The sequence below is a fragment of the Amycolatopsis sp. lyj-109 genome, from assembly GCF_046548995.1.
GTDB lineage: Bacteria > Actinomycetota > Actinomycetes > Mycobacteriales > Pseudonocardiaceae > Amycolatopsis.
This window is the reverse complement of the sequence record NZ_JAJPWR010000006.1, coordinates 55,934-285,296: the sequence shown is the minus strand read 5'-3', so window position 1 is coordinate 285,296 and position 229,363 is coordinate 55,934. Positions and strand designations below refer to the sequence as shown.

The window sequence follows — 229,363 nt, the reverse complement described above, 5'->3', positions numbered from 1 at the left end:
GGCGTCGGCGATCGAGCGCGTCCGGCGCGAGGCGTCCGAGGCGATCGCGGCCGGCGCGCGCACGCTGGTGCTGTCCGACCGCGACTCCGACCACCGGATGGCGCCGATCCCGTCGCTGCTGCTGGTGGCCGCGGTGCACCACCACCTGGTGCGCACCAAGGAACGCCTGCGCGTCGCGCTGGTCGTCGAATCCGGTGACGCGCGCGAGGTGCACCACATCGCGCTGCTGCTCGGCTACGGCGCCGCCGCGGTCAACCCGTACCTGGCCTTCGAGACCATCGAAGACATGATCGGGCAGGGCGCGGTCACCGGCATCGAGCGCGCGAAGGCCGTCCGCAACTACGTCTACGCCCTGGTCAAGGGTGTCCTGAAGATCATGTCCAAGATGGGCATCTCCACGGTCGGCGCGTACACCGCCGCCCAGGTCTTCGAATCCCTCGGCCTGAGCCAGGACCTGCTCGACGAGTACTTCACCGGGACGTCGTCGAAGCTCGGCGGCGTCGGCCTCGAGGTGCTCGCCGAAGAGGTCGCGACGCGCCACCGCCGCGCGTACCCGGAGAACCCGACCGACCGCGTCCACCGTGGACTCGACACCGGCGGCGAGTACGCCTACCGCCGCGAGGGCGAGCTGCACCTGTTCACGCCGGAGACGGTGTTCCTGCTGCAGCACGCGTCCAAGACCGGCCGCGAAGAGGTGTACCGCAAGTACACCGACGAGGTGCACCGCCTCTACCGCGAAGGCGGCACGCTGCGCGGGCTGTTCGCGTTCAAGGACGGCGTCCGCGAGCCGGTGCCGCTCGACGAGGTCGAGCCCGCCGAGGCGATCTTCAAGCGCTTCAACACCGGCGCGATGTCGTACGGCTCGATCTCGGCCGAGGCGCACGAAACCCTGGCCATCGCGATGAACCGGATCGGCGGCCGGTCCAACACCGGCGAAGGCGGCGAGGACCCCGAGCGGCTCTACGACCCCGAGCGCCGCAGCGCGATCAAGCAGGTCGCTTCGGGCCGCTTCGGCGTCACCAGCGAATACCTGGTCAACGCCGACGACATCCAGATCAAGATGGCGCAGGGCGCGAAGCCCGGCGAGGGCGGCCAGCTGCCCCCGAACAAGGTGTACCCGTGGATCGCGCGGACCCGGCACTCGACGCCGGGCGTCGGCCTCATTTCGCCGCCGCCGCACCACGACATCTACTCGATCGAGGACCTGGCGCAGCTGATCCACGACCTCAAGAACGCCAACGAGCACGCCCGCATCCACGTGAAGCTGGTGTCCTCGCTCGGCGTCGGCACGGTGGCGGCGGGCGTGTCCAAGGCGCACGCGGACGTCGTGCTCATCTCGGGTCACGACGGCGGCACCGGCGCGTCGCCGATGAACTCGCTCAAGCACGCGGGCACGCCGTGGGAGATCGGCCTCGCCGAGACCCAGCAGACGTTGCTGCTCAACGGGTTGCGCGACCGGATCACCGTGCAGGTGGACGGCGCCATGAAGACCGGGCGCGACGTCGTCATCGCGGCGCTGCTCGGCGCCGAGGAGTACGGCTTCGCGACGGCCCCGCTCGTCGTCGCGGGCTGCATCATGATGCGCGTCTGCCACCTCGACACCTGCCCGGTCGGCGTCGCCACGCAGAGCCCCGAGCTGCGCAAGCGCTACACCGGCCAGGTCGAGCACGTGGTCAACTTCTTCAAGTTCGTCGCCGAAGAAGTCCGGGAAACCCTGGCGGCGCTGGGCTTCCGCACGCTCGACGAGGCCATCGGCCACGCCGAGCTGCTGGACACCGACGAGGCCGTCGACCACTGGAAGGCGTCCGGTTTGGACCTGTCGCCGATCTTCGAGATGCCTTCGGAGACCCCGTACGGTGGCGCCAAGCGGCGCACCCGCGGCCAGGACCACGGCCTCGAGCACGCGCTGGACCGCACGCTCATCCAGCTCGCCGAGGCGGCGCTGGAAGACGCGCACCAGGTGAACATCGAGCTGCCGGTGCGCAACGTCAACCGGACCGTCGGCACGCTGCTCGGCTCGGAGATCACCCGCCGCTTCGGCGGCGACGGCCTGCCCGAGGGCACGATCCACGTCACGCTCACCGGCTCGGCTGGGCAGTCGCTCGGCGCGTTCCTGCCGCGCGGCATCACCCTCGACATGGTCGGCGACGCGAACGACTACGTCGGCAAGGGCCTCTCCGGCGGCCGGATCGTCGTCCGCCCCGACCCGGAGGCGGTCTTCGCGGCCGAGGCGCAGACGATCGCGGGCAACACCATCGCCTACGGCGCCACCGGCGGCGAGATCTTCCTGCGCGGCCAGGTCGGCGAACGCTTCTGCGTCCGCAACTCCGGTGCCACGGTCGTCGCCGAGGGCGTCGGCGACCACGCCTTCGAGTACATGACCGGCGGCCGCGCGGTGGTGCTCGGCCCGACCGGGCGCAACCTGGCGGCCGGCATGTCCGGCGGCATCGCCTTCGTCCTCGACGTCGACGCGAAGAAGGTCAACCAGGACATGGTGGACCTGCTGCGCCCGACCGCCGACGACCTGGCGTGGCTGAAGAAAACCGTGCAGCAGCACTACGATTTCACCCGCTCGGCGGTGGCGGCCTCGCTGCTCGGCGACTGGCCGCGCCGCTCCGTGGCGTTCACCAAGGTGATGCCGCGTGACTACCAGCGGGTCCTGGACGCGGCAAAGGCGGCGCGCGCCGCCGGCCGCGACGTCGACGAGGCGATCATGGAGGCCGCTCGTGGCTGACCCGACCGGTTTCCTGAAGTACGACCGCGAAGAGCCTGCGAAGAAGTCCTATGAGGAACGGCTTTCTTCCTGGGGCGAGGTCTACGCGGACGTCCCCCCGGCCGAGCGCAACGAACAGGTGCGCAAGCAGGCGTCGCGGTGCATGGACTGCGGCATCCCGTTCTGCCACTCCGGCGGTTCCGGCTGCCCGCTGGGCAACCTGATCCCGGAGTGGAACGACCTGGTCCGCCGCGGCGACTGGGCCGCGGCGAGCGACCGGCTGCACGCCACCAACAACTTCCCCGAGTTCACCGGGAAGCTGTGCCCGGCGCCGTGCGAGGCGGGCTGCGTGCTGTCGATCTCGCCGGCCTCGGGCGGACCGGTGTCGATCAAGCGCGTCGAGCAGACGATCGCCGACCAGTCCTGGGAAGCGGGCTACGTCCAGCCGCAGGTGTCCGAAGTGTCCAGTGGCCGCCGGGTGGCGATCGTCGGCTCCGGGCCGGCCGGGCTCGCCGCCGCGCAGCAGCTGACCCGCGCCGGGCACGAGGTCACCGTGTTCGAGCGCGACGACCGGCTCGGCGGCCTGCTGCGCTACGGCATCCCCGAGTTCAAGATGGAGAAGAAGGTCCTCGACCGGCGCCTGGCGCAGCTGCGCAAGGAGGGCACCCGGTTCGTGACGGGCTGCGAGGTCGGCGTCGACCTGTCGGTGGACGACCTGCGTGCGCAGTACGACGCGGTGGTCCTCGCGGTCGGCGCGCTGCGCGGCCGCGACGACACGACGACGCCGGGACGGGACCTCAAGGGCATCCACCTGGCGATGGAGCACCTGGTGCCGGCCAACAAGTTCGTCGAGGGCGACGGCCCGCCGTCGATCGACGCGCGCGGCAAGCACGTGGTGATCATCGGCGGCGGCGACACGGGCGCGGACTCCTACGGCACGGCCACCCGCCAGGGCGCACTGTCGGTGACGCAGCTCGACCAGTACCCGACACCGCCTTCGGTCAGGGACGACGCGCGGTCGCCGTGGCCGACCTGGCCGTACATCCTGCGCACGTACGCGGCGCACGAGGAGGCGGGCGAGCGGAAGTTCGCGGTGGCGGTTCGCCGGTTCGTCGGCAACGACGAGGGCCGCGTGACGGCGATCGAGCTGCAGCAGGTCCGGGTGCAGAAGGACCCGGCGACCGGCCGCCGTGAGGTCATCCCGGTCAACGACGAGGTCGAGACGGTCCCGGCGGACCTGGTCCTGCTGGCGATCGGCTTCGAGGGCGTCGAGGAGATGCCGCTGCTCGGCGGCCTGGGCCTGTCCCTGACCCGACGCGGAACGCTGTCGTGCGGCACGGACTGGCAGACGGAGTCCCCCGGCGTGTTCGTCTGCGGCGACGCGCACCGCGGGGCGTCCCTGGTGGTGTGGGCGATCGCGGAGGGCCGTTCGGTGGCCAACGCGGTCGACACGTACCTGACCGGCGCGTCAGACCTCCCGGCGCCGGTGCACCCCACAGCCCTCCCGCTCGCCGTCGTCTGACCGATCAAGGTTCGTGAAGGCCACCTTGAGGAAGTTAAACTTCCTGAAGGTGGCCTTCACGGCTGTTAGGCCGAACGGCGGCTGTGCGCTCCGTGTCGGGACAACTACTTTCGAGTAGCTGTGTCGCCTTTGCGACGATTCACTTCTGCGGAAGGTGGGGCGTCTTGAAGCACACGAAACTCCGGGCCGCGGTGGTCACCGCCGTCCTTTCGCTCACGTTCGCCCTGGTCGGTACCCCCGCCCAGGCCGCACCGAAACCCTTCTGGACGCCCGATGCCATGCGGGCGGCCGTTCCGATGGACTCGCTCGTCAAAGCCCCCGCCTTCACGCCGAAAGACGTGGCCAAAGGGCAGAGCGCGATCATCCGGAGCATTCCGAACGGCGGTGGGCCCTGGACCGGCGGCGGCAAGGTCACCCAGACCGCCGGGCGGGTGTTCTTCCTGTTCAACGGCCAGAAAGCGTCGTGCTCCGGGGACGCCGTCACCAGCACCAACGGCAGTGTCGTCGTCACCGCCGGGCACTGCGTGAAGTACCAGGGCAGCTGGCACACCCAGTGGGTCTTCGTGCCCGGCTACAACAACGGCAACGTCCCCTACGGCCAGTGGGCGGCGAAGACCACCCTCACCACGCCGCAGTGGGAAGCCAGTGAGGACATCAACTACGACGTCGGCATGGCCGTGGTGAACCCGCTCAACGGCCAGCGGCTCACGGACGTCGTCGGCGCGCAGGGCATCGCCTTCAACCAGCCGAAGAACCAGAGCATGTACACCTTCGGCTACCCGGCCGCGGCGCCCTACGACGGCACGAAGCTGATCTACTGCAGCGGCAGCACCTTCACCGACTTCCTGCTGACCAAGGACCACGGCATGAGCTGCAACATGACCGGTGGCTCCAGCGGCGGGCCGTGGTTCCTCTCGTTCAACGAGGGCACCGGTACCGGCGCGCAGGCCTCGGTGAACAGCTTCGGCTACAACTTCCTGCCCGGCTACATGTTCGGGCCGTACTTCGGCGCCGACGCGCAGAACCTCTACACCCGCGCGCAGGCCGCGTGACCCACGTCAGCCCAGGGGCGGAGCGGGAGTTCCGGTCCCTGGGCTGACGTCTGCGCGCGCCGGGCGAACCAGGCTGGGGGCATGCGGAAAACCCTGATCGCGCTGGCCTCCCTGCCCCTGCTCGCGGCACCCCCGGCGGACGCGGCCCCACGAGTGCAGTGGACGGTCCCCTGCCCGGACTACGGCATGACGCCGTCCCCGACGGCCGGCCTCGAATGCGCCACCCTGCGCGTGCCGCTCGACTACGCGCACCCGGACCGCACCATCGAGCTGACCCTGTCCCGCAGCGCCGGCACCCCCGGCAGACGCCGCGGCGTGCTGCTGATGAACCCCGGCGGGCCGGGTAGTCCCGGACTTGCCATGCCCGCCCAGTTGCGGCAGCGGATGGGTGACTCCGGCCTGCCGGACGCCTACGACGTCATCGGCTTCGATCCCCGCGGCACCGCCTACAGCACGCCGGTGACGTGCGGCATGACGACGGCGGAGGAGCGCGGCGCGGTCCTCGGCCCGTACGCGGCCGGGCCGCGGGACGTCGCCACCACCGCGGCGAAAGCGCGTGCCGTGGCCGGGAAGTGCGGCGGTTCGTCCACAACGGACCTGCTGCCGCACATGACGACCGCGAACACCGCCCGTGACCTCGACCGGATCCGGGAAGCGCTGGGGGAGAAGAAGATCTCCTACTACGGCGTGTCCTACGGCAGCTACCTCGGCGCCGCCTACGCGTCGATGTTCCCCGGCCGCACCGACCGGATCGTGCTCGACAGCGTCCTCGGCCCGCGCGGCCTCGACGTCCGTGCCAACCAGCGCTTCGCCGAAGGGTTCGACGACCGCTTCCCCGACTTCGCCGCCTGGGCGGCCCAGCGTGACGACGGCTACCACCTGGGGCGGACCCCGGCGGCGGTGACGGCGAAGTTCTTCGAGCTCGCCGCCGTCCGCGGGCCCGAATTCCGGTCGAACACGTGGAACGGGCTCTATGACGACGCGCGCTTCCCCGCGGTCGCCGCGGAGTGGGCAGGCACCGCGCGCGCCGCGGCCGGGCCGCTCGACGGCGACAACCACGCCGCACTCCAGCTCCAGGTGATCTGCAACGACGCCGACTGGCCCGAGCAGGTCGGCTACTACCAGCGCGCGGTCGAACGCGAACGGGCGCGGCACCCGATGTTCGGCCCGGCCGCGGCGAACGTGAACCCGTGCGCGTTCTGGCCGGCCGAACGCGCCGAGCCGCCGGTGCGCGTCGGCGGTCCCGGCCCGGCGAACGTCCTGCTGGTGCAGAACCTGCGCGACCCGGCGACCCCGCTGTCGGGCGCGCGCGAGACGCGGGCGGCGTTCGGAACCCGTGCGCGGATGGTGACCGTCGACGCCGGCGGGCACGGTGTCTTCACGCGGGAAAACGCTTGCGGAAACGAAGCAGTGCTGGGCTATCTGCGTGACGGGGTCTTCCCCGCGGCGGACGGTTCCTGTCAGTCTGGACGGTGAGGGGGACATTTCCCCCTCGGGGGAAACAAGGGGAAACAATCATGAAAAGAATGATGTTCTTCGTCGTGTCCGTGCTGGCCGCGGTCCTGGTGGCCGCCCCCGCGGCGTCGGCCCGGACCACGTTCTGCATTCCGGAAAGCCTCCGGCTGCTCGGCACGGACGGCAATGACATCTGCCTTGGGGTGTCGACACCGTCGATCACGCCGCCGTTCACCGCGTTCGCCGAACAAAACGGCAGTCAGAACAACTGGTGCCTGTTCACCGGCCCGAAATACAGTGGATTGATGCTGCGGATCCCGGCGTTCTCGAGCGCCAACGTGTTCGCGACGTTCGCCTCGGGACGGCCCTGCTGATCCCGGGGGTCAGGTCACGGCGGTGAGCAGCGCCCAGTAGCCGCCACCGCCGACGACGACCCCCATCAGCAGGCCGGCCAGCACCTCCGGCGTGGTGTGGTCGCGCAGCGCGACGCGCGACCACGCCACCCAGGCTGCCGGCAGCGCGAGCAGCAGCGCCCACGGGCCGTACGTCAGGGCCAGCACCACGACGGCGGCCGAGGCGACCGCGGCGTGCAGGGAGATCTTGAACTTCGCACCGAATGTGATCGCCACGGCGACCAGCAGGCTCGCCAGCATCGACGCCGCCAGGGCGATCAGCTGCGCGGGCGCGCCCCCGGCGAGCAGCACGGCGAACCCGAGGCCGAGCGACACCCCGGCGGCCAGCAGCGGGATCCGGCGACCCGCCCGGTTCGTCACGTGGTGGCCGTCCCACTTGCCGCGTTTCGCCCCGCGGACGATCACCGCCATGGGGATCAGCGAGCCGGTGACGGAGATCAGCAGACCCCAGCCCAGCGCCGGGAGCGGCCGGTGCCCGGTGGCGGCCCAGGCGACGGCGAGGGGCAGCGTGAGGACCCATACCCAGGGGGCCAGGACTTCAGTCGCAAACCTGGCGAAGCGGAGCACGACGCGAACCCTATATTGGTGTGTGTGAACTGGACTGTGGACGTCCCCGTCGACACACTGCCCGAGCTGCCGCCGCTGCCGCCCGAACTGCGTCAGCAGCTCGACAAGGCGCTGGCCCGCCCGGCCGCGCAGCAGCCGGAGTGGCCCGACCCCGAGGCGACCCGGCGGGTCCGCGCCGTGCTGGAGAGCGTGCCGCCGATCACCGTCCCGGCCGAGATCGACCGGCTGAAGGGCCGGCTGGCGATGGTCGCCCGCGGCGAGGCGTTCCTCCTGCAGGGTGGTGACTGCGCGGAGACGTTCGAGTCCAACACCGAGCCGCACATCCGGGCCAACCTGCGCACGCTGCTGCAGATGGCGGTCGTGCTCACCTACGGCGCCAGCCTGCCGGTGGTCAAGGTCGGCCGGATCGCCGGTCAGTACGCGAAGCCCCGCTCGGCCGCGACGGACGCGCTGGGCCTGCCGGTGTACCGCGGCGACATCATCAACTCCCTGGTCGCCAAGCCCGAGCTGCGCGTGCCGGACCCCGGCCGGATGATCCGCGCCTACGCGAACGCGGGCGCGGCGATGAACCTGGTCCGCGCCCTCACGGCGGCGGGCATGGCCGACCTGCACCAGGTGCACGACTGGAACAAGGACTTCGTGTCGGCGTCGCCGGCGGCACAGCGCTTCGAATCACTGGCCAACGAGATCGACCGCGGCCTGCGGTTCATGTCGGCGTGCGGCGTCACCGACACGTCCCTGCAGTCGACCGAGATCTTCGCCAGCCACGAGGCCCTGCTGCTCGACTACGAGCGTTCGATGCTGCGTCTCGACAACGCCGACGCCGCCAACCCGAAGCTCTACAACCTCTCGTCGCACTTCCTCTGGATCGGCGAGCGGACCCGCCAGCTGGACGGCGCGCACATCGCGTTCGCCGAGCTGCTGGCCAACCCGATCGGGTTGAAGATCGGCCCGACGACCACGCCGGAGCAGGCGCTGGAGTACGTCGAGCGGCTCGACCCGCGTTTCGAGCCGGGTCGGCTGACGCTCATCTCGCGGATGGGCAACGGCAACGTCCGCGAGGTGCTCCCGGCGATCGTCGAGAAGGTCGAGGCGTCCGGGCACAAGGTCATCTGGCAGTGCGACCCGATGCACGGCAACACCCACGAGGCGTCGACCGGGTACAAGACCCGGCACTTCGACCGGATCGTCGACGAGGTCCAGGGCTTCTTCGAGGTGCACAACCAGCTGGGCACCTACCCCGGCGGCATCCACGTGGAGCTGACGGGCGAGGACGTCACGGAGTGCCTGGGTGGCGCCCAGGAGATCTCGGACGTCGACCTGTCGGGCCGCTACGAGACGGCCTGCGACCCGCGGCTGAACACGCAGCAGTCGCTGGAGCTGGCGTTCCTGGTCGCGGAGATGCTGCGCGGCTGAGGCCTACACCGGCGCCAGGCCGGCGGTGCGGGCCAGGGTGAGCGCTTCCGCGCGCCCCCTGGCCCCCAGTTTCACGCTGATCACGGAGACGCGATTGCGCACCGTCTTGGGCGCGATCCCGAGGCGGCGCGCGATCACCGCGTCGGCGACGCCGCCCGCGGCCAGCGCCAGGATCTCGCGGTCCCGCGGGCTGAGGTCCGGCAGCGGTGCGGGGGACAGCAGCAGCCGGGGAATCCGGTCCGCGAGGCCGTCGCCGAACACGATCGCGCCGGCCGCGACGTTGCGGATCGCGTGCGCGACATCGGCCGGTCCGGTGTGTGCGGGCAGGTAGCCGCGCACCCCGGCACGCAGGGCGCCGGTGATCGCGACGTCGTCGTCCGGCGCGGTGAAGACCAGGACCGGCACTCCGGCGCGGGCCGCCACGTCCGCGCCCAGGGCGAGGTCCAGCACCAGGACGTCCGGACGGTGGCGGCGCACGGCCTCGATCGCTTCGGGGCCGGTGCGCGCCTCGGCCACCACCGTGATTCCGGTGGTGGCCGCGCGCACGGCCGGCGGATGGGCGCCGGCCAGGACCACGGTGGTGGTCACCCGCTGACCGGGACGGGCGGGCCCTGCCAGACGTTCTCACGGCTGATCCGGCCGTCGCGGAACTCGCAGACGTGCAGCAGCCGGAAGGTCACCCGCTGCCCGGCCGGCGCGCCCGGGAACCCTTCGCCGGTCAGGCAGGTGACCTGGCATTCGTCGACGAGGAAGTCGTCGCCGTACAGCCGCGAGACGGGCTCGATCTTCTCGTCGAGCATCGCGGTGAACAGGAACTTGTAGCGGTCGCGGATCGCTTCGGGGTCCCGCAGCTTCTCCACGGGGAACCCGACCGCGTCGTGCACGACGTCGTCGCTGAGCGTCGCGAGGATCGCGTCGAGGTCGTGCGCCGCTTCGGCCGCGAAGTGCGCGCCGAGGATTTTGTCCATTTCTTCCGGTGTCATCAGTCTCCCCCTCCTAGGATGATGCTATCGTCATGAGAAAGCTCTCTCATGTCAAGGAGATTTTCCCACGATGAGCCGCGACAACCAGAAACAGCGCACCCGCACCGCGCTGCTCGAAGCCGCGGCCGGCATGGTCAAGGACGGGCGTCCGCTGACGGTGGCGGAGGTGGCCGAGGCCGCGATGGTGTCCACCGCGACGGCCTACCGGTACTTCCCGAGCCCCCAGTCGCTCTGGGCCGGGCTGGCCGAGCGGTCGGGGCAGCACATCCACGTCGGCGAGCTGCTGGCGGAGACCGGGGACGACCCGGTGGCGCGGATGGACGCGGTGATCCGCTACATCGCCGAACTGCAGTTCGGCGACGAGCCGTCCTGGCGCGGCCTGGTCCGCGCCAACCTCGACCGCTGGTTCTCCCAGGGTGGCGGCTCGGCGGAGTCACCGGTGCGCGGGGAGACGCGCATCCGCATGACGCGGCAGGTCCTCGAGCCGCTCGAAGGCGTGCTGCCGCCCGAGGTGCACCGCCGGCTGACGATGGCCCTGATGCTCGTCTACGGCGTCGAGTCGCTGATCGTCACCCGGGACGCGTGTCACCTGGACCCGGACGAGGCCACGGAGGTGATGCGCTGGGCCGCCCAGGCGCTGATCCGGGCGGCCGAGAGGGAGCGCGGGTAGCGCTAGGAGGCGTCGAGCAGCCGGGCCGTCGACTTCAGCACCGCGTCCCGCAGCGAGCCCACGTCCGGCACCGCCGCGCCGTTGGCCTGCAGTCCGATGTGGACCGAATCCCGGTACGTCGCGACCGCGATGCCCACCGCGTGGCGCGGGGCCAGCGGCACGAACGGGTAGACCTCCGCCAGCCGGGCGCCGTCGAGCGAGAGGCGGGCCGGGGGCACCGGGACCGTCGTGATCACCAGGTCGAACAGCATCGGCGCGGCGCGGCCCGCCGTGCGCGTGCCCAGGCGGTGCAGCAACGGCGGGACGCGGTCGGCGAGCAGCGGCAGCGCGCCGGCGCCGCGGCTCGGGCCCGCCGCCTTGTTGCGGGTCATCGACCGGCGGACCACCCGCAGCCGCTCGACCGGGTCGTCCTCGCCGACCGGCAGGTCGCACAGGTACCCCGAAAGCTTGTTGCCGCCCAGCTGCGCGCCGGCCCGGCCGCGCACACTCACCGGGATCAGCGCGCGCAGCGTGCGGCCGTCGGCCCGCTGCCCGCGGTTCACCAGCCACTCGCGCAGCGCCCCCGACAGCACCGCCAGGACGACGTCGTTGGTCGTCCCGCCGTGCGCGCGGCGTACCCGGCGCAGCTCGGCCAGCGGCAGTCGGACGAACCCGAGGCGCCGCTCGGCCGACGGCGGTGCCGACACCGGCGAGAGGGGCGGGCGCGCGGCCCGCACGAGCGACGACGCGATCCCGGCGGTCTCGTTCGCCTGGCCCCACACCGTGCCCAGCGCGTCCTTGACCGTGTCCAAAGTGGAGCGCGGGGCGGGGATGCGGGGGGTCGGCGCGGAGCTGGGTTCCGGCAGCTTGACGCCGTCGAGCAGCCCGGCCGCGACCGCGTACGCGCCGGCACCGTCGGTCAGCGCGTGGTGCAGTTTCAGCAGCAGCGCGAACTTCCCGTCCGGCAGGCCGGTGACCAGGGTGAGGTCCCACAGCGGCCGGCTCGTGTCGAGCGGCTCGGCGATCCAGCGCGACGCATATGCGGCGAGGGGGTCCGGCTCGTACAGGGAACTCAACACCACGTGGTGAATGTGGTCGGCCGCAACAAATTCCGGGTCGTCGCTCCAGCTGGCCGAGCCCGGCGGGAACAGTTCCGTGCGTGCCCGCTGGCGCAGCTTCGGCAGCCGGGCGGCCCGCTGCGCGAGCAACGCCGTCAACGCGGCCGGTTCGACCGGGCCGCGGGCGGTGAAGGTGACCACCGCTCCCATGTGCATCGGACTGGTTTCGCTTTCCAGGCAAAGAAAAGCGACGTCGAGTGCGCTGAGCGGCGAGCCTGTCATGGGCGACCTTTCCGGGTTCGCGGGGGGCGCACGGCCACGTGCGTCGGAAGGGAAGGAACCCACTGCACCAGCCCGACATGACGGCCGGGTGGTCGAAGTGTTTCCACGACGCTAACTACCCACCCCGTTCATCCATTCGAGATACCCCGGGCCGCGGTGCCCGGGCTCACAGATCAAGAACGGGATTCTTCTCCTGGCGCAGGCCGGGGTTCTTCCGCCCGGTCGACCGGCGTCCCCCAATCGGGGGTGAACGCGACCTGCTTGCCGACGCGGCGCACCGGCAGGCCGTTCACCTGCCGCCGGCCGAGTCCCGGCCAGATTTCCGCGGCGTCCTTCGCCGCGGAGCGGATCGCGCCGCCGTCGAGCGTCGTGCGGGTCTCCGGGATCTCCCGGTCCGTCCACTGCACGACCAGCTTCAGCGGGCCGGCCGAGGGGAGCGGCCAGAGGAACACGTCGTGCTCGACGGCGAACCGCGTGCCGCCGACCGGCTGGGCCCGCAGCACCGGGGCCTCCGGTTCGGACGCGGACGGCACCGAGATCGTCTCGGAGCTCGCCCGGCTGCCGTCGGCGTAGAGCACGCCGATCAGCAGCCCGTTGTAGTCGGGCTTGCGCCGGTGGTCGATCAGCCCCTCGGCGGGGTCGTCGACCAGGCTGTCGCGCGAGAACACCGTGATGCGCAGGGTCAGCGCCTCCGGCCACACCTCGATGGCCCGCAGGGCGACCACCGTGCGTTCGGAGCGGCCCAGCGGCTGCGCCCACGGCAGCACGGCCGGGACGATGTGCTCGCGCGGAGGGTCGGTCCAGTGCCGTCCGTTGAACGCGTAGAGCTCCTGTTCCGGGACGGGGAACAGGGGACGCTCGCGCGGACCGCCGGTGAAGAAGCTGCTCATCGGGCGGCCCGCGACACGCTGTCCGGCACCATGCGCCCACGGTAGGACAACCGCCCGGGAATTTCCGCCCCCGATCGGGCGTACGGCCCTTGCTTCCCGTGATCCGGGACACAAAGGCCGTACGCTCAGAGTGACGGTTCAGTCGCTCAGCTTCAGCTCGCCGTTCTTCCGCGCGGCTTCGTCGAGCTCCTTCTCGGCCGGCTTGCCCATGGCGTCCATGAGCTGCCGGGCCAGGCCGAGGCCGGTCCCGCCGAGCGAGAGGGCCTTGGCGAACATGTCGGACATGCCGTCGGCGCCGTTGAGCACGACCATGTGGTCGATGTTGCCGAACGCGCTCGCGCCGGCTTCGACGATCTCCGGCCAGCGCTCGGCCAGCTGCTGCGCGACGACGGCTTCCTGGTTCTCCGCCAGCGCCGCGGCGCGCGCCTTGATCGCGTCCGCCTCGGCGAGCCCCTTCGCCCGGGCCGACTCGGCTTCGGCGAGGCCACGCGCCTTCGCGGCTTCCGCCTCCGCCAGGCCGCGGGCCTTGGCCGCGGCGGCCTCGGCCTCACCGGTCGCCCGGGTCGCGCCCGCCATCGCCTCGGCGCGGGCCTTCGTGGCCTGGGCCTCGGCCTCGGCGGCCGTCTTCACCCGGGTCGCGTCCGCCGCGGCCCGCAGCTCGGTCTCCCGCGCTTCGGCCTGGGCCTTGGCGATGGAAGCGTCACGGGCGGCGTCGGCCGTCGTACGCGTGTCGTAGGCCTTCGCGTCGGCCGGCTTGCGGACCTGCGACTGCAGCCGCTGTTCGGCCAGCGCGGCCTCCAGCTCGGCGGCGCGCGTCTCCTGGACGACGACCTCCTGGCGCGCGGTCGCCTCGGCCAGCGGACCGGATTGGGACGCCTTCGCCCGCGCCTGGTCCACCTCGGCCTGGTAGCCGGCCTGCTGGATCTGGCTTTCGCGGACGGCGGCGGCCTTCTTCGCGGCGGAGACCTGCTCGACCTCGGCGGCCTCCTGGTCGCGCTGGGCCTCGGCGATCCGGGCCGACGCGGCGATCGCGGCGGCGTGCGGCTTGCCGAGGTTGTTGATGTAGCCGGACTCGTCGTCGATCTCCTGGATCTGCAGCGAGTCGACGATCAGCCCCAGCTTGATCATCTCGGTGGCCGAGGACTGGCGCACCTCGCCGGTGAGCGCGTCCCGGTTGTGGATCATCTCCTCGATGGTCAGCCCGCCCACGATCGAGCGCAGGTGCCCGCTGAAGAGCTCGTGGATCGTGTCGTTCATGCCCTTCTGCTGGTCGAGGAACCGGCGGGCGGCGTTGGCGATCGAAGCGAAGTCGTCCCCGACCTTGTAGATGACGACGGCCCGCACGGTGACCGGCAGCCCCTGCTTGGTCACGCAGGAGACCTGCAGGTTGACGCCGCGGGTGTCGAGCGACAGCCGCCGGGCGGTCTGGAACCCGGGGATGACGTTCACCCCGCGGCCGGTGATGATCTTGAAGCCCAGGCTGTCCGCGGTGTCCGCGCGGTCGACGCGGACCCCCAGCCCGGAGATGATCAGCGCTTCGTTCGGCTCGGCGACCTTGTACAGCAGCCGCAGGACCCCGAAGACCACGATCAGCACGACGATGAGCCCGCCCGCCGCGGACAGCAGGATTTCCACGAGACTCATGGCACCGACCCCCTCGCTTTTCTGTTGTAGGTGCGTTGGTGCCTCTACGACGCCGTCAGCGGGTCAGCGGTTGCCACCGCTCGACATAAACCGTCCGAGGGGGTTCGAAGTCGACCACGAGCACCTGGGTGCCGGAGGTGAAGCTCTCGTCCGGGTCGGCCGGGTAGGCGTAGAACGCCTCCGTGCCGCCCCGGACGTTCAGGAGCACCTCGCCGATGAGGCCGGGGCCGATCGTGCCCGTCACCCGGCCCCGGCTGCCGATCATCCCCCGAAGCCCTTCAGCTTGACCTTGGAGTTCTTCGCCACGAACGTGCCCGGCGCCGGGTCCTGCTGGAAGACGAAGTCGAACCCGCCGCCGTTGCCGCGTCCCCGGCCGCCGTCGCGGTCGGCCTTCAGGCCCGCCTGCTCCAGGATCTTCTGGGCGTCGTCGAACGAGCGGAACCGGACGTCCGGCACCTGCACGGCGTTGTTGACGAACACGCCGATCCGCTTGGCCTTGGCCGGCGAGTTCGCCGGCGGGTCGGTCCGGGTGACCGCGCCGGCCGGGACGTCCTGCTTGAACTCCTCGCCCGCCTGGAACGGCTCGAACCCGGCCTGCTGCAGCAGCTTGAACGCGTCGTCCTTGGACTGGCCGGTCACGTCCGGGACCGGCGGCAACGGGATCGGGCCCTTCGACACGATGATCGTGACCTGGCCGCCGATGGTCAGCTGGCTGCCTGCCGACGGCGTCGTGCGGATGACCGCACCCTGCGGGACGTCGGCGTCGAAGTCGTCGCTGCCGCGGACCGGGGTCAGCTGCGCCGCCTTGATCGCCTGCTCGGCGTCCGGGAGCGCGGTGCCCGGCCGGATGTCCGGCACCTGCGGGCGGCCCTTGGACAGCACCACCGAGACCGTCGCGTTGGGCGACAGCGTCGTGCCTTCGGCCGGGTCGGCGCGCAGCACGGTGTTCGACGGCGCCGTGTTGTCGAACTCCTGGCTGAACTGCGGGTTCAGCTTCACCGCCCGCAGCGCGTCACCGGCCGCGGCCTGGTTCAGCCCGACCAGCTTCGGCACCCGCGAGGTCTTGTCGCCGCCGGTGTCGGTGAGGATGAACGCGAACGCCCCGATCAGCCCGCCGAGCAGCAGCACCGCGGCCGCGATCACCAGGATCCGCTTGCGGTTGTCCCGCGGCGGCTTCTCCGGCTCGGGCCGGCTCCGCCGCCGCGGCGGCGCCGGGGCCACGGGCGGCACCTGCGCGGTCATCGGGGGAGCGCCGTGGCTCAGCGCGCGCGTCGCGTTCGGGCGGTGCACCGGCATCGTCTTCTCGGTGTCCGGCACCAGCGGGATCCGCGGCAGCGTGCGCTCGGTGTCGGCGAGGTCGCCCTGGCCGTGGGACACCGGGATCGGCACGGTCACCGGCAGCAGCCCCAGCTGGGCGCGCACCGCGGTCAGCTCGGTGAGGAACTCCCCGGCGTCGGCCGGCCGCAGCCGCGGGTCCCGCCGCGTCGCCCGGACGACCAGGTCGTCGAGCGCCGGCGGCAGGTCCGGGCGCAGCTCGCTCGGCCGCGGCACGTCGTCGTTCACGTGCCGGTAGGCCACCGAAATGGCCGTGTCCCCGATGTAGGGGACCCGGCCGGTCAGCATTTCGTAGAGCAGGATCCCGGCCGAGTAGACGTCGCCGCGCGAAGACGCCGCGCCGGTCTCGACCTGCTCGGGGGCGAGGTAGGCGACCGTGCCGAGGATGACGCTCGAACTGGTCGTGCCCGCGCTCGCCACGGCCCGCACCAGGCCGAAGTCGGCGACCTTCACCGCCCCGCCGGTGTGCTGCCCGACCCGGCCGATCAGCACGTTCTCCGGTTTCACGTCCCGGTGCACCAGCCCGGCCAGGTGCGCGGCGGCCAGCGCCGACAGCACGGGCTCGGCGACGCTCAGCGCCACCGCGACGTCCAGCGGGCCCTCGTCGTCCAGCAGGTCGCGCAGCGTCCCGCCGTCGACCAGCTCCATCACCAGGAACGCCAGCCCCGACTCCGCGCCGGTCGGCAGGTCGAAGCCCTGGTCGTGCACCGCCACGACGTGCGGGTGGTGCAGCTGCGCCGCGGACTGCGCCTCGCGGACGAACCGGTCCACGAACGACCGATCGTCGGCGAAGCGCGGATCCATGATCTTGATCGCGACCGGACGGTCCAGCCGGGTGTCCGTCCCCCGATAGACGGAAGACATTCCGCCGTGGGCGAGCAGCCGGTCCACCCGGTAGCGCCGCTCCAGGAGCGTGCCGACCAGGCTGGGTTGGGTGCGTGTCACGAGTATGGATCGTACGGAACCGTGCACGCCTCGTGGAGGAGACCTCGCGGGTCACCCGTGCGCACTAGCGGGTGCGGGGACGGAATGTGGCACAGTGTCACCTGTGAGTGGGATTCCTGTCGCCGAAGACATCCTCGACACCGCCATCGCGGTCCTCCCGTTGCAGGAGGTGGCGGACGTCCTCGGGACGTCGAGCAACAAGGTCCGGCAGATGCTGCGCGACGGGCAGCTGATCGCGGTGCGGCGCCGCGGCGAACTGTGCGTGCCCAGCGACTTCTTCGTCAAGGACGGCGTCGTCAAGGGTTTGACGGGCACGATCACCGTGCTCGCCGACTCCGGGTTCAGCCGGACCGAGATGCTGCGGTGGCTGTTCACCACGGACGACACGCTGCCCGGGAACACGCCGATCAACGCCCTGCGGACCAGCCACGGCACCGAGGTCAAGCGGCGTGCGCAGGCCATGGCGTTCTGACCTGCAGCTCTTTCGGGGGTCCGGGTGGCGGAGCCCCGGCCCGGGGCGAAGTCCCGGATGCCACTGCGCAGATACCTGACTGAGGCGGCGACCTGGACACCCGCCGCGGTGAGCAGGCACGCCGGGAGCGACCACGCCGCCATCGGGCCGGCCAGCGCTGCCCCCGCGGCCAGCCCGGTGATCTTCACGCTCGCCGCCGTGGTGAACACCTGCGCCCGCACGTGCTCCGGCGCCTCGCGGTGGCGGATCGCGAACACCGCCGTGAGCTGCGGACCTTCGGCGAATCCGGCCAGCACGGCCGCGACGACGAGCGGCGTGACGTCGTGCGCCGCGGCGGCGAGGACGCCGCTCGCCGCGAGGAGCAGCGTGCTCAGCCACACCGTCCGGTCCGGGGCCCACGGCAGCGGCTTCTTCGCGAAGACGGCGTTGGCCAGCAGTGACGCCACCGCCAGGACGGTCAGCAGCAGCGCGCCGTCCGCCGGGCCGCGCAGGTGCGCCGCACCCAGCAGCGGGTAACACACGGTGACCATCCCGATCCCCATGCAGGAGATGGTCGAGGCGACGGTCGCCCGCCGCAGCGGCGCGTTGCGGACCAGGACCCGGAAGCCGAGACGTCCCGGGCGGGCTGTGCGCGGCACCGACGTGCGGGAAGCCGTTCGCGCACACCGGCGGCGGCAGTCCTCGCCGCTACTGCTCGCCCCGGTGCGCGACGCGCGAACGCGTCGCTGCCCACCGCGCCCAAAAGCCGTGAAGGCCACCTTCAGAAACTTGTAGTTCCTCAAGGTGGCCTTCACGAACAACGAGCTCAGCCCTGGGTCTTGTCGCGCCAGGCGATCCAGGACTTCAGCGCGTCGAGGTCGTAGTCCGGGCCGCCCACGCCGACGGTGAACGTCGTGACGCCCAGCTCCAGGAGCTTCGGGCCCAGCTCGTCCGGCTCGCCCTGGACGCCGCACGAACGCTCGATCTCGGCCGGGTCGCGGCCGACGTCCGCGCAGTGCTGGTCGAGGATCTTGACCTTGCGGGCGACGACCTCCGGGTCGCCGAAGCCGTGCCAGATGTCGCCGTGCTTGGCGACCAGCTTCAGTGTCTTTTTTTCCCCACCGCCGCCGATCAGCACCGGGATCTTGCGGGTCGGCGCCGGGTTCAGCTTGCCCAGGCGCGACTCGATGCGGGGGAGCGACTCCGCGAGGTCGTCGAGCCGGCCGCCGGCGGTGCCGAACTCGTAGCCGTACTCGTCGTAGTCCTTCTCGAACCAGCCGGAGCCGATGCCGAGGATCAGCCGGCCGCCGGAGATGTGGTCCACCGTGCGGGCCATGTCGGCGAGCAGTTCGGGGTTGCGGTAGCTGTTGCAGGTGACGAGCGCGCCGATCTCCACCCGGGACGTCGACTCCGCCCACGCGCCGAGCATCGTCCAGCACTCGAAGTGCATGCCATCGGGCTCGCCGTACAGCGGGTAGAAGTGGTCCCAGTTGAAGACGATGTCGGCGCCGAGGTCTTCGGCGGCCGACGCGGTGCGCCGGATGGTGTCGTAGTCGGCGTGCTGCGGCTGGAGCTGCAGGCCGATCCGGATGCGTCGTTCGGTCATGAACGCAGCCTACGACCGCCGCGGAGCGTCTCGCGCGCCCAGACCGCGGCCAAGGGTGGTAGCGCGACTACCAGCCTCCGCGACTTCGGCACGACCGCCCGCCGCGTCAGGATGTCGTAGTCCAGGGCGACGATCTCGTCCAGAATGCCCTCGTACAGCGTCAATGCCGTCCGCACGCACGACCGCGATTCGGGACGCAGCAACGCCACCCCCGCCGCGGCCCGCCGGTACACCGCCCGCGTCCGCGCGACGAAGTACGCCAGTGCCGCCCGGATCCGCGGGTCGGGCCGCCTCGCCTCGAGCAACGCGCGCGAGACGCCGAAGGCCGCCAGCTCGTCGAGCGGCAGGTAGAGCCGTCCGCGGTCGAGGTCCTCGCCGACGTCACGCAGGAAGTTCGTCAGCTGGAACGCCTCGCCCAGCGCGATCGCGCCCGGCTCGGCGTCGGCGAGCGGCCCGACCGTGCCGAACACCGGCAGCATCTGCAGCCCGATCACCGCGGCCGAGCCCCCCGGCGGCCAACTCACCAACCGGAACGACCAATTCACCCGCGGGAACGGCCAACTCACCCACACCGCCGGCGAGTTGGCCGTTCCGGTGCGTGAATTGGCCGTTCCGGGCGGCGAGTTGGCCCTACTGACAACGTAGGTCGGCAATGACCGTTCGCCAGAACCCTAAGTACCACTCACGAGAGCCGCGGCAGACACGAAATCGGCCATCCGCGCGAATCCGTGCAGCGTGTGCCCGGGCCCGGGCCGGCAGCCGCGTCGAGTTCGTTCACCGGCCGGTGACCCTTTCCGCCGCCAGTCGTCCGGAGATGAGCACCGGCGGGATGCCGACGCCCGGGGTGGTGCCGCAGCCGGCCAGCACGACGTTGCCCGCCGCGCGGACCAGGTTCGCCGGCCGGAACGGGCCCGTCTGGGTGAACGTGTGCGCCAGGGAGAACGGCGTCCCGGCGGTGAGCCCGCGCGCCGCCCAGTCCGCCGGGGTGATCGTCTCGTCGACGGTGAACCCGCCGCCGAAGCCGGTCAGCCCGCGCGTCTCCAGCGTGCGAAGCAGCTCTTCGCGGTACGGCCCGCGGACGCGGTCCCAGTCGATCGGGCCGCGGCGCAGGTTCGGGGCGGGCGCGAGCACCGAGACGATCTCGCCGCCGCGCCCGGCCAGCCCCGGGTCGGTCGCCGTCGGCCTCGTGACCAGCAGCGACGGGTCGCTCATGAGCTTGCCCTCGCGGATGATCTCGGCGAACGTCCGCTCCCAGGCACCGCCGAAGAAGATCGTGTGGTGGCCGAGGTCCCACTTTTCGGTGGTCCGCCCGTGCAGGACCACGGCGGACGGCGAGTAGCGCAGCGGCACGGGTCGTTTCGGCCGTGCCCCGAGGAGCCGGTAGGCCGTGCCCAGCTCGGTGGCCAGCACGACGGCGTCGCAGGCGATCCGCTCGCCTGAGCGCGTCCGGACCGCGCGCACCCGCGAATGCACCCGCTCGAGCCACGCGGCTTCGGTGCCGAACCGCACGTCGGCGCCCGCTCGCGCGGCGGCCCCGGTCATCGCCCGGCCGATTTCGCCCATCCCGCCTTCGGGGTAGAAGACGCCGCCGACGGTGTCCATGTAGGCGATAACGCCGTACGCGCCGATCGCGCGAGCCGGGTCGAGACCGGCGTACAGCGCCTGGAAGGTGAAGAGCCGCCGGACGCGCTCGTCGAGCAGGTAACGGCCGACGCGCGGGCCGAGCCGCCCGAAGCCGCCCAGCGCGGCGAGCTTCGCCAGCTCGGGGCGGGCCAGGTCGAGCGGCGAATCGAAGTTCGCCGCCAGGAAGCGGTCCTTCTGCGCGGCGTACAGCTCGGTCAGCCAGCGCCGCAGCGCCCGGTAGCCCGCCGCCTCGCGGGCGCCGGCGAAGGCGCGGATTTCGGCCTCCATCGCGTCGCCGTCGGTGTGCAGGGAGAGGGAGCTGCCGTCGGCGAACCGCGCCCGGTACGCCGGGTCGAGCCGGGTCAGGCGCAGGTTCTTGGCCAGGGGCTCGCCGACCGCGGCGAACGCGTCTTCGAGCAGCTCCGGCATGGTGAGCACGCTCGCGCCGGTGTCCACGGCGTTGCCGTCGAAGTGCCGCTGCCCGGCCCGGCCGCCCGGGACGTCCGCCTGTTCCAGCAGCGTGACCTGCCGTCCCGCGCCGAGCAGGTGCAGGGTCGCCGAAAGCCCGGCCAGTCCCGCGCCGATGACGACGACGTGGTCGGCCGGCCGGTCGATCGTCCGCACGTCAGTACGTCCGCTGGGTGGCCTTGACGACCAGGCCGGTCAGCGCGGCGGGCGCCGGCTCGGCCAGGTGGGCGCGCTCCAGCGCGGCCATCGCCGCCGTCGTCAGCTCGTCGATCCGGCGCTCGACCGCGTCGACCGCGCCGACCTGCTGCAACGCCATCCGGACGGTCTCGACGCCCTCGTCGGACAGGTCCGCGTCGCCGATCGCGTCGGCGATCACCGTGGCCGCGGCCTGCTCACCCTTCTCCGCGGCGAGCTGCAGGCCGAGCGCGACGAGCAGCGTGCGCTTGCCCTCGCGCAGGTCGTCGCCGGCGGGCTTGCCGGTGACCGACGGGTCGCCGAAGACGCCGAGCAGGTCGTCGCGCAGCTGGAACGCCACGCCGACCTCGCCGCCGAACTCCAGCAGCGTGCCGATCAGTTCCGGGGAGGCGCCGCCGAGCGCGGCGCCCAGGTGCAGCGGCCGCTGCACGGTGTAGGCGGCGGTCTTGAGCCGGTCGATCTTGAGCGCGGCCTCGACGGAGGCGTCCCCGGTGGCCTGCGTGCGGACGTCGAGGTACTGCCCGGCGAGCACTTCGGTGCGCATCGCGCGCCAGGCCGGGCGGGCCGCGGCGAGCGTTTCGGCGGGCAGGGCTGCGTCGGCGAACATGTCGTCGGCCCAGGCCAGTGCCAGGTCGCCGACCAGGACCGCGGTGGCCAGGCCGAACGTCGTCGGGGAGCCGAGCCAGCCGCGGTCGGCGTGCAGCTTCGCGCCGGCGATGTGCACGGTCGGGTTGCCGCGGCGGGAGTCGGAGGAGTCGATGAGGTCGTCGTGGATCAGCGCGCACGCCTGGATCAGCTCCAGGCTGGACACCGCCTGCAGCACGCCCTCGGCGTCCGGGCCGGCCGGGTCGCCGCCCGCACCGCGCCAGCCCCACCAGGCGAAGGTCGGGCGCAAGCGTTTGCCGCCGCCCAGCACGAACCCGCGCAGCGCGTCGATCCCGGCGGCCACGGTGGGCTCGGTTTCGAGGATCGCGGTGCCCGCCCGCTCGAGGAATCCGGCCAGCGCGCGCTCGACGTGGGCGGGCAGGTCACGGTCGGCGGCGGGCGCGTTCATGCCCGTAATACTCGCCGAACGCACGGGGGTGGGGGCCGCCGGGGCACCCGGATGTGGTGAATCAGACTCCCGCGGTGGCGGTCCAGAACGGCCCGGTGAGGCCCGCTTCGGCGAAGTAGGCGACGGCGTCGTGCGGTTCGCGCCGCCGGTAGCCGCGCTCCAGTCGGCCCGCGTACCAGCCGCGCGCGAGCCGCCAGAGGGTGACCAGGTCGAGCACGGAACCCTTGGCCTGCCCGGTTTCCGTCAGCCAGGCGTCCACACAGGACTCGCAACAGAAGAGACGCTGGTTTCCGCACGTGTGCAGCACGTCGTCCCACATCCGCGCGGCGGGCACCAGGAAGTGCGCCACCTGGCTGCCTTCGGGCGGCACGTGCCGGTTCACGACCAGCGCGTGCGGCTGCCCGCACCCGGGGCAGCGGGTCGCCACGAGCACCTCCGGCTCGGTGTCGACCAGGTGCGGGATGGCGAAGGAGTCCCACGCGCAGCCGCCCCACCACAGCGTGTGCGCGCCCATCACGGAGAAGCCGAGCGACTTCGCGGCGAAGGGGTGGGCCAGGACGACGTGCTCCCACTCGTCGAGCACCAGGTGGTGAGCGCCGGCGAGCCGGTGCAGGGCCTGCTTGGCGACGGCCAGCGAGCCACCCGCGGCGTCGGCCAGCTCGGGCGCGCTCGGGGCGCGGCCGTGGCGGGCGAAGGCGCGGTACACCGCGAGGCGCACGTCCTCGTCCCAGCTGGCGTCGTCGGCCCTCATCGCTCACTCCTGTATCGAGTCTAGAGCCGGGACCCCTAACATTCGAGGTATGACGTCGGTGATCGAGCGGTTGCGCGGAGACGGGCCGAAGTTCTCCATCGAGTTCTTCCCACCCCGGGACACGGCGGACGAGGCCGTCCTCTGGAAGGCGATCCGGGAGCTCGAGCCGTTCGACCCGGCCTACATGTCGATCACCTACGGCGCCGGCGGCTCCAGCCGCGACGGCACGATCCGCAGCATCGCCCGCGTGGCGACCGAGACGACGCTGGTGCCGATGGCGCACCTGACCGCGGTCAACCACTCCGTCGCCGAGCTGCGCAACGTGATCGGCTGGTACGCCTCGGTCGGCGTCCGCAACATCCTCGCGCTGCGCGGCGACCCGCCGGGCGACGTCTACGGCGACTGGATCCCGCACCCGGAGGGCCTCCAGTACGCCGAAGAGCTGGTCCAGCTGGTGCGCGAGCTGGGCGATTTCTGCATCGGCGTGTCGGCGTACACCTACGGCCACCCGCGCTCGGCCGACCTGGAGTCGGACACGAAGTACCTGGTCCGCAAGCTGCGGGCGGGTGCGGACTTCGCGATCGCGCAGCTGTTCCACGACGCCGAGGACTTCCTGCGCCTGCGCGACCGGGTCGCCGCGACCGGCTGCGACGTGCCGGTGCTGCCCGGCGTGATGCCGCTGACGACCTGGCGGACGCTGCAGACGACGATCAAGCTGTCCGGCGCGCCGGCCCCCCGCAAGCTCCTGGACCGGCTCGAACCGCTGGCCGAGGACCCCAAGGCGTTCCGCGCGGCGGGCATCGACGTCACCACCGAGCTGTGCGAGAAACTGATCGCCGAGGGCGTGCCGAACCTGCACTTCTACACGTTCAACCGCTCGAAGGCGACGCGCGAGGTGATCGCCCGGCTCGGGCTCGTCCCGGCCCGTGCTTAAGTACGTACCGCCCGGTACGGCACGCCCGGTAGCGTGCGACGCATGGCTTCTACTGCTTCCGAAGGCGTGCACGAAATCTGTGACCGCTACGTCGACGACTACGCGGCCGCCGACCCGGTCGCGGCGACCGCACACGGCATCGCCGGGCACGACGACCGGCTGACCGACTACTCGGCGGACGGGTACGCCGAGCGCGCCGGGCTCGCCGCGCGGGCGCACGCCGCCGTCACCGCCGCCGAGCCGCGCGACGCCGCCGAGCGCGCCGCCAAGGCCGTGTTCTGCGAGCGCGTCGGCCTGGAGCTGGAGATCCACGAGGCCGGGCTGGACGTGGCGAGCCTGAACGTCATCTCCAGCCCGGTGCAGGAACTGCGGATGGCGTTCGACCTGATGCCGGTGGAGACCGAGCAGGACTGGGCGGTCGTCTCGGCCCGGATCGCCGAGGTCCCGCAGGCGCTGGCGAACATCCGCAGCGGCCTGCTCTCGGCGGCGGACGCCGGGCACGTGGCGGCGCTGCGGCAGGTTGCGAAGGTGGCGGAGCAGTGCGAGACGTGGGCGGGCCTGAAGGAGGAGACGGGTTTCTTCACCGAACTCGCCGGCGGCGCGTCTTCGCAGGCTTCGGCGGTGCAGGCCGACCTCGGGCACCGCGTGCGGGCCGCGGAGGAGGCGTTCGCGGAGTTCGCCGGCTTCCTGCGGGCCGAGCTGGCGCCGAAGGCCCCGGTCAAGGACGCCGTCGGCGAGGACGTCTACCGCCTGTGGTCCCGTTACTTCGTCGGCGCGGCGCTGGACCTGCGCGAGGCGTACGAGTGGGGCTGGGCGGAGTTCGCCCGCATCGAGGCCGAGATGCGCGCGGTGGCGAACCGCATCAAGCCGGGCGCTTCGCCTGCCGAGGCGGCGGCCGTGTTGGACGCGGACCCGCGCTACCGCGTCCAGGGGCGTGCGGAGTTCGAGGCGTGGATGCAGCGCCTGTCCGACGACGCTCTGGAGTCGCTGCGCGGCAAGCACTTCGAGATTTCCGACCGGGTGATGGCCCTGGAGTGCAAGATCGCCCCACCGGGCGGCGGAGTGGGCGCGTACTACACGGGCCCGAGCGAGGACTTCGCCCGACCGGGCCGCATGTGGTGGTCCCTGCCCGCCGGCCGCGACGAGTTCGTCACCTGGCGCGAGACGAGCACGGTCTACCACGAGGGAGCGCCGGGCCACCACCTCCAGATCGCGACGGCGGTGGACCAGTCGGACGGGCTGAACAAGTACCAGCGGCTGCTGGCGTTCACGTCGGGCCACGCGGAGGGCTGGGCCCTGTACGCGGAGCGCCTGATGGAGGACCTGGGCTACCTGTCGGACGACGGCGACCTGCTGGGGATGCTGTCGGAGCAGCTGTTCCGCGCGGCCCGCGTGGTGGTGGACCTGGGCATGCACCTGGAGCTGGCGATCCCGGCCGGAACGGGCTTTCACGAGGGCTCGCGGTGGACGCCGGAGCTGGGCCTGGAGTTCATGCTCACCCGCACGATCACGGACCAGGCCCACATCCGCGACGAGGTCGATCGCTACCTGGGCTGGCCGGGCCAGGCGCCGGCGTACAAGATCGGCGAGCGCCTGTGGCTGGCGGCCCGGTCGGAAGCCCGGACCCGCGCCGGGGCGTCGTGGGACATCAAGCGGTTCCACGTCGAGGCGCTGAAGATGGGCGGGATGGGGCTGGACACGCTGCGGGAGCAGCTGTCCCACCTGGACTGAGGGTTCGGGGGGTGGGGCCACCGGAAAACCGGTGGCCCCGCTTCGCGCGTTCCGGTTAGGTTCCGTTCGTGCGCCGGATTCTCTTCGTCACCCCACCGCCTCGCGGCTGAGCGGGGTGGTCCCTCGCCGCGTGGCCGTCCCGGCCCGCGGCTGACTTGTGGTGCGCACCGCCCCGCGTTCGTCGAACTCCCTTTTCTTTCGACGCAGACGCAGGAGCGTTCATGTCCCTCGCCCTACCCACGCGCGCCCGCTCGTCGGCCGCGCTCGTTCTCGCCGGTGTCCTCTGGGGCACCGGCGGCCTCGCCGGCTCGCTGCTCGCCCGGCGAACCGGCCTCCACCCGCTCGCCGTCGCCGACTACCGGCTGCTCGTCGGCGGTGGGGTCGCCACCTTCTTCGTCCTCCTGACCGGCGGCACCCTTCCGCGCACCGCGGACGCCGCCCGGCGCATCCTCGCCGTCGGCGGTCTCTTCGCGCTCTTCCAGGCGAGCTACTTCGCCGCCGTCGCGCTCAGCTCGGTCAGCGTCGCCACCATGACCACGATCGGCGCCGCGCCCGTCATCGTCACCCTCGCGTCGGTGCGGAAACTCCGTCGCTGGACGCTGGTCTCCGTGGCGGGCACCCTCGCCGGCCTGGTGCTGCTCCAGTGGTCACCGAGCGAAGCGTTCTCGTTCGGCGGCCTCGGCTTCGCGCTGCTCGCGGCGGCCGGCTTCGCGACCCTCACCCTGGTCACGGCGAAGCCGGTCGAAGGACTGGACCCGCTGTCGACGACGGCGTTCGGCTGCCTCACCGGCGGCCTGCTGCTCCTCCCGGTCGCGAGCTGGTCCGGCATGGCGATCCCGCTGCATGCGGATGTGCTCGCGATCGTCTGCTACCTCGGCGCGGTTCCGACAGCGCTTGCGTACGCCGCGTACCTGCGTGGCCTGGCCGACGCGCACCCCGTGCTCGGCTCGCTGTCGGCGGTCCTGGAGCCGCTGACGGCCGCGGTGCTGTCCGCCGCCCTGCTCGGTGAACGGCTGGGCCTCACGGCCTGGTGCGGCGCCGCCGTGCTGGTCGCGGCGCTGGCCGTCGGCTACTGGCGACCCGAGCCGCGCTGAGGACCGCTGCCCCTCGGCTCAGCGCGGGTCGAGGGGCAGCGCCCGCCCCAGGATCGCGAACGGCCGCGGGTCGCCGGCGAAGTGGTAGTCGCGCAGGACGTCGACGAAACCGGTGCGGCGGTAGAGCTTCCACGCCCGGCTCGTGCCCTCGGGTGTGGACAGCAGCACGTTCGCGCTCGGGACGCCTTCGAGGAGGCTGCGCAGCAGGTCCTCGCCGATCTGGTGGCCCTGGTTCTCCGGCCGGACGTGGATCTCGGTCAGCTCGAAGTAGTCCGACAGCCAGCGGTCGGCCTCGGCGGCGCCGGCCCGGCGGCTCAGGCCGTGGCGCACCTGCTCGTGCCACCACTGCCCGGCCCGGCCGCGGTAGCCGTAGGCCACGCCGAGCAGGACGTCGTCGGCGTCGAGCGCGGCCATGCAGCGCCAGCCCTCGCGCAGCGCGTGGGTGAGCCACATCGGCGCCCGCTGCTCCGCGGTGCCCGCCGGGTACCGCATCGCCCGGACGTAGATGTCGAGCGCTTCGGGCAGGCGGGCGCGGAACTCGTCCGACGAGAGCTGGACGTACCGGGAGCAGCCGGCGGGCATCGCGGTCACGGCTGTCCATCTTCCTCCGCGCCGGAGAGCGCGCCCGGGGTGCCCCCGGTCAACGCCACCAGCCCGGCGAAGGTCGTCGGGAACACGGCCTTCGGGTGCCCGGCGGCGGCCCACACGACGTCGTGGTCCCGCAGCGCGGTGTCGACCAGGGTGGGCAGCGGCTCGGGGTGCCCGACGGGGGCGACGCCGCCGATCGGCTGCCCGGTGTGCGCCCGCACGAAGCCAGCATCGGCCTTGCCGATTTCGCCGCCGGTTTCGCCGCCGGCCAGCCGGGCGAGCGTGCCCGGATCGGCGCGGTGAGCGCCCGAGGTCAGCGCGAGGAGCGCTTTTTTGTCGGACCCCAGGCGGAAGATGAGGCTGTTGGCGATGGCCCCGACGGGCACGCCGAGTGCCTCGGCCGCCTGAGCGGCGGTCCGGACCTCGGCGGGCAGGACACGGATGCCCTCGGCGGCGGCGTGCTGCCCGGCTTCGGCCAGCGCGGCCGCCACCTTGGCGACGGCGGGGTGCTCCAGCGAACTCATGAACCTATGAGATCACGCCACCGACCTGGTGTCCCGCACCACGTCCGGGGATCGGTCCCCGGGGTTGAGCGCACACCCGGTCGGGGGTTACCCTGGAAATTGTTCGAACAGGCGTTCGACATTCGGTGAGTGTGCACCGCTCAGGTGCCGGCTCACCCGCGCAGGAGGAGGGTCGCCATGTCCGTCAAGGTCGTGTCCCCCACGGATCCCGGGCAGCCGGAGCTGCCCATGTCGCTGCGCCCGCAGCCGGCCCCGGCCCCGGCCGCCCCCCAGCGCGGGCGGTCCCGCCAGTGCTTGACGCCCGGAGCGGACCCCCGGCAGCGCCCCTCGGCCGCGGCGGTGGACTCCCGGCAGCCGCAGCTGCCGATCTCCCTGTGCCCTTCGGCTTCGGCTTCGGCGGAATCCGGGTCGGCCGAGTTGCTGCCGTCGTCGTCGGTTGCTGCGGAGGCGGGGCAGTCCGAGCTGCCGCTTTCCGTCCCGGCGATCCCGGAGCAGGCCCGGCCGGTGAGTGCCGGGCGCCCCGAGCTGCCCACGGGTGCGGGTTCCGAGCAGCTCGAGCTACCGGCTGCGCAGTCTCACCAGCCGACAGCACCGTCTCCCACCACCCGACCGGCGGCTGCGGGCTCGGGTCGGTCTGGGGCGGGCGTTGCTGTGGGGTCGCGGGAGGGTCAGTCCGCGGGTGCCGACCTTGGCAGGCCTGAGCCGGCCACTCCGGCGGACTCGGCGCACGCCCGGCCGCTGGCTGCGGGCTCGGGTCGGTCTGGGGCGGCTGTTGCTGTGGGGGCGAGGGAGGCTCAGTCCGCGGGTGCCGGCTCCGGTCGGCTTGAGCCGGCCACTCCGGCGGACTCGGCGCAGACCCGGCCGATGGCTGCCCGGCCGTCAGTCGGTGCCGGCTCCCGGCCGTCCGGCCCGCCGCTGCCCGAGGTCTCGGCGAGCACCGACGCGCCGCCCGGGCTGCCCGCATCGCTCCGCCCGCCCGGCGCCGACTCCGACCAGTCGCAGCTCCCCATGTCCCTGCGTCCTCCCGCTTCGCCGGCCGCCGCCGGGTTGCTGGCCCAGGCCCGGCGCGGGCTCGCCGAGGCCGCGCAGGAGACCCGGCCCGCCGAACGCTTCATCGGCGCCTACCTCGCCGCCCTGCGGGGCGCCGCCGCCGTGCTCGCCGCCCGGGGACGGCCGCACCGGGGGCGGGCTCGGCCCGCCAGCACCTGGGTGCTGCTCGACTCCGTCGCTCCTGAGCTGCAGGAGTGGTCCGCCTTCTTCGCCAGCAACTCGGCCACCCGCGCCGCCGCGCAGGCCGGGATCACCGGGAAGGTCACCGCCGAGTCCGCCGCCGGGCTGGTGGGGGCCGCCACGCCGTTCCTCGAGCTCGTCCGCCGTCTTGTGCACGGCCTGCCGATCACCGGGGAAGCCCATGTCGCGTGAGCACGGCCCGGTCGACCAGGGGCGGTTGCTCACGGCGTTGGGAATCGAAGGCAGGCTGCTGGCCGAAGCGGTGCACGCGGCGCCGACCGAAGCGCCGGTGCCCGCCTGCCCCGGCTGGTCGCTCGGCGAGGTCGCCCGGCACGTCGGGAGCCTCTACCGGATGATCCGGCGCCGGCTGACCGACGGCCGGAGCCCCGACGACTGGCCGCGCGATCCCGAGCCGGGCCAGAGCCTGCAGGAGTTCCTGGAGGCAGGCCTCACCGAACTGCTCGACGAGCTCGCCGCGCACGACCCGGAGGACCGCGCCGACACCTGGTGGCCGGCGGACCGGACCTACGGGTTCTGGCGCCGCCGGATGCTGCACGAGACGGTCGTCCACCGGGTGGACGTCGAGCAGGCGGCGGGCGCCGAGCCGCGCGGCGTGCCCGAAGACGTCGCGATCGACGGCATCGATGAGGTGCTCACCCTGTGGTTCGGGCAGAAGCTCCCGATGCTCGGCCTGACCGGCACGAAGGCGGGCTCGGTCGGCGTCCGCGCCGGCGCGCACAGCTGGATCGCCCGGGCCGGACCCGCCACCACGGAGGCCTGGCGCTGCTCGGCCGAAGAGGCCGAGGCCGCGGACGACGTCGTCACGGCCAAGCCCGCGCAGATCTACCTGTGGCTCTGGGGCCGCGCGTCCCTGACCTCGGTGACCGTGCGCGGCGTGCACGACCAGGCGGCCCAGCTCTGGGCCCTGCTGCGGCTCGCGACCCGATGACCCGGCCGGTGGGGAAGCCGAACCGGAATTGTCGGAGGTGGCGGTTAGCCTGCGGCGCATGACCACGCGCCTGGTGAACCTGGTGATCGACGCGGCGCGGCCGGAAGCTCTGGCGGGCTTCTGGGCCGCGCTGCTCGGCTGGCACGTCGCCGTCGAGGAGTCCGGCGAGATCGACGTCCGCGCTCCGGAAAGCGACGGCTGGGACCTGGACCTCGTCTTCGTGCCGGTCCCCGAACCCAAGGAGGTCAAGAACCGCATCCACCTGGATCTGGCGAGCACGACACCGGCCCACCAGGCCGAGCTGGTGGCGCGCGCCCTGGAGCTGGGCGGCCGCCGAGTCGACCTCGGGCAGGGCGACGTGCCCTGGGTGGTGCTCGCGGATCCGGAAGGCAACGAGTTCTGCGTCCTCGAACCCCGCGAGCGGTACGCGGACACCGGCGCGGTGGCGTCGATCCTCGTGGATGCGCACGACCCGGAGCACTTGGCAGGCTTCTGGGCGCGGATCACCGGCCGGCCGATCCAGGCCCGCGAAGGCGACGCCTTGGTGGGGCTGCGCGCGCCGTCCGGCCGGGGGCCGTGGCTCGAGTTCCTGCGCAACGACGACGTCAAGCGGGTCAAGAACCGCGTGCACCTGGACGTCGCGCCCCCGGCGGAGGCCGATCACGCCGCGGCGGTGACGGAGGTCGTCGCGGCCGGTGCGGCGCCGGCGGACCTGGGCGGTCCGGCGCTGCCGTGGCGGGTGCTGACCGATCCGGAGGGCAACGAGTTCTGCGTGCTCACCCCGCGCTGACCTGCCTGCGCGTCGATTTCCCCGGGTGCCTCCGGGGCACGCGCGTTCCGGTCGCGCCGGTGGCCGAGCCGGGGTCCTGGCCGAGTGTTTCGGCGGCGTTGCCAAGGCGCGTCGAACGCTGACCTGCGCGAAACACCGGCGTCCTGGGGAGGCAACAACCCCGGGGGACCGTGGGGGCATGGAGACCTCCAGAGCGTTGCCCCAGCCGGGCCGGACGGCCGCCGTCGAGGAGCCGGCGGCGCCGTCGGCGTGGCGGGTGCGGATCCGGATGCACGACCACCCGGGCACCCTCGCCCGCATCGCCATCCGGCTCGCCGACCTCGAGTGCAACATCCTCGGCCTGTCCGTGCTGCCGGTGCCCGGCGGAGTGCTCGACGAGATCGTGCTGCGCCCGGCGACCGGCCTGCCCCGGCGGCACCTGGTCGACGCCATCCGCGCCGAGGGCTGCGAGTGCACGGCGATCATCGACGCGGACGTCCACGAGCTCGTCGACCCGTCGGCGTCGACGCTGCTCGCGGCCCGCCGCGCGATCGACGACCCGGCCCGCCTTGCCGAAGTGCTGAAGGACGTGCTGGCCGCGGACGTCGTCACGCTCGTCCCCGCCGCCGAGGCGAACCCGGCGCGCACGGAGAGCGGGCACCGGGCGGTCTTCGCGCTGGCCGACGGCGGCACGCTGGTGGCGCGCCGCCAGTGGGCGCCGTTCGTGCAACTGGAGTTGACGCGCGCCGAGGCCCTGGTGACGCTGCTCGCGGCGGCCGCCCGGAACGCGGCGGGCCCGGTGGTCCTCGACCGCCCGGACGGCGCGGCGATCGTCCTGCGCAAGGGTGTCCCCGGCGACGCCGACGCGGTGGCCGAACTGCACCGCCGCTGCTCGATGGCGACGCTGTTCCGCCGCTACCACACGGGCGTGCGGACGGTCCCGCGCCGCCGCCTCCACCGGCTGCTGGTGCCTCCGCGCGGCACGAGCGTGCTCGCCGTCTTCGGCCGCGAGGTGATCGGCCTGGCCCAGCTCATCCCGATGCTCACGGGCGGCGCCGAGATCTCCCTCCTGGTGGAGGACGATTGGCAGCGGCAGGGAATCGGCACGGCCCTCCTGGCGCGGCTCGCGGTACTGGCGGAGGCCCAGGGCATCACGGAGCTGTCCGCGGACTGCCTGGCCGGCGACGACATCCTGCCCCGAACGGCGGCCCGAGCCGGCCTGCGCACGGAACGGTGCATCGAGGACGGCGCCCGGTTGAGGCTGTTCCTGCCGGCGTGAGCTTCAGCGCTTCCAGAACCAGTCTTTGTCGCGCGCTTCACGCAGGGCGGACTTCTTGCGCTCGGCGGTGAGCCGGTCGAGGTAGAGAATGCCGTCGAGGTGGTCGGTCTCGTGCTGCAGGCATTGAGCCAGCACCTCTTCGCCTTCGACCTCGATCGGCTCGTTGTGGACGTCGACACCGCGAACCTTGGCGTGCTTGGCGCGCCGGGTGGGGAACCACAGTTCCGGCACCGACAGGCAGCCCTCGTGGATCTCGTGCGTCTCTTCGGACAGTTCGACGATCTCGGGATTGACGACATACCCGGTCAGCCCGGCGACGTCATAGCTGAAAACGCGAAGCCCCACCCCGATCTGCGGCGCGGCCAGCCCGGCCCGCCCGGCGGGTTTGACGGAGTCGACCAGGTCCCGCACGAGCGCCTCGAGCTTCTCGTCGAACACGGTGACCGGATCGCAGACGGACTTGAGGATCGGGTCCCCGAAATAGCGCAGTTCGCGCATCGCCATGAGCAGAACATCCTTCGTGCGTGTCGGACTGGCAGCTTAGGCCAGCCGGAAAAGCGGCCGCGCGGGAATCGCCCACCCGCCCTGCCCGGGGACGGCCCGGCTCGGCCCGGCTCGGCCCGGCTCGGCCCGGCCTGGCTCGGCCCGGTTCGGCCCGGCCTGGCTCGGCCCGGTTCGGCCCGGCCTGGCTCGGCCCGGTTCGGCCCGGCCCGGTTCGGCCTGGCCCGGTTCGGCCTAGCCTGGCTCGGTTCGGCCCGGCTTGGTTTGGCCGGCCTGGACTCAGGCTCGCAGCCGCAGGCCGGAGGGGGTGGCTCGGAAGCCTGCCTCCTGCAGCACCTCCGCCAGTTCCGAGGTCAGTGCTTGCTCGCCGTCCGCGCGTTGGACCGACAACTGGCCCAGCCAGCCCTCGCGGACCGCTGCCGACAGGGCGTGCGCCGCCTCCGACAACGGCCGGCGCTCCTCGGTGAAACTCAGCAGGGATCGGCCTCCTCGTTCCACGTACAGGGCCGGGACCCCGTCGACCAGGACTGCCAGCGCGCCCGCCTTGCGGGCGGGGCGATGCTTCGTATCGCCCGTTGCCGCCGGCCACGGCAGGGCCGCGCCGTACGGCTGGGCCGGGTCCGCCGCGGCCAGGACCACCGGGCGGCCCGGTGCCGGGCGGCCCGGGCCCGACAGGGCGCGCAGGCGGTCGACCGCGCCCTTGGCCGCGAACTGGGCCGCGCCGAGGCCCTCCACCACGTAACCGCGGATCACCTGGCCCGTGTCCTCCATGCCGCGGAGCACCTTGTAGATCCCGGAAAACCCGCCCGTGACGCGTTCGGTGTCCAGCGCGCCGCGGGTCAGGACGCCGTGGCGTTCCAGGAACGCCTCCGTCCGCGCGTGGGCGCGGCGGGTCGCGTCGGTTTCCCGTGGCGGGGTCAGGGCCCAGCGGCCCGCGACCGTCGGCGGCCCGGACCGCGATGGCATCTGTGGCCGCCCCGCCCGCAGCCGCGCGTACCGGCCGCGGGGTGCCTGGCGGCGGGGCTTGTGTGCGCCGTGCCCGGCGACCTGCGCCCGCAGCGGGCCCAGCGTGTCGCCGGTGACCAGCCCCGCCCAGACCAGGTCCCACAGTGCCGCCACCACTTCGGCGTCGTTCGGGGCCTTGTCCAGCAGCACTGTCGCGCGGTCCACCAGCTGGCGGAAGAACAGCGCGCCACCCTCCAAAGTGGACACGATCGCGTCGTGCAGCGGGCCGGTGGGGATGTCCTCGACGACTTCGGGCAACAGGAGGTCGGCGACGTCGGTCGGGGCGAGGGCGATCCAGCCGTCGCCGCCGGAGAGTGCGCCGCAGCCCGCCCAGGTGACTTCGCCCGCCGTTGTCAGCTCGTCCAGCAGGGCGGGGGAGTAGCCCGGCAGCCGTCCGGGCAGGATCAGCGACTCCACCGCGCTCGCCGGCAACGGCGCCCCGGCGAGCTGCTCGACCACCGACAGCACGTCGTCCGCCGTCGGGGCCGCCCGGACGCGGCCGCCGAACCCGTGCCACGCGGGCAGGAACCGGCCCAGCGCCGCCGGTTCGACCGGTTCGACTTCGGCGCGCAGCTTCGCCAGCGACGCCCGCCGCAGCCGCCGCAGCACGGCTGAATCGCAGTACTCGACCCCGACGCCGTGGGTTTCCGGATGACCGACCGGGCTCAGTTCGCCGCGCACCAGGCGGCCTTCCCCGGTCATCCGGTCCAGCACCCCGGTGACGACCGCCGTGCCGAGCCCGAACCGCGCGGCCGCGTCCGCCGCCGCGAACGGGCCCCGGCCTCGGGCGTAGCGCGACAGCAGGTCCCCGAGCGGGTCCGCCACCGGTTCGGTGAACGCCTCGGGCACGCCCACCGGCAGCGCGGTGCCCAGCGCGTCACGCACCCGGCCGGCGTCCTCGATCGCCAGGAACCGTTCCTCGCCGCCGATCCGCACCCGGATCGCCCGCCGCGCCGCCTCCAGCTCGGTGAGCCACTCCGCCTGGATCCCGCGCTCCGCGGCCTCCTCGACGGTCAGGTCGCCGAGGAACCGCAGCAGGTCGGCGGCGTCCTCGGCCGAGCGCGCGTGCCTGTCCGGGTCGAGCCGTTGCAGCGACCGCTCGACTTCGACGACGGCTTCGGGATCCAGCAGCTCCCGGATCGCCTCGGTGCCCAGGAGCTCGGCCAGCAGCGCCGAATCCAGCGACAGTGCCGCCGCCCGCCGCTCGGCCAGCGGCGCGTCCGTCTCGTACAGGAACATCCCGACGTAGCCGAAGAGCAGGCTGCGCGCGAACGGCGACGCGGCCGGTGTTTCGACCTCGACCAGCCGGACCTTGCGGGCCCGGACGTCGGCCATCAGCTCGCGCAGGCCGCTGACGTCGTAGACGTCCTGCAGGACCTCTCGCATCGCCTCGAGCACGACCGGGAACCGCTCGTACTTCGCCGCGACCGACAGCAGCTGCGAGGCGCGTTGCCGTTGCTGCCAGAGCGGAGTGCGGCGCCGCGGGTCACGCCGGGGGAGCAGCAACGACCGGGCCGCGCACTCCCGGAACCGTGCCGCGAACACGGCCGAGCCGCCGACTTCGGCGACGATCAGCTGCTCGACTTCCTCGGGGTCGAGCAGCACGTCGTCCGCGCCGATGGTGACCTCGCCGCCGTCGGCGTCCAGCGCGTCCGGCAGCCGCAGGACGATGCCGTCGTCGGAATGCGCCACCTGCGCGTCCACCCCGCGGTTTTCCCGCAGCCGCGCGGCGATCGCGAGGGCCCACGGCGCGTTCACCTGCGCGCCGAACGGCGAGTGCACGACGATCCGCCAGTCGCCGAGCTCGTCGCGATAGCGCTCCAGCAGGATCGTCCGGTCGTTCGGGACGTGCCGGGTGGCGGCCTTCTGCTCGGCGAGGTAGGCGAGCAGGTTGTCGCACGCGCGCTCGTCCAGCCCCGCCGCCTCGGCCCGCGCACGCGCCTTTTCGTCGTCCGAAGTGGACAGTTCGCGGACGAACTTCCCCAGCGCCCGGCCGAGTTCGAGTGGACGGCCCGGCGCGTCCCCCTTCCAGAAGGGCATCCGCGCCGGTTCGCCCGGCGCCGGCACCACGATGACGCGGTCGTGGGTGATGTCGGTGATCCGCCACGACGACGTGCCCAGCAGGATGGTGTCGCCGACGCGCGACTCGTACACCATTTCCTCGTCGAACTCGCCGACGCGCGAGCCGGGCTTGCCGTCCGCGCCCGGCGTCATGACGGTGAACAGGCCGCGGTCCGGGATGGTGCCGCCCGAGGTGACGGCCAGCCGCTGCGCGCCCGGCCGCCCGCGCAGCTCGCCGCTGATGCGGTCCCAGGTGATCCGGGCCCGCAGCTCGCCGAACTCCTCGCTGGGGTAGCGGCCGGCGAGCATGTCGAGCACCGCGTGCAGGGCGTCGTCCGGCAGCGCGGCGAACGGGGCCGCCCGCCGGACCAGCGACGCCAGGTCCGGCACCGTCCACGGCTCCAACGCCACCATGGCGACGATGTGCTGCGCCAGGACGTCCAGGGGGTTGCGCGGGTAGTGGACCGCCTCGATCGCGCCGGTGGCCATCCGCTCCGCGACGACCGCGCAGGAGACGAGGTCACCGCGGAACTTCGGGAACATCACGCCGGAGGACACCGCGCCGACCTGGTGCCCCGCCCGGCCGACGCGCTGCAGCCCGGACGCCACCGTCGGCGGCGCCTCGATCTGTACCACCAGGTCGACCGCGCCCATGTCGATGCCCAGTTCCAGCGACGACGTCGCCACCACGCACGGCAGCTGCCCGGACTTCAGCGACTCTTCGACGTGCGTGCGCTGCTCCCGCGACATCGACCCGTGGTGGGCCCGGGCGATCACCGGTGGCGCGCCGGTGCTCACGCCGGACTGCCCGACGGCCTCCGCGGGGAACGCGTCGGCCGGGGTGAGCTCGGTCTGCTCGGCAGCCAGTTCGTTGAGCCGGGCGGTCATCCGCTCGGTGAGCCGCCGGGAGTTGGCGAACACGATGGTCGACCGGTGGGCCTGGATCAGGCTCAGCACCCGCTCCTCGACCGCGGGCCAGATCGACGGCCGCTGCACGGGGTTGCCGGCCATCTCTTCAAGGGTGCCCAGGCCGCCCGGCGCGATGTCCCCGGGCGGGAACGCCTCGGTCAGTGACTCCAGTGACTCCAGTGACGCCAATGACTCGAGCGCGTCGAGCGGACTCGGCGCCGGGCCGCTGCGGGGAGCGTCGAGGTTGCTCATGTCCTCGACCGGGACCTCGACGCGGACCTCGATGGTCTTCGCCAGCTTCGGCTGGACCACGCGCACCGGACGGCCGCCGGCGAGGAACGCGCTCACCTCGTCGACCGGGCGGACCGTCGCCGACAGGCCGATCCGCTGCGCCGGCTTCGGCAGCAGGGCGTCCAGCCGCTCCAGCGAGAGCGCGAGGTGCGCGCCGCGCTTGCCACCGGCGACCGCGTGCACCTCGTCGACGATCACTGTCTCCACACCGCGCAGCGATTCCCGCGCCGACGAGGTGAGGATGAGGAACAGCGACTCCGGCGTGGTCACCAGCACGTCCGGCGGGGTCTTGCCGAACGTGCGGCGCTCGGCCGCGGTGGTGTCGCCGGTGCGCATGCCCACTTCGATTCCGGGCACCGGCAGCCCGAGCCGGCGGCTGGCCTGCGAGATGCCGGCGAGCGGGGCCCGCAGGTTCCGTTGGACGTCGACCGCCAGGGCCTTCAGCGGCGAGACGTAGAGGACCCGGCAGCGTTTGGTCGCTTCCGCCGGCGGCGGCTCCACCGAGAGCCGGTCGAGCGCCCAGAGGAACGCGGACAGCGTCTTGCCGGACCCGGTCGGCGCGACGACGAGGGCGTGCTCACCCGCGTGCGCGGCCCGCCAGGCCCCTTCCTGCGCCGCGGTGGGCGCGGCGAAGGCCCCCGCGAACCAGTCCCGGGTCGCGGGGGAGAAAAGGTCGAGCACGTCAGTTGCCACGTTGTCCATGATGCGCGGCACCACCGACAATTTCGGATGGGTTCGCCAGGATCACGCTCTCGGCGAACTGCGGGAACACGACGTCGACCCGGGGTTCGTCGGTGATCAGCCGGTAGTCGCGGTCGAGCGGCGTCCAGTAGGAAAAAGGGGCCTGGTCCAGCTTGGAGTGGTCGGCCAGCACGTACGCTTCGCCGCCCGCGTGGAGCATCGCGTGCTTGACCACCGACTGCTCCAGTGACGGACAGCACAGCCCGCGTCCGGCCACTATGCCGTCCGCCCCCAGGAACACCCGGTCGGGTGAAATGTGCCGCAGTTGTGCCAGCACGCTCTCGCCGAGGATCGCTTCGGTGGGGTGCCGCAGCCGGCCGCCGAGGACGATGAGGTCGATCCCGGAGAAGCCCGCGAGCTCGCGGATCGCGGTGACGCCGTTGGTCACCACGGTCAGCCCCTCGCGGTGGGCGAGGTGGCGGGCGAGCCTGCCGGTGGTCGTGCCCGCGTCGAGCAGCACCACCTCGCCGTCCTGGACGAGCGCGGCGGCCTCCCGGGCGATGGCGTCCTTGGCCGCCGCGTGCTCCCGGTCCTTCTCGCGGGGGCTGCGTTCGGTGTCGAGCGCGCCGCCGTAGGTGCGGACGACGTGCCCGGCACCGGCGAGCGAGGCGAGGTCGCGGCGGATCGTCGATTCGGAGACGCCGAACTCTTCGGCCAGCTCCGCGATGCCGCCGGAGCCGTCACGGACGGCCTCCAGCAGCATCGCGCGCCGGTCACGGGTGCCTGGTCGCGGCTGGGACATGCGCCGACTCTTCCACAACCGCGGGTTTCAGCCCGAAGAACGCCAGGCCGGCGGCCACGGCGAGGAACGCGGCCAGCGCGACGAACCCGGTGGTCGCGGTGCCGGTGACGTCGGTGAGCCAGCCGACCAGGTAGGGGCCGGCGAACCCGCCGAGGTTGCCCAGCGAGTTGATCAGGCCCATCGCCACGGCGACCACCTCGATGCCCAGTACCCGGCTGGGAATGGCCCAGAACGGCCCGTACGGCATGTGGACGCCGGTCGCCACGACGCAGAGCAGTACCAGCTGCACGGCCGCCGGCCAGTGCACGAGGTTGCCCAGCAGCAGCCCGCCGATCGCGACGAGCAGTGGCACCGTGACCGCGAGCCGCCGGTTGCCGGTGCGGTCGGACCAGTGCGCGCACGCGACCATCCCGGCCAGCGCCAGCACGTACGGCACGGCCGACAGGAAGCCGACGGCGGTGGCCGAGCCGCCGGTCATCGTCTTCACCACCGACGGCAGCCACAGGGAGAAGCCGTAGAAACCGGTGATCCAGAAGAAGTAGACGCCGACCAGCAGCAGCACCTGGCGGTGCGCCAGGGCCTGCCGGGAGCCCGCTTTTCGGGGGTCCGGGTGGCGAGGCCCCCGGCCCGAGGCGAAGCCTCGGTTGTCACAGCCCTGTTTGGCGAACGCCGGCTTCGCGTCTTCTTCGGCCTGCAAGGTGGTTTCGAGGTACTCGCGTTCTGCCGCGGAGATCCACCGGGCCCGCGCCGGCCGGTCGGCCACCGCGAACCACCAGACGACCGCCCAGACCAGCGGCGGCAGCCCCTGCAGGACGAACACCCAGCGCCAGGACATGTGGTCGAGCATGAACCCGGACAGCGGCGACATGAGGATCGCCGAGATCGGCAGGCACGTCATCCACAGCGCGTTCGCCCGCGCCCGTTCCGCCTGCGGGAACCAGGACGCCAGCAGGATCAGCACCGCGGGCCACACCCCGCCCTCGAACAGCCCGAGCAGCAACCGGGCCAGGTACAGCTGGGTTTCGTTCCGGACGAGCCCGCACAGCACCGCCGCGACCGACCACGCGATCATCAGCAGCAGCACGGTCTTGCGGGCGCTCCACTTCGCCGCCAGCACCGCCGCGGGGATCTGCAGCACGAGGTAGCCGATGAAGAAGATGCCGCTCGCCAGCCCCTTCGCGCCGGCGGACAACGGGAAGTCGTCGCCGATGTAGGGCAGGATCACCGCGACGTTCGTGCGGTCGAGGTAGGCCAGCAGGTACATGACCACCGCGACCGGGATGACGTACGTCCAGCGCCGGCGGGGGATCACCGGAGGTTCGGTGGGTAGATGGCGGGCAGCCTCCGCGCGTACGGCGCCAGGGTGGCCGCGGCCTTGAACGCCGCCCGCATGGTGCCGTGCGACGCCCGGCCGGTGCCGGCGATGTCGAACGCCGTGCCGTGGTCGACCGACGTGCGCAGGATCGGCAGGCCGACCGTCACCGACACCGTGCCGTCGAAGTCGTAGGTCTTCGACGCGATGTGCCCCTGGTCGTGGTAGAGCGAGAGCACCCCGTCGAACCGGCCCTGGATCCCTTGGTGGAACACGGAATCCGCGGGGATCGGGCCGACCACGTCGAGCCCGGCCACCCGCGCGGCGGCGACCGCCGGGGCGATCGCGACGATCTCCTCGTTGCCGAACTTGCCGTTCTCCCCGCCGTGCGGGTTGAGCGCCGCCACCGCCAGTCTCGGTTTCTCCGTGCCGAACACCTCCAGTGCGGTGTACGCCTCCCGGATCGCGTGCTCGATGTTCTCCCGGGTGATCCGATCGATCGCTTCGCGCAGGGAAAGGTGCCGCGTGGCGAAGAAGATCTTCAGCCCGGAGACCCAGAACATCGTGTTGAAGCGGGTCGACCCGGTCAGCTCGCCGAGCATCTCGGTGTGCCCGAGGTGCTGCGAACCGGCCGCCCAGATGGCCTCCTTGTTGATCGGCGCGGTCACCACCGCGTCGACCTCGCCCGCCAGCGCGAGCCGGGTGGCGACCTCGATCGCCCCCACCGCCGCGGCGCCCGCTGTCGCGTTCACCTCGCCCCACGGCAGGTCTTCGGTGACCACGCCGAGGTTCAGCACGTCGATCACGCCGGGGGTGAAGCGCGCGTCGGCGACCGTGGCGATCGGGTTGATCTCCAGGTGGAGACCCAGGTGCCGGACCAGGCGTTCCAGCACGATCGCGTCGCCCACCGCCACTCCGTGCGCCAGCTGGAGGGCTTCGGGCTCGGCGAGGGTCTTCAGGGTGATCTCCGGGCCGATGCCCACGGGGTCGCCGAGGGTGACGGCGAGGACGGGGAGGTCGCTCACGGGTTCTTCCTTCCGGTGGCCGGGACGTGGTTCAGGTGTTCCAGGCGGGCGACGGTGGCCTCGACCGGTCCGGCGAGCGCGATACCTGCGCGGCGTGTGGGGGCGAGGTGCGCCGGGTACCCGGATTTACTTCCGGCGCGTCGAGGCCGGTCAGGTCCTTCCTGAGGACGCGTAGTTCCGGCACCGGGCCCCTCCTATTGCTCATTCCAGTCAATCGAGTTGATCGAACTGTGCAACTATCGTGCACCTTGATCACCGTCCGCGTCAAGGAGCAGTGACTTTCCCGGGTCCGCACGCACGGTGACCACGCGCATGGCAGCATCACCGCGAGCGCCGTCGGGGCGTGTTTCGCGCGAAAGGCGGAGTGCTGTGCGGATCCTGTCGGTGGACCTCGGGACGTCCAACACCGTCGCCGTGCTGTCGGCGCACGGTATGCCGCCCCGGGTCGTCGAGGTGGACGGCTCGGCCAACATGCCGTCGGCGGTGTTCGCCACCGAAGAGGGCACGATCATGGTCGGCCGTGACGCCGAGCGGCGCGCCCGGCTCGACCCGACGCGCTTCGAGCCGAACCCCAAGCGCCGCATCGACGAGCAGACCCTGCTGCTCGGCACCGACGTCGTCCCGGTGACCGACGCGCTGGCCGCCATCCTGCGCCGCGTGCTCGAAGAGACCTCCCGCCAGCTCGGCGGCGACCAGCCCGACGAGGTCCGGCTGACCCACCCCGCGCAGTGGGGGCAGACGCGCCGGAACGTGCTGATGTCCGCTGCCCGGCTCGCCGGGATGGGCCCGAACATCCTGCTGGTGCCCGAGCCGGTCGCCGCCGCGGCGCACTTCGCGTCGTTCCCCGGCAAGTCGCTCGCGCCGGGGCAGGCGCTCGCCGTCTACGACCTCGGCGCGGGCACCTTCGACGTCGCGGTGGTCGGCGCCACGCAGACCGGGTTCACCGTGCTCGCCGAGGACGGCCTGCCCGACCTCGGCGGCCTGGACGTCGACCAGGCGTTGATGGTGCACGTCGGGCGCGAAGTTTCGCACTCCGATCCGCAGCGCTGGCAGCGGCTGCTGCGGCCGGAGTCCACCGGGGACCGGCGCACCCGGCGCGCGCTGCAGGAGGACGTCAAGGCGGCCAAGGAGGCGCTGTCGCGGCACCCACAGACCGAGGTGCCGATGCCCGAGCCGTTCAAGGACGTCCTCGTCACGCGCGGCGAGCTGGAAGGCCTGGTCCGGCCGGCGATGCTGCGCAGCGTCGAACTGCTGTCGCGGACGCTGCGGTCGTCGGGGCTGACCCCGGACCGGCTGGCCGGCATCTACCTCGTCGGCGGATCGAGCCGGCTGCCGCTGGTCGGCGCCATGATCGCGGAGAAGCTCGGTGTCGTGCCGGGCAGCCTCGACCAGCCGGAAACCGCCGTCGCGCTCGGCGCGCAGCACGTGGCCCGCGACGGGCTGTCCGTGCGCACCCAGAACGTCGAAGGGGCGGTGGCCGCGGGTGCGCCGCCGCACCGTCCGCAGTACGCGCCGCCGGCTCCGCCGCCGCAGTACCCGGGTTACGCGCCGTCGAACTTCCCGCCGAGCGGCCCGCAGCCGGTGCCGTCGAACTTCCCGGCGTACTCGCCGGCGCCGGAGAAGGCCGAGCCGAAGTCCGGGGGGAAGAAGAAGCTGCTGATCGGGATCGCGGCCGCGGTCGTCGTGGCGCTCGCGGTGGGCCTGACGGTGTTCCTGACGTCGTCGTCCTCGGCGACGACCTACACCGCGGACCAGTGCAGGACGCCGGGACAGACGGACGACAAGGGCCTCACGGGGTGCCTGCGCCAGCTCGCCGGGAAGATCGCCGACACCGGCGACTGCAAGCCGGGCATGGGCAACGGCCCGGCGGCACCGGCGCAGCGCCTGGGGGCCGCCTCGACCTGCTCCGCGCCGGGCCGGGCGGGCACGCAGGTGACCTACGTCCACGGCGACAGCGCCGACGCGCTCAAGCAGTACACCGACGGCCTGCTCACGTCGGCGGGCGGCGACCGCACCGAGGCCGACTGGGGCGGCAACGGGCTCAAGGGGCACTACTCGTCGGCCGCGGGGAAGACGTCGGCGGTGCTCGTGTTCACGGTGTCGGACCGGCCGCTGGCCGGGTTCATCTACCAGCTGAACACGAGTGACCAGGCGGCGGCGACCACGCCCGGCACGCTGGCCGACTACTTCGAGGCGAGCGTCCAGCCGGGCCGGTAGCCGGCGGCTCCGGCGAAGTCGCGCCGGTCACGGCGGCAGCGTGGACGGCGCGAACGGGCCGTTCGCGCCCGACGGTTAGAGTGGGCTCGATGCGGATCACGGTTTTCCGGCGGCTGATGGCCGAGGAGTTCGGCCCCGGGCGGGCGCAAGTGCTGGCCAGGGACCACGTCCTGAGTGGGCTGGGTGGGCGCACCGTCGACCAGGCACTGACCGCCGGAATCCCGGCCAAGGAGGTCTGGCGCGAGCTCTGCGACGCCTTCGACGTGCCGGCCGAACGGCGCTGACCTGGGGCTGTGCGGACCGGCACCGACCCGAGCGGGCGAATACCCTAGCGCAAGGGTGTGTCGCTGCCGACCTCGAACAGGTGTTCGTCTAAGGTGTTGTCCACATCGGGTCCAGCGATCCACAGATTGGGCGCCGCGCCTGGAATTGTCGGTCCCCGCCGCTAGCGTCGGACCGGACAGCTGAAGAACCGACACAGAGAGCCCTCGACGGGGCTCCGACCAGCGAGGTGGACTTTCCATGCCTGCAGCACCCGACAAGGACAAGGCGCTCGAGCTCGCGCTCGCGCAGATCGACAAGCAGTACGGCAAGGGCTCGGTCATGCGCCTCGGCGAAGAGGGCCGCGCGCCCATCGCCGTGATCCCCACCGGCGCGATCGCCCTCGACGTCGCGCTCGGGATCGGCGGCCTGCCCCGGGGCCGGGTCGTCGAGGTCTACGGCCCGGAGTCCTCCGGTAAGACCACGGTCGCCCTGCACGCGGTGGCGAACGCGCAGCGCAACGGCGGCATCGCGGCGTTCATCGACGCGGAGCACGCGCTCGACCCCGACTACGCCAAGAAGCTCGGCGTGGACACCGACGCGCTGCTCGTCTCCCAGCCGGACACCGGTGAGCAGGCCCTGGAGATCGCGGACATGCTGGTCCGCTCCGGCGCGCTCGACATCCTGGTCATCGACTCCGTGGCCGCGCTCGTGCCCCGCGCCGAGATCGAAGGCGAGATGGGTGACTCGCACGTCGGCCTCCAGGCCCGGCTGATGAGCCAGGCGCTGCGCAAGATGACCGGTGCGATGAACAACTCCGGCACCACCGCGATCTTCATCAACCAGCTGCGCGAGAAGATCGGCGTCATGTTCGGCTCCCCGGAGACCACCACCGGTGGCAAGGCGCTGAAGTTCTACGCGTCGGTCCGGCTCGACGTCCGCCGCATCGAGACGCTCAAGGACGGCGGCGAGGCGGTCGGCAACCGGACCCGCGTCAAGGTCGTGAAGAACAAGATGGCCCCGCCCTTCAAGCAGGCCGAGTTCGACATCCTGTACGGCCACGGCATCTCCCGCGAGGGTTCGCTCATCGACATGGGTGTCGACCAGGCCATCCTGCGCAAGTCCGGTGCCTGGTACACCTACGAGGGCGACCAGCTCGGCCAGGGCAAGGAGAACGCGCGGAAGTTCCTGCGCGACAACCCGGACATCGCCAACGAGATCGAGAAGCGGATCAAGGAGAAGCTCGGCATCGGCGCGCAGCTCGACGCGGATGCCGGCGAAGCCGTTCCGGCGCCGGTCGACTTCTGATCGTCCGGACAGGGTGAGCCCATCGCGGTCCGCGGTGGGCGTGAAGACGAGGAGAGACCCAGGTGGCCAGGGCGCCGAAGGTGCCGCCGGCCGAGCTGCCTCCCGAGGAGCGGTACAAGAAGGCCAAGGAGATCTGCTTCGATCTCCTGGCCGTGCGTGCGCGCACCCAAGAGGAGCTCCGGCAGGCTCTGCACCGCAAAGGGTTCGACGAGGAGACCAGCGAGACCCTGCTCGGCAAGCTCGACCGGGCAGGGCTGGTGAACGACGCGGAGTTCGCCGAGCTGTGGGTGAAGTCCCGCCACACGACTCAGGGCCTGTCCCGCACCGCGCTGATGGCCGAGTTGCGGCGCAAGGGCGTCGACGACGAGATCGCCGCACAAGCGGCGGGCGAGGTCGACCGCGAGTCCGAGGAGCAGATGGCCAGGGAACTGGTCCGCAAGCGCCTCGGCTCGCTCGGCAACGTCGACGAGCAGACGGCCCTGCGGCGGCTGCTCGGCTTCCTGGCACGCAAGGGCTACCCGCAAGGGCTGGCGTACACGGTGATCAAGGAGGAACTCCGCGAGTACGGCGCGGAGTCCACCCTGCTCGACGACGCCGTCATCGACTGACGGCGGTGCCGCGGCCCGTCCGTGCGTTACGGGGAGGTGGCGGACACCGCCTCACGGCGGACCGGTCGGCGCCGGTCCGAGCGGTACTTGCGGACGGCCAGCAGCAGGATCGCGAGCAGTCCCATCGCGATGCACGTCACCACGGCCGTCAGCACCAGGAACTCGTTCAGCTGCCCGGCCGCCAGGTACGCGCCCAGCGCCACCGCGACCAGCGCGCACACCGCCCTGTCCACAATGGACTCCATGGACAGGAGGGTGGCGCGGTAGCGGGAGTCCGGGATGGAGTCGTTCAGCAGCTGCTTCTGGACCGGGAACGCGATGCCCGTCGCCACCGCGAAGACGCACAACAACACCACCGCCGGGAAGGAGCCCACGAACACGATCACCCCGAGGCACAGCGCCATCACGATCGTCAGCGTGAACACCGCACCGACCGGGCCGATCGCCCGGCGGAGCCGGTGCGGGCGGGCCGCGCCCAGGGCCTCGAAGACCGTCATCGCGGCCAGGACCGCGCCGTACCAGTTCACCGACAGCGCCTTCGACTCCAGGATCGGCTGGAACAGGTTCACCTGGCAGATCCGCACCAGCGTGAACATCGCGACGCCCTGCACCATCAACAGCACCAGCCACCGGGACGAACGCAGCGCCGACAGTGCGCCGCCGACGCCCGCGAGCAGCGATGCCGTCTTGCCGGTCACGCGGCGGCCGCCGGGGATCGGCGGGAGCTTGCACGCGAAGACGAGCGCGATGCCCGCGTTGATCGCCGTCAGCCAGTACGGGGAGGGGAGGCTCCAGGACATCAGCAGGCCGATCACCGGCCAGAACACGATCTTGCCGACCAGGCTGTACGCGCGGCCGACACCCTCCACCCGGAGGTAGTGTTCCCCCGCGCCGGACGCGTGCAGGTACTCGTACAGGTACGCGCTCTGCGCGCCGGACACCAGTGAGCGAGCCAGCGCGATCAGGACGAAATGCACCAGGAACCCGGTGTACGAGCCCAGGAACACCGGCACCAGGTTCGCGGCCACCAGCACGCCGGCGCCCGCCGTCAGCGAGGTGCGGTAGTCGAAGCGGTCGGCGATCATCCCGGTCGGGATCTCGAGCAGGCAGAACACGATGTAGTAGATGCTCTGGATGCCGAAGATCTCGCCGTCGGACAGCCCGATGAGCTTCTGGTACGAGTAGAAGATCGGCACCCACAGCAGCAGGCCGAAGAAGAACTGGAACCCGTAGGTCAGCCGGACGGCGCGCTGAACGGCGGGTTTCGCGGGCAGGCGAAGGCCCAGCATGATCGTGTCTCCAGGGAAGGTCAGGCCGAATAGGGGCGCAGCTGCACGAGGTGGAGGTGGTCGCCGTCGGCGAGCCACTCGACGTCCACCGGTGAGTCGAAGGTGTAGTCGGGCGAGAAGTGGCCCTGCAGCAGACGGCCGGCGATGGCGAGCCGCTGCAGCTGGGTGTGCGCCGCTTCGTCGAGATCCGCGGGCGCGTCGCCCAGGGACAGCGTGCGGCCGCCGCCCTCGACCGTCGAATACAGGTACTGCATCGGCAGGGCCGAACCGTCGACGACGTCCGTCACGCGCGGCGACACGTTGACGTAGACCGTGCGGAAGTCCGCGCGGTTCATCGGGTTCGTCGTCACCAGCACACCGCCGAAGTCCGCCGCGACCTGTTCCTGGATCACGACGCCCATGTAGCACTCGTCGAGGGAGATGCCGGCCTGCTGCCGCAGCCGGACGCTGCGCACGGACACCAGCGACGCCCAGACTTCCTTGACACTGGCGAAGATCCGCTCGGCCGTGGTGACGTGGTTGTGCGACTCGTAGATCCCGGCGGCCGAGAACCCGGCGAGGTCTTCGGCGTTCGACGAACTGCGCACGACGAACGCCCGCACACCGGCCAGCTGCGAAACCAGCGCCGAGTCGATCTCGCCGGCGAGCGCCCCCGGCAGGCGCGCCGACCGGATCAGGCCCTGCAGCTCGACGCACAGCGGCTCGATCTCGCGCGCGTCCAGCTCCAGGGCCATCTTCAGCTTCCCGATGGCCTGCTGGATCCGCGGCGACGACTCCAGGAACCGCCGTTGCAGCGAGAACGGCAGCGCGATGCCGCGCGGGACGCGGACGTGCTCGTCGAGCAGCCGGCGGGCCGCGGCCGAAAGGTCGGCGTCGCGAGGGACGTCGAGCAGCCGGGCCAGGTAGGGGAGCAGGTTGTCCCGCGGCGGCCGCGGCACCTGGTAGAAGCCGAGCAGCCGCTGCGACCCGTGTGCCAGCACGTGGTGCAATTCGCCGAGATTGGCCGCCTTGGTGCCGTAGCGGTGGCGGTCGGATGCGCGCAGCCGGGCGAGGTTCACGATCGTGCTGTGCTCGGCTTCCGGCTGCTCCAGGGTGACGCGCTGGGCGTACCAGGACGGCGGTGCCGCGTCGGCCGGCTCGTCGACCTCCCGCAGCGTCAGCGCTTGGGCGTCCACTGTGTACTCGACCCACTTGCCGTCGAGCCCGCGGCGCTCGATCTCGGCCAGGGCGCCGAGCTGGACGGCGTTCGGGATCTGCCAGCCGGTGGCGAGGACGTTCGTGTGCGACAACGGCGTCGTGTGCCGGGCGTTGACGATCCCCGCGAGTCGCGGGATGTCGTCGGGCACGCGGTCCATCACGATGATGTCGGTCCAGTCCAGCGTGGCGGCCCGGTACTCGGCCTCGGTGCGGAACGCGCGCAGCCGCCCGGTGGCCGTGCCCGGGTTCAGCGCCACGAACGGGGCCGTGGAGAACAGCTCGTGCGCGAAGACGCGCGGCAGCTCGGCCGCCGGGATCTCCCGGACGATCCGCTCCTGCAGCTGGTTGGCCGGCTTGAACAGCAGCGGCAGCGCCGGGTCCGTGTACTGGGCGACGAAGGCGTGGAACTCCCGGATCAGCGCGGCCGGCATCGTGTCGACCTCGACCGTCTCCAGCGAAAGCATCTGCGGGTGCAGCGCGAGAATGCCGAGCAGGAACCGGCGGTCCGGCGCGTGGTAGAAGGCCTCGTTGTACGAGTCGATCTCGGCGCGCACGCGTTCTTCGCCGACGCCGAGGATTTCTTCGCCAATATAGATCGCGTGAAAGGAATGCCGCGCGTTGTTCAGAAAGTGGATCTTCGCCTGCTCGCGGTCGACCACGACCTTGACGAAGGAATAGCCGCCGAGAGTGCCGCCGAGCTGGTGAAGTGCGGACGACGAAAGGCGTTCGCCGACGAGAGCGGCGACGGTCTCGGGGGCAGGACTGGGTGCGACCACGCTGGTCAGGGACACGGATTCTCCTCGCTGGAATAGCGATGAGAAACGATAACAGGCAGGTAAATAACTCACCAGGGCCGTGGATGGACCATTCAGTGGGACCAGCCCGTTTTCATGACCGGCGCCACACCCGCTCGGAGCACCGTTCCAGCGCACTGGAACGGTGCTCCCGGAATGCGGACGCGCATTCCGCCGTTCGGGTGCGGCGATGACGCGGAGTGATTTCCGCTACAGCGCGGCGGCCTCCGCGGCCAGCTTCTCGATCGTCGCGACGTCGAGCGAGGCCGTCAGCCACGAGCCGCCGATGCAGCCGACGTTCGGCAGCGCGAGGTAGGACGGCGCCGAGGCCACCGTGATCCCGCCGGTCGGGCAGAACTTGAGCGACGGCAACGGACCCGCGATCGACTTCAGGTACGCGACGCCGCCGGACGCCTCCGCCGGGAAGAACTTCAACGCCGTGAGCCCGCGCTCGGCCAGCCGCATCGCCTCGGACACCGTGCTCGCGCCGGGCAGGAACGGCAGCCCGGACTCGAAGCACGCGTCGACGACGGCGTCCGTGCAGCCCGGCGTCACGAGGAACTTCGCGCCCGCGTCGGCGGCCTGCTTCGCCTGGTCCGGCGAGACGACGGTGCCGGCGCCGATGACGATGTCCGGCACCTCCGCGGCGACGCGCTCGATCGCCGACAATGCCGCCGGGGTGCGCAGGGTCAGCTCGATGACCCCGATCCCGCCGGCGAGCAGGGCCCGGGCCGTGGGTACCGCGTCGTCGGCGTCGTCGATCACCACGACGGGCATCACGGGGGACAGCTCGAGCAGGTCCTGACCGGTGGTCACTGACCGACCTCCTGGGTTGTGAAAGCGGGCGTTCCGTGTTTCCTGGGGCCAAGCCCCAGACCCCGGCCGGGGGGCAAGCCCCCCTGGACCCCCGAAAGGACGCCAAGGTGCTCCGGAGTCAAACCGCCGAACACCGAAGCGCCCTGGTCAGCGGGGCCGACCGCCCGGCGCAACGCGGCGAACAGCTCTCGGCCGGTGCCGGTCCAGGATGCTTCGGACGGCGGCGAGTCCACAAGTTCACGGCGGGCGAGTTCTTCGTCACCGACGAGCACGTCGAGGGAGCCCGAAGCCGCGTCGAGCCGGATGACGTCGCCGTCGGCGATGCGCGCGATGACCCCGCCCGCCGCAGCTTCCGGCGTCACCTGGATCGCGGCCGGGATCTTGCCCGACGCGCCCGACATCCGGCCGTCGGTGAGCAACGCCACGGCGTGCCCGCGGTCCATCAGCACGCCCAGCGCGGGTGTCAGGCCGTGCAGCTCCGGCATGCCGTTGGCCTGCGGGCCCTGCTGCCGGATCACGACGACGACGTCCCGGTCCAGCTCGCCGGCCTCGAACGCGGCCGTGAAGTCCTCCTGCGTGGTGAACACCCGCGCCGGCGCCTGGACGACGCGGTGCTCGGGCGCCACCGCGGACACCTTGACCACCGCGCGGCCGAGGTTGCCCTCGACCATCCGCAGCCCGCCGTCCGCGGCGAACGGCCGCCACGCCGGGCGCAGGACGTCCTCGTCGAGGCTGCGGGTGGGCACGTCCCGCCAGACCAGCTCGCCGTCGGACAGGATCGGCTCGGCGCGGTAGCGGTGCAGCCCGAACCCGGCCACCGTGTGGACGTCTTCGTGCAGGAATCCGGCGTCGAGCAGCGTGCCGACGAGGAACTGGATGCCACCGGCGGCGTGGAAGTGGTTGATGTCGGCGCTGCCGTTCGGGTAGACCCTCGCCAGCAGCGGCACGACGGCCGAGAGGTCGGAGAAGTCGTCCCAGGTCAGCTGGATGCCCGCGGCCGCGGCGATCGCGACCAGGTGCATCGTGTGGTTGGTCGACCCGCCCGTGGCGAGCAGCGCGATGACGCCGTTGACGAACGCCTTCTCGTCGAGGATCCGCGAGACCGGCGTGTACTCCTCGCCACGCGAAATCGCCACGGCCCGCCGCCCGGCCTCTTCGGTCAACGCGCGGCGCAACGAAGAACCCGGCTGGACGAAGCTGGCGCCGGGCAGGTGCAGGCCCATCACCTCGACGACCATCTGGTTGGAGTTGGCCGTGCCGTAGAAGGTGCAGGTGCCGGCCGAGTGGTACGACGCCGCTTCCGCGTCGAGGAGGTCTTCGCGGGTCGCGAGGCCCTCGGCGTACAGCTGCCGGACGCGCGCCTTCTCCTTGTTCGGCAGCCCGGAGTTCATCGGGCCGGCCGGCACCAGCAGCGCCGGCAGGTGGCCGAAGGACAGGGCGCCGATCAGCAGGCCGGGCACGATCTTGTCGCACACCCCGAGCAGCAGCGCGGCGTCGAACATGTCGTGGGACAGCGCGATCGCCGTCGACATCGCGATGACCTCGCGGCTGAACAGCGACAGCTCCATGCCCGCGCGGCCCTGCGTGATCCCGTCGCACATCGCGGGCACCCCGCCGGCGAACTGGGCGACACCGCCGGCCGAGCGCACGGACTTCTTCAGCCACGCCGGGTACTCCTGCATCGGCTGGTGCGCCGAGAGCATGTCGTTGTAGGACGACACGATCGCGACGCCGGGGGCGCGCGCGGCCCGCAGCGCTTCCTTGTCGACGCCGTCCATCGCGGCGAAACCGTGGGCGAGGTTGCTGCACGCGAGGCCGCGGCGGACCGGGCCGTCGGCGTACGCGGCGGCCATGCGGTCGAGGTAGGCGGTGCGCGCGGCGGCACTGCGCGCGGCGATGCGGGCGGTGACTTCGGCGATAACGGGGTGCAACGATGGGGTCGGGCTCATGTCCGGCTCCGGATCACTGGGGTGTGGTGGTCCGCGGGACGGCAGCGCTGACGCCTCTGGGTCGTGACTCTGGCCACAGTACCTCGGGAAAACGCCGAATCAAAATCGATTCAGAAGATCGACCCGCGTGACCCCGATCACCCCCGGAACCGTTAGTGTGCTAGTTGTCACACTGCACGACGCGTGGCAAAACCTTCGCCGGTTCCCTGCCAGCCCCACCACACGGGAGGCATGATGTCCACCTCCGAGATCGCCGAGCTGCGGCGAACCATCGGCCAGCTCCGGCAGTGCGTCGGCGCACTGCGCTCTCGCTACGGCGACGCGTCGGCGGTGCGCCGGCTCGCCAACGACGTCGAGCGCCTCGACATCGACACCGCGGACCTCGACGGCGTGCCCCTCGCGGTGCCCGCCCAGGCGAAGGCCGCGGAGCGCGTCCCCGTCCCCGACACCCCCTACGACCCGGCGCTCTGGCACGGCGCCGATGACGAAGGCGTCGGCGGCTACAAGCGCGACCAGCGGTGAGCGCACCCGCTGACAACGGCGTCGGCACCGGCGTCCAGGCCCCGAAACGGGCCCGGATCGCCGAGCGCACCCTCCGCACGGACCGGTGGTGGCTCCAGCCGCTGCTGACCGTGCTCGGACTGTCGGCGTTCATCATCTACGCGACGGTCCGGTCGTTCGTGCGCACCGCCTACTGGGTGCCCGACTACCACTACCTGACGCCGTTCTACTCGCCGTGCCTGTCCACTTCCTGCGTCGAGGGCTCGAGCCACTTCGGCCACTGGTTCGGCGACCTGCCCGGGTTCATCCCGCTCGGCTTCGTGGTGCTGCCGTTCCTGCTCGGGTTCCGCCTGACCTGCTACTACTACCGCAAGGCGTACTACCGGTCGGTGTGGTTCTCCCCGCCCGCCTGCGCCGTCGCGGAACCGCACGCCAAGTACACCGGCGAGACGCGGCTGCCGCTGATCATCCAGAACGTCCACCGCTACTTCTTCTACGTTGCGCTGGTCGTCTCGCTGGTCAACACCTACGACGCGATCACGGCGTTCCACGGGAAGACCGGCGGCTTCGGGTTCGGGCTGGGCAACATCGTCCTGCTCGCCAACGTGATCCTGCTCTGGGCCTACACGCTTTCCTGCCACTCGTGCCGGCACGTGACCGGCGGCAGGCTGAAGCACTTCTCCAAGCATCCGGTGCGCTACTGGATCTGGACCAAGGTCTCGAAGCTCAACACCCGCCACATGACGCTGGCCTGGACGACGCTCGGCACGCTGGTGCTGACCGACTTCTACGTCATGCTCGTGGCCAGTGGTGCGATTTCGGACCTGAGGTTCGTGAACTAGCAGTGCTCCCAACAGTGCTTTCAAAAAACACAGATGTCCCCATTTTCCGAGGTGGAATTCTTTTATGACCGAGGTCGAACGGCACAGCTACGACGTGGTGGTGATCGGTGCCGGTGGCGCCGGTCTGCGCGCCGTGATCGAAGCCCGCGAACGCGGCTTCCGCGTCGCCGTCGTGTGCAAGTCCCTGTTCGGCAAGGCGCACACGGTGATGGCCGAGGGCGGGTGCGCCGCCTCGATGGGCAACGCGAACTCGAACGACAACTGGCAGGTCCACTTCCGCGACACCATGCGCGGCGGGAAGTTCCTCAACAACTGGCGGATGGCCGAGCTGCACGCCAGGGAGGCACCGGACCGCGTCTGGGAGCTCGAGTCCTACGGCGCGCTGTTCGACCGCACCGCCGACGGCCGGATCAGCCAGCGCAACTTCGGCGGGCACACCTACCCGCGGCTGGCGCACGTCGGTGACCGCACCGGCCTCGAGCTGATCCGCACGATGCAGCAGAAGATCGTCTCGCTGCAGCAGGAGGACTTCGCCGAGACCGGGGACTACGAAGCGAAGATCAAGGTCTTCGCCGAGTGCACGGTCACCGAGCTGCTCACCACCGAGGGCCGGATCTCCGGTGCGTTCGGGTACTGGCGGGAGAGCGGCCGGTTCGTCCTGTTCGAGGCACCCGCGGTCGTGCTCGCCACCGGCGGCATCGGCAAGTCGTTCAAGGTGACGTCGAACTCGTGGGAGTACACCGGCGACGGCCACGCGCTCGCGCTGCGGGCGGGCGCGAAGCTGATCAACATGGAGTTCGTCCAGTTCCACCCGACCGGGATGGTCTGGCCGCCGAGCGTCAAGGGCATCCTCGTCACCGAGGGCGTGCGCGGTGACGGCGGCGTGCTGAAGAACTCCGACGGCAAGCGGTTCATGTTCGAGTACGTGCCGGACGTCTTCAAGGGCCAGTACGCCGAAAGCGAAGAAGAAGCCGACCGCTGGTACTCCGATCAGGAGAACAACCGGCGCACGCCGGACCTGCTGCCCCGCGACGAGGTGGCCCGCGCGATCAACTCCGAGGTCAAGGAAGGCCGCGGTTCCCCGCACGGTGGCGTCTTCCTCGACATCGCCAGCCGGCTGCCGGCCGAGGAGATCCGCAAGCGGCTGCCGTCGATGTACCACCAGTTCAAGGAACTGGCGGACGTCGACATCACCGCGGAGCCGATGGAGGTCGGCCCGACCTGCCACTACGTCATGGGCGGCATCGAGGTCGACCCGGACACGGCCGCGGCGAGCGTGCCCGGCCTGTTCGCGGCCGGCGAGTGCTCGGGCGGCATGCACGGGTCCAACCGGCTCGGCGGCAACTCGCTGTCCGACCTGCTGGTGTTCGGCCGGCGCGCCGGCCTCGGCGCCGCCGAGTACGTGCAGGGGCTCGAGGGCAGGCCCGCGGTCAAGGAGTCCGATGTGGACGCCGCGGCGAAGATGGCGCTGGCGCCGTTCGACCCGCCCGAGGGTGCCTCGGGCGAGAATCCGTACACCCTGCACACCGAGCTGCAGCAGTCGATGAACGACCTGGTCGGCATCATCCGCAAGGCGGAGGAGATGGCGCAGGCGCTGGCGAAGCTCGACGAGCTGCGGGAGCGGATCCTGCGCGTCACCGTCGAAGGGCACCGGCAGTTCAACCCCGGCTGGCACCTCGCGATCGATCTGCGCAACATGCTGATGGTCAGCGAGTGCGTCGCCAAGGCGGCGCTGACGCGGACCGAAAGCCGCGGCGGCCACACGCGCGACGACTACCCGGGCATGGAAGCGGACTGGCGCCACAAGCTCCTCGTGTGCTCGGCTTCCCCGGGTGACAACCCCGTGGTGCCGGACGTGGACGTCGAGGTGAAGGAGCAGGTGCCGCTGCGGCAGGACCTGCTGGAACTGTTCGAGTTCGGTGAACTCGGGAAGTACTACACCGACGCGGAGCTCGAGACGCACCCCGGGAGCAAGGCATGAGCTACAAGGCGAGTTTCCGCGTGTGGCGCGGCGACGACACGGGCGGCGGGCTGCAGGACTTCACGGTGGAGGTGAACGAGGGCGAGGTCGTCCTCGACATCATCCACCGGCTGCAAGCCACCCAGGCGTCGGACCTCGCCGTGCGGTGGAACTGCAAGGCGGGCAAGTGCGGCTCGTGCTCGGCGGAGATCAACGGCAAGCCGCGCCTGCTGTGCATGACGCGGATGTCGACGTTCACCGAGGACGAGGTGATCACGGTGACGCCGATGCGGACGTTCCCGGTGATCCGTGACCTCGTCACCGACGTGTCGTTCAACTACACGAAGGCGCGCGAGATCCCGTCGTTCACCCCGCCGGCGGACCTGAAACCGGGCGAGTACCGGATGCAGCAGGTGGACGTCGAGCGGTCGCAGGAGTTCCGCAAGTGCATCGAGTGCTTCCTGTGCCAGAACACCTGCCACGTGGTGCGTGACCACGAGGAGAACAAGGAAGCCTTCGCCGGGCCGCGGTACCTGATGCGCATCGCCGAGCTGGAAATGCACCCGCTCGACGTCGCGGACCGCCGTGACGCGGCGCAGGACGAGCACGGCCTCGGGTACTGCAACATCACGAAGTGCTGTTCCGAGGTGTGCCCCGAGGGGATCCACATCACCGACAACGCGCTGATCCCGATGAAGGAGCGTGTCGCGGACCGCAAGTACGACCCGATCGTGTGGCTGGGCAACAAGCTCTTCCGCCGGGACAAGTAGGGCTTTCTCCTCGACGCTCGCGAACCGCGCCTCGGGCCGGTTCGCGAGCGTCTTTTTCGGCGTGACAAGGTGGCAGCATGGAGACCGCGCTGCTGCCGACGGTGCTCGCCGGGGCGCACGTGTTCGATCCCGAAACCGGGGAGAGCACCCGCGCGGACGTGCGGCTGGACGGCTCGCGCATCGCCGAGGTGGGCCTGGGCCTGGACGGCTCGCGCATCGACTGTTCCGGCGGTTTGCTGATTCCCGGGCTCATCGACTGTCACGTGCACGTGGCCTTTCCGCGGCCCGAGCCGTTGCCGCGCAGTGCCCGGATTCTCGAAGCCGTGCCGGTGCTGCGGGGACTGCTGGCGCGCGGGATCACCACCGTCCGGGACGCCTGGGGCGCCGACGCCGGGGTCAAGCACGCCCTGCGTGAGGGGTGGATCACCGGACCGGACCTGCTGGTCAGCCTGCGTCAGCTGGGCCCCACCGGCGGGCTCGGTGACGGCTGGGAGGCGCCCGCGGGCGTCGTCGACCACTTCGGCGACCCGTCGCTGCCCGACCCGCTGTTCGACGGGCCGGACGCGGCGCGCGCGGCGGTGCGCCGGATGGTGCGGGCGGGCGCCGACTGGATCAAGGTCGGCGCGAGCGGAGCGATGCAGGCGGTGCGCTCGGGTGCCGACGTCCGGCCGACCGACGACGAACTAGCCGCGCTGGTCGACGAAGCCCGGCGCTGCGGCCGGGACGTCCTGGCCCACGCGCACACGTCCGCCGCCGTCGTCTCGGCCGCCCGCGCCGGGGCGCGCAGCATCGAACACGGCACCTTCCTCGACGACTCCGCTGTCGCGGCGCTGGCCGGCGCTTGGTACGTGCCGACGCTCTCGCCGATCAGCGACAGCGAGTTCGCCGAGACGCATCGCCGCTCGCTTCGGCTCGCGGTGGACGCGGGTGTCCGCATCGCCGCCGGTTCGGACCTCGCCCCGCGTCCCCATGTCGACTTGACGACCGAGCTGCGGCTGCTGGCGGCGGTGCTCGGCGAGGCGGCCGCCCTGAAAGCGGCCACCTCCGAAGCCGCGCGGCTGCTCCGCCTCGACGACGACCGCGGCCGCATCGAACCGGGCTTGCGTGCCGACCTGGTGCTGCTGGACGGCACGGACCTCGACGTGACCGACCTGCCCGGGCGGACCCGGGCGGTCTGGCACGACGGGAGGCGCGTTACCGATCCGGCCGAAAGGTAGCCCGCCTCCGGCGCGGCACGTCACCGTTGCTCCGAAGCCATTCGGCCGTGGCTGTGGCCGGATCGGTACCGGATCGGCTCAGTGGCGCAGCGAGCTGAGCAGGGCGCTCCACGCGGTGCTCGGGACGGTCAGGTGCCCGGCGGCGGGCGCCTTCGAGTCCCGGACCGCGGTCACCTCCGGCGTGAGGGCCACCTCCACGCAGGTCTGGTGCTCCTGGCCTTCGCTGTGGCTGCTCTTGATCCAAGTCCGCGCACGGGCCACCCTCGATCACTCCCTCAGCCGTTCGTACTCGTCCGCGAACCGGACGAGCCACTCCCGGGATTGTCCCTCGGAGAGGGACGTTTGTTCCAGACGCGTGACGAGAACGTAGAAAGCCTCCACGGCGATCCGGTCGTCCACGAACAGTCCGGCGGTGTAGGTCTCTTCGTAGACCACCGGTGGGTGCTCGGGAAACTCCATGACGGTGAAGGTCGTGCTCAGCACGCGGAACGTGGGGTCCGACTCCGGCACCACCCGGATGACGCAGTGCGGCAGGTTCGTGGTCAGCACGAGGTTCTGCAGCTGCTCCTGCATGAGCGCCGGGCTGCCCACGACCGAACGCAGCGCGCGTTCGTGCACGAAGAAGGTGCAGCTCGGCGGGTCGTGGCGTTGCAGCACCTGCTGCCGGTCCACGCGGGCCCGCGTCAGCATGCCGAGCCTGTCGGCGGTGTAGCGCCCGGTGAGTTCGAAACAGGTGTGGACGTAGTCTTCCGTCTGCAGCATCCCGGGGATGGCGGCCGGGCTGTAGTACACCATCGAGCGCGCGAGGTTTTCCTGGATGATGAGCGACTTCATCGGATCGACGAGCTCGTCGAAGTAGGGCCGCACCCAGTAGAGGTCGCCGGCCGGCTTGGCCAGCTCGAGGAGCCGCGCGCGTTCGGCGGCCCCGGTCCCGCAGTGGGCGAGGTAGATCGCGGCGTCGACCGGCGCGATGCGGCGGCCGTTCTCCCAGGCCGACACCTTCGACGCCGACCAGTCCGCGCGGCGGGCCATCTCGCGCAGGGTCATCCGGACCAGCTCGCGCTGGCTCTTGAGTTCGTAGGCCATTTCCCGCGTGCGCACCGTGCTCTTTTCGGTCATGGCACGGACGGTAGAGGGGACCTCCGACAAAACGACGCACGCCGCGCGCGGATTCACCGCAAGGAGGTCGCTGTTCCGCCTGTGTGACAACGAAATCCGGCTCGCGAAGCGCTGCGAAGCTGCTTCGCGCGGCGAAGGCGCTTCGCGCTATCTTAAGCGATATATGACACCGGAAACAATGCCGCGTCCGGTCGCGGGAAAAGGGCCGGGCGGCGGAATTGTTCCACGGAATTGCCGCGCGAACCGGGCGGGGCGCGGCCGTTCGGGGAACGCGCGTCCGGGCGCGGGGTGGTTGACTGCCCGCATGGCCGAACCGAAACCGCGGGACCTGGCCGCCCTGTTGCTGACGCTGACCGTCGTCACCGGGGTGGTCGACGCCGTCAGCTTCCTCGGGCTGGGGCGGGTTTTCGTCGCCAACATGACCGGGAACGTCGTGTTCTTCGGGTTCGCGGCGGCGGGGGAGGCGACGCTGTCGGTGCTCGCCTCGGCGACCGCCGTTCTCGCCTTCCTGGCCGGCGCGCTCGCCGGCGGCCGCCTCGCCCGGCGCGAGGACGACCGCGACGCCCTGCGGCAGGCGACCGCCGTGCAGGCGGCGCTGATCGCGGTGGCCGTCGTGTCGGCGGCCACCCTCGGCAGCGGCACCCGGCTGGGCAGCGAACTGCTGATCGTCGTCCTCGGCCTGGCGATGGGCCTGCAGAACGCCGCCGTCCGCCGCATCGGTGCGCCCGACCTCACCACGACCGTGCTGACGATGACGCTGACCGGCTTCGCGGCGGACTCGAAGGCGGCCGGTGGAACGGGTTCGCACCCGCTGCGGAAGGTCGCCGCCGTGGGGGCGATGCTCGCCGGGGCCTTCGTGGGCGGGCTGCTGCAGCTGCACGTCGCGATGTGGGCCGCGCTCGCGGTGGCACTCGTGCTGGTCCTGGGTGTGCCGGCCGTGCTGTACCGGACGCCGCGGATCGCGAACAGGTCCACCGGGGAATCGGCTGGACGGTGACCGGCCGGGAACGGGAAGATCGCCCGCGACAAGCTCGGCGACGGCAACGTCCTCATGGTCCCGGAGGAGGCAGGAATGACAGACGGATTCGTGCGGCTGTACCGGCGGGACTGGACACCGGAACAGGTGCGCCGTCGGGTCGGCCGGCTGGCGGCGACCGGGATGGTGCCGGGGCATCCCCGCACCGGCCGGATCACCGCGATCAGCGGCGAGTGGGAGACCATGGGCGAGCAGGTCGAGATGGATCGCGAGGGCCTGCTCGCCGCCATGGCCGGTCTCGGCGAAAAGGGGTTCACCTTCCAGTACTGGATGACCGACGACGAGGATGCCGACGTCGTCTGCACGCTGAGACAGGCCGGTGACGGCGTGGTCGTCGAGGACTACGGGCTCGACGGCTTCGGCGGTCCGGTCCACCGGAAGGGACAGGACACGGTGATCCGCCGGCTGCTGGCCGAGTTCCGGGCGACCGGGCCGGCCGCGGTCGGGCTGGTCGTCGACCGCTGGGGGCCGTCGCAGGAAACCGACCTCGACGACATCGTGACCGGTGGCCCGACTCCGGTGACGATCACACCGGAACTGATGGTGCTGCGACCCGAGATCGCGCGCCGGCACTTCGAGCCCGGAGAACTGGTCCCGTTCGGCGACTTCCTCGCCCGCGACGCGGACGGGATCCTCGCGCTGGTACCCGGCTAACCGAGCGAGCGGCCGCCGTCGACCAGCAGGCGCTGGCCGGTGATGAAGCCCGACTCCTCCGACGCGAAGAAGCTCACCGCCGCGGCCACGTCCTCCGGGGTGCCCAGCCGGCCCACCGGGACCGAAGCCCGGTACTCCTCCCGCTCGGCCTCCGGGACCTCCGCGTGCCGTTCCACCGGGATGAACCCGGGCGCCACCGTGTTGACCGTGATGCCGTCCGGGGCCAGTTCGCGCGCCCAGGCCTTGACCAGGCCGATCTGGGCGCTCTTCGCCGTCACGTACGCCGAGCGGCCGGGTGGCGGGCGGTCCGTCACCTCCGAGTCGATGTGCACGATGCGGCCGTGGTGACGGGCGCGCATCCCCGGCAGCACCGCGTGGCCCAGCAGCACCGGCGACCGCACGAAGAAGTCCAGCTGGGCCAGGTGAGCCGGCCAGTCCACGCTCGCCAGTGGTGCTTCCGGCTGCGGGCCGGTCGCGTTGAGCACCAGGACCCCGATCGGGCCCAGCAACGCCGTGACGGCGTCGACCAGGTCGCCGGCCTGGCGCCGGTCGGTGACGTCCGCGGCGAACGCCGCCGCCCGGCCGCCTTCGGCGAGGATGCCCTCGGCGGCGGTTTTGAGGTCGGCGTCGTCGTGCCGGCCGTTGACCGCGACGGCGAACCCGTCGCGGGCGAGCCTTCTGGCGATCACCCGGCCCAGGCCGCGGGAACTGCCGGTCACCAATGCGACACCCATGCCGCCGACGCTAGGGGACGCCCGGGGACACGACAAGGCCCCCGGGACGTGTCCCGGGGGCCTCGAACGGGTGACTCAGGCCGAAGCGGCCGCGAGGTTCTCCGTCACCGGGGGCGGGGCGCCCACGGCCTTCTTGCTGCGGCGGTTGCGCCGCTCCAGGTACGTCGCCAGCGCCGTCAGCAGCAGGCACATCACGACGTAGATGGCGGTCGCCACGATCGTCGACGGCACGATCGGCCGGCCGAACGTGCCCTGCGAACCGATGTAGCGGGCGTAGTACAGCAGCTCCTGGTAGGTGATGATGAAGCCGAGCGCGGTGTCCTTCAGCAGGACGACAAGCTGGCTGATGATCGTCGGCAGCATCGCCCGGACCGCCTGCGGCAGCAGGACCAGGAACATCACCTGGGTCTTGCGCATGCCCAGCGCGTACGCGGCTTCGCTCTGCCCCTTCGGCAGCGACTGGATGCCCGCGCGGAAGATCTCGGCGAGCACCGAGCCGTTGTACAGCGTCAGGCCGAGGACCACGCCGAGGAACGGTGACGTCGGCACGCCGATGGTCGGCAGGCCGAAGTAGAACAGGAACATCAGGATCAGCGCGGGGATGGCGCGGAAGAACTCGACGACGAACCCGGCGATCCGGCGGATCCAGGCGTGGTCCGACAGCCGGCCGGCCGCGAAGATCGCGCCGAAGATCAGCGCGAGCACGGCCGCGGCGGCGAACGCCTGGAGCGTCGAAAGCACCGCGTTGCCGAGGTCGCGCTGCACCTGCGCGTACTGCAGCCACTCCCACTTGCGGGCGGTGAACTGGCCGCTGTCGTAGAAGCGCCACCCGATGTAGCCGAGGAACGCGAGCACCACGAGCGTGCCGACCACCGCGTAGGTGGTGTAGCGCAGCCGGGCCTTGGGGCCCGGGACGTCGAACAGGACGTTGGTCATCGGGCCACGCTCCAGCGCTTCTCCAGGCTGCGTTGGACGAACGACAGCACGGCGACCAGGATGATGAAGCCGAGCGCGACCCACAGCAGGCCGACCAGCTGGTTCTCGCCGCGTTCGGACAGGTACGAGCGGATCGCGCCGGCCTCCGCGACCGAGAAACCGGCAGCGATGGTGGTGTTCTTCAGCAGCGCGATCAGCGTGCTGATCAGCGGCGGGACGACCGACCGCAGCGCCTGCGGCAGCACGACCTGGCCGAGGATCTGGCCGAAGGTCAGCCCCAGCGCGCGGCCCGCCTCGGCCTGGCCGACCGGCACCGTGTTGATGCCCGAGCGCACGACCTCGCAGATGAACGCCGAGGTGTACACGGTCAGGGCGGTCACGGCGGCCGGGAAGTAGTCGAGCTTGACGATGTCGAGCAGCGGGTACGCGAACACGAAGAACGCGAACACCAGGGTGAGCGGCGTGTTCCGGGCGATCGTCACGTACGCCGTGCCGACGGCGCGGAAGACGGGGACCGGGCTCACCCGCAGCATGGCCAGGATCGTGCCCCAGACGAGGCTGCCCACGGCCGCGAGCAGGAACAGTTCGATCGTGGTGAGGAAGAACGGACCGAACAGGTCCAGGTTGTTGAGCAGGACGTCCATGGAGCCTTCCCCGCGTCCGTTTGCCAGAGGTGGTCAGGTGGTGGATGTGACGGGGCCGGTGAACCGGGAAACCCGATTCACCGGCCCTGGTGTCACGTCAGTACTTCTCGAGGGTCGGGAGCTTGGCTTCCGAACCCGACTTGCCGAGGGTGGCGTCGTAGATCTTCTTCCAGGTGCCGTCGTCCAGCGCCTTCTGCAGGATCTCGTTGACCTTGTCGCGCAGGACCTTGTCGTCCTTGTTCAGGCCGATGCCGTACTTCTCCGTGGAGAACGTCTTGCCGACGACCTTCAGGTTGTCCGGGTCCTGGGCCGCGTAGCCCTTGAGGATCGCGTCGTCGGTGGTGACCGCGTCGACGTCCTTCGACAGCAGCTTCTCGACGCACTGCGAGTACTTCTGGAACTCGACGATGTTGCCCGGCTCGGTCAGGTTCTCCGAGCGGACCTTCTGGATCGGGGTCGAGCCGGTGACCGAGCAGACCTTCTTGCCCTTGAGGGTCTCCTTGCCGGTGATCGAGCTGTCGTCCTTGCGCACCAGCAGGTCCTGGCCGGCGACGAAGTACGGGCCGGCGAAGGAGACGAGCGCCTTGCGCTTGTCGGTGATCGAGTACGTGCCGACGTAGTAGTTCACGTCGCCGTTCGCGATCGTCTGCTCACGGGCACCCGAGTCGACCGTGCGGAAGGTGATCTTCTCCGGGTCGAAGCCGAGGCCGGCCGAGACGAGCTTCGCGATCTCGATGTCGAAGCCGCCGAACTTGCCGGTCGTCGGGTCCTTCAGGCCGAGGTTCGGCTGGTCGTCCTTGGCACCGACGGTCAGCGCGCCCGCCGACTTCATCTTCGCGAACACCGGGGAACCGGCCAGGTCGACGCCCTGCGCGACCGGGTAGGTCAGCGCCGCGGGGGCGTTCGTGCCGCTCTGGTCGCCCGAACCCGGCGACGTCGGCGTGCCTTCCTTGCCGCAGGCGGTCAGCGTGGTCAGCGCCAGGCCGCCGGCGAGCAGTCCCACCGCGAGGGTGCGGATCCTCATGTGAATCTCTCCTGTGTGTCGTCACCCGGGCGCCGACGGCGCCGCGGACCGTGCTCGGTGGTTGATCTCAGTGGGTCAGGATCTTGCCGAGGAAGTCCTTCGCGCGCTCGCTCTTCGGCGCGGTGAAGAACGCTTCCGGCGTCGTGTCTTCGACGATCTCGCCGTCGGCCATGAAGATCACCCGATCGGCTGCCCGCCGGGCGAAGCCCATCTCGTGGGTGACGACGAGCATCGTCATGCCGTCCTTGGCCAGACCCGTCATCACGTCGAGGACCTCCTGGACCATTTCCGGGTCCAGCGCCGAGGTCGGCTCGTCGAACAACATGACCTTGGGCCGCATCGCCAGCGCCCGCGCGATGGCGACGCGCTGCTGCTGGCCACCCGAAAGCTGCGCCGGGTACTTGTCGGCCTGGTTGGCGATGCCGACGCGCTCCAGCAGTTCCATCGCCGTCTTGCGCGCTTCGGCCTGCGAGGTCTTGCGGACCTTCACCGGCGCGAGCATGACGTTCTCGACGATGGTCTTGTGCGCGAACAGGTTGAACGACTGGAACACCATGCCGACGTCGGCCCGCAGCGACGCCAGGGCCTTGCCCTCGGCGGGCAGCGGGACGCCGTCGACGGCGATCTCGCCCGAGTTGATCGGCTCCAGCCGGTTGATCGCCCGGCACAGGGTCGACTTGCCCGAGCCCGACGGGCCGAGCACCACGACGACCTGGCCGCGAGGCACCTCGAGCGTGATCTCCCTGAGCACGTGCAGGTCGCCGAAGTACTTGTTCACGGCGGACGCCTTGATCATCGGCGCCGCCACCTCCGCGGTCATCTGGCCTCCCGGGTCGTTCGTGCAAATCGGGCATGGGTCACCACGCGATGGCGAGAACCTACCGTTGTCGTACCGGCTGGCAAGGCCGCTTGAGCAATACTTAGGGTTTCAACTGAGTATCGATGTCCTTTTTGGGGGGTGTCCACCCGAAGTCACGGGGAGTGACCGTCCGGGTGGCCGGTGCGGGGCCCGCCCGGACGTCCTAGAGTTCGCCCCACCGGCCGGTGGAGCAGGTCACCATGGGAGGCGGACGGGTGCGGGTGCTGCTGGTGGAGGACGACGACCGGGTCGCGGGCGCGCTCATCCCGGCGCTGATCCGGCGCGGCCTGGCGATCGCCCGGCTCGCCACCGGCGCCGGCGTGCTCGACCGGGTGCACGAGGTCGACGTCGTCCTGCTCGACCTCGGCCTGCCCGACATCGACGGCGTGACGCTGTGCCGCCAGATCCGCGCGGTCAGCGACGTCGCGATCATCGTCGTCTCGGCGCGCGCCGAGGTCGACGACCGGATCCAGGGCCTGCGCGCGGGCGCCGACGACTACCTGGTCAAGCCCTACGACGTCGAGGAGCTGCTCGCCCGGGTCGAGGCCGTGCGCCGCCGCCGCGGGGAGCACCCCGCCGCCGAGCCGGTGGTCATCCGGGTCGGGGACGTCACCGTCGACGTCTCGCGGCACGAGGTGCTGGTCGGCGGCAAGGCGGTGGCGCTGTCCCGCAAGGAGTTCCAGGTGCTGGCGCTGGTGGCGGGCGCGCGCGGCGCGGTCTGCTCGCGCGAGCACGTGCTCACCGAGGTGTGGGGTCACCGCGGGGCGGCGGAGAGCCGTTCGCTGGACGTCCACGTCGCGACGCTGCGGACGAAGCTGGGCCGCCCGGCGCTCATCGAGACGGTCCGCGGGGTCGGGTACCGGCTCGGCGGCCAGGTCGCCCGGAGCTGAGGCGTGCGCGTCCGGCTGCAGGGCATCGTGCTGACGCTGGTGGCGTTGCTGGTGTTCGGCCTGGGCATCCCGCTGGCGAGGAGCATCGCCGCCGGCGCGCAGCAGGACCTGTTCCTCGACCGGCTGACCGACACGGCCCGGTTCGCGTCGCTGGCCCAGCGCCCGCTGCTGGACAACAAGCCGTCGCTGATCAACCCCGATCTGGTCCGCTACAACGAGGTGTACGGCGTCCAGGTCGCGGTCGTCGACCAGGACGGCAAGCTGTTCGCGTCGTCGCTCGGGCCGGGCGCCGCGCGGATCGACCTGCGGGCCGAGCGCCTGAGCGGGCCGATCCACGAGGCGCTCGCCGGCCGCCGGTCGCAGCCGGCCGGCGTGCTGATGCCGTGGGATTCGACGCCGCTGGTGCTCGCCGAGCCGGTGCTCGCCGACGGCGAGGTGCACGGCGCGGTGCTCACCGTGTCCGAGACCGGCGCCGAGCGCGCCGACGTCCTGTGGTGGTGGCTGCTGCTCGCCGCGGGCGGGATCCTCGCCTTCACGCTGGCGCTGGCCGTGGCGGTGCCGGTGGTCCGCTGGATCCTGCGGCCGGTGCACCGGCTCGACGACGCGACGGGCGCACTGGTGGCGTCGGTGGTCAGCGGCCGGGAGGCCGAGCCGGTGGGGGAGAGCGGCGGGCCACCGGAGCTGCGGCAGCTCGGCCGGTCGTTCGACCGGATGGCCGAAAGCGTGTCGGGTGCGCTGGCGGCACAACGCGCGTTCGTCGCCGACGCGTCCCACCAGCTGCGCAACCCGCTGACGGCGTTGAAGATCCGCCTGGGCAACCTGGAAGGCCACGTCGACGACGAGCCGGCGGCCGCCGACCTGGAGGCCGCGCGCGTCGACGCGGGGCGGCTGCACCAGATCCTCGACGGGCTGCTGTCGATGGCTCGCGCCGAGGCCTCCGGCGGCGAGCTGGACCCGGTGGCGCTGGACGAGGCCGTCGCCGAGCGGGTCGCCGACTGGTCGGTGGTCGGCGAGGCCCGGGACGTGCGGCTGGTCGTCGACACGTCCGGCGACGGCGCGCGGGTGCGCATGCCGCCGCGCGGCGCCGAAACGATCCTGGACGCGCTGCTGGACAACGCGCTGAAGTTCACCGCGTCGGGGACGGAGATCCTGATCTCGGTGGCGAAGGAGGACGACCGGGTGCGGTTGTCGGTTCGTGACCACGGGCCGGGACTGCGGCCCGACGAGCTCGACCGCGCGCGCGACCGGTTCTGGCGCAGCCCCGCCCACCAGAACGTGCCCGGCTCGGGACTGGGCCTGGCGATCGTCACCGAGATCGTCGCGCACTCCGACGGGGAACTGGAGCTGGACCTGCCCGAGGGTGGCGGCCTGCGGATCGCGATGGAGTTCCCGGTCGCCTAGCGCCGCGTGCCGGACCCAAGGTCTTGAATGACTCATTCAGGTCTTCGGAGGTCTTGAATGAGTCATTCAAGACCTTTGCCCTAGGTCTTCTGCGCCCGGTAGTAGCGCAGCGCACCCGGGTGGAGCGGGACCGGCTGGGTCTCGATGCCCGGGTGGACGTCGATCGACAGGGCCGCCAGGTTGGCGTCGGCCAGCGCGCGGCGGGCGCCGAACAGGTCGCGGACCAGGGCTTCCGCCACGTCGTCGGGCATGGATTTCGGGACCACCAGGAAGTTCGGCACCACCAGCGTCGTCACCGGCAGGAGCTGGTTGTACGTGCTCGCCGGGATGGTCGCGGTGCTGTAGACCTGGCTCAGCGCCTGCATCTTCGGCATCAGGTCGGCGATGTCGAGCAGCCGCAGCCGGCCTCGGTTCTCGGGTTCCGCCAGTTTCGGCGTCGGCAGCCCGCCGGACCAGAAGAACGCGTCGACGTCGTGGTTCAGCAGCGCGGCGACGGAATCGTCGAGGCCGCGGGTGATCGTGCTGACCGAGTTCTGCAGCCCGGCCGCGATGAGCAGGGACTTGGCGATGAACTCGACGCCGGACTGCGGTGAGCCGATCGCGATCCGGTGGCCGCTCAGCTGGGACACCGACCGGATGTCGGAGTCGGCCCGGACGACGATGTGCAGGTAGTCGTCGTGGATCCGGGCGAGCGCGGCGAAATCCGGGTGGGCCTGGTAGCGGTCGGCGGCGACGTCGGCGGCGACGAAGGCGACGTCGGCCTGCCGGGCGAGCACCTTGGCGACGTTGTCGGGCGAGCCCTGGGTCTGCAGCACCTCCGGCCGGTCGATGTCCAGGCCGGTCTGCCAGGCGGTGGCGAGGGTCTGGGCGAGCTTGTAGTAGACGCCGCCGGAGTTGCCCGCGGCGATCCGCAGCTTGAGCCCGCCGAAGCCGGCGGTGCAGGCGCTGAGCACCAGCAGGAGGGCGGCCGCGATCGCGAGCCCGCGCGTCCGCCTGCTGGTGGTCACGGCTTGATCGTGCCAGACTCCGGGGCCGGCGGGCAGCCTCACCGGCCCCGGCGTCCGATTCGGACGGACGGCGGGACCTCGCACGTTACTGCTTCGAACGGTAACGAGGTAGTCTTCACGGCGTGGGAGACAAGCAGGGGTTCCGCTTCCACGGCGGACGGCCTTCGGTGAACTTCACGGCCACCGTCGGCGAGCGCTGGCGCAACGGCGGCTTCGAACGCGTCCCCGATCCCGAGGCGCTGGGCCGCTGGTTCACCGAAGCGGGCCTGGCCCCGGCCGCACCGGCCGGCACGGCGGCCGACCTGACGGCGGCACGCGAGCTGCGGGAAGCCGTCTACCGCTTGATGCTGGGCCGGCTGTCCGGGGCCGCGGCAGCCGACGAGGACCTGGCCACGGTGAACCGGTGGGCGGCGCAACCCCCGCCGGTGACCGCTCTGCACGTCACCCCGGAGGGGCTGCGGGCCCAGCCGGCGTCGGTGACGGTGCCGTCCCTGCTGGGGCTGATCGCCGCGGACGCGGTCGCGGTCCTCGGCGGCGACGATGCGGCCCGCTTGCGCGAGTGCGCGAATCCCGAGTGCTCGCTGCTGTTCCTCGACACCTCACGCGCGGGCGCCCGCCGCTGGTGCTCGATGAGCGCGTGCGGCAGCCGCGAGAAGATGCAGCGCTACCGCTCCGCCGACCGTTAGTGGCTGGCTGGTCGTGAGTGGTAATTAGGGTTAGAACCCTAATTACCACTCACGACCAGCCGTGGCGGACAGGCGGACCGGCGGACAGGATTGCTCTGGCCGGCCATCAGGCCGCCCGGGTCAACCGGAGGACCGGGTCCCCGCCCGCGTCACCCGCGGGATCGCCGACGACGACGGAGAATCCCGGCGCCTCGATCACCACACCGTCCGCCGATGCCCGCACCCCGACCGTGAACGGGACGTCGTCGTGCGGCCCGTACCGCACCGCGAAGACCGCCGAGCCCGGCGGGGAGTCCGGCAGCGGGCCCGCCAGGACGTGGTTCGTGTCCGTCACCCGGTGCCAGCCCGCGTCCGGGTTTCCGTAGCCACGAGGATCGTCGGCCAGGGAGAACGCCAGTTGCTCCTGTGTCAGCCCGATCGTCTCCGGACTGCTGAAGTTCGTCCGGCCCGCCGGGGGATTGACCACCCGGAGCGACGCCCCCGAGCTGATGGCCAGGCTGCCCGCGTGGAGGGTGCCGTTCGTGGGCAGCACCGCGCCGGGGGTGCTCAGGTCGAACGGTGTTCCGCCCGGCTCGGCCACCGTGACGATCTTGCGCTGGCCCGCCGCCGTTTCCTCGACGTAGGGCAGCCCGGCGAGGAAGTCGCACCCGGTCGCCGGGACCACCGCGAACAGCGTCAGCCGCTGCTCCTCGGCCACCCACAGCTGCTGGACGCTCAGCAGCACCTGCTCCCGGGTGACCACCGCCTTGGTCACCAGCCGGGCGGCGAGGTCGCCGTCCCGGGCGTCGCGGACGCGCACCGGGCCGAGCGCGCGGGTGAGCAGCGTCCGGGGGCCGTTGTCGTAGCCGAGGACCGGGCCGATGCCGTGCTGGCCCGCCACGACGGACTCGATCACCGCGGCCCGGCCGGCGTCGATCAGGTACGGCGTGTGGCTGCCCGTCAGTGACACCGACGCGGCGCGGTGGCGCAGCGAATACGGCGTCGTGACCGGGACGGACGGTGTCCGGTGCCAGGTGCGGTCGTCCTGGTACAGCCAGACCGTCGTGAACGCGAAGTGCCCGCTTGGTGCGCCGGTCCGGGCCAGCGGGTAGTAGGCGACGCGGCGGTCGGCCAGGTAGCGGCCGAGGTCGGTGGCCAGGTGCGCGCTGAAGTAGCGCAGGCCGAGCAGGCCTTCGGCGCCGCAGTGCTGCTCGCTGTAGCGGGGGCCGCCGTAGTCGAAGCCGCGCGCCGACAGGCGGCAGTCGAGGTGGCGGGCGATCTCCGCGCCGTCGTCGAGGAACAGCCGGTCGGCCGTGACCCGATGGGCCTGGGCCAGGAAGGACAGGGAGATCGGCAGGTAGTTCTGGTCGTGGCCGGCGCCGTGCTCCGCCGGCAGCGCGAAGCCGCGGTCGGTCACCCGCGACGGGCGGATCACGTCCGTGTACAGGCGCATCGCCGCCGTCGTGACGCGGTTGCCTTCGCGGTCCCGGGAAACCTCGTCGAGGTGGCGGCCGAGCATCAGGCCCGCCGCGACCGCGCCGAGGGCCTGGTTCCCCGTCTGCTGGGGGTTGACCATGCTCGCTTCGGTCAGCCACCGCCAGTACCCGAGCGCCAGCTCCGTCACCTCGGCGTACTGGCCGCCGGTGAGCAGGCCGTCGCCGAGTTCCAGGATATTGACCGCGTGCAGCATCGCCCACACCGTGCTCGGCCAGTCGCCGAAGGGGTGCTCGCCCTCTCCGGGCATGTACCGCGCGTACGGCAGGCCGCTGTGGCGGATGCGCAGGAACGGCTCGCCGGGGTTGTCGCGCCGGAACACCCGGTGCGTCAGGAAGAAGTCCAAGCCCCGGCGCACTGCCTCGGTGAGCGCCGGATCGCCGGAGACCCCGCGCTGCCATGCCAGGCACAGCAAGGAAATCACGCCGAGGCCGAGGTCGCCGACGTCGTCGTCGGCCGCAGGGTCCTCGAAGTTGCCGTCCGGCTGCTGCGCGGCGAGCGCGTCGGCGGCCGCGGCGGCCAGGACGGTGTCGAGGCAGCCGGGATCGTCGGGCAGGTCGTGCGAGCTCGCGTGCTGGCTCGGCAGCAGGATCGGGTCCATCCGCTTCGCAGCCTCCCTGCCGTCCTGGGCACCGGACCGGTCGACGTGGTCGGGAAAGCGCTTTCCCGACCTTGCCCGCAGTGGCCGGAAAATCGATGATGCGGCTGGGACCCGCACTTGGTTAAGTAGTAAACAAACGAACCCGCACGTTGTCAACGGCACGGATCGCGGCCGGCTCGGCAGGGTCGTGCATTCGACAGTTTCACTTCGGCGAAAGCAGGTGCAGATGGCGAAATCGGGCATCGGTGACCGGGCCGGCGAGGTCTTCGCCGCGCTGGCGGCCGCCGGCCAGGCCACCCGGCCGCAGCTCGCGGTGGCCTGCGGGTTGTCGAAGCCGACGGTCTCCCTGGTGATGGCCGAGCTGGAGACCGCCGGGCTCGCCGAGCGCAGCGGCAGCTCGTCGGGGGCCACCGGGCGGACCGCGGCGGTCTACCGGCTGGGCCCCCGGGCCGGGTACGTGCTGGCGGTGGACCGCGGCTCGACGCAGGTGGCGCTGCGGGCGACCACGCTCGGCGGGGAACTGCTCGACGAAGACCAGACCGCGCGGCCCGCGTCCGCGGACGCCATGGTGAAAGCCGTGCTGCGCCGCGGGAGCACGCGTGGTCCGCTTCGTGCGGTGGTGGTCGCAGTGTCCGATGTGGTCTCCCCGCCCGGCCGTGGCGAGCCGGCGACCATGGCGCGGATCTCCGGCGCCGTGGCCGCGCTCGGCCTGCCCGGCGGCGCGCCCGTGCACACGGAGAACAACGTCAACTGCGCGGCCATCGCCGAACTCGCCGAAGGGGCGGGCCGCGACCACGACAGCTTCGTGTTCCTGCAGGTCGGCGTGGCCATCGGCGCGGGCGTGGTGCTCGGGCGCCGGCTCGTGCGCGGAGCGAGCGGCGCGGCGGGGGAGGTCGCCCGCCTGGCGTACCCGTGGGCCGACGACCGGCCGCCGGTCCGCGACGCACTGGAAGCCCGGCTCGGTTCGCGGGCGCTGCTGCAGCGCGCCCGCGGTCGCTGGGCGGGACGTCCGGACCCGGCGCCGCGGACGGCCGCCGCGCTGTTCGCGCTGGCCGAGAAGGGGGACGCCGTCGCGCTCGAGATCGTCGCCGGGCACGCCGAAGCCGTCGGGAACCTGGCCGCGTCGATCTGCGCGGTCGTCGACCCCGGCCTGGTCGTGCTGGGCGGCGGGGTGGGGCGGAACAAGCTGCTCCGGCCGGGGGTCGTCGCCGCACTCGACCGGCTGAGCTGGCCGGCCGACGTCGTGGTCAGCGAGCTGGGCGCCCGCGCGACCGTGCTCGGCGCCGCGCACCTGGCCAGGGAGAGGGGCATCCGCGCGGTGCTGGACGAGGGGTGAACGGGGGCGTTGACAGCGGCGGACGGCGCTGCCTAGAGTGCCCCGAGAAAGCGCTTCCAGCTCCCTGGGACGGAACCACTGGAACCGCGTGCGTCGGAAGAAGTGCCACGGCAGCCGCCCCCTTTTCGCGGGGGCTGCCGGTCCACGCTGGAGTCCCGGGAGCAGACGATGTCAGCCGAAGCCGCAACGCACCCTGTCGAAGCCGGGATCCGGCCGGCGGTGAAGACCGCGCCCGCCCGGCGTCGCCGGAAACGCCATAAGGACAACCGGGCGGCGTACCTCTTCCTGACGCCGTGGTTCCTCGGCATCTTCGGGTTCGTCCTGCTGCCGATGGCCTACTCGCTGTATCTCTCGCTGACGAAGTTCGACCTGCTGAGCTCGCCGCAGTGGGTGGGCTTCGACAACTACCTGTCGATGTGGCAGGACGAGAAGTTCCTCCAGTCGGTCAAGGTCACGCTCACCTACGTCGTCGCTTCGGTCCCGCTCAAGCTCGCGGCCGCGCTCCTCGTCGCCGCGGCGCTGAACCGGGGCCTGCGCGCGCTCGGGTTCTACCGCTCGGTCTTCTACCTGCCGTCGCTGCTCGGCGCGAGCGTCGCGGTTTCGGTGATGTGGCGCCAGATCTTTTCGCAGCAGGGCCTGCTGAACCAGGTGCTCGGCATCGTCGGCATCCGCGGTGCGGACTGGATCGGGGACCCGCGGTTCGCGCTCTGGACCCTCGTCCTGCTGTCGGGCTGGCAGTTCGGCACCCCGATGCTGATCTTCCTCGCCGGGCTCAAGCAGATCCCCAAAGAACTCTACGAGGCCGCGGAGCTCGACGGCGCCGGCCGGATCCGGATGTTCTTCCGGATCACCGTGCCGATGCTGTCCCCGGTGATCTTCTTCAACCTGGTCCTGGAGACGATCAACGCGTTCCAGACCTTCACCCCGGCCTACGTCGTCAGCGGCGGGCTGGGCGGGCCGATCGACTCGACCATGCTGTACACGCTTTACCTCTACCGCAAAGGCTTCTCGAGCCTGCAGATGGGCTACGCGTCGGCGATGGCGTGGGTCCTGTTCGTGGTGATCGGCTTGTTCACCGCGCTCTACTTCGCGTCGTCACGGCGCTGGGTCACCTACGCGGACTGAAGCTTGCTCACCATGGCCGAAAGGACCGAAATGGTCGCCACTGTCAAGGCACCGGCGAAGACCCACTGGCGTGCGCACGTGGTGTTGCTCGCCGGGGTCGTCGTGATGATCTACCCGCTGGTGTGGCTGGTCGGAGCATCGTTCAAGCCGGAGAACCAGATCTTCAGCACGCTCGACCCCATCCCGTGGCACTTCACCTTCGACAACTACCTCGGCGGCTGGACGGCGACGGGGACGTCGTTCACCGTCTACCTCGCGAACTCCGCGACCATCGCGCTCTGCGTGGTGATCGGCAACATCGCGTCCTGTTCGCTGGCCGCCTACGCGTTCGCCCGGCTCGATTTCGCGTTCCGCAAGATCTGGTTCGGCCTGATGCTCGGGACGCTGATGCTGCCGTTCCAGGCCACGATGATCCCGCAGTACACGATCTTCTACAAACTGAACTGGATCAACACGTTCCTGCCGCTGGTGGTCCCGCAGCTGCTCGCGTGCGACGCGTTCTTCATCTTCCTCATGGTCCAGTTCATCCGGGGCATTCCCCGCGAACTGGACGAAGCGGCGGCCATCGACGGCGCCGGGCACGGCCGCGTCTTCTTCTCGGTGATCCTCCCGCTCCTGCGCCCGGCCCTGCTGACCACCGGCGTCCTGACCTTCATCTGGACCTTCAACGACTTCCTCCGCCAGCTGGTCTACCTGTCCGACAAATCCCGCTACACCGTCCCGCTGGGCCTCAACTCCTTCATCGACCGGGCGAGCGGGTCCAGCTACGGCGGCATGCTCGCGATGTCGGTGGTCACCCTCGTACCGACCGTCGCGGTGTTCCTCATCTGCCAGAAGCGCCTGGTGGACGGCGTGGCCAACTCCGGGATCAAAGGCTGAACCCCCAACCGAAACAGCAGAAAGTGAGACCGTCATGGCACAGCACCTGTCCAGGAGGGGGTTCCTCGGGGTCGCCGGGGCGGGGGTGGCTTCGGCCGCGCTCGCCGGCTGCGGTTTCGCCCCGCCCAGCAGCAGCAGCGGCTCCGGCGGCGGGAACAACGCCCTGACCTTCCGCTGGTGGGGCGGCAACGCCCGCAACGACGCCTACCAGAAAGCGGTGAAGATCTTCACCGACAAGACCGGGATCGCCGTCACCACCCAGTACTCCGGCTACGACGGGTACTTCGACAAGCTGAACACCGAGTTCGCCGGCGGCAACCCGCCCGACATCTTCCAGATGGACACCGCGCTCGTCAGCACCTACGCCGGCCGGAACGTGCTCACCGACCTGGGCACCTACGTCCCCGGCACGATCGGGCTGGACACCCTGTACGCGCCGGTGCGCGGGGCGGGCGCGGTCAAGGGCAAGACCTACGGCGTCCCGTCCGGCTCCGGCAACGCCCCGGTGCTCTACGACAAGTCGGTCTTCGACCAGCTCAAGATCACCCCACCGACCAGCGACTGGACGTGGCAGGACTTCGGCACCATCGCCGGCGAGGTCTCCAAGGCGTGGGGCCCGAACAAGTACGGCGCGCTCGATGCCTCGAAGGACGACTCGGGCGCGCTGCAGCCGTGGCTGCGCCAGCGCGGCAAGGACCTCTACACCCCCGACCAGACCCTCGGCTTCGGTCCCGAGGACCTGACCGAGTGGTTCACCTTCTGGGACGGCCTGCGCAAGTCCGGCGCGATCTGCCCGCCGACCATGCTGAGCAACACCGACGCGGCGACCGGCAACCACCCGCTGATCACCGGCCAGATCGCGATGACCACCGGCTGGGGCCTGGCCCAGATGCAGCCGCTGACCCAGCACGAGCTGAAGCTCGTCGTCGTACCGCGGGCCAACGGCAAGACGGGCCAGGCGCCGTCCGGCGGCGTGCTGCTGTGCATCCCGGTGAAGAGCAAGAACGCCGACGGCGCGGCGAAGCTGATCAACTTCTTCCTCAACGACGACGACGCGATCAAGACGATGAAGCTGCAGCGCGGGCTGCCGCCGTCGGACAAGGCGAAGAACCTCCTCGTGCCGACCGCCACCGGCCCCGAGAAGGCGGACATGGACTTCGGCGAGTACGTGGCCGCCGAGGTCGCCAAGGACGGCCTGCCCACCGCGCCGACCGCGCCGCCGGGCTACGGCGACGTCAAGACCGCGCTCGACTCGGCCGCCAAGCAAATCGCCTTCGGCAAGATGTCGATCGCGGCCGGCGTGACCCAGTTCTTCAGCGACGCCAAGGCGGCGCTCGCCAACGCGAAGTAGGGGAAACGTGCGCATCACGGCCGTGCGGGGCACCGATCTGTTCGTCGGCTCGGCCGCCGCGGCCCGCCAGGTGGTCAGAGTGACGCTGAGCGGGCCGCGGGCTCCGGTGCGCGTCCGGGTCGAGGGCAAGCGGGTGTCCACACCGGAACCCGCCACCGCCGATCTCCACACAGACGGCGTCACGGTGGAAGTCGGTGTCGTCTTCCAGGCGCCCGAGGGCTCCTCGCACCGGGTCACCGTGGTCGCGGAGTCGGCCGGGGAGCGCGTCACGGCGGACGCGGACCTCGTCGTCGCGGAAACCGGCTGGACGATGTGGATGGTGTCGCACTTCCACTACGACCCGGTGTGGTGGAACACCCAGGCGGGTTTCACCGACACCTGGCTCGATCTGCCGCTGGCGCAGGAAAAGCGGATGAAGTTCCAGCGCTCGGCGTTCGACCTCGTCCGCGCGCACCTCGAAGCCGCCCGCGACGACGAGGACTACCGGTTCGTCCTGGCCGAGGTCGACTACCTCAAACCGCACTGGGACGCCTTCCCCGGCGACCGCCACGACCTGCGGCGATTCCTCAGCGACGGCCGGATCGAGCTGGTCGGCGGCAACTACAACGAGGCCAACACCAACCTGACCCACCCGGAGTCGACGATCCGCAACGCCGTCTACGGCGTCGGCTACCAGCGGGACGTCCTCGGCGGCGACCCGCGTTCGGCGTGGATGCTCGACGTGTTCGGCCACGACCCGGCCTACCCCGGGCTGATGGCCGACGCCGGCCTGGAGTCGAGTGCCTGGGCGCGCGGGCCATGGCACCACGTCGGGGCGAAGCGGCACACCGGCGACATCGGCCGGATGCAGTTCCCGTCGGAGTTCGAATGGATCTCGCCGAGCGGGCGGGGGCTGCTGACCGCCTACATGGCCGACCACTACGTCGCCGGGTGGGGCATCGAGCGCCAGGACACCCTCGAAGAGGCGATGGCGGAGGCCTACCGGCAGTTCAGCACGCTGCGGCAGGTGGCCGCCACCCGCAACGTGCTGCTGCCGGTCGGGCACGACCACAACATCCCCTCGCGGTTCTGCACCGAAATCCACCGCACCTGGAACGCCCGGTACGTCTGGCCGCGATTCGTCGTCGGCCTGCCCCGGGACTTCTTCGCCGCGGTCCGCGCGGACGCGAAGGCGCGCGGCACGGCGATCAGCGTGCAGACCCGGGACATGAACCCGGTCTACACCGGCAAGGACGTCTCCTACATCGACACCAAGCAGGCCCAGCGCGCGGCCGAAGTCGCGGTGCTCGACGGCGAACGGGCGGCCACCCTCGCCGCCCTGCTCGGGGCGCGGTATCCCCACGAGGCCCTCGACAAGGCCTGGCGGCAACTGGTCTACGGCGCCCACCACGACGCCATCACCGGCACCGAATCCGACCAGGTCTACCTCGACCTGCTCACCGGCTGGCGCGAAGCGGCCGAGCGCGGCGGCGAGGTGCTGGACGGCGCCATCGCCGAGCTGGCCCACCACGCCGACACGACCGGCGACGGCGTGCCCGTCTTCGTGCTCAACACGCTGTCCTGGACCCGGGATGCGATCACCTCGGTGACCGTGACCCCGGGGGCAGCGGGGATCTCGGGCGCGCGGGTGGTCGACCCGGACGGCCGTCCGGTCCCCGCTGTCACCGACGCGGTCGTGCGCCACCCCGACGGCTCGCTCCGCGAAATCACGCTGACCTTCCTCGCGACGGCGGTGCCCGCGCTCGGCTACCGGGTCTACCGCGTCCTCGACTCGGCGGACGTCCCACCCGGGTGGACCGTGAAGCCGGGGCCGCCGTCGATCGAGAACGACGTCTTCGCCGTCGAAGCCGACCCGGCGCGCGGGGGTGCGCTCAAGCGCGTCCACGACCGGCGAAGTGGCCGGGAACTGCTGCGGGACGGCGGGCTCGCCGCCGGGCTGGTGGTCCAGGACGAGCACGCCGAACACCCGGTGTGGGGCGAGGGCCCGTGGCACCTGCTGCCGAAGGGGCCCGGTCACGGCCCCGGCGCGGCGGACGTGGTCGTCGAGACCAGCCCGCTGGGGGAGCGGCTCGTCGCGACCACGGCACTGGACGACCTGCGGATCACCCAGCGCACGACGGTGTGGCGCGGGGTGTCCCGAGTGGACGTCCGCACCGACGTCGACGGGTCTCTGGGGCAGGACCGGCTCCTGCGGGCCCGGTTCGACTTCGACGTCCCCGGCGCTCTCCCCGTCGCCGAAGTCGGGTTCGGCGCGATCGGCCGGTCGTTCGGCTTCCCCGACGCCGACGCGGCCGAGCACCTGTGGACCCTCGACACGCCGGCCCACACCTGGGCCGGGCTGTCGGCGACCGCCCGCGTCACGCTCACCCGCGACGACGGCACCCGGACCGCCCACGCCATCGGCGTCGCCGAAGTCGTCGAGCCCCTCGCGCCCGGCATCGAGGTCCGGGCGCTGGTGGCCGCGCTGGCCGCGAAGGGCGTCACCGCGACCTGCACCCGCCCCGGCGGCCCGCGCTACGGCGCGCTCGACGTCGACTCGAACCTGCCCGACGTCCGGATCGTCGCCGGCGCGGACAACCCGTACGCCGCCGAGGTCCTCGCCGCCGCCGAGCCGGGGTACCGGGGCGCCCTCGCCCGCCACGGCCGGGTGTTCGTCCCGGCGGACCGGACCCGGCGCGAAGCCTGGGTGCCCGACGCCGACCTCCGGGGACCGCGGGACCTGCCGGTGGTGATCATCGACGACGTCAAGGCCGCCGTCGCCGAACTGCGCGCCGACGCCACGATCGACGTGCGGGTCCCCGACGGGCTGGCCGGGACCGCCGAGCCCGCCGACAGCTACTCCGTCGCGGTCGTCAACCACGGCACGCCCGGGTTCGTCGTCGACCCGGGCGGCACGCTGCACCTGTCGCTGATGCGTTCGTGCAGCGGCTGGCCCAGCGGCGTGTGGATCGACGGCGACCGCCGGACCGCGCCGGATGGCTCGAGTTTCGCCTGGCAGCACTGGACCCACACGTTCGGCTTCGCGATCGTCGCCGGAGACGGGGACTGGCGTGCCGCCGGTTTCCCGCGTGGCGCGCAGGAAGCCGCGCACCCGCTGCGGGCCCGGCCGGTGCCCGCCACCGAAGGCACGCTGCCGTCCACAGTGGGCCTGATCGCGGTCGAACCGGCCGAAGTCGTGCTGACGGCCGCGAAACCCGCGGGCAACCCCCTGGCCTCGGGGTCGGTGATCACCCCCTCGGACGCGATCACGCTGCGGGTGTACGAATCGACCGGGTCCGCGGCCACGGCGTCCATCGCGCTGCACGGCGGGATCCGGTCGGCCTGGCGCACCGACCTCCTCGAGGAGAAGGGCGAGCCGGTCGAAGTCGACGACGGCCGCGCGCGCGTCGAACTGGGCGCCGCGGATGTGGCGACCCTGCGGCTGGAACCGGCCGCCCGCACGGAAACCGGCCGGGAGATCGTCCGGGCCACGGAACCCGTGCAGCCGGTGCACACGCGGTACTGGCTGCACAACGAAGGACCGGCGCCGGTCGGCAACCTGCCGGTGAGCGTCCACGTGACACCGACCCGGCTGAGGCTTGACGACGGGCGAGCCCGCCTGGACGTCACGGTGAGCTGCAGCGGCCGCCCGGCTCGCGGGCGCGTCGATCTGGACCTGCCACCGGGGTGGCAGGCCGAGGACGGTCCGGACTTGGCGTACGACCTGGAACCGGGAGACCACACGAAAACCACGGTCGAGGTCCGGGGCCCGGACACGCCCGGCCGGTACTTGGTCGCCGCCCGGATTTCCGACGGCCAGTTGCTCGAAGACACGGCCGAAATCCTGGTCGGCGCAGCGCCGCCACGCGACGACCTGGTCGACGTCGAACTCGTGCCGGGTCCGATCACCCTCGAACCGGGCGGGCGGGCCGAGTTGCCGGTGTCGTTGACGAACCTGGCCCAGAGCGAAATCCGGGGCGGGATCGCGGCAATCAGCCCCTTCGGCACCTGGGCGGGCGAGCTGACGATCGGCCCGCGGGCCCAGCCGTTCCGGCTCGCCGCCGGGGAGAACACGACGGTGCCGATCACCGTCCGGGCCGGGCACCTGGCCCGGCCGGGCGCGCACTGGTGGATGCTCGTCCGCGTGACCGCCCACGGGCGGCTCGCGTACAGTCCCGCCGTCGAAGTCCGGATCGAGTGAATTCGTCGAATTCGCGGTATTTCTGAAAAAGAACAGGTTACTGACCGGCGAATTACTCCGGACGCTCCTTGACCGGGGGTCCGCCGGGCGCTGATCATTTCCGCATCGATTCCCCGCGCGCTTTTCCGGCCACGCGGGCCTTCTCAGGAGAACCAGTTGAGCCTCGCTCCCTTGGACCGGCGGACCTTCCTGCGCCTGTCCGCGCTCGTCCCCGCCATGCCCGCCGTGCTGGGCGTCCCCGCATGGGCGGAGGAGACGGCGTTCGTCGACAGCTACCGCACCAACATCCCGGCGAACCACACCCCGGAGACCAACGCGGCGGTGCGGATCCTGAGCGGGATGCAGCGGGTCTGGCGCACCGGGTCCACTTGGGACAGTGGCGTCGTGCTAGACGCCGCGGTGCTGCGCGCGAACGTCCGGCACTGCGTCGCCGTCACCCGCGCCCGGACCGACGCCGAGGCCAAGCGCGCCTTCGTCTACGACCGCCAGCACCAGTCCTACGCCGCCATCGGCGGCCTCGGCCCGCTTGCGAACCTCTACCGCGGTGGCGCCAAGGCCGTCACGAGCATCACCTCCGCGCCCGACGGCATTCCGCCGGCGAAGATCGACGACGCCGTCCCGGCGAACGCACCGGCCGGATCGGCGCTCGGTGCGGGCTCGCACGACTCGGAGCTCGGCCTGGTGGCCACCCTGGTCGACACCGTCCGCGGCAACTTCGCCTCGGGCAACCCGAGCAAGGCCGCCTACCAGTACCCGCGGCCGTGGCGGATGACCGCGGACAGCCGAGTCGTCCCCACCGGCGCGACCGACGCGCTCGGCTACCCGGTCTACCAGTCCGACGTCGTCGTCGCGCCGCAGCTGCTGCGGCAGCGCAGCACCACCCCGGCCGAGGACGGCGGCTTCCCCAGTGGCCACACCAACGCGTTCCACCTGGCCTGCCTCGCGCTGGCCTACGCGGTCCCGGAGCGGTTCCAGGAGCTGGTGGCGCGGGCCTACGACCTGGCCGACACCCGGATCGTCGCCGGGATGCACTCGCCGGTGGACGTGATCGGCGGCCGGACCCTGGCCACCGCGCTCACCGCGGCGACGCTCGCCGACCCGGAGAACGCGGCGCTCAAGGCGGCGGCGCGCAAGCAGGCGCTGGACTACTTCACCGCGAAGACCGGCACGACGGCCGACACGCTCTTCGCCCACGCTCACACCGGTGCCGACGAATACGGCGACCGCCGAGCCAACGCCGCGAAGGTCGCCCGCGGGGCGACCTACGGCCTGCCGGACCGGGCCACGCGCGCCGCGATGCGGGTCCCGAAGGGCGCCGAGGTGCTGCTCGAGACGCGCCTGCCGTACCTCGACGCGGCGCAGCGGCGGGAAGTCCTGCGCACGACGGCGTTCCCGGCCGGGAACGCGCTGCTCGACGGCCCGGAGCTGTGGGGGCGGCTGAACCTCTTCGCCGCGGCCGACGGCTACGGCGCGTTCGACGCCGGCGTCCGCGTCACGATGGACGCCACGCGCGGCGGGTTCAGCGCGAACGACAGCTGGCGCAACGACCTCGGCGGCGACGGCGGGCTCGTCAAGGCGGGCACCGGGACGCTGACGCTCGCCGGGGCCAACAGCTACCGCGGTGGCACCCGTGTCGAGGGAGGCACGCTGGTCGCGGCGGCGCCGGGTGCGCTGGGCACCGGCACCGTCGAACTCGCCGGCGGCACCCTGCGCGTGTCCGGTCTCCGGGCCGGCGGCTACCACCAGACCGGCGGCACGCTGTCCGTGACCACCGGACCGGCGCTGGTCGTGCGCGGCGACGCCACCCTGGAGCACGGCAGCGTCCTGGAACTCCGGGTCACCGGCGCCTGCCCGTGGCACGAGGTCGACGTGCTGTGCGCGCGGCGGCTGCGTGGCCGGTTCGCCGCCATCCGAGTCGACCGCCCGGGCTACCGGGTGGTTCCCCGTTACACCCCCACCGGTTTGTCCGTCCGAATCCTTCGGGAGTACTAGTGAGAAAACGCATCGCCGCGTTGGCACTCGCCGTCACTGTGTCCACAGTGGTCAGTCCGGCGGCGGCGCACGCCGCCGACGGCAGCGGCAGCTTCTCGGTCCTGGCCTACAACGTCGCCGGCCTGCCCGAGTCGATCTCCAGCGCGCCGACCCCGCGTGACCCCGCGACGACCGCGATCGGGCAGCGGATCGCTCCCTACGACATCGTGCACGTCGAGGAGGACTTCAACTACCACGCCAAGCTCTACGCGGCCGACAACCACCCGTACCGCACGCCGACCAGCGGCGGTGCGGGCATCGGCAGCGGGCTGAACACGCTGTCCTCGCTGCCCTACGACGCCGACGACTTCGAGCGCGTCCGCTGGACGTCGTGCCAGCTCGACTCGGGCGACTGCCTGACCCCCAAGGGCTTCACCTTCATGCGGGTCCGGCTGGCCGAAGGCGTGTACGTCGACTTCTACAACGCGCACACCAACGCGGGCACCAACGACGGCGACGAGGCTTCGCGTGCGTCGAACCTGGCGCAGCTGACCGCGTTCATCCGGTCGCACTCGGCGGGCAACGCGGTGGTCGTCATGGGCGACACCAACACGCGCTACACCCGCGCGGCCGACACGATCGCCCAGTTCGGCTCGGACAACGGCCTCACCGACGCGTGGGTCAAGCTCGTGCGCGGTGGCGTCGCGCCGGCCCCGGGCAGCCCCGACCTCGTGTGCGACAAGCAGGCGCCCACCAACGACTGCGAGATCGTCGACAAGGTGCTCTACCGCAGCAGCAAGCTCGTGAACCTCGACGCGACCTTCTACAACAACGAGCACTCGAAGTTCCTCTACACCGACGGCAACATGCTGTCCGACCACGACCCGATCACCGTGCGGTTCAACTGGACCCGCAACGCCGCGCTGCAGCTGTCGGAGCAGTACGGCGGCCCGCACGGCGACTACTTCACCGACGTCCCCGCCGTGCCCGCGGGCGCCCGGGTGCGGACGCTCTCGCTGCGCAGCGGCAACCGCGTCGACCAGGTCGGGGTGACCCTGGAGAACGGCACCACGCTGACCCACGGCGGCACGGGCGGGACGGCGGCGTCGCTCACCCTCGGCACCGGCGAGTACGTCACGACGGCGACCCTGTGCCAGGGCAAGTACAGCAACACGACCCGGATCTTCTCGGCCCGGTTCACCACCAACCTCGGCCGCGTCCTGGCCGGCGGCTCGACGACCGGCGACTGCGTCACCCGCACTGCCCCGGACGGCTGGCAGATCGCCGGCTTCCACGGGCGCACCGGTGCCGAGGTCGACAAGGTGGGCTTCGTCTACACGCAGCGATAGTCGCCGGCGATTCCCCTTGGCGCCCCGCGGTCCGGAGCTGGTTCCGGACGGCGGGGCGTCACGCTGTTCAGCAGCTCTTCGGCGACGGCCATGGTGGGCCGGGCGGCAGGGTCGGGGTGGAGCAGCGGCAGCACGGCCTCGGTGAGCGGATGGCGCTGCCGGCCGTCGACCGCGGCGTAGAGGGTCGCGCCCAGGGAGTACACCTCCGCCGGGAAGTCGGGGAAGCCGCCGTCGAGCACCTCGGGGGCGAGGAAGGCGCGGATGGCGCTCCCGCTGCCCATGATCCCGGCGTGGCCCGCCGCCGAGATGACGACGTGGTCCGGATCGACGGCGGCGTGCAGGACGCCCTCGTCGTGCGCGGCCGCGAGCGCCGCGGCCAGCTGGGCGCCGAACCGGGCGACGAGCCCGGGGGCGAGCGTGCCGTGCTCGTCGAGCAGCTCGGTCAGCGTCCGCGCGCCCGGGTACTCGAGCACGAGATAAGTGGTGCTGTCCTCGTCGACGACGTCGCAGATGGCCGCCCGCGGCGCGGGGATGGCGGGCGCCGCGAGCGGCTCGTCGAACAACGGCTTGACGGCGACGATCCGGTCGAGCCGTTCGTCCTGGGCGTGCCAGACCACCGTGCCCTGCCCGGCCGGGCCGAGCAGGCGGTACCGGTCACCGATCAGTGTCCCTTCGCGAGCCACGTCGCTGTCCCTCCGTCGTCCACCGTCCTGCTTGGAGATACGGCCGGAAAGCGCATCCGGTTCGCTTGATCGAATTAATTTCCCCCACCCGGGTGGGCCGGCCCCAAGCGCCCCAATGTGGCCTTCGGTGCGTCTGACGCACCCAAGGCGGCCTTCGGTGCGTCAGACGCACCGAAGGCCGCCTTGGGGCGCTTGCCGGGACCTACTTGAGCGGCTGCACGCTCCCCAGCGTCGGTACCACCTTGGCGATCGTGCCGTCCGCGGCGAACCGCAGCCGGTCGATGGTCACCTCCCGATGGGTTCCGTCGCCGCCGGGAATCGCGAACCGGTGGTAGGCGATGTACCACTCGTCCTTGCCCGGCACCTGCACGATGCTGTGGTGCCCCGGGCCCAGGATGCCGAGCGACGGGTCCTTCTCCAGGATCACGCCCCGGTTCACCAGCCCGGCGCCCAGCGGACTCGTCGCCGTCGCGTAGCCGACTCGGTAGTTCTCACTGCCCGTGTCGTCGATCGACCACGTCAGGTGGTACGTGCCGGCCCGCTTGGTCATGAACAGGCCCTCGCGGAACCCGTCCAGCCCGGTCAGCTGCTTGATCTTCGCCGGGTCGTAGGACACCAGGTCGGCGTTCAGCGGCACGACGTAGGCGTTGCCGTTGCCCCAGTACAGGTACGTCTGCCCGTCGTCGTCGGTGAACACCGCCGGGTCGATCGCCTGGCCGCCGTTCGGGTTCGCCGCGATCAGCGGCTTGCCCAGCGCGTCGGTGAACGGACCGGTCGGGGACGAAGACACCGCGACGCCGATCTTGGCGTCCGCGCAGAAGTAGAAGTAGTACTTCCCGTTCTTCTGCGTGATCGTCGGCGCCCACGCCCGGCTGTCCGCCCAGGAGACGTCCGGGCCGAGGTCGAGGATCTTCGGGTGCCGCGTCCAGGTGACGAGGTCCTTGCTCGACCACGCGTCGAACGTCGTGCCCGACCAGCCGGGGAAGCCGTCGGTCGTGGCGTAGATGTAGTAGGTGTCGCCGAAGCGGACGATGTTCGGATCCGCGTTGAAGCCGGGCAGGACGGGGCTGTTCATCACCACCGCGCTGACCGTCCACGTTCGCCGCTGCCAGCCGGCGCCGACGACCGAATAGCCCACCGGGCCGGTGAAGTCCTGCCGCGAACCGTTGTGGGGGAACACCTGCGTCCCGTCGGCCACCTGCAGCACCGGTGCCAGCCGTCGCACGTCCGTACCCGGCTTGACGGGCAGGACGATGGTGCCCTTCGCGCTGTCGATGATCGCGGGCACCCTGAGGGAATCGAGGGTGACCGAGCCGACGGCCGTCTCGTTGCCCGGCGTGCCGAGCACCTCCTTGGCCGTCAAGCCGCGGTTCCACACGGTGAACCGCCGCATCTTGCCCTGGAAGTACTTGTCGGCACCGTAAGCCGAGCGCCCGAGGTAGTTCGACGTCGTGATGCCCGCGCCGAGGTCGCCGGGTTTCGTCGTGACACCGTCCACATGCGCCACTTCGACGCCGTTGTCGTAGAGCCGCGCCGTCCCGTTCGCCAGCGTGTACGTCAGCGTGTGCCAGGCGCCGCGGGTCAGCGCCCGCTTGCTGTCGGTGTTCTGCTCGGTCGACCAGTTGCCGGCGGCGATCGCGGTCCGGTAGGTGTCACCGGTCGCGAACAGGTAGCCGTCACCGGCGTTGTCGGTGCTGTTGCCCAGGTTCCACAGGAAGTACGGCGTCTGCTGACCGGGGTCGACCCACACCTGCGCCGAAACCGTGATCCCGTTCAGGCCGCTCATCAGGTTGTTCGGCAGGGCGACGTAGCCGTCCTTGCCCGCGAAGGCGAGCCCGTCCGCCGAGCGCGTGACGCCGCCGTGCATCGTGGCGTTCCGCCCGTTGCCGGAGACGTCGGCGACCGTGTCGCCCGAGCCCGCCGCCGCGAGGTCGTAGTCCGCGACGACGCCCTTCTTGTCGGTGGTCATCGGCGGGGGTCCCTGGCGCAGCTTGGCGAGCTCGGCCTTCGTCACCGGCAGCACCGTGCCGTGACGCGGGCTCTTCGGGAGCTGGTACTCCGCCGGGATCGTCCAGTTCGGCTTGGCCAGCGAGTCCGTGACGAACGGGATGTAACCGCGGCGCGGCGTCTCGTCCATGAAAGCGTAGATCTTGTTGCTGTCGTTGGCCTTGAACACCGTCGGGCCCTCGACCCAGTCGGTGCCGAGCTTGGTGCGGATGCAGTCGGAGACGAGCTCCCAGTTGCGCGGCTTCGTGGTCGGCAGGTCCACCGCACGCAGGTTCTTCGACCGCTCGAGCACGATGTCGCGCTCGCAGGACCCGATCACCTTGCCGTCGGTGGTCAGCCGGTAGTAGTAGTCGCCGTCCTTGATGACGGTGGAGTCGATGACGCCCTCACCGGGGTCGTTCCACACCTGGGGCTTGCTGAACGTCCGGAAGTCGCGGGTGGTCGCGTACATCATCCGCGGGTACGTCGAGCCGGTGTGGTCGACGTCCGAGGGTGCGTAGGGACTGGTGGCCCAGTAGACGACGTACGCACCGATGGTCGGGTCGTAGGTCGCTTCCGGTGCCCACGTCATGCCGGCCGTGTCGTCGGAGACCCGGACGTGGCGCTGGTTCGACCAGGTCACCAGGTCGGTCGACTCCCAGATCTCGAGGTACTGGCTGCCGTGCCGCTGCGCCTGGTCCCAGCCGCGGCCGTCGTTGATCTGCAGGTCGGTGGCGACGATGTAGAACCGGTCGCCCTCCGGGCTGCGGACGATGAACGGATCGCGCACGCCGGTTTCGCCGTAGTTCGAGCGCAGGACGGGCCGGCCGCCGTTGAGCTCGTCCCAGTGCAGGGGGTCGTTCCCCCGGCTGGCCGCGAAGTGGATCTGCTCGGTGTCCTGCGTCGCCTCACCGGTGAAGTAGGCGAACATGTACCCCTCGAGCGCTTCCTTCTTCGGCAGCGGCAGGACGGTCAGGGTGAAGGAACGTTCCGCCGTGGCGTGCCCCTTCGTCGCACGGACCGTCAGACGCGCCTTGGCCGGTCGCGCTCCGGCCGCGGGCCGGGTCACCTCGCCGGTGGCGGTGACGACGCGGGGGTCCTGGCTGCACCAGGTCAGCGTGACGTCGCGGGCGCCCTTGACCGGCAGCGTGATGTTGCCGCGGATCGCGTCCTGATCCGGGAGGACGAGGTCCTTGAGCGCGTTGTCGACCTTCTGCCGGTCGGTGATGTCCTGCAGCACCGTGACGGTGAAGGAGCGGCTCGCGGTCTGGCCGGCGTAGGAGACGGCCGCCGTCAGGATCACCTTCGCGTTGCCGGCGCCGGGCGCGGGCCGCGTCACCACGCCGGTCGCGGACACCACCGCCGGGTTGCTCGACGTCCAGGCGATGGCCGAGCCGCCGGCACCCGTCTTGGGCAGGGTGAGGTTGTCGGTGACGGCCGAGGTGTCGCCCAGGTCGAGGGCGGCCGCGTCACCGGTCGCGCGCCCGGCGGCGGTGCGCTCGCCGAGGGCGCGGGCTTCGTCGGCGGTCACCGCGCGGTTGTAGACGCGGAAGTCGCGGACGCTGCCCTTGAGGGTCTTGTCGCCGTCGTAGACCGACCGGCCCAGGTAGTCGGCGGTGGTGGTGCCGCCGCCGATCGAGCCGGGCGTGATCGTGATGCCGGTCTTGCGGGCGGCTTCGATCCCGTCTTCGTATAGGACCGCGGTCCCGCCGGCGAGGGTGTAGGTGATCGTGCGCCAGCTGCCGCGCGCGAGGTTGCGGCCCGCGCTGGCGGTCTGTTCGGTGGACCAGTTCCCGGAGGCGATCGAAGCGCGGAACTGGTCGCCCGTGGCGAACAGGTAGCCGTTCCCGGCGCCGCCGGTGGTGTTGCCGAGCCCCCACAGGAAGTATGGCGTGCCTTGGTCGGCCGCGACATTCACTTGAACCGAAACCGTGATGTCCGTGAGATCCCGCATGAGGTTGTCGGGCAGGCGGACGTGGCCGTTCGCGCCGCCCAGGCGCAGCCCCTCGTCGCCCTGCCACGTCGTGTCGCCGCTGACGGTGGCGTTCCGGCCGTGCCCCGAAGTGTCGGGCACGGTCGTGCCGGAGCCGCCGGTGAGGTCGTAGCGCACGACCAGGCCTTCGTCCAGCGTCGCCGCGTGGCCGGACGTGGCCCAGACGGTGGTGGAAGCCGCGGCCACGGCGAGGGCGGCGAGGATCGCGGTCAGCGGTCTGGGCCGCCGGGCGAACTTCGGCGACGTCGTCGTCGCCGAGAGTCGAACGGGCATACCGGCTCTCCAAGAGGTGGGCGCCGACGGCGCGGGAAGAGGAACGACGCGTGGCTGTTTCCGAAGCCGCAACCGGCTGCCGAGCGCGAAGTGAGCGCTAACATAGCTGCCGATCCGGGCGCGGTCAATTCCGTGTTTTGCCTGGTGGTGTCCGACCTCCGACGATCGGACCCTTGACACCGTGTGGCGCGGGTCACCTACACTACGACCGCTTGTTAGCGCTAACAATCCGGTTTGTTGCCCGGTACTCGACGACGAGATGGGTGGACGATGATCAGTCGACGCGGACTGATGGCGGGCACGGCGGCCGCCGCGGTCGCCGGCGTGCTCGGCGGCAACGCACTGGCGCGCGCCCAAGCCGCTGGTGCGTACGTCATGGCGTACTTCACCGAATCGCCGTCGATGACCGGCGCCGACTACGGGCTGCACCTGGCGGTCAGCGCCGACGGTCTCGACTGGATGCCGCTCAACCAGAACAACCCGGTGGTGACGCCGACGGCCGGCACCGGCGGGCTGCGCGACCCCTTCGTGCTGCGCAAGCAGGACGGCCGGTTCGTCGTGCTGGCGACCGATCTCAAGGGCACCGACTGGTCGCTGCAGAACCAGTACGTCCACGTCTGGGATTCGGCGGACCTGCGCGGGTTCACCGGCTACCGCCGGATCAAGCTGCACTCGATGGCGACGCACAGCTGGGCGCCGGAGGCGTTCTGGGACCCGTCGCGCAGCCAGTACGCGATCATCTACTCGGCAGCCTACGGCGGCCACGACGTCATCATGGTCAACTACACGACCGACTTCGCGACGGTCAGCGCGCCGCAGGTGTTCTTCGACCCCGGCCACGCGACGATCGACGGGACGATGGCCACCATCGGCGGCATCAACTACCTGTACGTCAAGAACAACACGAACAGCACCCTGGTCGGCCAGCGCTCCGGCGCCCTCGCCCCCGGCGGCTTCACCACCTACAAGACCGGAATTTCACCCGGGCGGGGGGTGGAGGCGCCGCAGATCGTGCCGGCGCCGTCGGGGAACCGCTGGTACCTGTGGGGCGACACGTGGAGCCCCAACGGCCGGTTCTTCTGCTGGGAGACCACCGACGTGGCCGCCGGGAACTGGACGCTGCTGAACGACCGCGCCTACACCCAGCCGCTGAACTCCAAGCACCCCGGCATCACGCCGATCACGGCCGCGGAGCGCTCCGCCCTCGTCGACCGGTGGGGCGCCCCGGCGTGGCGGCGGCTCAAGTCGTACAACTTCCCGGACCGCTACATCCGGCACGCGGACTCCGTGGGACGCATCGACGCCTACCCGTTCGACCCCTACCAGGATCAGCTCTGGAAGCTGGTGGCCGGCCTGGCCGACGCGGCCGGGGTGTCGTTCGAGTCCGTCAACTACCCCGGCCGGTACCTGCGGCACAGCGACTACGCGGTGCGCCTCGCGGCCGACGACGGCTCGGCGACGTTCAAGGCGGACGCCACCTTCCACCAGACGCCGGGTCTCGCCGACGCGAGCTGGTCGTCGTTCCGCTCGCACAACTACCCGGACCGCTACCTCCGGCACTACGCCTACGTGCTGCGGATCGATCTCCTGAGCAGCGCATCCTCCACTGTGGACAAGCAGGACGCGACTTTCCGCGTCGGCTACTGACACGCTCGCGAAGGGACCGTCATGCTACGACGACGTGGCGCGGTTTTGTCCTTGCTCGTGCTGGTTTCCCTGCTGTTCGGCGCGCCCGGTGCGCACGCGGCGCCGGTGACCGTGACCAACGGGAGCCAGTTCACCGATCCGGCCGGCGCCCTGGTGCACGCCCACGGCGGCGGGATGCTCAAGGTGGGGGCGTACTACTACTGGTTCGGCGAGAACCGCAACGCCGACGACACCTTCCGGGCCGTTTCGGCCTACCGCTCGACCGACCTGAAGACGTGGGAATTCCGGGGCGACGTGCTGACGCAGTCGTCGGCGGCCGAGCTGGGCCGGGCGAAGATCGAGCGGCCGAAGGTGCTCTACAACAGCTCGACCGGGCAGTACGTGCTGTGGATGCACAAGGAAAACGGCGACGACTACGCCGAAGCACGCGCGGCCGTCGCCACCTCGTCCACCGTCGACGGCAGCTACACCTACCGCGGTAGCTTCCGTCCGCTCGGTGCCCACATGTCGCGGGACATCACGCTGTTCAAGGACGACGACGGCACCGCGTACATGGCCTCCGCGGCCCGTGAGAACGCCGATCTGAACGTCTACCGGCTCACCGCGGACTACACCGGCGTCGCCGCGCTGGTACAGACCCTGTGGCCCGGCTCGTACCGCGAGGCGCCGGCGATGTTCAAGCGCAACGGCGTCTACTTCCTGCTCACCTCGGGCGCCACGAGCTGGCAGCCGAACCAGCAGAAGTACGCGACAGCGTCCAGTGTCACGGGCACGGGCACGTGGAGCGGGTTGGCGAACGTCGGGGACGCCACCGGCTACGGCAGCCAGACCGCGTACGTGCTGCCCGTGCAGGGTTCGCAGGCGACCTCGTACCTGTACCTGGGCGATCGGTGGGCCGGTGCCTGGCAACGTCCGGTCAACGAGTCGCGGTACGTGTGGCTGCCGCTGAGCTTCCCCGGCGCCACCACGATGTCGATGAGCTGGTCCCCGAAGGTGAGCGTCGACGCGGCGACCGGCGTGGTCGCGGGCGTCGGCACCGGCAGCGCGTACGAGACGATGGTGGCTCGGCACAGCGGGAAGTGCGCGGACATCCCGAGTTCGTCCCGGACCGACGGCGTCGCGCTCACGCAGTACACGTGCAACAACGGCGCGAACCAGCAGTGGAGCGTGCTCGACCTCGGCGACGGCTACGTCAACCTGATCGCGCGGCACAGCGGGCTGTGCCTCGGCATCGCGGGCGGCTCGACGGCGGACGGCGCGGCGGCGGTGCAGGGGACGTGCACTTCGGGTGCGAACCAGCAGTGGCAGGCCCAGTCCGTCGGCGGGTACGTCCGGTGGGTGGCGCGCCACAGCGGGAAGTGCCTCGACGTCGTGTCCGCGTCGACGGCCGACGGCGCGGCGGTCAAGCAGTACCCGTGTACCGGCGTGACGAACCAGCAATGGCAGCGGAAGGCGGCCTGAACGGCTCCTTTCGGCCCTTGACGACGGGGTGACTGCTCGGTAACTTTTTGCGAAACTCCTTCACGTTTGGGGCCGCCGTCATGCGCATGCTCGTGGCTTTGCTCACCGCCGTGGCGATGACCTCCGGGGTCGTCGCCTCCGCCGTTGCCGAAGACGTTCCGCAGCACCGGTTGACCGTGCGCGGTTCGGCTTTCGTCGACGAGTACGGCCGCGAAGTGGTCTTGCGCGGCTTCAACGTCTCGGGCGAGGTGAAGCTGGCAGAAAACGGTTTCCTGCCGTTCGCCAACGCGGCCGATGCGCGCCGCTCGGCCCAGGCGATGCGGGCGCTCACCGGAGCGAACGCCGTGCGGATCCCGATCGCCTGGGCCGGGACGCAGCCGGTGCGCGGGCCGGTGAACACGCAGTACCTGGCGGCGCTGACCGACCAGATGAAGGCGTTCCTGGACGAGGGCTTCACCGTCCTGCCCGACTTCCACCAGGACCTGTTCTCCCGCTACCTGTTCAACCGCGGCAGCTGGTACACCGGCGACGGCGCGCCGAAGTGGGTCGTCGACCTCGGCGGCTATCCCGCGGAGAGCTGCGGCATCTGCGCGCACTGGGGCCAGAACATCACCCAGAACGGCGCGGTCCAGGACGCCACGAAGGACTTCTGGCACAACGCCCGCGGCGTCCAGGACGAGTTCGTCGGCCAGGCCGTCCAGACAATGTCCTACCTGAAGGGGAACCTCAGCGCCGCCCAGTTCGCCGGCATCGCGGGCATGGACCCGTACAACGAGCCCTTCGCCGGGCGGTACGACTCGGGCCAGGACAGCAAGGCGTGGGAGCAGAACGTGTTGTGGCCGTTCTTCAAGCGGTTCCGCGACGCGATGGATTCCGCCGGCTGGCAGGACAAGCCGGCTTTCGTCGAGCCGAACATGTTCTGGAACGCCAACATCTCCTTCCAGCTCCATCCCGGCGGCTTCCAGGACACCGGCGTCATGGGGCCGCGGTACGTGTTCAACACGCACTTCTACGACCAGCTCGCGCAGTCCGGCGTCTTCATGCCGGGCAAGGCGGGCGACGGCCAGTACAGCGGGAGCTTCGGCACGGTCCGGGACCGCGCGACCGCGCTGGGCACGACGGCGATCGTCACCGAGTTCGGCCACCCGATGACCGGCTACACCTCCGACAAGACCCCGACCGTGGACAAGGCGATGTACCAGGCGCTGGACTCCCGGGTTTCGGGCGCGAACTGGTGGCGCCAGCCGGCTCAGTCGGGCCCGGTGCTCTCGGCGACGCAGTGGCAGTGGGACATCTACAGCGGCCGCCACCACGAGCTGATGAACGACAACCCGGACAAGGTCAAGACCGACGGCGACGCCTGGAACGGTGAGGACTTCTCGTCGGCCCGCACGGCGGACGACGGGACGGTCCAGCTCCGCCAGGACGCGCGGTTGCTCGACCGCCTCTACCCGGCCGCGGTCGCGGGGCACACGCTGGCGTTCACCTACGAGGACCGCTCGCGTGACGGCAGCCAGACGCTGACCTGGAACCAGATCCCGTCGACGATGCCGGCGACCGCGGCGCTGACCGGCACGGGCCGGTACGGCGTCCTCGTGTGGCAGGGGACCGACGCGGGCGCACCGACCGAACTGCACGTGCCGGCGGGGATGACCCCGACGGTGGTCACGGATCTGGCCTCGGTCACCCGCGTGGGCGACCGCCTGCGCCTGCCCGCGACGCCGGGCCTGCACTACGCGCTGATCGCGGAACCGGCGGCGGCGCCGACCGCGGCCCAGCTGGCGGCGGTCCGGGCGGAACTCGCGGCCTGGGCACCGACCGCGGTGAAGTAGCCCGCCCGGTTGCCACGGTGGTCGTGAGTGGTAATCAGTGTTCTGACGAACGGTCTTTTGCCGACCCACGTTGTCAGTAGGGCCAACTCACCGCCTGGAACGGCCAATTCACGCACCGGAACGGCCAACTCGCCGGCGGTGTGGGTGAGTTGGCCGTTCCCGCGGGTGAGTTGGCCGTTCCGGTTGGTGAGTTGGCCGCCGGGGGCTGCCTGGGTGCGTTCCCGGCCGGCGCAGACGCCCGCCGCGCCGTAGGTAGTCAAGTGACCGTCGGCTCTAATCCTAATTACCACTCACGACCTGGCGACGCGCGGCCCTAACGCAGGGTCGCGATCCCGGCCAGGAAGATGTCGACGCCCGCGAGGAACTGCTCGCGGTCGTCGTGCTCCCGCAGCTGGGTCGCGGCCTGGTGCACGAACGGGTACTCGTCCGGGTCGAGGGCCGCCCACCGGGCGGCGACGTCGCCCAGGAAGGCCGACCGGTCCCCCTCGCCGGCGGTCAGCAGCCGGGCGTTGGCGGCGTTCTGCCCGGCGACGCCGAGTACGTAGTTGACGAGTGCGCCCGCGGCGTCGAACAACGCTTGCCGGGGCACGCCGAGCGCGACGAGCAGCCCGCCGATGCGCTCGTAGACCTCCAGGAGCGCGGGCCGCCACGGCTCCCGGGACAGCTGGGCACCGACCCAGGGGTGGGCGTCGATCGCGTCGAACAGGCCCAGCGAGACCGTGCGCAGCGCTTCCCGCGGCTCGTCCCCGGCAACGGCGTCGCCCATGACGCGGGCGATGACGGCATCGGTGGCCGCCGCGAGGAGATCGCTCTTGTTCGCGACGTGGTGGTAGATCGCGCCGTAGCCGGTGGACAGGCGGGCGGTGAGCGCGCGGAACGTCAGCGCGGCCTCGCCGCCGTCGTCCAGGATCGCGGCCGCCGCCTGCACGATCACTTCTTTGGACAGCCCGTCCGTGCGCCGCGGGGCTCGGTTCGCCATGGGCAGATCATCGCACGGTTGGAACGTCGATCCAAACTCGTGCTAGCGTGCTGATTGGAACGACAATCCAATCGGAGGAAATCATGACTGTCACGATCATCGGAGCCGGCCTCGGCGGTCTCGTCCTGGCCCGCGTCCTGCACCTGCACGGCATCCCGGTCGAGGTCTACGAGGCCGACGCCTCGGCGGACGCGCGCCGCCAGGGCGGGATGCTCGACATCCACCCCTGGAACGGCCAGCCGGCGCTCGAGGCGGCCGGCCTGACCGAGGGGTTCCGGAAGCTCGTCCTGCCCGGCCGCGAGTCCTCGCGCGTCGTCGACCGCCACGGCACCGTGCTGCTCGATCAGCCCGACGACGGCACCGGCGAACGTCCCGAAGTGCAGCGCGGCGAGCTGCGGCAGCTGCTGCTCGATTCGCTGCCGCCCGGCACCGTCCACTGGGGACACAAGGTCACCGGGGTGCGGGCCCTCGGCGACGGCGGCCACGAGGTGAGCCTGGCCGGCGGCCGCAGCTTCGTGGCAAGACTGCTGGTCGGCGCGGACGGCGCGTGGTCGAAAGTCCGTCCGCTGCTCTCCGCCGCCGTCCCGGAGTACGTCGGCGTGTCGGTCGTCGAGACGTTCCTCTTCGACGGCGACACCCGGCACCCCGCCGCCGCGAAGGTCGTCGGGGCCGGCGCGCTCTATGCGCTGGCGCCGGGCAAGGGGTTCGTCGCGCACCGGGAAGGCGGCGGGACCCTGCACACGTACGCGCAGCTGTTCAAGCCCCAGGACTGGCTCGCCGGGGCCGACGCCGCGACCGTGACGGCGCGGGTCGCCGAGGAGTTCGCCGGCTGGGCCCCCGAGCTGACCGCCCTGGTCACCGAAAGCGACACCCCGCCGGTGCTGCGCCGCCTCTGCACCCTGCCGGCCGGGCACCGCTGGGACCGCGTGCCGGGGGTGACGCTGCTCGGCGACGCGGCGCACCTCATGCCGCCGAACGGCGAAGGCGCCAACCTGGCCATGCAGGACGGCGCCGCGCTCGGCGAGGCTCTCGCCGCCCATCCGGGCGATGGGGAGACCGCGCTCGCCGAGTACGAGGCGGCGATGTTCGCGCGCGCGGCCGCGGAAGCGGAAGACGAGGACGTCTACGCGATCATGTTCGGCGACGACGCCCCGCACGGCATGGTCGCCATGCTGACCGGCGCGGGGGAGTAGCTACTCGGCGCCGATGCCCGCGCCGATGCCGTCGAGCAGGAAGTTCAGGCCGATCCGGAAGGTCTGGTCGGCGTCGTGGTGGGCGGCGTCGCGGACGACCGTCTCCAGCGCGGGGAACCGGCCGGTGGCGAACATCCGCACCAGGTAGGGCCCCAGAGCGGCCTGCCACTGCCGCTGGTCCATCCCGCTGGCGCGTTCGGCCCGCCGCTCGGCGATCTCGCGACGGACCGCGCCGATCACGTAGGCGTCGACGGCGGTGACCATCGGCATGACGACGTCCACGTCGACGCCGTCCAGTGCGGCCAGCACCGCCTCGCCCCTGGCCAGCGCGTTCGGGCCGAGCTGGGGCCGGCCGCCGATCAGGTCGGCGAACCACTCGTGCCGGTGCACGGCCCGGCGGGTGGCTTCGGCCACCGAAGTCAGCACTTCCCGCCAGCCGTCCCCGGCCGGCCGGATCTCGGCGTGGACGGCGTCGACCATCAGGTCGAGCAGCTCGTCCTTGGTGTCGATGTAGCCGTAGAGCCGCATCGGCCCGACGTCCAGCGCGCCGGCGATCTTGCGCAGCGACACGGCTTCCAGGCCGGCTTCATCGGCCAGTTCGACCGCGGTCCGGACGATCAGGTCCCGGCTCAGCGGGGCCGGGGCCGGTCGGTTCGCCGGCTCCGGCCGCTCCCACACCAACATGGGAGTGACAGTACATCGGCTCCTGCGATACAGTGTATTGAGACGTACGGTGTATCAACGAGAGTCTTCACAGGGGGGATTCATGACCATCGCCATCGTGGGAGCCAGCGTGGGCGGCCTGGCGCTCGCCCGGGTCCTGCACGTGCACTGCATCGAGGCCGTCGTGTACGAACGTGACACCGCCCGCGACGCCCGCCGCCAGGGCGGCATGCTCGACATCCATTCCGGGCAGTCGGCGCTGCGCGAAGCCGGCCTGCTCGACAAGTTCTTGGCGATCGCCCGCGGCGAAGGGCAGGACATGCGCCTCCTGGAGCCGGACGGCACCCTGCTGCTGCAGGAGGACACGCCCGACGACGCTCCGATGGCGCGTCCCGAAATCGACCGCACCGACCTGCGCAACCTGTTCCTCGACGCGCTCCCCGAGGGGACGGTCCGCTGGGGTCGCGCGTTCGACCATGCGGAGGGCGGTGTCGTCCACTTCGCCGACGGCACCAGCGCGCGCTACGACCTGCTGGTGGGTGCGGACGGAGCGAACTCCCGGGTCCGGCCCCTGGTCACCGACGCCCGCCCGGCTCACCTCGGCCAGAACGCGGTGGAGCTGGCGATCCCCGACATCGACCGCACTCATCCGGACCTCGCGGTGATGGTCGGCCGCGGCAACTACTGGGTGCTGGGAGACGGCAAGTCCCTGGCGGCCCAGCGCAACGGCGACGGCTGCGTCCGCATCGGCATCAGCTTCTACAACACGGGAGAGGACTGGTTCGCCGGGAGCGGCATCGCCTTCGACGACCCACCGGCGGCCCGGGCCCGCTTGATCGAGCTGCTGGCCGGCTGGGACTCCCGGTTCACGTCCCTGATCGAAGCGTGCGACGACACGGTGATCCCCCGATCGCTGACCACGCTCCCGATCGGCCTGACGTGGCCATCGAACCCGGGTGTGACGCTCGTCGGCGACGCGGCACACTTGATGCCCGCGGTGGGGGAGGGAGCGAACATGGCCCTCCTGGACGGCGCGTCCTTGGGTGCCGCCTTGGCCGCGCACCCGGGAGACTTCGGCGCGGCGGTGGCGGAGTACGAGCAGGAGATGTTCGAGCGCACCGGTGCGGCGGCCCGGATGTCGGCGGACATGCAGGAACTGCTGATGTCCCCGGACGCGAGCCGTCGGATGCTCGAGTTCTTCCAGCCGGGTTGACGGGAACGACACTCCGTGCGCCCGAATGTGACCCGGATCTCGGCCGGAGGAGGTCGACGCGCCGCAGTAAACACCGTTAACTTCCGGCATGAGTCGTGACGGCCGGATGGCCTCGATCCCTCGTGATCCGCGCGCCGACGAGTACCCCATGCCCTCGGTGCCACACGGCTGGTACGCGCTTCTGCGGAGTAGCCAGCTGCCGCACGGCAAGGTCGTGCCGCTGCACTACTTCGGCCGCGCCCTGATCGCTTTCCGCGGGGCGGACGGAAGTCCCGCGGTGCGTGACGCCCACTGCCCGCACTACGGCGCGCACCTGGGTGCCGGCGGGAAGGTGGTGGACGGGGCGGTGGAGTGCCCGTTCCACGGCTGGCGATTCGGTGCGGACGGCCGGTGCACGCACGCGCCGTTCGCCGTGCGGCCGCCGAAGGTGTCCATCGGCGGGTTCCCCGTCCGCGAGCACAGCGGGCTGATCTTCGCCTACGCCGGGCCGGGAGCGCCGGCCTGGGAAGTGCCGGAGATACCGGAACCTGCGTCCCGGCAGTTCGCCCGTCCGATCGACGACGTGAACACCGCGCGGATCCACATCCAGGAAATGCGCGAGAACATCGTGGACGAATCCCACTTCCACTTCATTCACGGGCAGAGCGAGCCACCGGTGCAGAACCTGGTCGCGGACGGGCCGTTCGCCGAGGTGCGCGGCCGCATCCAGCGGCGGATCCTGCGCTGGGACATCGACAACACCTTCGACGTGTTCATGTACGGCCCCGGCGTCATGGTGGTGCGAGTGCACGGCGCCCTGCTTTCGTTGACCGCCGTTGCGCTCACGAACCCGATCGACGACCGCACCAGCGAGCTGAGGATGCTCTACTACCTCCGCAAACCGGCTCGGCTGCCGTTCCTGGTGCCCATCCTCAAGCTGGCCTTCCGGACGCAGGCCTTCGGCGAGGTCCGCGAGGAGATCGGCATCTGGGACCACAAGATCCACCAGGCCCGGCCGGTCCTGCTGCCGCACGAGAAGGGCATCAAGGCGCTGCGCCGCTGGTACGCCCAGTTCTACCGGGAGACGGCCGGCTCGGAACAACTCGCCGGCGAGCCGAGGCGGTCGAAGGAGCCGCAGACCACCTGAACCGGGAGGGACGCCGAGGGCAGGTGGGGGCGGTCTACCCGGGAAGGCGATGACCGAGAACCAGGCACCCGGGGTCAGCTTGTTTAGTTGGTCGCCCAGGCCCGACCGGTCACGGGAAGTCGGTGCCTGGACCTGATCCGCCCTCAGTCGCGCCTTCCGCGTTCATCGTCGAAAACCGGCATGCGCCCCGTACGAGCGGACAACCCGTTGGCGACAAACAACAATTTCTCCGGGCTGGCGACGATACGCAGGCCGGAGATACGGTTTTCGTCGATCTCCGGTGCCACCACGGCCAGCAGCTTTCCTTCGGCTGCGGCAAGTATCGCCGTGGTCGCGTTCACTTCGGCGAACCCGAACCTGACGGGCGCCACGATCTTCCGGAACGCCGCGGCCAGGTAGCGGGCAACATGGTCTCGGCCGACAACGGGATGAGGCGCGATGGCGACACGGCGGACACCATCGGCCCACACCGTGACATCCTGAGCCAAGATCGCCCCGAGACCGATGACGTCTCCTGCCCTGACCGCCACGAGAAACTGCTCGGCGAGACGTACCCGCTCGGCGCGGCCTGGCTGGCAAAGCGGCCTTCGGTTCGCGAAATGCTGCGTGGTGCGGTGGTAGAGCTGGCGGCAGTTGCCCGGGGACAACTCCAGGATCTCGGCGATCGCGCGGTACCGGTACCCGAAAGCGTTGCGTAGCACGAACACCGCCCGCTCGTGCGGCGTCCGGTTTTCCAGCAGGCCCAGCAGCCCGAGAGAAACCGAGTCGCGCTGCTCAGCCGTGGCCAGCGGGCCCAGCGCGGTGGTCAAGACCGGCGCCGGCAGCCACGCGCCGAGGTGGTGCGCGCGGGTCGCGCGCGTAGTCCCCAGCCGATCGAGGCAGCGCTGGGTGACGGCTTTCGTCAGCCAGGCTTCCGGGTGCGCGGTCGACCCGCGGTCTGCTTGTTCCCAGCGCAGGCAGGCATCCTCGACGGCGTCGTTGGCCTCGTCCGCGACTCCCAGCAGCCGGTAGGCCAGTCCGAACAGCTGCTGTCGTCCTGTGTCGAACTCCGTGGCCGAGATCACACGGTGAGTATGCCGCACGATGAACCACGGCGGTCCCGGGAAACGGTGACGGCGGTCAGCCGCAGCGTCCACCAGGCAGTTCGGTGCGCCCGATCGCCGGGTGAACGACACTCCCGAGCGGGCGTGCTGCCGGGTAGCCGATCCCGCATCCGGCGTGGCGTCACTGTCCGGCTGGGGGCCCTCGGAGGCCTGCAAGCACCGGACCTGGGAGGGGACGCCAAGACGCAGGTGGGCGCAGGTCTACCCTGGAAGCCGATGACCGAGAACCAGGCACCCAGGGCGTACCAGATCCGCACCTTCGGCTGCCAGATGAACGTGCACGACTCCGAGCGGCTCGCCGGGCAGCTCGAGGAAGCCGGCTACGTCGCGGCCACCGCTGGGGCGAAGCCGGACCTGATCGTGTTCAACACCTGCGCCGTCCGGGAGAACGCGGACAACAAGCTGTACGGCACCCTCGGGCACCTGCGCCCGGCCAAGGTCGCGAACCCCGACCTGCAGATCGCCGTCGGCGGCTGCCTCGCGCAGAAGGACCGCGGCGAGATCGTCAAGCGCGCGCCGTGGGTCGACGTCGTGTTCGGCACCCACAACATCGGGTCGCTGCCGACGCTCCTCGAGCGCGCCCGGCACAACGCCGCGGCCGAGGTCGAGATCCTCGAATCGCTCGAGACCTTCCCCTCGACGCTGCCCGCGCGCCGCGAATCGTCCTACGCGAGCTGGGTGTCCGTTTCGGTCGGCTGCAACAACACCTGCACCTTCTGCATCGTCCCCGCCTTGCGCGGCAAGGAACGCGACCGGCGGCCCGGCGAAATCCTCGCCGAGGTCGAGGCACTGGTCGCCGAGGGCGTGCTCGAGGTCACCCTGCTCGGCCAGAACGTCAACTCCTACGGCGTCGAATTCGGCGACCGGCTGGCGTTCGGCAAGCTGCTGCGCGCGTGCGGCACCGTCGACGGCCTCGAGCGCGTCCGGTTCACCTCGCCGCACCCGGCGGCGTTCACCTCCGACGTCATCGACGCGATGGCCGCGACCCCGAACGTCTGCCACCAGCTGCACATGCCGCTGCAGTCCGGGTCCGACCGGGTGCTGCGCGAGATGAAGCGGTCCTACCGCTCGGCGCGCTTCCTGAACATCCTCGACGAGGTCCGCGCGGCCATGCCGGACGCGGCGATCACCACCGACATCATCGTCGGCTTCCCCGGTGAGACCGAGGAGGACTTCCAGGCAACGCTGGACGTCGTGGCGCAGGCCCGCTTCTCCAGCGCGTTCACGTTCCAGTACTCGAAGCGCCCCGGCACGCCGGCCGCGACGATGGACGGCCAGCTGCCGAAGGAGGTCGTGCAGGAGCGCTACGACCGCTTGGTCGAGCTGCAGAACGCGATCTCCTGGGACGAGAACAAGAAGATCGTCGGCCGCCGCGTCGAGCTGCTCGTCGCCGCGGGCGAAGGCCGCAAGGACGCCGAGACGCAGCGGATGAGCGGCCGCGCCCGCGACGGCCGCCTGGTCCACTTCACGCCGACCGGCGCCCACGTCGACCGCGCGGTCCGTCCGGGCGACGTCGTCGAGACGACCGTCACCTACGCCGCACCGCACCACCTGGTGGCCGACGGCGACCTGCTGTCCCACCGCCGGACCCGGGCCGGCGACAACGCGGAGGCGGGTCTGCGGCCGAAGACGAGCGGCGTCACGCTGGGCCTGCCGGGCTTCGGTGCCCCGGCGCTCCAGCCCGAACCGGTGAGTGGGTGTGCGCTGTGACGGAGTCCCGTGGCAACGGCGAGCTGGCCGAGCTGGCGGCCGAGATCGACGAAGCGGGCGCGCGTGCCTCCCGCACGGTGGAGCTGGGCCGTCGCGGCTTCACGATCGCGCTGTTCACGTTCGTCCTGCTGATCTGCCAGATCCTCCCGTGGGTCGGCGACCACGCGGGCTGGCAGGTCCTGGCCGGCGAGGGCGGCGGCATCCCTCAGCTGTTCGCGGCGACGTCGACGGCGGTCGGCATCCTGGCCTCGGCACTGGCCCTGGTGACCCGACGCTGGTGGCTGTCCTGGGTCTGCGCGGCGGGCGGCTGGTTCGCCTCGGTGGACGGGCTGCTGGCCATCTGGTCCCAGCAGTCGTCCCACGCCCCGGGCTCCGCGGGCGGCGGCCCGGGTTTCGGCATGGTGATCGCCTGGATAGCGATGATCTGCCTCGCGGTCCAGTGGATGCGAACTGCGTTCTCACGCTCGTGAGAACCGGCGGGGACCAGGGTCAGCCGACGCGCAGGGTAAGGGTGCCGGCCGAGTAGGCGGCGGCGTAGAGCGTGGTCTCGGGGTGGAAGAGCCGCAGCGAGACGGTGGCGCTCAGGCGGAAGCTGAGACTGAGCGAGAACCCGCCATTGGGCCGGCAGGTGGTGTCGGCGATGTTCACCCAAGCCCCGGCCTGCAGCTGCTGCACGACGACGGCCTCGACCGTCGCCTCCGAGCGGGCTGCGTCGAGCACCTGCAGGTTGCCCTTGAGATCGACCTTTTCGTTGACCTTGACGTGGTCCTTGGCCAGCTTCCCATCGACCTTCACCTTCCCCTTGCCGGCTTCCGTGGCGGAGAAGAGAGGGCCGGCCCCGGCAGGGGTGGCAAGAGCGGGAGCAAGCCCGGCGACGGCGACGGTGATCGCCAGAGCGGAGAGGATCCTGCCGGCGCGGTGGGGTGTCCTGGTCATGAGCAGAGTGGAGCACCGGGAGGGGAGCGAAGCACGCGGTAACCCCCGGTCGTGGCGCGGACCGAACCTTTCGGGTGGCCTGCCGATCTACCCCTTGCCGAACGGCTTTCTCCCGCTCCTGCGGCCCCTCCTCACACAGTCAAGGGGCGCGCCAACGGTTTCGCAGCTCTGCCGTCGCAGCCGGAGGCTCTTTCCGCAGCCCACCTACCCGTCCCGGCCTTCACACGGCACCGCCGGCCCGGTCGAGGGTCCGCGGCACCGTTCCACAGCCCCGGGCCACAACGCCGCGCCGCCCACACGACCCGCCCTCCCTGGGGATGCTGTTGGCGAATTCGAGCGGGTGCGCTGAGGCCGCTCCGGTGGCGAGCGGATCGCCCGCAACAGCCAACTCACCGCCCGCAACAGCCAACTCGACACCCGGAGCGGCCAACTCGCCCGGGTTCTCCGGCGTGTTGGCCGTTGCGGCGGGCGAGTTGGCCGCTCCGGTTGGCATGAAACCGAATTCGCCAACAGCATCCAGGGGGCTGCCCCCGCTTCCAGCGTATCGGCGCCGACCGACAGAACGCCGCGCAAACTCGGCCGAGCAGCCGCCTTGTCCACAGCACGACGGAAATGTGCACAAACCCGCAAAAGCCCTCCTCACCAGCAAAGGTCTGGTGAGGAGGGCTTCACGATTAGCAACTCAGCGGCCCGGAGTCGCGCCGGCCTGGGACCGCATCGGTCCTGCAGCTGCAGCGATCTGAATGCCGCACCGGCCCGCGACACCCGGCTCCCAACCTCACCGATCCGCAACCGCCGCTTCCGCGGCCTCCAGCCACTCACGCCACTGAGCCGCCTGCTCATCCGCCTTCTTCGCCCGCCGCTCATCCCCGGCGGCCCGCGCCTTCGCCGCCTGCGACTCGAACTGCGCCACCCGCTCCCGGAACTGCGCCGCCCGGGCCTGAGCCTCCGGGTCCGTCTTCCGCCACCGGCTGTCCTCGGCCGTCTTGACCGCGTCCTGGACCGCCTTCAGCCTTCCGTCCAGCTCGCGGATGCGCTCGCGGGGGACCTTGCCGATCTCGTCCCACTGCTCCTGGATGCGCCGCAGTGCGTTCTTCGCCGCCTCCAGGTTCGCCGCCGCGTCGATCTTCTCGGCCTCGACCAGCAGCTCTTCCTTGCGCGAGGCGTTGGTCGAGAACTCCGCGTCACGCTCGGAGAACACCGACGACCGGCGGGCGAAGAACTTGTCCTGCGCCGCGCGGAAGCGCTGCCACAGCGCCTCGTCGCTGTCCTTCGGGGCGCGGCCGGCCGCCTTCCACTCGGTCATCAGGTCCTTGTAGCGACCCGCCGTCTCGCCCCAGTCCTCGGACTCGCTGATGGCCTCGGCCTCGGCGATGAGCTCTTCCTTGCGCGTCTTGGCCGAGGCGCGCTGCTTGTCGAGCTCGGCGAAGTGCGATCCGCGGCGGCGGTTGAACGCCTCGCGGGCCTTGGAGAACCGCTTCCACAGCTCGTCGTCGGTCTTACGGTCGACGCCCTTGACCGTCTTCCACTCGTCCAGGATCGCGCGCAGCCGGTCGCCCGCCGCCTTCCACTGGGTGGAGTCGGCCGCGATCTTCTCGGCTTCGTCGGCCAGCTCCTGCTTGCGTGCGACCGCCGCGGCGCGGGCCTCCTCGCGCTCCGCCTTCGCGCTGGCCAGTGCCTTCTCGGCGTGCGCGATGACGTACTCCAGCCGCGCGGCGAGCGCGGTCAGGTCGCCGACCACGGCCGCCTCGGGCAGGCCGTCGCGGATCTGGGTGGCGCTCGACAGCGCGTGCTTCGGGTCGCCGGCCCCGGAGATCAACCGGGTCTCCAGCAGCTCGACCTCGGTGCGCACGTCGTCGAAGCGGCGTGCGTAGTGCACCAGCCCCTCCTCGGGGCTGCCTGCCTGCCAGACGCCGACGGCGCGCTCGCCCTCGGTGGTGACGACGTAGACGGTGCCCTCGTCGTCGATCCGGCCCCAGGTCGACGGGGTGGGTTCGGCGGGCGGCACGGGCGGGGCAGCGTGCCCGGCGTGCAGCGCGTGCGGCACCGGGTGCGGGGCCGGGGTACCGGTGGAAGTGTTCTCCTGGGCCATCGCAGGCTCCTTATCGCCTGTACGCCCGCGGGTGCGGGCGCCCCGCCGCGAAGCGGGGCCGGGTAATGCGGTCGTCACGGGCCGTGCTCGGATGCTACGGCCCCACGCGGCATTCAAGCAGCTCAGCGCGCACCGTGGTACTGGATGGGCCACCTGAAGCTCGTGATCCTACTTCCGGTGGACGCTCTCGATCGGCCCGCAGGTATCGTCAGCCGCCGTGAACAGCCCCGTCGTCCCGCTCGCCGTGGTCGGGCCGACGGCCACCGGCAAGACCGCGCTGGCCGTGGACCTGGCCCGCGAACTCGGCGGTGAAGTCGTCAACGCCGACGCGATGCAGCTCTACCGGGGCATGGACATCGGCACCGCCAAGGCCACCGAGGCCGAGCGCCGCGGCGTCCCGCACCACCTGCTCGACGTGCTGGAAGTGACCGAAACGGCGTCCGTCGCGGCCTACCAGCGGCACGCGCGGGCCGAGATCGAGCGGCTGCTGGCCGGCGGCCGGGTCCCGGTGCTGGCCGGCGGGTCCGGCCTCTACGTCCAGGCCGTGCTCGACGACCTGCGCTTCCCCGGCACCGACCCGGCCGTCCGGGCCCGGCTCGACGCGGAAGCCGAGCGGCTCGGCACCCCCGCGTTGTTTACCCGGCTGGGTGAGCGCGATCCGGTGGCCGCCGCCAAGATCCTGCCGACCAACACCCGCCGGATCGTGCGCGCCCTCGAGGTCATCGAGATCACCGGCGAGCCGTTCTCGGCGAACCTGCCCGCACCGGGGCCCGCCCGCTACGGCACGGTCGTCATCGGCGTCGACCGCGCGCCGGAGGAGCTCGACGAGCGCGTGAACGTGCGCGTCGGGCGGATGTTCGAGGCCGGGCTGGTCGACGAAGTCCGCGAACTGGCGAAGCGGGGCCTGCGCGAGGGGAAGACGGCGTCGCGGGCGCTCGGCTACCAGCAGGTGCTCGCCGAGCTGGACGGCGACGGCGACTTCGCCGCGGCCGCCGCGGCAACGGCGCAAGCCACCCGGCGCTTCGTCCGCAAGCAACGCTCCTGGTTCCGGCGCGACCAGCGGATCCACTGGTTCGACGGCGCCGATCCGGGGCTGGCCGCGCGCGTCCTGGATACCCTGGGCCGGTAATCTGGCCCCATGGGCGGAATCGATTTCCTCAAGGGGCACGGCACGCAGAACGACTTCGTGCTGCTCCCCGATCCGGCGGGCCGCCTCGAGCTGACCGAGGCCAGGGTCGCCGCGTTGTGCGACCGCCGGCGCGGCCTCGGGGCCGACGGCGTGCTGCGCGTCGTCCGCGCCGCGGCGATCGGCGAGCCGTCCGCGGGCGAGTGGTTCATGGACTACCGCAACGCCGACGGGTCGATCGCGGAGATGTGCGGCAACGGCGTGCGCGTGTTCGCCCGCTACCTGGTCGACTCGGGCCTGGCCACCGAGGGCGAGTTCGTCGTCGGCACCCGCGCGGGCGATCGCCCGGTCGTGGTGCACCCGGACCGCTCGGTGACCGTTCAGATGGGGCCGGCGACGATCACCGGCACGTCGGTCACGGTGGTGGCGGGCCGCCCGTTCTCCGGCGTGGCGGTCGACGTCGGCAACCCGCACCTGGTCTCGCTGCTCGACGACGACGTGGCCGGGCTCGACCTGCGCGACCAGCCCGACTTCGACCACGACGTGTTCCCGAACGGCGTGAACCTCGAGTTCATCAACTGCCTCGGCGAAGGCGCGCTGCGGATGCGCGTGCACGAACGCGGGGTGGGCGAGACGCGGGCGTGCGGCACCGGCACGGTCGCCGCGGTGGCGGCCGCCTTCCACCTGGCCGGCACCGACACCGGGGCGTCCACAGTGGACCTACCGGGCGGCCGGGTCGAGGTCACCGTGTCCCGCGGCGCGTCGACGCTGTCGGGCCCGGCGGAGATCGTGGCCCGCGGCGAGATCGACGAAGCCTGGTGGGCCGCCGCCGGTTCGTGACGGCTAGCCGGCCAGGATCTCGCCGAGCACGCGACGCCCGTTCGCGGCTTCCTCGCCGGTCCGGGTGCAGGCGACGAGCGTCTTCCACAGCGCCCAGCCGCGGCCGCGCGCCCAGGTCGCGTCGTCGACGGACAGGCGCTCACGGAACACCCGCCTGCCCTCGGCCGTCAGCAGCGTCCAGGCGATCGCCAGGTCGCACGCCGGGTCGCCGACGCCGCAGGTCCCGAAGTCGATGACGGCCGCCAGCTCGCCGCCGCGCAGCAGGAGGTTGCCCGGGGCCAGGTCGCCGTGGAACCAGCGGTCCACCCCGTCCCAGGGCGCGGTCAGCGCGGCTTCCCAGAGGGCCGCGGCGCCGTCGGTGGTGCCGCCCAGCTTCGTGAGCGCGCGCCGGGCCTGCCCGTCGTAGGTGCGCAGGGTGGCACCCCGGAACCAGTTGTGCTTCCCCGGCCGGGGGCCGTCCGTGGCGTCGACGTGCTGGACGGCCGCGACGAACCCGGCCAGGTCCCCGGCGAAGCGGACGGGGTCGGCGACCCCGGCCGCGGTCGCGGGTTCGCCGTCGAGCCACCGGTAGACCGACCAGGGGAACGGGTAGCCCGCCCCGGGCCGGCCCGCCGCCAGCGGCACCGGGATGGGCAGCGGCAGCCGGGGCGCGAGAGCCGGCAGCCACCGCTGCTCCTTTTCGACCGCCAGCGCGTACTCCGCGGCGCTGGGCAGCCGCACCACCATGGCGTCGCCGAGGTGGAACGTGAAGTTGTCCCACCCGCTCTCCCGCACGGGCCGGACCGGGAGCCCGGCCCAGTGCGGGAACTGGTCGCCGACCAGCCGCCGCACCTGGTCGGCGTCGACGCCGACGCGCTGCGGAAGCGGGCCGAGATCCGGCGGTGCGTCAGACACGGGCTTCCACCGCGAAGTCGCCTTCGCGCGTGGTGATGTCCGCGACGGCGCCCGCGACGCGGATGTCGGCCTGGACGTCGGCGAACCGCGCCAGCAGCTCGGCCGGTCCGGTCACGGTGAGCGTCTCGACGGCGGACCGCATCGACACCTTCGCGTCCGTCTTGGCCCGGCGCACCGCCGCGATCACCTGGCTCGCCAGCGAAAGCAGCTCCGGGTCACCGCCGGCCGCAGCCGGAGAAGGCCACTCCGCCCGGTGCACCGAACCCTCCTGCCACCACGACCAGACCTCCTCGGTCGCGAACGGCAGGAACGGCGCGAACAGCCGCAGCACCGCCGACAACGCGGTCACCAGCGCGACCTGCGCCGACTCCGCTCCCGAAGGACCGCTGTCGCCGTACGCGCGGCCCTTCACCAGCTCGACGTAGTCGTCGCAGAACGTCCAGAAGAACGTCTCCGTCACCTGCAGCGCCCGCGCGTAGTCCAGCGCTTCCAGCGCCGCGGTCGCCGCCGAGACGACCGCCGAAAGCGACGTCAGCAGCGCCCGGTCCAACGGCTCGGTGACCACCGCATCGGGCGAAGGCACGCCGAGGCCCAGGACGAACCGGCTCGCGTTGAGCAGTTTCGTCGCCAGCCGCCGCCCGACCTTCATCTGGCCTTCGTCCACCGCCGTGTCGACGCCCGGGCGCGCGCTCGCCGCCCAGTAGCGGACCGCGTCCGAGCCGAAGCGCTCCAGCAGGTCCACCGGGATGATCACGTTGCCGATGGACTTCGACATCTTCTTGCGGTCCGGGTCGAGCACCCAGCCCGCGATCGAGGCCGCCCGCCACGGCAGCACGCCGTGCTCCAGTTCCGCGCGCACCGCCGTCGAGAACAGCCAGGTGCGGATGATCTCGTGCGCCTGCGGCCGCAGATCCATCGGGAACACGCGCGCGAACAGGTCGTCGTCGAGGCTCCACCGGCCGACGATCTGCGGCGTCAGCGACGACGTCGCCCAGGTGTCCATCACGTCGGGGTCGGCGGCGAACCCGCCCGGCATGCCGCGCTGTTCCGCGGTGAACCCCGGCGGGACGTCGCTGCTCGGGTCCACCGGCAGGGTGTCCGGCAGCAGGCGCGCGTCGTAGTCCGGCTCGCCGTTCGCGTCGAGCCGGTACCACAGCGGGATCGGCACGCCGAAGAACCGCTGCCGGCTGACCAGCCAGTCCCCGGCCAGGTTCGCCACCCACGACGAGTACCGGACGCGCATGTGCTTCGGCACCCAGTTCAGCTCTTCGCCACGGGCGAGCATCTTCTCCCGGAAGGCGGCGTCGTTCCCGCCGTTGCGCAGGTACCACTGCCGGCTGGCGACGATCTCCAGGGGCTTGTCGCCCTTTTCGTAGAACTTCACCGAGTGCGTGATCGGCCGCGGTTCCCCGTGCAGGGCGCCGGTTTCGCGCAGCAGGCGGACCATGATCTCGCGTCCCGTGTGGACGGTCTTGCCCACCAGCGGGGCGTACGCGTCCGCGGGAACGCCGGACGGCGCGTCCGGCAGGAACCGGCCGTCGCGGCCCAGCACCACCCGCGTCGCCAGCCGCAGCTCTCGCCACCACGTGACGTCGGTGGTGTCGCCGAACGTGCACACCATCGCGATCCCGCGGCCCTTCTCCGGATCCGCGAGGTGGTGCGCCACGACGGGCACCTCGACGCCGAACACCGGCGTCCGCACGGACTTCCCGAAGAGCGGCTTGAAGCGCTCGTCGTCCGGGTGCGCCACCAGCGCGACGCAGGCGGGCAGCAGCTCCGGCCGGGTCGTCGCGATCACGACGTCGGCGCCGTCCGGCCCGGTGAACGCGAGGTCGTGGAAGGCGCCCGGGCGTTCGCGATCCTCCAGTTCGGCCTGCGCGACGGCGGTGCGGAACGAGACGTCCCACAGCGTCGGCGCTTCGGCCTGGTAGGCCTCACCGCGTTCGAGGTTGCGCAGGAACGCGCGCTGCGAGATCAGCCGGGAGTCGTGCCCGATCGTCTGGTAGGTCATCGTCCAGTCGACCGAGAGCCCGAGCTGCCGCCACAACTGCTCGAAGACCTGCTCGTCGGTCTCGGTCAGCGTTTCGCACAGCTCGACGAAGTTGCGTCGCGAGATCGCCACGACGTCCTTGCCCGGCTTCTCCGGCGGCCGGAACTCCGGGTCGTAGGGCAGCGACGGCTCGCAGCGGACGCCGAAGTGGTTCTGCACCCGGCGTTCGGTCGGCAGGCCGTTGTCGTCCCAGCCCATCGGGTAGAAGACCTCGAGCCCGCGCATCCGCTTGAACCGCGCGAGGACGTCGGTGTGGGTGTAGGAGAAGACGTGCCCGATGTGCAGCGACCCGCTGACCGTCGGCGGGGGAGTGTCGATCGAGTAGATCTCTTCGCGCGTTTTGGTGCGGTCGAAGCGGTAGGCGCCGGTGGACTCCCATCCGGGTACCCACTTGGCCTCCAGACCGTCGACACCGACCTTGTCCGGGACTTGCGGGTGCTTGTATGGGGTACTCATGAAGCAACTCTAGGCGGCCGGAGAACTGCTTTTCGCCTCGGTCGGCAGGTCCCGCATCTTCCGCAGCGGCGAGCACACGACCCACAGCGCCGAGGCGGCTTCCCCGGCCACCGCGACCCACATCGCGCCGCGGAGCCCGAGCCCTTCGCCGAGCACGCCGCCGAGCAGCCCGCCCAGCGGGATCGTCCCCCAGACGAGGAAGCGCACGCTCGCGTTCATCCGCCCCAGCAGCCGGTCCGGGCAGATCGCCTGCCGGTAGGAAACCTGCGCGACGTTGTAGACGATCACGCCGAACCCGAAGACCACCTCGCCGAACACGGCGACGGCGAGCCGCCAGTCCGGAGCGGTCCAGGGGATCAGCAGGTGCGCGGGCCAGGACAGCAGCGGGACCAGCCAGATCGTGCGGGCGTGGCCGATCCGCCGGGTGAGGGCGCCGGAACAGACCGCGCCGAGGATGCCGCCCGCGCCGCCGACCGCGAGCAGCACGCCGACGACAGCCGGGGACAGCCCGACGGTGCGGGTCAGGAACAGCACGTGGACCGCCATGAAGGCGCCGCCGAAGAGGTTCGCCGTCGCCGTGCACGCGACGCTCGAGCGCAACGGCTTGTCGGAGAAGACGAACCGCAGGCCCTCGACGATCTGCGGGAGCAACCGCGTGTGCCCGGCCGGCTCGGGCTCCGGTTCGGCCGCGCGGATCCGCAGCAGGCACAGCGCCGACGCCAGGTAGCCGAAGGCGGTGACGAGCACCGTGTTCGCCGCGCTGATCACCTGCACCAGCACGCCGGCGCCACTGGGCCCGGCGATCTGCGCGACGGACTGGACGGCCTGCAGCTTCGCGTTGCCCTCCAGCAGGTGCTCCCGGCCGACGAGCGAGGGCAGGTACGACTGGTAGGCGACGTCGAAGAACACCGTCGCCACGCCCACGAGCAGCACGACCACCAGCAGCTGGGCGAGCGTCAGCATCCCCGCCCACCAGGCGAACGGCACGCTCATGAGCAGGGCGAAGCGGGTGAAGTCGGCGGCGAGCATGACCCGGCGGCGGCGCATCCGGTCCACCCACACGCCCGCGGGCAGCCCGATCAGCAGGAACGCGAGTGTCTGGGCCGCGGTCAGCAGGCCCATCTCGAACGGCGTCGCCGCCAGGGTCACCGCGGCGAGCAGCGGGATGGCGGTGTACCCGACCATGGTGCCGAACTGGCTGGCCGTGTCGCCGGCCCAGAGCCGCCTGAAGTCGGCGTGGAAGAAGAGTGAGCCCCTGCGCATGACGGCGAGTCTGACGTGAGTGATTGGAAAGTGTCAATCACTGTTCGCTCTAGGCTGTGCACGTGTCCCCTGAGCAACGACGTGCCGCGACCGAAGCCGAGGCCGCCGCGCTGGCCTCCGGAATACGGCTGCGCATCATCCGGTTGACTTTCTCGGAGGCGCTGACGAACAAGGAGCTGGCCGAAAAACTGGGCCGGGACCCCGCGACGACGCTGCACCACGTGCGCAAACTCGTCGAGACCGGCTTCCTCGCCGCGCAGCCCCCGCGCCGCGGAGCCCGGGGCGCCCGGGAAATTCCGTATCTTTCGACGGGGCTTTCGTGGACACTCGACTCATGCGGTGACAAGGGCTTGGACCAGGCGATGCTCGAGGCGTATCTGGCCGAGATCGCCGAGACAGGTTTCGACGGCGTGCACCAGACACGCCTCGTAGTCCAGGTGGCCCCCGAGGAGCGGGCGGAGCTCGATTCGCGGCTCAACGCTCTGCTCGAGGAGTTCCGCGCGCGCCCCCGCCGTCCCGGCGCCGAGCGCACCGCGATCTATCTCGCCACCTATCCCAGCACGTAAAAGTTCGGTTCCCGCGGCGAATCGTGGGAACATGGAGGCACGATGACAGAACTGACACACACCGAAGACCACGACGACGACCTGTACGACGGCGACCCGTCGACAGGCGAAATGGAGCTCGAAGACCGGGCGTCGCTGCGCCGGGTCAGGGGGCTGTCCACAGAGCTGGACGACGTCACCGAAGTCGAGTACCGGCAACTGCGGCTCGAGCGCGTCGTCCTGGTCGGCGTGTGGACCGAGGGCACGGCCCTGCAGTCCGAGGCGTCGCTGGCCGAGCTGGCGCGCCTGGCCGAGACGGCGGGCTCGGAGGTCCTCGAAGGCCTCATCCAGCGGCGGGCCAAGCCGGACCCGGCCACCTACATCGGCTCGGGCAAGGTGCGGGAGCTGCGGGACATCGTCGGCTCCACCGGCGCCGACACCGTGATCTGCGACGGCGAGCTCTCGCCGGGCCAGCTGCGGCAGCTCGAGGAGAAGGTCAAGGTCAAGGTGATCGACCGGACCGCCCTGATCCTCGACATCTTCGCCCAGCACGCCCGGTCCAAGGAGGGCAAGGCGCAGGTCGAGCTGGCCCAGCTGCAGTACCTGATCCCGCGGCTGCGCGGGTGGGGTACGTCGCTGTCCCGGCAGGCCGGTGGCCGCGCCGGGGGCGCGAACGGCGGCGTGGGCCTGCGCGGTCCCGGTGAGACGAAGCTCGAAACCGACCGGCGGCGGATCAACAAGCGCGTGTCCAAGCTGCGTCGCGAGATCGCGGCGATGGACACCATCCGCGAGACCAAGCGCGGGCGGCGGCTGGCCAACGAGGTGCCCAGCGTGGCGATCGTCGGCTACACCAACGCCGGCAAGTCGAGCCTGCTCAACGCGCTGACCGGGGCCGGGGTGCTGGTGGAGGACGCACTGTTCGCCACCCTCGACCCGACCACGCGGCGCGCGCAGACGCCGGACGGCCGCGGCTACACGCTGACCGACACCGTCGGGTTCGTGCGGCACCTGCCGCACCAGCTGGTGGACGCGTTCCGCTCGACGCTGGAGGAGGCCGCCGACGCGGACCTGCTCGTGCACGTGGTGGACGGGGCCGACCCGGCACCCGAAGAGCAGGTCAGCGCGGTGCGCGAGGTGCTCGCCGAGATCACGCGCAAGCGCAAGGAGCCGCTCCCGCCGGAGCTGCTGGTGATCAACAAGACCGACGCGTCCGACGAGGTCAGCCTGGCCCGGCTGCGGCACGCGCTGGCGGGTTCGGTCCAGGTCTCGGCCCGGACCGGGGCGGGCATCCCGGAGCTCGTCGAGGTGATCGCCGACCGCCTGCCGCGACCGGAGGTCACGGTCGAGGTCCTCGTGCCCTACGCGCGCGGCGAGCTGGTCGCGCGGGCGCACGCGGACGGCGAGGTCCTCGAAGAGGAGCACGCCGAGGACGGCACGCGCCTGCTGGTGCGGGTCCGCCCGGACCTCGCGGCGGCTTTGCGCGAGTACGAGACCAACTCGACCCGGGCCTGACACGTCTCCGTAGTGTGCGGACAGGATGTCCGCACACTACGGAGGTGGCTGGGTGCGCTGGGTTGTCGCGTTGGTCTTCTTGGCCGTGTTCGGCGGGTCGGTGCCCGCTTCGGCGGCCGAGACGCCGCAACCGTTGTGCACGATGAAGGACTCGCGCATCGGCGAGCTGTCCGGCCTGGTCTCCGACGGCAAGCAGCTGTGGGCGATCAACGACGGCGGCAGCAAGGTCCAGGTGTTCGTGCTGGGCCGGGACTGCAAGGTCCAGAAGGTCCTCACGGACAAGACCGACCCGTTCGACGTCGAGGACCTGGCCCGCACCCCCGACGGAACACTGTGGCTGTCGGACACCGGTGACAACAAGAAGGGCCGGCTGACGGTCGCCCTGCTGGAGATGAACCCGCAGGGCAAGGTGACGCTGCACCGGCTCACCTACCCGGACGGCCAGCACGACACCGAAGCGCTGATCATGGACAAGGCGGGCACGCCGTACCTGATCACCAAGGACATCCTCGGCGAGGCTCACGTCTACCGGCCTTCGGGGCCGTTGACCAGCCCGGGACCGACCACGCTGGAGAAGGTCGGCACGGTGAAGATCGCGACGACGGACACCCAGGGCGGCCCGGTCGGTTCGATCGGCTCGGTCCTGGTGACCGGCGGCGCCTCGATGGCCGACGGCAGCGCCGTGGCTTTGCGGACGTATACGGACGCGTATGTGTACGCGGCTCCGGACGGCGACGTGCTGGCCGCGTTGCAGCGCAACCCGGTGCGGATCCCGCTGCCGGGGGAGAAGCAGGGCGAGGCGATCGCGTTCGACCCGGACGGGACGCTGATTTCCGGCAGCGAAGGCGTGGGCCAGCCCCTCCGCACGGTGCGGGGCGCGGCGGCATCGGCCGCGCAGTCCGGCGCACCGGCGGAGGGAACGACCTCGACCGGCACGAGCGCGTCATCCGGCTCGGCGGAGGACGGGTCCGGGCTCCCCGTCCTGCCTGCCGCCGGGATCACGCTCGCGGTGGTCGGCCTCGGCTGGTTCGGCTTCAGCAAGCTGCGTCGCCGGGCCCGCCGCTGACCTTCGGCTCCCCACGGCCGAAGATCATCCGATCCGGTGAATCTTCCGAGCACCCACCTCAGCTGTGCGAACCCAGGCGATCAGGAACCTGACCGCCCAAGGTGACCAAGGTGGGGGTCCGGGGGCTTGCCCCCGGGCGGGGTCTGGGGGTTGCACCCCCAGAAGACACCTAAGGCGAGTGGCTGTGGTCCGCGCTTCCCGCGGACACGCCTCACCCGCCACGTCCTCGTCAGAGGCGTCTTAGCACCGCCACCACCTTGCCGAGCACCGTGGCGTCGTCACCGGGGATCGGCTCGTACGCCTCGTTGTGCGGCATCAGCCAGATGTGGCCGCCCTTGCGCTTGAACGTCTTGACCGTGGCCTCGCCGTCGATCATCGCCGCGACGATCTCGCCGTTGTCCGCCTCCGGCTGCTGCCGGACCACGACCCAGTCGCCGTCGGTGATGGCCGCGTCGATCATCGAGTCGCCGGTGACCTTCAGCAGGAACAGCTCGCCCTCGCCGACGATCTCCCGCGGCAGCGGGAAGACGTCCTCGATGGCCTGCTCGGCCAGCACCGGGCCACCGGCGGCGATCCGGCCGACCAGCGGCACGTACGCCGCCTTCGGCATGACCGGCTGCTGGTCCATCTCGATGCCCATGGGGTTGTCGTCGGTCGCCGAGAGGACACCGACCGCACGCGGGCGGTTCGCGTCCCGCCGCAGGTAACCCTTGCGCTGCAGGGCGCGAAGCTGGTGCGAGACCGACGAAGTCGAGGTCAGCCCCACCGCTTCGCCGATCTCGCGAACGCTCGGCGGGTAGCCGAACCGGCTCACCCACGAGCGGATCACGTCGAGGACCTGCTGCTGGCGGACGGTGAGAGCGTCGTCCACCTCGTACACCTCGGGCATGGTGTGCACCTTGCCCGAGCTGCCGGGGGACCCACTGGTCCTGCCCGCCTTGTTCTCCTTCGCCACTGCGTCGCCTCCCAGACGTTCGCTGCACGTATCTGCGCGCCGGCCGCCGCCCGCGGGGTGCGGGCACGCTCGCCGGCGGCATCTGCCCGGCAGATGCCCTGGTCACCGACGTTAGCCCCCGGGCACGACGATTTCAAACATCTGTTCGATCGACACGCCGTGTCCGCTCGATTTTGTCGGTGGCAGGTGGTAGACCTTCGCACGGGCGTTCGATAGAACGCCTGTTCGACCTTGATCCACGGGCCGCTCCCGGCCCGGGAAACGGGCGGACACCAGGGTTTCGAGGAGGTTCGGATGTCCATTCTGGCCGAACGCGGACACGCGCGCCCGGCGGCTCCGGTCCCGGCGCCTCTCCGGCCGGTGCGCATCCTGCGCGGACGTCGCGGCGAGGTGCAGCGCCCGCCGACACGCGCACGGGTCGTGGCGGGCCGCCGTCCGGCCGGCGCGCCCTGCGCCGCGCCGCGCCGGGTGCCGGTGCGCTGGCCGTGGCTGGCGGCGCTCGCCGTCGCGAGCTGCCTGGTGGTCACCGGGCTGGGCCTGTTCGCCGGTGGCGTCTCCGGCGCCCCGGTGCCGGAGCGGACCGCGACGGTGTCGGTCGAGCAGGGCGACACGCTCGCGTCGCTGGCTGCCCGGTTCGCGCCGCAGAGCGACGGCGGGGCGGTGGTCGCCCGGATCAAGGAGCTGAACCGGCTGGACGCCGCCGAACTGGTGCCCGGGCTGCCGCTCACCGTGCCGGTTGCCGACGTTCCCGCGCCGTGATCCCGCCCCCGGCCGGGCAGGGAGGCGGTGGCCGGCGTCCTGAATGACTCATTCCTGGCGTCGGAGGTCCTGAATGAGTCATTCAGGACGCCGCGGTCCGCATGAGTCGTCCGGCTCCGCCTCGAGCCGCGTCGAACCCCGCCGCAGAATCACCCGCTTCGGTGAACCCTGCGGCCTCCGAAACCGCCGGCGCGCCCGATCCGCACCCCGTCCGAAGCGCCTCTCCGCGCCACCCGAACAGACCAACCCCGTCTCGACCAGGGCGACCGCTCCGCCGCCCCCGCGTCCCCGCCGCGCCGGCTCGGTCGACCCCGTCGACCCGTCCTCACCCTGGCGAGGCGAGACCCCGTCGTGCGCTTGCGCACACCCCCGCCGAGTTCTACGCTCGCCCGCTATATGTAGTAGTTACACCGCTGTAGTTGGTCCACAGGTTGGGGTAGGCTGGACAGTAGTTGTCCACAGCTGGTCGGCCGTTATCCACCGGATGTCCACAAAACGATCACCAGATGCAGGGGTGCATGGTGGCCGCGGGGACGTCGACGGAGGGCGGCCGGCGATGAGGGGAAGGTGATCGGCGGATGAGGTGCCCGTTCTGCCGGCATGCGGACTCTCGGGTCGTCGACTCCCGAGAGGTGGATGAAGGCCAGGCGATCCGCAGGCGGCGCTCGTGCGCGTCGTGCGGACGGCGGTTCACGACGTCGGAGACGATGGTGCTCGCCGTCGTCAAGCGGTCCGGGGTCACCGAGCAGTTCAGCCGGGACAAGGTGGTGAGCGGCGTCCGCCGCGCCTGCCAGGGCAGGCCGGTCGACGACGACGCGCTGCAGCAGCTCGCGCAGCGCGTGGAGGAGTCGATCCGCTCCGCCGGCTTGGCGGAGATCCCGAGTCACGAGGTCGGCCTGGCCATCCTGGGCCCGCTGCGTGAGCTCGACGGGGTCGCCTACCTCCGGTTCGCCAGTGTCTACCGCTCGTTCTCTTCGGTCGAGGACTTCGAGAAGGAGATCGCCGACCTCCGTGAGGCCATGGCGGGTGCTGCTGCCCAGGAGAGCGATCAGCGCGAAGGCGGCGACTGAGCCGTCCCGCTGCGGGAGAGGGTTCACCGATGACGGAAACCGTGGGATCGGGGGCCCGCGCGGCCGCCGGCAAGAAGGGCAAGACCGCCGGCGGGCTGAGCGTGCAGCGCGTCTTCACGACCGAGGGGCAGCACCCGTACGACCAGGTGACCTGGGAGCAGCGGGACGTCGTCATGACGAACTGGCGTGACGGCTCGGTCAACTTCGAGCAGCGCGGCGTCGAGTTCCCCGACTTCTGGTCGGTCAACGCCACCAACATCGTCACCAGCAAGTACTTCCGCGGCGCCGTCGGCAGCCCGCAGCGCGAGCGCAGCCTCAAGCAGCTCATCGACCGGGTCGTGCAGACCTACGTCAAGGCCGCGCGCGACCACGGCTACTTCGCCACGCCGCAGGACCTCGAGATCTTCGAGCACGAACTCACCTGGATGCTGCTGCACCAGGTCTTCAGCTTCAACTCCCCGGTCTGGTTCAACGTCGGCACGCCGTCGAAGCAGCAGGTCTCGGCGTGTTTCATCCTCGCCGTCGACGACACGATGGAGTCGATCCTCAACTGGTACCGCGAGGAGGGCCTGATCTTCAAGGGCGGCTCCGGCGCCGGCCTCAACCTCTCCCGCATCCGCTCCTCGAAGGAACTGCTCACCTCCGGCGGCACCGCATCCGGGCCGGTCTCGTTCATGCGCGGCGCCGACGCGTCCGCGGGCACCATCAAGTCCGGCGGCGCCACCCGGCGCGCGGCGAAGATGGTCGTGCTCGACGTCGACCACCCGGACGTCGAAGAGTTCATCCAGACCAAGGCGCGCGAAGAGGAGAAGATCAAGGTCCTCCGCGACGCCGGGTTCGACATGGACCTCTCCGGCGCGGACATCTCTTCGGTGCAGTACCAGAACGCGAACAACTCGGTCCGCGTGTCCGACGAGTTCATGCAGGCGGTCGAGAACGGCACCGACTTCGGCCTGCGCGCCCGGCTCACCGGCGAGGTCATCGACCGCACCGACGCGAAGAAGCTGTTCCGCACGATGGCCCAGGCCGCGTGGGAGTGCGCCGACCCCGGCATCCAGTACGACGGCACGATCAACGACTGGCACACCTGCCCGGAGTCGGGCCGGATCACCGCGTCGAACCCGTGCTTTCCGGCGGATCAGCGGGTCGTCACCGATGCCGGTCTGGTGCGCATCGGGGACCTCGTGCTGCGAGCCGCCCAGGGCGAGACGTTCGCCGTCTACACCAACGACGTGACCAACGAGGACACCCCGGCCAGGCGGATCCTTGCCACCCATCCGACGCGGTACATGGTCACGGGCACCAACGAGATCGTCGAACTCCGGTTCAGCGACGGCTCCCGGCTCCGGTGCACACCCAACCACCGTGTCTGGACCGAAAACCAGGGCTGGGTCCACGCGGACAAGCTCGGCGAAGCCGACAAGGTCGTCCGATCGATCGAGCATGCGGTGCGACCGTACGCGACGGCGGCGCTTCCGCCACTGGCGATCCAGGCCGCGACGCGGGCGCGCGGCAAGGAACTGCGTGCCGTGCCGGAGAAGTGGACCACCGAACTCGCGCACTACGTCGGCTGGCTCGTCGGTGACGGCTGCCTGACCGACGCCGGCGCGGTCACCGTGTACGGATCCGAATGGGAGCGCGAGAACGTCCTCCCACGGCACCGTGAACTGCTTGCCGCGATCACCGGGTTCGCGAGCAAGCCCAGCGTGCAGGCCAACGGCACCGCACAGCTCCGCGCGATGCGGGGACGGTTCGCCCTGCTCATGCGCGGTCTCGGCGTCAGCGGGGAGCGCTCCGCCGCGAAGGTCGTCCCGGAGTCGATCTACCAGGCGCCGGAGGAGATCGTGACCGCGTTCCTGCGCGGCCTGTTCGACGCGGACGGCTGTGTGGTGAACCAGGCGGTCAAGGGCACCCGGTACGTCGGGCTGGGCAGCCGGTCCGAGGAATTGCTCGTCGGTGTGCAGGAACTGCTGGCGAGCCTGGGCATCCGTGGCCGGATCTACCACTCGGAGAAGAAGGCCGATTCCTTCGAGTACACCACGAAGGACGGCGAGGAACGTACTTACGGCAGCGGCGGACCCACGTTCGACCTCCGGATCACCGGACGGCACATCGCCGCCTTCGCCGATCTGGTCGGGTTCGACCACGCCGCCAAGTCGGCCAAGCTCGCCGACGTGCTCGCGAACCACGAGTTCTACGACGTGGACGAGACCGTGAGCCTGGTTTCGCGGGTTTCTCAGGGGTTCGAGACGACGTTCAACCTGACCGAGCCGCGCAACCACTCCTACATCGTCGGCGGAACGGTCGTCGCGAACTGCAGCGAGTACATGCACCTCGACAACTCCAGCTGCAACCTGGCGTCGCTGAACCTGCTCAAGTTCATCACCCCGCAGGGCACGTTCGACGCGCCCCTGTTCGCCCGCGCCGTCGAGTTCGTCATTACGGCGATGGACGTCTCGATCTGTTTCGCGGACTTCCCGACCGAGCCGATCGCCGACACCACGAAGAAGTTCCGCCAGCTCGGCATCGGTTACGCCAACCTCGGCGCGCTGCTGATGGCACTCGGCCACGCGTACGACTCCGACGGCGGCCGCGCGCTCGCGGCGGCGATCACGTCGCTGATGACGGGCGTGTCGTACCGGCGCTCGGCGGAGCTGGCCCAGGCTGTCGGCGCGTACGAGGGTTACGCGCGCAACGCCGAAGCGCACCAGCGCGTGATGCGCAAGCACGCGGCGGCGAACGAGCTCGTCCGCACCTACCACGCGAACGACGCCGCGGTCCGCGCGCTGGCGACGGAGGAGTGGCAGAAGGGCGTCGAGATCGGGACGAAGCACGGCTGGCGCAACGCGCAGGCGTCGGTGCTCGCGCCCACCGGTTGCCTGACGGCGGACACCCTGGTCACCACCGATCGGGGCCTCGCGCGGCTGTCCGAACTCGGCGAGCTGTACGGCGATCGCTGGCAGGACGTCGATTTCACGGTCGCGACCGATGAAGGCCCGCGCCCCGCGACCAAGTTCTTCGTCAACGGCGAGGAGCCGACGCGCCGGATCGAAACCAAGGGCGGGTACCGGGTCCAGGGCACGCTCGCCCACCGCGTCAAGGCGGTGGATCCGGACACCGGGGCCTGGGCGTGGAAACGGCTCGCCGACATCCGGCCCGGCGACGTCCTGCCGATGCAGCTGGGCGGCCTGTTCGGTGCACCCCGCAGGGTGCCGCTGCCGGTGCTCGACCAGGCCTGCTACGCCGGTGACCGCGACATCCGGGTGCCGGACGTGGTCGATGCCGATCTCGCGGAACTCGTCGGCTATTTCGAGGGCGATGGCAGCCTGCACGCCGAGGGGATCCGGCTCTGTGTCGCCGACACAGATCTCGACGTCGTCGACCGCCTCCGGATCCTCGGCAAGGGACTGTTCGGGCTCGAACCCGCGGTCCGGCAGTGCGAGGGGTACCAGGAGGTGACCCTTCAGTCGGTCCGGCTGGCCCGCTGGTGGCAGGCCGCCGGATTCGCGAAGGACCTGCCGGGCGCCGACCACACGGGCAAGGGATGGACGCCGCGCGTACCGGTGACCATCCGCGAGACCAACGATCCGGAGATCTACGCGGCTTTCCTGCGCGGGGTCTTCGAGGCGGACGGGACCGTGCTCGAAGGGGTGCCGAGCGTCTCCACGTCGTCGGAGCTCTTCGCCGAGGACCTTCGCACGCTGCTGCTCGCGGTCGGCATGGCGACCACGACTCGCCGGACGACCAGCGGTTTCGGCAGCCCGATGTGGCAGGTCCGGCTGCGCAACGTCGACCACTCGATGATGTTCGACGAGATCGTCGGCTTCATGGGCGAACGCAAGGCCCGGCTGCTGGTCTGCCTCGAGCCGGCGGGATCGGCCAAGGGCGACCGAGTCCACCTGCCTCGCGCGGTGTGGGACGAGCTGGTGCCCTTCGGTCACGAATCTCGCGACGCCGTCGTGCAGTCTTTGCGGAAGACCGGTGGGGTGGCCAGGATGGTGGCGCGCCGGATCTACTCCGAGAGCGGCGATCCGCGACTCGGCCGGGCGCTCAGGTACCTGTTCGAGCCCGTCGAGGCCAACGCGGACGGCGGTGTCCAGCCGACCTACGACCTGTCGGTGCCGGACAACGTCACCTACGTCGCCAACGGTTTCGTCAGCCACAACACCATCGGTTTCATGATGGACTGCGACACCACCGGAATCGAGCCGGACTTCTCGCTGGTGAAGTTCAAGAAGCTCGTCGGCGGCGGCTCGATGCAGATCGTCAACCAGACGGTGCCGCGCGCGCTGGAGGCGCTGGGCTACCCGGCCGAGCAGGTCGAGGCGATCGTCGAGTACGTGGCGCAGAACGGCCACGTCGTCGACGCGCCGGGGCTGCGTCCCGAGCACTACGAGGTGTTCGACTGCGCGGTCGGGGAGCGCTCGATCGCGCCGATGGGGCACGTCCGGATGATGGCGGCGGTGCAGCCGTTCCTCTCCGGTGCGATCTCCAAGACGGTCAACATGCCGGAGTCGGCGACGGTCGAAGAGGTCGAGGAGATCTACTTCCAGGGCTGGAAGCTCGGCCTGAAGGCCCTCGCGATCTACCGCGACAACTGCAAGGTCGGCCAGCCGCTGTCGACGGCCAAGAAGGACAAGGCCGCGGCGGAGCCGGAGAAGGTCGTCGAGTACCGCCCGGTGCGCAAGCGCCTGCCGAAGAAGCGCCCGAGCCAGACGGTGTCGTTCACCGTCGGCGGTGCGGAGGGCTACCTGACGGCGGGCTCGTACCCGGACGACGGCCTCGGCGAGATCTTCGTCAAGCTCGGCAAGCAGGGCTCGACGCTGGCCGGCGTGATGGACGCGTTCTCGATGTCGATCTCGGTCGGCCTCCAGTACGGCATCCCGCTCGAGTTCTACGTCTCGAAGTTCTCCAACCTGCGCTTCGAGCCGGCGGGCATGACCGACGACCCGGACATCCGCATCGCGACGAGCGTGATGGACTACCTGTTCCGCAGGCTGGCCCTGGACTACCTGCCGCAGGAGAAGCGTGCGCAGCTGGGCATCCTCTCGGCGGACGAGCGTTCGGCGGAGGTCGAGGCGACGTACGGCAACCCGGGCGTGGACCTGGAGGCATTGCGGTCCACAGTGGACGCTTCGCCCGAGCCGCATGCGGACGATCCGGGACACCCCCACCGGGAAGCTCAGACGACGACGGAGCTGATGGAGCTCCGCCTCGGCAAGGCGGCGGACGCCCCGTTGTGCATGACGTGCGGAACGAAGATGCGCCCGGCAGGGTCGTGCTACGCCTGCGAAGGCTGCGGCGCGACCTCCGGCTGTAGCTGAGTGAGAAGCCGGGCGGGTGCCTCCGGCACCCGCCCGGCTTTCCGCGCCTCACCGAATCTCCGCGAAAGCCGCCCACCCGGACCACAATCACGCGGCATCATCGAAGCGATGACTCACGCAGACTGGCTCCAAGACTTCGAAACCGAGGCCGAACGCCGCCGACAGCGCGATGACCCACCCTGGGAGCAGGGCGCGAAACTCCACCCCGACGTCGCCAAGAGCATCCAGCGCTTCCAGGTGGGCGAAGCCGGCGACGGCGCCAACCTCATCGCCAAAGCCGCCGGCGAAGCCACCTACCTCGCCGCCGTGAAGCTCTTCGTCGCCGAAGAACAGAACCATGCCCGGATGCTCGCCGCGCTGCTCGACGCCGGTGCGGTGCCCACCCTGGCGAGCCACTGGTCGGACACCGTGTTCGTCACGCTGCGGCGCGCGCTCGGGCTGCGGCTGGAACTCATGGTGCTGCTCATCGCCGAAGTCGTCGCCCTGCGCTACTACCGCGCTCTGCGCGATGGCACCGGCGACCCGCTCGTCACCGAAGTCGCCGCCCGGATCCTCACCGATGAAGAGCGGCACGTGCCGTTCCACTGTCACCGGCTCCGCGGCGGGTTCGCCAAGCCCGTGCGGGCCGTGGTGTTCGGGGCCTGGCGGCTCCTGCTGATCGGAGTCGCGGTCACCGTCGCCGTCGACCACGGGGCCGCCCTGCGGGAGCTCGGCGTCGGAAGGAAGGAGTTCGTCGCGGACGTCCTAACCGCCTTCGACGTCGCCCTCGCGCGGCTCCAGTAGCCGGGCCAGCTGCCGCAACGCCGCGACGATCCGCTCCACCGGCACGCCCCGCGACGTCTGGTGCAGGAACAGCTCTGGAGCCAGCGGGGCCAGCAGCACGTCGGCCAGGACGTCGGGGTCCGGCGCGCCCGCCGCCTCCGCGAGTACCCGGACGTGCGTGCGCCAGAAGCCGTACGCGCCCGTCTTGAAGCGCGAGTGGCCGACCTCGGCGCCCAGCACCAGGGGCGCGTGCCGCTCCAGCAGCTCCACCATCGCCTCGTAGAACGCCGCCAGCCGCGAGGACGGCGGCGCCCCGGGGCCCAGCGGCGGGTCGCCGCGCAGCAGCGCCTCCTGCAGGCGGCGCTCGTGCTCGTCCAGCAACGCCACGGCGATCGCCGCGCGATCCGGGTAGCGGCGGTACAGCGTTCCGCGGCCGACGCCGGCCGCCCGGGCGATGTCCTCCATCGTCACCTCCGCCGCGCCGCGGGCGGTGAACAGCTCCTCGGCCGCCGCGAGGATCTTCGCACGGTTGCGGGCCGCGTCGGCGCGTTCGGGCATGTCACCAGCCTAGGGAATATCCGGACGAGGCGTCCAGTTAGCTCAAGTGGACACCGTGTCCACTTGAGGAGGAATCGTGCCCCACCTGCTGCACCTCGACTCCAGCGCCCGCCGCTCGTCGTTCTCGCGTGAGCTGTCCGCCCGGTACGCCGCCGGCTGGGCGGGCACCCGGACCTACCGCGACCTCGCCGCCGAACCGATCCCGGTGATCGGCGAAGCGTGGACGGAGATCTGCGACGCCCTGCTCACCGCGAAGATCACCGACCCCGCGCACTACGCCGATGTCGTCGAGACGCCGGAGCAGAAGGCGGCCTGGGCGGTCGTCGAGCCGCTCCTGAACGAGCTGCTCGAAGCCGACGTCGTCCTCATCGGCGCGCCGATGTACAACTTCTCGATCCCGGCCGCCCTGAAGGCGTGGATCGACCAGGTGACGTTCCCGCGGATGTCGCTCAAGGGCACGGCGTTCGTGATCGCCGGCGCCCGGGGCGGGTCGTACGCGCCCGGGACCCCGCGAGCCCCCTTCGACCACCACGAGCGCTACCTGCGGGACTTCATCGCCGGGCACTACGACGTCGACGACGTCCGGTTCGTGCACGCCGAACTGACCAATGCCCTGGTCGACCCGCACCTCGACGCGCGCGACGGCGAACGAAAAGCGTCGCTCGAAGCCGCGCTGAAGGCGCTCTGATGGGCTGGGTGACGCTCGTCTGCGCCGGGCTCGTCGAGATCGCCTGGTCGCAGAGCATCAAGCCGACGGAGAACTTCACCCGGCCGTGGCCGACGCTGCTGTGCTTCGTGCTCGGCGCCGCGGCGGTGTACCTGCTGTCGCGCGCGATGGACACCGTCCCGGTGGGCACCGCCTACGCGGTGTTCACCGGGATCGGCGCCATCGGTGCGATCGTGCTCGGCGTCGTCGTGACCAAGGACCCGCTGAGCGTCGGCCGGGTGGCCGCGCTGGCCCTGATCGTCGGCGGCGTCGTGCTCGCTCGCGTCACTTCGTGAGCTGCTCCCACAGGAACTCGAACACCAGCGCCCACTTGAACGCCAGCTGCTCGTTGTCCGCGGCGGCACCGTGGCCGCCCTCGATGTTCTCGTGGTACCGGACGTCGTGCCCCTGCTCACGCATCCGCGCCACCATCTTGCGGGCGTGGGCGGGGTGCACGCGGTCGTCGCGCGTCGAGGTCACGAACAGCGACGCCGGATACGCACGTCCACTGTGGACGTTCTGGTACGGCGAGTACTGCGAGATGTAGTCCCACTCCGCGGCGTCGTCCGGGTCGCCGTACTCGGCCATCCAGGACGCCCCGGCCAGCAGCAGGTGGTAGCGGCGCATGTCGAGCAGCGGTACCTGGCTGACGATCGCGCCGAACCGCTCCGGGTAGCGCGTCAGCATCACGCCCATCAGCAGGCCGCCGTTGCTGCCGCCCTGGATGCCCAGCTGCTCCGGCGTGGTGATGCCGCGCGTCACCAGGTCCGCGGCCACCGCGGCGAAGTCCTCGTACACGCGGTGGCGCTCGGCCTTGATCGCCTGGGTGTGCCAGCCGGGCCCGTACTCGCCGCCGCCGCGGATGTTCGCGACGACGTACGTGCCGCCGCGGGCGAGCCAGCCGCGGCCGATCATGCCGCTGTAGGACGGCGTCAGCGAGACCTCGAACCCGCCGTAGCCGGTCACGAGCGTCGGACCGCCTTCGGCGCCGGACGGCCGGACGACGAAGTACGGGATCTTCGTGCCGTCCTCCGACGTCGCGAAGTACTGCGCCACGCTCATGCCCGAAGCGTCGAAGAACGCCGGGGCCTGCTTCAGCGCTTCGACCTCTTCGCCGACGTGCCCGTAACTGAGCGTCGACGGCTGCAGGAACCCGCTGGAGTCGATCAGGTACTCGTCGCTGACGTCGGGGTCGGTGTCGAAGATGTCCGCGCTGCCGAACTCGGGCCCCCCGGCCAGGGGCTCCTCGGCCCAGCCGGCCGGGCCGGGCGTCAGCGTGCGCAGCTCGCTGCGGACGTCGCGCAGCGTGCCGAGGAGCAGGTGGTTGCGCGTCCAGGCCCAGTACTCGAGCGAGGTGTGCTCGTCGGGGGTGAACAGCGTCGTGAAGTCCCGGGCGCCGGCCATGAAGGCGTCGAAGTGGATGGCGATCAGCGAGCCGGCCGGGTGTTCCGTGCCGCCGGTGGTCCACGCCGTCCGCGGCCGCACCAGCAGCCATTCGCGGTGCAGGGAGGCGCTCGCGTCGTCCGGGACGTCGATCTTGACCAGCCCGCCGGGCGTCCTCAGGTGCAGCTCTGAGCGGTAGAAGTCGATCGCGCGGCTGACGAAGTCGCGTTCGAAGCCTTCGGTCGGGTCGTGGGACGCGCCGATCGAGACGTCGTCGGGCTTGCCCTCGAAGACCAGTGTCGCCGCCTCGAGCGGCGTGCCGCGCCGCCACTCCTTGGCCAGCCGTGGGTACCCGGAGCTGGTCAGCGAACCCGGGCCGAAGTCCGTTCCGAGGTAGACGCGGTCCTCGTCGATCCAGCCGATCCGCGTCTTCGCCTCCGGGACCGTGAAGCCGTCCGCGACGAACTCGTGCGCGTCGAGGTCGAATTCGCGGACGACGGTGGCGTCCGCGCCGCCGCGGGACAGCTCGACCAGGCCGCGCCGGTAGCCCGGCCGCAGCACGGTCGCGCCCTGCCAGACCCAGTTCTCGCCCTCGGCCTCGGCCAGCGCGTCGACGTCGAGCAGCAGCTCCCACTCGGGCTCGGGCTGCCGGTAGGACTCCAGCGTCGTCCGCCGCCACAAGCCGCGCGGGTGGCTCGCGTCCTGCCAGAAGTTGTAGAGGAATTCGCCGCGGCGGCGCACGTACGGGATCCGGTCGTCGGCGTCGAGCACCTCGCGCAGCTCGTCACGCAGTTCGGCGAACCGCGCGCCGGTGGTCAGCTCGGCCAGCGTCTCGTCGTTGCGGGCGCGCACCCAGCCGAGCGCGTCGGCGCCGGTCACGTCTTCCAGCCACAGGTGGGGATCCTCGACACTCATACCGCTCAGTCTCGCCTGGTCGGCGGCCCGGTGGCCACCCGGTGGCGTTTTCCTTTCGTGATCCCTGCCTCCCGGGGTGTCCGTATGCTGGTGCCACACAGCAGGGGGAGAACGTGAACGACACCGAGCCGTCATGGCCGGGGACGGACCGGCCACCGGAACCCGCGTGGGTACCGGAGCCGAATCCGTGGGCGCCCAACTGGGCCGCGGCCCCGCCCGTCCCGATCGCGCCACCGCGCAACCGGCTCTGGGGAGCGGTCACCGGCGTCCTCATAGTCGTGGTGTCCATTTCCCTGATCGCCGCCACCATCCCGCACCGCGTGGACGGCCACGCGTTCGCGGCGCAGGGTGCCGATCCCGGCCGGGCGTACGGCGACACCGGCAAGCCCCCGAAGGCCGTGCCGGAGCTGGCGGGCAACCCCCTGCTCGGTGACGGCATCAGCCCCGGGCCCGCCACCTGCACCCTGCCCGACCTCGGCCGGGCGGCCGACCAGCTCAAGGCTTACTACAGCGCGCTCGTCGCCTGCCTGGAGCAGTCCTGGCGCCCGGCGCTGGAGAAGGCGAACGAGCCGACGCTCACCGCCACCGTGTCGGTGACGCTGCCGGAGCACAGCTCGTGCGGCGAGGCACCGACGGAGAACGAAGCCGTCGCCTACTACTGCGGCGGCGACACGACGATCTACGCCCCGACCGACTGGATGCTGTCGGACGCCGGGCTCAACAAGGCCCGGCACATCGCGACGCTCGCCCACGAATACGGCCATCACGTGCAGCGCGAGAGCGGCATCCTCTCCGCGGCGGCGGACAAGATGACCTCGCCGGACGAGGACAGCGCGGCCGACAAGGAGGTCGTGCGCCGGATCGAGCTGCAGGCGAACTGCTTCGGCGCGCTGTTCCTGACCGCCGTCGCCGGCTCGGGCTCGATCAGCCGGTCGCTGGCGAACGCCGCGGTCGCCGACTACGGCCGGGCCAACGACAGCGACACCCACGGCTCGCGCGAGCACCAGCTGTCCTGGGCGAAGGCCGGCTACGACGGCAAGGCCACGAAGGCGTGCAACACGTGGAGCGCGCCGGTCGACGAGGTCAGCTGAGGGTCCAGGCCGGGTCGCGGCCGAGCAGGGCGAGGAACCGGTCGAGTTCGCTCGCGGCCGCCGGCACCGCGACGCTGCGGGCGAACGAGCCGTTCTTCTCGCGGCCTTCGTCCGGGATCCGCTCGGCCAGCTTCGTCGCGATGTACACGGCTTCGGCGTCCGGCTCGTAGGGCAGGCCGAGCGTGCGGGCCAGGTCCCAGCCGTGCGCGACCGTGTCGACCAGGTGCATGTGCGCGGCGATCGAGCCGGGGAACGTGCCGAAGTGGTTGATGGTGAGCTGCCGCTCCAGCACGGCGTCGCCGGTGAAGGCGTCGAGGAAGTCGTCGACGGACGCCTGGTACGCGGCGTAGGGGTCGTCGCCGAGGACGCCGGCGTCCCAGTCCGGCGCCGAGCCTTCGCGGGCCGCCGTCGCGAAGGCGTGGTTCTCGCTGACCTGGTGGCGAAGCAGATCGGCGAGCGTCCAGCCGGCGCACGGGGTGGGGCGGGCGAGGTCGGCGGGCGTCACGCCGGCGACCAGCTCGTCGAGGAGGAGCAAGGTGCGGCGGTCGAGTTCGCGGAGATCCATACCGGGCACGTTAGGCGGGGAAGCGGACCACGAACAGTGCCAAATCTGCCGCAACCTTCGTGGGCCAATCTAGACTGACGCCGGTGGAGATCCACATCGACCTGACCGGCACGCGCGGCCACCGCGACGCGATCTACCGGCAGCTGCGCGCGGCGATCCTGGCCGGCCGGATCCGGCCCGGCGAAGCTCTGCCGCCGACCCGTGAGCTCGCGCAGCGGCTCGCGGTCTCCCGGACTACGGTCAGCGCGGCCTACGACCGGCTCACCGCCGAGGGGTTCCTCGCCGGGCGCGTCGGCGCGGGCACGTTCGTCACCGCTTCGCCGGCGGAGCGTCCCTCGCCGGTCCCCGACGGCCCGGGCGTGCGGCCGCTGCCGGAGTGGGACGCCGTCCCGCCGCCACCCGCGCCCTTCGCCCCGGCACCGGAGTTCGACTTCCGGCCGGGCGTCCCCGACCTCGCGCTGTTCCCGTTCGACACCTGGCGGCGGCTGATCACACAGCGGCTGCGTGCCGGCCAGGCCGACCTGATGACCTACGGCGACCCGCAGGGCCACGCCGCGCTGCGCACCGAGATCGCCCGGCACATCGGTGTTTCGCGGGACGTCCGGGCGAACGCCGCGCAGGTCGTCGTCACGGCCGGCGCCCAGCAGACGACCGATCTCGTCGCGCGGGTGCTGCTGCGGGCCGGCGACCTCGCCGCCGTCGAAGACCCCGGGTACCCGCCGCCGCGGCTGGTGCTCGGCGCGCGCGGCGTCCGGGTCGCAGCGGTGCCGGTGGACGCCGCCGGGATCGTCGTCGACGCCATCCCGGCGGGGACGCGGCTGGTGTACGTGACGCCGTCGCACCAGTACCCGCTCGGCCTGTCGATGTCGCTGGACCGCCGGCTGGAACTGCTCGACTGGGCCGAGCGGAACGACGCGGTGCTCGTCGAGGACGACTACGACACCGAGTTCCGCTACACCGGGCGGCCCCTGGAACCGTTGCACAGCCTGGATTCCCGCGGCCGCGTCGTGTACGTCGGCTCGTTTTCGAAGGTGCTGTCGCCGGCCTTGCGGCTGGGTTTCCTCGTCGCGCCGCCGTCACTGGTGCCCGCCCTGGTCAAGGCCCGCTACCTGACCGACTGGCACGCGCCGAACGTCGACCAGGCGGCGCTGGCGGCGTTCATGGCCGAAGGCGGCTTCGCCCGGCACGTCCGGCGGATGCGGAAGGTCTACCGCGCCCGGCACGAACTCCTGGCGGCCTTGCTTGCTCGGGACTTCGCGGACTTCCTGACACCGTTGCCGTCGACGGCGGGCCTGCACCTCAGCGCGGTCGCGCCGGCCGACTGCGGCGGGCTGGTCCGCGCGGCCCGCCGCCGCGGCGTCCGGCTGTACTCGCTGGGGGACTTCGGGGTGGGGGAGCGGCGGCACGGGCTCGTCTTCGGTTACGGTGCGGTCGCGGCCGAGCGGATCGAGCCCGGGCTGGCCCGGCTGCGCGCACTGGCGGACGAAGGAGCGGCATGACCGACGACGTGATGGTGGCGATCGACGCCGGTCTGCGGCAGCACATCGGCGGCGACCGCGCCGGCGCGTACGCGACCTTCGCGCAGCTGTGGGCATCGATCGGCGACGACGGTGACCCGCTGCACCGCGTCGCGCTGGCCCACCACCTGGCCGACGTCTGCGACGATCCGGCCGAGGAGATCGAGTGGGACCTGCGGGCACTGGCCGCGGCCGATTCGCTGACCGACTCGCGGGCCCAGGAGTACCACTCGTCCCTGGCCGTGCGCGGGTTCTACCCGTCGCTGCACCTCAACCTGGGCGAGGACTACCGCAAGCTCGGCGACCTGCCCGCGGCGCGCGAGCAGCTGGCGCTGGCTCGCGGGCGCCTGGACGCCCTCGGCGACGACGACTACGCGGCCGGGATCCGGCTGGCCCTGGACGGCTTGGCCGAGCGGCTCGGCTGAAGCTGAATCGGTACCAATACCACGAAGACGCCCCGTTTGCCGGACTTTCGCCGGGCGCCGGGGGGCCCTAACCTGTGGTGATCCAGCTCACCGACGGGAAGGATCGCCATGCGGATTGCGGATCTGCTGCGCACGAAGGGGTCGGCAGTCGCGACGGTCACCCCCGAGACCACGGTGACCACGCTGCTGGCCGGACTGGCCGAACACAACGTCGGCGCGATGGTGGTCGTCGCACCGGACGGGTCCATCGCGGGCATCGTCTCGGAACGCGACGTCGTGCGACGCCTGAACGAACACGGACCGGCCCTGCTCGACGGCGCCGTCTCGGAGATCATGACGAAACTGGTGGCGAGCTGCTCCCCGGACGACTCGGTGGACCAGCTGTCGGTGCTGATGACCGAACGCCGCATCCGGCACGTCCCGGTCCTGGCCGACGGCCGGCTGGCCGGGATCGTCTCCATCGGGGACGTCGTGAAGAACCGGATGGAACAGCTGGAGCAGAGCCAGGAACAGCTGCAGGCCTACATCTCGCAGGGTTGACGTCGAAGTCGGAGGTCCCGGCCGATCCGTCGCGGGTCGGCCGGGCCTCCTGACGCACCCACGCACTGACTGAGTGCCCGATTGTCTCGCTATGCTTGACTGTCACAAGCCACGAGACTCAGGGGGAGAAGTGGTCTCCGCTCAGGACGCCGTCGTCGATCCGTCGCCCGCTGAAAAGCTGATTCTACTCGATCACGACATCAGGCGACTGGAGTACGAGCTTCTCGTGGCTCGGCGCAGAAAGCGCTGGGGAAACATCCTCATCGTCACAGGCCCGCTCCTGCTGATCGCGCTTTGGATCGTCAGCGGCTTCTCCCAGTTCGACATCCGGTCCGCGAACTCTCAAATTTCCGCGGTAGTAGGACTCGCCGGGACGGCGATGCTGCTCAAGGCCGTCCACTATAGGCTTGAGCCCGGCGGACCTCGTGAGACACGCCTACGTGACGCAGAGAAGTTCTTCGGCACGCGGAAGCTCGAGGCAGATCTGGAACTGGAACTGACCTTGCGGCGCGACAAACGCAAGCTGGCGGTGAGCGAGGGCGAGCTCAGCCTCAAGCAGCGACGCCTCGCTTACAAGGCAGAAGCCTTTTCCGACGTCGATCGATTCCGTGCCGAGAACAAACGGTACCGGCGAATCCAGAACGTGCTGCAAGGGATTCTCATCATCGGATCCTTGGCCACGACGGCGATTGCCGGTATCTCGCTGATCTCGCCGCTGGCGAAATGGGGCACCATGGCGACAAGCTTCCTCGTCGGCATCGCCAGCGGGTTCATCGCCGCCTTCAAGTACCGCGAGCGAGGGGCGTACCTCCAGCAGACCGCGGACGCGATCGAGTCCGAATGGGAAGCGTTCGACCTCGGTGTCGGCCGGTACAAGCACTATGGCTCCGACGAGGACGGCCAGACGAACGCACTCGCGGATTTCGCCGAGGAGGTCTACCGCCTGAAGACGGAACAGAAGAAGCGCGAACAGAACCTCGACCAGCCGCCGTCCGATGAGCGATCCGGGCCCTCGGCCGCGAGCTAGAGATCTACTCCCGCCACCCCGACAGCTCCACGCCCTTCGCGACATCGACCCGGTACGAAAGGGTCACCTTGCCCGTCTCACCCGGGTCCAGCGTCAACCGCCACGTGAATTCACCCAAGGCCGAAGTCTCCACGGGGGCCGGCGATGTCTTCACGTCCCGCACGGTGATCGTGTCGTCTCGGGAGACCGGGGCTTGGTCCAGAACGGTGACGGTGGCGGGCCGCGGCCCGTGGTTGCCGATGGAGATATTGTACTCGGCCTCGCGCCGCTTCTGCCCCGACAGTGTCGCCTTGGACGCCGTCCGCCGCACCAGTTCCCGCTCGACCCGGATCCGGTCGTCGGCGCCCAGGGCCAGTTCCAGTTCTTCCCCGGGAGCCCACGGTTCGAGCACGGTCGTCCCGACGAACTCCGCGTCGTGGAACACCGAAGCCCGGCCGGGCCGCAGGGCGTGCTCCGACGTGTTCTCCACCGTGGCGCGCAAGTACGCCTCTTCCGCCAGCACCGGCGCCGTCACGTACCCCAGCTCGGCCGTGAGCGAAAGCTGCGCCAGCGTCGTCCGATGGCCGGAAGCCCCGGACGGCACCGCGACCGGCCGCGAAGGCCGGTAGGTGACCGCCGTCGTGCCCTGCTCGACCGCGGCCAGCTTGTTCTCCATCACCGAAGCCGACGACGCCATGTACTGCCGCCGTACGCCGTCCGGGATCCCGCCGCCCGACCCGCCGTACGCCGCGGCGGGCGCGGCCGGGACGGGGAGGACTCGATCCAGGTACCACGGCCGGAGTTCCGGCACCACCACCGACACCGCGGGCCGGGCCGTCGACAGCGCCAGCTCGCACTCCGGCCAGTCCTCGCCGGTGTATTGGCTGACCAGCCCGTACGACACCACGGTGACGTCGGTGCCGCGCACCCGGATGTCGTAACCCGGTTCCCAGCTCGCGCCGGGGACCACATAGGACAGTTCCAGCTCGGCTTCCGCGGTGGTGTCCGGGATCTCCAGCTCGACGAGCACCGAGGTGCTGTCCTGCCCGGACTGCGCGCCGTGCGCCTCGATCCGCCGGTCGAGCGCCGCGAGGTCCTCGCGCAGCCGCGCGATCCGCTCGCTCAGCACCCGGCGCGCCTTCAACGCCGACGCCAGCCGTGAACTCAGTGCGTCGGTGACTTCGGCGACGCGGGAAGGTTCGGCGGTGCCGGCTGCGAGGGCCTTGGCGAAGCTGCCGCCGCTGCGCTTCGCGAGCGAAGTCAGCAGATCGACCTTCATCGTTTCGGCCGCTTCGTCGTCCAGGACGCCGTCGAGCGTGGCCTGGTCCGCACGCCGCTGCTCGACGAGCGTCTGGAACTCCGCGCTGGCCGGGGCGGCGTGCCATTCGGTGCGCACGTCGACGCCGGTGATCAGTGCGGGCCCGCTGCCGGTGACGCGCACCGAGCCCGGGTCGAGCGCCGGGGGCAGCCCGGCGAACTCCAGGCGCGGTCCGCCGTCGAGCGGAGCCTTGCCCCGGCGGGTGATCCGCGCCTGCTGCGGGTAGACGGTCACGGCGGTGATCGGCGCTTCGACGGTCGGCATGCCTCCGACGTTAGTCTCTTGACACCCCCGCGGGCGGAGCGGAAGTGTCATCAGTCGTCCGCTTCGCCCGGCTTGGGGGTTTGAGTGAAAGCCGCAGTCCTGCTCGCCGCCGTCCTCGCGCTGCCGCTGACCGCGGGCATCGCCGAAGCCGCGCCACCGGCCCCGGTGTTCTCCGGCGGCCAGGCGCAACCGGTGTTCGACCCGGCCGACGTCGTCCGCGAAGACGTCTGGGTCACCGCGCCCGTCGACAGCGACCACGACGGCAAAGACGACCTCGTGCACGCCCAGGTGGTGCGCCCGCGCGCGACCCAGCAGGGCCTGAAGGTGCCCGTCGTCTACCAGGCCAGCCCGTACTACGCCGGCGGCAACGACGTCGCGAACCACGACGTCGACGTCGAGCTGTCGGTGCCCGGGTACGCCCGCGGCCCGGAAGGCCCGCGCGTCGCCGCGCACGGCGTCGGCCCGGCCACCCCGATCAACTGGCGCTACCAGGACTACTTCACCGCGCGCGGGTTCGCCGTCGTCTACGGCGAGTCGCTCGGCACCGGGCTCTCGACCGGCTGCCCGACCACCGGGGACGTCAACGAGACGATCGGCGCGCGCTCGGTCGTCGACTGGCTCAACGGCCGGACCTCCGCGCGGGACACGACCGGCGCCGCGGCGACGGCGGACTGGACGACGGGCAAGACCGGCATGATGGGCGTCTCCTACAACGGGACGCTGCCGAACGCCGTCGCGAGCACCGGCGTCGCGGGCCTCGAGACGATCGTGCCGATCGCGGCCATCTCCAGCTGGTACGAGTACTACCGCCACGACGGCGCGGTCGTCGCGGCCGGCGGCTTCCAGGGCGAGGACGCCGACGTGCTCGCCGAGTACGTCCACACCCGCGCCGACCGGCAGGTCTGCCGCCCGGTGATCGACGGGCTGACCCGCGACCAGGACCGGGTCACCGGCGACTACACGCCGTTCTGGGACGTCCGCAACTACCGCAACGACGTCGGCAAGGTGCGCGCGTCGGTGCTCGCGGTGCACGGCCTCAACGACTGGAACGTCAAGACCGAGCAGGTCGCGACCTGGTACGAGGCGCTCAAGGCCCGCGGCGTCGAGCACAAGATCTGGCTGCACCAGTCCGGGCACGCCGACCCATACTCGCTGCGCCGTGACGTCTGGCTCGCGACGCTGAACAAGTGGATGTCGCACTACCTGTACGGCATCGACAACGGCATCCAGAACGAGCCGAAGGCGACGATCCAGCGCGAGGACAAGTCGTGGACCGACGAGGCCGACTGGCCGGCGCCGGGCACCTCCGACGTCCGCGTGTACCCGTGGCCGGGCGGCCGCTCGAAGGGCACGATCGACACGCGCAACCCGGTCCCGGGCACGGCGGCCGCGGAAACGCTCGCCGACGACTCGTCGAAGACGATCGAGCAGCTGGCCGCCCTCGCCTCCTCCGGCAACCGCCTGTTGTACGCGACTCCGGCGGCGAAGCAGGCCGTACGCCTCTCCGGCACCGCCCGCGCCGACCTGGCGCTGGCGTTCGACCGGCCCGCGGCGAACGTCTCGGCGATCCTGCTCGACCGCGCCCCCGACGGCACGTCCCACGTGATCACCCGCGGCTGGACCGACCCGCAGAACCGCACGTCGCCCGCCCGCACCGAGCCGATCACGCCCGGGCAGACCTACCGCATCGGCGTCGACCTGATGCCGAAGGACTACGTCCTCGCGGCGGGCCACCGGCTGGAGGTCCTGGTCGCCTCCAGCGACCACGACTACACGCTGCGGCCGAAGCCGGGCGCGGGGCTCGCGCTCGACCTCACGAAGACGTCGGTCACGCTGCCGGTCACGGGCGGCAAGCCGGCGCTGCGGGCCGCGTTCGGCTGATGCTGCCGGAGCACCTCCGGGCCGACGTCCGCACGTTGTGGGACTACCACGACCTGCGGCACGAGCCGCGGCGGTCGGACGTCGGGATCGGGCTCGGCAGCCGCGATCCCGGCGTGGCCGTGCACGCGGCGGAGCTGTTCCACGCCGGCTGTTTCCCGCTGCTCGTCTTCACCGGGGCCAACGCCCCGACGACGGTGGACCGCTTCCCCCGCGGCGAAGCGGTCCACTACCGCGAGATCGCCCTTGACCTCGGGGTGCCGGACGCGGCGATCCTGGTCGAACCCGCGGCCCGCCACACGGGGGAGAACATCGTGTTCACCCGGCGGCTGCTCGCCGCGCGGGGGATCGCGGCCCGGACCGTGACGCTCGTTTCCCGGCCCTACCAGCAGCGCCGGGCGTACGCGACGGCCAAGCGGTGGTGGCCCGAAGCCGACCTCGTCTGCGCGGCGAAGGGTGTCTCGCTGGAGGAGTACGTCGCCGGCTGTGAAGAGACCGAGCGCGTGATCGGGATGCTCGTCGGCGAGACCCAGCGGATCACCGAGTACGCCGAGCGGGGCTTCGCGATCCCGCAGCGCATCCCACCCGGCGTCGAGCGGGCGTTCGGCAGGCTGGTCGAGGCGGGGTTCACGCAGCGGCTGGTCACGGTCCGCGGTGGCGATCACTCACTGTAACGATCGTCGCAGGTCAGGCGACTTATCGGCGTTCCATCCGCTGCGAGAGGACCCGCCATGACCTCGACCGCCGAGCCCACCTTGGAGAGCCTGCGCACCCAGCTGTCCGGAGCCGTGCTGACCGACGGCGAACCGGGCTATGACGTCGCCCGGTCGGTCTGGAACGGGGAGATCGACCGCCGCCCCGCGGTGGTGGTGCGGCCCGCCGGGCCCGCCGACGTGGCCACGGCGCTCGCGTACGCGCGTGAAGCCGGCCTCGAGGTCTCGGTGCGGGGAGGCGGGCACAACTACGGGGGCGCCGCGGTCGTCGACGGCGGGCTCTGCCTCGACCTGAGCTCGCTCGACGCGATCAGCGTCGACCCGGACGGCCGGACCGTCCGCTGCGGCGGCGGGGCGACGTGGGCGCAGCTCGACGCGGCCACGCAGGAGCACGCGCTCGCGGTACCGGGCGGCACGATCAGCCACACCGGCGTCGGCGGGCTGACCCTCGGCGGCGGCTTCGGCTGGCTCACCGGCAAGCACGGGATGTCGTGCGACAACCTGCGCTCGGTCGAACTGGTCACGGCCGACGGCGAGATCCTGCGCGTGTCCGCCGGGGAGCACCCCGACCTGTTCTGGGCGCTGCGCGGGGGTGGCGGCAACTTCGGCGTCGTCACCGAGTTCGAGTTCCGGCTGCACCCGATCGGCCCGATCGTCCACCTGGGACTGTTCTTCTACGGCCTCGACGACGGCGTGGCCGCGTTGCGTCACGCTCGCGAGCTGCTCCGGACGTTGCCGGGCGAACTGGGGGTGCTCGTGGCCGGGCTCAACGCGCCGCCCGCGCCGTTCGTCCCGGAGCTGTTCCAGTTCCAGCCGGGCTACGCCGTGCTGATCGCCGGTTTCGACGGGGAGGAGCAGCACGCCGAGGCGGTCCGGGCGGCGCGGTCCGGGCCGGCGCCGCTGTTCGAGTTCGTCTCGCCGATCCCGTACGTCGAGCTGCAGCGGATGCTCGACGGCGCCGCGCCGTGGGGCATCCTCGCCTACGAGAAGGCCGCCTACGCCGACGGCTTCACCGACGAGGTCATCGAGGTGATCGCGGACTTCCTGCCGCGCAAGACGTCCCCGTTGTCGATCATGCCGATCTTCGCGATGCGGGGCGCCTTCACGGAGGTCGCCGACGACGCGACGGCGTTCGGCGGCCCGCGTCGCGAGAGCATCCTGATCAACATCGACTCGCTCGCGACCGAGCCGGAGCCGTACGCCGTGGACCGCGCGTGGGTGCGCGAGTTCTGGGAAGCGCTGGTGCCGGTCTCGTCCAACTCGGCGGGCTACGTGAACTTCATGGCCGAGTACGAAGCCGACCGCGTCCGGACGTCGTACGGCCCGGATAAGTACGCGCGGCTGGCGCGGATCAAGGCGGCCTACGACCCGCGGAACTTGTTCCACCACAACGCGAACATCCCGCCCGCGCCGTGACGGGTCAGCCGGCGATGCCCGCCCGGTAGGCGAACGCGACCGCCTGCGCGCGGTCACGCAGCCCGGCCTTGGCGAACAGGTGGTTCACGTGGGTCTTCACGGTCGCCTCGCTGACCACCAGGGTGCGCGCGATTTCGATGTTCGACAGGCCCGCCGCGATCAGCCGCAGCACCTCGATCTCGCGGGCGGTCAGGCCTTCGATCTCCTTGACGCGCGCCGGGGTGCTGCTGCGGGCGGCGGCTTCGACGAGCCGCCGCTGCAGCTCCCCGTCCACTGTGGACTGCCCGGCGGCGGCCGAGCGCAGCGCCCGCGCGATGGACTCGGCGTCGGCGTCCTTGGTGAGGAACCCGCGGGCGCCGGCCCGCAGCGCGGCCAGCAGCGACTCGTCGTCGGCATACGTGGTCAGCACGACGACCTCGGTGTCCGGGTGCCGGGCGCGGATGCGCTCGGTGGTCTCCACACCGTCGCAGCGCGGCATCCGCAGGTCCACCAGCACGACGTCGGGGTGGTGTTCGGCGACGAGCTCGAGCGCGGCCAGGCCGTCGGCCGCGGCGCCGACCACCTCGACCCCGGGCAGCAGCCCGAGCAGCGTGACCAGGCCTTCCCGGACCACCGCCTGGTCGTCGGCCAGCACCACGCGCAGCGTCATGCTGGCACCGTCAGGTGAATCCGCCATCCGTTCTCCCCCGGCCCACTTTCCAGTCGCCCGTCGAGCAGCGCGACCCGTTCGCCCATCCCGCGCAAACCGTAGCCTGCTGCCGGCGCGTCCGGCGGACGCCGGCCCTGCCGGTCGGCCACGGTGAGCTCCACCGACCCGTCGGCGTAGTCGAGCGTGACGTCCACTTCGGCCTGTGGCGCGTGCTTGCGGGTGTTGGCCAGCGCCTCCTGCACCGCGCGGACCAGCGCGGTGCCGACCGTCGGGTCCAGTTCGCGCGGCTCGCCCTCGATCCGGAGATCGGCGCGGGCGCCGCTGTCGAGCCGGTACGCGGCGAGCAGATCGGCGATCGCGCGTTCGACCGGAACGGCGTCCTCGCGCAGCGCGGCCACCGCCTTCCGGGCCTCGGCCAGGCCGTCCGACGCCAGCTTCTGGGCCCGTTCGATCTGCGCGACGGCGTCCGGGCTCGCCCCGTCGCGCACCAGCATCAGCCGGGCGCCCTGCAGGTTCAGCGAAAGCCCGGCGAGCGAGTGCGCCAGGACGTCGTGCAGCTCGCGGGCGATGCGGGCGCGTTCGGCGAGGGCGGCCGCGCGGGCGTGCTCCTCGTTCGCGGTCTGCGCGCGGGCCAGCGCCAGCTCGGTCTGCTCGATGCGGGCGAGGCGGGCCCGCCGGTTCAGGCCGAGCAGCACGATCACGACGACGACCGCGTACGTGGGCAGTGCGCCCTGCCAGGTGCCGTGCAGGACGGCCCAGCAGGTGATCGCGGCCACGTCGATCACGACGGCCAGCACGATCGGGCCGGTCCGCTGCTTGAGGACGACGAAGAAGGTGGTGCCGAACATCGTCACCGACGCCCAGCTGTTCGGCACGACCGCCAGGAGCGTGGCCGCGGCGGCGATCACGGTGATCGCCACGGTCGGCGCCCACCGGTGCGCGGCGGCGTCGTGGAGCCACAGGACCGGGATCGACAGGGCCAGGGTGACCCCGATCAGGATCCAGGCGAGGGTGTTCGCGCGGGGCATCGCGGCGAACATCGGCCCCGCGACGAGTGCGCAGCGCAGCCAGTCCTGCGCCTGGGGCCGTCTGGTCGTCATTCCGGCAGTCCTCCGCGGGTGCTTGTACGGAAAATGTACCGGCGGGGACTTCCCTTCGTGGAGTCAAGTTGTCCCGTTTGTCAGGAGGTTCCCCCATGTCCAGGTTGCGACGGCTCGCCCTGCTCGCCGCCGCCGCGGCGCTCCCCGCGCTCGGCCTCACGCTCGCCGGTCAGGCGACGGCCTCGGCCGCGCCCAACTTCCAGGTGCCCTTCAAGTGCGGGGTCACCGTGGACGCGGCGACGTTCAGCGGCCACAGTCCCGAATACTCCGTCGACTTCCAGAAGTCGGGCATCACGGGCATGCCGGTGCTCGCCGCGGCGTCCGGCACCGTCACCCGGGTGGAGGACAAGGGTGCCACCAGTTACGGCAAGTGGATCGAGGTCGACCACGGTGGCGGCTGGAAGACCCGGTACGCGCACCTGTCGGTGCAGGAAGTGTCCGTCGGCGCGTCCGTGGCCGGTGGCAAGGAGATCGGCAAGGCCGGGGCGACCGGTGGCGTCACCGGGCCGCACCTGCACTTCGAGGAGATCCTCAACGGCGCGGTGCAGAAGGCGAAGCTGAACGGTGTCGCGGTGCCGTACTACGCACACACCAACTTCACGAGCAAGAACGGCTGCGGCGGCAACCCGTACTCGGCCGAAGAGGTGTGCGGCGACGACTTCTCCGTCGTGGACCAGCAGGCGCTGGCCAACGGGTCGGGCACGGCTTACCTGCTGTACAACGCTTCCACCAAGGCGAACTGCGTGACCACGATGAAGGCCACCTCGCTCGGCACGGCCAGCGACGTCTCGGCGTTCCTCGAGGTCGAGGGTGCGGCCCGGGTGACCGATTCCGGCAGCTTCACCTACTACGCCGGGCCGGTCAAGAAGACCGCCGACTCGACCTGCGTGAAGTGGGGTGGCTCGGTGGGCAGCAACACCTACGAGAGCGGGTTCGAGCACTGCAGCTGACCCCTGTGAAATCCGCGAAGATCGCCGCAAGGTGATCAGCGTTCGGCCGGTGGGGCCGGGCAGCATAGCCCGCCCCACCGACAGGAACCGCCCGCCCGGCCGCCGCCGGGCGGTTTCCGTCCACATCGGTCCCGGCCATCCACAGATTTCGGCCCGGCGCCCCATCCCGGCCCGTCCTGCCCCACTGTGGAGGCATGACCACAACCACGCCCGACCTCCGCAACCCGGCGCAGCTGCTGGCCGCGCTCCCGTACCTGATCGGCTTCCGGCCCGCGAAGTCCGTAGTCCTGCTCGGCCACCAGTACCCGGGTGACAGCCCGGGCCTGGTGCTGCGCGGCGACCTCCCGCGCCGCGAACACCGGGCCTGCCAAGCGCGGGCGATGTCCCGCCGGTTCGCCGCGGGCGGCCACGTCGGCGTCACCCTGGTGATCGTCGGCGGGCGGCGAAGACCGGAAAAGCCGCCGCCGCACGCGGGTTTCGTCGCCGACCTGGCGCGTGAGCTGGAGGAGGTCGGGCTCCCGGTGCTGCACGCCCTGTGGACGCCCACGATCAAGGAAGGCGCCCCCTGGGCGTGCTACCGCATCGAAGACTGCGCAGGCGCATTGCCGGACCCTCGTGCCACGATCGTGGCGGCGGCCGCGACGGAGAGCGGAACGGTGGCGTTCGACAGCCGCGAGGAGCTGGAAGCACTGCTGGCCCCTCGGTCACCGGAGGCACTCGCCCGCCGCGCGGATCACTTGTCCCGCTTGACATCCCCACCCTGGCCGGAGGCAACACGCGTCGACGACGCGGCGTCGGTGGTCAGTGCGGCGTTCGTCCGCCAACGCCGGGATGAAGGGCCGCCGACGGACGAGGAAGCGGTCCTGCTGGCAAACGCGTTGAAGCTGCCCGACATCCGCGACCTGTGCCTGGCGATGGCGGTACCCCCGGCCACCGCGCGGGCCAGGGAGGCCGAGCACCTCTGGCTGACGCTGGTCCGCGAGCTCCCACCCCCGCACCGGGCGGAACCAGCGGCCCTGTTGGGCTTTACGGCCTACCTCCGCGGCGACGGAGCATTCGCGGGCATGGCTCTGGACAACGCCCTGGAGGCGGCACCGGATCACGTGCTGGCGTCGCTGTTGAGGCAGGTGCTGGACAGCGGAACGCCTCCGGAGGTGATCCGCGGCTTGGCGGCAGCGGCGGCCGGTCCACTCGTCGGCTTCGGTCTGGAACCCGCGGATTTCGATGTGGGTCAAGCGGCCTGAGGACCCTGGCCGCGCCCGGGCCTGGTGTCCTCTGTGGACTCCTGGCTTCGAGTCTGCCGAGGCCCGGCGGCCCCGGCGCGCCAGGGCAAAGCCCAGCCCGCCGGCCGCCGCCGATCAGCGCAGCGTCAGCCCCGCCGGGACTGGGTGAACTCCCAGGCGTCCCGCACGATCCCGGCCAGCTCGGTCCGCTCCGGCTTCCAGCCCAGTTCTTCGCGCGCCCGGTCGCTGGCCGCCACGAGCACCGACGGGTCGCCCGCCCGGCGCGGAGCCACCGCCGCCGGCACCGGGTGGCCGGTCACCTCGCGGCAGGCCTCGATCACCTCGAGAACGGAGAACCCGGTGCCGTTGCCCAGGTTGTAGATGCGGTGCTCGCCCGCGGTGGCGTGCTTCAGCGCCAGCAGGTGCGCGTCCGCGAGGTCCACGACGTGGATGTAGTCGCGCACCGCCGTGTGGTCCGGCGTCGGGTAGTCGTCGCCGAAGATCTGGATGCGCTCGCGGTCGCCCGTGGCGACCTGGAGAACGAGAGGAATGAGATGGGTTTCCGTGGTGTGGCGCTCGCCGAAGGTGCCGTACGCACCCGCGACGTTGAAGTAGCGCAGGCTCACCGCCGCCAGGCCGTGCGCGACGGCGAAGCTGGTGATCGCGGCGTCGATGGCGAGCTTCGTGGCACCGTAGGTGTTGGTCGGCCGGGTCGGCGCCGTCTCCGGGATCGGCGACTGCTCCGGCTCGCCGTAGGTCGCCGCCGTCGAGGAGAACACCAGGCGGGGCGTGCCGTGCTCCTGCATGGCCTCGAGCAGCCGCAGGGAGGTGACGACGTTGCCTTCCCAGTACTTCGCCGGCTCCGACATCGACTCGCCGACCAGCGACTTGGCCGCGAAGTGCAGCACGCCGTCGAAGCCCTCGCGCAGCAGGCTGCCCGCCACCTCGGCGGCGTCGCCTTCGATGAACCGCGCGTCCGGGTGGACGGCGTCGGCGTGCCCGGTGGACAGGTCGTCGACGATGGTGACCTGGTGCCCGGCTTCGACCAGCCGGGCGGCGCAGACACTTCCGACGTACCCGGCTCCGCCCGTCACGACCAGCTTCAGGGCGTTGCTCTGCTCCGACACATCCAGGCCTTCCTGCCGAGGGTGACTGTGTCCCACAGTCTTCCCCCTTGCCGACGCGCGGGTCCGGCCGGGGGTTGCCCCGGGCGGACCCGCGCGGCGTCAGAGCTCGTCGCGGCCGGCGCCGCGGGAGGGCACCGCCGTGAACATCCGCGGCCGCCGGTAGCCGGCCTTTTCGTAGGCCGCCTCGACGGCCTCCTTGACCCGCTCCAGATCGGCGTCGCGGACCAGCGCGATCGCCGAGCCGCCGAAGCCGCCGCCGGTCATCCGCGAGCCGAGGGCACCGGCCGCCCTGGCCGCGTCGACCGCGAGGTCCAGCTCGGCCGTGGAGATCCGGTAGTCGTCGCGCATGCTGACGTGCGAGGCGTCCAGGTACGGCCCGATGTCGGCCAGCCGCCCGGCGCGCAGCAGCGCGACCGTCTCGAGCACCCGCTCGTTTTCGGTGACGACGTGCCGCACCAGCGGCACCAGGTCCTCCGGCAGCCGGTCGAGGGCGGCGGAGAGACCTTCGACGGTGATGTCGCGCAGCGCCTTCACCCCGAGCAGCTCGGCCGCCCGTTCGGTGCCGCGGCGGCGCTCGCCGTACCCGCCCTCGGCGTGCGAGTGCTTGGTGCGGGTGTCCATGATCAGCACCTGCAGCCCGGCCTCGGCGAGGCCGAACGGCACCTGCTCCTGCTCGCCCGACCGCACGTCGAGGAACAGCACGTGGGATTCGGTGCAGCAGAGGGACGCCGTCTGGTCGAGCAGTCCGGTGGGGGCGCCGACGAAGTCGTTCTCCGACCGTTGCACCCACCGCGCGACCTCGGGCCGCGTCGGGACGTCGGCACGGCTGCCGTCCAGCTCCAGACCGGCCAGCCCCAGCAGCGCCAGCGACACCGCGCATTCGAGCGCGTGGGAGGAGGACAGACCCGCCCCCGACGGCACGTCCCCGGCGATCACCAGGTCGGCGCCGTTCGCGAAGCCCTGGTCGCGCAGCACCCAGGCGACGCCCGCCGGGTACGCGGCCCACCCTCCGACCGAGCCCGGAGCCAGGTCGGTGATCTTGAGGTCGCCGGAGCGCTGGAGCTGGCCGTCGTCGCCCAGGGTGGCGACGGACAGGACGCCGTCCTCACGGGGCGACGCCGCCACGGCCAGCCGGTGCGGCAGGGCGAACGGCAGCACGAAGCCGTCGTTGTAGTCGGTGTGCTCGCCGATGAGGTTGACGCGGCCGGGCGCCGACCAGACGCCGGCCGGGGCGGTGCCGTGGACCGTGCGGAACGCCGCCACGGCCTCCGAAGCGGGGCTCATCGAGCCTGCGCCAGGACGGCGTGCAGCGCGGAGCTGGCGACCTGGGCGGTGGTGTCCCCGCCGGTGACCTCGATAGTGGCGCCGTTGGCCTTGCCGACGGTGACCGTGCCGCCCGGCACGATGCCGACGGACTTGAGTTCGGTCATCAGCGACTCGTCCAGCTGGACGTGCTCGGCGATGCGCCGGATCTCGACCCGGCCGCCACCGGTGCGGGCGAACTCGTCGAGCCGGACCAGGTCGGCCTCCGCGGGCGGCGCGGGTTCGCCGTCGCCCAGCTTGTCGAGGCCGGGGATCGGGTTGCCGTACGGGGACGTGGTCGGGTGGTCGAGCAGCTTGACCAGCTTGCGCTCGACGGCCTCGCTCATCACGTGCTCCCACCGGCACGCCTCGTTGTGCACGTGCTCCCACTCGAGCCCGATCACGTCGACGAGGAGGCGTTCGGCGAGGCGGTGCTTGCGCATGACGGCGATGGCCAGTTCCCGGCCGTGGTCGGTCAGCTGCAGATGCCGGTCGTCGGCGACCACGACCAGCCCGTCACGCTCCATCCGGGCGACGGTCTGGCTCACGGTCGGGCCGCTCTGCTGCAGGCGCTCGGCGATGCGGGCGCGCAGCGGAACGACACCTTCTTCTTCGAGCTCGTAGATGGTACGCAAGTACATCTCGGTGGTGTCGATGAGATCGTTCACGCTGTCCCCTTCGTCCGCGTTGCTCATCGTAGTCGTTGACCCGGGCAGCGGCGGCGGGCCTCGGGGGTACAGCACCGATGGTTACCGATCCGACCACAGTCACGGCCGAAGACTTCGCGGCGATGGTCACGCGCCGAGCGGGGACGGCCTGCTTTCGGCCGGATCGGTGACAACTCGCCGGTGGGGGATATGTCCGCACCCCGGCGCGGCCGGGTGGGCGGCCGCTGGAAGATGGGAGGCATGCGTCCGCTGATCAGCACCACCGACCTCGCCGCCGCGCTGGCCGGCCCGGCCGGGGACCGTCCCGTGGTCCTCGACGTCCGCTGGCGGCTCGCCGGCCCGCCCGGCGCCGACTCCTACCGCGAGGGTCACGTGCCCGGAGCGGTGTTCACCGACCTCGACAGCGTCCTCGCGGGCAAGCCGGGTGAAGGCGGCCGGCACCCCCTGCCCGACCCGGCCGACCTGCAGCGCGACCTGCGCGCGGCCGGCGTACGGGAGGGCACCCCGGTGGTGGCCTACGACGACGCGGACGGCTCGGTGGCGGCCAGGGCCTGGTGGCTCCTGCGCTGGGCGGGCCACGAAGAGGTGGCGGTCCTCGACGGCGGTTACGCGGCGTGGACGGCCGAGGGGAACCCGGTCAGCACGGAAGAGGCGCACCCGGAGCCGGGCGACCTCACGGTCCGCCCGGGAGGCATGCCGGTCCTGGACGCGGACGAAGCGGCAGCCCTGGCCCGCGACGGCCTGCTCCTCGACGCCCGGGCCACCCCGCGGTACGCGGGCGAGACGGAGCCGGTGGACCCCCGGGCAGGCCACATCCCGGGAGCGGTGAACGCCCCGTTCGCGGCCCACCTCGGCCCGGACGGCCGCTGGCGAGGCCCGGCCGAGCTGGCGGAGAGGTTCGCGAGCCTGGGTCTCCGCCCGGGCGAGCCGGTCGGCGCCTACTGCGGCTCAGGCGTGACGGCCAGCTCGGTGGTCCTGGCCCTGGAGCTGGCCGGGCACCCGGCAGCGGGCCTGTACGCGGGCTCGTGGTCCCACTGGTCCCGAGACCCGCAGCGCCCGGCAGCAACGGGCACCCTGCCAGGCTGACCGAGACCCATCGCCGGCGGCGGCCCCAACGGCGCCCCGCACCCCGCGCCGGGCCGGTCCGACTCCCGTGACCACCGTGTTTCCGGCCGTCCCGCTGATCCAAGCGCCCCAAGGCGGCCTTCGGTGCGTCTCACGCACCCAAGGCGGCCTTCGGTGCGTCAGACGCAACCAAGGCCGCCTTGGGACGCTGGAACCAGCCGCGTCCCGGCACCGGCGGAGCCAACCGGACCGGGGTTTTCCAGTCCACGGATTTACCCGATCGGCACTAGAGTCGGGCGGTATGTCGCCGGCCGTTGTTTGGGACCGTGCTCTGCTCGGTTATGACCTGGGTGGGGATCACCCCTTCAATCCCGTCCGGCTGGAGCTCACCGTCCGGCTGGCCACCGAGCTCGGCGTGCTTCAGGACGTCGAACTGCTCGTCCCCACCGGCGCCGGGGACGACGAACTGCTCCGGATCCACGCTCCTGAATACCTCGCCGCCGTGCGGGATGCGCCGCTCGTCGGGTGGGATGTCGGGCATGGGCTGGGCACCTCCGACAACCCCGTCTTCCCCGACATGCACGACGCCTCCGCGCTCGTCGTCGGGTCGACGCTGCTCGCCGCGCGGAAGGTCGCCGAAGGCGAAGCGAACCGGGCCGTCAACATCGCCGGGGGGCTGCACCACGCGATGCGTGACCAGGCCGCCGGCTTCTGCGTCTACAACGACTGCGCCGTGGCCATCTCCTGGCTGCTCGACCACGGTTTCGACCGCATCGCCTACATCGACACCGACGTCCACCACGGCGACGGCGTCCAGGCCGCCTTCTACGACGACCCCCGCGTCCTCACCATCTCGATGCACCAGCACCCCTTCACGCTCTGGCCCGGCACCGGCTACTCCGCCGAGACCGGCCGTGGGAAGGCCGACGGCACCTCCGTCAACGTCCCGCTGCCGCCGCGCACGCGGGACCCCGGCTGGCTGCGCGCCTTCCACGCCGTCGTCCCGTCCCTGCTCGCCGGCTTCGAACCGCAGCTGCTGTTCACCCAGTGCGGGGTCGACTCCCACGAAGAGGATCCCCTGGCCGACCTCTCGCTGAGCGTCGACGGCCACCGCACCATCTACGCCACCCTGCGCGACCTCGCCGAGACCTACGCCGGTGGCAAGTGGATCGCCGTCGGCGGCGGGGGCTACCAGCTGATCCGGGTCGTCCCGCGATCCTGGACGCACCTGATCGCCACCGTCCTCGACCGGGACGTCGACCCGGCAACGCCGCTGCCGCCCGGCTGGGTCTCGACGGTGAGCCGGGCCGCGCCGCACGCCGAGCTCCCGCAGACCATGACCGACGATCGCGACACCGGGTTCAAGCCATGGGGCGACGGCGAGGACGACCCGGTCGACGTCGCCGTCCGGGACACCCGGCGCGCCGTCTTCCCGCTGTACGGCCTCGATCCGGACGACCCCAGGGACTGACGATGACCGGACGGGATCCCTTCGACTACCCCCGCGACTGGGAAGCCGACGTCGTGCTGTCCGACGGCGGCACCGTCCACCTTCGCCCGATCGTGCCCACCGACGCCGACGGCCTGGTCGCCTTCCACGCGAAGCTCTCCGAGCGCACCCGCTACTTCCGCTACTTCGGTGCCTACCCGCGGATCCCTGAGAGGGACCTCAAGCGGTTCTCCACGGTGGACCACCACGACCGGGTCGCGTTCGCCGCGTTCCTGGGCGACGACATCGTGGCCGTCGGCCGGTACGAGCGGCTCGACCACGGCCCGTCGGCGGAGGTCGCCTTCGTCGTCAGCGACGTCCACCAGGGCCGCGGGCTCGGCTCGATCCTCCTGGAGCACCTCGCCGCGGCCGCGTCCGAATGCGGGCTGCGCCGGTTCGTCGCCGAGGTGCTCGCCGAGAACGCCGCCATGGTGCGCGTCTTCCGCGACGCCGGTTACCAGGTCCGCCGCGAGATCGAGGAAGGCGTGCTGCACCTGGAGTTCGACATCGACCCGACCGAGGAGTCCCTCGCCGTCGCGCGCTCGCGGGAGCAGGCGGCCGAGGCGCGCAGCGTGCACAACCTGCTGCACCCGTCCTCGATCGCGGTCATCGGCGCCTCCACCGAGCCGGGCAAGGTCGGGCACGTCGCCTTCGTGAACCTCCTGGCCGCCGCGTTCACCGGCACCGTCTACCCGGTCAACGCGGAGCACCGCGCGGTCCGCGGGGTCCGCGCGTACCCGTCGGTGCTGGACATCCCGGACCCGGTCGACCTGGCACTCGTCGCGGTGCCCGCCGAAGTCGTCGAGTCCGTTTTGGACGCTTGCCTGGCGAAGGGCGTGAAGACGCTGCTGATCCTGTCCAGCGGGTTCGCCGAAGCCGGGCCGCGCGGCCTGCACGCCGAGCTGCGGCTCGTCGGCGAGGCGCGGGCGCACGGCATGCGCGTGGTCGGCCCGAACGCGCTCGGCGTGCTCAACACCGCGCCCGGGATCCGGCTGAACGCCACCCTCGCGCCGCGGCTGCCCGGCCGCGGGCGCACCGGTTTCTTCTGCCAGTCCGGCGCGCTGGGCACCGCGATCCTCGCCGACGCCGAATCGCGCGGTCTCGGCCTGTCGACGTTCGTTTCGGCCGGGAACCGTGCCGACGTCTCGGGCAACGACCTGCTCCAGTACTGGGAAACCGATCCGGACACCGACCTGGTACTCCTGTACCTCGAGTCCTTCGGCAACCCGCGCAAGTTCGCGCGGCTGGCCCGGCGGCTCGCCCGGACGAAGCCGATCGTCGCGGTCAAGTCCGGGCGGCACGCGGTCCGGCCGCAGCTGGCGGCGACGTCGACGGAAATCGACGAGGCCAGCGTCCAGGCGCTGTTCGAGCAGGCCGGTGTCGTGCGGGTGGAGTCGCTGGCGCAGCTGTTCGACACCGCGCTCGTGTTCGCCCACCAGCCGCTGCCCGCCGGCCCGCGGGTCGGCATCGTCGGCAACTCCAGCGCGATCGGGCTGCTGGCCGCCGACACCGCCCGGATGCAGGGCCTGCGGCTGGCCTCGGACCCGGTGGACGTCGGCCCGCAGGCCGGGCCGGAAGAATTCGCGAAGGCGGTCCGCGAGGCGCTCACCTCGCCGGAGACCGACGCGCTGGTCGTCGTGTTCGCGCCGCCGGTGGCGATCCCCGGGACAGCGTACGCGCGCGCCCTGCGGGAAACCGTCGTCGAGCTGGGGCAGCGGAAGCCGATCGTCTCGACGTTCCTCGCCGCCGAAGGCGTCCCGGACGAACTCGCGGTGCTGACGGGCGACGGCGTGCCCACGCGCGGCTCGATCCCGTCATACCCGAGCCCCGAACGTGCGGTGAACGCCCTCGCCCGGGTCGTGCGGTACGCCGCGTGGCGGCAACGCCCGCAGGGCACGCTGGTGCGGCCCGCGGGGATCCACACCGAACAGGCGCAGGGCATCGTGCGCGAGCTCGTCGAAGCCGACAGCGGCAAGACGACGCTGCTTTCGGACGCCGACGTGGTGCGGCTGCTGGACTGCTACGGCATCGGCGTGGTGCCGTTCCGCATCGTGTCCACTGTGGACGACGCGGTCGCGGCGGCGGGCGAGCTCGGCTACCCGGTGACGCTCAAGGCGGTCGACGAGCGGCTGCGTGGCCGCCCCGATCTGGCCGGGGTCCGGCTCGACCTGGCGTCCGAAGATTCGGTGCGCAGGGCCTACGAGACGTTGCGCGAGATCTCCGGCGACGAGGAGGTCTACGTCCAGCGGATGGCGCCCAAGGGCCTGTCGTGCGTGATCGGGCTGCAGGACGACCCGTCGTTCGGCTCGCTCGTGTCGTTCGGGCTGTCCGGGCTGGTCAGCACGCTGCTCGGCGACCGCGCCTACCGGGCCGTGCCGCTCACCGACGTCGACGCCGCGACCCTCCTGCGCGAGCCGCGGACGGCGCCGCTGCTCACCGGTTACCGCGGCGACGAGCCCGCCGACCTCGCCGCGCTGCAGGACATGGTGCTGCGCGTCGCCGCGCTGGCCGAGGACAACCCGGAGGTGCGGTCCCTGGTGCTGGACCCGATCCTGGCCTCGCCGGACGGTGCCTTCGTCGCCAATGCCCGCCTGGTGCTGGGGGCGCCGCCGTCCCGGCCCGACACCGGCCCGCGCCGGCTGCGTGCGATCAACCCGCAGGACTGACGTGGCCTCGCTGACCGGACTGCTGGCCCGCCACCTCGGCGACGTGCCGGGTGCGGTGGCGCTCGTGGCCCGCGGCGAGCAGGTCGAAGCCGCCGCGGCCGGCTCGGCCGACGCCGGGGGCACCGTGCCGATGGCGCGGGACTCGCTGTTCCGGGTCGCGGCGCTCACCAAGCCGATCGTGGCGGCGGCGACCTTGCTGCTCGTCGACGACGGCGAGCTGGCCCTGGCCGACCCGGTCGCGCGGTGGCTGCCGGAGCTGGCGGCTCCGGTGGTCGTCCGGACGCCCGCAGGCCCGGTCGACGACGTGGTGCCGGCCGATCGCCCGATCACGGTGGCCGACCTGCTCACCTTCCGCTGCGGATACGGTCTCCCCGCCGACATGGCGCTGCCCGCGGTCGACCTGCTGCTCCAGGTCCTGGGCCACCCGGCCGCGTCGGCGCGCGCGCCGGGACCGGACGAGTGGCTGGCGGCGCTGGCGCAGGTGCCACTGCTGCACCAGCCCGGCCGGGAGTGGCTGTACGGCACGGGCTCGGACCTGCAGGGCGTGCTGATCGCGCGGGTGTCCGGCCGTCCGCTGCCGGAGTTCCTGGCGGAGCGGCTGTTCGAGCCGCTCGGCATGGCCGACACGGGGTTCGCCGTGCCGACGGCGGCGCTCGGGCGGTTCACCAGCGCCTACCGCCGCGGCGACGACGGGCTGCGGCTGATCGACTCGCCGGAGGGCCGGTGGAGCGCGCCGCCGCCGTTCCCGTCCGGAGCCGGCGGGCTCGTCTCGACGGCCGACGACCTGCTGGCGTTCGCGAAGTTCGTGCGCGACGCAGGCACCGCGGGCGGGCACCGCCTGCTGACGCCGGAGTCGGTCCGCCGGATGACGACCGACCACCTGACGCCGGCCCAGCGGGCATCGGGCCGGCCGTTCCTGCGCGGCCAGGGCTGGGGCTACGGCGGATCGGTGGACGTCGACACGAAGGAACCCTGGGAGGTCCCGGGCCGCTACGGCTGGGTCGGCGGCGCGGGAACGGCCCTGCACCTGGTCCCGGCGACGGGCACGGTTTCGGTGCTGCTGACCCAGGTCGAGCTGACCAGTCCCGACCCCACCCCGCTGATGCGCGAGTTCTGGACCTACGCCGCAAGTTCGTGAAGGCCACCTTCAGGAACTTGTACTTCCTCAAGGTGGCCTTCACGAACTTCGGGCATCGCCGGCGAGGAGGTCGCCGAGGGCGAGGAGCTGGTGGGTGGCCGGGCCGAGCTCGAACTCCAAGCGCTTCGCCGCCGCGAAGTACCGGTGCACCACGTGGTCCACGTCGATGCCGACGCCGCCGTGGACGTGCACCGCCGTGTGGGCCACCCGGTGGCCCGCTTCCGCCGCCCAGAACTTCGCCGTCGCCACCGCTTCGGCTGCCGGGACGTCCGCCGTCAGTTGCCACGCCGCCTGCAGCGTCGTCAGGCGGACCGCTTCGACGTCCAGGTACGCGTCCGCCAGCCGCTGGCGGACCGCCTGGAACCCGCCGATCACGTGGCCGAACTGCTTCCGCTCGGCCGCGTACGCCGCGGTCAGCTCCAGCGCCCGCTCGACCACGCCGAGCTGCTGCGCGCACACCCCGACCGTCCCGCGCAGGCGCAGCCACTCGCCGATGTCGCCCAGCGACACCCCGGGCACGCCGGACAGCTCCAGCAGCCCGGCGTCCGCGTGGTCGACCGTCTGCTGCGGCCGCACCGTGACCCCCGGCGCCGCCGCGTCGACCAGGAACACCTCGCCGGCCGCCGCCACCAGGAACCCGTGTGCGAACGCGCCGAACGGCACCGCCGTCTGCGCACCCGACACCCGGCCGTCCGAAGCCGTGAACCCGGACAGTGCCACCGCGAGCACACGCTCGCCGCGCAGCACCGGCAGCACCCAGCGGTCCACCAGCTCCGGCGTGCCGAACTCCGCCAGCGCCGACGCCGCCATCGTGATCGACGAAAGATAGGGGACCGCCGCCACCGCCCGGCCGATCTCGGTCAGCACCGCGCACTGCTCGAGCAGCCCGAACCCGCCGCCGCCGAGGGATGACGGCAGCGCCGCGTCCAGCACGCCCGCCTGGCCGAGCGCCGTCCACGCCACCGGGTCGAAGCCGCCGGTGCCGTGCGGGTCGTGGGTGGCCTTGTCGGCCAGCAGCCGCCGGGTCAGTGCGGCGAGGTCGGCCGACGCTTCGGAAGGGGTGAAATCCATGGGGGCTCCTAGCGCGTGACGGGCAGGCCGAGGGCGGTCGCGGCGATCATGTCCCGCTGGATCTCGTTGGTGCCGCCGCCGAAGGTGAGGATCAGCGCCGACCGGTGCAGCCGCTCGATCCGCCCGGCCAGCAGCGCCCCCGGCGAGCCTTCGCGGACGACGGCGGCCGCGCCCAGCACCTCCATCAGCAGCCGGTAGGCCTCGATCACGAACTCCGTGCCGAACACCTTCGTCGCCGACGCCTCCGCCGGGCCGAGGTTGCTGGCCGCGGCCGCCCAGGCGATCCGCCAGTTCCGCAGCTTCAGGTACTCCGCGCCCGCGTGCACCCGCGCCAGGTGCAGCCGCACCCACTCGTGGTCGATGGCGCCGGTCTCCTTCGCCCACTCCAGGACGTCCGCCAGTGCCTTGCGGATCGGCGCGGACGACGTCAGCGCGACGCGCTCGTGGTTGAGCTGGTTGGTGATCAGCGGCCAGCCCGCGTTCTCTTCGGCGACGCGCGCCGACACCGGCACGCGCACGCCGTCGTAGTAGGTCGCGCTGGTGCCCGCCCCGGCCACGGTGTGCACCTTGGTCCACGAAAAGCCCTCGGCGGACGTCGGCACGATGAGCATCGACAGCCCGCGGTGCTTCTTCGCGTCCGGGTCGGTCCGGACCGCGAGCCAGACGTAGTCGGCGTACTCGATCAGGCTCGTCCACATCTTCTGGCCGGTGACGACGTACTCGTCGCCGTCGCGCTCGGCGCGCGTCCGCAGCGACGCCAGGTCGGTTCCGGCCTCCGGCTCGGAGTAGCCGATCGAGAAGTGCAGCTCGCCGGCGGCGATCTTCGGCAGGTAGAACGCCTTCTGTTCTTCGGTGCCGTAGCGCATGATCGTCGGGCCCACGGTGTTCACCGTCAGGAACGGGACCGGGACCCCGGCGACGGCCGCTTCGTCGGTGAAGATCAGCTGGTCGAGCATCGATCGGCCCTGCCCGCCGTACTCGGGCGGCCAGCCCAGCGCGAGCCAGCCGTCCTTGCCCAGCTGCCGCACGATCTCCTTGTACGCCACGCCGTCGCCGTACTCGCCGCCGCCGGAGCGGAGGCCCGCCCGCCGTTCGGGCGTCATCAGTTCGGCGAAGTACTCCCGAAGCTCGGCCGCCAAGGCCTGCTGCTCCGGCGTGTAGTCGATCCGCACCCGTCACCCCGATCCGGCGTTACACTAGAACCTGTTCTAGTTGTACCAGGACTCACGTGGCGGAGGAAGCATGGAGATCGGGGTCGACCGTTCGCTCTGCGAGGCGAACGCGGTGTGCGTGGGGTTCGCGCCGGAGATCTTCGACCTGGACGACGAGGAGGAACTCGTCATCCGGCCCGGCGCGGTGCCCGAAGACGAGGTAGAACGCGTTTCTGATGCGATCAAGGGTTGCCCGAAGAACGCGCTGTTCAGCATCGGTTAGCGCCGTTCACTGCTGGGCTTGCTCTGAACGAGAACAGATTCTACTGTAGGCCCGAGATCCAGGACTCGACGAGGAGGTCCCGCGGTGAGCTTGACCGGCAGGACGGCGATCGTCACGGGCGCTGCGGCGGGACTGGGCCGGGCCGAAGCGCTCGCGCTCGCCGCCCAGGGTGCCACGGTCGTCGTCAACGACATCGGCGAGCCGAAAGACGTCGTCACCGAGATCGAAGCGGCCGGCGGCAAGGCCGTCGCGGTCGCCGGCGACGTCGGCGACCGGGCCACGGCCGACGCGCTGGTGAGCGCCGCGCTCGACCTCGGCGGGCTCGACATCGTGGTGAACAACGCGGGCGTGCTCCGCGACAAGATGCTGTTCTCGATGTCCGACGACGACTGGGACACCGTGCTGCGCGTCCACCTGCGCGGCCACTTCCTGTTGTCCCGCAACGCCGCGAAGCACTGGCGCGACAAGTCCAAAGCGGACGGCGCGCCGGTGTACGGCCGGCTGGTCAACACCGCGTCCGAGGCGTTCCTCCTCGGCTCGCCCGGCCAGCCCAACTACGCCGCCGCCAAGGCGGGCATCACCGCGCTCACCATGTCGGCCGCCCGCGGCCTGGCCAAGTACGGCGTCCGCGCCAACGCGATCTGCCCTCGCGCGCGGACGGCGATGACCGAGGGCGTGTTCGGGGCCGCTCCATCCGAGGGCGCCGATCCGCTCTCGGTCGAGCACGTCGCCCCCTTCGTGGCCTACCTCGCCTCCCCGGCGGCCGAGCACGTCAACGGCCAGGTGTTCGTCGTCCACGGCGGCACGGTCGCCCTGGTCGAAGCCCCGAGGATCGAGCAGCGCTGGAAGCTCGACGAGCTCGAGACGTCCCTCAGTACCTATTTCGCCGGCCGCGACCCGGGCCGGATGTTCGCCGCCCCCGAGATCCTGGGAGAGTCATGAGGCTGGACGGGAAGATCGCCCTGATCACCGGCGCCGCGCGCGGGCAGGGCGAGGCCGCCGCGCGCGCGTTCGTCGCCGAAGGCGCGCACGTGGTGATCGCCGACATCCTCGACGACGAGGGCAAGCAGCTGGCCGCCGACCTCGGCGAGCAGGCCGTCTACCAGCACCTCGACGTCGGCGACGAAGACGGCTGGGCCGCCGCGGTGGAGCGCGCGACCACGGAGTTCGGTGTACCGAACGTGCTGGTCAACAACGCGGGCATCCTCCACTTCTCGGAGCTGGCGCAGACGACGCTGGCCGATTACGAGCGCGTGATCCGGGTGAACCAGATCGGGGCGTTTCTCGGGATGCGTTCGGTCGTTGAACCCATGACCGCCGCCGGCGGTGGCTCCATCGTCAACGTGTCCTCTGTGGAGGGTCTGGCCGGGATGCCCTACCTCGTCGCCTACACCGCGAGCAAGTTCGCGATCCGCGGCATGACCAAGGTCGCGGCGATGGAGCTCGGCAAGAAGCACATCCGCGTCAACTCGGTGCACCCCGGCGCGATCGACACCAAGATGGTCGAGACCGCGGCGGGCGGCCAGAAAGTCGACATGTCGTACGTCGGGAAGAAGGTTGCGCTGAGGCGGGTCGGGCAGCCCGAAGACATCGCCAAGCTGGTGTTGTTCCTGGCCAGCGACGAGAGCGCGTACTGCACGGGCGCGGAGTTCGTCGCGGACGGAGGGGCGACGGCGACGCACGCTCTCAATTTTTAGTGAACACCGCTAACGAAATGCGGTAACCGGGTGTGGAGAAGACTCGGAGGTCAACGGCGATCTACTGGGAGGTGTGGTGAGCGGAGGCACTGGCACGCTCCCGGGAACCGCGGCCCTGACCCAGGTCGGCCGCCTGGCGACGCTGTCCTGGGAAGTCCTGCGCGCGATCTTCAAGCGCCCCTTCCAGACCCGCGAGTGGATCCAGCAGTGCTGGTTCTTCGCCAGCGTCACGATCCTCCCGACGGCTTTGGTGGCCATTCCGTTCGGCGCGGTCATCGCACTGCAGCTCGGTTCGCTGACCGCGCAGATCGGCGCCCAGTCGTTCACCGGCGCGGCCAGCGCCCTGGCCATCGTGCAGCAGGCCAGCCCGCTGATCACCGCGCTGCTCGTCGCCGGCGCCGGCGGCAGCGCGGTCTGCGCGGACATCGGCGCGCGCAAGATCCGCGAAGAGATCGACGCCATGGAAGTCCTCGGCGTCAACCCGATCCAGCGGCTGATCGTGCCGCGGGTGCTCGCCGCGATGGTCGTTTCGGTGCTGCTGAACGGCTTGGTCAGCGTGGTCGGCGTGCTCGGCGGCTACTTCTTCAACGTCGTCCTGCAGGGCGGCACGCCCGGCGCGTACCTGGCCAGCTTCAACGCCCTCGCGCAGGTGCCGGACCTCTGGGTCAGCGAGATCAAGGCGCTGCTGTACGGCTTCGTCGCCGGGGTCGTCGCCGCCTTCCGCGGCCTGAACCCGGCGGGCGGCCCGAAGGGCGTCGGCGACGCGGTCAACCAGGCCGTCGTGATCACGTTCCTGCTGCTGTTCCTGATCAACGTCGTGCTCACCGCGATCTACCTGCGGATCGTCCCGCCCAAGGCGATGTGATGACCGCCGAACCCCTGGACGCCGACCGGACGCTCGAGTACATCGCGCGCCCGGGCCAGAGCCTGGAAGGACTCGGCAAGCAGCTGGCGTTCGCGGCGAAAGCGCTCGCCTGGTCCCCGCGCACGATCCGCCGCTACAGCCGGGAAACCCTGCGGCTGCTCACCGAGGTCTGCTTCGGCACCGGTGGCCTCGCGGTCATCGGCGGCACGCTCGGCGTGATGATCGGGATGACGCTGTTCACCGGCCTGATCGTCGGCCTGCAGGGCTATTCCGCGCTCAACCAGCTCGGCACGGCCGCGCTCACCGGGTTCATCTCCGCCTACTTCAACACCCGCGAAGTCGCGCCCCTTTCGGCCGGGCTCGCGCTGTCCGCCACCGTCGGCTGCGGCTTCACCGCCCAGCTCGGTGCGATGCGGATTTCCGAGGAGATCGACGCGCTGGAAGTCATGGGCGTGCCGAGCATGCCGTACCTGGTGACGACCCGGGTGCTCGCCGGCGTCGCCGCGGTGATCCCGCTGTACGCGGTCGGCCTGCTGTCGAGCTACCTCGCCTCCCGGCAGATCACCATCTGGCTCTACGGCCAGTCCGCGGGCACCTACGACCACTACTTCACGCTGTTCTTGCCCCCGGGCGACGTCCTGTGGTCGTTCGGCAAGGTGATCGTCTTCAGCGTGCTCGTGATCCTGTCCCATTGCTATTACGGCTTCAACGCCAGTGGTGGCCCGGCCGGTGTCGGCGTCGCCGTGGGCCGCGCGGTGCGGACGTCCATCGTGCTGATCTCGGTGCTGGACTTCTTTCTGTCCCTGGCGATCTGGGGCGCGAACACCACGGTGAGGATCTCGGGATGAGGCGCGAGCTCTGGCAGCGGCTCCGGTACCAGGTGCTGGGGCTCGTCTTCCTGCTCGTGGCCGCCTTGTTCATCGCGCTCACGCTGGCCGTGTACCACAAGGCGTTCACGCCGGTGACGCTCGTGAAGCTCGAGACCGACCGCGTCGGCAGCCAGCTGCGCACCGGTGGCGACGTCAAGGTCCGCGGCATGCTCGTCGGCGAAGTCCGGTCGGTGCTGGCGAAGGGCGACCACGCCGAGCTGGAGCTGGCCCTCGACCCGGAGAAGACGCCCGTCATCCCGGCGAACGTGTCGGCGCGGCTGCTCCCGAAGACGCTCTTCGGCGAGCGTTATGTGGCCCTCCAGCTGCCGGACAAGAAGGAACGGCCGATCCAGGCCGGTGACGTCATCCCGCAGGACCGCAGCAGCGCCGCGATCGAGCTGCAGAAGGTCCTCGACGACGTGATGCCGCTGCTGCAGGCGGTCCAGCCCGAAAAGCTGTCGAGCACCCTCACCGCGGTGGCGACCGCGCTCGACGGCCGCGGCAAGCAGCTCGGCGAGACCCTCGCCGGGCTGTCGGACTACCTCGGCAAGCTGAACCCGTCGCTGCCGGACGTCAAGGCCGACATCACCGGCCTGGCGAACGTCGCGGACACCTACGACAAGGCGGCGCCGGACATCCTGCAGGCGCTGTCCGACCTGACGACGACGAGCCGGACGATCGTCGACCAGCGCGCGCAGCTGTCCGACCTCTTCGTCACGGTTACCGCGGCTTCGGTGGACCTCACGAGCTTCCTTCAGGTCAACAAGGACAACCTGATCCGGCTCACCACGGCGATCCAGCCGACGCTGGACGTCCTGGCCAAGTACGCGCCCGAGTACCCGTGCCTCATGCGGCAGCTCGCCGAGTCGGTGCCGCGGGCGGAGCTGGCGTTCGGCAAGGGCACGGCCCACCCCGAGGTCAGCCGGGTCACCATCGAGTTCGCCGCCAGCCGCGGCAAGTACCTCCCCGGCGTCGACGAGCCGAAGTACGAGGACAAACGCGGGCCGCGCTGCTACCCGAGCGTCCCGCACCCCGGGGTGTGGCCGCAGTACCCGCCGGACGGCGCGATCAAGGACGGCTCCAGCAAGCCCCCGCCGCCCAAGTACCCGCCCGAGACGCTGCCCGCCGGGGGCGGGGCCGTCGGCGGCGACGGCACGATCGTCGGGTCGGCGTACGAGAACGACCTGATCGACCTGCTGGCCTCGCCCGCGCTCGGCACCTCGCCCGGGAACGTGCCCGGCTGGGCGGGCCTGCTCGTCGGGCCGCTCTACCGCGGGGCGGAGGTGGAGCTGAAGTGAGGAGTTTTGTCCCGTCCCTGATCAAACTCGCGGTGTTCGCCGTCGTCACCGTGCTGTTCACCGGGATCCTGGCGGCCACCATCGCGAACACCAACTTCGGCGAGACGTCGGGTTACCTGGCGAAGTTCACCGACGCGTCCGGGCTCAAGGAAGGCGACGACGTCCGCATCGCCGGGGTCAAGGTCGGCCAGGTCGACACGATCGAGGTGGTCAGTGCAGCCAAGGCGGGCGACCGGAACCTGGCGCAGGTGCGGTTCGACGTCGAGCACGCCTACCGGCTGCCGGAAACGGTGACCGCGACGATCAAGTACCGCAACCTCGTCGGCCAGCGCTACCTCGCGCTCGGCACGGACGTCCCCGGCGACAAGACGCTGCCCGACGGCGGCACGATCCCGCCGGAGCGCACGAAGCCCGCGCTGAACCTCACCGTGCTGTTCAACGGGTTCAAGCCGCTGTTCAGGGCGCTGAGCCCCCAGGACGTCAACCAGCTCTCGGCCGAGATCATCAGCGTCTTCCAGGGTGAGGGCGGCACGATCACCAGCCTGCTGCAACACACCGCGTCGCTGACGACGGCGATCGCCGGCAAGGACCACGTGATCGGCCAGGTCATCGCCAACCTCAACACCGTGCTCGGCACGGTCAACTCCCGCGGCGCCCAGCTCGGCGACCTCATCGAGCAGACGCAGAAGCTGGTCAGCGGGCTGGCCGAGCAGCGCAGGCCGATCGGCGACGCGGTCAGCGCGCTCGGCGACCTCGCCGTGTCGACCACCGGGCTCCTGGCCGACGCCCGCCCGGCGCTCAAGGACGACGTGGCCCAGCTCGGCGTCCTGTCGCAGAACCTCGGCGACTCCGGCCAGCTGCTCAACCACCTCCTCGAGGTGCTGCCGGGCAACCTGCAGAAGTTCACCCGGACGCTGAGCTACGGCAGCTGGTTCAACTACTACCTGTGCGGGATCACCGGCACCATCGGCATTTCCTCGCTCGACATCACGCTGCCGATCATCCCGATCCCGGGCACCCAGCGCGCGGAGAGGTGTGGGCCGTGAAGCCGCTGAAGGATCGCAACCAGGCGGGCGTCGGCGCGGTCGCGCTCGTGCTGATCGTGCTCGTCACGGCCACGACGTACTTCTCCGACCAGCTGCCGTTCTTCGGCAACGGCACGACGTACTCGGCCTACTTCGGCGAGTCCGCCGGGCTGGCGCCGGACAACGAGGTCGAGGTCGCCGGGGTCAAGGTCGGCACGGTGTCGTCGGTGAAGCTGGCGGGCAAGCAGGTGCTGGTCAAGTTCCGCGTCAAGGACGTCCGGGTCGGCGACGCCACCACGGCGTCGATCGAGATCAAGACGCTGCTGGGCGAGAAGTATCTTGCCCTCGACCCGAAGGGCAGCGGCGCACAGGAGCCGAACGACACGATCCCGCAGGCCCGCACGCGCACGCCGTTCCAGTTGCAGGACGCCTTCGAGCAGCTGTCGACCACGGTCGGCGACATCGACACGAAACAGCTCGCGGACAGCTTCAACGCCCTCTCGGACAGCCTCAAGGACAGCCCGCAGTACCTGAAGGACACGTTGAACGGGCTGTCGTCGCTCGCGAAAACGGTGTCCTCCCGCGACGCCGACCTGCACGCGCTGCTGGCCAACACGAGCCAGGTGTCGAAGACGCTGGCCGACCGCAACGCCCAGCTGCAGCGCGTGATCAGCGACGGCAACCTGCTGCTCACCGAGCTGCAGAACCGCAAACAGGCGATCCACGCCCTGCTCACCGGCACCCAGCAGCTTTCGCAACAGCTGACCGGGGTGGTCCAGGACAACCGCGACCAGCTCAAGCCGACGCTGGAGAAGCTCGGGAAGGTGACCGACATCCTGCAGCGCAACCAGGGCAACCTCGACCAGAGCCTGCAGCTGATGGCGCCGTTCGCCCGCGTCGGCGCGAACGCCACCGGCAACGGCCGCTGGTTCGAGGGCTACCTGTGCGGGCTGCTGCCGCCGACGATCACCGCGGGCGGGCTGCACATCAACCCCGAGGGCTGCACGCCGCCGATCGCGGCGCCGAACCAGGGGGTGGGCCGCCGATGACCATCCGCACCGCCCGCGGCCGCAGCCTGGTGACCTGGCTGGCGTTCGCCTGCGTCCTCGCGCTGATCGTCACCGCGGGGCTGTACCTGGTGTTCCGGTCGTCGAACGGGACCAAGCTGTCCGCGTACTTCGGTAAGACCGTCGGGCTGTACGCCGGTTCGTCGGTGCGGGTGCTCGGCGTGCCGGTCGGCGAGGTCACCGACGTCACGCCGCAGGGCGACGCGGTCCGCGTGGACATGCGGGTCGACGACGTCTCGCTGCCGGCCGACGTCGGTGCGGTCGTCGTCGCGCCGAGCCTGGTCAGCGACCGGTACGTCCAGCTGACCCCGGCCTACGACAGCGGACCGGTCCTCGCCTCGGGCACGGTGTTGGCGAAGGACCGCACGGCCACGCCGGTGGAGCTGGACGATCTGTATTCGAGCCTGGACAAGCTGTCGACGGCGCTGGGCCCGAACGGCGCCAACAAGGACGGTGCGCTGTCCGGCGTGCTCGACACCGCCGCGAACACGCTGAAGGGCAACGGTACTTCGCTGAACTCGACGGTCGGGCAACTGGCCGAGCTGGCCAAGACCCTCGACGGTTCGAAGGACGACCTGTTCTCGACCGTGCAGAACCTCAATTCCTTCACCGGCGCCTTGGCCCAGAGTGACCAGCAGCTCAACGAGTTCTACGGCCGCGTCGCCGACGTCAGCCGGTTCCTTGCCGCGGACTCGTCCGAGGTGGGCGCCGCGTTGCAGTCGCTCGGCGGCGCGCTCGGCGACGTCCAGCAGTTCGTCAACGACAACAAGACAGCGCTGGAATCCAATGTGGACAAGCTGGCGTCGCTGTCGAAGGTCCTGGTCGACCAGCGGGCTTCGCTCGCCGAGGTGCTCGACATCGCGCCGACCGGCGCCACGAACTTCATCAACTCCTACGACGCGGCGTCCGGCACCATCGCCGTCCGCGACAACCTGAACGAGCTGACCAACCCGCCGATCCTCACCGTGTGCCGGCTCATCAGCGCGGGCACGCCGAAGGAAATCCCCGACACCCTAGGCAGTATCTGCAAGCAGCTGGCCCCGATCCTCGATGGGGCTTTGAAGCTGCCGACGATCCCGCAGGTGCTCAACTCCCTGCAGAACGGGACGCTCCCGCCGTTGCCATTGCCGCTCATCGACGTGATGGAACAGCTTTCCGGGGGCAAGAAGTGAAGGGGCGCACGCGGATCGCCGGCGCGCTGGCCGGGGTGCTCGTGCTGGCCGGCTGCAGCGACGGCGGGTTCAACGGCCTCTACGGCACGCCGCTGCCGGGTGGCGCCGACGTCGGCGACCACGCCTACCACGTCACCGCGCTGTTCACCGACGTGCTCGACCTGGTGCCGCAGTCCAGCGTCAAGGTCAACGACGTCGCGGTGGGGCGCGTCGACAAGATCACGCTGACCCCGGACACGCGCTCGGCGCTGGTGGCGATGACCGTCAACGGCGACATCGCGCTGCCCGCCAACGCGCGCGCCGAGCTGAAGCAGTCTTCGCTCCTGGGCGAGAAGTTCGTGGAGCTGAGCGTGCCCACGGCCGAGCCGGCCGCCGGTCGCCTCGGCGACGGGGCGCAGATCCCGCTCGGGCGGACCAACCGCAACCCCGAGGTCGAGGAGGTGCTCGGCGCGCTTTCCCTGCTGCTCAACGGCGGCGGCGTCGAGCAGATCCAGAAGATCAGCCACGAGCTCAACGACGCGCTGTCCGGCAACGAGCCCGAGATCCGCGCGCTGCTGTCCCGAGTGGACGAACTGGCCACCCAGCTCGACGGGCACAAGACCGAGATCCTGCGGGCGATCGACGGTCTGGCGAAGCTGTCTGGCACTTTGACCGGCCAGACGCAGAACCTGACGAACGCGCTCGACAACCTGGCGCCGGGCCTGAAGGTCGTCACGGATCAGCGTGACCAGCTCGTCGGCATGCTGAACGCGCTCAACACCTTGTCCGGGGTCGCGGTGGACACCGTGACGAAGAGCCGCGACCAGCTCGTCGCCAACCTCAAGGCGCTGCAGCCGACCTTGACGAAGCTTGGTGAGGCCGGCCAGAACCTGCCGAACGCGTTGCAGATCCTGCTGACCTACCCGTTCCCGGACTACGCGGGCAACGTGATCAAGGGCGACTATGCGAACGTCGAGGCGAACGTGAACCTCGACCTGGACGTGCTGATCCAGAACTTCACGAACTCCTCGCAGCCGCCGATCGCGCTGCCGCAGGGGATCGGCGGGCAGCCTTCCGCGGTCGCGCCCCCGTTGCCGCTGCCCGACCTGGGGTCGGTACCGCCGGCCGCCGGCCCGAACCTGCTGGGCGGGCTGCTCGGCCTGATCGGGGGTGGCCGGTGACCCGCAAGATCCGGATTCAGCTGTTCGCGTTCGTCGTCATCGCGGTGGTGTCGGTGGTCTACGCCGGCGGCCGGTACGCGGGGCTGGACCGGCTCTTCGGCAACCGCGGTTACGTCGTGACCGCGCAGCTGACCGATTCGGGTGGCATCTTCGTCAATTCCGAGGTCGCCTACCGCGGGGTCACGGTCGGCCGGGTGACGTCGATGACGCTCACCGAGCACGGCGTCGACGTCGCCCTCGACATCGACGCGGGCGCCCCGGACATCCCGGCCGACGCGCACGCGCAGGTGGCGAACCGGTCGGCGGTGGGGGAGCAGTTCGTGGATCTGCTCCCCCAGCACAACGGCGGCCCGTTCCTGGCGGAGGGCTCGGTGATCACCGCGGACCGGACGTCGCTGCCGCCGTCACCGGACACCGTGCTCACCCACCTCGACGACCTCGTCGCGAGCGTGCACCCGGAGTCCCTGCGGACGGTCGTCGACGAGACGTACAACGCGTTCGCGGGCGCGGGGCCGGAACTCCAGCAGCTGCTGGACAGCACGGGGTCGCTGACGGCGGTGGCCGCGCAGTACGTGCCGCAGACGCAGGGGCTGCTGGCGAACTCGCGCATCGTGCTGGGCACCCAGGAGCGGCAGGCGGCGAACATCACCGACTTCGCTGCTGGTTTGAAGACGATCGCGGGTCAGCTCAAGAAGTCCGACCCGGACCTGCGGCGGGTGATCGCGCAGGCGCCGCGGCTGAGCCGGCAGATCAGCGACGTGCTGGCCGCGTCCGGAACGGACCTGGGCGTGCTGTTCGCCAACTTGCTGACCACGGCGCAGATCACGACGTCCCGGAAGGACTCGATCGAGGAGCTGCTGGTCGCGTACCCGATCATCTCGGCGTTCTCGCCATCGACGTCCCCGGACGGCACGGGTCACCTGGGCGTGGTGTTCAACTTCTTCGACCCGGCTTCGTGCACGAAGGGGTACGAGGGGACGAAGCAGCGTCCGGCGAACGATCTCACGGAAGCCCCGGTGAACGTGAACGCGTATTGCGCCGAGCCGCCGGGCAGCCCGACCGGGGTGCGCGGGGCGCAGAACGCGCCTTACGCGGGGAAGCCGCCCGCGATTCCCGCGGCGCCTCAGCAGCAGGCTGCCTCGTCTTCGCCGGTGCAGCTGCCAGGGATGCTGAGCTTGCTCACGGGGCCGTCTTCGGGTGGGCTCGGCCGGTTGCTGGGCGCGCCGTGAAGCTGCGTTTCCTGGTGGCTTTGGCGGTGCTTTCCGTGCTGGCGGCCGCGTTCGCGGGCTGGTCCTGGTGGCGGGCGGCAGCGGACGATTCGTTCGCCCGCGGCCGTGAGCGTGACGCGGTCCTGGCGGCGGCCGGCCCGGCATTGGTCACGTTGAACACGATCGACTACCGCACAGCGGCGGCGGACGTGGACCGCTGGATCGCGGCGACGACGGGCCAGTACGGAAAGGACTTGGCGGGCGACCGCCAGCTGCAGATCGACCGGGCTTCTGCCGCACGTACGGTGTCGACGGCATCCCTGGTCCAGGCGGCGGTGACGGAGATCGACCCCGCTGGTGGGGCGGCGCGCCTCCTGGCGGTGCTGGACGTCCGCGTGTCGACGGGCGGTGGCGCTGTTTCGCCGCGTCTCAACCGTCTGACGGTGGACGTGTCCCGCTCCGCGGACGGCTGGAAGATCGCCGGGGTTCAGGCGGCGGGCTCATGACCCGGGTGCTGGTCTTGGTGGTGGCGCTGGCCCTGGGTTGCACGGCGTGGTTCGGCATCGAAGCCGCCTCGCTGTCCCCGGGCGACAATCTCGCGTTGGTCGATGGCCCGGCGACCGCTGACGTGTCGTCGTCGGTGAGTGACGCGGTCAAGGCGGTGTTCTCGTACGACTACGCGAACCTTGCCCGGACCGAGCGCGCGGCTGCGGACGTCCTGACGGGGGACGCGGTCCGGCAGTACCAGGCCCAGTTCGCCTCGGCTCGGACGCGGGTGTCGGCGGAAAAGCTGACTCGGACGACGACGGTCCGGGCGATCGGGGTCCGGTCGTTGCGGGGGGATTCCGCGGATCTGCTCCTGTTCCTGGACCAGCAGACCGTGGCCCAGGGCGGGGGAGCGCCGACGTCGTCGGTGGCGCAGCTGGCGGTGACGGCGAAGCGGGTGGACGGTCGCTGGAAGCTGGCGACCCTGACGGCGCTTTAGCCGTCCCACACCGCCGCGCCCTGGCGGACGACCTCCACATCGGACGGTCCGGACACCGGCCACAGCTCCACCACGTACCGGTAGTGCTCCCCGAACTCGTGCTCGTTCCACGTCACCGCGGGCGGACCGGCGGGCACGTACGAAACCCGCGCCCGGTACAACCCGGGAAGCACCGAAAAGAACCGCTCCTGCGACGGATAGTCCGAAGGCCCGGAAATCACCAACCGGCCGCTCGGAACCGGAAGGTCCGCTTCCACCACGTGCTCGGCGGACGGATCCACCGCAGGCGGCGAGGGCACCAGGTTCACCGAAGACTCGACCACGTCCGAGCGGGCCGTCGCGATCGCGAGACCGCCCGGCTCCACCCCGATCCGGTGACAGTCCACCGCGACCGAAGTCCAGCCGCTGCCCGTCAACCGGGAGCGGGAGTCCCGCACCGAGAACTGGCGCTGGTCGGCGTGGACGACGAGATGCACACGAACCACCCTAGCCAGGACCCGGCCCGGAATGGTATCGACACCGGGTTTAGCGTTGACGGCATGACCACTGCTTCCGTCGACGTCGACACGGCCCGCAGCGACTACGCGGCCCTGGTCGGCCGAGGCCTCTCCCTGGACATCACCCGCGGCAAGCCGTCCCCCGAGCAGCTCGATCTTTCGAACGCGCTGCTCGGCCTCCCGGGCGACGGCACCTTCAAGGCCGAGGACGGCACCGACGTCCGCAACTACGGCGGCCTCAACGGCCTGCCGGAGCTGCGCCGCATCTTCGCCCCCGCGCTGCAGGTGCCCGCCGGGCAGCTGCTCGCCGCCGGCAACTCGAGCCTCGAGCTGATGCACGACGCCGTCGTCCAGGCGCTGCTGAGCAAGCTGCCCGGCGCCGAGCGCCGCTGGGCCGACGAGCCGCAGGTGAAGTTCCTCGCCCCGGTCCCGGGCTACGACCGCCACTTCGCGCTCACCGAGCGCTTCGGCATCGAGCTCGTGCCGGTCGCGATGACCGACGAGGGTCCGGACATGGACGTCGTCGAGACGCTGGTCGCCGAGGACCCGGCCGTCAAGGGCATCTGGTGCGTGCCGAAGTACAGCAACCCCACCGGGGTCACGTTCAGTGACGACGTGGTGAAGCGGCTCGCCACCATGCGCACCGCGGCGCCGGACTTCCGGATCTTCTGGGACAACGCCTACGCCGTGCACCACCTGACCGACGACGAGCCGGAGCTGGCCGACGTCCTCGCCCTGGCCACCGAGGCCGGTCACGCCGACCGCGTCTTCGTCTTCGGCTCCACCTCGAAGATCACCCTCGCCGGCGCCGGCGTCGGCTTCTTCGGCGCCTCCGAGGCCAACCTCGCCTGGTGGAGCGGCAACATCGGCAAGCGCACGATCGGCCCGGACAAGGTCAACCAGCTGCGCCACGCCCACTTCCTGAAGGACGAAGACGGCGTCCGCGCCCACATGCGCAAGCACGCCGACGTCATCGGCCCGAAGTTCGCGGCCGTCGACCGCATCCTCACCGAGGAGCTGGCCGACCTGGCGTCCTGGACCAAGCCGACCGGCGGGTACTTCATCACGCTGACCGTCCCGCAGGGCACCGCGAAGGAGGTCGTGCGGCTGGCGAAGGAGGCCGGTGTCGCGCTGACCCCCGCCGGGGCGACCCACCCGCACGGAAACGACCCGGCCGATGCCGTCATCCGGATCGCGCCGACCTTCCCGAAGCTCGCCGAGGTCGAAGAGGCTGTCCGCGCGCTCGCGGTGTGCGTCCGGCTTGCGGTTGCGCAACGCGGCTGACCTGGGCAAACCGAAGTCGATCAAAATTTTTTCCCTTTTGACCGAGCCGGGGGCCGTCCGGGTACGTATGACCGGTGGGTGAGGTGGACGAACTCGTCACGAGAGGACGTCCCCCGGTGTTCGGAAAACGCTACACAGAGCAGCTGATCGAGCGCAGCGCGGAGAACGCGACCGACCGCCGCCGCTTCCTCAAGGCTGCGGGAGCGGCGGGGCTCGGCGTCGCGGGTGCCGGCGCGCTCGGCACGGCGCTGTCGCTGGGCCTCGGCTCGGCAGGTGCCACATCGCAGTACGGAGCGCAGGGAGGTGACAAGGCGAAGGAGGCGGCGAGCGATGCCGCCGTGCTGAACTTCGCGCTGAACCTCGAGTACCTCGAGGCGAACCTGTACTCGTTCGCCGTGTACGGCTACGGGCTGAACGAGAAGTACGTCAACGGCGTCGGCAACCTCGGCAAGGTCTCCGGTGGGCACGCGGTGAAGTTCAAGAGCGAGCACACCAAGCAGATCGTCCAGGAGATCGCCGGCGACGAGGTCGCGCACGTGGCCTTCCTGCGCAAGGCGCTCGACAAGGCCGCCGTCGCGCAGCCGGAGATCGACTTCCAGAACAGCTTCACCGCGGCCATGCAGGCCGCGGGCGTGATCAAGCAGGGCCAAACGTTCGACCCGTTCGCGAGCGAGAACAACTTCCTGCTGGCCGCGTTCCTGTTCGAGGACGTCGGCGTGTCGGCCTACAAGGGCGCGGCGCCGCTGGTGAACAACAAGACGTTCCTCGACGCGGCGGCGGGCATCCTCGCGGTCGAGGCCTACCACGCGGGCATCGTGCGCGGCCAGCTGTTCGAACGCGGCCTCGGCGACGTCACGAACAAGATCTCCGACGCCCGCGACAGCCTCGACGGCAAGGCCGACGACGACGAAGGCGTCCTCAAGGACGGCAAGGCGAACCTCGTGCCGACGGACGCCAACGGCATCGCGTTCGGCCGCTCGGCCGACCGCGTGCTCAACATCGCCTACCTGAACCCGGACAAGGTGAACTCGGGCGGCTTCTACCCGCGCGGCCTCAACGGCGAAATCGCCACCAGCGGTGCGAAGGAGAAGTAGGCGCCGCGTGCCGCCGCCACGGTAACGTCACCGGCGGCGGCACGCGGAGTCGACTGGGGGGCGCGAAGTGCGGGTACTGATCGCGGGCGGCGGGATCTCGGGCACGGTCACGGCGATGGCGCTGAAGCTCGCCGGGCACGAGGCGATCGTGTACGAGGCCCATCCCGCAGGTGGGGACGACATCGGCGCGTTCCTCACGATCATGCACAACGGCATGGACGCCCTGCGCGCGATCGGCGCCGACCGGCCGGTGATCGACAGTTCGTTCGCCGCTTACGGGGTCGAGCTCGTCGCCCCGACGGGGGAGACCGTCGGGCGGCGCGAGTTCGACACCGAAGGCCTCGACGGGCCGCGCACGCTCACCCGCGCGACGCTCTACCGCGTCCTGCAGGACGAAGCGGCGCGCCGCGGTGTGCCGCTGGCGCGCGGCAAACGGTTGGTGGGCGCCGCTTCGAGTGCCGACGGGATCACGGCGGTGTTCGCCGACGGCACCACCGCGACCGGCGACGTCCTCGTCGGCGCGGACGGCCTGCGTTCGGTCGTCCGGCACCTGATCGACCCGGCCGCCGGCGATCCCCGCTACACCGGGCTGACCGTCGTGTACGGCTACACGCGAGCGGGCGGGCTGCCCGCCGCGCCCGGGATCTACCGGATGATCCGCGGCAGCCGGGCGGCCTTCGGGTTCACCACCGACCCCGGCGGCGCGACCTTCTGGTTCGCCCGCATCCCGGACGCCGAGCGGTCCCGCGAGGAGATCGCTGCGGTCACCCCGGCGGGCTGGCGCGAGTTCGCGCACGCGGCGTTCGACGGCGATCCGCTGCCCTGCGCGGACATCGTCGCCGCGACCGGGGACGAGGTGTTCGGCGGGCACTCCTACGACGTCCCGGAGACCCGGCTCTGGTCGACGCCCGAGATGGTCCTCACCGGGGACGCCGCCCACGCCGCGTCCCCGGCTGCGGGGCAGGGCGCGTCGATGGCGCTGGAGGACAGTGTCGTGCTGGCGCAGTGCCTGCGCGACCTGCCGGACCCGGCGTCGGCCTTCGCGGCGTACGAAGGCCTTCGCCGCGAGCGAGTCGAGAAGCTGGTGAAGGCGAGCGCGGGCGGGGACGTCGGCGAGGAGCGCGGCTGGCTGTACGCGCACCACCTCGACTGGGAAGCGAAGATCACCGCCTAGCCTCTGCCCGGCCCCAAGCGCCCCAATGTGGCCTTCGGTGCGTCTGACGCACCCAAGGCGGCCTTCGGTGCGTCAGACGCAACCAAGGCCGCCTTGGGGCGCAGGGGGACTCACGACCGGGAGCCGCAGGAGTCGCGGACCACCAGTTTCGTCGGTAGCAGCACCGGTTCCGGGGCCGTTGCGTTCTCGAGCATCGCCAGGAGCGCACCCGCCGCCGCCGTGCCGAAGCCCGGTTTGTCCTGGGCCACCGTCGTCAGGGCCGGGTCCACCAGGGACGCCACCTCGATGTCGTCGAACCCCACCACCGCCAGGTCCGCCGGCACCCGCAGCCCGGCCGCGCGGGCCGCCAGCAGCGCGCCGACCGCCATCTCGTCGCTGGCCGCGAACACCGCCGTCGGCGGCTCCTTGCGGGCCAGGAGCCGCCGCATGCCGACGAACCCGCTTTCGCGGTAGAAGTCGCCGCCGATCACGAGGTCCTCCACCACCGGCAGCCCGGCTTCGGCCAGCCCACGTCGGTAGCCCTCGGTGCGGGCGGCGGCGGGCGCGTTGCCGCGGGGCCCGGTGATCGTCGCGATCCGGCGGTGGCCGAGGGCGGCCAGGTGCCGGACGGCCTCCGCCGCGCCGCCGGCGTTGTCCGACGTCACGTGGGTGGCCCGCGGTCCGGAGAGGGCGACGTCCAGCGCGACGCACGGCAGCCCGGACTGGGCGAACGCGGTGAACGCGTCGGCGTCCGTCCCGCTGTCGATGAGCACCAGCCCGGCCAAGTGGTGCCGGCGGGTCATGCTCACGTAACCGATCGGGTCGGCCAGCGACACGCCGGGGTGGCGGTCGCGGGCGGCGTCGCTCGTCGCGAGCATCAGCAGGTGGTAGCCGTGCGAGCTCAATGCGGATTTGAGGCCCAGCAACAGGTCCTGCAGGAACGGGTGCCGCCAGCCGGGCCGCCGGTGGTCGGTGTCCCAGACCAGCCCGACCATCGCCGACTGCTGCCGCGACAGCGCGCGCGCCGACTCGTTCGGCGAGAAATCGAGGTCCCGCGCCACGCGTTCGACGCGTTCGCGTGTCGTCGCGCTGACCGTGGCGGGGCGGTTGAACACCCGCGACACGGTGGCGACGGAAACCCCGCAGAGCTGCGCTACCTCGCGAGCGGTGACCATGGCTGACTCCGTTCTTGTAACCGGTTACATCTGTAGCACACAGGCTCAGACTGCGTAAACGCCAGGGCGGGTTATCATTTCGTTACTTGACGGAAGTCTGCTGGGAGCGCTCTCATGGGACCCGCGTTTTCCGACCGGCCCGCAGAACAACGGAGATCTCATGCGCCCGAAAACGAGAAACCGCCGGATCCGCCTGATCGCGGGGGTGAGTGCCACCCTGGTCGCGCTCACCGCGCTGAGCGCCTGCGGCGACAGCGGTGCCGCCGGTGGCAAGGTCAAGCTGAGCCTCGGCCTGTTCGGCAACTTCGGCTACACCGACCTGATCAAGGAGTACCAGGCGGCGCACCCGGACATCGAGATCACCGAGCGGACCGCCGCCTACTCCGACCACCACAAGAACATCGCCGCGCACCTGGCCACCGGCGCCGGCGCCGCCGACATCGAAGCCGTCGACACCGGGTACATCGCCCAGTTCAAGGCGACGCCGGACAAGTTCGTCGACCTCGACACCGTCGGCGGCGACAAGCTCAAGGACCGCTGGCTGAGCTGGAAGTGGGCCGCGTCGCTGGGCAAGGGCGGGCAGCAGATCGGTTACGGCACCGACGTCGGCGGCCTGGCCATCTGCTACCGCCGCGACCTGTTCGAGCAGGCCCAGCTGCCCGCGGACCGCGACGCCGTCTCCGCGCTCTGGCCCACCTGGAAGGCGTTCTTCGAGACGGGCAAGCGCTTCCAGGCCAAGGCGCCGAACGGCGTCAAGTTCATGGACGGCGGCCCGACCGTGCTCAACGCGATCGTCGGCCAGGCCCCGGTCGGGTACTACGACCAGAACGACCAGATCGTCGTGGGCAGCAACCCGGCGCTGCGCCAGGGCTGGGACCTCGTGGTCGACGCGGTCAAGGCGAACCTGAGCGCCGGCCTGCTCTACAGCACGCCGCAGTGGAACACCGGCTTCACCCAGGGGCAGTTCGCGACCGTCACCTGCCCGGCGTGGATGATGACCAAGATCAAGGACCAGGCGCCGGACACCGCGGGCAAGTGGGACGTCGCGGCCGTGCCGGGTGGCGGCGGCAACTGGGGCGGCTCGTACCTGACCGTGCCGAAGCAGGGCAAGCACACCAAGGAAGCCGCCGAGCTCGCCGCGTGGCTGACCGCGCCCGAGCAGCAGGCGAAGGTGTTCACCAGCAAGGGCCTCCTGCCGTCGGCGCCGTCGCTCTACGACGACCCGAAGATCACCGGTTACACGAACCCGTTCTTCTCGGGCGCCCCGGTGGGCAAGGTCTTCACCGACGCGGCGAAGAAGCTGAACCCGCAGTACCAGGGCCCGAAGGCCGGCGACGTGCAGACCGAGTTCGGCAACGCGATGCAGCGCGTCGAGCAGGGTAAGCAGGACGGCGCGGCGGCGTGGGACCAGCTGGTCGGTGACGTCGCGAAGATCAAGTGATGGCTGCGGTCAAAACGCTGACCTTCGCCGAGCGGCGGCAGAAGTGGGACGTCAAGCTGTCGCCGTTCGGTTTCATCAGCCCGTACTTCCTGATCTTCGGCGTCTTCGGGCTGTTCCCGCTGCTGTACACGGCGTTCGTGTCGCTGCAGAAGCGGAACCTCATCGACGCCGAAGGTGCGCAGTTCATCGGGTTCGGCAACTACGAGCAGCTGCTGTTCCACGACCCGTACTTCTGGAACGCGATGGGGAACACGGTCAGCCTGTGGCTGCTCACCACGATCCCGCAGATCCTGTTCGCGCTCGGCATCGCGCACCTGCTCAACCGGCGGCTGCGCGGGCGGACGATGTTCCGGATGGGGATGATCCTGCCCAACATCACCTCGGTGGCGGCGGTGACGATCATCTTCGCGCAGCTGTTCGGCCGGGACTTCGGCCTGATCAACTGGGTGCTGAGCTGGTTCGGCGCCGGGCAGGTCGACTGGCAGGCGGGCACGGCCAGCTCGCACACCGCCATCGCGTCGATGGTGGTGTGGCGCTGGACCGGCTACCACGCCCTGATCTTCCTGGCGTCGATGCAGGCGATCCCGTCGAGCATGTACGAGGCCGCCACCCTCGACGGCGCCAAGGGGTGGCAGCAGTTCTGGCGGATCACCGTGCCGCTGCTGCGGCCGCAGATCATTTTCTCCACGGTGATCGCGACCACCGGGAACATGCGGCTGCTCGCCGAGCCGCTGCTGTTCAACCCCGGCGCCGCGGCCGCCACCGGCGGGTCGGACCGGCAGTTCCAGACCGCCGCGCTCTACCTCTACGAACAGGGCTTCACCAAGTACGACTTCGGCTACAGCTCGGCGATCGCGCTGATCCTGGCTGTGGCCACGATCATCGTCGCGGGCCTGTCGTTCCTGGTGACCCGGCGCATCCAAACGGACTGAGGAGCGGACATGACCACCGTGCTGACCCCGGCCGCGCCCGCGCCGCCGGCCGCCTCGCCCGGGCGGATGCGGCGGATCTCCAGGCGGGTCGCGAGCCCGTGGACCTACGCCGCGCTGATCGCGATCCTGGCCGGCTCGGCGTTCCCGGTGTACTGGTCGTTCGTCGTCTCCTCGCAGACGACGGAGGCGGTCGGGAGCGTGCCGCCGGTGCTGGTGCCGGGCGGGCACCTGTTCGAGAACATCGCCCGCGTCTTCGACGAGACGGACTTCGCGCTGGCGCTGGGCAACTCGCTGATCGTCGCGGGCACGATCACCGTGTCGGTGGTGCTGTTCTCGACGCTGGCCGGGTTCGCCTTCGCCAAGATGAAGTTCCGGGGGAGGACGGCGTTGCTGCTCGTCGTGGTCGCCACCCAGGCGATCCCGACCGAGCTGGGCGTCGTCCCGCTGTACATGATGATGGCCGACTTCGGGTGGGCCGGGCAGCTGCAGGCGGTGATCGTGCCCGGCCTGGTCACCGCGTTCGGCGTGTTCTTCATGCGCCAGTACTTCGAGCGGGCGCTGCCGCTGGAGCTGCTGGAGGCCGGCCGGATGGACGGTTGCGGCTCGCTGCGGCTGTTCTGGCACGTGGCCCTGCCCGCCGCCCGCCCGGCCGCGGCGGTGCTCGGGCTGTTCACCTTCATGCAGGCCTGGAACGACTTCTTCTGGCCGCTGGTGGTGCTGGTGCCGGAGAACCCGACCGTCCAAACCGCACTGTCCACACTGGCCAGTGGCTACACCACCGACTACACGCTCGTGCTCACCGCCGCCACCATCGGTACCGTCCCCGTCCTCCTCGTGTTCCTGCTGTTCGGCCGCCAGATCGTCGGCGGCATCATGCAGGGCGCGCTCAAGGGCTGACCACCTCGGAGCTCACCGTGACTTCCAGCAGTGACAACCGGGGCTTCGCCCCGGGCCAGGGGCTTCGCCACCCGGACCCCCGAAAAGCGAGCTTCCCGCCCGCCTTCCGCTGGGGCGTCGCGACCTCGGCGTTCCAGATCGAGGGCGCCACCGCCGTCGACGGCCGTGGACCGTCCATCTGGGACACGTTCGCGGCGGTGCCCGGCGCAGTGGCCGGCGGCCACACCGGGGAACCGGCGGCCGACCACTACCACCGCTGGCCCGCGGACCTCGACCTGCTCACCGAGCTGGGCGTCGACGCCTACCGGTTTTCGGTGTCCTGGCCGCGGATCCAACCCGACGGCCGCCGCGTGGAGTACCGGGGCCTCGGCTTCTACCGGCGGCTGGTGGAAGGGCTGCGGGAGCGGGGGATCGAGCCGTTCCTGACGCTCTACCACTGGGACCTGCCCCAGGCTCTGGAGGACGCGGGCGGCTGGCGGTCGCGTGACACGGCGTTCCGGTTCGCCGAGTACGCGGCGCTGGTGCACGAGGAACTCGGCGACGTCGTGGACTTCTGGACGACGCTGAACGAGCCGTACCCGTGCGCGGTGGCGGGCTACGGCGAAGGCCGTCACGCGCCGGGAGCCCGGGAGGGGCACGGCGCGCTGGCGGCCGCCCACCACCTGCTGCTCGGCCACGGCCTGGCGGTCCGGGCGATGTGCGAGCGGGCGGCACTCCAGCACCAGTTCGGCATCGTCCTCAACCAGTCGCCGGCGGTCCCGGTGTCGTCCTCGGCCGCTGACACCGCGGCGGCGGCCCGCCAGGACACGCTGCTGCGCCGCCAGTTCACCGACCCCCTGTTCGGCGGCCGGTACGCACCGGGCCTGCCGGCGATGTTCGACGGGGTTTCGGACTTCTCGTTCCGCCACGACGACGACCTGGAGATCACCGGGGCGCCCCTGGATTACCTGGGCGTGAACTACTACTACCGGCTGCACGTCGCGGACGCCCCGCACCGCGAACCGGACCCGGCCCGGCGGACGGTGGCCGACATCGGGGTGGACACTTCGCGGCTGCCGGACGTCCCGCGGACGGGCATGGGCTGGCCGGTCGAGCCGGAGGGCCTCACGGAAGCCCTGGTCGGCCTGCACAACCGCTATCCCAGCCTGCCGCCGGTGTACGTCACGGAGAACGGGTGCGTGTACGCCGACCGCAGTGACTTCGCGGACTACGAGCGCATCAACTTCCTGAACGAGCACATCGAGGCGGCCCGCACGGCCGCGGCGGCGGGAGTCGACCTGCGCGGGTACTTCTGCTGGTCACTGCTGGACAACTTCGAGTGGGCGCACGGGTACAAGCCCCGCTTCGGGCTGGTCCACGTGGACTACGAAACCCAAGCCCGCACCCCGCGCTCGAGCTACCGCTGGTACCGCGACTTCATCGCCGCCCAGCGCACCCCGTAGTGCGTGAAGGCCACCTTCAGGAACTTAACCTTCCTGAAGGTGGCCTTCACGAACTTGGGCTACTTCTTGTAGAGGCCTTCGATGTCGTTGGCGTAGTTCTTCGTGACCACGTTGCGCTTCAGCTTCAGGCTCGGCGTGATCTCCCCGCCCGCCTCGGTGAAGTCGTTCGCCAGCACGGTGAACTTCTTGATCGCCTCGGCCTTGGACACCTGCTTGTTCGCCTCGTCCACCGCGGCCTGGATCTCCGCGAGCAGGTCCGCATCGGACGAAAGGTCCGCGACCGTGGCGGAAGAGGGCTTGCCGTGCTGGGACTTCCAGGACGGGAAGTACTCCTCGTCCACCGTCACCAGGGCGGCGATGAACGGGCGCTGGTCGCCGACCACCATCGCCTGGCTGATCAGCGGGCACGCCTTGATCGTGTCTTCGAGGCCGGACGGGGCGACGTTCTTGCCGCCCGCCGTCACGATGATCTCCTTCTTGCGGCCGGTGATCTTCAGGAAGCCGTCCGTGTCGAGCTCGCCGATGTCGCCCGTGTGGAACCAGCCGTCGGTGAGCGCTTCCTTCGTGGCGACAGGGTTGTTGTAGTACGCCCGGAACACGACGTCGCCCTTGAGCATGACCTCGCCGTCGTCGGCGATGCGGACCGACGTGCCGTTGACCGGCTTGCCGACCGTGCCCACGCGGAACGCCGTCTGCGTGTTGACGTTCGCCGCCGCCGACGTCTCGGTGAGGCCGTAGCCCTCGAACACCGGCACGCCGATGCCGCGGAAGAAGTGCGCCAGCCGGGCTCCCAGCGGAGCGCCGCCCGAGACCGCCGCGACGCAGCGGCCGCCGAGGGCCGCGCGCAGCTTGCCGTAGACGAGCTTGTCGAACACCAGGTGCTTGAGCTTCAGCCCGAGCCCGGCGCCGCCCTTGTCCTGCGCCTCGCTGTAGGCGACCGCCGTGGCCTCGGCGACGTCGAAGATCTTGCCCTTGCCTTCGCTGTGGGCCTTCTGCTTCGCCGAGTTGTAGACCTTCTCGAACACGCGCGGCACGGCGACCACGAACGTCGGCCGGAACGTGCCGAGGTCGGCGACCAGGTTCTTGACGTCCGGGGTGTGCCCGAGGGTGACGCGGGCGGTCAGCGCGGTGACGGCGATCGCGCGGGCCAGCACGTGCGCCAGCGGCAGGAAGCACAGCAGCGAGTTGCCCTGCTCCATCAGCTGCGGGAACGCCTCGATGTCGGCGCGGATCTCGGCCAGCAGGTTCCGGTGGGTCAGCTCGACGCCCTTGGGGCGGCCGGTGGTGCCCGAGGTGTAGACGATGGTGGCGAGCTCGTCGGCGGACACCTCGCGGCGCCGGTCGTGCAGCTCGTCGTCGGACAGCGACGCGCCGAGCGCGGCCAGCTCTTCGACGGCGGGGGAGTCGCCCTCGATCTGCCACGTGCTGGCCAGGTCGGTGAGCCGGTCCCGGATCGATTCGAGCGCCGCGGCGTGGCCGTTCGTCTCGACGAACACGCCCTTCGCGGCCGAGTCGGACAGGATCCAGTGCACCTGTTCGGGCGAGGACGTGTCGTAGATCGGGACGGTGACCGCGCCGGCCGCCCAGATCGCGAAGTCGATCAGCGTCCACTCGTAGCGGGTCTTCGACATGATCGCGACCCGGTCGCCGCGGCCGATCCCGGCCTTGGCCATGCCCTTGGCCACGGCCAGCACTTCGGCCGCGAACTCCTTGGCGGTCACGTCCAGCCAGCTGCCCTCGACCTGGCGGCGGAAGCTCACCACGTCGGAGAACCGCTCGGCATTCGCCCAGACGACGTCGGACATGTTTTCGTCGTCGGCCACCGGCTTCCCGGCGGGAGCGCTGTATTCGCGCACGTGGACCTCCGTGTTCAACGCGAGCGGCAGGTGACACCGCTGTTACCCGCCAGTCAACTTAGCGTGGTGAGCACCTTAAGACCATGCTGATCGACCCCGCGAGGCGAGGCCGTGACATTCTTCGCACGTGAACGCGCCTCCCTCACTCGACATCGTCGACGAGACGTTCCTCGCCGTTCCGCCCGCCACCGTGGCCGCGGTCTTCGCCGAGCCGGCGACCTGGCGGCGCTACTGGCCCGACCTGGTCCTCGAGGTCTACACCGACCGGGGGGACAAGGGCCTCCGCTGGACCGTGACGGGTGCGCTCGTCGGTACGATGGAGGTCTGGCTCGAGCCGGTGCTCGACGGCACCCTGCTGCACTACTTCCTGCGGGCGACGCCTGCTGATGCGGCCGGGACGCCCCGGGCGCTGGCGCCGCGTGAACTGCGCCGGGAGTTCGACCGGCGGGCGCGCGCGGCGAAGGAGATCGCCCTCGGGCTGAAGGAGATCCTGGAGGACGGGCGCGAGCCCGGCATCCCGCCGCGCGGCGAGAACGAGAACTAGGGGAGCAGGGTGCGGGTACACGTCGTCTCGGACGTGCACGGCAACGCGGACGCGTTGAAGCGGGCGGGCGACGGGGCGGACGCCCTGGTCGTGCTCGGCGACCTGATCGACTTCGTCGACTACCACGACCACGAGAAGGGCATCATGGGTGCCCTGTTCGGCGCGGAGAAGGTGGCTGGGTTCGCCCGCCTGCGCCGCGAGGGCACCCGTGACGAAACCGTTGCTTACTCGCGGGAGCTCTGGGCGAGCCTCGACGACCCGGCGAGCGCCGTCGACGAAGCCATCCGGACCCAGTACGCGACGGTGTTCGCGGCGATGACCGCGCCCACCTACGCCACCCCCGGCAACGTGGACACCCCGGCGCTGTGGCCGGAGTTCGCCGGCGAGGGTGTCCGGGTGCTCGACGGCGAGGTCGCCGAGATCGGCGGCCTGCGGTTCGGCTTCGTCGGCGGCGCGCTGCTGCCCGACGGCGTCGTCCCGCGGCCCCGCAAGGGCGCCGCCTGGCGTCCCTACCTGCGGGATCGCGAGGACTACGACCGGAGCGTGGCCGCTCTCACCGAGGTCGACGTCCTCTGCACGCACGGGCCGCCGGCGCTGCCGGAGCTGACCTACGACGTCGTCGCGCGCCGCAGCGAGATCGGCTCGACGGCGCTGCTGGAGCTGATCCGGGCACAGCGTCCGCGCTGGTCGGTGTTCGGGCACGTGCACCAGCCCCTGGCGGCCCGCGCCCGGGTCGGCCTGACCGAGTGCCGTAACGTGGGTCACTTCAAGGAGACCGGGCAGCCCTACGTGCTGCGCTGGTGACCAAGCGCGGCGGCTACGCTTCGACCCATGGCCGAGCAGTCCACACAGTCCATCGAGGTCGACGCCGAGCCCAGCCGGGTGATGGCCGTGATCGCCGACTTCCCCGCGTACCCGGAATGGGCCAAGGCCGTCCGGCAGACCGAGGTCCTCGACACCGACGACGCCGGGCGGGCCAAGCAGGTCAAGCTCACCCTTGACGCGGGCCCGATCAAGGACGTCTACACCCTCGAGTACGACTGGGACGAAGACGGCCTGGGCGTCAGCTGGCACCTGGTCAAGGGCCAGATGCAGAAGGCGCAGAACGGCCGCTACGCGCTGGCCGACCTCGGCGGCCGCACGCGGGTCACCTACACGCTGTCGGTCGAGCTGGCGCTGCCGATGATCGGCCTGCTGCGCCGCAAGGCCGAGAAGATGGTCATGGACACGGCGCTGAAGGAGCTCAAGAAGCGGGCCGAGGGCTAGCGTGCGGATCCTGCTGTGCACCGGCAAGGGGGGTGTCGGGAAGACCACGCTGGCCGCGGCCACCGGCGCCGCCCTCGCCGCCCGCGGCAGGAAGACCCTCGTCGTGTCCACGGACCCGGCGCACTCGCTCGGCGACGCCTTCGGGCACCCCCTCGGCGCCGAACCGTCCGAAGTGGACGCTCTGCTGTCCGGCGTGCAGGTCGATTCGCGCACCCTGGTGGACGCCACCTGGGAACGGCTGCGCGGCGAGCTGCGGACGGTGCTGTCCGGGGCGGGGCTGGACACCCTCGACGCCGAGGAACTCACCGTGCTGCCCGGCGTCGACGAGCTGCTCGCCCTCACCGAAGTCCGCCGGCTGGCCGAGGACGGCCCGTGGGAGGCCCTCGTCGTCGACTGCGGGCCGACGGCCGAGACGCTGCGGCTGCTGGCCCTGCCCGAGGCCGTCTCCGGCTACCTGACCCGCGTGTTCGGGCCGCGCGGCCGCGTCACGGACTCGGTGCGCCGCCTCGGCGTCCACCTCGACGGCCTGCGCGCCCTGCTCACCGACCCGTCGGTGACGACGGTCCGGCTGGTCCTGACGCCGGAGCGGGTGGTCGTCGCCGAGGCGCGGCGCACGCTCAGCTCCCTCGCCTTGCGCGGCATCGCCGTCGACGGCGTGATCGCCAACCGGCTGATGCCCGCGCCCGGTATCTGGCGCGGCGGTGCCGCGTCCTGGCTGCGCACCCGCCGGACGCAGCAGGACGCCGTGCTCGCCGAGCTCGCCGCGGCCGGGATCGCGCCGGTCGCCCGGGTCGAGCACCGCGCCGTCGAGCCGGTCGGGCTGCCCGCGCTGCTGGAGATCGCCGCCGAGCTCTACCGCGGCGAAGACCCCCTCGCGGGCAACGGCACCCCCGTGACCCCGCTGCTGCGCGTGCGGCCCGCCACCGACGGGTACACCCTGCGCGTCGCGATCCCGCTCGCCCGGGACGCCGAGGTCGACCTCGCTCGCGTCGACGACGACCTGGCGATCACCGTGGACGGCTTCCGCAGGCTCATCGCCCTGCCGGAACCGCTGCGGCCGTGCCGGATCACCGGCGCGGATTCCGACGCCGACGGCCTGGTCGTGCACCTGGCCGGGAATCGGGGACGCGGGTGAGCGAAGAGGAACACGGACCGCGCCTGACGGAGGAGATCCGCCTGCTCGCCGAGCTGGTCGCGGAGAAGGCGGCGCCGTGGCTCGAAGACGTGCTCGCGGCCGGGCACGGCAGCTTTTCGGGGGTTCCGGGTGGCGAAGCCCCCGGCCCGGGGCGAAGCGCCGGTGATTACGGCAGCTTTTCGGGGGATCCGGGTGGCGGAGCCCCCGGCCCGGGGCGAAGCGCCGGTGGTTACAACCCTGACGAGGCGAAAGCCGACGATTCGGCGTGCGGCTGGTGTCCGCTCTGTGCGATCGTCGCGGTTGTGCGGGGTGAGCGGCCGGAGCTGGTCGCGCGGCTGGCCGAGCAGCTCGCGCAGCTGGTCGCCCTGCTGCGCGCGGTGCTCGCGGACCGCTGGGAGCCCCAAGAAGGCGTGCACATGCCCGGGTTCCGGCCCGCGCCGCGGCCCGCGGACCCGCGGACCTCGCCGCGGGTGCAGCACATCGCCGTCCGCCGGCGCGACGAGTGGGAGAGCTGAGTGCGGACGATAGGGGTGGACGTCGGCGGGACGAGCATCCGGGCCGGCGTGGTGGACGAACGCGGCTCGCTGCTCGACACGGCCAGAGTCGCGACGCCGACCGAGGAAGGCGCCCTCGAGGGCGCCATCGCCGGCGTGGTCGAGGACCTGCGCAACCGCCACGACGTGGCCGGGGTCGGGCTGGCGGTGGCGGGCTTCGTGGCGCGCGACCGCCGGTCGGTGATGTTCGCCCCGCACCTGGCGTGGCGCGGCGCCCCGGTCGCGGACCGGATCGAAAAGCGCGTGGGCCTGCCGGTGCTGCTGGAGCACGACGTCAATTCGGCGATCGTGGGCGAGCACCGCTTCGGCGCGGCCCGCGGCGCCCAGGTGGCGGCCCTGGTGGCCCTGGGCACGGGCATCGGCGCGGGGCTGTTGCTGGACGGCAAGCTGTATCGGGGCGCGTACGGCGTGGCCCCGGAACTGGGCCACCTGACGGTGGTCCGCGGCGGCCGGCCGTGCCCCTGCGGCAAGTACGGCTGCTGGGAGCGGTACTGCAGCGGAACGGCCCTGGCGGCGACGGCGGTGGAGCTGCTCGCGCGGCACCCGGGCCGCTCGACTGTGCTGGCCCCTCAGGTCGCGGGCGACCCGGGCTCGGTGACGGGCCGCCGGGTCGCGGGCGCGGCCCGCGACGGCGACCCGATCGCCCAGCTGGCGATGGCGGAGCTGGCCAAGTGGCTGGGCGAGGGCCTGGCCCTGGTGGCGGACGTGTTCGACCCGGAGATCATCGTGATCGGGGGAGGGGTGTCGGAGTCGGCGCCGCTGTTCCTGGACGAAGCCCGGGAGCACTACGCGGGAGCGATCACGGGGGCCCGGCACCGGCCGCTGGCCCGGATCCGGACGGCCCACCTGGGCGACGACACGGCGATCGTCGGCGCGGCCGCGCTGGCCCTGGAGGCGGCGAAGACCCCGGTCTGACCCACGGCCGCGCCGGTCCCGAGCGCCCCAATGTGGCCTTCGGTGCGTGAGACGCGCCCCAAGGCGGCCTTCGGTGCGTGAGACGCAACCAAGGCCGCCTTGGGGCGCGTTGGCGGAGGCGATCCGTGGCCGACCTGTGACACGCTGGACGGGTGAGTCACCTGTCCGCAAGCGTCTTCGTCCGCTGTGCGGGCGGGCACCTGCACTGGGGCCGCTACGGTGCCGCCGGGCTGCTGCTCGTCGACCCCGCCCGCGGTGTCCTCCTGCAGCGCCGCGCCTGGTGGGTGCACCACGGCCGCACCTGGGCGCTCCCCGGCGGAGCCATCGAAGCCGGCGAGACCGCCAGGAGCGCCGCCGCCCGCGAAGCGTTCGAGGAGACCGCCGTCCCCGCCGACGCCTTCCGCGCGGTCTCGGCTTCCGTGGTGGACCATGGGGACTGGAGCTACACCACCGTCCTCGCTCTCGCCGACGGCGCCGAAGCGCGGGTCGCCAACACCGAAAGTGCGGAGGTGCGCTGGGTGGATCCCGACGACGTCCCCGATTTCCCCCTCCACCGCGACTTCGCCGCCGCGTGGCCGGACCTGCGCGACCGCGTCGGCCGCGAACTCGTCCTGGTCGTCGACGCCGCCAACGTCGTCGGCTCGCGCCCGGACGGCTGGTGGCGCGACCGGCACGGCGCCGCCGAGCGCCTCCGCGACCAGCTCGCCAAGCTCGCCGAAGCCGGCGTGCCGGACCCGGACGACGCCACCGTGACCTGGTGGCCGCGGATCGTCCTGGTCGTCGAAGGCCAGGCCAAGCACGTCACCGGGACGACCGGTGTCGAGGTCGTCGCCGCCGATACGGACGGCGACTCGAAGATCGTCGAGGTCGTCGCGCAGCAGCAAAAAGCGAGCGTCCTGGTCGCGACCGCCGACCGTGAGCTGAAGAGGCGCGTCGAAGCCCTCGGCGCGTCGATCCTCGGACCCGGCACGCTTCGCCGCCAGCTCGACGGGCTCTAGTACTACAGGGACACTTGTGTGCGTGACCTGGGGAAACAAGGTCACCGTTTGCCGTGGCTGGTGGTCGTGAGTGGTAATTCGGGTTCTAACCCGAATTACCACTCACGACCAGCTGCGGCAGATCGGCAGGCCGGCGTCCAGGATTGTCCTGGCAGGCCATCTTCGGCCGCACCGAACAAAGATCTCGCCCTGCAGTACTAGAGGACGCCCTTCGTCGAGGGGATGCCGCCCGCGCGCGGGTCCGGCTCCGTCGCCGCGCGCAACGCCCGCGCCACCGCCTTGTACTCCGCCTCCGCGATGTGGTGCGGGTCGCGGCCGTGGATCACCCGCACGTGCAACGCGATCTGGGCGTGGAACGCCAGCGAGTCGAACACGTGCCGGGTCAGCACGAACGGGTAGTTTCCGCCGATCGTGAAGGCGTTGAACTGCTCCGGTTCGCCCACGTGCACGCAGTACGGCCGGCCCGAGACGTCGATCGCCGCGTGGGCGAGGGTCTCGTCCATCGGGATCCACGCGTCGCCGAAGCGGCGGATGCCGCTCTTGTCGCCCAGGGCCTGGCGGATCGCCTGGCCCAGCACGATCGCCGTGTCCTCCACCGTGTGGTGGGCGTCGATGTGGACGTCGCCGGTGGCCTCGACCTTGAGGTCCAGCGAGCCGTGGACGCCGAACGCCGTCAGCATGTGGTCGTAGAACGGGACACCGGTCGAAATCTCGACCTCGCCCGTTCCGTCGAGGTCCAGCTGCACGAAGATCGCGGACTCCTTGGTGGTCCGTTCGACCTTGCCGATGCGGGTCATCGCGAGACTTCCTTACTCGCCTCGAGGAAGGCGTCGTTCTCTTCCGGGGTGCCGATGCTCACGCGCAGGTGACCGGGGATGCCCGGGTCGCGGATCAGCACCCCGCGATCCAAATAGGACTGCCAGGCCGCCGACGGCGACGCGAACCGTCCGAAGAGGACGAAGTTCGAGTCGCTCGGCACCGGGTCGTAACCCAGGGCCGCCAATGCTTCCACGACCCGGTCGCGTTCCGCGGCCAGCTTGTGCACGCTGTCCAAAGTGGCGTCCGCGTGCCGCAGTGCCGCCCGCGCGGCGGCCTGCGTCAGCCGCGAGAGGTGGTACGGCAGGCGCACCAGCTGCAGCGCGTCGACCACCGCCGGCGCCGCCGCCAGGTACCCGAGCCGGCCACCCGCGAACGCGAACGCCTTGCTCATCGTGCGCGAGACGATCAGCCGGGCCGGGTAGTCCACCAGCAGCTCCACCGCGCTCGGCTGCGACGAGAACTCCGCGTACGCCTCGTCGACGACCACGATCCCGGTCGCCGCGTCGAGCACCGTGCGCAGCTCGGACAGGGGGATCGAGCCGCCGGTCGGGTTGTTCGGGCTGGTGACGAACACGACGTCCGGCTGCTTCGAGCGGATCAGCGACGCCGCCGCGGCCGTGTCGAGCGAGAAGTCGTCGCGGCGCGGCGCCGGGAGCCACTCGGTGCGGGTGCCGGAGGCGATGATCGGGTGCATCGAGTACGACGGCTCGAAGCCGAGCGCGCTGCGCCCCGGCCCACCGAACGCCTGCAGGATCTGCTGCAGCACCTCGTTGGACCCGTTGGCGGCCCAGACGTTCGCCTCCGACAGCACCACCCGCGTCGAGACGCTCAGGTAGTCGGCCAGGTCCTGCCGCAGCGCCACGGCGTCGCGATCCGGGTAGCGGTGCAGCTCGGCCGCTTCGGCACGGACGGCCTCGGCGACGTCCGCGACCAGCGCGGGCGGCGGCGGGTACGGGTTCTCGTTCGTGTTGAGCCGGACCGGGACGTCCAGCTGCGGCGCCCCGTAGGGCGACTTGCCGCGCAGGTCGTCGCGCAGCGGCAGCGCGTCCAGGCCGACCTCTTCGCCGATCGTCATCGGAGGGAACCCCCGAAGCGCGCGGTGACCGCCTCGCCGTGCGCGGGCAGGTCCTCGGCGTCGGCCAGCGCGACGACGCGGCCGGCGACCTCGCGCAACGCGTCCTCGGTGTAGTCCACGACGTGGATGCCCTTGAGGAAGCTCTGCACGGACAGGCCCGAGGAGTGGCGGGCGAACCCGCCGGTGGGCAGCACGTGGTTGGACCCGGCGCAGTAGTCGCCGAGCGACACCGGGGCGTACGCGCCGACGAAGATCGCGCCCGCGTTGCGGACCCGGGCCGCGACCGCGCGCGCGTCCGCCGTCTGGATCTCCAGGTGCTCGGCGGCGTAGGCGTCGACGACGCGCAGCCCGTCCTCCACTGTGGACACCAGGATGATGCCGGACTGCTTGCCGCCCAGTGCTTCGGCGACCCGTGAACTGTGCTTGGTCGCGGCGACGCGGTTCAGCAGCTCCTTGTCGACGGCGTCGGCCAGCTCGGCCGACGTCGTCACCAGGACGCTCGCGGCGAGGGGATCGTGCTCGGCCTGGCTGATCAGGTCGGCGGCGACGTGCACCGGGTCGGCCGTCTCGTCGGCGAGGATGGCGATCTCGGTGGGCCCGGCCTCGGCGTCGATGCCGATCAGGCCGCGCAGGAGCCGCTTGGCCGCGGTGAGGTAGATGTTGCCGGGTCCGGTGACGGTGTCGACCGGGGCCAGCTCGGCGCCGTCGGTGTCGGTGCCGCCGTACGCGAGCAGCGCGACGGCCTGCGCACCGCCGGCCGCCCACACCTCGTCGACGCCGAGGAGCTCGGCCGCGGCGAGGATGGTCGGGTGCGGCAGCCCGCCGAACGCGGCCTGCGGCGGCGAGCAGACGACCAGCGAGCCGACGCCGGCGATCTGCGCCGGGACGACGTTCATCACCACGGTCGAGGGGTACACGGCCAGCCCGCCCGGGGCGTAGAGGCCGACGCGCTCGACCGGCACCCACTTCTCGGTGACCGTGCCGCCGTCGACGACGGTGGTCGTGACGTCGGTGCGGCGCTGCTCGGCGTGCACCTTCCGGGCGCGGGCGATCGATTCCTCCAGCGCGGCGCGCACGGCCGGGTCCAGCTCCCGCAGTGCCTGGGTCAGCGAAGCACGCGGCACGCGCACGGCGGCCGGACGGACCTTGTCGAACTTCTCGGTGTACTCGAGGACGGCTTCGACACCGCGGTCACGGACCGCCTCGACCACCGGGCGCACGTGATGCAGCGCCGCGTCCACGTCGTATTCGGCGCGTGGGAGCGTGGCGCGCAGTTCGGCGGCGGTCGGGACCTGCCCGCGCAGGTCGGTGCGGTTCAACATGTCCTCAAGGGTACGAGGTCACATCCAGCCGCTTTTCAGCGATACTCCCCGGTGACGGCCGATCCCAGTATGCAGGAGGCAGCGGTGGCGCGAATCGCGTTGTGCCAGGTCAACTCGGGTGACGATGCGGAGGCGAACCTGAAGCTGATTCGCTCCGGCGTCGAGGCCGCGGTGGCCGACGGCGCGCGGATCGTCGTGTTCCCCGAAGCGACCATGGCGCGCTTCGGGCGACCCCTGGCACCGGTCGCGGAGCCCCTCGACGGCCCGTGGGCCTCGGCCGTAGCCGCGGTGGCTGCCGAGCACGACGTGGTCGTCGTCACCGGGATGTTCACCCCGGAGGACGACGGCCGGGTCCGCAACACGCTCCTGATCACCGGCGGCGGGCACCACCGCGGCTACGACAAGATCCACCTCTACGACGCGTTCGGGTTCGCCGAGTCCGACACGGTGGCGCCCGGTTCGGCGGTGACCACCTTCGAGCTGGACGGCGTCGTCTACGGCGTCGCGACCTGCTACGACGTGCGGTTCCCGGAGCTGTTCCGCGCGCTGGCCGACGACGGCGCCGACGTCGTGCTGCTGCCGGCGTCGTGGGGCGCCGGCGAGGGCAAGCGCGAGCAGTGGGAGGTCCTGGTGCGGGCGCGGGCCCTCGACTCGGGCTGCTGGGTGCTGGCCTGCGGCCAGGCCGACCCCGCGGCGACGGGCGTCACGGTCAACCCGAAGGCGCCCACCGGGATCGGCTACTCGCTGGTCGCGGACGGCTTCGGCCGGGTGATCGCCGCCGCGGGCGCGGCCCCGGAGACACTGCTGGTGGACGTCGACCCGGCGACCTCAGCCCAGGCCCGCGCGGCCACGGGAGCCCTCGCCAACCGCCGACTTTGAACCGCAAAGCGGCACTTTCACGTGAAAGTGCCGCTTTGGGGGTCAGCGGAGGAGGCCTTCGCGGATGGCGACGCGGACGAAACCCGCGCGGCGGCGTTCGCCGGTCTTGTCGCGGATGCGGTCGAGGTAGGAGCGGACCGTGCGGACGCTGATGTTGAGGATCTCCGCAACGTCGACGTCCCGCTCCCCGGCCGCCACCAGCCGGAGCACCTGCTTCTCCCGCTCCGACAGCACGATCTTCGGGCCCGCGTGCCGCTCTTCGCTGTCCTGGATGATCATCCCGGCCAGCGTCGGCGACACGTACGCGTTGTCGTCGGCGATCGTGCGGATCGCGCGCAGCAGCTCGTCGCCGTCGACGTCCTTGGACAGGAAGCCCTTAGCGCCCGCCTGCATCGCGCCGAGCACCTCCGGCTGTTCCGCGTGCGCGGACACCACCAGCACCTTGTGCCCCATCTGCCCCACTTCCAGGACCGCGGCCGCGTCCTGGACGCCGCGCAGCTTGAGGTCGAGGACGACGACGCTGCCCGCCGGCTGGTCCTGGACCGCGAACCGGGCCACCGAGTCGGCGACCGCGCCGAGCTCGATGTCCGGCGCCTCGGTCAGCACGCGGCTCAGCGCGTACCGGTAGAGCGGGTGGTCCTCGATCACGCCGACCGGGATCCGCCGGGAAGACGACGCGGAGTCGCTCATTTGCGGCCGCCGCGCCGGGGGCCGGCTTCGCCGATCAGGCCGCGCCGGATGGCCTCCTTGACCAGCCCCGGCCGCCGCCGTTCGCCGGTCTTGTCGCGGATGCGGTCGAGGTAGCCGCGGACCGTCCGGACGCCGATGCCGAGGATCAGCGCGATGTCGACGTCCCGCTCCCCGGCCGCCACCAGCCGCAGCACCTGCTCCTCGCGCGGGGACAGCTCGGCTTCGGCCGACACCGCGGGCCGGTCGGCGTTGTCCTTCATGATCATCCCGGCGACCACCGCCGAGACGTACGCGCCGCCGCCGGCGACCGTCTTGATCGCGATCAGCAGCTCGTCCGCGTCGACGTCCTTCGACAGGAACCCGCGCGCCCCCGCCGCGATCGCGCCGAGCACGACCTCCGGTTCCGCCTGCGCGGAGACCACGAGCACGTGGTGCCCGAGCTCGCACACCTCCAGCACGGCCGCGGCCCCCGCGACGCCCGGCAAGCCCAGGTCGAGCAGGACCACGCTGCCCGGTGGCTGCCGGTGCACGTGGAACCGGGCGACCGAATCGACGACCGCGCCGAGCTCGACGAAGTCGGCTTCGGCCAGCACGCGTTCGACGGAGACGCGGTACAGCGGGTGGTCTTCGATGACCGCGACCCGGACCCGCCCCTGGCCCAGCTCACCCTCGGTCGGACGCTCTTGTGTCATGTGCACGACTTTCACCCCGTTCCACCCGACGGAGCCGGCCGCCCGGCCGTGGCCGGATCCAGCGCGGGGCCCGTCGGCACCAATGCCAGCAAACTACCCGTGACCGGCGGTTTGGCGACGCCTCCATAGCCGAGCGAGGCCACGGCCTGCGCATTCACCACCGGGTACTTCCGGCCCGTGTCGGTCACCAGGTACGCGGTGACCGAACCGGCTTCGACGACGACGGCTCCTCCCGAGGGAGGTACGAACACCTCGTCCGCCACCCTTGCTTCGGTCCGGGTGGCGACCTGGATTGCTTTGGCGCCAACGGGAAGCGGGAATTCGGCCGAAACGAGCAACCGGCTGCCCTGAACGCACAGCGCCACGGAGCCGCCGGTGATCGGCGCCTTGCCGGGGATGCGGTCGGGATAGGCGGCCGGGTCGGCGCCGCCGGCCCGCGGTGCGGCGACCTTCGCGACCGCGGCGACGTCGGCCGCGCGGACCTCCACCGGCGCGGGCGGCCCGGGGTAGGCGGCGGCGTTGGCCTCCGTCGTCACCAGCAGGCTCGCCTCGGTCTGCCCGACCGGTTCGAGGCCGCCCGAGCGGACCAGGTAGTACGACGTCGCGGTGCCGGGCGCGGCCATCGCGTCGACGACGGCGAGGACTTCGCCGACGCGGGTGCCGCGGCCACCCACCGCGGGCCCGCGGTCGCCGGCGCCGTCGACCGGCAGCGCGGTGAGGTCCCGGCCGGCCGGGACGGTGTCGAGCCACCGCGACGACACCGCGATCGTCGGGTAGCTGTCGAACTGCAGCGCGGTGGCGGCCTCGTCGCTCAGCTGGTAGCGCCGTCCGCCGGCGAGCAGGAAGCGCTCCCCCCGCGGCAGCCGCACGATCACACCCTGGTCCCGCGGCAGCTCGACGCCGGACGCGGGCGCGGCCAGCAGGACCGCGGTGCGCGGCTCGGCCGACGCGGGCGCGTCCTGGCTGGTCCGGCTGCAGCTCGTCCACGGCGTGGTCACGAGCGCGTTCGAGGCCGGCAGCGAGTCGGGTGCACCGGGAATGCCGATCTGGTTGCCGCGGCCGGCCTTGCCGAGGTTCTCCGGCGACACGGACACGGTCGCGTCGCCGTTGCCGCCGGCCAGCAGCCGCGCGGACGCGTAGTTGAGCACCGGGTGCAGCACGCCGTCGGCGCCGAGCACGAACCGCGCGCCGGTGCCCTCCTCGACGATCACCTTGCCGCCGGCCAGCCAGTCCTTGCCGCCGGAGGGGTTCAGCAGGCCGATGATGCCGAAGACGGCGGTGACCAGCAGGGCGGCCACGACGCCCAGCACGGTGCCGAGCACGAGCCGGCGGCTGGGCGAGACGGGGTGGTTGGCATCGGCGGCGACGAGGGCGGAAACGAGCCTGCGGCGGAGGAACTGGTACGCCTGGATCTGGTCCCGCTGCGTCCACACGCTGCTGTGCCCCCCGGCTGTGTGCGTCGACCCTCCGAGCAGCCGATGCTAGGCACCGCACCAGCGGGCGGCGAGGGTAATTTTTACGCCCACGCGGTATCCGGGCAGGCAGTAGCGTCGAGGGCCGGGGAAAGGGGAGCCCGTGTCCGTCGATACCGCCGGCGCCGTCCGCCCGGCACCGTCCCGATCCACGACCACACCGCTGCCGTGGCTGCTGCCGATCCGGCCGCTGCAGGCGGCGCTGTGGGAGATCGCCGCGATCGCCGTGCTGCTCGCCTGGCTCGTCGACGGCGTGACGCAGCCGGCGAAGATCGGCGTCAGCGTCGTCGCGGGGTTGCTCGTGCTGCTGACGTCGGTGCGCTTCGCGGGGCGGCACCTGGCGGGCTGGGCGCTGACGTGGACGGCGTTCCGGTTGCGCCGCCACGACACCCGCCGCGAAGGCCCGGACCCGCTGCTGCGCGTGGCCGGTCCGGTGAAGGTCCGCCAGCACGTCGACCGCGCGGGCAACCGCTTCGGCGTCGCGGAGATCGACGGCGGGTGGAGCGCGCTGGTCCGCCTGACGCCCGGCCCGGGCGCGCCGGGCCCGCTGGTCGAGGCCTTGCGCTCGGCCTACGCGCGGGCGGACATCCCGCTGGCGTCGGCCCAGCTGCTGACGTGGGCGATCCCGCGCGGCGACCAGGTGCTGCGGGTGCGCTGGCTGGCGGTGCGGTACCGGCCCGATCTGGCGCCGATCGCGGCGCTGGCGCGCGGCGGGGGTGAGCTCGGGGCCCTGCGGAGCACGGCGTCGGCGGCGTTGAGCTTGATGGGGGCGCTGGCCGAGGCCGGGTACCAGAGCACGGTTCTGGAGGCCGGGGAGCTGGCGAAGGAGCTCCGGGTGGCCTTGGGTGTCCAGGGGGCCGCTTCGGGTGCGCCCGACCGGTGGAAGTCGTGGGTGTGGGGCGATTCCGCGCAGGTGTGCTTCACGCCGCGGTCGCCGCGGGTGCTGGACCTGGCGGTCCCGGGCGCGGCGTTCACGGCGACGTCGTACACGCTGACGCGGACCGCGGGCGGGCGCGAGAAAGCGGACGTGACGGTTCGGGTGGGGGCGCGAGCGGGTGCGCCGGTGCCGGTGCCGCCGTCGGCGTTCCCGCTGCACGGCCGGCACGAGGCCGGCGTGCGCCGCACCCTCCCCCTCGCGCTGGACGGCTGACTCAGTTCACGACGATCGTCCTGATGCTGCGGGCGGGCAGCTGGGCGGTGAACGCCCCGTTCGAGAGGGTGACGTCGGTGTAGCGCGCGAGGTTCGCGCTCTGGCTGGTCAGCCAGGTCGGGGCGGTCGCGGAACCGGTGTCCCGGATCGTGCCCGCGAGGTCGACCGCCGAGGTGTTCTTGTTGATCGCGACGATGACGACCCTGGCGCCGCTCTTGTACGCCGAGAGGTAGACGTTCGCCTGCGGGTTCGCGGTCGCGGTGATCCGCTGGTAGCCGGGGCGGACCCACTTCGCGAAGTGCGCCATGCAGGCGCCGCGCTTGCTGATCTGCCCGTCCTCGCGCAGCGGACCGTACGAGCGGCGGATGTACCACCACACGTAGGTCTGGAACCGGCCGTCCACCAGCGCGCGGTGGACGTGCTCGCCCACGTCGAGCGCCTGCGGCCAGAGGTCGGCCGAGTCGGTGCTGTTGGGGTAGTAGACCTCGGTCATCCAGAGTTCCTTGCCGGCGCCCTTCTGCTGGAAGAGCGGGTAGGGCAGGTTCGCGAACGAGGTGCCGTAGAGGTGCGCGCCGATGATGTCGACGTTCGCCAGGGCGGTAGCGTCGTTGAGGATCGGGTCGGACATGGTCTTGCGGTACTGGAACGACTCGGGCGCGATGACCCGGGTCTTGAGCGAGCCCGCGTTCTCGCGCAGGAACTTGACGATCTCGGCGGCGGTCCACGCCGTCCAGTCGTGCGCGTAGTCCGGCTCGTTCTGGACCGAGATCCCGTACAGGTTCACGCCGTTGTTCGCCATGAACGTGGTGAAGTCGTTCAAGTGCTGGGCATAGGCGCCGTAGGAGCCGTACTTCAGCCGCTTGCCGCCGGAAAAGCTCTCGGTCATCGAGGCGGGCGGGTTCCACGGCGAGGCGAAGACCTTGGCCCCGAGTTCGCTCGCCCGCTTGGCGGTGGCGACCTCGCGGCTCCAGTTGTTGCGGTCCTCGTGGACGGGGATGCGCAACACGCTGAACCCCAGCTGGTTCGTGCCGTTGCCGAACGCCGTCTCGCGCTGGGCGGCGGTGAGATCGCTGATCCAGACGGTGTGGTTCATCCCGCCGAAGCCCAGGATCGTTTGCTGCACGTTCGACGGCTCGACGACCACCGTGGCAGCCGCCGCGGCCGGTGTCGCCCCGGCCAGCACCGGCAGGGCGGCGCCCGCCGCCAGCACCGTGCGCCGCTTCAGGAGCGGCGAGCTCTCGGACTGCTCTCGACGTGGTGACATGGTTTCTCCCTGGAGTCGACTGGCGAACAGCCTGGGAGCGCTCCCAAATCAGTCTTAACAGTGTCCATGTGACACGGTCAAGTAACTTTCAGCCGCGGACGGCTTCGTAGACCCCCGCGATCATCGCGACCACCGGCACCAGCGACAACAGCACCAGGAACTCCGTCACGTCCAGAAGCCGTGACCAGTAAGGCGAACGCAGCCCGCGCGCCACGCGCGTCGCGTACACCAGGCACACCACCGCCGCCAGGACGACCGCGCAGCCCGCCGCGAACACCGCCGTGCGGTTGCCCGACGCCACCAGCCACACCCCGGCGGACGCCAGTGCCGGGACGCCGAACCCGACCAGCACCAGCCGCTGCGCCCGGCCCGCGTACGACCGCGACCGCAGGATCCACGCCAGCCCCAGCAACCCGGCGAGCCCCGCTTCCCAGGGCCCACCCGACGAAAGCACCACGGAACCGGCCAGCACCACCGAACCCAGCGCTACCAGCAACCCGGTCAGCACCGCCTGCGCCCGGGACGTGCTGCCGATCATCTCGGTGCCCAGCGACGGCTGCTCGTCCGCGCGGAACGCCTCCATGTCGTCCGGCACCCGCGGCAACGGCAGCCGGGTCAGGCGCAACGCCAGCATCGGCGCCACCGCCGCCAGCGCCGTGCACAGCACCGCGGCCACCCCGGCGGCGGACACCGCGGAAACGCCGGCCAGCAGCACGACCCCGCAGGTCAGCGCGCCGACGCCCGCCGCGCCCGTGATCGCCACGAACCACGGCAGGCGGTCGGCCACCGAGACCGCCGCCAGCACGCCGTACACCGTCACCGCCGCGAACCCCGCGGAAAGGGGGCCTGCCGACAGCGAGAACAGCGGATGCGGTGGCAGCACCGACATTCCCGCCAGCAGGGCCGCCCCGACGCCGGCCAGCGCCCCCGCCGCGCCCGCCTCGGCGTCGCCGTAGGCGCGGCTCAGCGCGCCGCCGCCGAGCAGCAGCACCAAGGCCAGGAGCCCGGTCCCGATCGGCGCCAGGACGCTGCCCGACGCCGCCGCCTGCACCAGCAAGCCACCGGCCAGGAGCAGGACCACCGCGGCCACCAGGCCGGACCGCCGCGCGACCGACGGGCCCCAGCTTCCGGAAGAGTCGGCGACGCTGGCGATCGAGTCGATGACGTCGTCGAACAGCAGCGGCCCCCGCGGGCGCTCCCGCGGGGTCAGGTGCAGCACTTCGCCGTCCCGGATCTGGGCGGCCGCGACGCTCAGGCCCAGCGCCAAGGGTGCGCCGCCCAGCCGTGAGAGCACCCAGCCCGGGTGCTCGGCCGACGCCTGGCCGGACGCCCCGGCCAGCCGCACCAGCTGGGGTACCAGCTCGGCGAACGTCGACTGCTGGGGCAACGCGACGTCGACGCGGGCCCTCGGCGTCACCACCGTGACCCGCCGGGTCGTGCCCGTGAGGGATGCGGTCATCACACGTCTTTCGCGGCCGCGATGACCGGCGCGAACTTCGCGGAACTGGCTTCGGCGAGCTTTTGCAGCCCGGCGTTCACCGCCTCCAGCACGATCTCCGAGAGGTTGCGGGCGTCGTACTCGCGGATCGCGCGGGGGTCGATGTCGATCGAGGTGAAGCGGCCGTCGCCGCGGAGGGTGACGGTGACCTCGTTCTGCCGCGAGTGCGCCTTGATCTCCATCGCCTCGACCGTGCGCTGGATCCGCTGGACCTCTTCGGTCTGCTTGCGCACCTGGGAGAGGAGTTCGTCCATGTCGGGCACCGCGTACGGGTCGGTCACTGTGCATTCCCTTCGTGCTGGCGGACGTGGACACTGGCCACGAACCGCTGGAAACCGGGTGAGAGCCGCCGGGCGGTCGCGGGCGCGGCCGTGCAGGCGAGCTCCAGCACGAGACGCTCCGCCGGCGTGGCGCCGGGGATCGTCAGGTGCACCTGGGTCTGGATCAGCTCGGTGCCTTCGCCGGTGCGCAGCCGCAGCAGCTGCATGACGGCGGGGGCGGCCGCGTCGCCGACGTCGCGGCGGCTCAGCACGTCGAGCCCGGCCAGCGTCCGCGAAAGCCGTTCGACGGCTTCGGCGGCGATGGCGTCGATGGTGGCGTCGTCGGGCCGCTGCTGCACGCTCACCGTGATGTTGGGGACGAACTCGCCCGGTGAAGCGTCGTGCACGGCGACGAACACCGCGCCGGAGTCGCCCGGGTCGACGGCGGTCCAGCCGTCCGGGATGACGAAGTCGAGGGGAAGCGTCATCACAGCCCCACGTACGCGACCGCGTCGTCCCAAGCGGAGCCGACGGCGTCGGCCGCGTCCGAAGCCGCGTGGCTGACGGCGTCGGCCGCCGCGCCGCCGTATTCGCCGATCGTGTGGCCGAGCTTCGGCAGGTCGATGTCGATCTTCGCGCCGACGCCCAGGCCGAGGCCGAGCGCCGCGCCCGCCTTGAAGCTCACCTTGACGTGCCCGGCGTCGTAGACCGCCTGGGCGTCGAGCTGCGCGCCGAGGCCGTACTGCAGCGTGCCGTTCGCGCCGACGCCGATGCCCGCGACGTCCGCGGCGACTTCGCCCTCGACCTTCCCGCCCACGAACGCGTTCGCGTGCGCGCCGACGCCGTGGGCGCCGATCGTGCCGGACGCGCTCGCCTCGCCGCCGGCGAACACCGTGCCCTTGGCGTGGGCTTCGGCGACGCCCCACTCCTTCTTGGCCTCGGCCTCGCCGTGCAGCGCCGCGAGTTCCGCGTGCCCGGACGCGGAGGCGTCCCAGCCCTTGGAGGTGATCTTCCCGTCGTACTCCGGGGAAAAGCCGTCCTGCTCGTGCTGGAACTTGTAGTAGGTGATCTCGGTGTTGCGGCCGATCTTCTCCTTCAGCCCCGAAGCTTCCGGCTGCCCGAACGGCGTGTCGGCCTTCTTCGGCGCGCGGGTGCCTTCGAGGCCGTCCCAGGTGAGCTTCTTCCAGCCGGAGTTCCCGAACCACGACGGCACGGTCCGCGGCCGCTTCCGGCCGTCGAGGGGCTCGCCGTTGAGCCAGTGCAGCGGCCCGCGGGCCCACTTGCCGAGCTCGTGTTCCAGGCGTCCGACGCCTTCGGGCGGGAACAGCTCGGCGAGCGCGTCGGAGAACTCGTCGACGACCTGGCGGGCCGCCGCGACGCTCTGTTCCCCGAGCTGACGGGCGGCCTGGATGAACGCGCCGACGGAAGCGGAATTCACCGCGCGGGCCTGGGCGGTCAGCTGGGCGGCGTACTGGTCGAACTGCGCCAGCACCGAGCCGACGGCGGCTTCCGCGGACTGCACGAGCCGGGCCGCCGCGGCGAGCCGGTTCGCCTGGTCGTCGAGTTTCGTGGCCGTGTCGGCGAGTTCCTTGCCCAGTTCGCCCGCCGCGGTCGCGAACGCCGTGTAGGCGTCGCCGTCCCAGTCCGCGTGGAGAGTCTTGGCGGACTCGTCGATTTCGCGCGCCCGGCCCGAAATCGCGGACGCCCGGGTGGCAACGCGGTGCGAGGCCGCGCTCAGCGCCCCGGGATCCCCGGTCACCCGTCTCCGGCACTCGACGAGCACGCGCCGGTAGCCGGACAGCACGGAGCTGACCACCCCCGACGCGTCCACCGCCCCGCCCATCGGCTAGTTCCCGGCCGCGTCGTAGCCGACGTGCTGGCTGAAGTGCTTGCCGTCGAAGTCCAGATCGATGTCGAGGTCGAAGTCCTGGCCGCCCGGAGCCTCCACAGTGGACTCACCGGTGGTGAGGTTGGTGTGGATGACGACCTCGTCGGCGTGCCCGGCTGCGGGGGCGGGCACGGTGGGCGCGGGGGCAGGGGCGGGCACCGAGGGCGGCGTCACCGGATGGTCCACGGGGATCCAGCTGTTCGCCGGGTTCGCGGCGCCGCCGGACCCGCTGGAACCGCCGCCGGTGGCGAGCGCGGGCGGGGTGTAGTCAGTGAACGAAGGCTGCTGCGGGATCCCCCCGCCGCTCCCGCCCGCCACCGCCTGCTGCCCCGACGGGCTCGCCACCGGCGGCGGGGACTGCGGCGCGGTGACCGGGGTGGTCCCGATCGACGGTGACGTCGCGCCCGAGCTGCCGGAACCGTGGTGGAAGAGCTTCTCGATCTCGCCGATGACCTGCGCGAGCGTGGTGACCTGCTGGGCGAGGTCGACCGCGCCCAGTGCCTTGAGCAGGGCGCCGATCGCGGTGATGAACGCCCGCAGCGACGCACTGGTCGCGGTCGACAAAGCGACCGCGGCCCCGTAGGTCCACCAGTTCGACATCAGCGCGGCGACCGTGGGGTTCACCGCGGCGACCACCGCGCGGTAGGCCTCCTGCGCGGTCTTGATCAGCGTGCCGGAGACGCCGAGCAGCTCGGCGCCCTTCTGGACGACGTCGATGATCTTCGTCAGCTGGCCGAGCGAGTCGTTGATCTTCTTCAGCGCCGACTCGCTGGCCGCCCCGGACCAGATCTTGCCCAGCTGGTCGGCGGCCTTCGTCAGCTCGTTGTACATGCTGAGGAACTGCTCGGCCTTGCGGACCAGGTCCACCACGTGTTTCGCGATCTGCTCGGGCTGGCCGGTGACGATCTGCGGCAGGATGGTGATCGGCCCGCCCGACGACGCGGTCGCATCCATGGCGCTGGAGTTCGGGAAAGTCAGCATCGGTCCTCACAGGGTCCTTGAGTGCGGAGTTCGAGGGGCGGACGATCAGACGACGGAGGCGGGCCGGTAGACGCTGACCTTCGCCAGCCCGCCGGTGCGGGCGTCGAGCAGCCCGTGGTTGTAGAGGCGCCCGCCGTCGCCGGCGACGCCGATGACCGGCTGCCGGTCGGAGAACAGCAGCGGTTCCACGACGACGACGTCGCCGCTGTGCACGCCGCCGGGCACGTCGGAGAACGTTCGCGCGGTGCCCGCGTAGACCTCGATCAGCCCGACCCGCGCCTGGTTGTCGGCGTCGCCGGCGAGCCAGTCGTTGAAGTCGGCGACGCCGTGGAAGCGCGTGTCGGTGATCGGATGGTCGCCGAGCCGGCCCAGCCGCGCGTCCCCCAGGTAGCGCAGCACGTTACCGACCGACGACGGTTCGCCGTGGGCGCCCGCGCTGTCGTTGATGGCCAGGGTGGCGAGCTCGGAAGCGTGCGAGCTGCCCCAGATCGACGACGCGGTGCCGCTCGACGCGTGCCCGCCGCCGTAGCCGGAGGCGACGTCCTGGTCGGCCGCCTGGTAGGCGTCGGCGCTGGCCTTGACGAGCCCGTTGACCTGCTGCAGCAGCTGTAACAGCGTGCGGACGGCGGTGATCTGGCCGGAGTGCAGGGCCGTGTTCGCCGCGGCGACCGCGCTGCCGAACGTCGCGAAGGACATCGGCTGCACGACGAGCCGCTCGAGGTCGGCCACGGCGTTGATGCCGTGCGCGATGATGCCCCCGACGTTGCCCACGGCGGAGCGCATCGCCTCGGGCTCAGCCCGGTACTCGCCGGCCATGGGTCTCCTTCCGGGGTGTGTGCTCGGCTGAGCGTAAGTTCGGCCCCGGAAGCGGGCGGACGGCAAAAGTACCCACCGCGACGTGGCGGCAAGTGGCCAAAATACCGGTCAGAGCCGCCTCGATCCGCTGGAGCATTGCCGCATGAGCCTCTCGCCCGAGCGCCCGTCCGAGATCGTGCTGCAGTCGCCGCCGATGCTCCCGAAGAGCTCGTCCGGCGGGATGGTCCAGCTGATGATGTTCCTGCCGATGATGCTCGGCATGGGCGCGATGTCGTTCGTCTACATCGGACGCGACGGCGGCGTGATGACCTGGATCTTCGGTGCCCTTTTCCTCTGCGCCATGGGCGGCATGGTGGTGATGTCGCTGGGCCGCGGCGGGATGGCGAAGAAGGCGCAGATCAACGACGAACGCCGCGACTACCAGCGGTACCTCTCCGGGCTGCGCGCCCAGGTCCGCGACATCGCCGACGGCCAGCGCGCGGCCATGATCGCCGTCCAGCCCGACCCGGCCGACCTGTGGGCCTACGTCGAGACCGGGAAGCTGTGGGACCGCCGTCGCAGCGAACCGCAGTTCGCGCAGGTGCGCGCGGGCACCGGCCCGCAGCGGCTCGCGACACCGCTGAAGGCACCCCAGACCGTGCCGCTGGAAGACCTGGACCCGGTGTCCTCGACCAGCCTCAAGCACTTCATCCGCACCTACTCGACGGTGGACGGCCTGCCGGTCGCGCTGTCGCTGCGGTCGTTCGCCGCGGTCACCGTGGCCGGGCGGCGCCCGGCCGTGCTCGGCCTGGTGCGGGCCCTGCTGTGCCAGCTCGTCGCCTTCCACTCCCCCGCGGACCTGCGGATCGCCCTGTGCGTGTCGCCGGACCGGCAGCACGACTGGGAATGGGCGAAGTGGCTGCCGCACGCGACGGCGGCCGGCTCGGCCGACGCCGTCGGCTCACGGCGGCTGGCCGCGGACACCGCGGCCGCGCTGGCCGAGCTCCTGGGCGCCGACCTGGGTGAACGTCCCGCGTTCAGCCGCCGCGCGGCGGCCGAGCTCGACCTGCCCCACCTCGTGGTCCTCGTCGACGGCGGCAACGCGCACGGCGAGCCCCGGCTGATCGGCCAGGACGGCCGGCTCGGCGTCACGGTGATCGAGGTCGGGCAGGAGCACCCGCGGGCGTCGTCGACCGAGCGGCTGCTGAGCCTGCACACCGCGCCGGAGTCCCTCGGCATGGTCGTCGGCGAAGGCGGCGAGCAACGGCTCGGCTTCCTCGGCCGCCCGGACGTCCTCGACCGCGGCGCCGCGGAGGCCCTGGCGAGGATGCTGACGCCGCTGCACACGCCCGCCGCGGTCGTCGGCGAGAAACCGATGTCCTCGACGTTCGGGCTGGCCGGGCTGCTCGGCATCGGCGACCCACGCGACACCGACACGGCGGTGACGTGGGCGCCGCGCGCGGCCCGCGACCGGCTGCGGATCCCGCTGGGCGTCAACCCGGAAGGCCGCCCGGTCGAACTCGACCTCAAGGAGTCGGCCGAAGGCGGGATGGGCCCGCACGGCCTGGTCATCGGCGCGACCGGGTCCGGCAAGAGCGAGCTGCTGCGGACGCTGGTGACGGCGCTGGCGGTGATGCACTCGTCCGAGACGCTCAACCTGGCGCTCATCGACTTCAAGGGCGGCGCGACCTTCGCCGGGATGACCGGGCTGCCGCACACGTGCGCCGTCATCACCAACCTGTCCGACGACCTCGCGCTCGTCGACCGGATGGCGGACGCCCTGAACGGCGAGCTGCTGCGGCGGCAGGAACTGCTGCACGCGGCCGGGAACTACGCGTCGGTGCGCGACTACGAGAAGGCCCGCGCGGACGGCGCACCGCTCGAGCCGCTGCCGTCGCTGCTGGTGATCATCGACGAGTTCAGCGAGCTGCTGTCCTCGCGCCCGGAGTTCATCGACCTGTTCGTCGCGATCGGCAGGCTCGGGCGGTCGCTCGGTATTCACCTGCTGCTGGCCTCGCAGCGGCTGGAGGAGGGCCGGCTGCGCGGGCTCGACTCGCACCTGTCGTACCGGATCGGGCTGCGGACGTTCTCCGCCGCGGAAAGCCGGGCCGTGCTGGGCGTCGCGGACGCCTACCACCTGCCGCCGGTGCCCGGGTCGGCGTACCTGAAGTCCGACACCGAAACGCTGATCCGGCTCAAGGCGGCCTACGTCTCCGGCGAGCTGCCGCCGCGGAGCACGGTCGTGCGCGAGGACGGGCAGGAACTCGGCGTGCTGCCGTTTTCCCTGGCCCCGGTGGAAATCCCGGTGACAACCGAGATTTCCCCGGCACCTTCCGATGAGGGTACCGGCGAGACGATCATCGGCGCGATGGTGTCCCGCCTGGAAGGTCGCGGCCCGGCCGCGCACCAGATCTGGCTGCCGCCGTTGAACGAGCCGCCGACGCTGGACCAGCTGCTGCCCCCGCTGGGCGAGGACGCGGCGCGCGGCCTGTGCCCGCTCGGCTGGGGCGGCAACGGCAAGCTGACGATCCCGGTGGCGCTGGTGGACAAGCCGTTCGAGCAGCGCCGGGACATGCTGTGGGCCGACTTCTCCGGCGCGGCCGGGCACGCACTGATCGTCGGCGCGCCGCAGAGCGGGAAGTCGACGCTGATGAAGGACATCGCGGGCATGCTCGCGCTGACGCACACGCCGGCCGAGGTCCAGCTGTTCGTGCTGGACATGGGCGGCGGCGCGCTGGCACCGATCGCGGGCCTCCCCCACGTCTCGGGGTATGCGACCCGCCGCGACGCACAACGCTGCCGCCGGGTCGTCGCCGAGCTGACGACGTTGCTGGAGCAGCGCGAGGAGTTCTTCGCCGCCCAGGGGATCGAGTCGATGGCCGCGTTCCGCGCCCGCCGCGGCGAGTTCACCGAAAGCACGGACGAGCGCGAGTTCGGCGACGTGTTCCTGTTCGTGGACAACTGGACCACGATCCGCCAGGAGTACGAGCAGCTGGAGGAGCAGATCACCGGCCTGGCCGCGCGCGGGCTCGGGTTCGGCATCCACGTGATCGTCTCGCTCAACCAGTGGATCGGCGTCCGCGCCCAGCTGCGCGACGCCATCGGCACCCGCTTCGAGCTGCGCCTGGGCGACCCGATGGACTCCTCGATCGACCGCAAGGTGGCGGCCAACGTCCCCGCCGACCGCCCGGGCCGCGGCATCACGGCGGAGAAGCTCCACTTCCTGGCGGCGCTCCCCCGCATCGACACCGACCAGCGCCCGGAGACGGTCGGCGCGGGCGGCGTCGACCTGGTGCGGCGGATTTCCGAGGCGTGGCAGGGGCCGCGTGCCCCGCAGGTCCGGCTGCTGCCGCCGGAGGTGCCGTTGGAGTCGTTGGCGCCGGCTCCTTCGCGGCAGGTGACGCTGGGCATCGCGGAATCGACGTTGCGCCCGGTGTACCTGGACTTCGCGGCGGACCCGCACTTCGTGGCGTTCGGCGATGTGGAGTCCGGGAAATCGTCGCTGCTGCGTGCTCTGGCTCAGGGCATCACGTCGGCGTACACGCCGGAGGAAGCGGCGATCATCGTGGCGGACTACCGCCGGGGTCTCCTGGGCACGGTGCCGGAGCCGTATTTGCTGGGGTACGCGGGAGCCGAGGGCAAGCTGACGGACCTGATCGGCGAGTGCGCTACGGCGATGCGCAATCGCCTGCCGGGTCCTTCGGTGACGCCGGAGCAGCTGCGGAACCGGTCGTGGTGGCGGGGTCCGGAGCTGTTCGTGCTGGTGGACGACTACGAGCTGGTGGCGACGGTGGGGCGCAACCCGTTGCAGCCGTTGCTGGAGTTCCTGCCTCAGGCCCGCGACATCGGGCTGCACCTGGTGATCGTGCGCGGGGCGGGTGGCGCGGGGCGGGCGTTGTTCGAGCCGGTGTTGCAGCGGCTGCGGGAGCTGGGCTCGCCGGGGTTGATCATGTCGGGGACGAAGGACGAAGGGGCGTTGCTGGCGGACGTGAAGCCGTCGCCGCAGCCACCCGGGCGGGGAACGCTGGTGTCGCGGCGGCACGGGACCGGGCTGGTCCAGGTGGCGTGGACGAAACCGGCGGAGTCCTGAGCCGCCCCGGCGACCAAGCCCCGCCGGGACTCACCTGTGCCCGGAATCCGCCGGATCGGCGTTTTCCGTCCCCGACTTCGTGGACAGCCACCGCGCCCAGCAGTCATAGTCCGCCGGCAGCCTGAGGGTCCTCATCGCACCGGCCCGGTCGTCTCGGCGGCGAAGTGGTAGTAGCAGACCGCCCGGTGCTTGCCCTGGCCCCAGCTGTGGGATGTCGGCGTCATGACCTGCACGCGGACGCCCGGTACCGAGCCGGCACCGGCTTCGCAGCGGGCCAGGGCGGTGCGGTAAAGCTCAAGGACGTCGGGCATCGGGCCCTCTCCGAGCGGGAGCACTTCGAACGCCTCGCCGGTGTGCCCGGCCGTGCACGGCCTTCGGAACACGTCGGCTTCGCCCGAGGCCGCCGGGGCCCAGAAGCAGTCGCCGGCGGCGAGGTCGAGGCCGTGCGCGGCGCCCTCGGGCAGCCGTTCCTGGGCTGCCTGCCGTTGCTGCCACCACATCCTCCCGGTGCTGATCCCGTACGCGAAGACGCCCAGCCAGGCGGTGAAGGCCACCAGCCCGCAGACGACGAGCACGAGCCCCCGCTGCCGCTGTTTCCGGATCCGCGAGATCGCGACGGCACCGCACACCGGCGCGAGCAACCCGCCGAGCAGCCCGAACACCAGCGTCGCGATCGCGTACCCGCTGACCGGCTGCTGCCGGAGTTCGGTGCGCATCAGCTCGTCGAAGAGCTCGGGATCGTGCTGCGGTGCTGACATGGTTCCCCCTCCCGCGCCGGCGCGCGGGGATTTCCGGTGGGGTGTCCTGATCGGACACCGGGGCAGGCTAGCCGACATCCGCCCAGGACTTCGCCACCTTTTCGAGCTCGCCGACGACCTTGCGGACCGCCTCGCCGTCCGGGCCGGGGAACCGGGCCGCCACCGCCGGGGCCAGCGGTCCCCCGATCAGGTCCAGCACCTCCCGCCGCTGCTCCGGGGTGAGGTCGCCGAGGTCGAACGTGCGGAAGCCGTGGGTGGAAGCCGCCCGGAACCGCTCCGCCACTTCCCCGTCGGCGACGGCTTCCGCGAGGTAGTCCAGCACCCAGTGGTACGTGCCGCTGGAAGCGATCCACCAGTCCGGCGAGCCGGTCCGCCTGATGTTCCCGGACATTTCAAGTCCCTTCGGGTTCCGGCGGCTCCCCATTCCTCAACGGCCGTCCGCCGCCTCGTCCTGCTCGCGCTTGGTGGTGGCGAACAACAGTGCCAGCACTTCGCCGTCCTGGGTCTCCCGGGTGATCCGTACGCCGGAGGCAACGACGAAGGCGGCCCGGCCGGCGGCCGTCAGCTCCAGCAGCAGCCGCGGGAACTTCGCGTCCCCCGGGTAGGGCCCGTGGCTCGCCACCGAGCTGAGCGTCACCGGACCGGGGTACACCCGATCGGCCTCGACGCGCTCGACACCGATGAACTCGATCCGGACGACGTCCTGCTCCGGCTCGAAGCCGGTGCTGCGGAACTGCAGCTGCGAGTGACCCGCGCCGTACTGCCACAACCGGAAGTCCCGCTCGCTGGTCCAGGGGAAGGTGTGCTCAGCCAAAGGGGTTCGGCACCGCCTTTCCGTTGCGGTAGAACGTGATCCTACTCCACGCCTCGGGGGTGTGCCGGATCTCGTTCAGCTCCCAGGCCGTCAGGCGACCGAATCCGGTGACGGGGTTGACGCCCACTCCGCTGTCGGCGAACGCGACGGGATCGGCGATGCCGTCGAGGTTGAAGTGGATCCGGGTGGTGCCGTCCTCGAGCGCGTCGAGCACGTGGTCGAACCAGAACTTGTCGGTGGACCACTCCTGGTGCGGCGAGGCCCCGACCTCGAACGAGAACTCGGCGAGAGCGAACTCGTCGTTCCCGATGGTCTCCAGGCCCAGCGCGATGTCCTCGCAGCCGGAATTGTGCACCAGCACCGGCGTCGGGCCCGCCAGCACGTAGAACGTGTGCAGGTCCCGGACGGTGAGGTTGAAGACCGTGGTGGTCTCGTCGTGGGTGCGGACGCCCGTCACCACCCCCGCGCCGCCGTCGGCCGTCCGCAGCGTCGCACCGGCCCGGAGGTCCTTCGCGTCGACCCATCCCGTGCCTGCCCAGAACGGATGGTCGGCCGTCGCGCTCACGGCGGCGGTGCCGTGGGGCCCGCGTACCGAGACGTCGACCAGGTGCTTGAGGCCGCGGCCGGTGATCAGGCGCGTCACCGGCTCGGCCGCGGTGCGCGCGCCGCGCGGGTCGGTGGCACGCACCGCGTCACCGGGCCGGACGTCCCGGATCGGCTTGGCGGTCCCGTCGGCGAGCAGCACCGGGGTTTCTCCGGTGAAGCTGTTCGGCACGCACAGGCGCAGCAGCGCCGCGGCGTCCGCGAGGGCGGACTGGGTGGCCGAGGCCTCCACCCCGGTCTCTTCCAGCAACGCCCCGAGCCGGGACACGGCCAGCGCGTCGACTCCGGCCACCGCCATCCACGAGGTGAAGGCCGTGCCTTCCGGGACGATGGAGAGGGCCAGCACACCGCAGGGCTCGAACGCGGCGCAGAGCACCCCGGCCTCGACGGCGGCGAGCAGGGTGAGGTACTTGGTCGCGGCGTCCAGCGCGGCGGTCGTGATCACCAGCTGCTGGTCCTGCTTGAACGACGGGCTGAGCACGTCGAGCAGGCAGGCGTTGTGGACCTTGCTCCCGTGTTGGTAGAGCAGCTCGCACATCGAGCCGTTCTCCAGCATCAGAGAACCCTTTTCGAAGTCCGACGCCGTGATCAGGTGGATGCAGTTCGTGTAGACGTCCGGCATGATCTGCCGGTACTGCTCGCACAGGTTCGCTTGGCGGAACGCTTCGGCCGCCCGCGCGTCGTTGACCTTCCTGGTCGCGTCGTCGATCGCCTGCCGGGCCGCGTCCGCCGCCTGGCGGGCGTCCTTCCCGGCTTGCTGCGCGGCCAGGAACGCGTCGTGGGCCGAGCTGTAAGCGTCCGCGGCGAAGCCGGCTGCCTGGTGCGCCGACGCCGTGGCCCAGGTCGCCGACTGCGCCGCCTGGCGGGCGGCCTGCTGAGCCGACGCGGCCGCGTTCCGAGCGGTGGCCGCGGACTGGGCCGCCCGGGTCGCGGAATCCGCGGCTGCCTGCGCGGATTCGCCCGCCTGCCTCGCGTAGTCCGCCGCCCGCCCGGCGTCGGCCTGCGCTTGCCGCGCGTATCCCGAAGCGGCCTCCGCAGCGCCGCGCGCGGTGGCGGCCGTCGCCTGTGCCTCGTTGGCATTCTGCGAGGCCGTTGCCGCCGCTTGAGCAGCCAAGGCCAGGTAGGACGACACCTCGGCGTCGTGCGACGCGCTGTCCTGGTCGCGCTGCGCGGCCTTGAACTGGCCGACGAGGAGGAACTGGTGCAGCATCCCGGCGGTGCCGTCGAGGGCGACCTGGGCGGCGGCTTTCAGCTCCGGCCCGCTCGTCGCCGCGGCCAGGATCTGGTTGGCCTTGATCCGGTCGTCCGTAGCCGCTGCGGAGAACTGGCCGGTCACCAGGAACTGGCGGAGCGCCTGATCGGTGCCGGTGTCCAGCGCGCGCTGCGCGGCGCCGCGTACGACAGCGTTCCCGGCGGTCTGGGCCGCGGCCAGCACCTGGTTGACCGCGATCCGGTCGTCGGTTTCGCGACCCGGATAGTCCTGCGTCCGGAGGAACGCCTGCACGTCCGCGTCGCTGCCGGCGAGGGCGGCTTCGGCGGCCGCGGTGAACTTCGCGGTGCCGGTGGCGGTGAGGTTCCGCAGCGTGGTGCGATCGTCCTGGCCCGCGGCCATGGCGATTCCACTGTGGACGAATTCCAGCGCGACGGCGTCCGCCCCGCGCAAGGCGTCGAGCGCGGCCGCCTGGGTCCATTCCCCACCCGACTCGGCCAAGGCCAGCGCGACCTTCCGCGCGTCCGTCACCGCGAGCGCCGGGTCGGTGCCCGCGGCGCCGGCCTCGGCGATCAACCGGTTCGTCTCGGCGGCTCGCAGCTCCGCTTGGGTCGCGTTCCAGCGATCGGCGACCGCGAGCTGCCCGACCGCGGCGGCGGCCGCCAGCGCGGTCTGGTCGGCTTGGTCGGTTTCGGTGGCGAGCCGCTCGGCTTCCGCGGTACGAGCGGCGTCGTACACCTGCTTCGCCTGGTCGGCCGCGGTGACGGCGGCCTGCGCGGCCGTGGTGGCGGCGTTCGCGTGGTCCGTCGCCTGCTGGGCGGCATCGGCGGCGTTCCCGGCGTGCTCCGCGGCCGCGTCGGCGGCGGCAGCGGCAGCATTGGCGTCCGAGGCGGCCCGGTTCGCCGCGTCCCGCGCCGTGTAGGCCGCGGCGGCGGACGCCGCGGCGAAGACCTCGGCGGCGTGCGCGGCCCGGGTCGCCCGCGCGGCCGCCGCACGTGCCGTGGACGCTGCCTGGCGCGCCCGCGCGGCATCGGCACCGGCGGCTTGGGCGTTGGCACTGGCGTCGGCCGCGGCCTGCGCCGCATCGGCCGCGTGCGTACCCGCGGAGCTTGCAGCCTGAGCCGCCGACTTGGCGGCATTGGCCGCGTCCCCCGCGTGCGTCGCCGCCTGCGCGGCCTCCTGGGCGCCGAGTGCCGCCGTCCGCGCCGCGTCGGCGGCTTGGTGCGCTTGGAGGGCCTGCCCCGCGTCGGTCGCTGCGGCCGAAGCGGCCGAGTACGCCCGCGAGGCCGCCTGGCCGGCTCGCGCGGCCGCCGAAGCCGCGCGAGCTGCCGCGTTCGCGGCGACGCGGGCGGCCGAGCTGGCCGCATTGGCGGCACTGACCGCTTCGCGGGCCGCCGCGGCCGCGTTGTTGGCGGCGTCGGCGGCCTGTTGGGCTGCGGACGCCGCCAGCTGGGCGTTGCCCTGCGCGCTCGCACTCGCCTGCGCGGCGGCCTGGGCCGCTTCTTTCGCCAGGTCCGCTTCGCGAACTGCCCTCGCCGAGGCGTCCTTCGCGGCCTGCGTCTCCTGCGCCGCCTGCTCGCCCGCGGCCTTGGCGGCGTTGGCCAGCTGGGCGACGGTCGCCGTTTCCTGGTCCCTGGCTTCGGCGATCGCACGGTCGTGGTCGAGGAACTCGTTGTAGGCCACCGCGGTGGCGGCATCGAGCGCGCGTTGAGCGGACTTGCGCACTTCCGGGCCGCCACCGGCGAGGTACTGGTTCACGCGGATCCGCAGATCCGTCTCGTACGGCCGCTGCCACCCGGTGCGGAGGAACGTCTGCAGGGCCTCCGGGGTGCCTGCGTCCAAGGCGGCCTGACCCGCCTTGCGCAGCTCGGGCCCGCCCGCCGCCATGATCTGGTCGACCCGGATGCGCTGGTCGTGTCCCGCCGGAACCCGCCACCCGGTTTTGAGGAACGTGGCGAGGGCGCCGTCGTCGGTGGAGTCGAGGGCCTGCTGCGCCGCGTCCTTCACCGTCGGGCCCCCGGCCGCCAGCATGCGGTTGACGCCGATCCGCGCGTCCGTCTTCTGGAGCCGGGGCAGGTCGCCGGTCAGGAAGGCCTGGATGTCGGCGTCCGTCCCGGAAAGGGCGCGCGCGGCGGCATCCCGGACCTGGGGGCCACCGAAGTGCCACAGGTCGAGCACGCGGGTGCGGTCGAACCCGGTCCCGCCCGCGGGCAACGGGTCGGCCGCGGCCTGCCCGGTCGTCACCAGCCCGCCGAGCAGCAGGACCACGACGAACCGGGCGAGCGAACGCCGGACTCCGCCCGGCTCTTTTCCGGTGACGCGCACGACGATCCCCTCCACTACGGGACGCTGACCGAGGTTCCGCCCGGCAACCGACGCGGCGGAACGGCTTTTCGAAGTCGAGCACCGCACTGCCGCCGCACACCGAAAATGGCGGCTACCCCGGAAACAGTGCGAAACGAATTGAACACCCCTCTTGACCCGCGCCGAAACGACAGGCTTTCACACAGTAACCGAACGCCTGGTCGACCTGAAATGTGACGTACATCACTGCATGTTCCGGTAATATCCGGCGCCGCCCGTCGATGGGATCACCGGGCGAACCGCCGTTTCCGGAGCCTTCCGAAAACCGGACAAATGCCCACCAGGGGGCCTGACCTGCACGAGTGCGACCACCGTCACGGCGGTTGCGACGTTCGGCGTATGGACAGGTCAGGGGGGATCGACTAGGGGGAGGAAATCCGGTCGGGGGGCCGGCTGTCGCGCGGGGAAAGCCTTGAACCCATTCCCCGGACGCGCCTTTTCCGTCGAGCGGGTCAACGCTCGACGGCGCCATAAATCGCCATTCCGCGAACGCATTTCACCGAGGGTTCGATGGCCCGCGCACTCCGGGAAGGCCACCCGACCCGCCCGCCGGCCGGAACCGGTCCGCCGGCACACACGAGAAGGACGAACACATGCACTTCACCAGGAAGATCGTCGTCACGGCCGTGGCGGCGGCCGGGCTCGCCACCGCCGGGGTGTGGACCGCGTCCGCGGCCTCGAACTCCACTCAGGACGACACCCCGCCCTCGATCGTCGAGGACTACTCCTACCCCGGTGCCGCGGCCATTCTGGCGCAGTACAACGTCACCCTGATCTCCGGCGACGGCCACATCGTCTTCGCCGACTGCGCCACCCCGCCGGTGAACAACGTCAGCGTGATGCAGGTCCGCTCCACCGAGAACGTCGGCACCAACGGCCTCGTCTGCTTCAGCGTCCTCGCCCCGACCGGGCACCTGGAGCTGCGCATCCCCGCCGTCTACGAAATCCGCGGCGACGGGCGTACCAGCGGCGCCGGGCACAAGGTCAAGGCCGAGGTCACCACCGACGCCGGCCAGCACTCCACGGTGGACGTCAACCCGAGCGGCAGCACCCAGGTCGGCATCGGCGCCAACCCGAACAACGCGCCGACCACCCTCCTGCAGCTGACCGCCGCGCCCTGATCTGCTTCGAACGAACAACAAGGGGAGAAACCCGCATGTCCATCCGTCCCACCAGGGCCGTGGCAGTCACCACGGCCCTGCTGGCCGCCGGGCTGCTGACCGCGGCACCCGCCGAGGCCGTTTCCGGCGGGACCGCCGCCGCACCGGGCGCCTATCCGTACGCCGCGAAACTCACGGCCGACGGACGGGCCTGCGGGGGCGCGCTCATCGAGCCCGACCTCGTCCTCACCGCCGCGAGCTGCTTTCCCGAGAACCCCCAGGGCGGGGTGCCCGCCAAGGCGACCACCGCGACCATCGGGCGGACCAGCCTGAGCGGCACCGGCGGGCACGTCGTGGGAGTCACGAACGTCGTCGTCCGCGCCGACCGCGACGTCGCGCTGGCGCGGCTCGCCACACCCGTCACCGACATCGCTCCCCTGCCGCTGAGCACCATCCCGGTCAACTTCCCCAGCGGCGACGAGACGCTCACCCTGGCCGGCTACGGCCGCACCGAGAGCGAATGGGTGCCCGACACGCTGCACGCCGGCACGTTCAAGGCGCCGTCGTCGACGGCGACCACCCTGGCGCTCACCGGGACCACCGGCACCGACGCCTGTCGCGGGGACGCCGGCGCGCCGATCTTCCGCGACGCCGGCGGCCGCACCGACATCGTCGCGGTGACCAGCACGTCGTGGCAGCACGGCTGCTTCGGGGAGACCACGACCCGGCAGGGCACCGTCGCCGCCCGCGTCGACGACATCGCCGGCTGGATCCGCCAGCAGGCGCTGGCGCCGGCCGCCAAGGCCGTCGGGCACTCGATCACGCTGACCTGGCACCCGGTGAGCGACCGGACCGGCTACCGCGTCTACGCCTCGGCCACCCCGGACGTGCCGGTCGACAGCGCGCACCTGCTGGGCAGCGTCAGCGGCACGTCGTACACGCACACCGGCCTGCCCGCCAAGCAGACGCGTTACTACCGCGTCGTCGTCGCGACGGCCGACGGCTGGACGAGCACGCCGACCGACGTCGTCTCGGCGACCACGCCGGTCTCGGCGGCCAACGACTTCACCGGCGACGGCAAGGACGACGCGGGGGCGGGCTACGACCTCAAGAACGCCCGCACCGGCGTCTACGTCTGGCCGACGACCGCGGCCGGCGTCGGTGCCCCGGAGCTGAAGTGGAGCGCCGACGGCTGGGAGGCCGCCAAGGCCCGCTGGGTCACCGGCGACTTCAACGGCGACGGCCGCACCGACATCGGCGCCTTCTACGACTACCTCGACGGCGGCTCGAACCTGTTCCTCTGGTACGCCAACACTTCCGGCGGGTTCGACAGCCAGGGCATCAAGTGGAGCGGGGCCTTCCGGCCGCTGAACGCCCGGTTCACCACGGGCGACTTCGACGGTGACGGCCGCACGGACATCGCCGCCGCCTACGACAACGGCAACGCGGACCTGAGCATGCTGACCTGGCACGCGACGGCGAGCGGGTTCGACGCCCCGGTCACGCGGTGGCGCACCGGGCCGGGCAACTGGAACCTCGCCCAGTCCGACTGGCGGGGCGGTGACTTCAACGGCGACGGCCGGGCCGACCTGGCTGCCTTCTACGACTACCGCGACAACTCCGCGAACCTGTTCCTCTGGTACGGCAACGCTTCCGGCGGGCTCGACGCGCAGAACATCAAGTGGAACGGCGGCATCCCGTCCGGCAAGGCGAAGTTCGTCTCCGGCGACTTCGACGGCGACGGGCGCACCGACCTCGGTGCCGCGATCGACCTCGGCGGCGCGAACCTGACGTTCCGCACCTGGCACGCCACCGCCACCGGCGTCGACGCCCCGGTCACGCAGTGGACGAGCGGGCCGGGCAACTGGAACCTCCCCCAGTCGCAGTGGACGACCGGCGACTTCGACGGTGACGGCCGCACGGACCTGTTCGCCACCTACGACTACGGCAGCTCGAACACGAACGTGTTCCGCTTCCACGCGAACGCCTCCGGTGGCTTCGACCACGAAGGCGTCAAGTGGAGCAGCAACGGCACGTTCAACGCCGCCCAGTCGACAATCCTGTAGCACCGCGGTGGCGGCGTCCCGCCGGGGCGCCGCCACCGCATCCACCAAGGGAAACCCGATGCACGCACGCAGCCGGACACGGCTCACCGCACTTTCCGTCACCCTGCTCGCCGGCGGTCTGCTGACCGCCACCCCCGCCGAGGCCCTGTCCGGCGGCACGGTGGTGCCCACCGGCACCCACCCGTTCCTCGCCCGGATCGCCACCCCGACGAAGTCGTGCTCCGGCGCCCTGATCGACCCGTCCTGGATCCTCACCTCGGCGTCCTGCCTGACGGCGACCGGCTCGGGCGTCCCGGACGAGGCCGCGACCGTCGTGACCGGCGACGTCAACCTGAGCACCGGCGCGGGCTTCACCGCGAAGGTGACAAAGGTCGTGCGCCGCACCGACCGGGACGTCGTCCTGGCGAAGCTGGAGAACCCGGCGACCGGCGTCCAGCCGATCGCCCTGGGCACCACCGCGCCGCAGGCCGGGGACACCCTGCAGGTGGCCGGCTTCGGCCGGACCGCGACCGAATGGGTGCCCGCGCGGCCGCGCGTCGCGCCGTTCACCGTCTCGAGCGTCAACGGCGCCACCGTGGCGGTCTCGTCCGCCGACGGCACCGCCGCCTGCAAGGGTGACGCGGGCGGTCCCGCGTTCCGCGTCTCGGGCGGCACCGCCCAGCTCGTGGCCCTGAACAGCACGTCGTGGCAGCACGGCTGCCTCGACGTCACCGAAACCCGCTCCGGCGGCACCGAAACCCGCGTCGACGACCTCGGCGGCTGGATCCGCGAAAACACCGTGCCGACTCCGGTTTCGTGCCCGGCCGGGGCCACGATCTGGACCGCCCGCGCCGACGGCACCCTCTGGCGCTACGTCCACCTCGGCCCGGGCGACGGCGCGGTCAGCTGGTCGCAGCCGAGCGCCGCGATCGGCTGGGGCTGGGACGGCCGCACCCTGGCCGGCAAGGGCGGCACCGTCTGGGACATCCACCGCAACCACGGTTCGGGCGACCCGTACGCCTCCGGCGCGCTGAAGCGCTGGACGTACTCGACGAGCAGCGGCTGGAGCGGCGGCAACCAGGTCGGCAACGGCTGGGACCGCTACCTCACGGACGCGTACAAGAACCGGATCACCGTCGACGAGAAGAACCACATCTTCATGATCGACGACCAGGGTCAGCTGAAGTCCTACCTCTGGGACGACGCGACGGGCTGGTGGGTCAACGGCGCCGGCGACGTCCTCGACACCGGCTGGTCCCGCTTCGACTCGATCACCGCGGCCGGCGACGGCGTGCTGTACGCGCGCAAGCCGAGCGGCGAGCTGTTCCGCTTCAAGTACGACTTCACGGCCTCGACGTGGACCCAGAAGGACAAGCCGGTCGGCGCCGGCTGGCAGATGTTCAACGAGATCTTCTCCCCGGGCGGCGACATCCTGTACGGCCGCGGCAGCACCGGCACCAGCCCCTTCGACGGCCAGACCGGCCCGGTCCTGCGCTGGTACCGCTACTCCGACAACACCGACACGTGGGCCCCGTCGGGCCCGGACCACATGGGCGTCGCGATCGGCACGGGCTGGAACACCGAGATCCACGTGACCGCCGCGCCGGACTCCTGCCGCCTGAGCGGCTGACCCCGCCCCCTCATCGAGGAGTGTCCCGATGCGAACTTCATCGAGATTGACGGCGGTTTCGGCCGCCCTGCTCGCCGCGACCGCGGCGGGCGTCGTCCCCGCGGCCGCCGTCTCCGGCGGAACCGGGACCGACACCTACGGTTTCGCCGCCAAGCTGACCGCCGAAGGCCGCGCCTGCAGCGGCGCGCTCGTCGCGCCCGGCTGGGTGCTCACCGCGGCGAGCTGCTTCCCGGAGACCCCCCAGGGCGGCATCCCCGCCAAGGCCACGACGGCGCTCGTGGGCCGCCCGGGCCGCACCGCGCAGGTGACGAACGTCGTCGTCCGCGCGGACCGCGGCATCGCGCTGGCGCGGCTGAACACCGTGTTCACCGACGTCCCGGCGGTGGCGCTGCCGGCGACGTCGCTGGTGGTCGGCGAGCCGCTGCGGCTCGTCGGCTACGGCCGGACGGCCACCGAGTGGGTGCCGGACCAGCCGCACTCCGCGGTCTTCACCAGTGCGGCGGGGGCGGCCGGCACGCTCTCGCTGACCGGTGCCAACGGCGCGGACGCGTGCAAGGGCGACGCCGGCGGGCCGGTCATCCGCGAGATCGGCGGCGCCACCGAGGTCTTCGCGGTGGCCACCACGTCGTGGCAGCACGGCTGCTTCGGCGAGACCGAGACCCGGCAGGGCACCAACGCCCAGCGCGTCGACGACCTCGTCCGCTGGATCCGCGCGCAGGTGCTCGCGCCGACCGCCAAGGGCGGCAACCACAGCGTCACCGTCTCGTGGTCGCCGCTGCGCGCGGAGGACCAGGCCGGCTACACCGTCTACGGCAGCACCGACCCGCAGGTGCCCACCGACGCGGCGCACCTGCTCGGCCAGACCACGGCGACCTCGTACGTCCACACGTCGGTGCCCGCGAAGCAGACCTGGTACTACCGGGTCGTCGCGCGCCCGTCCCGGGAGGGGGCGAGCGACGCGACCGCCCCGGTCGCCGCCACGACGACCGCGCGTGCGGTCAGCGACTTCACCGGCGACGGCAAGGACGACATCGCCACGTTCACCCGCGCGAACGGCGCGGACGTCTTCGTGGCGGCGTCGGACGGTGCCAAGTTCCAGGGCACGTCCCAGCTGTGGCACGACGCGTTCGGGCTGACCTCGGAGATCCCGCTGAGCGGCGACTTCGACGGTGACGGCAAGGTCGATGTCGCCACCTTCACCCGCGGCACGCTCGGCGACGTCTACGTCGCGCTCTCCACCGGCACCAAGTTCGCCGGCAACGGGGCCAAGTGGCACGACAACTTCGCCTACAACAACGAGGTTCCCGCGGTCGGCGACTTCAACGGCGACGGCAAGGACGACATCGCCGTCTTCACCCTCGGCAGCATCGCCGACGTCTACGTCGCGTTGTCGGACGGCACCAAGTTCGTCGGTGACGGCGTCAAGTGGCACGACCACTTCGGCATCGACAGCGAACTGCCCGCCGTCGGGGACTTCAACGGCGACGGCAAGGACGACATCGCCGTCTTCACCCGCGGCTCGACCGGCGACGTCTACGTCGCGCTCTCGGACGGCACGAAGTTCACCGGCAACAGCGTCCAGTGGCACGACAACTTCGCCTACAACAACGAGGTCCCGGCGGTCGGCGACTTCAACGGCGACGGCAAGGACGACATCGCGGTGTTCACCCGCGGCAGCATCGCCGACGTCTACGTCGCGTTGTCGGACGGCACGAAGTTCACCGGGAACGGCGTCCGCTGGCACGACAACTTCGCCTACAACGACGAGATCCCCGGGGTCGGCGACTTCAACGGCGACGGCAAGGCCGACATCGTCGTCTTCACCCGGGCCGGCAATGCCGATGTCTACGTCTCCCTCTCGGACGGCGCGAAATTCGTCGGCAACAGCGTCAAGTGGCACGACAACTTCGCGTACAACAGCGAAGTGCCCGTCCCGCGGGCGATCGCCATCCTCTAGGGTCGCGCGGGCCAGGGTCCGGCTTACCGCCCTGCCGCAGCTTGTCGTGAGTGGTATTTAGGGTTCTAACCCTAAATACCACTCACGACCAGCCACGGCAGACCACCCGACGACCGCATCCGACCTGCGATCGCCGTCCCCTAGGAGACCGGGCCCGCCCCCGGTCTCCGGGGGCGGGTTACCGACTTCGGTAGGTTCCGAAAATCCTTCACGGCTCTTACGTTGAGCTGGTCGTCCCGTTCGGGACGGATATCCGGATCACCTGGGCCAACGTGCGCGTGACGGGCCTGAGCTCGGACGCCTACGGCGGCACGGCGATCGCCAGCAAGGGCGTCACCGGCTCGGCGTGGCACGGTGACTCGGGCGGCCCGCAGCTCTACAACGGCGTCCAGGTCGGGGTGTGCTCGACGGGCAGCAACTCCGGTTCGAACACGCAGGGCACGCAGAACTACGCGAGCATCGCGTCGAGCCGCAGCTGGATCCGCACCACGACCGGCGTCTGACGAGCACCACCGCGGGCCGGCTGCCCAGGCGGCCGGCACGCGGCATACTCGCGGCATGAAGTTCCGCACCCACGTCCTGCTCGGCGGCAAGACCGCGACCGGCCTGCCGGTTCCCGCCGACGTGGTCGAGGCGCTCGGCGCCGGCAAGAAGCCCGCGGTCACCGTGACGCTCGGCGGGCACACCTACCGCACGACGGTCGCGAGCCGCGGCGGGCAGTTCCTGGTGCCGCTCAGCGCCGAAAACCGGGGGCAGGCCGGGGTCGCCGCCGGGGACGACGTCGAGGTCGAGATCGCCCTCGACACCGCGCCCCGCGAACTCGAGATCCCGGCCGATCTGGCGGACGCGCTCGCCGCGGACGACACCGCGCGGGCCCGGTTCGAAAGCCTTTCCTACAGCGCGAAGCAGCGGTTCGTGCTGCCGATCGGCCAGGCGAAGACCGAAGAGACCCGAAAGCGGCGCGTCGCCAAGGTGATCACCGATCTGCGCGCCGGGCCCTAGTCACTCCACAATGGACGCCCGCAGCGCCGCCTTGTCCGGTTTCCCCGACGGCGCGACCGGAACCGCGCCGACGAAACCGAACCGCGCCGGCACCGCCGCCTCCCCCAGTTCGGCCGCCACCGCCTTGCGCACCTCGGCGAGATCCGGCACCCGCCCCGGCACCGGGACCACGAACGCGTGCGCCGCCTCCCCGGTTCGCGAGTCCGGGACAGCCACGACGTACGCCTGGTCGACGTCCGGGTGCGCCGCGATCGCCCGCTCGATCGGGCCGGTGTAGTGGATGATCGCGTTCACGATCACCACGTCGCGCGCGCGGCCGGACAGGTGCAGGTACCCGTCGGTGTCCACCGAACCGAGGTCCTGCGTGCGCACCCAGCCGTCGCGCAGCACCGCGGCCGTGGTCGCCTCGTCGCGCCAGTAGCCCGCGAACGCCGACGGCGTGCGGACCCACACCTCGCCGGCCCGCACCGAGATTTCCACTGTGTCGCAGGCCTTTCCGACCGAGCCCGGCCCCTCGTCGGCGCGGCCGATCGTCAACATCCCGGTCTCGGTCTGGCCGTACGCGTGGTGCATCGCGGGGCCGACCCGCCCGGCCGCCTCGGCGAGCGTGTGCGGCGGCACCGGCGACCCGGCCACGATCAGCGTCCGCAGCGCGCTCAGGTCGACGTCCGATTCCCGCAGCACGTCGAGCATCCCGTGCAGGCGCGGCACCGTGGTCAACGCCGCCGTGATGCCCAGTCGCGGCAGCACCCCAGGGAAGTCCGGCAGCCCTTCGGGGATCACGGCCGTGCCGCCCGCGAACAGGCACACCCCCAGCTGCTCGACCATCACCGCGCTGGCCAGCGACCCGAACAGCAGGTACCGCCCGAACCCCGTGCCCAGCCGCTCGTGCGCCGAGCCCGGCACCGGCCGCTGCCAGACCCGGCCTTCGGTCAGCGCGCGGTAGCTGTAGGCCACCCCCTTCGGGACGCCGGTGCTGCCGCTGGTGAACACGACCGTCGCGACGTCGTCCGGCCGCCCCTGCGGCACCGGCTCGGTGTGGCGCGCCAGTAGCGAAGGCCCCACCCGCAGCACCGGCACCGCGGCGCCCACCGGCTCCGCGACGTCGTCGGCGACCACCGCCGCGACGTCGCCGAGGATGTGCCGCAGCTGCGGCTCCGGCAGCCCGGGCCGCACCGCGACCGCGCGGGCGCCGAGCACGTGCACCGCGACCAGCGCGGCGAACCCCTCCGGCGTGACGGCGGTGGCGAGCCCGACGCCGTCGCCCGGGCCGAGCCCGGCCGCCCGCAGGCCCGCGGTGAACCGGCCGATCAGCTCCCGCAGCTCACCGCGGGTGGTCACCCGTGAACCGTGTTCGAACGCCGGGACCTCCGGGGCGCGCTCCAGCTCGTCCAGCAGTGCCTGCGGGTGGACCATCACGACCGCCTTTCGCCCGGGGCGTCCGGTTCTACCGGGCGGATCTCAGAATTTCGGCAGAGACGACCTGGTGCCGCGGGAGCGAGCGCAGCGACAGCGTGCCCGCGAGGGCGACGGCCGCGATCAGGCCGGTGGCGGCGGCCAGCGTCCAGAAGTCCGGGCGCACGATCGACTGCCCGCGCTCGGCCTGCCAGGTGAGCAGCGCGATCAGCCCCGCGTAGCCGGCGCCCGTGGTCCGGACCAGCCGGCGGCGGACGACGTCGGATTCGAGCACCCGGTGGCGGCGGGCCAGCAGGAGCAGCCCGAACGCGACCAGCGGCAGCACCTGCAGGGCGTGGATGCCGATGAAGTGCGGGATCCGCAGGTCCCCGCCGACCGTGCTCCAGCCGACCACCGGCAGCCCGGGGCCGCCGTCGTCGACGCCGACCGAGTGCGCACCGAACGTCGAGAACTTGCCGTTCGTCTCGAGCACCGCCTGCTGCGCCGGCGTGGGCGAGAACATCAGCGTCGCGACGTACATGCCCACGACGGCGAGCCCGGCGCCCCAGCGCAGCGCCGACCTCAGCGCGCGGTCCGGGATGCGCTGGAACAGCAGCAGCACGGCGACGGCGGCGGTCATCAGCCACGCCGTGTACGCGCCACCCGCGACGGCGTTGTTGATCGCGACGTCCGTGGGCGTCGCCTGGTTGAAGTGCAGCGTGCGGCCGCGGACGATGATCTGCCACACCAGCAGCGCGAAGTCCAGGCCGATGCCCGCGGCGAACACCGTGCCGAACCACCAGCCGGCCCGGCGGCCGCGGCGCACGTGCGTCAGCAGCCACGCCAGCGTCAATGCGTACAGCCCGATCGACACGGAGAACTTGAACGGCTTCAGCCAGATCGGCGCGTTGACCAGCGTGCGATCATCGACCAGGAGCCCGAGCAGCGAGACCGCGCACAGCACCCCCATCACCCCGGCGAGCACCACCAGCGGGCGGTGCCACGCGCGGAGCGTGACCAGCGGATTTCCCTTGTCTGCCATGCTCTCAAGCCTGGCTCGGCGGCGCCGCGCGGTCACTGGAGCGCACCACCGGCCCGGGGTGGGGAAGGCCTTACCGCCGCTCGCGTGGGTAATAGTGCCGTCACCGCGACCGGCAGTTGTGCCGTTTGACCACACAGGCCTCTTTTCTAGCGTGACTTTCACACCGCGCGGACCACCGCGCCAGGCGAATTCGCTTCAGGAAGGAGGTGGCCCGTCGATGTCCAGTCCGGGATTCCAGGCAGATTCCGCTGCTATGACGCGCGCCGTCCAGGGTTTCGAGGAAACCGCGACGAACGCCAAGTCCACGATGGCCAGCTTGGAGTCCGAGCTGACCGAGGCGCTGCGCAACTACAAGGGTGACCAGGCCGTGGCGTTCTGGGACCTCCAGCGGCGGCTCCAGGAGAAGATGACCGTCGCGGTGAAGGAGCTCGACACCATGTCGCAGCTCGTGCACACCAGCCACGCGAACTACGGCCGCGGCGACGCCGACGTCCACCAGAGCTTCCAGGGGGTCGGCAACTCCCTCGAGGGCTCGGGCGTGATCCCCCGCCTCAACCCCTGACCGAGAGGACGCCCCACCATGGCCGACGTCGTCGAAATCAATTTCGCCGCGCTGCAGCACAGCTCGGCATCCCTGGCCGCCAAGGCCAAGGCGCTCACCTCGCAGCTGGAGCAGCTGCACCAGAACCTCCAGCCGATCACCGCGACCTGGTACGCCTCCGGCAGCTCCGCCGGTGACGCGGCCCGCCAGTCGGAGACCCGGCTGCGTCAGGCCACCGCGGACATCGTCGCGATCATCGCGCAGTTCGGCGGCAAGGTCGGCGAGGCGCACGACCTCCAGCAGTCGCTGGAGAACCGCAACCAGGGCCTGTTCGCGGGCTGAGGCGCGCCCCACAGACGTCGGTCGGCCGGTGCGGGATCCCCCCGCTCGCACCGGCCGACCGGCTTTCCCCCTGTCCGCGAGTCGCGCCCAGAGAGCCGGGACCGATGCCAGACCAGTCGTACTACGTCCACCTGGAATCGCTGAAGGACTTCGTACGGGAGCTGGAGACCCAGATCCACGCGATGTCGAAACCGAACGACTTCCTGCTCACCCTCGGCGAGGAGCCGCTGCTGTTCGGCGAGTTCGGCGAGGCCGGGTCGCTGGCCGACGCCCACCGCGCCGCCGTCTCGGAGATGCAGGGCCTGCTCGACCAGGTCCGCAGCGCGATCGGGTTCGCCCAGGACGTCACCACCACGGTCGCCGACGGCTACCAGCACGCCGACCAGTCGGTGGCCGGGGACCTGCACGCGTCGGGCGCCGTCACCGGCCTGCTCGACCCGGTCCTGGGCCTGCTGGGCGGCGGAGACACGGACGGGAGCCGCAAGGGATGACGAACACCGCGCACACGAACTTCGCCGCGTACAGCCACCAGCAGCTGTACGCGATGCTGCAGGCGGGCGACCCGAACAGCGCGCGGCACGCCGCCGACAAGTGGAAGTCCGCCGCGCTGCACCTGCACGAGCAGGCCCACAATTTGAATGCGGAGCTCACCGAGTTCAAGGACCAGTGGACCGGTGGCGCGGCCGACCAGTACCAGCGGATGATCATCGACCTCGCGAACGGCATCTCGAAGGTGGCGCGGACCGCGGAGGCGATGAACGTGACGCTCGGCGACGCCGCCGACGCGCTGGTGAAGGCCAAGAAGGAGATGCCGCCGCCGGTCGCGGTGCCGGACGTCGCCCCGGCCGACGTCGCTCTCGCGGTGAACCCGCCGCTGCTGCCGCCGGACGCCTCGCCCGCCGTCGTGCAGGCCGCGGCGCAGCAGCGTCAGCAGGCGATCGCGAACGTCGAAGCGCAGCAGACGGCCGCGAACGCCGCGGGGTCCGCGCACGGCCGGGCGATCGTCGTCATGACCCAGCTCGCCGGCGAGTACTCCGTGGCCGAGGAGTCGATCCCGGCGTCGCCGAACGCCGTCCAGACGCCACCGGCCCCGCCCGCCGGCGGCGGTGCGGGCAGCGCCGGGTCGCCCGGGCTCGTCGGCAACGGCCTGACCGGCCCCGGCGTCGTCGTCACCCCCGCCGACGGGCACCCGCTGCCCGGCGGGACGGCGACGCCGCCCGGGACGACCGTGCCGACGTCGAACCCGCTGTTCGGCGACATGTTCACCGCCGGGCTCGCCGCGGCTTCGGCCGCCGCGTTCGGCCGGTTCGGCTCGATCATGCCGAAGGTGCCGTCGTGGGCGACCGGCAAGGATCCCCAGGACAAGAAGGACGAACCGCCGGGCACGAAGCTGGGCGGGGGCGGCGCCGGCGTCGAAGGCGGTTCCGGCGGCGGCATCCCGATCGGCGGCGGTGACGCGCCTTCGCTCGGCGGTGGCGGCGGTGTTCCGGTCGGCGGCGGGCTCACCGGCCCCGGCGAAGTCCCCGCGGCGCATTCCGGCCTGGGCGGCGACGGCGGCGCGGGCAACGCGCTGAGCGGGCTCGCCGGCGGTGTGGCCGGGGCCGCGGGCGCGGCGGCGGCCAAGGGCGCGATGCCGATGATGCCCATGATGCCGATGGGCATGGGCGGCGGCGGTGACATGGGGTCCGGGCGGCGGATCCCGGCGTGGCTGGTGGAGACGGAGAACGTCTGGGGCCAGTCGGCGCCGGTCGCGCCGCCGGTCATCGGCGAAGACGGCTCCTGATGACGGCGGCGGGCTATCGCGTGGCCCCGGCTCGCCTCGACGCGGAAGCCGGCGAGTCCGGCTCCCGCGCCGAGGCGCTTTCCGCGGCGCAGTCGGCGGTGGCGGGTGAGAAGCTGCCCGCCGCCGCGTTCGGCCAGGTGAGCGCGTCGGCCGCCGCGGCCAAGACGTTCGAAAAGACCATGAAGGAGCTGGGCGGGAAGCTCGGCTCGCACGTGACGCGGCTGCGGACGATCCAAAGTGGACTGGTCGGGTGCGCGGCCGGCTACCGGCGCGCCGACGCCCAGGTCGCGGCGATGTACCGGGCGCTGCTGCCCGAGGATCCGTTGCCCCGTGCGGGGAATCCCGCCGGGATCGGCGGCGCGGCCGACACCGGGGCGTGGGCGCGCGCGATCGCGGACAACCGCGGCAAGATCGCCGACGCGCTGACCGCCGAGCGCTTGCGGCCGGCGGCGTCGACCGATCTCGACGAAGCCGCGCGGTCGCAGGCGCGGATCAAGCTGTACGAGGACATCCTGGCGAACGATCGGCAGATCCTCCGGTTCGACCCGTCCGGGAACGGCCGGATCGCCGAGCTCGTCGGGCACATCGAGCCGGGCACGCGGAACGTCGGGCTGTTCGTGCCCGGCGTCAACACGCAGATGTCGAACTTCGACGCCTACGCCGGCCTCGGGCGCAGCCTGGTGGCCGCGGACCCGGCCGGGCGCACGGCGGTCGTCGTCTGGGCCGACGGGGTGTTCCCGCAGGGCCCGGTGGCGCAGGGGCCGGACGCGGGCTACGCGCAGGCGATGGCGCCGGACCTCAAGCACTTCGCCGACGACCTGCGCGGCGAGATCGTGAGCCACGCGGGTTCCGACGTCACGCTGACCGCGATCGGGCACAGCTACGGCGGGGCGACGGTCGGGCTCGCCGAGGCGCACGGCCTCGACGTCGACCGCGTCCTGCACGTCGAGTCGGCCGGCATGGGCCACGGCGTGTGGTCACCGGCCGACCTGCCGGCGAGCCAGGCGGGCGTCCAGCGGTTCTCGATGACGGCGCCGCTCGACCCGATCGTGCTCGCGCAGGGCGGCGCGTGGGGCCTGGAGTGGACCGGCATCGGCCACGGCGCGGACCCGGACGTCTTCCCCGGCGTCACCGAGCTGGGCACCGGCGACGACGCCGACGGCTCGCCGCTGTGGGGCGTGTCGTCGCACAACGACGTCCTGAAGCCGGGTTCCGACTCGTGGACGAACATCTACCGCGTCCTCACCTCGGGTGGTGACCTGCGATGACCCCCGAACTGAGCCGCCTGGCGGGCGAGTTGACCACGGTGATCGACGACGTCGCGGCGGCCTTCGGCGGCCTGCCGGACCGGACCCTCGACGGCGAACTCGACTGCGACCCGACCACCCCGGGCCACCTCCTGTGCTGGCAGTACGGCGTCCGCGTGGAGCACCCGGCCGCGCCGGACACCCGCCTGGCGTCGCTCCTCCCCGCGTTGCACCGCGACGGCTGGGAATCCCACGACCGCAGCACCCCCCGCGAGCAGATCACCCGCTTCACCCGCAACGGCGCGGACTTCACAATCCACGTCGCCGGCTCGGTCACGATCATCGGCTCAACCCGCCCCGTCCCCGCCTGACGTGTCGTCCCCCCAATCACGCGTGTCGACCCTCCAAGCACACGTGTCGACCCTCCAAGCACACGTGTCGTCCGTCCAGGTACGCGAGTTCGCCGTTCTGGTACCCGAACTCGCGTGATGGAAGGGTCGACTCGCGTGTTTGAGGGGTCGACACGCGTGATTGAGGGGTCGACACGGGCTACGGGGTGAAGCGGGTGGGGCGCCAGCCCCGGCGGCGGGCGCGGCGGACCGCCGCCACCGTCACTCCCGCGGCGGCGGCCAAGGCGACCCCGGCCAGGGCGATCGTGCCCGCCGGGACGTCGGACGAGCGGGACGGCGGGGCCGCGGCCGGGACCACCATCGGCGAAGATGCGGCCTGCGGAACCGCGCCGGGCGGTGGGACGTCGGCCGGCAGGGTCGACGACACCGCCGCGTAGGCGTCCAGGACTCCCCAGCCCAGCCGCGGGTCGTGGCCACCGGACGGCGGGCGGTGAGCCGTCAGCGTCAAGCGCGTGACGACCTGGTCGCCGGAAAGCGCCGGGTGGTACGCCCGCACGAGAGCCGCGACGCCGGCGACGTACGCCGCCGCGAGGCCCGGGTCGGTCACCGGCCAGCGGTGCGCCACCGCGCCGTCCGCCCCCGCCGACGTGCTCACCAGCTCCGCGCCCGGCGCCGCGACGCCGACGTGGTCCCCCGCTTCGGTCTGCACCGGCTCGCCCGCGGGGTTCACCGACCCGACCGCCAAGACTCCGGACGTCGCCGTCGGGTACGTCCGCGCGCCCTGCTGGGTCGCCGACGCCGCCGAGACGACCACCGCACCTGCCGAACGCGCCCGCGCAACCGCCCCCGACAGCGCCGGGCTGTCGGCCGCCGCGGGCACCGCCACCAGGATCACGCCCGCGCGCCGGTCCACGGCGCGGTCGATCGCGTCGGCCAGCTCGCCCGGGTCAGCGCCGTTGCCGGTGGTGTACCGGATCGGCAGGAGCCGCACGCCGGGCGCTACGCCGGCGAACGTCGTCGACGGATCCGGCTGCGCGCCGACGATTCCGGCCGCGATCGTGCCGCGGCCGTCGCAGTCGGTGCGCTCGGTGCCGGCGCCGCCTTCGAGCTGGCCGGGTGCGAACTGCGCATTCCGCCCGTCGACGCCGGTGCCGACGACGGCCACCAGCTGGCCCTCGCCCCGCGTCAGCGGCCACAGCCGCGCCGGGTCGACCAGGCGCTGGCCCCACGGGACTTCGCCGCCGTAGGTGCCGGACGGGTTCGCGCACCCCTGCGCCGAAGCGGCCGGCACGCCTGACACACCGAAGGCCGTCACGAGGCCCGCCACCGCAAGGACCGCCGGTAACCGCACCCGAACCCCCGAAGCCGAAAGACGGTGGCGGAAAAGGAATTCCGCCACCGTCAGTCTAGCCCGTGACGACGCCTCAGCGAAGGTCCATGCCGAGATCCAACGCGGGTGAGGAATGGGTCAGCCCGCCCACCGACAGATAGTCCACACCGGACTGCGCGTAGGCCTTACCACGGTCGAGGGTGAGGCCACCAGAGGATTCCAGCCGCGTCTTCGGCGAGACTTCGTCGCGGCGCGCCACCGCGCGGCGGCACTGCTCCGGCGTGAAGTTGTCCAGCAGCACCTCGTCCGCCCCGGCGGCCAGCGCCTCGTCGAGCTGCGCCAGCGTGTCGACCTCGACCTCGCAGGCCAGCTCCGGCGCGTGCGCCCGGGCCGCGGCCAGCGCCGCCGTCACCGATCCCGCGGCGACGACGTGGTTGTCCTTGATCAGCACCGCGTCGCCGAGGCCCAGCCGGTGGTTGACGCCGCCACCGCAGCGGACGGCGTACTTCTGCAGCAGCCGCAGCCCCGGCAACGTCTTGCGGGAGTCGCGGATCGCGCACCCGGTACCGTCCACTTCGGACACCCAGGCGGCGGTCGCGGTGGCGACACCGGAGAGGTGGCACAGCAGGTTCAGGGCCGTGCGCTCGGCCGTGAGCAGCCCGCGCACCGGGCCGGCCAGCACCAGGGCGGGCTCCCCCGCGACCAGCCGGTCGCCGTCCTCGCGCCGGGCCAGCACTTCGTACCCGTCGCCCAGGACCATGTCGAACACCGCGAGCACCACCGGCAGCCCGGCGATGACGCCGTCGACCCGCGGAGTCAGCTCGGCGACCGAGGACGCCTCGGCCGGCACCGTCGACGCCGTCGTCGCGTCCGGCCCGTAGCGCAGGTCCTCGCCCAGCGCCGTGGCCACCACGCGCTCGACGTCGTCGACGTCCAGGCCCGACGAGGCGATCAGGCGGCGGACGGGTTCGGAGATCGGGAACGTCATGCCACGCCTTCCAGGGGGATCGGGTCGGCCAGCACGGGCTGGCCGGACGGGCTGAGCCGGATGAGCTGACTGCGCCGCCGGCCGTCGTCGCGCGTCGGGAAGTCGGTGCGCACGTGACAGCCCCGCGACTCGGTGCGCCGGACGGCCGCGGCCAGCAACGCCTGCGCCACCACGGTCAGCGCCGCGTCCTCGACCGCCGCGTGCGTCCACAACGGAGTGTCCGAAAGCGACAGATCGAGCACCGAACCGGCGGCCGCCAAGCCGTCGGCGTCCCGGCCGATCGCCGCGTACCGGCTCATCACGCGCTGCAGGGAGTCGCGGTCCGCCGCCGGCGCGGTCGTCCACGACGGCAGGCGCCCGCGCGCGGGATCGGCCAGCAGCCCGGCCGCGAGGTCCGCCGCGACGGCCTCCGCGACGCGCTGCCCGACGACCAGGCCCTCGAGCAAGCTGTTGGAAGCCAAGCGGTTCGCGCCGTGCAGTCCGGTCCGCGCGACCTCACCGGCCGCGTAGAGCCCGGCGACGGACGAGCGACCGTCCACAGTGGTCACCACACCGCCGCACGAGAAGTGCGCCGCCGGGGTCACCGGGATCGGGTCCACGGCGGGGTCGAGGCCGATCGCCCCGCACGCCGCGAACACCGTCGGGAACCGCTGCGCGAACCCCGCGATCGAAGTCGCGTCGAGGAAGACGTGGTCGTCGACGCCGCCCGGCGCGGTCGCCATCCGCCGCGTGATCGCCGCCGAGACGACGTCGCGCGGCGCCAGGTCGCCGAGCGGGTGCACGCCCCGCATCACCGGCAGGCCGGCGCCGTCGACCAGGGTCGCGCCCTCGCCGCGCACCGCTTCGGTGACCAGCGGGCAGCGGCCGCGCGCACCCGGGGTGTAGAGCACGGTCGGGTGGAACTGCACGAACTCGATGTCCGCGACGGTCGCGCCGGCCCGCAGCGCGAGCGCGAGCCCGTCGCCGGTGGCGATCTCCGGGTTCGACGTCGCCTGGTAGAGCTGCCCGATCCCGCCGCTGGCCACCAGCACGGCCGAAGCCCGGACGACGCCGGGCACGCCGTGGCGGTCCAGCACCGTCACGCCGGCGACCCGGCCGCCCGGCGTGCGCAGCGCGTCGACGGCGATGTGGTGCTCCAGTACCGGCACCCCGGCCTGCCCGGCCTGCGCGACCAGGGCGCGTTCGACCTCGGCGCCGGTCGCGTCGCCGCCCGCGTGGATCACGCGGAACGCGCTGTGGCCGCCTTCGCGGGCCCGCGCGAGCAGGCCGTTCCCGGAAGCGTCGAACCGCGCGCCGTCGGCCCGCAGCCGGGCGACCGCGGCCGGGCCGCCGTCGAGGATCGAGCGCGCCGCGACCTCGTCGCACAGCCCGGCGCCCGCCGTGAAGGTGTCCTCCGCGTGCTTGGCGACGGAGTCGTCGAGGTCGTGCTGGTCTTCCAGGACCACGGCGACGCCGCCCTGGGCCCAGCGCGTGTTGCCGTCCGCGACGGCGGCCTTGGTGATCACCAGGACGTGCAGCCCGAGGGTCTGCGCGCGCAGCGCGGCGGTCAGCCCCGCGACGCCGCTGCCGATCACGACCAGGTCGGCACGAGCTTCCCAGACCGGGGTTTTCGCCCGTGGGTCATTAACCGGCGGCGTCATTCGGCGCCGCCGGGCTGCCCGATCTCGATCATCCGCTGCACCGAAGCCCGCGCGCGAGCGGCCGTCTCGACGTCGACGTGGACCTCGTCGAGGCCGTCACGCAGGCAGCGCAGCAGCGCCGCGGGCGTGATCATCTTCATGTACCGGCAGGACGCGCGGTCGTTCACCGCGCGGAAGTCGATGCCCGGCGCAGCCTTGCGCAGCTGGTGGATCATGCCGATCTCGGTGGCCACCAGCACGGTCTTGGCCTTGGTGTCGCGGGCCTCGTGGACCATGTCGCCGGTGGAGAGGATCTTGACCCGCTCCGGTGCCACGGCACCCTCGCCGGCCAGGTAGAGCGCCGACGTCGCGCAGCCGCATTCCGGGTGGATGAACAGGTCGGCGTCCGGCTCTGCGGCCGCGCGCTCGGCCAGTTCGGCGCCGTTGATGCCCGCGTGGACGTGACACTCGCCCGCCCAGATGTGGATGTTGTCCCGGCCGGTGACGCGCTTGACGTGCGCGCCGAGGAACTGGTCCGGGAGGAAGAGAACCTCCTGGTCAGCGGGGATGGAGGCGACCACGTCGACGGCGTTCGAGGACGTGCAGCAGATGTCGGTTTCGGCCTTCACCTCGGCCGTGGTGTTGACGTAGGAGACGACCACCGCGCCCGGGTGCTCGGCTTTCCAGGCGCGCAGCTCGGCGCCGGTGATGGAGTCGGCCAGCGAGCAGCCGGCCCGCGCGTCCGGGATGAGGACGGTCTTTTCCGGGGCGAGGATCTTCGCGGTCTCGGCCATGAAGTGCACGCCGCAGAAGACGATGGTGGACGCGTCGCTGCTCGCCGCGATGCGGCTGAGCGCGAGGGAGTCGCCGGTGTGGTCGGCGATGTCCTGGATCTCCGGGACCTGGTAGTTGTGCGCGAGCAGGACCGCGTCGCGCTGCTTCGCCAGGCGCCGCACCTCCTCCGCCCAGGCCGCGTTCGCCTCGACCCCGCTGCAGGGGGTGAGGTCTTGATCGAGCGTCGAAGTCATGCTGGCCCTCCTGGACCTGTCTCCGGTTTTCGCCTTACAATCGAAAACCGTGCGAAGTCATCTTAACACCCAGGCACCCCTGGCCCACGAGGTTTTGGGCGCGGTCCTTCAAGTGCGCTCGGACACACTGCGGGTGCTGCTCTGGCGGCGCGCGCTCGACCCGCACCTGGGCCGCTGGTCGCTGCCGGGCGGCCGGCTGCGGCCCGACGAGGACGTCGAGACGTCGATCCGGCGCCAGCTCGCCGAGAAGGTCGACGTCCGCCAGCTCAAACACGTCGAGCAGCTCGCCGTGTTCAGCGACCCGGACCGCGTCCCGGGGCCGCGGGTGGTGGCGACGGCGTTCCTCGGCCTGGTCCCGTCCGACGTCGACCCGGAGGTGCCCGAGGACACCGAGTGGCACGACGTCGCGAAGCTGCCGCGCACGGCGTTCGACCACGAGGCGATCGTGCTGCGCGCCCGCGACCGGCTGCGGTCGAAGCTGTCGTACACCAACCTCGGGTTCGCGCTGGCACCCGACGAGTTCACGATTTCCGCGCTGCGCGGCCTGTATTCGGCGGCGCTGGGGTACCGCGTCTCGGCGACCAACCTCCAGCGGGTGCTGTCCCGGCGGGGGCTGCTGGTGCCCACCGGCCGCACGGCGCCGCCGGGCCGTTCGGGCGGGCGGCCGGCGGCACTGTTCTCCTTCGCCGGCAAGGGCATGCAGATCACGGATCCGTTCGCCGTGTTCAAACCACCCAACCGGTGACCATTCTGCGGTGGGGACGTTCTGCCCTTACGGTGGACGCGTGACCGAGCCGGAATCGGAAAGTGCCGCGACGACGACGATCCTGCCGTTGTTCCCGCTTCAGACCGTGTTGCTGCCCGGCACCAAGCTCCCGTTGCACATCTTCGAACCGCGGTACCGGCAGCTGATGGCGGACCTGGTGAGCGGCACGGTGCCGGGCCGCGAGTTCGGCGTGGTCGCGCTGCGGTCGTCACTGACCCGTGAGGTTCGCGGTCTGGACCAGTTGTACGAGATCGGCTGCAGCACGGTCCTGCGCGAGGCCAAGCGCCTGCCGGACGGCCGGTTCGACGTCGTGACGCAGGCCCAGCGCCGCTTCCGCCTGCGCGACCTCGACTGCGTGTCGGCGCCGTACCTGATCGCCTCGGTGGAGTGGGTCGACGACGACCCGGTGACCCCGTCCGGCGACATGGCCGAGCGCCTGGCCACGGTCGCCCGCGCGGCGCACCAGCGGTACTGCGAAACGGCCTGGCGCAGCGACGACTGGCACGCCCCGGACCCGGACACGACGATCGCCGAGCTGGCGTACGTGCTGGCGGCGGACTGCCTGCTGCCCCTGGAGGACCGCCAGCGGCTGCTGGAGGAACGCCACCCGTTGCGCCGGCTTCGCATCGCCTGCCGGCTGCTGACGCGGGAGGCGGGCTTCCTGAACACGCTGGGCGCGGTACCGCTGCCCCCGGGCGAGCTGACCGACCTGAGCCGGCCGGCCAGCCTGAACTGACCCCGGCTCAAGCGCCCCCGGGCGGCCTTGGCCGCGTCAGACGAACACGAAGGCCACCTGGGGCGCTGGGAACCGGGTCAGGAACGGTTGTCCTCGCCGTTCCCGTTGCCGAACTTGTTCCACACCTTGCCCGCCGCGCCGGAAACCGCTTCGCCGACGTCGCTGAACACCTTCGTCAGCGGGTCCGTCGACGAGTTCCACGATTCCTTGTACGACTGGGCCGCCGCCTTGAGGTCGTCCTTCCAGTCGGACGACGGGGTGTCGGAGTCGCGGCGCGCGTAGTCGCCCGCCAGGATCGCGCGGTACTCCTCCGATGCCGCCCACTTCTGCAGCTGCGCCGCGCGAACCACCGCGAACGGGTGCGACTCCGTCTCGACCGACTTGAGCTTGAGGAAGCTGTCGCGGATGTCCTCGACCGACTCGTATTCCGCGGCCTGCTGCAGGAATGACGGGACATCGATGCGGGCCGGGTCGATGCCGCCCGCCACCTGGATCTGGGCCCGCAGCGCCGCCGTCGGGTTCTGGCTGCAGAGCAGCCCCGCCCGGTCGCACGACAGCTCCGCCTTGCGGAACCACTCGCGCAGCGCCGCGATGACCGCCCGGATGCCGAGCGCGCTGACCGGCGTCCACGACATCGCCAGCTGCAGGCTGATCAGGCGCACCATGATCGTGCGGTACACCGCGTGCCCGGACAGCACGTGCCCCATCTCGTGGCCGATCACGAACCGCAGGGACTCCTGGTTCATCAGTTCGACGAGCCCGGTGCTGATACGGATGAACGGCTCGTCCATGCCCACCGTCTCCGCGCGGATCCGCGGGTCCTGGAACACGAACAGGTTCGGCACCGCGGGCAGGTCCAGCGTCTCGGCGCACTCGTGGCGCAGCCGGTCGAGCTCCGGGTACTGCTTCGGCCCGACGCGGATCGACGACGCCAGCGCCATCAGCCGCTCGCCGCGCTCGTTGTAGAAGCCCGAGATCGCCTTGACGACCTGGGCGAAGCCGGGCACCGCGCGCAGCGTGGCGAGCGCACCGCGGTCCACCGGGTGCTCGTACGCGCGTGGGCTGATGCCGGGAAAGCGGACGGCGTTGTGCCGCGAAACCTCGATGTCCTCAGTCACTGATGGATCCCCCCTGTAGGTGACGCACACCACCTTAGGGGAAAGCGGTCAGCCGAGGCGGCGGCCCAGGTCGTCGCGCCCGTTCCAGGTGGCCAACAGGCTGTAGGCGATCGACACGCCGAGCGGGCCGGTCAGCAGCACCCACCACGACTCCAGGCGCGGCGCCAGCTCGATCACCGCGCCCAGCGCGGGCGGCGTGCTGATCGTGTAGTGGCCGTTGGCCATCCGGAGGCCGATCCACATCGCCAGCGCGCTCGCGACCGCGACGCCGAGCACCGTGGCGGCGAACACCACCGGCCCGCGCCGCTCACGCAGGAGCCACACGACGACGCCGGCGACGATCCCGAACCCGAGGGTGAGGAACCCGAAGACCGCGAGGTCGTCGAAGCGGTGCCAGCTCTCGAGCTCGAGCGCGCCCTGGGTGCCGTCGGTGGCGATGATGCGGACGCGCTCGGGCGGCGCGAGCCGGGACCACAGGAGGCCGATCGGGAAGCTGAACACGGTCAGCGTGAACAGGATGCTCAGCGCGGGCAGCAGGTCGGCCTTGACGACGACCCGGGGCCGCCGCTCCCGGAACAGCACGGGCACCGACCACGGGCCGGGCACGGCCGACGGCCGGTGCGCGGGCCCCGACGACTCACTCACCCGGACTCCTTCCTGCGACAGTGCCACCGAGCGTAACCGGTCGATGCGTGAGTGCGGTGAGCCACTCGCCCGTGTCGGCTCGGGGCGCTGTGAACGATCTGGTTCGTTACGCCGCCGCTGCACCATCGATGCAATGGACTATCCGGTTCGTTCGGCGCGTCCCGCGAGGCGAGGCAATGAACGATCTGGTTCGTCCGGCGCCGCTCCGCGAGGCGACACAATGAACGATCTGGTTCGTTACGCCACCGCCCCTCGGGCCAAGCCAAGCCAATGAACGATCCGGTTAGTTACCCGGCCGCGTCACCGGTCAGCCGCTCGCCGTCTCGCCGTGCCGGCTGCAGCGGGCCGTCCAGCCGAGCGGGCTGACCTGGACCACCAGCCGCCGCGCGCAGAACGTGCAGTACCGCGGCGGCTCCAGCACCGTCCGCGGGTTGTGGCACGCCGGGTGGTCCGCCCCACCCGGCGACCCCTGTCCACAGTGGACACAAAAGGCCGCGTCGGAGAACGCAGGGTCAGAGGCTGTCACTGAGGGCCTTGATCGGCATCTTGAGCTCGTCCAGCATCTCCAGGTCCGCCGAAGCGGGCCGGCCCAGGTTGGTCAGGTAGTTCCCGACGATGATCGCGTTGATCCCGCCGAGCATGCCCTGCTCCGCACCGAGGTCACCGAGCGTCAGCTCGCGGCCGCCGGCGAAGCGCAGCATCGTGCGCGGCATCGCGAGCCGGAACGCCGCCACCGTCCGCAGCGCGTCGCGACCCTCGACGATCTCGTAGTTCTCGTACGGCGTGCCCGGCTGCGGGATGAGGAAGTTCATCGGCACCTCGTGCGGGTTCAGCTCGGCCAGCTGCACGGCGAACTCCGCGCGCTGCTCGACCGTCTCCCCCATGCCGATGATGCCGCCGCAGCAGACCTCCATGCCCGCGTCGGCGACCATCCGCAGGGTGTCCCAGCGCTCTTCCCACGTGTGCGTCGTGACCACCGACGGAAAGTGCGAGCGCGCCGTCTCGAGGTTGTGGTTGTAGCGGTGGACGCCCATGTCGACGAGCTCGTCGACCTGCTCCTGCGTCAGCATGCCCAGCGAGCAGGCGATCTGGATGTCGTTGCCGTCCTCCCGGATCGCCTTCACACCCTCGCGGACCTGCGAGAGCAGCCGCTTGTCCGGCCCGCGGACGGCGGCGACGATGCAGAACTCCGTCGCGCCGGTCTCGGCGGTCTGCCGGGCGGCTTTGACCAGGTTCGGGATGTCGAGCCACGCCGAGCGCACCGGCGTCGGGAAGCGGCCGGACTGGGAGCAGAAGTGGCAGTCCTCGGGGCAGCCGCCGGTCTTGAGGCTGATGATGCCTTCGACCTCGACCTCGGGCCCGCACCAGCGCATCCGGACCTCGTGTGCCAGGGCGAGGAGGTCGGGCAGCCGGTCGTCGGGCAGCCGGAGCACGTCGAGGACCTGCTGTTCGCCGAGGCCGACGCCGTTTTCGAGGACCTGCTCGCGCGCGAGGACGAGCAGATCTTTCGGGGGCTCCGGGTGGCGGAGCCCCCGGCCCGGGGCGGAGCCCCGGCTGTCACTGACATCGGTGTCCGGGACTGCGGTCACGGCGGCTCCTTGATCGAGGTGGTGCGGCAAACGTCCCTCATCGTGCACGAAGGCGCGTCGAGGGGACAGCGATGCAGGTCACTTCCCGGCGGAAGCGCACCCGGCGAACAGCTCGGGGTCGAATTCGCCGCCGAACCACGGCGAGAGCCCGGCCCTCGCCGCGGCCAGGAAGTCCTCGCGGGAGGCCTGGCCGATGTCCGCGGGGAGCACGCCGAGCAGGGGCGCGCCCGCCGCGACCGGCAGGTCTTCGAGGTTGGACAGCGCCGCGAGGTCCGGTTCGGCGGGCCACGCGCCGATGATCACCCCGGCGACGGTGAGCCCGCGCTTGGACGCGACCTCGGCGGTCAACGCGGTCGCGTTGAGCGTGCCGAGGCCGGCCTCGGCCACGATGATCACGAGCGAGCCGAGCGACCAGGCGACGTCGGCGAGGCTGGCGCCGGTGCTGTCGAAGCGCACCAGCAGCCCGCCCGCGCCTTCGATCAGGGTGAGGTCGTGCCCGGTGTCCAGGTCCGACGCCGCCTGCGCGA

General features: G+C 71.6%; 198 protein-coding genes and 4 pseudogenes (2 of these 202 cut by a window edge). 115 read left to right on the top strand and 87 right to left on the bottom strand.

Annotated elements, in window-relative coordinates; genetic code table 11:
• The 5 genes from gltB to ACLJQF_RS15745 all read left to right on the top strand — a co-directional run.
• On the top strand, nt 1-2,734 hold the 3' portion of the coding sequence (gene gltB, locus ACLJQF_RS15765) for a glutamate synthase large subunit (protein ID WP_410609370.1). The gene continues 1,820 nt to the left of window position 1, outside the view; 2,734 of the gene's 4,554 nt are visible here — the last part of the coding sequence; the start codon falls outside the window, past its left edge; its stop codon occupies nt 2,732-2,734.
• The gene (locus tag ACLJQF_RS15760) at nt 2,727-4,235 is read left to right on the top strand and encodes a glutamate synthase subunit beta (RefSeq protein ID WP_410609368.1); all 1,509 of its coding nucleotides are present in this window, start codon (nt 2,727-2,729) and stop codon (nt 4,233-4,235) included. Before gltB ends, ACLJQF_RS15760 begins: the two co-directional genes overlap by 8 nt.
• 164 nt (nt 4,236-4,399) lie before the next feature.
• Nucleotides 4,400-5,287 (top strand): trypsin-like serine peptidase, encoded by an 888-nt coding sequence (locus tag ACLJQF_RS15755; protein WP_410609367.1) that lies wholly within the window; start codon nt 4,400-4,402, stop codon nt 5,285-5,287.
• Nucleotides 5,288-5,368: 81 nt separating this feature from the next.
• Complete coding sequence (locus ACLJQF_RS15750; protein ID WP_410609366.1) at nt 5,369-6,763, top strand: alpha/beta hydrolase; 1,395 nt, start codon at nt 5,369-5,371, stop codon at nt 6,761-6,763.
• Between the two features lie 41 nt (nt 6,764-6,804).
• The gene (locus tag ACLJQF_RS15745; RefSeq protein WP_410609365.1) at nt 6,805-7,116 is read left to right on the top strand and encodes a hypothetical protein; all 312 of its coding nucleotides are present in this window, start codon (nt 6,805-6,807) and stop codon (nt 7,114-7,116) included.
• Nucleotides 7,117-7,125: 9 nt separating this feature from the next.
• On the opposite strand, the gene ACLJQF_RS15740 is transcribed toward ACLJQF_RS15745, so the two are convergent.
• Complete coding sequence (locus ACLJQF_RS15740; protein WP_410609364.1) at nt 7,126-7,722, bottom strand: phosphatase PAP2 family protein; 597 nt, start codon at nt 7,720-7,722, stop codon at nt 7,126-7,128.
• 24 nt (nt 7,723-7,746) lie between these two features.
• Here ACLJQF_RS15740 and ACLJQF_RS15735 point away from each other — a divergent pair, with 24 nt between their 5' ends.
• Entirely contained in the window at nt 7,747-9,138 is a 1,392-nt protein-coding gene (locus ACLJQF_RS15735; RefSeq protein WP_410609363.1) for a class II 3-deoxy-7-phosphoheptulonate synthase, read from the top strand.
• A 3-nt stretch (nt 9,139-9,141) separates the two neighbouring features.
• Here the strand turns inward: ACLJQF_RS15735 and ACLJQF_RS15730 are convergent, their stop codons facing one another.
• Together ACLJQF_RS15730 and ACLJQF_RS15725 are read right to left on the bottom strand one after the other, a co-directional pair.
• Nucleotides 9,142-9,726: a LuxR C-terminal-related transcriptional regulator gene (locus tag ACLJQF_RS15730; RefSeq protein WP_410609362.1), complete on the bottom strand. Its 585-nt coding sequence runs from the start codon at nt 9,724-9,726 to the stop codon at nt 9,142-9,144.
• Nucleotides 9,723-10,121, bottom strand: a complete 399-nt coding sequence (locus ACLJQF_RS15725) for a nuclear transport factor 2 family protein (RefSeq protein WP_410609361.1) — start codon at nt 10,119-10,121, stop codon at nt 9,723-9,725. Before ACLJQF_RS15725 ends, ACLJQF_RS15730 begins: the two co-directional genes overlap by 4 nt.
• A 70-nt stretch (nt 10,122-10,191) precedes the next feature.
• Here ACLJQF_RS15725 and ACLJQF_RS15720 point away from each other — a divergent pair, with 70 nt between their 5' ends.
• A complete protein-coding gene (locus tag ACLJQF_RS15720; RefSeq protein ID WP_410609359.1) occupies nt 10,192-10,791 on the top strand; it encodes a TetR/AcrR family transcriptional regulator in 600 nt (199 codons plus the stop codon).
• Between the two features lie 2 nt (nt 10,792-10,793).
• Here the strand turns inward: ACLJQF_RS15720 and ACLJQF_RS15715 are convergent, their stop codons facing one another.
• From ACLJQF_RS15715 to pknB, 5 genes are all read right to left on the bottom strand, one after another.
• Nucleotides 10,794-12,110 (bottom strand): wax ester/triacylglycerol synthase family O-acyltransferase, encoded by a 1,317-nt coding sequence (locus ACLJQF_RS15715; protein ID WP_410609357.1) that lies wholly within the window; start codon nt 12,108-12,110, stop codon nt 10,794-10,796.
• A 173-nt stretch (nt 12,111-12,283) separates the two neighbouring features.
• Nucleotides 12,284-13,000, bottom strand: coding sequence for a hypothetical protein (locus ACLJQF_RS15710; protein WP_410609355.1), 717 nt, complete (start codon nt 12,998-13,000; stop codon nt 12,284-12,286).
• 138 nt (nt 13,001-13,138) lie between these two features.
• Nucleotides 13,139-14,644: an SPFH domain-containing protein gene (locus ACLJQF_RS15705; RefSeq protein WP_410609354.1), complete on the bottom strand. Its 1,506-nt coding sequence runs from the start codon at nt 14,642-14,644 to the stop codon at nt 13,139-13,141.
• Nucleotides 14,645-14,699: 55 nt separating this feature from the next.
• On the bottom strand, nt 14,700-14,909 hold the full coding sequence (locus ACLJQF_RS15700) for a hypothetical protein (RefSeq protein WP_410609352.1): 210 nt from the start codon (nt 14,907-14,909) through the stop codon (nt 14,700-14,702).
• Complete coding sequence (pknB, locus tag ACLJQF_RS15695) at nt 14,906-16,924, bottom strand: Stk1 family PASTA domain-containing Ser/Thr kinase (RefSeq protein ID WP_410609350.1); 2,019 nt, start codon at nt 16,922-16,924, stop codon at nt 14,906-14,908. The genes ACLJQF_RS15700 and pknB overlap by 4 nt, the downstream gene beginning before the upstream one ends.
• 103 nt (nt 16,925-17,027) lie before the next feature.
• On the opposite strand from pknB, the gene ACLJQF_RS15690 reads away from it, so the two are divergent.
• The 3 genes and pseudogenes from ACLJQF_RS15690 to ACLJQF_RS15680 form a co-directional block, all read left to right on the top strand.
• Nucleotides 17,028-17,396, top strand: coding sequence for an Rv2175c family DNA-binding protein (locus tag ACLJQF_RS15690; protein ID WP_410609349.1), 369 nt, complete (start codon nt 17,028-17,030; stop codon nt 17,394-17,396).
• Nucleotides 17,397-17,453: 57 nt separating this feature from the next.
• On the top strand, nt 17,454-17,912 hold the full coding sequence (locus tag ACLJQF_RS15685) for a hypothetical protein (RefSeq protein ID WP_410609348.1): 459 nt from the start codon (nt 17,454-17,456) through the stop codon (nt 17,910-17,912).
• Between the two features lie 97 nt (nt 17,913-18,009).
• Nucleotides 18,010-18,147 (top strand): annotated as a pseudogene (locus ACLJQF_RS15680) (CGNR zinc finger domain-containing protein); the annotation flags it as partial.
• A gap of 54 nt (nt 18,148-18,201) precedes the next feature.
• On the opposite strand, the gene ACLJQF_RS15675 reads toward ACLJQF_RS15680, so the two are convergent.
• The 5 genes and pseudogenes from ACLJQF_RS15675 to merB all read right to left on the bottom strand — a co-directional run bounded on the left by ACLJQF_RS15675 (nt 18,202) and on the right by merB (nt 23,072).
• Nucleotides 18,202-18,981 (bottom strand): LLM class F420-dependent oxidoreductase, encoded by a 780-nt coding sequence (locus tag ACLJQF_RS15675; protein WP_410609346.1) that lies wholly within the window; start codon nt 18,979-18,981, stop codon nt 18,202-18,204.
• Nucleotides 18,978-19,487: pseudogene (locus tag ACLJQF_RS15670) on the bottom strand (phytoene/squalene synthase family protein); the annotation flags it as partial. The pseudogene ACLJQF_RS15670 and the gene ACLJQF_RS15675, both read right to left, overlap by 4 nt.
• A gap of 268 nt (nt 19,488-19,755) precedes the next feature.
• Nucleotides 19,756-21,228 carry a phytoene desaturase family protein gene (gene crtI / locus ACLJQF_RS15665; protein ID WP_410609345.1) on the bottom strand — a complete coding sequence of 491 codons (1,473 nt, stop codon included), beginning with the start codon at nt 21,226-21,228 and terminating at the stop codon, nt 19,756-19,758.
• A gap of 1 nt (nt 21,229) precedes the next feature.
• Complete coding sequence (locus ACLJQF_RS15660) at nt 21,230-22,321, bottom strand: polyprenyl synthetase family protein (RefSeq protein WP_410609343.1); 1,092 nt, start codon at nt 22,319-22,321, stop codon at nt 21,230-21,232.
• A gap of 61 nt (nt 22,322-22,382) precedes the next feature.
• Complete coding sequence (merB, locus tag ACLJQF_RS15655; RefSeq protein WP_410609342.1) at nt 22,383-23,072, bottom strand: organomercurial lyase; 690 nt, start codon at nt 23,070-23,072, stop codon at nt 22,383-22,385.
• A gap of 49 nt (nt 23,073-23,121) precedes the next feature.
• Between merB and metF the strand changes: the two genes are divergently transcribed.
• The 3 genes from metF to ACLJQF_RS15640 all read left to right on the top strand — a co-directional run bounded on the left by metF (nt 23,122) and on the right by ACLJQF_RS15640 (nt 26,831).
• The gene (gene metF, locus ACLJQF_RS15650; RefSeq protein WP_410609341.1) at nt 23,122-24,006 is read left to right on the top strand and encodes a methylenetetrahydrofolate reductase [NAD(P)H]; all 885 of its coding nucleotides are present in this window, start codon (nt 23,122-23,124) and stop codon (nt 24,004-24,006) included.
• Between the two features lie 42 nt (nt 24,007-24,048).
• Complete coding sequence (locus ACLJQF_RS15645) at nt 24,049-25,737, top strand: DUF885 domain-containing protein (RefSeq protein ID WP_410609340.1); 1,689 nt, start codon at nt 24,049-24,051, stop codon at nt 25,735-25,737.
• 221 nt (nt 25,738-25,958) lie between these two features.
• Nucleotides 25,959-26,831, top strand: a complete 873-nt coding sequence (locus ACLJQF_RS15640) for a DMT family transporter (protein WP_410609339.1) — start codon at nt 25,959-25,961, stop codon at nt 26,829-26,831.
• 18 nt (nt 26,832-26,849) lie between these two features.
• On the opposite strand, the gene ACLJQF_RS15635 is transcribed toward ACLJQF_RS15640, so the two are convergent.
• From ACLJQF_RS15635 to ACLJQF_RS15625, 3 genes are all read right to left on the bottom strand, one after another.
• Complete coding sequence (locus ACLJQF_RS15635) at nt 26,850-27,422, bottom strand: GNAT family N-acetyltransferase (protein WP_410609337.1); 573 nt, start codon at nt 27,420-27,422, stop codon at nt 26,850-26,852.
• Nucleotides 27,419-27,943 carry a YbaK/EbsC family protein gene (locus tag ACLJQF_RS15630; RefSeq protein ID WP_410609336.1) on the bottom strand — a complete coding sequence of 175 codons (525 nt, stop codon included), beginning with the start codon at nt 27,941-27,943 and terminating at the stop codon, nt 27,419-27,421. The genes ACLJQF_RS15635 and ACLJQF_RS15630 overlap by 4 nt, the downstream gene beginning before the upstream one ends.
• Before the next feature lie 152 nt (nt 27,944-28,095).
• A complete protein-coding gene (locus tag ACLJQF_RS15625) occupies nt 28,096-28,476 on the bottom strand; it encodes a hypothetical protein (RefSeq protein WP_410609335.1) in 381 nt (126 codons plus the stop codon).
• A gap of 475 nt (nt 28,477-28,951) precedes the next feature.
• Between ACLJQF_RS15625 and ACLJQF_RS15620 the strand changes: the two genes are divergently transcribed.
• From ACLJQF_RS15620 to ACLJQF_RS15605, 4 genes are all read left to right on the top strand, one after another.
• A complete protein-coding gene (locus ACLJQF_RS15620; protein WP_410609682.1) occupies nt 28,952-29,365 on the top strand; it encodes an SAV_6107 family HEPN domain-containing protein in 414 nt (137 codons plus the stop codon).
• The gene (locus ACLJQF_RS15615) at nt 29,355-30,122 is read left to right on the top strand and encodes a maleylpyruvate isomerase family mycothiol-dependent enzyme (RefSeq protein ID WP_410609333.1); all 768 of its coding nucleotides are present in this window, start codon (nt 29,355-29,357) and stop codon (nt 30,120-30,122) included. Before ACLJQF_RS15620 ends, ACLJQF_RS15615 begins: the two co-directional genes overlap by 11 nt.
• Nucleotides 30,123-30,180: 58 nt before the next feature.
• Complete coding sequence (locus tag ACLJQF_RS15610; RefSeq protein WP_410609332.1) at nt 30,181-30,912, top strand: VOC family protein; 732 nt, start codon at nt 30,181-30,183, stop codon at nt 30,910-30,912.
• Nucleotides 30,913-31,108: 196 nt separating this feature from the next.
• A complete protein-coding gene (locus ACLJQF_RS15605) occupies nt 31,109-32,170 on the top strand; it encodes a GNAT family N-acetyltransferase (protein ID WP_410609681.1) in 1,062 nt (353 codons plus the stop codon).
• Between the two features lie 3 nt (nt 32,171-32,173).
• Here ACLJQF_RS15605 and def read toward each other — a convergent pair whose 3' ends face one another.
• The 5 genes from def to pdxA all read right to left on the bottom strand — a co-directional run bounded on the left by def (nt 32,174) and on the right by pdxA (nt 40,757).
• Nucleotides 32,174-32,674 (bottom strand): peptide deformylase, encoded by a 501-nt coding sequence (gene def / locus ACLJQF_RS15600; protein ID WP_410609330.1) that lies wholly within the window; start codon nt 32,672-32,674, stop codon nt 32,174-32,176.
• Between the two features lie 276 nt (nt 32,675-32,950).
• A complete protein-coding gene (locus ACLJQF_RS15595; RefSeq protein ID WP_410609329.1) occupies nt 32,951-37,639 on the bottom strand; it encodes a DEAD/DEAH box helicase in 4,689 nt (1,562 codons plus the stop codon).
• A complete protein-coding gene (locus ACLJQF_RS15590) occupies nt 37,620-38,420 on the bottom strand; it encodes a DeoR/GlpR family DNA-binding transcription regulator (protein WP_410609328.1) in 801 nt (266 codons plus the stop codon). The genes ACLJQF_RS15595 and ACLJQF_RS15590 overlap by 20 nt, the downstream gene beginning before the upstream one ends.
• On the bottom strand, nt 38,392-39,732 hold the full coding sequence (locus ACLJQF_RS15585) for an MFS transporter (protein WP_410609326.1): 1,341 nt from the start codon (nt 39,730-39,732) through the stop codon (nt 38,392-38,394). Before ACLJQF_RS15585 ends, ACLJQF_RS15590 begins: the two co-directional genes overlap by 29 nt.
• Nucleotides 39,729-40,757 carry a 4-hydroxythreonine-4-phosphate dehydrogenase PdxA gene (pdxA, locus tag ACLJQF_RS15580; protein ID WP_410609324.1) on the bottom strand — a complete coding sequence of 343 codons (1,029 nt, stop codon included), beginning with the start codon at nt 40,755-40,757 and terminating at the stop codon, nt 39,729-39,731. The genes ACLJQF_RS15585 and pdxA overlap by 4 nt, the downstream gene beginning before the upstream one ends.
• 369 nt (nt 40,758-41,126) lie before the next feature.
• On the opposite strand from pdxA, the gene ACLJQF_RS15575 reads away from it, so the two are divergent.
• The 4 genes from ACLJQF_RS15575 to ACLJQF_RS15560 all read left to right on the top strand — a co-directional run bounded on the left by ACLJQF_RS15575 (nt 41,127) and on the right by ACLJQF_RS15560 (nt 45,151).
• The gene (locus ACLJQF_RS15575; protein WP_410609323.1) at nt 41,127-42,974 is read left to right on the top strand and encodes an Hsp70 family protein; all 1,848 of its coding nucleotides are present in this window, start codon (nt 41,127-41,129) and stop codon (nt 42,972-42,974) included.
• A gap of 89 nt (nt 42,975-43,063) precedes the next feature.
• Nucleotides 43,064-43,258, top strand: coding sequence for a DUF3046 domain-containing protein (locus ACLJQF_RS15570; protein WP_410609321.1), 195 nt, complete (start codon nt 43,064-43,066; stop codon nt 43,256-43,258).
• A 238-nt stretch (nt 43,259-43,496) separates the two neighbouring features.
• On the top strand, nt 43,497-44,543 hold the full coding sequence (gene recA, locus ACLJQF_RS15565) for a recombinase RecA (RefSeq protein ID WP_410609320.1): 1,047 nt from the start codon (nt 43,497-43,499) through the stop codon (nt 44,541-44,543).
• Nucleotides 44,544-44,623: 80 nt separating this feature from the next.
• Nucleotides 44,624-45,151, top strand: coding sequence for a regulatory protein RecX (locus tag ACLJQF_RS15560; RefSeq protein WP_410609680.1), 528 nt, complete (start codon nt 44,624-44,626; stop codon nt 45,149-45,151).
• A 26-nt stretch (nt 45,152-45,177) separates the two neighbouring features.
• On the opposite strand, the gene ACLJQF_RS15555 is transcribed toward ACLJQF_RS15560, so the two are convergent.
• The 4 genes from ACLJQF_RS15555 to edd all read right to left on the bottom strand — a co-directional run bounded on the left by ACLJQF_RS15555 (nt 45,178) and on the right by edd (nt 51,196).
• Nucleotides 45,178-46,440 carry an MFS transporter gene (locus tag ACLJQF_RS15555; protein ID WP_410609319.1) on the bottom strand — a complete coding sequence of 421 codons (1,263 nt, stop codon included), beginning with the start codon at nt 46,438-46,440 and terminating at the stop codon, nt 45,178-45,180.
• A gap of 20 nt (nt 46,441-46,460) precedes the next feature.
• Nucleotides 46,461-48,428: a PEP/pyruvate-binding domain-containing protein gene (locus ACLJQF_RS15550; protein ID WP_410609317.1), complete on the bottom strand. Its 1,968-nt coding sequence runs from the start codon at nt 48,426-48,428 to the stop codon at nt 46,461-46,463.
• A 213-nt stretch (nt 48,429-48,641) separates the two neighbouring features.
• Nucleotides 48,642-49,247 carry a bifunctional 4-hydroxy-2-oxoglutarate aldolase/2-dehydro-3-deoxy-phosphogluconate aldolase gene (gene eda, locus ACLJQF_RS15545; protein WP_410609316.1) on the bottom strand — a complete coding sequence of 202 codons (606 nt, stop codon included), beginning with the start codon at nt 49,245-49,247 and terminating at the stop codon, nt 48,642-48,644.
• Complete coding sequence (edd, locus tag ACLJQF_RS15540) at nt 49,244-51,196, bottom strand: phosphogluconate dehydratase (RefSeq protein ID WP_410609314.1); 1,953 nt, start codon at nt 51,194-51,196, stop codon at nt 49,244-49,246. The genes eda and edd overlap by 4 nt, the downstream gene beginning before the upstream one ends.
• A gap of 234 nt (nt 51,197-51,430) precedes the next feature.
• On the opposite strand from edd, the gene ACLJQF_RS15535 reads away from it, so the two are divergent.
• From ACLJQF_RS15535 to ACLJQF_RS15515, 5 genes are all read left to right on the top strand, one after another.
• Entirely contained in the window at nt 51,431-51,718 is a 288-nt protein-coding gene (locus tag ACLJQF_RS15535) for a hypothetical protein (RefSeq protein WP_003054488.1), read from the top strand.
• Nucleotides 51,715-52,539: a hypothetical protein gene (locus ACLJQF_RS15530; RefSeq protein WP_410609312.1), complete on the top strand. Its 825-nt coding sequence runs from the start codon at nt 51,715-51,717 to the stop codon at nt 52,537-52,539. Before ACLJQF_RS15535 ends, ACLJQF_RS15530 begins: the two co-directional genes overlap by 4 nt.
• A 64-nt stretch (nt 52,540-52,603) precedes the next feature.
• Nucleotides 52,604-54,520 carry a fumarate reductase/succinate dehydrogenase flavoprotein subunit gene (locus ACLJQF_RS15525; RefSeq protein ID WP_410609311.1) on the top strand — a complete coding sequence of 639 codons (1,917 nt, stop codon included), beginning with the start codon at nt 52,604-52,606 and terminating at the stop codon, nt 54,518-54,520.
• On the top strand, nt 54,517-55,269 hold the full coding sequence (locus ACLJQF_RS15520) for a succinate dehydrogenase/fumarate reductase iron-sulfur subunit (protein WP_410609309.1): 753 nt from the start codon (nt 54,517-54,519) through the stop codon (nt 55,267-55,269). The genes ACLJQF_RS15525 and ACLJQF_RS15520 overlap by 4 nt, the downstream gene beginning before the upstream one ends.
• 77 nt (nt 55,270-55,346) lie before the next feature.
• Nucleotides 55,347-56,486, top strand: a complete 1,140-nt coding sequence (locus ACLJQF_RS15515; RefSeq protein ID WP_410609307.1) for an amidohydrolase family protein — start codon at nt 55,347-55,349, stop codon at nt 56,484-56,486.
• 78 nt (nt 56,487-56,564) lie between these two features.
• Here the strand turns inward: ACLJQF_RS15515 and ACLJQF_RS15510 are convergent, their stop codons facing one another.
• Both ACLJQF_RS15510 and ACLJQF_RS15505 read right to left on the bottom strand, forming a co-directional pair.
• Nucleotides 56,565-56,747 carry a DUF397 domain-containing protein gene (locus ACLJQF_RS15510; RefSeq protein ID WP_410609306.1) on the bottom strand — a complete coding sequence of 61 codons (183 nt, stop codon included), beginning with the start codon at nt 56,745-56,747 and terminating at the stop codon, nt 56,565-56,567.
• 6 nt (nt 56,748-56,753) lie between these two features.
• Nucleotides 56,754-57,605: a helix-turn-helix domain-containing protein gene (locus tag ACLJQF_RS15505; RefSeq protein ID WP_410609305.1), complete on the bottom strand. Its 852-nt coding sequence runs from the start codon at nt 57,603-57,605 to the stop codon at nt 56,754-56,756.
• A 304-nt stretch (nt 57,606-57,909) separates the two neighbouring features.
• Here ACLJQF_RS15505 and ACLJQF_RS15500 point away from each other — a divergent pair, with 304 nt between their 5' ends.
• Nucleotides 57,910-58,602: a YoaK family protein gene (locus ACLJQF_RS15500; protein WP_410609303.1), complete on the top strand. Its 693-nt coding sequence runs from the start codon at nt 57,910-57,912 to the stop codon at nt 58,600-58,602.
• A 75-nt stretch (nt 58,603-58,677) separates the two neighbouring features.
• A complete protein-coding gene (locus ACLJQF_RS15495) occupies nt 58,678-59,295 on the top strand; it encodes a hypothetical protein (RefSeq protein WP_410609301.1) in 618 nt (205 codons plus the stop codon).
• Here the strand turns inward: ACLJQF_RS15495 and ACLJQF_RS15490 are convergent.
• The 5 genes from ACLJQF_RS15490 to ACLJQF_RS15470 form a co-directional block, all read right to left on the bottom strand.
• Nucleotides 59,292-60,029: an SDR family NAD(P)-dependent oxidoreductase gene (locus tag ACLJQF_RS15490; RefSeq protein ID WP_410609300.1), complete on the bottom strand. Its 738-nt coding sequence runs from the start codon at nt 60,027-60,029 to the stop codon at nt 59,292-59,294. The two genes, ACLJQF_RS15495 and ACLJQF_RS15490, sit on opposite strands and share 4 nt — an antisense overlap.
• A gap of 75 nt (nt 60,030-60,104) precedes the next feature.
• Nucleotides 60,105-60,965: an amino acid ABC transporter permease gene (locus ACLJQF_RS15485; RefSeq protein ID WP_410609298.1), complete on the bottom strand. Its 861-nt coding sequence runs from the start codon at nt 60,963-60,965 to the stop codon at nt 60,105-60,107.
• Nucleotides 60,962-61,609, bottom strand: coding sequence for an amino acid ABC transporter permease (locus tag ACLJQF_RS15480; protein WP_410609297.1), 648 nt, complete (start codon nt 61,607-61,609; stop codon nt 60,962-60,964). Before ACLJQF_RS15480 ends, ACLJQF_RS15485 begins: the two co-directional genes overlap by 4 nt.
• Nucleotides 61,610-61,706: 97 nt before the next feature.
• Nucleotides 61,707-62,633 (bottom strand): glutamate ABC transporter substrate-binding protein, encoded by a 927-nt coding sequence (locus tag ACLJQF_RS15475; protein ID WP_410609296.1) that lies wholly within the window; start codon nt 62,631-62,633, stop codon nt 61,707-61,709.
• 67 nt (nt 62,634-62,700) lie between these two features.
• Nucleotides 62,701-63,429, bottom strand: coding sequence for an amino acid ABC transporter ATP-binding protein (locus ACLJQF_RS15470; protein ID WP_410609679.1), 729 nt, complete (start codon nt 63,427-63,429; stop codon nt 62,701-62,703).
• A 278-nt stretch (nt 63,430-63,707) separates the two neighbouring features.
• On the opposite strand from ACLJQF_RS15470, the gene ACLJQF_RS15465 reads away from it, so the two are divergent.
• Both ACLJQF_RS15465 and ACLJQF_RS15460 read left to right on the top strand, forming a co-directional pair.
• A complete protein-coding gene (locus ACLJQF_RS15465; RefSeq protein ID WP_410609678.1) occupies nt 63,708-64,382 on the top strand; it encodes a response regulator in 675 nt (224 codons plus the stop codon).
• A 3-nt stretch (nt 64,383-64,385) separates the two neighbouring features.
• Nucleotides 64,386-65,783 carry a sensor histidine kinase gene (locus tag ACLJQF_RS15460; RefSeq protein WP_410609295.1) on the top strand — a complete coding sequence of 466 codons (1,398 nt, stop codon included), beginning with the start codon at nt 64,386-64,388 and terminating at the stop codon, nt 65,781-65,783.
• An 80-nt stretch (nt 65,784-65,863) separates the two neighbouring features.
• Here ACLJQF_RS15460 and ACLJQF_RS15455 read toward each other — a convergent pair whose 3' ends face one another.
• The gene (locus tag ACLJQF_RS15455; protein ID WP_410609294.1) at nt 65,864-66,790 is read right to left on the bottom strand and encodes a TAXI family TRAP transporter solute-binding subunit; all 927 of its coding nucleotides are present in this window, start codon (nt 66,788-66,790) and stop codon (nt 65,864-65,866) included.
• A gap of 122 nt (nt 66,791-66,912) precedes the next feature.
• Here ACLJQF_RS15455 and ACLJQF_RS15450 point away from each other — a divergent pair, with 122 nt between their 5' ends.
• Nucleotides 66,913-67,476, top strand: coding sequence for a CGNR zinc finger domain-containing protein (locus tag ACLJQF_RS15450; RefSeq protein WP_410609293.1), 564 nt, complete (start codon nt 66,913-66,915; stop codon nt 67,474-67,476).
• Between the two features lie 106 nt (nt 67,477-67,582).
• Here the strand turns inward: ACLJQF_RS15450 and ACLJQF_RS15445 are convergent, their stop codons facing one another.
• Complete coding sequence (locus ACLJQF_RS15445) at nt 67,583-69,550, bottom strand: hypothetical protein (protein WP_410609292.1); 1,968 nt, start codon at nt 69,548-69,550, stop codon at nt 67,583-67,585.
• Between the two features lie 226 nt (nt 69,551-69,776).
• Here ACLJQF_RS15445 and ACLJQF_RS15440 point away from each other — a divergent pair, with 226 nt between their 5' ends.
• The 7 genes from ACLJQF_RS15440 to ACLJQF_RS15410 all read left to right on the top strand — a co-directional run bounded on the left by ACLJQF_RS15440 (nt 69,777) and on the right by ACLJQF_RS15410 (nt 81,741).
• Nucleotides 69,777-70,886 carry an ROK family protein gene (locus ACLJQF_RS15440; RefSeq protein WP_410609290.1) on the top strand — a complete coding sequence of 370 codons (1,110 nt, stop codon included), beginning with the start codon at nt 69,777-69,779 and terminating at the stop codon, nt 70,884-70,886.
• A gap of 168 nt (nt 70,887-71,054) precedes the next feature.
• Entirely contained in the window at nt 71,055-72,011 is a 957-nt protein-coding gene (locus ACLJQF_RS15435; protein WP_410609288.1) for a carbohydrate ABC transporter permease, read from the top strand.
• A 12-nt stretch (nt 72,012-72,023) separates the two neighbouring features.
• Nucleotides 72,024-72,890 (top strand): carbohydrate ABC transporter permease, encoded by an 867-nt coding sequence (locus tag ACLJQF_RS15430; RefSeq protein WP_410609286.1) that lies wholly within the window; start codon nt 72,024-72,026, stop codon nt 72,888-72,890.
• Between the two features lie 34 nt (nt 72,891-72,924).
• Nucleotides 72,925-74,241, top strand: a complete 1,317-nt coding sequence (locus ACLJQF_RS15425; RefSeq protein WP_410609284.1) for an extracellular solute-binding protein — start codon at nt 72,925-72,927, stop codon at nt 74,239-74,241.
• Nucleotides 74,242-74,248: 7 nt separating this feature from the next.
• The gene (locus tag ACLJQF_RS15420) at nt 74,249-78,421 is read left to right on the top strand and encodes an NEW3 domain-containing protein (protein WP_410609282.1); all 4,173 of its coding nucleotides are present in this window, start codon (nt 74,249-74,251) and stop codon (nt 78,419-78,421) included.
• A gap of 156 nt (nt 78,422-78,577) precedes the next feature.
• Nucleotides 78,578-80,413: a phosphatase PAP2 family protein gene (locus ACLJQF_RS15415; RefSeq protein ID WP_410609281.1), complete on the top strand. Its 1,836-nt coding sequence runs from the start codon at nt 78,578-78,580 to the stop codon at nt 80,411-80,413.
• Nucleotides 80,413-81,741, top strand: coding sequence for a jacalin-like lectin (locus ACLJQF_RS15410; protein ID WP_410609279.1), 1,329 nt, complete (start codon nt 80,413-80,415; stop codon nt 81,739-81,741). Before ACLJQF_RS15415 ends, ACLJQF_RS15410 begins: the two co-directional genes overlap by 1 nt.
• Here the strand turns inward: ACLJQF_RS15410 and ACLJQF_RS15405 are convergent.
• Both ACLJQF_RS15405 and ACLJQF_RS15400 read right to left on the bottom strand, forming a co-directional pair.
• Entirely contained in the window at nt 81,726-82,424 is a 699-nt protein-coding gene (locus tag ACLJQF_RS15405) for a protein kinase domain-containing protein (RefSeq protein ID WP_410609278.1), read from the bottom strand. The genes ACLJQF_RS15410 and ACLJQF_RS15405 overlap by 16 nt on opposite strands.
• Nucleotides 82,425-82,626: 202 nt before the next feature.
• Nucleotides 82,627-86,676 (bottom strand): family 43 glycosylhydrolase, encoded by a 4,050-nt coding sequence (locus tag ACLJQF_RS15400; protein WP_410609277.1) that lies wholly within the window; start codon nt 86,674-86,676, stop codon nt 82,627-82,629.
• Between the two features lie 270 nt (nt 86,677-86,946).
• On the opposite strand from ACLJQF_RS15400, the gene ACLJQF_RS15395 reads away from it, so the two are divergent.
• From ACLJQF_RS15395 to ACLJQF_RS15385, 3 genes are all read left to right on the top strand, one after another.
• Complete coding sequence (locus ACLJQF_RS15395) at nt 86,947-88,323, top strand: glycoside hydrolase family 43 protein (protein WP_410609276.1); 1,377 nt, start codon at nt 86,947-86,949, stop codon at nt 88,321-88,323.
• Nucleotides 88,324-88,344: 21 nt separating this feature from the next.
• The gene (locus tag ACLJQF_RS15390) at nt 88,345-89,784 is read left to right on the top strand and encodes an RICIN domain-containing protein (RefSeq protein WP_410609274.1); all 1,440 of its coding nucleotides are present in this window, start codon (nt 88,345-88,347) and stop codon (nt 89,782-89,784) included.
• Between the two features lie 80 nt (nt 89,785-89,864).
• Entirely contained in the window at nt 89,865-91,616 is a 1,752-nt protein-coding gene (locus ACLJQF_RS15385; RefSeq protein WP_410609273.1) for a cellulase family glycosylhydrolase, read from the top strand.
• A gap of 313 nt (nt 91,617-91,929) precedes the next feature.
• Here the strand turns inward: ACLJQF_RS15385 and ACLJQF_RS15380 are convergent, their stop codons facing one another.
• Nucleotides 91,930-92,595 carry a TetR/AcrR family transcriptional regulator gene (locus tag ACLJQF_RS15380; protein WP_410609271.1) on the bottom strand — a complete coding sequence of 222 codons (666 nt, stop codon included), beginning with the start codon at nt 92,593-92,595 and terminating at the stop codon, nt 91,930-91,932.
• A gap of 83 nt (nt 92,596-92,678) precedes the next feature.
• Between ACLJQF_RS15380 and ACLJQF_RS15375 the strand changes: the two genes are divergently transcribed.
• A complete protein-coding gene (locus ACLJQF_RS15375; protein WP_410609270.1) occupies nt 92,679-93,788 on the top strand; it encodes an FAD-dependent oxidoreductase in 1,110 nt (369 codons plus the stop codon).
• On the opposite strand, the gene ACLJQF_RS15370 is transcribed toward ACLJQF_RS15375, so the two are convergent.
• Entirely contained in the window at nt 93,789-94,472 is a 684-nt protein-coding gene (locus ACLJQF_RS15370; RefSeq protein ID WP_410609268.1) for a TetR/AcrR family transcriptional regulator, read from the bottom strand.
• Nucleotides 94,473-94,554: 82 nt separating this feature from the next.
• On the opposite strand from ACLJQF_RS15370, the gene ACLJQF_RS15365 reads away from it, so the two are divergent.
• Complete coding sequence (locus ACLJQF_RS15365) at nt 94,555-95,664, top strand: FAD-dependent oxidoreductase (protein ID WP_410609267.1); 1,110 nt, start codon at nt 94,555-94,557, stop codon at nt 95,662-95,664.
• An 88-nt stretch (nt 95,665-95,752) separates the two neighbouring features.
• Complete coding sequence (locus ACLJQF_RS15360) at nt 95,753-96,790, top strand: Rieske 2Fe-2S domain-containing protein (RefSeq protein ID WP_410609265.1); 1,038 nt, start codon at nt 95,753-95,755, stop codon at nt 96,788-96,790.
• Nucleotides 96,791-96,933: 143 nt separating this feature from the next.
• Here ACLJQF_RS15360 and ACLJQF_RS15355 read toward each other — a convergent pair whose 3' ends face one another.
• Entirely contained in the window at nt 96,934-97,854 is a 921-nt protein-coding gene (locus ACLJQF_RS15355; protein WP_410609263.1) for a sigma factor, read from the bottom strand.
• 255 nt (nt 97,855-98,109) lie between these two features.
• Here ACLJQF_RS15355 and miaB point away from each other — a divergent pair, with 255 nt between their 5' ends.
• Together miaB and ACLJQF_RS15345 are read left to right on the top strand one after the other, a co-directional pair.
• Complete coding sequence (miaB, locus tag ACLJQF_RS15350; protein WP_410609261.1) at nt 98,110-99,603, top strand: tRNA (N6-isopentenyl adenosine(37)-C2)-methylthiotransferase MiaB; 1,494 nt, start codon at nt 98,110-98,112, stop codon at nt 99,601-99,603.
• The gene (locus ACLJQF_RS15345; protein ID WP_410609260.1) at nt 99,600-100,073 is read left to right on the top strand and encodes a hypothetical protein; all 474 of its coding nucleotides are present in this window, start codon (nt 99,600-99,602) and stop codon (nt 100,071-100,073) included. Before miaB ends, ACLJQF_RS15345 begins: the two co-directional genes overlap by 4 nt.
• Before the next feature lie 19 nt (nt 100,074-100,092).
• Here the strand turns inward: ACLJQF_RS15345 and ACLJQF_RS15340 are convergent, their stop codons facing one another.
• Nucleotides 100,093-100,539: a hypothetical protein gene (locus tag ACLJQF_RS15340; protein ID WP_410609259.1), complete on the bottom strand. Its 447-nt coding sequence runs from the start codon at nt 100,537-100,539 to the stop codon at nt 100,093-100,095.
• Between the two features lie 778 nt (nt 100,540-101,317).
• Nucleotides 101,318-102,631 (bottom strand): DUF349 domain-containing protein, encoded by a 1,314-nt coding sequence (locus tag ACLJQF_RS15335; protein ID WP_410609258.1) that lies wholly within the window; start codon nt 102,629-102,631, stop codon nt 101,318-101,320.
• A gap of 217 nt (nt 102,632-102,848) precedes the next feature.
• On the opposite strand from ACLJQF_RS15335, the gene miaA reads away from it, so the two are divergent.
• Together miaA and dapF are read left to right on the top strand one after the other, a co-directional pair.
• Nucleotides 102,849-103,760 carry a tRNA (adenosine(37)-N6)-dimethylallyltransferase MiaA gene (gene miaA, locus ACLJQF_RS15330; RefSeq protein ID WP_410609257.1) on the top strand — a complete coding sequence of 304 codons (912 nt, stop codon included), beginning with the start codon at nt 102,849-102,851 and terminating at the stop codon, nt 103,758-103,760.
• A gap of 9 nt (nt 103,761-103,769) precedes the next feature.
• The gene (dapF, locus tag ACLJQF_RS15325) at nt 103,770-104,597 is read left to right on the top strand and encodes a diaminopimelate epimerase (protein WP_410609255.1); all 828 of its coding nucleotides are present in this window, start codon (nt 103,770-103,772) and stop codon (nt 104,595-104,597) included.
• Nucleotides 104,598-104,600: 3 nt separating this feature from the next.
• Here dapF and ACLJQF_RS15320 read toward each other — a convergent pair whose 3' ends face one another.
• Genes ACLJQF_RS15320 through ACLJQF_RS15310 form a run of 3 tightly spaced genes read right to left on the bottom strand, consistent with a single transcriptional unit; the run spans nt 104,601 to nt 109,260 of the window.
• Nucleotides 104,601-105,491, bottom strand: a complete 891-nt coding sequence (locus ACLJQF_RS15320) for an aminoglycoside phosphotransferase family protein (protein ID WP_410609253.1) — start codon at nt 105,489-105,491, stop codon at nt 104,601-104,603.
• Nucleotides 105,484-107,997, bottom strand: coding sequence for a valine--tRNA ligase (gene valS / locus ACLJQF_RS15315; RefSeq protein ID WP_410609251.1), 2,514 nt, complete (start codon nt 107,995-107,997; stop codon nt 105,484-105,486). Before valS ends, ACLJQF_RS15320 begins: the two co-directional genes overlap by 8 nt.
• 9 nt (nt 107,998-108,006) lie before the next feature.
• Nucleotides 108,007-109,260 (bottom strand): MFS transporter, encoded by a 1,254-nt coding sequence (locus tag ACLJQF_RS15310; protein ID WP_410609250.1) that lies wholly within the window; start codon nt 109,258-109,260, stop codon nt 108,007-108,009.
• Between the two features lie 62 nt (nt 109,261-109,322).
• On the opposite strand from ACLJQF_RS15310, the gene ACLJQF_RS15305 reads away from it, so the two are divergent.
• From ACLJQF_RS15305 to ACLJQF_RS15295, 3 genes are read left to right on the top strand one after another with little or no spacing between them, the layout of a single operon-like run.
• Nucleotides 109,323-109,826: an ArsR/SmtB family transcription factor gene (locus tag ACLJQF_RS15305; RefSeq protein WP_410609249.1), complete on the top strand. Its 504-nt coding sequence runs from the start codon at nt 109,323-109,325 to the stop codon at nt 109,824-109,826.
• Nucleotides 109,827-109,868: 42 nt separating this feature from the next.
• Entirely contained in the window at nt 109,869-111,317 is a 1,449-nt protein-coding gene (gene hflX / locus ACLJQF_RS15300) for a GTPase HflX (protein WP_410609247.1), read from the top strand.
• 52 nt (nt 111,318-111,369) lie between these two features.
• Nucleotides 111,370-112,383 (top strand): esterase-like activity of phytase family protein, encoded by a 1,014-nt coding sequence (locus ACLJQF_RS15295; RefSeq protein ID WP_410609246.1) that lies wholly within the window; start codon nt 111,370-111,372, stop codon nt 112,381-112,383.
• Between the two features lie 229 nt (nt 112,384-112,612).
• On the opposite strand, the gene lexA is transcribed toward ACLJQF_RS15295, so the two are convergent.
• Nucleotides 112,613-113,272, bottom strand: a complete 660-nt coding sequence (lexA, locus tag ACLJQF_RS15290) for a transcriptional repressor LexA (protein WP_410609245.1) — start codon at nt 113,270-113,272, stop codon at nt 112,613-112,615.
• A 360-nt stretch (nt 113,273-113,632) separates the two neighbouring features.
• On the opposite strand from lexA, the gene ACLJQF_RS15285 reads away from it, so the two are divergent.
• The 4 genes and pseudogenes from ACLJQF_RS15285 to ACLJQF_RS15270 all read left to right on the top strand — a co-directional run bounded on the left by ACLJQF_RS15285 (nt 113,633) and on the right by ACLJQF_RS15270 (nt 121,274).
• Nucleotides 113,633-114,097 carry a LysM peptidoglycan-binding domain-containing protein gene (locus ACLJQF_RS15285; protein WP_410609244.1) on the top strand — a complete coding sequence of 155 codons (465 nt, stop codon included), beginning with the start codon at nt 113,633-113,635 and terminating at the stop codon, nt 114,095-114,097.
• Nucleotides 114,098-114,675: 578 nt separating this feature from the next.
• Nucleotides 114,676-115,167 carry a transcriptional regulator NrdR gene (nrdR, locus tag ACLJQF_RS15280; RefSeq protein WP_410609242.1) on the top strand — a complete coding sequence of 164 codons (492 nt, stop codon included), beginning with the start codon at nt 114,676-114,678 and terminating at the stop codon, nt 115,165-115,167.
• Between the two features lie 92 nt (nt 115,168-115,259).
• A pseudogene (locus tag ACLJQF_RS15275) lies at nt 115,260-120,491 on the top strand (LAGLIDADG family homing endonuclease); the annotation flags it as partial.
• Nucleotides 120,492-120,599: 108 nt separating this feature from the next.
• On the top strand, nt 120,600-121,274 hold the full coding sequence (locus ACLJQF_RS15270; protein WP_410609240.1) for a ferritin-like domain-containing protein: 675 nt from the start codon (nt 120,600-120,602) through the stop codon (nt 121,272-121,274).
• On the opposite strand, the gene ACLJQF_RS15265 is transcribed toward ACLJQF_RS15270, so the two are convergent.
• A complete protein-coding gene (locus ACLJQF_RS15265) occupies nt 121,236-121,811 on the bottom strand; it encodes a TetR/AcrR family transcriptional regulator (RefSeq protein WP_410609238.1) in 576 nt (191 codons plus the stop codon). The genes ACLJQF_RS15270 and ACLJQF_RS15265 overlap by 39 nt on opposite strands.
• A 76-nt stretch (nt 121,812-121,887) precedes the next feature.
• Between ACLJQF_RS15265 and ACLJQF_RS15260 the strand changes: the two genes are divergently transcribed.
• Both ACLJQF_RS15260 and ACLJQF_RS15255 read left to right on the top strand, forming a co-directional pair.
• Nucleotides 121,888-122,499 carry an FMN-dependent NADH-azoreductase gene (locus ACLJQF_RS15260; RefSeq protein ID WP_410609236.1) on the top strand — a complete coding sequence of 204 codons (612 nt, stop codon included), beginning with the start codon at nt 121,888-121,890 and terminating at the stop codon, nt 122,497-122,499.
• Nucleotides 122,499-122,813 carry a DMT family transporter gene (locus ACLJQF_RS15255; RefSeq protein ID WP_410609235.1) on the top strand — a complete coding sequence of 105 codons (315 nt, stop codon included), beginning with the start codon at nt 122,499-122,501 and terminating at the stop codon, nt 122,811-122,813. The genes ACLJQF_RS15260 and ACLJQF_RS15255 overlap by 1 nt, the downstream gene beginning before the upstream one ends.
• On the opposite strand, the gene ACLJQF_RS15250 is transcribed toward ACLJQF_RS15255, so the two are convergent.
• On the bottom strand, nt 122,803-124,815 hold the full coding sequence (locus ACLJQF_RS15250; protein WP_410609233.1) for a prolyl oligopeptidase family serine peptidase: 2,013 nt from the start codon (nt 124,813-124,815) through the stop codon (nt 122,803-122,805). The genes ACLJQF_RS15255 and ACLJQF_RS15250 overlap by 11 nt on opposite strands.
• Before the next feature lie 113 nt (nt 124,816-124,928).
• Here ACLJQF_RS15250 and ACLJQF_RS15245 point away from each other — a divergent pair, with 113 nt between their 5' ends.
• Nucleotides 124,929-125,906, top strand: coding sequence for a neutral zinc metallopeptidase (locus ACLJQF_RS15245; RefSeq protein ID WP_410609231.1), 978 nt, complete (start codon nt 124,929-124,931; stop codon nt 125,904-125,906).
• Here ACLJQF_RS15245 and ACLJQF_RS15240 read toward each other — a convergent pair.
• Nucleotides 125,899-126,471: a TIGR03086 family metal-binding protein gene (locus tag ACLJQF_RS15240; RefSeq protein ID WP_410609230.1), complete on the bottom strand. Its 573-nt coding sequence runs from the start codon at nt 126,469-126,471 to the stop codon at nt 125,899-125,901. The genes ACLJQF_RS15245 and ACLJQF_RS15240 overlap by 8 nt on opposite strands.
• Nucleotides 126,472-126,554: 83 nt before the next feature.
• Here ACLJQF_RS15240 and ACLJQF_RS15235 point away from each other — a divergent pair, with 83 nt between their 5' ends.
• The 4 genes from ACLJQF_RS15235 (at nt 126,555) to ACLJQF_RS15220 (ending at nt 129,980) form a co-directional block, all read left to right on the top strand.
• The gene (locus ACLJQF_RS15235; protein ID WP_410609228.1) at nt 126,555-127,970 is read left to right on the top strand and encodes a PLP-dependent aminotransferase family protein; all 1,416 of its coding nucleotides are present in this window, start codon (nt 126,555-126,557) and stop codon (nt 127,968-127,970) included.
• Entirely contained in the window at nt 127,967-128,413 is a 447-nt protein-coding gene (locus tag ACLJQF_RS15230; RefSeq protein ID WP_410609226.1) for a hypothetical protein, read from the top strand. Before ACLJQF_RS15235 ends, ACLJQF_RS15230 begins: the two co-directional genes overlap by 4 nt.
• Before the next feature lie 108 nt (nt 128,414-128,521).
• Nucleotides 128,522-128,953, top strand: coding sequence for a CBS domain-containing protein (locus ACLJQF_RS15225; protein WP_410609225.1), 432 nt, complete (start codon nt 128,522-128,524; stop codon nt 128,951-128,953).
• Nucleotides 128,954-129,083: 130 nt separating this feature from the next.
• Nucleotides 129,084-129,980: an SLATT domain-containing protein gene (locus ACLJQF_RS15220; RefSeq protein ID WP_410609224.1), complete on the top strand. Its 897-nt coding sequence runs from the start codon at nt 129,084-129,086 to the stop codon at nt 129,978-129,980.
• A 4-nt stretch (nt 129,981-129,984) separates the two neighbouring features.
• Here ACLJQF_RS15220 and ACLJQF_RS15215 read toward each other — a convergent pair whose 3' ends face one another.
• Nucleotides 129,985-131,541 carry a DUF4139 domain-containing protein gene (locus ACLJQF_RS15215; RefSeq protein WP_410609222.1) on the bottom strand — a complete coding sequence of 519 codons (1,557 nt, stop codon included), beginning with the start codon at nt 131,539-131,541 and terminating at the stop codon, nt 129,985-129,987.
• An 84-nt stretch (nt 131,542-131,625) separates the two neighbouring features.
• Here ACLJQF_RS15215 and ACLJQF_RS15210 point away from each other — a divergent pair, with 84 nt between their 5' ends.
• Genes ACLJQF_RS15210 through ACLJQF_RS15200 form a run of 3 tightly spaced genes read left to right on the top strand, consistent with a single transcriptional unit; the run spans nt 131,626 to nt 135,548 of the window.
• The gene (locus ACLJQF_RS15210; RefSeq protein WP_410609220.1) at nt 131,626-133,422 is read left to right on the top strand and encodes a Xaa-Pro dipeptidyl-peptidase; all 1,797 of its coding nucleotides are present in this window, start codon (nt 131,626-131,628) and stop codon (nt 133,420-133,422) included.
• Nucleotides 133,422-134,093 carry a YdcF family protein gene (locus ACLJQF_RS15205; RefSeq protein WP_410609219.1) on the top strand — a complete coding sequence of 224 codons (672 nt, stop codon included), beginning with the start codon at nt 133,422-133,424 and terminating at the stop codon, nt 134,091-134,093. The genes ACLJQF_RS15210 and ACLJQF_RS15205 overlap by 1 nt, the downstream gene beginning before the upstream one ends.
• A gap of 57 nt (nt 134,094-134,150) precedes the next feature.
• Nucleotides 134,151-135,548, top strand: coding sequence for an FAD-binding oxidoreductase (locus ACLJQF_RS15200; RefSeq protein ID WP_410609218.1), 1,398 nt, complete (start codon nt 134,151-134,153; stop codon nt 135,546-135,548).
• 4 nt (nt 135,549-135,552) lie between these two features.
• Here the strand turns inward: ACLJQF_RS15200 and ACLJQF_RS15195 are convergent, their stop codons facing one another.
• Nucleotides 135,553-136,197 carry a response regulator gene (locus ACLJQF_RS15195; protein ID WP_410609216.1) on the bottom strand — a complete coding sequence of 215 codons (645 nt, stop codon included), beginning with the start codon at nt 136,195-136,197 and terminating at the stop codon, nt 135,553-135,555.
• Nucleotides 136,194-137,297, bottom strand: coding sequence for a sensor histidine kinase (locus tag ACLJQF_RS15190; RefSeq protein WP_410609214.1), 1,104 nt, complete (start codon nt 137,295-137,297; stop codon nt 136,194-136,196). The genes ACLJQF_RS15195 and ACLJQF_RS15190 overlap by 4 nt, the downstream gene beginning before the upstream one ends.
• A gap of 95 nt (nt 137,298-137,392) precedes the next feature.
• Between ACLJQF_RS15190 and ACLJQF_RS15185 the strand changes: the two genes are divergently transcribed.
• The gene (locus ACLJQF_RS15185; protein WP_410609212.1) at nt 137,393-138,247 is read left to right on the top strand and encodes a M23 family metallopeptidase; all 855 of its coding nucleotides are present in this window, start codon (nt 137,393-137,395) and stop codon (nt 138,245-138,247) included.
• Between the two features lie 194 nt (nt 138,248-138,441).
• Nucleotides 138,442-139,491 (top strand): DUF4192 domain-containing protein, encoded by a 1,050-nt coding sequence (locus ACLJQF_RS15180; protein ID WP_410609209.1) that lies wholly within the window; start codon nt 138,442-138,444, stop codon nt 139,489-139,491.
• A 125-nt stretch (nt 139,492-139,616) separates the two neighbouring features.
• Here the strand turns inward: ACLJQF_RS15180 and galE are convergent, their stop codons facing one another.
• The 3 genes from galE to ACLJQF_RS15165 form a co-directional block, all read right to left on the bottom strand.
• Nucleotides 139,617-140,597, bottom strand: a complete 981-nt coding sequence (galE, locus tag ACLJQF_RS15175) for a UDP-glucose 4-epimerase GalE (protein ID WP_410609207.1) — start codon at nt 140,595-140,597, stop codon at nt 139,617-139,619.
• Nucleotides 140,598-140,696: 99 nt separating this feature from the next.
• Entirely contained in the window at nt 140,697-141,881 is a 1,185-nt protein-coding gene (gene galK / locus ACLJQF_RS15170) for a galactokinase (protein WP_410609205.1), read from the bottom strand.
• Nucleotides 141,878-142,594: a metal-dependent transcriptional regulator gene (locus ACLJQF_RS15165; protein ID WP_242547000.1), complete on the bottom strand. Its 717-nt coding sequence runs from the start codon at nt 142,592-142,594 to the stop codon at nt 141,878-141,880. Before ACLJQF_RS15165 ends, galK begins: the two co-directional genes overlap by 4 nt.
• A gap of 213 nt (nt 142,595-142,807) precedes the next feature.
• Here ACLJQF_RS15165 and ACLJQF_RS15160 point away from each other — a divergent pair, with 213 nt between their 5' ends.
• The 4 genes from ACLJQF_RS15160 to ACLJQF_RS15145 all read left to right on the top strand — a co-directional run bounded on the left by ACLJQF_RS15160 (nt 142,808) and on the right by ACLJQF_RS15145 (nt 148,925).
• Nucleotides 142,808-143,653 carry a sulfurtransferase gene (locus ACLJQF_RS15160; RefSeq protein WP_410609204.1) on the top strand — a complete coding sequence of 282 codons (846 nt, stop codon included), beginning with the start codon at nt 142,808-142,810 and terminating at the stop codon, nt 143,651-143,653.
• Nucleotides 143,654-143,933: 280 nt separating this feature from the next.
• The gene (locus tag ACLJQF_RS15155) at nt 143,934-145,103 is read left to right on the top strand and encodes an acetoin utilization protein AcuC (RefSeq protein ID WP_410609203.1); all 1,170 of its coding nucleotides are present in this window, start codon (nt 143,934-143,936) and stop codon (nt 145,101-145,103) included.
• A 2-nt stretch (nt 145,104-145,105) separates the two neighbouring features.
• Nucleotides 145,106-147,787 carry a GNAT family N-acetyltransferase gene (locus tag ACLJQF_RS15150; protein WP_410609202.1) on the top strand — a complete coding sequence of 894 codons (2,682 nt, stop codon included), beginning with the start codon at nt 145,106-145,108 and terminating at the stop codon, nt 147,785-147,787.
• Between the two features lies 1 nt (nt 147,788).
• Nucleotides 147,789-148,925: a serine hydrolase domain-containing protein gene (locus ACLJQF_RS15145; protein ID WP_410609201.1), complete on the top strand. Its 1,137-nt coding sequence runs from the start codon at nt 147,789-147,791 to the stop codon at nt 148,923-148,925.
• Nucleotides 148,926-148,964: 39 nt separating this feature from the next.
• On the opposite strand, the gene ACLJQF_RS15140 is transcribed toward ACLJQF_RS15145, so the two are convergent.
• Both ACLJQF_RS15140 and ACLJQF_RS15135 read right to left on the bottom strand, forming a co-directional pair.
• Nucleotides 148,965-149,996, bottom strand: coding sequence for an acyl-CoA dehydrogenase family protein (locus ACLJQF_RS15140; protein ID WP_410609200.1), 1,032 nt, complete (start codon nt 149,994-149,996; stop codon nt 148,965-148,967).
• A gap of 8 nt (nt 149,997-150,004) precedes the next feature.
• A complete protein-coding gene (locus ACLJQF_RS15135; RefSeq protein ID WP_410609199.1) occupies nt 150,005-151,168 on the bottom strand; it encodes an acyl-CoA dehydrogenase family protein in 1,164 nt (387 codons plus the stop codon).
• A 70-nt stretch (nt 151,169-151,238) separates the two neighbouring features.
• Here ACLJQF_RS15135 and ACLJQF_RS15130 point away from each other — a divergent pair, with 70 nt between their 5' ends.
• The 13 genes from ACLJQF_RS15130 to ACLJQF_RS15070 all read left to right on the top strand — a co-directional run bounded on the left by ACLJQF_RS15130 (nt 151,239) and on the right by ACLJQF_RS15070 (nt 162,776).
• The gene (locus ACLJQF_RS15130) at nt 151,239-151,430 is read left to right on the top strand and encodes a ferredoxin (RefSeq protein WP_410609198.1); all 192 of its coding nucleotides are present in this window, start codon (nt 151,239-151,241) and stop codon (nt 151,428-151,430) included.
• 84 nt (nt 151,431-151,514) lie between these two features.
• A complete protein-coding gene (locus ACLJQF_RS15125) occupies nt 151,515-152,372 on the top strand; it encodes a 3-oxoacyl-ACP reductase (protein WP_410609197.1) in 858 nt (285 codons plus the stop codon).
• The gene (locus ACLJQF_RS15120; protein ID WP_410609196.1) at nt 152,369-153,127 is read left to right on the top strand and encodes a glucose 1-dehydrogenase; all 759 of its coding nucleotides are present in this window, start codon (nt 152,369-152,371) and stop codon (nt 153,125-153,127) included. Before ACLJQF_RS15125 ends, ACLJQF_RS15120 begins: the two co-directional genes overlap by 4 nt.
• 76 nt (nt 153,128-153,203) lie before the next feature.
• Nucleotides 153,204-153,992 (top strand): MlaE family ABC transporter permease, encoded by a 789-nt coding sequence (locus tag ACLJQF_RS15115; protein ID WP_086838139.1) that lies wholly within the window; start codon nt 153,204-153,206, stop codon nt 153,990-153,992.
• Complete coding sequence (locus tag ACLJQF_RS15110; RefSeq protein ID WP_014466821.1) at nt 153,992-154,840, top strand: MlaE family ABC transporter permease; 849 nt, start codon at nt 153,992-153,994, stop codon at nt 154,838-154,840. The genes ACLJQF_RS15115 and ACLJQF_RS15110 overlap by 1 nt, the downstream gene beginning before the upstream one ends.
• A complete protein-coding gene (locus ACLJQF_RS15105; protein WP_410609195.1) occupies nt 154,837-156,159 on the top strand; it encodes an MCE family protein in 1,323 nt (440 codons plus the stop codon). The genes ACLJQF_RS15110 and ACLJQF_RS15105 overlap by 4 nt, the downstream gene beginning before the upstream one ends.
• Nucleotides 156,156-157,205 carry an MCE family protein gene (locus ACLJQF_RS15100; RefSeq protein ID WP_410609194.1) on the top strand — a complete coding sequence of 350 codons (1,050 nt, stop codon included), beginning with the start codon at nt 156,156-156,158 and terminating at the stop codon, nt 157,203-157,205. Before ACLJQF_RS15105 ends, ACLJQF_RS15100 begins: the two co-directional genes overlap by 4 nt.
• On the top strand, nt 157,202-158,233 hold the full coding sequence (locus ACLJQF_RS15095) for an MCE family protein (protein WP_410609193.1): 1,032 nt from the start codon (nt 157,202-157,204) through the stop codon (nt 158,231-158,233). Before ACLJQF_RS15100 ends, ACLJQF_RS15095 begins: the two co-directional genes overlap by 4 nt.
• The gene (locus ACLJQF_RS15090; RefSeq protein ID WP_410609192.1) at nt 158,230-159,423 is read left to right on the top strand and encodes an MCE family protein; all 1,194 of its coding nucleotides are present in this window, start codon (nt 158,230-158,232) and stop codon (nt 159,421-159,423) included. Before ACLJQF_RS15095 ends, ACLJQF_RS15090 begins: the two co-directional genes overlap by 4 nt.
• Complete coding sequence (locus ACLJQF_RS15085) at nt 159,420-160,583, top strand: MCE family protein (protein ID WP_410609191.1); 1,164 nt, start codon at nt 159,420-159,422, stop codon at nt 160,581-160,583. Before ACLJQF_RS15090 ends, ACLJQF_RS15085 begins: the two co-directional genes overlap by 4 nt.
• Nucleotides 160,580-161,812 carry an MCE family protein gene (locus tag ACLJQF_RS15080; protein ID WP_410609190.1) on the top strand — a complete coding sequence of 411 codons (1,233 nt, stop codon included), beginning with the start codon at nt 160,580-160,582 and terminating at the stop codon, nt 161,810-161,812. Before ACLJQF_RS15085 ends, ACLJQF_RS15080 begins: the two co-directional genes overlap by 4 nt.
• On the top strand, nt 161,809-162,297 hold the full coding sequence (locus tag ACLJQF_RS15075; protein ID WP_410609189.1) for a hypothetical protein: 489 nt from the start codon (nt 161,809-161,811) through the stop codon (nt 162,295-162,297). The genes ACLJQF_RS15080 and ACLJQF_RS15075 overlap by 4 nt, the downstream gene beginning before the upstream one ends.
• Entirely contained in the window at nt 162,294-162,776 is a 483-nt protein-coding gene (locus ACLJQF_RS15070) for a hypothetical protein (RefSeq protein ID WP_410609188.1), read from the top strand. Before ACLJQF_RS15075 ends, ACLJQF_RS15070 begins: the two co-directional genes overlap by 4 nt.
• On the opposite strand, the gene ACLJQF_RS15065 is transcribed toward ACLJQF_RS15070, so the two are convergent.
• Entirely contained in the window at nt 162,773-163,252 is a 480-nt protein-coding gene (locus tag ACLJQF_RS15065; RefSeq protein WP_410609187.1) for a hypothetical protein, read from the bottom strand. The two genes, ACLJQF_RS15070 and ACLJQF_RS15065, sit on opposite strands and share 4 nt — an antisense overlap.
• Before the next feature lie 63 nt (nt 163,253-163,315).
• On the opposite strand from ACLJQF_RS15065, the gene ACLJQF_RS15060 reads away from it, so the two are divergent.
• From ACLJQF_RS15060 to ACLJQF_RS15050, 3 genes are all read left to right on the top strand, one after another.
• A complete protein-coding gene (locus ACLJQF_RS15060; RefSeq protein ID WP_410609186.1) occupies nt 163,316-164,557 on the top strand; it encodes an aminotransferase class I/II-fold pyridoxal phosphate-dependent enzyme in 1,242 nt (413 codons plus the stop codon).
• A gap of 116 nt (nt 164,558-164,673) precedes the next feature.
• On the top strand, nt 164,674-165,651 hold the full coding sequence (locus tag ACLJQF_RS15055; protein ID WP_410609185.1) for a ferritin-like domain-containing protein: 978 nt from the start codon (nt 164,674-164,676) through the stop codon (nt 165,649-165,651).
• Nucleotides 165,652-165,718: 67 nt separating this feature from the next.
• Entirely contained in the window at nt 165,719-166,825 is a 1,107-nt protein-coding gene (locus ACLJQF_RS15050) for an FAD-dependent monooxygenase (protein WP_410609184.1), read from the top strand.
• A gap of 110 nt (nt 166,826-166,935) precedes the next feature.
• On the opposite strand, the gene ACLJQF_RS15045 is transcribed toward ACLJQF_RS15050, so the two are convergent.
• On the bottom strand, nt 166,936-167,979 hold the full coding sequence (locus tag ACLJQF_RS15045; protein WP_410609183.1) for a LacI family DNA-binding transcriptional regulator: 1,044 nt from the start codon (nt 167,977-167,979) through the stop codon (nt 166,936-166,938).
• A gap of 160 nt (nt 167,980-168,139) precedes the next feature.
• Here ACLJQF_RS15045 and ACLJQF_RS15040 point away from each other — a divergent pair, with 160 nt between their 5' ends.
• From ACLJQF_RS15040 to ACLJQF_RS15025, 4 genes are read left to right on the top strand one after another with little or no spacing between them, the layout of a single operon-like run.
• Nucleotides 168,140-169,420, top strand: a complete 1,281-nt coding sequence (locus ACLJQF_RS15040; protein ID WP_410609182.1) for an extracellular solute-binding protein — start codon at nt 168,140-168,142, stop codon at nt 169,418-169,420.
• Entirely contained in the window at nt 169,420-170,352 is a 933-nt protein-coding gene (locus tag ACLJQF_RS15035; RefSeq protein ID WP_410609181.1) for a carbohydrate ABC transporter permease, read from the top strand. The genes ACLJQF_RS15040 and ACLJQF_RS15035 overlap by 1 nt, the downstream gene beginning before the upstream one ends.
• Nucleotides 170,353-170,361: 9 nt before the next feature.
• A complete protein-coding gene (locus ACLJQF_RS15030; RefSeq protein WP_410609180.1) occupies nt 170,362-171,249 on the top strand; it encodes a carbohydrate ABC transporter permease in 888 nt (295 codons plus the stop codon).
• 17 nt (nt 171,250-171,266) lie between these two features.
• A complete protein-coding gene (locus ACLJQF_RS15025) occupies nt 171,267-172,691 on the top strand; it encodes a GH1 family beta-glucosidase (protein WP_410609179.1) in 1,425 nt (474 codons plus the stop codon).
• Between the two features lie 59 nt (nt 172,692-172,750).
• Here ACLJQF_RS15025 and ACLJQF_RS15020 read toward each other — a convergent pair whose 3' ends face one another.
• Nucleotides 172,751-174,547, bottom strand: a complete 1,797-nt coding sequence (locus ACLJQF_RS15020; RefSeq protein ID WP_410609178.1) for an AMP-dependent synthetase/ligase — start codon at nt 174,545-174,547, stop codon at nt 172,751-172,753.
• Between the two features lie 127 nt (nt 174,548-174,674).
• On the opposite strand from ACLJQF_RS15020, the gene ACLJQF_RS15015 reads away from it, so the two are divergent.
• From ACLJQF_RS15015 to ACLJQF_RS14985, 7 genes are all read left to right on the top strand, one after another.
• Nucleotides 174,675-175,091, top strand: a complete 417-nt coding sequence (locus tag ACLJQF_RS15015; protein ID WP_410609177.1) for a polyketide cyclase / dehydrase and lipid transport — start codon at nt 174,675-174,677, stop codon at nt 175,089-175,091.
• Between the two features lie 9 nt (nt 175,092-175,100).
• On the top strand, nt 175,101-175,895 hold the full coding sequence (locus tag ACLJQF_RS15010) for a metallophosphoesterase family protein (RefSeq protein WP_410609176.1): 795 nt from the start codon (nt 175,101-175,103) through the stop codon (nt 175,893-175,895).
• A gap of 27 nt (nt 175,896-175,922) precedes the next feature.
• Nucleotides 175,923-176,357: an SRPBCC family protein gene (locus tag ACLJQF_RS15005; RefSeq protein ID WP_410609175.1), complete on the top strand. Its 435-nt coding sequence runs from the start codon at nt 175,923-175,925 to the stop codon at nt 176,355-176,357.
• 1 nt (nt 176,358) lies between these two features.
• Nucleotides 176,359-177,492 carry an ArsA family ATPase gene (locus ACLJQF_RS15000; RefSeq protein WP_410609174.1) on the top strand — a complete coding sequence of 378 codons (1,134 nt, stop codon included), beginning with the start codon at nt 176,359-176,361 and terminating at the stop codon, nt 177,490-177,492.
• Complete coding sequence (locus ACLJQF_RS14995) at nt 177,489-178,007, top strand: hypothetical protein (protein WP_410609173.1); 519 nt, start codon at nt 177,489-177,491, stop codon at nt 178,005-178,007. Before ACLJQF_RS15000 ends, ACLJQF_RS14995 begins: the two co-directional genes overlap by 4 nt.
• A gap of 15 nt (nt 178,008-178,022) precedes the next feature.
• A complete protein-coding gene (locus tag ACLJQF_RS14990; RefSeq protein ID WP_410609677.1) occupies nt 178,023-178,961 on the top strand; it encodes an ROK family protein in 939 nt (312 codons plus the stop codon).
• A gap of 152 nt (nt 178,962-179,113) precedes the next feature.
• On the top strand, nt 179,114-179,959 hold the full coding sequence (locus ACLJQF_RS14985) for an NUDIX hydrolase (RefSeq protein ID WP_410609172.1): 846 nt from the start codon (nt 179,114-179,116) through the stop codon (nt 179,957-179,959).
• Between the two features lie 197 nt (nt 179,960-180,156).
• On the opposite strand, the gene hisB is transcribed toward ACLJQF_RS14985, so the two are convergent.
• The 3 genes from hisB to hisD are packed head-to-tail and all read right to left on the bottom strand — an operon-like array spanning nt 180,157 to nt 183,175.
• Nucleotides 180,157-180,756, bottom strand: a complete 600-nt coding sequence (gene hisB / locus ACLJQF_RS14980; protein WP_410609171.1) for an imidazoleglycerol-phosphate dehydratase HisB — start codon at nt 180,754-180,756, stop codon at nt 180,157-180,159.
• Nucleotides 180,753-181,853, bottom strand: coding sequence for a histidinol-phosphate transaminase (locus ACLJQF_RS14975; protein ID WP_410609170.1), 1,101 nt, complete (start codon nt 181,851-181,853; stop codon nt 180,753-180,755). Before ACLJQF_RS14975 ends, hisB begins: the two co-directional genes overlap by 4 nt.
• Nucleotides 181,850-183,175 carry a histidinol dehydrogenase gene (gene hisD, locus ACLJQF_RS14970; RefSeq protein ID WP_410609169.1) on the bottom strand — a complete coding sequence of 442 codons (1,326 nt, stop codon included), beginning with the start codon at nt 183,173-183,175 and terminating at the stop codon, nt 181,850-181,852. The genes ACLJQF_RS14975 and hisD overlap by 4 nt, the downstream gene beginning before the upstream one ends.
• A gap of 84 nt (nt 183,176-183,259) precedes the next feature.
• Here hisD and ACLJQF_RS14965 point away from each other — a divergent pair, with 84 nt between their 5' ends.
• The gene (locus ACLJQF_RS14965) at nt 183,260-184,054 is read left to right on the top strand and encodes a carbon-nitrogen hydrolase family protein (protein ID WP_410609167.1); all 795 of its coding nucleotides are present in this window, start codon (nt 183,260-183,262) and stop codon (nt 184,052-184,054) included.
• A gap of 42 nt (nt 184,055-184,096) precedes the next feature.
• On the opposite strand, the gene ACLJQF_RS14960 is transcribed toward ACLJQF_RS14965, so the two are convergent.
• From ACLJQF_RS14960 to eccB, 3 genes are read right to left on the bottom strand one after another with little or no spacing between them, the layout of a single operon-like run.
• Nucleotides 184,097-184,744, bottom strand: coding sequence for a response regulator (locus ACLJQF_RS14960; protein WP_410609165.1), 648 nt, complete (start codon nt 184,742-184,744; stop codon nt 184,097-184,099).
• Nucleotides 184,741-185,436: a response regulator gene (locus ACLJQF_RS14955; RefSeq protein ID WP_410609163.1), complete on the bottom strand. Its 696-nt coding sequence runs from the start codon at nt 185,434-185,436 to the stop codon at nt 184,741-184,743. Before ACLJQF_RS14955 ends, ACLJQF_RS14960 begins: the two co-directional genes overlap by 4 nt.
• 11 nt (nt 185,437-185,447) lie before the next feature.
• Nucleotides 185,448-186,869, bottom strand: coding sequence for a type VII secretion protein EccB (eccB, locus tag ACLJQF_RS14950; protein ID WP_410609161.1), 1,422 nt, complete (start codon nt 186,867-186,869; stop codon nt 185,448-185,450).
• A gap of 142 nt (nt 186,870-187,011) precedes the next feature.
• Between eccB and ACLJQF_RS14945 the strand changes: the two genes are divergently transcribed.
• Complete coding sequence (locus tag ACLJQF_RS14945) at nt 187,012-188,058, top strand: type VII secretion protein EccE (RefSeq protein ID WP_410609159.1); 1,047 nt, start codon at nt 187,012-187,014, stop codon at nt 188,056-188,058.
• 1 nt (nt 188,059) lies between these two features.
• Here the strand turns inward: ACLJQF_RS14945 and ACLJQF_RS14940 are convergent, their stop codons facing one another.
• From ACLJQF_RS14940 to ACLJQF_RS14910, 7 genes are all read right to left on the bottom strand, one after another.
• Nucleotides 188,060-189,322, bottom strand: a complete 1,263-nt coding sequence (locus ACLJQF_RS14940; protein ID WP_410609158.1) for a glucuronoxylanase — start codon at nt 189,320-189,322, stop codon at nt 188,060-188,062.
• Nucleotides 189,323-189,410: 88 nt separating this feature from the next.
• Complete coding sequence (gene eccD / locus ACLJQF_RS14935; protein WP_410609156.1) at nt 189,411-190,781, bottom strand: type VII secretion integral membrane protein EccD; 1,371 nt, start codon at nt 190,779-190,781, stop codon at nt 189,411-189,413.
• Nucleotides 190,781-191,101, bottom strand: coding sequence for a YbaB/EbfC family nucleoid-associated protein (locus ACLJQF_RS14930; protein ID WP_310977180.1), 321 nt, complete (start codon nt 191,099-191,101; stop codon nt 190,781-190,783). The genes eccD and ACLJQF_RS14930 overlap by 1 nt, the downstream gene beginning before the upstream one ends.
• Nucleotides 191,098-191,568 carry a hypothetical protein gene (locus ACLJQF_RS14925; RefSeq protein WP_410609154.1) on the bottom strand — a complete coding sequence of 157 codons (471 nt, stop codon included), beginning with the start codon at nt 191,566-191,568 and terminating at the stop codon, nt 191,098-191,100. Before ACLJQF_RS14925 ends, ACLJQF_RS14930 begins: the two co-directional genes overlap by 4 nt.
• The gene (locus ACLJQF_RS14920) at nt 191,568-192,923 is read right to left on the bottom strand and encodes a WXG100 family type VII secretion target (protein ID WP_410609152.1); all 1,356 of its coding nucleotides are present in this window, start codon (nt 192,921-192,923) and stop codon (nt 191,568-191,570) included. Before ACLJQF_RS14920 ends, ACLJQF_RS14925 begins: the two co-directional genes overlap by 1 nt.
• Nucleotides 192,924-192,926: 3 nt before the next feature.
• Nucleotides 192,927-193,949 carry a WXG100 family type VII secretion target gene (locus ACLJQF_RS14915; RefSeq protein ID WP_410609150.1) on the bottom strand — a complete coding sequence of 341 codons (1,023 nt, stop codon included), beginning with the start codon at nt 193,947-193,949 and terminating at the stop codon, nt 192,927-192,929.
• 45 nt (nt 193,950-193,994) lie between these two features.
• A complete protein-coding gene (locus ACLJQF_RS14910; RefSeq protein ID WP_410609148.1) occupies nt 193,995-194,765 on the bottom strand; it encodes a WXG100 family type VII secretion target in 771 nt (256 codons plus the stop codon).
• Between the two features lie 142 nt (nt 194,766-194,907).
• On the opposite strand from ACLJQF_RS14910, the gene eccCa reads away from it, so the two are divergent.
• Entirely contained in the window at nt 194,908-198,834 is a 3,927-nt protein-coding gene (eccCa, locus tag ACLJQF_RS14905; RefSeq protein WP_410609147.1) for a type VII secretion protein EccCa, read from the top strand.
• Between the two features lie 131 nt (nt 198,835-198,965).
• Here eccCa and ACLJQF_RS14900 read toward each other — a convergent pair whose 3' ends face one another.
• From ACLJQF_RS14900 to ACLJQF_RS14885, 4 genes are all read right to left on the bottom strand, one after another.
• On the bottom strand, nt 198,966-199,592 hold the full coding sequence (locus ACLJQF_RS14900; protein WP_410609146.1) for a hypothetical protein: 627 nt from the start codon (nt 199,590-199,592) through the stop codon (nt 198,966-198,968).
• A 67-nt stretch (nt 199,593-199,659) separates the two neighbouring features.
• Nucleotides 199,660-199,983 (bottom strand): hypothetical protein, encoded by a 324-nt coding sequence (locus ACLJQF_RS14895; RefSeq protein WP_410609144.1) that lies wholly within the window; start codon nt 199,981-199,983, stop codon nt 199,660-199,662.
• Nucleotides 199,984-200,019: 36 nt separating this feature from the next.
• Entirely contained in the window at nt 200,020-200,406 is a 387-nt protein-coding gene (locus tag ACLJQF_RS14890; RefSeq protein ID WP_410609143.1) for a hypothetical protein, read from the bottom strand.
• On the bottom strand, nt 200,399-204,559 hold the full coding sequence (locus tag ACLJQF_RS14885; protein WP_410609142.1) for a polymorphic toxin-type HINT domain-containing protein: 4,161 nt from the start codon (nt 204,557-204,559) through the stop codon (nt 200,399-200,401). The genes ACLJQF_RS14890 and ACLJQF_RS14885 overlap by 8 nt, the downstream gene beginning before the upstream one ends.
• 617 nt (nt 204,560-205,176) lie before the next feature.
• On the opposite strand from ACLJQF_RS14885, the gene ACLJQF_RS14880 reads away from it, so the two are divergent.
• From ACLJQF_RS14880 to ACLJQF_RS14855, 6 genes and pseudogenes are all read left to right on the top strand, one after another.
• Entirely contained in the window at nt 205,177-205,704 is a 528-nt protein-coding gene (locus ACLJQF_RS14880) for a hypothetical protein (RefSeq protein ID WP_410609141.1), read from the top strand.
• Between the two features lie 35 nt (nt 205,705-205,739).
• Nucleotides 205,740-207,749, top strand: a complete 2,010-nt coding sequence (locus ACLJQF_RS14875; RefSeq protein WP_410609139.1) for a trypsin-like serine protease — start codon at nt 205,740-205,742, stop codon at nt 207,747-207,749.
• A gap of 58 nt (nt 207,750-207,807) precedes the next feature.
• The gene (locus ACLJQF_RS14870; protein ID WP_410609138.1) at nt 207,808-209,358 is read left to right on the top strand and encodes a tachylectin-related carbohydrate-binding protein; all 1,551 of its coding nucleotides are present in this window, start codon (nt 207,808-207,810) and stop codon (nt 209,356-209,358) included.
• A 28-nt stretch (nt 209,359-209,386) separates the two neighbouring features.
• Entirely contained in the window at nt 209,387-211,315 is a 1,929-nt protein-coding gene (locus ACLJQF_RS14865; protein ID WP_410609136.1) for an FG-GAP-like repeat-containing protein, read from the top strand.
• Between the two features lie 266 nt (nt 211,316-211,581).
• Nucleotides 211,582-211,818: pseudogene (locus ACLJQF_RS14860) on the top strand (serine protease); the annotation flags it as partial.
• Nucleotides 211,819-211,873: 55 nt separating this feature from the next.
• Nucleotides 211,874-212,317 carry a YdeI/OmpD-associated family protein gene (locus ACLJQF_RS14855; protein WP_410609135.1) on the top strand — a complete coding sequence of 148 codons (444 nt, stop codon included), beginning with the start codon at nt 211,874-211,876 and terminating at the stop codon, nt 212,315-212,317.
• Here the strand turns inward: ACLJQF_RS14855 and ACLJQF_RS14850 are convergent, their stop codons facing one another.
• Both ACLJQF_RS14850 and ACLJQF_RS14845 read right to left on the bottom strand, forming a co-directional pair.
• The gene (locus tag ACLJQF_RS14850) at nt 212,318-213,733 is read right to left on the bottom strand and encodes a class I adenylate-forming enzyme family protein (RefSeq protein ID WP_410609134.1); all 1,416 of its coding nucleotides are present in this window, start codon (nt 213,731-213,733) and stop codon (nt 212,318-212,320) included.
• A 31-nt stretch (nt 213,734-213,764) separates the two neighbouring features.
• Nucleotides 213,765-214,754, bottom strand: a complete 990-nt coding sequence (locus ACLJQF_RS14845; RefSeq protein ID WP_410609132.1) for a hypothetical protein — start codon at nt 214,752-214,754, stop codon at nt 213,765-213,767.
• A gap of 217 nt (nt 214,755-214,971) precedes the next feature.
• Between ACLJQF_RS14845 and ACLJQF_RS14840 the strand changes: the two genes are divergently transcribed.
• The 6 genes from ACLJQF_RS14840 (at nt 214,972) to ACLJQF_RS14815 (ending at nt 219,038) form a co-directional block, all read left to right on the top strand.
• Nucleotides 214,972-215,316 (top strand): WXG100 family type VII secretion target, encoded by a 345-nt coding sequence (locus tag ACLJQF_RS14840; protein WP_410609130.1) that lies wholly within the window; start codon nt 214,972-214,974, stop codon nt 215,314-215,316.
• Between the two features lie 18 nt (nt 215,317-215,334).
• Nucleotides 215,335-215,637 (top strand): hypothetical protein, encoded by a 303-nt coding sequence (locus ACLJQF_RS14835; RefSeq protein WP_020644701.1) that lies wholly within the window; start codon nt 215,335-215,337, stop codon nt 215,635-215,637.
• A gap of 104 nt (nt 215,638-215,741) precedes the next feature.
• Nucleotides 215,742-216,128, top strand: coding sequence for a hypothetical protein (locus ACLJQF_RS14830; protein WP_086847144.1), 387 nt, complete (start codon nt 215,742-215,744; stop codon nt 216,126-216,128).
• The gene (locus ACLJQF_RS14825; protein WP_410609128.1) at nt 216,125-217,420 is read left to right on the top strand and encodes a WXG100 family type VII secretion target; all 1,296 of its coding nucleotides are present in this window, start codon (nt 216,125-216,127) and stop codon (nt 217,418-217,420) included. Before ACLJQF_RS14830 ends, ACLJQF_RS14825 begins: the two co-directional genes overlap by 4 nt.
• Nucleotides 217,420-218,688 (top strand): alpha/beta hydrolase, encoded by a 1,269-nt coding sequence (locus tag ACLJQF_RS14820; protein WP_410609126.1) that lies wholly within the window; start codon nt 217,420-217,422, stop codon nt 218,686-218,688. The genes ACLJQF_RS14825 and ACLJQF_RS14820 overlap by 1 nt, the downstream gene beginning before the upstream one ends.
• Nucleotides 218,685-219,038, top strand: a complete 354-nt coding sequence (locus ACLJQF_RS14815) for a hypothetical protein (RefSeq protein ID WP_410609124.1) — start codon at nt 218,685-218,687, stop codon at nt 219,036-219,038. The genes ACLJQF_RS14820 and ACLJQF_RS14815 overlap by 4 nt, the downstream gene beginning before the upstream one ends.
• Before the next feature lie 178 nt (nt 219,039-219,216).
• On the opposite strand, the gene ACLJQF_RS14810 is transcribed toward ACLJQF_RS14815, so the two are convergent.
• The 4 genes from ACLJQF_RS14810 to nadA form a co-directional block, all read right to left on the bottom strand.
• The gene (locus ACLJQF_RS14810) at nt 219,217-220,308 is read right to left on the bottom strand and encodes a S8 family serine peptidase (protein ID WP_410609123.1); all 1,092 of its coding nucleotides are present in this window, start codon (nt 220,306-220,308) and stop codon (nt 219,217-219,219) included.
• Between the two features lie 133 nt (nt 220,309-220,441).
• Nucleotides 220,442-221,335, bottom strand: a complete 894-nt coding sequence (gene nadC / locus ACLJQF_RS14805) for a carboxylating nicotinate-nucleotide diphosphorylase (RefSeq protein ID WP_410609121.1) — start codon at nt 221,333-221,335, stop codon at nt 220,442-220,444.
• Nucleotides 221,332-222,975 (bottom strand): L-aspartate oxidase, encoded by a 1,644-nt coding sequence (locus ACLJQF_RS14800; protein WP_410609120.1) that lies wholly within the window; start codon nt 222,973-222,975, stop codon nt 221,332-221,334. Before ACLJQF_RS14800 ends, nadC begins: the two co-directional genes overlap by 4 nt.
• Entirely contained in the window at nt 222,972-223,982 is a 1,011-nt protein-coding gene (nadA, locus tag ACLJQF_RS14795; RefSeq protein ID WP_410609119.1) for a quinolinate synthase NadA, read from the bottom strand. The genes ACLJQF_RS14800 and nadA overlap by 4 nt, the downstream gene beginning before the upstream one ends.
• A gap of 112 nt (nt 223,983-224,094) precedes the next feature.
• Between nadA and ACLJQF_RS14790 the strand changes: the two genes are divergently transcribed.
• Entirely contained in the window at nt 224,095-224,727 is a 633-nt protein-coding gene (locus tag ACLJQF_RS14790; protein WP_410609118.1) for an NUDIX hydrolase, read from the top strand.
• A gap of 40 nt (nt 224,728-224,767) precedes the next feature.
• Nucleotides 224,768-225,484 carry an LON peptidase substrate-binding domain-containing protein gene (locus tag ACLJQF_RS14785; protein WP_410609117.1) on the top strand — a complete coding sequence of 239 codons (717 nt, stop codon included), beginning with the start codon at nt 224,768-224,770 and terminating at the stop codon, nt 225,482-225,484.
• Between the two features lie 77 nt (nt 225,485-225,561).
• Here ACLJQF_RS14785 and ACLJQF_RS14780 read toward each other — a convergent pair whose 3' ends face one another.
• The 5 genes from ACLJQF_RS14780 to bioD all read right to left on the bottom strand — a co-directional run.
• Nucleotides 225,562-226,602 (bottom strand): M48 family metallopeptidase, encoded by a 1,041-nt coding sequence (locus ACLJQF_RS14780; RefSeq protein WP_410609116.1) that lies wholly within the window; start codon nt 226,600-226,602, stop codon nt 225,562-225,564.
• Between the two features lie 48 nt (nt 226,603-226,650).
• Nucleotides 226,651-227,247 carry a DUF2567 domain-containing protein gene (locus ACLJQF_RS14775; protein WP_410609115.1) on the bottom strand — a complete coding sequence of 199 codons (597 nt, stop codon included), beginning with the start codon at nt 227,245-227,247 and terminating at the stop codon, nt 226,651-226,653.
• A 307-nt stretch (nt 227,248-227,554) separates the two neighbouring features.
• Nucleotides 227,555-227,773 (bottom strand): hypothetical protein, encoded by a 219-nt coding sequence (locus tag ACLJQF_RS14770; protein ID WP_410609114.1) that lies wholly within the window; start codon nt 227,771-227,773, stop codon nt 227,555-227,557.
• A complete protein-coding gene (gene bioB, locus ACLJQF_RS14765) occupies nt 227,760-228,749 on the bottom strand; it encodes a biotin synthase BioB (RefSeq protein WP_410609676.1) in 990 nt (329 codons plus the stop codon). The genes ACLJQF_RS14770 and bioB overlap by 14 nt, the downstream gene beginning before the upstream one ends.
• 165 nt (nt 228,750-228,914) lie before the next feature.
• Nucleotides 228,915-229,363, bottom strand: the 3' portion of a protein-coding gene (gene bioD / locus ACLJQF_RS14760; RefSeq protein WP_410609675.1) for a dethiobiotin synthase. 271 nt of this gene lie beyond the right edge of the window; the window shows 449 of its 720 coding nt (coding positions 272-720); its start codon lies off the right edge, out of view — the gene reads right to left on this strand; it ends in the stop codon at nt 228,915-228,917.

Excerpts from the sequence above, each read along its gene's own strand:
- ACLJQF_RS15750 (WP_410609366.1), top strand. The coding sequence starts at position 5,369 with ATGCGGAAAACCCTGATCGCGCTGGCCTCCCTGCCCCTGCTCGCGGCA.
- ACLJQF_RS15745 (WP_410609365.1), top strand. The coding sequence starts at position 6,805 with ATGAAAAGAATGATGTTCTTCGTCGTGTCCGTGCTGGCCGCGGTCCTG.
- ACLJQF_RS15725 (WP_410609361.1), bottom strand. The coding sequence starts at position 10,121 with ATGACACCGGAAGAAATGGACAAAATCCTCGGCGCGCACTTCGCGGCC.
- ACLJQF_RS15720 (WP_410609359.1), top strand. The coding sequence starts at position 10,192 with ATGAGCCGCGACAACCAGAAACAGCGCACCCGCACCGCGCTGCTCGAA.
- ACLJQF_RS15715 (WP_410609357.1), bottom strand. The coding sequence starts at position 12,110 with ATGACAGGCTCGCCGCTCAGCGCACTCGACGTCGCTTTTCTTTGCCTG.
- ACLJQF_RS15710 (WP_410609355.1), bottom strand. The coding sequence starts at position 13,000 with ATGAGCAGCTTCTTCACCGGCGGTCCGCGCGAGCGTCCCCTGTTCCCC.
- ACLJQF_RS15705 (WP_410609354.1), bottom strand. The coding sequence starts at position 14,644 with ATGAGTCTCGTGGAAATCCTGCTGTCCGCGGCGGGCGGGCTCATCGTC.
- ACLJQF_RS15700 (WP_410609352.1), bottom strand. The coding sequence starts at position 14,909 with ATGATCGGCAGCCGGGGCCGGGTGACGGGCACGATCGGCCCCGGCCTC.
- ACLJQF_RS15685 (WP_410609348.1), top strand. The coding sequence starts at position 17,454 with ATGCCACTGCGCAGATACCTGACTGAGGCGGCGACCTGGACACCCGCC.
- ACLJQF_RS15675 (WP_410609346.1), bottom strand. The coding sequence starts at position 18,981 with ATGACCGAACGACGCATCCGGATCGGCCTGCAGCTCCAGCCGCAGCAC.
- ACLJQF_RS15660 (WP_410609343.1), bottom strand. The coding sequence starts at position 22,321 with ATGAACGCGCCCGCCGCCGACCGTGACCTGCCCGCCCACGTCGAGCGC.
- merB (WP_410609342.1), bottom strand. The coding sequence starts at position 23,072 with ATGAGGGCCGACGACGCCAGCTGGGACGAGGACGTGCGCCTCGCGGTG.
- metF (WP_410609341.1), top strand. The coding sequence starts at position 23,122 with ATGACGTCGGTGATCGAGCGGTTGCGCGGAGACGGGCCGAAGTTCTCC.
- ACLJQF_RS15645 (WP_410609340.1), top strand. The coding sequence starts at position 24,049 with ATGGCTTCTACTGCTTCCGAAGGCGTGCACGAAATCTGTGACCGCTAC.
- ACLJQF_RS15640 (WP_410609339.1), top strand. The coding sequence starts at position 25,959 with ATGTCCCTCGCCCTACCCACGCGCGCCCGCTCGTCGGCCGCGCTCGTT.
- ACLJQF_RS15630 (WP_410609336.1), bottom strand. The coding sequence starts at position 27,943 with ATGAGTTCGCTGGAGCACCCCGCCGTCGCCAAGGTGGCGGCCGCGCTG.
- ACLJQF_RS15620 (WP_410609682.1), top strand. The coding sequence starts at position 28,952 with ATGTCCCTGCGTCCTCCCGCTTCGCCGGCCGCCGCCGGGTTGCTGGCC.
- ACLJQF_RS15615 (WP_410609333.1), top strand. The coding sequence starts at position 29,355 with ATGTCGCGTGAGCACGGCCCGGTCGACCAGGGGCGGTTGCTCACGGCG.
- ACLJQF_RS15610 (WP_410609332.1), top strand. The coding sequence starts at position 30,181 with ATGACCACGCGCCTGGTGAACCTGGTGATCGACGCGGCGCGGCCGGAA.
- def (WP_410609330.1), bottom strand. The coding sequence starts at position 32,674 with ATGGCGATGCGCGAACTGCGCTATTTCGGGGACCCGATCCTCAAGTCC.
- ACLJQF_RS15595 (WP_410609329.1), bottom strand. The coding sequence starts at position 37,639 with ATGGACAACGTGGCAACTGACGTGCTCGACCTTTTCTCCCCCGCGACC.
- ACLJQF_RS15590 (WP_410609328.1), bottom strand. The coding sequence starts at position 38,420 with ATGTCCCAGCCGCGACCAGGCACCCGTGACCGGCGCGCGATGCTGCTG.
- ACLJQF_RS15570 (WP_410609321.1), top strand. The coding sequence starts at position 43,064 with ATGCGGATCACGGTTTTCCGGCGGCTGATGGCCGAGGAGTTCGGCCCC.
- recA (WP_410609320.1), top strand. The coding sequence starts at position 43,497 with ATGCCTGCAGCACCCGACAAGGACAAGGCGCTCGAGCTCGCGCTCGCG.
- ACLJQF_RS15555 (WP_410609319.1), bottom strand. The coding sequence starts at position 46,440 with ATGCTGGGCCTTCGCCTGCCCGCGAAACCCGCCGTTCAGCGCGCCGTC.
- edd (WP_410609314.1), bottom strand. The coding sequence starts at position 51,196 with ATGAGCCCGACCCCATCGTTGCACCCCGTTATCGCCGAAGTCACCGCC.
- ACLJQF_RS15535 (WP_003054488.1), top strand. The coding sequence starts at position 51,431 with ATGTCCACCTCCGAGATCGCCGAGCTGCGGCGAACCATCGGCCAGCTC.
- ACLJQF_RS15525 (WP_410609311.1), top strand. The coding sequence starts at position 52,604 with ATGACCGAGGTCGAACGGCACAGCTACGACGTGGTGGTGATCGGTGCC.
- ACLJQF_RS15520 (WP_410609309.1), top strand. The coding sequence starts at position 54,517 with ATGAGCTACAAGGCGAGTTTCCGCGTGTGGCGCGGCGACGACACGGGC.
- ACLJQF_RS15515 (WP_410609307.1), top strand. The coding sequence starts at position 55,347 with ATGGAGACCGCGCTGCTGCCGACGGTGCTCGCCGGGGCGCACGTGTTC.
- ACLJQF_RS15505 (WP_410609305.1), bottom strand. The coding sequence starts at position 57,605 with ATGACCGAAAAGAGCACGGTGCGCACGCGGGAAATGGCCTACGAACTC.
- ACLJQF_RS15500 (WP_410609303.1), top strand. The coding sequence starts at position 57,910 with ATGGCCGAACCGAAACCGCGGGACCTGGCCGCCCTGTTGCTGACGCTG.
- ACLJQF_RS15495 (WP_410609301.1), top strand. The coding sequence starts at position 58,678 with ATGACAGACGGATTCGTGCGGCTGTACCGGCGGGACTGGACACCGGAA.
- ACLJQF_RS15490 (WP_410609300.1), bottom strand. The coding sequence starts at position 60,029 with ATGGGTGTCGCATTGGTGACCGGCAGTTCCCGCGGCCTGGGCCGGGTG.
- ACLJQF_RS15485 (WP_410609298.1), bottom strand. The coding sequence starts at position 60,965 with ATGACCAACGTCCTGTTCGACGTCCCGGGCCCCAAGGCCCGGCTGCGC.
- ACLJQF_RS15480 (WP_410609297.1), bottom strand. The coding sequence starts at position 61,609 with ATGGACGTCCTGCTCAACAACCTGGACCTGTTCGGTCCGTTCTTCCTC.
- ACLJQF_RS15475 (WP_410609296.1), bottom strand. The coding sequence starts at position 62,633 with ATGAGGATCCGCACCCTCGCGGTGGGACTGCTCGCCGGCGGCCTGGCG.
- ACLJQF_RS15470 (WP_410609679.1), bottom strand. The coding sequence starts at position 63,429 with ATGATCAAGGCGTCCGCCGTGAACAAGTACTTCGGCGACCTGCACGTG.
- ACLJQF_RS15445 (WP_410609292.1), bottom strand. The coding sequence starts at position 69,550 with ATGGACCCGATCCTGCTGCCGAGCCAGCACGCGAGCTCGCACGACCTG.
- ACLJQF_RS15440 (WP_410609290.1), top strand. The coding sequence starts at position 69,777 with ATGGCGAAATCGGGCATCGGTGACCGGGCCGGCGAGGTCTTCGCCGCG.
- ACLJQF_RS15435 (WP_410609288.1), top strand. The coding sequence starts at position 71,055 with ATGTCAGCCGAAGCCGCAACGCACCCTGTCGAAGCCGGGATCCGGCCG.
- ACLJQF_RS15430 (WP_410609286.1), top strand. The coding sequence starts at position 72,024 with ATGGCCGAAAGGACCGAAATGGTCGCCACTGTCAAGGCACCGGCGAAG.
- ACLJQF_RS15425 (WP_410609284.1), top strand. The coding sequence starts at position 72,925 with ATGGCACAGCACCTGTCCAGGAGGGGGTTCCTCGGGGTCGCCGGGGCG.
- ACLJQF_RS15400 (WP_410609277.1), bottom strand. The coding sequence starts at position 86,676 with ATGCCCGTTCGACTCTCGGCGACGACGACGTCGCCGAAGTTCGCCCGG.
- ACLJQF_RS15395 (WP_410609276.1), top strand. The coding sequence starts at position 86,947 with ATGATCAGTCGACGCGGACTGATGGCGGGCACGGCGGCCGCCGCGGTC.
- ACLJQF_RS15390 (WP_410609274.1), top strand. The coding sequence starts at position 88,345 with ATGCTACGACGACGTGGCGCGGTTTTGTCCTTGCTCGTGCTGGTTTCC.
- ACLJQF_RS15385 (WP_410609273.1), top strand. The coding sequence starts at position 89,865 with ATGCGCATGCTCGTGGCTTTGCTCACCGCCGTGGCGATGACCTCCGGG.
- ACLJQF_RS15380 (WP_410609271.1), bottom strand. The coding sequence starts at position 92,595 with ATGGCGAACCGAGCCCCGCGGCGCACGGACGGGCTGTCCAAAGAAGTG.
- ACLJQF_RS15375 (WP_410609270.1), top strand. The coding sequence starts at position 92,679 with ATGACTGTCACGATCATCGGAGCCGGCCTCGGCGGTCTCGTCCTGGCC.
- ACLJQF_RS15370 (WP_410609268.1), bottom strand. The coding sequence starts at position 94,472 with ATGTTGGTGTGGGAGCGGCCGGAGCCGGCGAACCGACCGGCCCCGGCC.
- ACLJQF_RS15365 (WP_410609267.1), top strand. The coding sequence starts at position 94,555 with ATGACCATCGCCATCGTGGGAGCCAGCGTGGGCGGCCTGGCGCTCGCC.
- ACLJQF_RS15360 (WP_410609265.1), top strand. The coding sequence starts at position 95,753 with ATGAGTCGTGACGGCCGGATGGCCTCGATCCCTCGTGATCCGCGCGCC.
- miaB (WP_410609261.1), top strand. The coding sequence starts at position 98,110 with ATGACCGAGAACCAGGCACCCAGGGCGTACCAGATCCGCACCTTCGGC.
- ACLJQF_RS15340 (WP_410609259.1), bottom strand. The coding sequence starts at position 100,539 with ATGACCAGGACACCCCACCGCGCCGGCAGGATCCTCTCCGCTCTGGCG.
- ACLJQF_RS15335 (WP_410609258.1), bottom strand. The coding sequence starts at position 102,631 with ATGGCCCAGGAGAACACTTCCACCGGTACCCCGGCCCCGCACCCGGTG.
- dapF (WP_410609255.1), top strand. The coding sequence starts at position 103,770 with ATGGGCGGAATCGATTTCCTCAAGGGGCACGGCACGCAGAACGACTTC.
- valS (WP_410609251.1), bottom strand. The coding sequence starts at position 107,997 with ATGAGTACCCCATACAAGCACCCGCAAGTCCCGGACAAGGTCGGTGTC.
- ACLJQF_RS15310 (WP_410609250.1), bottom strand. The coding sequence starts at position 109,260 with ATGCGCAGGGGCTCACTCTTCTTCCACGCCGACTTCAGGCGGCTCTGG.
- hflX (WP_410609247.1), top strand. The coding sequence starts at position 109,869 with ATGACAGAACTGACACACACCGAAGACCACGACGACGACCTGTACGAC.
- lexA (WP_410609245.1), bottom strand. The coding sequence starts at position 113,272 with ATGCCCGAGGTGTACGAGGTGGACGACGCTCTCACCGTCCGCCAGCAG.
- ACLJQF_RS15285 (WP_410609244.1), top strand. The coding sequence starts at position 113,633 with ATGTCCATTCTGGCCGAACGCGGACACGCGCGCCCGGCGGCTCCGGTC.
- nrdR (WP_410609242.1), top strand. The coding sequence starts at position 114,676 with ATGAGGTGCCCGTTCTGCCGGCATGCGGACTCTCGGGTCGTCGACTCC.
- ACLJQF_RS15270 (WP_410609240.1), top strand. The coding sequence starts at position 120,600 with ATGACTCACGCAGACTGGCTCCAAGACTTCGAAACCGAGGCCGAACGC.
- ACLJQF_RS15265 (WP_410609238.1), bottom strand. The coding sequence starts at position 121,811 with ATGCCCGAACGCGCCGACGCGGCCCGCAACCGTGCGAAGATCCTCGCG.
- ACLJQF_RS15255 (WP_410609235.1), top strand. The coding sequence starts at position 122,499 with ATGGGCTGGGTGACGCTCGTCTGCGCCGGGCTCGTCGAGATCGCCTGG.
- ACLJQF_RS15250 (WP_410609233.1), bottom strand. The coding sequence starts at position 124,815 with ATGAGTGTCGAGGATCCCCACCTGTGGCTGGAAGACGTGACCGGCGCC.
- ACLJQF_RS15240 (WP_410609230.1), bottom strand. The coding sequence starts at position 126,471 with ATGGATCTCCGCGAACTCGACCGCCGCACCTTGCTCCTCCTCGACGAG.
- ACLJQF_RS15230 (WP_410609226.1), top strand. The coding sequence starts at position 127,967 with ATGACCGACGACGTGATGGTGGCGATCGACGCCGGTCTGCGGCAGCAC.
- ACLJQF_RS15225 (WP_410609225.1), top strand. The coding sequence starts at position 128,522 with ATGCGGATTGCGGATCTGCTGCGCACGAAGGGGTCGGCAGTCGCGACG.
- ACLJQF_RS15215 (WP_410609222.1), bottom strand. The coding sequence starts at position 131,541 with ATGCCGACCGTCGAAGCGCCGATCACCGCCGTGACCGTCTACCCGCAG.
- ACLJQF_RS15205 (WP_410609219.1), top strand. The coding sequence starts at position 133,422 with ATGCTGCCGGAGCACCTCCGGGCCGACGTCCGCACGTTGTGGGACTAC.
- ACLJQF_RS15200 (WP_410609218.1), top strand. The coding sequence starts at position 134,151 with ATGACCTCGACCGCCGAGCCCACCTTGGAGAGCCTGCGCACCCAGCTG.
- ACLJQF_RS15195 (WP_410609216.1), bottom strand. The coding sequence starts at position 136,197 with ATGACGCTGCGCGTGGTGCTGGCCGACGACCAGGCGGTGGTCCGGGAA.
- ACLJQF_RS15190 (WP_410609214.1), bottom strand. The coding sequence starts at position 137,297 with ATGACGACCAGACGGCCCCAGGCGCAGGACTGGCTGCGCTGCGCACTC.
- ACLJQF_RS15185 (WP_410609212.1), top strand. The coding sequence starts at position 137,393 with ATGTCCAGGTTGCGACGGCTCGCCCTGCTCGCCGCCGCCGCGGCGCTC.
- ACLJQF_RS15180 (WP_410609209.1), top strand. The coding sequence starts at position 138,442 with ATGACCACAACCACGCCCGACCTCCGCAACCCGGCGCAGCTGCTGGCC.
- galK (WP_410609205.1), bottom strand. The coding sequence starts at position 141,881 with ATGAGCCCCGCTTCGGAGGCCGTGGCGGCGTTCCGCACGGTCCACGGC.
- ACLJQF_RS15165 (WP_242547000.1), bottom strand. The coding sequence starts at position 142,594 with ATGAGCAACGCGGACGAAGGGGACAGCGTGAACGATCTCATCGACACC.
- ACLJQF_RS15160 (WP_410609204.1), top strand. The coding sequence starts at position 142,808 with ATGCGTCCGCTGATCAGCACCACCGACCTCGCCGCCGCGCTGGCCGGC.
- ACLJQF_RS15155 (WP_410609203.1), top strand. The coding sequence starts at position 143,934 with ATGTCGCCGGCCGTTGTTTGGGACCGTGCTCTGCTCGGTTATGACCTG.
- ACLJQF_RS15150 (WP_410609202.1), top strand. The coding sequence starts at position 145,106 with ATGACCGGACGGGATCCCTTCGACTACCCCCGCGACTGGGAAGCCGAC.
- ACLJQF_RS15140 (WP_410609200.1), bottom strand. The coding sequence starts at position 149,996 with ATGGATTTCACCCCTTCCGAAGCGTCGGCCGACCTCGCCGCACTGACC.
- ACLJQF_RS15130 (WP_410609198.1), top strand. The coding sequence starts at position 151,239 with ATGGAGATCGGGGTCGACCGTTCGCTCTGCGAGGCGAACGCGGTGTGC.
- ACLJQF_RS15120 (WP_410609196.1), top strand. The coding sequence starts at position 152,369 with ATGAGGCTGGACGGGAAGATCGCCCTGATCACCGGCGCCGCGCGCGGG.
- ACLJQF_RS15110 (WP_014466821.1), top strand. The coding sequence starts at position 153,992 with ATGACCGCCGAACCCCTGGACGCCGACCGGACGCTCGAGTACATCGCG.
- ACLJQF_RS15105 (WP_410609195.1), top strand. The coding sequence starts at position 154,837 with ATGAGGCGCGAGCTCTGGCAGCGGCTCCGGTACCAGGTGCTGGGGCTC.
- ACLJQF_RS15090 (WP_410609192.1), top strand. The coding sequence starts at position 158,230 with ATGACCATCCGCACCGCCCGCGGCCGCAGCCTGGTGACCTGGCTGGCG.
- ACLJQF_RS15070 (WP_410609188.1), top strand. The coding sequence starts at position 162,294 with ATGACCCGGGTGCTGGTCTTGGTGGTGGCGCTGGCCCTGGGTTGCACG.
- ACLJQF_RS15060 (WP_410609186.1), top strand. The coding sequence starts at position 163,316 with ATGACCACTGCTTCCGTCGACGTCGACACGGCCCGCAGCGACTACGCG.
- ACLJQF_RS15045 (WP_410609183.1), bottom strand. The coding sequence starts at position 167,979 with ATGGTCACCGCTCGCGAGGTAGCGCAGCTCTGCGGGGTTTCCGTCGCC.
- ACLJQF_RS15040 (WP_410609182.1), top strand. The coding sequence starts at position 168,140 with ATGCGCCCGAAAACGAGAAACCGCCGGATCCGCCTGATCGCGGGGGTG.
- ACLJQF_RS15035 (WP_410609181.1), top strand. The coding sequence starts at position 169,420 with ATGGCTGCGGTCAAAACGCTGACCTTCGCCGAGCGGCGGCAGAAGTGG.
- ACLJQF_RS15030 (WP_410609180.1), top strand. The coding sequence starts at position 170,362 with ATGACCACCGTGCTGACCCCGGCCGCGCCCGCGCCGCCGGCCGCCTCG.
- ACLJQF_RS15005 (WP_410609175.1), top strand. The coding sequence starts at position 175,923 with ATGGCCGAGCAGTCCACACAGTCCATCGAGGTCGACGCCGAGCCCAGC.
- hisB (WP_410609171.1), bottom strand. The coding sequence starts at position 180,756 with ATGACCCGCATCGGCAAGGTCGAACGGACCACCAAGGAGTCCGCGATC.
- ACLJQF_RS14975 (WP_410609170.1), bottom strand. The coding sequence starts at position 181,853 with ATGACGATCGGCGAAGAGGTCGGCCTGGACGCGCTGCCGCTGCGCGAC.
- hisD (WP_410609169.1), bottom strand. The coding sequence starts at position 183,175 with ATGTTGAACCGCACCGACCTGCGCGGGCAGGTCCCGACCGCCGCCGAA.
- ACLJQF_RS14960 (WP_410609165.1), bottom strand. The coding sequence starts at position 184,744 with ATGAGCGACTCCGCGTCGTCTTCCCGGCGGATCCCGGTCGGCGTGATC.
- ACLJQF_RS14955 (WP_410609163.1), bottom strand. The coding sequence starts at position 185,436 with ATGACACAAGAGCGTCCGACCGAGGGTGAGCTGGGCCAGGGGCGGGTC.
- ACLJQF_RS14940 (WP_410609158.1), bottom strand. The coding sequence starts at position 189,322 with ATGTCACCACGTCGAGAGCAGTCCGAGAGCTCGCCGCTCCTGAAGCGG.
- eccD (WP_410609156.1), bottom strand. The coding sequence starts at position 190,781 with ATGACCGCATCCCTCACGGGCACGACCCGGCGGGTCACGGTGGTGACG.
- ACLJQF_RS14925 (WP_410609154.1), bottom strand. The coding sequence starts at position 191,568 with ATGACGCTTCCCCTCGACTTCGTCATCCCGGACGGCTGGACCGCCGTC.
- ACLJQF_RS14920 (WP_410609152.1), bottom strand. The coding sequence starts at position 192,923 with ATGGGCGGGGCGGTGGACGCGTCGGGGGTGGTCAGCTCCGTGCTGTCC.
- ACLJQF_RS14915 (WP_410609150.1), bottom strand. The coding sequence starts at position 193,949 with ATGCTGACTTTCCCGAACTCCAGCGCCATGGATGCGACCGCGTCGTCG.
- ACLJQF_RS14910 (WP_410609148.1), bottom strand. The coding sequence starts at position 194,765 with ATGGCCGGCGAGTACCGGGCTGAGCCCGAGGCGATGCGCTCCGCCGTG.
- eccCa (WP_410609147.1), top strand. The coding sequence starts at position 194,908 with ATGAGCCTCTCGCCCGAGCGCCCGTCCGAGATCGTGCTGCAGTCGCCG.
- ACLJQF_RS14900 (WP_410609146.1), bottom strand. The coding sequence starts at position 199,592 with ATGTCAGCACCGCAGCACGATCCCGAGCTCTTCGACGAGCTGATGCGC.
- ACLJQF_RS14895 (WP_410609144.1), bottom strand. The coding sequence starts at position 199,983 with ATGTCCGGGAACATCAGGCGGACCGGCTCGCCGGACTGGTGGATCGCT.
- ACLJQF_RS14880 (WP_410609141.1), top strand. The coding sequence starts at position 205,177 with ATGCACTTCACCAGGAAGATCGTCGTCACGGCCGTGGCGGCGGCCGGG.
- ACLJQF_RS14875 (WP_410609139.1), top strand. The coding sequence starts at position 205,740 with ATGTCCATCCGTCCCACCAGGGCCGTGGCAGTCACCACGGCCCTGCTG.
- ACLJQF_RS14870 (WP_410609138.1), top strand. The coding sequence starts at position 207,808 with ATGCACGCACGCAGCCGGACACGGCTCACCGCACTTTCCGTCACCCTG.
- ACLJQF_RS14865 (WP_410609136.1), top strand. The coding sequence starts at position 209,387 with ATGCGAACTTCATCGAGATTGACGGCGGTTTCGGCCGCCCTGCTCGCC.
- ACLJQF_RS14855 (WP_410609135.1), top strand. The coding sequence starts at position 211,874 with ATGAAGTTCCGCACCCACGTCCTGCTCGGCGGCAAGACCGCGACCGGC.
- ACLJQF_RS14850 (WP_410609134.1), bottom strand. The coding sequence starts at position 213,733 with ATGGTCCACCCGCAGGCACTGCTGGACGAGCTGGAGCGCGCCCCGGAG.
- ACLJQF_RS14845 (WP_410609132.1), bottom strand. The coding sequence starts at position 214,754 with ATGGCAGACAAGGGAAATCCGCTGGTCACGCTCCGCGCGTGGCACCGC.
- ACLJQF_RS14840 (WP_410609130.1), top strand. The coding sequence starts at position 214,972 with ATGTCCAGTCCGGGATTCCAGGCAGATTCCGCTGCTATGACGCGCGCC.
- ACLJQF_RS14835 (WP_020644701.1), top strand. The coding sequence starts at position 215,335 with ATGGCCGACGTCGTCGAAATCAATTTCGCCGCGCTGCAGCACAGCTCG.
- ACLJQF_RS14830 (WP_086847144.1), top strand. The coding sequence starts at position 215,742 with ATGCCAGACCAGTCGTACTACGTCCACCTGGAATCGCTGAAGGACTTC.
- ACLJQF_RS14825 (WP_410609128.1), top strand. The coding sequence starts at position 216,125 with ATGACGAACACCGCGCACACGAACTTCGCCGCGTACAGCCACCAGCAG.
- ACLJQF_RS14820 (WP_410609126.1), top strand. The coding sequence starts at position 217,420 with ATGACGGCGGCGGGCTATCGCGTGGCCCCGGCTCGCCTCGACGCGGAA.
- ACLJQF_RS14815 (WP_410609124.1), top strand. The coding sequence starts at position 218,685 with ATGACCCCCGAACTGAGCCGCCTGGCGGGCGAGTTGACCACGGTGATC.
- nadC (WP_410609121.1), bottom strand. The coding sequence starts at position 221,335 with ATGACGTTCCCGATCTCCGAACCCGTCCGCCGCCTGATCGCCTCGTCG.
- ACLJQF_RS14800 (WP_410609120.1), bottom strand. The coding sequence starts at position 222,975 with ATGACGCCGCCGGTTAATGACCCACGGGCGAAAACCCCGGTCTGGGAA.
- nadA (WP_410609119.1), bottom strand. The coding sequence starts at position 223,982 with ATGACTTCGACGCTCGATCAAGACCTCACCCCCTGCAGCGGGGTCGAG.